Here is a 230,686-nt window from a genome sequence, read left to right on the forward strand (position 1 = left end):
AATATACTTGGATTTCAGTATCTACCGATACCATTAAGTTTCATTTTTATAGTAGTATTGAGCGGAGTTTTAGGTAGTTTGCTTAACTTAATTCCAGTTATGGGAGAAGAAATGGGTTGGCGAGGTTATATGCTCACAAGGCTAATCGATGCAGAGTTTTCACGTCCCATTCTTATTAGCGGATTAATTTGGGCAACGTGGCATGTTCCAATTGTTATTGCTGGTCTATATGTAGAGGGAACATCTGCCCTACTTTCAGTACTTGGCATCTATTTTTGTATTGTGCCATTCAGTTATATTACAGCTTATTTACGACTTATCACAGGTAGCGTTTGGCCTTCGGTTATCATTCATACTACTTGGAATGCCATTATTCAAGGACCTTTCGCACGTGCAAGTACAGGAGATCAAACTGAGATTTGGATTGGAGAATCTGGTTTGATAACCGCTATTATTATCTTGGCTACTGCAATAATTATGGCTCGAATCGTAAATTTTACTAAATAGCATACGGATGTGTTTTAAATTCGATTAGTGTAATATGACGAGGCTGAAATAAGATGCTCCTAAAAATATTAGAAAAAATCTAGTTGAACGGACTCTTACTTAATCTTAGGCTGCTGGACATGTGGTGATATCCCATCGTCATCAAGCTAAGAAAATAAACTAGGTTGCCATAAAAAACATAATGTTTTCATTTAAAGGCTTGGAGATGAAATTTTATCATCTTCATCACGTTTGACCTTCAGGAAATAAAAAGTTAAACGATTATACAAATACTCTAACTGAAAAAACGATAGTCCTTCTATCAAAAATATAGAAGGACTATCGTTTATTTTTTTGACAAACTTAGGGGGTGATGTTCATAAAAATGGATAATATAATTCGTATTTTACGTAAAGAGAAAAAGTTTTCCAAAGAAGGTTTAGCTAATTTCCTTGGTGTAACGGTTGATTGAAATTTCACTTTATGACTTGTAAGTGACTGTTCAATGCATCGTACTATTAAAAAATCTAAATTTAATCATTAAATTGCGATAAAATGTGGTCGGAAATAATGAAATTTTAGGAAAAATAAGGTACACTAGTTTATGATTTTAGTTGAAAATCGTTTGACGTTAATGCATACGGGGGAAAGATTGATGAACAACAATACAACAAATGAATCAGTTGAAGAAATTGATCAAAAACGAGTAAGATCAAAAAAACGTTATACAAATTGGAAGTTTATCGCAGTGGGTATTGGTGTAATTGCACTTCTTATTGGGGGAATGAGTTATTATCAGGCAACTCACTTCAATTCGAATGTTACAATTAATGACACAAAAGTTGGTGGTCTGAGCGCTGATCAGGCAATACAGAAATTAAAGACATCTGGACTAGCAAACAAAGTCTATGTTGATCAACAACAAATTTTAGATGAAAAAGATACAAAAACGGAACTTACGGAAAAAGATTTGCCTCAAGTTAAGAAACTATTAAAAAGTCAGTGGACATTTTTCCCTTCCTCAAAGGGAGAAAATTATTCATTGCTACCAGAGAAGGCAGATCAGTATCGTAGTGAAACGATGAAAAAACTTGTAGAAGAAGCGCTCATCTCTATGAATGAAAAATTAAAAGCGCCTCAAGATGCTATGGCGAAGCTAGAACAAGGGAAAATTGTTATTTCGAAAAGTGTGGAAGGAAAACAGTATGATGTTACTAGTCTACTGAAAGATTATGATAAGCAAAAATATAAAAGCGAAATTCATCTGAAGTCTGCATACATAAAACCTATTAAAGAAGACGATCCGATTGTCAAAAAAGAGGAGAAAGCACTACAGAATCTTCTTGGGCAGTCTGTTGAGTATAAAGTGCAGGATGAAGTTTATCCTTTAAAAGCGAAAGATTTAATTCAAAATGCCTCTATGTCAAAGGATATGAAAGTTACAATTGATGCGAGTGATATTAAGAAGAAAATTACTGAAATTAATAATGCCAAATCAACATTAAATAAAGATTTCTCATTTAAAACGCATTCCGGTTCAGTCATATCAGTAAAAGGACAAGGATACGGCTGGGCACTAGATGTTGAAAAAGAAACTAAACAAGTTCAACAAGCCTTTGAGAAAGGCGAAAAGTCGCTTTCTGCTTCTAATATTCACGGAAATGGTTGGGAGAAGGAAGGTATCGGTTATAAAACAACATCGAATAATGGCATCGGAGACACGTATGCAGAAGTTTCAATTGCAGAGCAACAAATTTGGATTTACAAAGATGGAAAATTAGTTGTTACAACAAATGTAGTAACTGGTAAACATAGTACTGGTGAAGATACATCACCAGGTGTGTGGTACGTCCTCTATAAACGAACACCATATACGCTAAGAGGTAACGCAGTAGGAAAAGCTGATTATGCGGTTAAAGTAGATTACTGGGTTCCATTCACAAATAGTGGTCAAGGATTCCACGATGCCGGCTGGCGAAAAGACTGGGGAAATAATGCTTATTTAACAGGAGGATCAGGTGGATGTGTGAACCTTCTTCCTAATGTTGCAAAAACTGTATATGATAGTTTGAACACGTATGATCCAGTTATCGTGTATTAAAAAATAGCTACGTATCAAGAAATAAACAAAACAGGAAATCTTACCTGATGGTATATGAAAAAACACCTCTTGCATTCGCATACTAAGTGTGCAAATGTAATGGAGGTGTTTTTGTTTGAATACAAAAGTGTATTGTTAATAAGAAACAAAGTAGGAAGAGATTAAGAATAAGTATTCAAATAGTCAATAAAATTGACAATGAATATCATTTTCACTTAATATAGAATCGTTGCATTTAATTAGACATGAATTTTTTGTTAATATAATAGAGTTCTATTAAGTTGTCACATTTAAGAACTATCATTAAATCTTTTAAGAATTTAAACGTAGGAAAGGGTAATATAAAATGAACTGGAAAAAAGGCGGGTTATGGGTTATTATTTTTTTCGTTGTAAAAGGCACGATTTCTACACTTTTAATCGTTACAGGTGCTAAATATTTTGATTTATCATTTATGCAACTTATCTTATTAATTCTGACCTTATTAGTGATTTCTCTAATAAGTCGAAAATTGCTGTATAGACATAAACAAAACAAAAAGCAAAAAGAGCTAAATATATAAGGAAGCCCCAGAGACCGTTGGATTTCTGGGGTTTTATTTCGATAGTGTTTTCATGCTTATACGTTACCATTTGAAAATGTGGAAAATCTTCATACTTCTACAATCTATATAAATGGCTCAAGCTTCACATCTTATGAATTCCTTGAAGCGCTAAACCTAAGCAAAATAATGAACTATCCTATAGAAGAAAGTTGAGGGAGCTAATCGCATATGTTTTATTGAAAGGATGTGATTGAATTATGGAACGGCCGAATTGGGGAATTGGAGGATTAGTATTCGTTGGCTGTATGTTTCTTGGTGGAGGAGTGGGATCTATGTTAGGTAATGCCCAAACTGGATGGCTAATAGGAATGGGCATTGGATTTCTTGGGATGGCTTTAACGAGACTGTTCAGAAAATAATGTAACTGAGATTCTTCTTCTGGTAAATAAGGAAATATGTAAGTAATTCATGGCATAAGAGTTCTATAAATTATAGTTAGAATCTTCTCTTTTGTATTTGTCTTTTCTAAATTTCTCCATACATAGATACGATTCTCAAGTCGGAGGATAGCACCTTAGGGTGTCTTTTTTATGCTTTTTAAAAATGTCTTACCATATAATAGCTGAGTTTTGCTTTCAGTCTCCGATGCCCATTAAACATAAAATGAAAATTCCGCACCATTTAAACTCTGATAACAATTCATACGATCAAGAATAATTGAGTTAATAGCTTTCGGTAGATTGTCATCATTTTTTTATAATACATTAGATTCATTACCGTTTCAGACCTATGTATTCATTCATAACCTAACAGTAAAAGGGGGGATGATTAAAGGTATGGCAGTTAATGAGGAATCAATTTGTCAACAGTTTGCAAGAATTATCGGTGGACAAGAAGGATTCGCCGGTGGGAAATGCGTGGCAACAATAAACAGGGATGAAATACGAGCAACAATCTTGGGAAAACGTTTTAGAGTAACAACTTCCTTTTCATTCGAATCACGAGACAATAAAACTGGACGGGCATTATGCCTAGGCCGAGTAGCACTCTTACAAAAAGAAGTCACTGAATTTGTGGCGACAATTATTAAACAAGGAATAATTGTTTCGTCTATACACAATGAGTGGTTATGTGATGATCCAAATTTGATTTACGTTAATATCGAAGACGTTGATGATCCACTAAATTTTGCAAGAAAAGTGAGAAGAGCATTGTGCAATTAACAAATTTTTTTAGTTAATGGATTGATTACGTTAAATAGAAGATTTCAGCGTGTTGAATGTTATAGTTGTAAAATAGATTTAAGTGGATGGGTTTATAAAATGAAAGAAGGCATTCCGTATTTGGAATGTCTTTTTTATGTTTTTGTTGCTCATGAGGGTGGTTAACTGATTATATGCTGTTTATCTTGCAATAGCAAGAACTGGACGAGGTATCTTTAAAGGTATTTGACTATTTGTAGATACCATATTTTATCAAATGTTATTAGCATATCATAAAACGACAGGGGAGAAATCGCCAGAGAAATACGTCAAATTAGTCATTCCTTCTATAATCTAAGGGGGCGATTTTGTTTTCGAAAAATAATAGGTAAATCATTTGACAATTAAAATAATCTACTTTATTATATGTGCCATAGCATATATATGATGAAACAAATACATTCATTGTGAATGATTGACTGGTATGCTATATCCTTTCATATCTTAATTTATAGAGGTGGTATATGAACTTACATGATTTAATAGGCTATCTTGTTCATCGTACTGATGTGAAAATGACCAATTATTTTACGAAGAAATTAAAGCCGTATGGAGTTACGCCAGAGCAGTGGGGGATTATTAGTGTTCTTTGTAGCCAAAGGAGCACTACTCAAAAAGAGTTGGCGGAAGCTATTGATAAAGATCAAACTACTGTTGTTAGAATGATACAGTCAATGGAGAGAAAAGGGATTGTAAAGAAGGCTTTGAATGACCAAGATAGGCGTTCACATAACCTTTTTTTAACTGAAAAAGGTGACGAGTTAAAGAAAACAATCTTGCCTGTAGTGAAAGACGCTCACCATTTCGTTACGAGTAATTTGAGCGAGGAAGAAATTAAAGTATTACAATCGTTATTAAACAAATTGTATGATACACACTATTAATATTTGTTCCTTATTGATGCTATGCTATTCATAAGGAACAAACTTTGTTTTAGGTATTATATATGCTACAGCATATAATTTCGTTTGGACGAATGGGAAGATAACTTTATTTTGTATCATATCTGATTCAGGTTCACTTTTTTGCCTAGTACCAGTCAAATTTCCGCATTATATATGCTATAGCATGTAATTTTCGGCCCTTTAATATGGAAAAGGGTAATGTAAATGGAAGCGACTTCCATACAGGTAATCTCAGGAAATAGGATAAAGGTAGTGACTATTATCTGAACAATACTGAGTTTTTATCAAATAATAAGAAAGGTGTGATTACTATTTTAATTTTCATCAATATTGTAAAAGTAGTGTTGTTTCTGTTCTTTTTAATGACAGGAACGAAAATTATATCCGGGAAAATGGCAGATGAGTTCAAACGATTTGGTTTACCTTCGTTTTTTAATTTCTTAACTGGAGCTTTTGAGATTGTAGGAGCGATTGGAATGTTGATAGGAATTTGGATTTCAACAGTAGCTTTATGGGCAGGATTGTTATTAGGCGGTACGATGCTTGCAGCTGCATTAACGCTAATTGTATTAGCGAGAGATCCCTTTAAGAAAGCGATACCTGCACTTGTTTTGTTTGTCCTTAGTTTAGGGATAAGTTTGTATCACATTTTTTAAAAATAACCGAAAACTATTAAATTTTCACTTTATGCGTTCAAGTTACTATCATTATGTGATTATTTTACAAATAGGGGGATTCTCAAATTAGTGCTTGAATAATAATAGCAATACGAATTTAGACATTACGATCATTCGGATCATAATCAGTAAAAGAATGGCAAGAATTTTATATTAAAAATAGGAGTGAGTGAAAATGGCATATTTATTACAAGTTGATTTTCCGTTTGAGGGTCCTTTTGGTGAAGAAATGGAAAAAGGATTTTGGGATTTAGCAAATAGTATTAACGAAGAAGAAGGATTCCACTGGAAAATATGGACTGAGAATAAAGAAACAAAAGAAGCTGGAGGCATTTATGTATTTGAAGAAAAACAAGATGCTGAAAAATACGCGGAAATGCACAAGAGCAGACTTGAAGCAGCTGGTGTAAAAGATATTAGAGTGAAAATTTTTAACATCAATGAAAAGTTAACTAAGTTGAATCGTGGGTATATTAAATAATTTCGAAAGTCGGAGCAAGCGTAAAAAGGAGGGGGATAATCCCCTTCTTTTTTTAATTCTTAAATTGATGGTGAGGGGACTCTTACAAAAAAATCTTTGCAAAATTTGTGAAAGAAAAAGAGAGATAAAGGTATTTTAACCTTATCTCTCTTTTTCTATATTCATTTATTTTCAGGTAAGGAGTTGATTAGTTATTACTATTTATAAGAACGTGAAGAAGTGTTGATGCCAGTTGGAACTGTTGTAAAGGTTGAGGGGGGCATCCAAGGAAATAGCAGAGATGTGTATGATGATTTGGCGCAGGGGTATGAATCCATCTTCTATGAAATTGTGGGATTATATAAGCATTTATTATCCTGGAGATTTTAAAATAAAATTTACCTAATTATAGAAGTGATTTGAACGTAAGGAAATTGTAAGAAATGCATAAGAAAAAAGAAATTTTTATTATGTAGGATACAAATATAGAGAAGCACAAAAGAGGGAGGATAAATAGGGTTTATTTATACGAAAACCAAACTAGTAACAAGCGCATTCTAAATAAAAAATCATTTATGGTACTAACATACATGTGAAAAAGAGAGGTTTTACCGTTTGTTACAACAGTAGGGATAAAGCCAGAATAGTAGTTTATGTGATGTTTGTAATTGAACAAATAAAAGATGAAATTAATCATTTATCTAAGGAGGCATTTTTTTATGGAAAATAAATTATCTGGGGTGTTAGCCGCTACTTTGGCCCTAACGATGAGCTTGCCAACAGGAGCGATAGCGTCTTCTAGCAGTAAGGCTCCGGTTGTATCTAGCCAAGAAGTTGCTAGTAAAGATTTGGAGAAGATTGCTGCAGAGAACGCTGAACTACTCACGAAGTCCTATGAGACGACTAGCGTGCAGTATGCGCTGATTGATAATGGTAAACTTATTTTGTCGGGGCAGACAGGCAAGAACGACATAGAAGGGAAAGAACCATTAACTAAAGATACTCTATACGGAATTGGTTCAACCAGTAAAGTATATACAGCAGCGGCTGTTATGAAACTAGTAGACGAAGGAAAAGTTGATTTGGATGCTCCTGTTACTGGCTATATTCCTGAGTTCAAAATGAAAGATAAACGATATAAACGCATTACACCGCGTATGCTGTTGAATCACTCCTCAGGTTTGCAAGGTTCGACGTTCAATAATGCATTTTTATTTAAAGATAATGATGCTTATGCCCATGATATCTTGTTGCAACAATTGTCCAACCAAAACTTGAAGGCAGACCCTGGCGCGTTTTCAGTATACTGTAATGACGGTTTTACGCTGGCTGAGATCTTGGTAGAAAGAGTCAGCGGTATGAGTTTTACTGAATTTCTACATCAAAAGTTTACAGAGCCATTAAAACTGAATCAAACGATAACATCGCAAGACAAATGGGAAGACGAAAAGCGGGCTGGACAGTATTCTCCGACATACCAGGGACAGCTTCCAAGTGAAATGGTAAATGTGATTGGTACGGGAGGAATCTCCTCTACTGCAGAAGATGTGGTGCGATTCTCACAAATATTTATGGGACAGGGAAAAGAAATTCTCTCTAATAAAGCAATCAAGGCGATGGAACAAGAAGAATATAAAAAAGGAATGTGGCCAGGAGATAGCGGAAATATGTTCAACTATGGTCTTGGCTGGGATAGTGTGAAACTATACCCATTCAGTGAATATGGGATAAAAGCGTTGACTAAGGGTGGGGATACGATGCTGCAACATGCTACATTGGTCGTGCTTCCAGAACAGAAGATGGCAGCAGCTGTATTGTCCTCCGGTGGGAGCAGCATGACAAATCAACTATTGGCAAATAAATTACTGCTAGCTAGGCTTAAAGAGAAAGGGGCAATTAAGGATATAAAACCAGATAAATCCTTCGGCAAGCCAGTCAAGGCTAAAGTGCCTCAAGATGTGGTAAAAAAAGCAGGATTGTATGGAAATATCCAAAGCCATTTCAAAATAGAGATTACGAAGAAGGGAGAACTGTTTTTACCAACTAAACCGGAAGAAAAATATGTATATACGGCGGATGGAAGCTTTATAAATGAAAAGGGTACTTCCAAGCTTAACTTCGTCACTGAGAAGAATGGAAAAGTTTATTTAAGAGAGAGCACATATGAATTATCACCGGGATTGGGGCAAAATGTGCTGACTCACTATTTAGCTCAGAAATTAGAAAACAATGTGTTACCGAAGAAAACAGCTGCTGCATGGGCGAAGCGCGAGGGCGGCAAGTTCTACCTTGTTAACGAAAAATTTAATTCTATAAATTATCTAGGACAACAAATACCTCTTAACACACAAATTACGATCAAGGATGGCTATTGGGACGGCAAAAAAATTACAGGTCCGAATACGGCGACGCATCAAATTCAGATTCCTGTGATGAATGGGAGGGATACGAAGGAAGCTCATTTCTATACAGAGAATGGTACTGAATATATGGAGATGGCCAGCTTTTTATACGTCAGTGAATCTAACGTAAAATCCCTTGATGCAGGTCAATTATCGAAAGTTACACTGCAAAAAAATGGGCATGCGAAATGGTTTACGATTCCGCAAGAGGTAGCAGGGAAAACGATGAATGTGGAGTTGCCATCAGGAAGTTCATTCGCGGTGTATGATGGGAATGGAGTATGCGTCAATTTTAGCGTTGTTAGTAATAATAACAAAGTGAAACTACCAGAGAACGGAACAGTTGTATTTGCTGGCGCACCGAACTCCGAATTTACAGTCGCATTGAACTAGCTATAACTCGGGATAGACTTCAATAAAACAGTGCGACATGGAAAAGATATTTTATTTGTATCTTAAGTATTACCTTAAATGATATTACACTTAAATTTTTAGTTTAATAGTAATGGGATAGCACCACATGTCTACTAACCTAAGAAAATAAATCAAACCCATGTCCATCAAGCTAGTAAAAATAAATACCCCAAAAATAGTACAATTGACATTCTCAGAGTAAAAATGTAAAAAATTATTGTTTAGGGGCAGCGTAAAACATTAGTTTGATAGCGATATGGCGCTACTCATAAAAAAAAGAAATAGGATAGAATATCCTATTTCTTTTTATTGATATAATAAAATGTAAAGAATAAATCCAAAGTAATGATAATAATTAGAAGTAAAAAGTGTATAAGTGCATCAGTTTTTCCGTTTAGTAAAGACTTTACAAAGAAATCCCATTCTGTTTCATGGGGAGGTTCTATCCAATTTCGTTGCAGACCTAACACCATTCCATTTATGAAATAGAAAATGCTTAATAGAATCCTTCCAACAAATAAGGCAGCTGTTTTTATATTCCAATCCTTTATCTTGATTACATAAAGGATTGGGAATAGTATCAGTATCCAAAAAACAATAATAAAGACTGTATTTCCCATTCTCTCCTCCTAACAAAATGATTGTGTTTTTAATCTTGGTAAATTCTTAGGTTGGAGGTATGTTTCATTGTTACTGGTTAAAAACAAGGGCCAGAATTCCAGCTCCTTTTCTATCCCGCAAAATAAAGTTTCACTTTATCTCTCCGTTTCAAAAAACTCAATCCACTCTCCATCAAGGCCAGCGAAGAATATGTAACGTGTTCCATCTGGTAATGTTTCGATTTCTTCTCCTAGTAAAAAGGTTACTGCGTGTTTCTTTAGTCTTTCGATTTCATCTTCTAATGAATCTACCTTAAAGCAAATGTGATGTACTTTTCCTTCTGCTGGCAAGGAAGAATTGTAGCCTTCAATGAGTTCGAGTATCGTTTCCTTCGATTCTTCCACACCTAAAAAAGCGAGTTTTAAGTCTGGGTTCGGGTGCCCCATACGTTTAAGGAGCTGTAGGCCGACTACTTCTTCATAAAATGAGATAGATGCTTCTAAGTTTGCAACCATAAGTCCAACGTGTTCTATTCTTCTGACTGGCATGTAGATTCCTTCTTTCTGAAAATTATATACAATATATTATTGAAAATTAAGAAAATAAGCAAGATAAAAACCTTACAAATTTTAACGTGTTATATGGTATAGTGAGAAAGTATGTTTGGGGAGAAGGAAGGAGATTATACGATGAATACAACTACTCAAACTCCTTCATTATCGGAAACGATGAAAGAGTGGCATTATGCATTAGCGTATGAAATTAAACATTGGAAAACGATAGGTGGTAGTAAAATTTCTATCATGAACGGTCGTTTTTTATATACAGATTATGAAAGTACAGTATACGTATTTCAGCTTATTTCGGAAGTAAGCTTACCTGAAGGTTCACCCATTCGAATTGAGTTCGATGGTGAGGAAGCGACAGGGGAAGTATTATCTATACATGGATTAGAAATAGAGCTGAAATTAAATGATTATATACAAGGTGAAATAAGAGAAGCGGTTTTATATAGTGAACCGTGGCAATTGTTAGAGCAACTGCAAGAGCGATTGAAAGAAGCACGTAAAGATAAGCTGAAACGTAATCGTATAAAGCGTCTTGTTGATGGGACGAGCAGTCCGAAACATATTGAGAAGATGAAAAATCCGAAAAATGAACTGGCATATCGCGCGTTTTACAATCCGACAACGTACGTATGGGGACCACCTGGAACAGGGAAGTCTTACAATTTATCACGTATTATTTCGGCTCATTATCAAAAGGGAAAATCGGTACTTGTGTTAGCTCATAGTAATGCGGCAGTAGACGTATTAATGAGTGAAGTAACGAAGCAAATTGAGAAGAAAAAGAAATGGACGCCTGGCGAAATTGTTCGTTACGGTTATAGTCAACATGAACATATACGAAATCATGAAACGTTACTTGCATCTAAGTTAGTTGAAACGACGAACGAATCATGGGGTGAGGAAAGACTCTATTTAGAAGAGACACGCCAAGAGCTTCGTGAAAAAATCTTATCGTATAAGGCAACGTCCTCTGATAAGAAGCGTATGCAGGAGATTGAAAGTGATCTTCGAAAGCAAAAGGCTAAAATTAAAGAAGTAGAAAAAGAATATATTGAAAATGCGAAAGTAATCGGCGCAACTTTATCGAAATGTGCCATTGATGCGCTAATTTATGAGCGTACATTTGATTTAGTTGTCGTAGATGAGGTGAGTATGGCGTTCGTTCCGCAAATTGCATTAGCTGCTTCACTTGGGAAACGTATCGTCGTTTGCGGTGACTTTTTACAGTTACCTCCAATTGCGATGGCAAATCATGAAATTGTTCGCAAATGGCTTGGGGAAGATATGTTTTACCATGCTGGGATTGTTGAGTCTGTTAATAAATCAGAAGCACACCCAAACCTATTTATGTTGCAGGAACAAAGACGTATGCATGCGGATATATCGAAGTTTACGAATTCGTTTATTTATAAAAATAGAGTATACGATCATCCGTCTGTTTCAGAGCGTAAAGAACTTGCGCAATTGCAGCCGTTTGCAAATGAAGCGAGTGTTTTATTTGATACGAGCCAAATGGGAGCTTTTTCGTTAAAAGATGCTGCTTCTGGTTCACGTTTTAACATTATGTCTGGTTTAGTAGCAATGCAAATGATGTTAATCGGATTGTTAGACGGTGTTCAATCAATTGGTATTGTGACACCTTACAGGGCGCAGTCACGCTTTTTATCGACGTGTATGAGAGAAATGTTGCAGAGAACGAAATATCAAAACATACCAGTTTTAGCGGCGACAGTTCATAAGTTCCAAGGTTCTGAAAGAGATATGATGATTTTTGATACGGTTGACAGTTATCCGCAAGAACGACCTGGCGTATTATTCTTTGATCACAAAAACCATCGCCTCGTCAATGTAGCAGTGACAAGGGCGAGAGGGAAGTTCATTCAATTATCAGATTGCCATTATATGCGTAAAAACCTTTCGAGAAAACAAGCGTTATCACAATTAACAGCTCATATAGAACGTCACGGAAATGTGTATGATCGCACGACATCAAGACAATTGTGGGAACGAAAAATATCGAAACGTTTACGCTGGTTTATGGAAATGAATCTTGAGGAAACGAAAGGGCTATTAAAAGATATTTTAGCAGCAAAACGAAAAATTATTATTTCACTTCCAAGTACAAAACAAGTGGATAAGCGAGTATGGCAAGCGTTAATGCGTACAAATGCGCAAATAACAGTGTATAGTGACGGACCAGTTCCACTGAAAAATGTAAAGTTACAAAGACAAAATAAAGCATTCCCGTTCCTAGTAATCGATGATGAAATCTTCTGGGCAGGCGCACCGCTTACATCTCAAATGATGTTTGAAGGTAGTACGGAATTTCCGTACGTATGTGCAAGACTGCAAGCACCTGAGACAATTGGTGTATTAAAAGGATTTTTAGATATTCGGTAAATTCGGATAGGAATTCCTTGACTTTTACTTGGAATGAACTTAGAATAAAAAATAATTTAATATAATTTTATGAAAATTCTTATCACGAGAGGTGGAGGGACTGGCCCTATGATACCTCGGCAGCGGATTCGTTATGAATACTGTGCCAATTCCAGCAAGGTAACTTGAAAGATAAGAAAGAAGCTCATTTTGACTGTATATACAGAAGCCTCTTTCTATCTTTTAGAAAGAGGCTTTTTTACGTGAAAATAAAAGGAGGAAGAACAATGGGAGCGACAGGAGTAGCGTCACAAAGAAAAACAATTGAAGAGAGTATCGAAAGAAATAAGGAAAAGTACATAGAAACAAGTCATGATATTCATGCGAATCCGGAGATTGGAAACCAAGAGTTTTACGCATCAAGAACGTTAAGTTTATTACTAGGTAGTGCAGGGTTTCAGTTGCAGCACAATATAGCTGGACATGAAACGGGATTTATCGCGCGAAAAAGCTCTGGAAAACAAGGACCGGCAATTGCATTTTTAGCGGAGTACGACGCTTTACCAGGACTCGGTCATGCGTGTGGTCACAATTTAATCGGCACAATTAGTGTTGCAGCAGCAATTGCATTATCAGAAACACTTGAAGAAATTGGCGGAGAAGTTGTCGTGTTTGGTACGCCAGCAGAAGAAGGAGGGCCAAATGGTAGCGCGAAATCAAGTTATGTAAAGGCAGGTTTATTTAAAGACATTGATGCGGCGCTTATGATTCATCCGAGCGGAAAAACAGCGACAACGAGTCCTTCACTAGCAGTCGATCCACTTGATTTTCATTTTTACGGAAAAACAGCTCACGCTGCAGCTTCGCCAGAAGAAGGGATTAACGCATTAGATGCGATTATTCAGCTCTATAACGGTATTAATGCACTTCGCCAACAACTTCCGTCAGACGTGAGAATTCATGGCGTCATTACAGAAGGAGGAAAAGCACCTAACATTATTCCTGACTACGCTGCAGCAAGGTTCTTCATCCGTGCAGCAACGCGAAAAAGATGTGCAGAAGTAACAGAAAAAGTAAAAAATATTGCTGAGGGAGCAGCGTTAGCAACAGGTGCAAAAGTAAAAATCCATCAATTCCAAAATGAAATCGATGAATTACTCGTAACAAAAACATATAACGATATTGTAGCGGAAGAACTAGAACTATTAGGTGAAGATGTAAATCGTAAAGAAAGAGTAGGAATCGGTTCAACCGACGCAGGAAACGTAAGTCAAGTCGTACCGACAATTCATCCGTACATTAAAATCGGACCAGATGATTTAATTGCACATACGAATGAATTTAGAGAAGCAGCACGTTCAGAACTTGGAGATAAAGCATTAATTACATCGGCAAAAGCATTAGCAAATACGGCGTATCGATTAATTACGGAAGAAGGGTTGTTAGAGAAGGTGAAGGAGGAGTTTAGAGAGGCGCAGAGGAATCAAGGGTAAGGGGATTAAGGTACTTTTTTCGAATAGCAATCTAAATAATAAGTAGAGATATAAAAAAGAACATTGAAAATCAATGTTCTTTTTTTGTTACTAATCATTAATTTTGTTGGATTTTCTCATAAAGGAAAAGCTTTTACTGTTAGCGGAGGATAATACGTATCCTTTATTAGAATGACAATTTCTCCTCAAACTCACTCTTTAAAACAATTAAAGGAGATGACAAGCCAAATTGCATTAAAGAGTCTAAAAATGTAGCGAGAGAATCCATCGAATCGCTCATGACCTTCATCATATAATTAAATTCCCCACTAATTCGAAATAAATCTGTTACTTCAGGAGCTGCATTACAATACTGGATAAAATCAGAGCATTGGCTCGTTTTAAACATGATGAATGCTTGAATGTTTTTATTAATTTTTGCAGGCTCAAATTTCGTTCGGTAAGCCGCTATAACTCCTTGATCTTCAAGCTTGTTAATACGTTCTTTTACAGCAGGTTGCGTCATGGATATAATTCGTCCTATTTCTGAAACAGAAATTCTCGCATTTTCATACAACAAGTTCATAATTTTATGATCGATTTCATCCAGTTTTACGGCGTTTTGCATTGTGTAGCCTCCTTATTTTTGTTTTCTAAAGTAAATTAAGAATTATAACTATAATATCATAAGCGAATAGACTAAATTACCTATAAATCTATATTTAAAATGATTGGTGTTTACATGAAAATATAAGTATAGGTTTTTATCAAACGGAAATTTAGGAAGGATGGAAAAAATGAAGAATCTTGATGGGAAAGTAGCGTTAGTAACAGGAGCGAGTCGCGGAATTGGCCGTGCGATTGCGATGAGATTGGCGAAAGATGGAGCATTAGTTGCGATTCACTACGGTCGAAATAAGGCAGCTGCAGATGAAACGATTAGTGAGATTGAATCTAATGGAGGAAAAGCGTTCTTAATTGAAGCTGAACTCAATTCAATTGATGGTGTCAAAAAGCTAGTAGAACAGTTAAAGCATGAATTACAAATAAAAGTTGGTACATCAGAGATTGATATTTTAGTAAACAATGCAGGGATAGGTACACAAGGGACGATTGAAAATACGACAGAAGAAGTTTTTGATGAAATTATGGCCGTAAATATTAAGGCGCCATTCTTTTTAATTCAGCAAACATTACCGTTACTACGAGTAGAAGGGCGCGTTATTAACATTTCATCAGCGGAAGTAAGACTTGGTTTTACAGGGTCCATTGCATACGGCTTAAGTAAAGGTGCACTAAATACGATGACACTTCCTCTAGCTAAACATCTTGGAGAAAGAGGTATAACAGTGAATACAATTATGCCTGGATATACGAAGACAGATATCAATGCGAAATTGCTAGATGATCCGGAAATACGAAATTTTGCTACGAATTCATCTGTGTTCGGGCGAATAGGGCAAGTTGAAGATATTGCAGATACAGTAGCATTCCTTGCTTCTTCTGATAGCCGCTGGGTAACAGGGCAGATTATAGATGTTTCTGGAGGGTTTTGTTTATAGGGGCACTACTTCATAACCAGCAAGCTAATCAAGTAAATTACTAGTTATGAAACGACCCTCGTTTCATAACTAGTAATCTATAGAAAGGTAGGGATGATAAAGAAGTCTATTAAAACGTGATTTTTTCGCTAGGCAATTTGAATAAGGGGGCAGTTCTTTTTCTTAAGTTGATGGGCATGTATGGTGACCTCTATTAGTCGATAGTGAATGAACAATTTCGGGGTTCAGTTCAACTTTATTTAAAATAAGATTTTTTTGCAGTAAAATCAATGTTAGTGGAACTTTTTTAATCAACCTTTTTTTAAAATTAACATAAATACTTGCAATATTTAAATTAGTACTATATAGTTCTAGTTATGACAAAGGTAAAATTAATGAATCAAAAACGTGTGATTGAAGTAGCTGCAACATTATTTTTAGAAAAAGGGTTTGCTTATACAAGTATGGATGAATTAGTACGTGTAAGCAAAGTTTCAAAGTCTAATGTGTATTATCATTTTTCTAATAAGGAACAATTATTAGAAGGAGTCGTTGATTATTGGATTGAAATGTATCAATCTGCAATTGATGACGTACTTTCTCAGAACCAATTTTTAGTTGAAGATCGTATCCAACTGTTTTTAAAGCAATTATCACAAGGAGTTCAGTCGAGAGAGTATAAGGGGAGCTGTCCATTTATTACTCTTTATATTCAAAGTCCTACACAGGCCACGCAAATAAAAGAAAAAATAGGTCTTTTTTTTACAGGGTTACAAGAGAAAGTTTCTCTATTACTTAAACAAGGGGTAGAGAATGGAGAATTCAGAAATACGATTCATATTGATGAGGTTGCATCACTTTTTATTACAAATCTTGAAGGAGCGTTATTTATTTCAGAAACATTGAAGGATGCAACTGTAATCACGAAAACAGCAGATCATTTTTTAAAATTGCTTCGATAAAAGAAGCATTTTTTTTACATCAAATTAGTACTGAGTAGTACTAAAAAGGGGGATTTTATATGAGAACAGTATTTTTAACAGGTGGAACAGGCTTTATTGGAAAGCAATTAGTAAAAGAATTAGCCAAAGAAGATGTTAAAATTCTTCTTTTAGTAAGGTCGAAAAGTAAAGCAATACGTCTTTTTCAAGAAAGAGGCATCTTAAAAAAGGAAGTTATGCACTTTATTGAAGGTGATTTGACGAAAATAGATTTAGGTCTAAGTGCTGAAGATAAGGAGAGGGTATTGAAAACGGATGTGATTATTCACGCAGGAGGCCCCATGGATATTCAAGCGACAAGTAAAGAGGCAGCTTCCGTATTTTTAAATGGTGCCAAACATATTAGTGAATTAGCTAAAAGTATTCATCAATTGAAGGGCTTGCAACAATTTATTCATGTTGTAGGTTATATGAGTCCCTTTGATGATAAAAATAGTAAGATTGCAATTGATGTGTTTCAAGAAGGAAACAATTATTTGAAAATAAAAAATCCATATGAGAGAACAAAATTTTTAGCAGATCTCTATATCCGTCAGCAGGCATCAGCAGTAGGTTATCCGCTTTCTGTAATTAATCCGCCAACTGTAGTCGGCAGTAGTAAAACAGGGAGTACAGAGCAGATAGCAGGATTAGGTTTGCTTGTGATGAGTATGCGAAGGGGGCTCATGCCAGTGATTCCTGGAGGTAAGGGATATAGGTTACCACTTATTTCAAACGATGAGCTTGCGAAGTTTATTGTGCAGGTTTTCAGATTGGAGCAACCGACTATTCAAACATATACACTTGTTGAAGACAAACAGCACGATCAGAACATTGCTGAGTTATTAAGTATTATGTCAGAAAGTATGAATATGAGGGCACCAAAAATCTCTGTCCCAATGCCACTTATGAAAGCAATTATGAATAGTGGAGTAAGTAAAATAACAAAAATTCCTTCTGATGGACTGAATTTTATTACAAAACAAAAATTTTCAAATGTTTCAGCGAAAAAAATTATGGGAGGAGATTGGTTTAAGGAGACGAGTGTAATGAAATTTTTCCCTGCCGTAGTAGCTGATCTGGATTATCGAATGATGTATCAAAATGGCCAGCATAATCATTTATTTAAACGAACATTATGCGATAACACTACCCTTTACCAATTACAAGGAGAGGGTAAACCGTTTATTTTATTACATGGTTTATTGAGTGATGGAGAAGATTTATTTCCTTTAGCACAAGAGCTTCATGAAAAAACTGGTCAACCTGTATGGATCTTGGATCTTCCAGGTTTGGGACGTTCTCCTTTTAAACGAGAGAAAAATCTTCTAGATATCTATTTGAATGTAGTGAAAAAGTTATTGGAGAAAGCTACGAATGGTGCACATCTAATTGGTCATTCATTCGGTGCGTTTATTCTTCTGGAAGCATTGGTACAAGAGTACATAGATAAGAAGTATTCAATCACTTTACTTCAGCCACCTGTTGTTAAAAAAAATGCTAAATCGCTAAATGTTCCTCAATTTATGAACAAATGGACATTAAAATTAGCAACTACTAATTTGATAGGGCATTATTTATTAAGTAATGGTTTGTTTGAAAGTACGGAGAGCATCCCTGAGCATTATATTGAAAAAATAAGTAACAGTTTTACTTCTCCTAGAATTTTAAATACTACGGTTCAGCTTAACAGTTTACTCCTGAAAAACGATCAAGGTGATTTCAATGAAGTAACAACGTATAATCTTCACATTATTTGGGGGGATTATGACAGAGCCTATTCTGCTCCATCGCACCTTGGTAAGGTTGATTTTGTTCCATATGGCCATCATTTTCCTCTTAGCCATCCGAGTGAAACGGCAACATTAGTAATAAAAAATAGTAATACTAGCAGATGAGAGTGTGGGATAAATAAAAAGTGTGTAGTAAAATCGTTGTGTCTTTGGAATAAAATCGTACTGTTTGGGGTCCCGCCCCATCGCTATCAACTTAAGAATTAATTGTTCCCAAAAACGAAAAAAAGAAACATAGAAGCGAAAAAAACCTGTTTTTCTTTTTGATAAATATATTTATTGGAAAATACTTTGAACTTTCGGGTACAGATGCTCCTTCTATCCTATTATAGAAGCTATTTTGAACGTAAGTAATTTGTAAGGAATAGGTAAGAAAAAAGAGATTTTCATTGTGTAGGATAAAAATATAAGGCGGTGTGAAAGGCGGAACAGATATGACTTATATATGAAAAAACAAACCAGTAATAAGAGTGTTTCAAAGAAAAGAAGTAATTTCTGGGGTTAACATACATGTGGAAGAAAAGGGATTTACCGTTTGTTAAGACAGAATAGCCTTTGTAAAAATAATAATTATGAATATAATTACGAATTTAATTCTGACTTTTTTGTCATTGTTGGAGATGATAGCTGTGTGATTAATACGAAACAGCAAGCAACTAATTTTACAATTTAAATAAAGGAGAGGATGCTTTATGAAAACATGCAGTAAAATTACATGTGCAAGTCTATCACTTTTAATAGCTGGAAGTTCCCTGTTATATATAACACCAGCCTCAATTGTAAAAGCAGAACCCACGCAAAATGTATCTAGTTCGTTACAAACAAGTAATCAAAGCGATCGTACTTCCGTTAAGAAAGCAATACGGGATTCACTCCAACTTGGATACCCTGGAATACTAGCTCAAATTTCTAAGGGTGGCAAAAATTGGAGCTATGCCGCCGGGATAGCGGATCTGAGAACCAAGAAGCCGATGAAAACAGATTTTCGCTTTCGCATTGGCAGTACGACGAAGACATTCATTGCAACAGTGCTACTTCAATTGGCTGGAGAGAACCGCTTGAATTTAGATGACTCCATCGAAAAATGGTTGCCTGGCGTCATTCAAGGAAACGGATATGATGGTAACCAGATTACGATCCGGCAGTTATTGAATCATACAAGTGGGATTGCTGAATACTTAAAGTCAAAAGACTATGATATTATGGATACAAAAAAATTGTATACGGCTGAAGAATTAGTAAAGATGGGAATTTCTCTTCCACCAGACTTTGCTCCAGGTAAGGGCTGGTCTTATTCAAACACAGGATACGTAATACTGGGTATCCTTATTGAAAAAGTAACTGGAAACAGCTATGCGGAAGAGGTTGAAAATCGGATTGTTGAGCCGCTCGAATTGTCGAATACATTCCTACCTGGTAATTCAACTGTTATTCCAGGTACCAATCATGCCCGTGGATATGAAAGATATGACGGAGAAAGTGAGCTAAAAGACGTTACTTATTCATACCCAGGTAGCTCGGATGGAGATATGATTTCTACTGCTGACGATTTAAACAAATTCTTCTCTTACTTACTCAGTGGCAAATTAATGAAGGAACAGCAACTAAAACAAATGCTTACTACAGTTCCTACAGGAATTGCTGAAATCGGCAGATATGGTCTTGGAATCTATGAAACTAAACTTCCAAACGGTGTCTCGATATGGGGACACGCAGGTGCCTCTCCAGGGTTTTCTACTTTTGCTGGAGGCACACTTGGAGGCAAGCATACATTGGCCATCAATTTGAATGGCCATAAAACTAGTTATAGTCCTTCTGATCCTTTTAAAAATATTTTACTTGCTGAATTTAGCAAGTAGGTAAAAAGGAAAAACAGATAAATCTTTCCATAGTTTTTATAGTTAGAAATATATATTTCTGGTTCGAAAAACTTATTCTAAAAAATTTTTGGGGATTTTGGAATTACGGGGGCAAGCCAATGTTATTAAGCTAATAAAACAAAATAGTCCCTAAAATAAAAAAATACGCTATTCTTTCTGTAGAATCATAGAAAAGGATGGCGTATTTTTAAACTTGGGGTTAAAGAAAGTTCTTAAGTTGATGGACATGTGGCGGTACCCCATCACCATCAAGTTAAAATTTTATAATGCTCCAAAACGAAAAATTTGAGTCTTTTATAGCAATGAAGTTCATTTTATCGTTTTGGGGCAACCTGATCTGGTGGTACGCCTTATAGATATTTTTACGTTTTTAATTTTTGTATTGACCTTAAAGTTACTTTAAGGTTTATGCTAAAGACAATTACATAAAAAAGCTTTTTTTATGTCTATATATAATTAATCATAAGGTGAGGAAAGTCATATGGGTATATACAATAGGAAAAATTTAGCTTTAGTTTTAGCATTATTTAATGTATTTATTGTATTTTTAGGAATTGGTCTTGTAGTTCCTGTAATGCCATCTTATATGAGGGCATTACATTTAGGCACTGACACTATGGGATATTTAATTGCTATGTTTGCATTTTTTCAACTATTAACATCTCCTATTGCCGGAATATGGGTAGATATATTTGGACGAAAAAAAATGATCATAGCAGGGTTAATTCTATTTTCCTTTTCTGAATTTTTATTTGGAGTTGGAAATCAAATATGGGTATTATTTCTTTCTAGAGCACTAGGAGGTGTTAGTGCTGCATGTATGATGCCGGCAGTCACTGCTTTTATAGCTGATACAACATCATTAGAAAACAGAGCAAAAGCATTAGGGTATTTATCAGCAGCTATTAGTACAGGATTCATTATTGGACCTGGTATTGGTGGCTTTATATCTGATTTTGGCATACGTGCACCGTTCTTTTTTGCAGCAGTAATTTCTGGTATCGCTGCGTGTTTTTCAGTATTCATTTTGAAAGAACCTGTATCTAAAGAACAACGAATTAAAATGCAAGATAACAAAATACAAGTTAGTTTTTTAAAAGAAATGAAACAATCTTTTCACCCTTTATATTTTATCCCACTATTACTGGTTTTTGTTTTAGGATGTGGTTTATCAGCTTATGAACATATGTTTAGCTTTGTTGTTGATAAAAAGTTTGGTTTTACACCTAAAGATATATCAATAATTATTTCAGTAAGCGCCATATTAGGAGTAATAGCACAAATCATGTTTTTTGAAAAATTAGTAAAAAAATTTGGTGAAAAAGGAATCATTAAATATAGCTTATTCATAGCCGCTATAATTATAGTTGTATCTACATTTGTCGGTAATTATTGGATGGTCGCGATTTTAACGTTTATCATCTTTTTGGCATTTGATTTACTTCGACCAGCAATTACAACATTACTTTCTAAAATAGCTGGAGAAAATCAAGGATTTATCGGAGGGATGAATTCCACTTATACAAGTCTCGGGAATATAATAGGGCCAGCAACGGGAGGCATTTTACTTAATGTAAATGTAAATCTACCATATATCTTTGCAGGATTAATTCTTGCTATTGGATTTGGCATAACTGTATACTGGTCCAAATATATAACAAAAAACAACAGAGATACATTTCCAATGCAATCCTAATCTTATTGACAGGTTTCTATTTAAACCCAAACCAGAAAGCTTACGTTTTTATTTAATAAATCCCTTAAGTTGATGGGCATGGGGTACCGCCAACGAGAAGCGAATTTTGCACGCTAAGCAAAAAAAAACAATAAGCTGTACACATGGACAGCTTATTTACATTATTCTCGTTATTGGAAGTTATTTTTAACTTTTCCTGATCCGAAAGAGTCAATCTTTGTTTTGTTCTTCTAATAGTTGAATAACCGTATCTAATTTTTGTTCAACTGAATCTTGCTTTTTGCGATTGTTAGTATGCCGAATTATACGTATAATTCCCCCGAACACTGCACCGATGATTACTAAAATAATAGCAACTCCCATGTAATAAATAGAGTTTTCTAAAGGCATTATTTAGAATCTCCTTTTTCCCTATTTTACCCTTTAAAAGGATTGATATATTGTTTGATTTTGGTTAATATAATACCCTGATTTTTATAAATTAATATATGTATTATCTTATAAAAAAACTCAGCAGGATTTATTCTGATGAGTTTTTTTGTTTATATAATTTATCAATAATTATTCTTTTTTCTCCGGCTGATAGGAAAGAATAACGACACCTGAACTGGTCGTTCTTGTTTCGATCAGTTTTAAAGCCTTTGTATCGTTTCCGGTTTTAAAGAGATGCTTTCCGCTTCCCACGATAACAGGATTGACCATAAAATGATATTCATCAATGAGGTCGTGTTGCATCAATGTCTGTATAAGCTCACCACTACCATAAATTAAAAGGTTCTGACCGGGCTGTTCCTTCAGTTTCGATATTTCTTCTACAATATTCCCCTTGATAAGGTTTGCATTCCATTCGGTTTCTTCCAAAGTTGTTGAAGCAACAAATTTAGGCATGCTGTTCATCTTATCAGCAAAACCTTCTTCATCAGCCATAGAAGGCCAGGCAGCTGCAAAACCTTGATAGGTTACTCGCCCTAGTAGAAGAGCTTCACTTTCAAACAGTAAATCGGATTGAAACTTTGCTACTTCTTCATTGAAATATGGAGCAGTCCAAGCTGGTTCCTCCATGACACCATCTAGTGAGAGGTACATCGATACAATTATTTGTCCCATTTTGTTCTCCTTTAGTTTTAAATTGAGATTTTTACATATTGGTAACACAATTATTAATTCTTCAGTTAGCGAAATTCTCCTTTTTTAATAATTTCGACAAAATGTATTTATGTATGTTTCGGAATAACTCAATATATATTAATAACTTCGAAATATTGTATGACAGATAATTTTTACGCATTATTGATTAGCATTGCTTATTGTGCAAACGAATCAGGATAGTGTGGCGACCGACTAAATAGTTGCTTATCCTCAATTATTAGAAGGAAAGTTCTATCATTTCACGAATTGATTAGACATAGACGAGTGCTATAATTTTCTATATATACATAAAGAGGTGACTACGCATGAATCAAAGACCGTCAGAAGAAGAATACGCTGGGAGCTCCGGCGAATATATCCGTTTGGTGCCAGACGGTAACATCATCGACATTCTGCTCGCTCAGGAAAAGCAAATGACCGAGCTCCTGGCATCGTTGACCGAAAGCCAGGCCGCATATCGGTATGAGGAAGGAAAATGGACGCTGAAAGAAGTCGTGGGCCACATTGCAGACGCGGAACGCGTCATGACCTACCGCCTGCTCCGGTTTGCAAGAGGGGACCGGTCGCCTCTGACCGGTTTCGATCAGGAATTGTTCATACCTCCTTTCGGAAGCTGGACAACCGCGCAATTGGCCGAAGACTACCGGGCCGTACGGCAATCAACGATCACATTGCTGCGCGGGCTACCGGCGGAGGCATGGCCCCGCAAGGGCACAGCCAACAACCTAAGCATTACGGCGCGCGCCCTCGCGTACGGCATCGCAGGACACGAAATTCATCACATGGGGGTCATACGAAATCGGTATTTGAGTTAATCGCCGGCTGAGGCCATTGGAATGGAACTAACACCTCACATACAATCTTAGATACCGTTCTTATTGGGGCCCGTCCCACAACCATCAACTTAAGGATTTAAACTATTTTTGTAATTAAAAGCACGTTACTATTCTCTTATGTTAATGAGAATAGTAACGTGCTTTTTATGAATATGCACCAAAAACAAGAGTTATATCGATTTTTCTCATTTTGGGGTATTTGATTTTCTTAGATTGAGGGTGATGGGGCACTACTCTATAATGGTCAAATTAAAATTTAAAACAGTTATAGAGACTCCATTTCTCGGAAATATTGTAACTATTAAGTTGTAAAAAGAACCGTAGTTTTTCACTTTTGAAAAAGCTATGGTCTTTTTAATTGTAGCAAAAATATGATGCGAGGGAGGTTTTTATAAATCAAAAAAATTTGATTAATCAGTTGCATAAAGAACGAATCAGCGTATATACTATAAACATCAAAAAAAGTTGATGAAGGGAAGTGAACTACAGTGACACAAGATTTTCAGTTATATGAGAAAAAATTCAAAGCGTTGGCGGATCAAAAGCGTTTAGAAATTATGTATGAACTTTGCCAGCGGGGCCAGACGTGTGTATGTGATTTAACAGAAGTTTTTGAAATGACGCAATCTAAGTTGTCCTATCATTTAAAGATTTTATTAGATGCGGGTTTAATTGTAAAAGAAACAAAAGGTACGTGGAGTTATTATGATTTAAATGATGCGGAAGTGAATAATTTATTATCAGAAGAATTGTGCTGTATCTTTAGAAAAACAGGGAAAGGTAGTTGCTGTTAAAATTTTGAACTATTAATCAAAAAAAATTGATTAATGATATATAAAGAGGAGGAATAAGGATGAGATATGTTCACGTTGGTATAAACGTTACGAATTTAGAGAAGTCTATTGAATTTTATGAAAAGGTATTTGGTGTATCACCAGTTAAAGTGAAAACAGATTATGCAAAATTTTTATTAGAGACGCCAGGACTTAATTTCACGCTGAACGTGCGAGATGAAGTGAAGGGAAATCAGGTAAATCATTTTGGTTTCCAAGTGGATACAGCTGAAGAAATTACATTGCATAAAGAACGATTAGAAAAAGAAGGTTTCTTCGCGCGTGATGAGATGGATACGACTTGTTGCTATGCAGTACAAGATAAGTTTTGGGTAACGGATCCCGATGGTAATGAGTGGGAGTTCTTTTATACAAAAGCAGATAGTAATGTTCATAAAATAGAAGACCCATCTTGTTGTACGACTTCTACCGTAGTAGAAAAAAATTCTTGTTGTTAATAGGAGATGGAAAATAAAATGAAACGTTTATCCTTTCTAGACCGCTATTTAACACTATGGATTTTTCTAGCGATGGCTGTTGGGATTGGTTTAGGGTTTGTGTTCCCTAGTGTAGTAGACGGATTGAATACATTACAGGTTGGAACGACGTCTATTCCACTTGCTGTTGGTTTAATTGTAATGATGTATCCACCATTAGCGAAAGTTCGCTATGAGGAAATGGGACGAGTATTTAAAGATGTAAAAGTGTTAGTTCTATCTTTAGTACAAAACTGGATTATTGGCCCGGTACTTATGTTTGTGTTAGCAATTATTTTTCTTCCTGATAAACCAGAATACATGGTGGGTCTCATTATGATTGGATTAGCACGTTGCATTGCAATGGTCATTGTTTGGAACGATCTTGCTGATGGTGATAAAGAGTATGCGGCAGGTTTAGTGGCTTTTAATTCGGTATTTCAAATGTTATTCTTCTCGGTTTATGCATACGTGTTTGTAACGGTAATTCCAGAATGGTTAGGAATTGAAGGGGCTATTGTCGATATTACAATGATAGAAGTAGCAAAATCAGTATGTATCTATTTAGGAATTCCTTTTATAGCAGGTATGTTGACGCGCTTTGTACTCGTTAAGTTAAAAGGAAGACAGTGGTACGAAAAGGTGTTTATACCTAAAATTAGTCCACTTACATTACTTGCATTACTATTTACAATCATCATTATGTTCTCCTTAAAAGGGGAGATGATTGTTAGCATGCCACTAGATGTGGTAAGAATAGCGATGCCGTTATTAATCTATTTTATTGTAATGTTTTTTGTATCTTTCTTTATGGGAAGAAAAATTGGTGCCAACTACCCGATAACAACAACGTTAGCATTTACAGCTGGTAGTAATAACTTTGAGTTAGCAATTGCTGTAGCAGTTGGTGTGTTTGGTATTCATTCGGGCGCAGCATTCGCAGCTGTTATCGGACCGTTAGTGGAAGTGCCTGTAATGATTGCACTTGTAAACGTTGCTTTTTGGTTTAAACGTAAATATTTTAATGACCAACCAGTATAATTTAAAAACAAAGGCGGAAAACAACATGGAAAATAAAAAGACAATCTATTTCTTATGTACAGGAAATTCATGCAGAAGCCAAATGGCAGAAGCATGGGGCAAACAATATTTAGGAGATAAGTGGAATGTATATTCTGCAGGAATCGAAGCACACGGAGTGAATCCAAACGCAATTAAAGCAATGAACGAAGTAAATATCGACATAACAAATCAAACATCAGATATAATTGATGCAAACATTTTAAATAGTGCTGATTTAGTCGTTACGCTTTGTAGTCATGCGGATGCTGTATGCCCATCTACTCCGCCGCATGTGAATCGTGTTCACTGGGGATTTGATGATCCAGCAGGAAAAGAATGGTCTGAATTTCAACGTGTTCGCGATGAAATTGGAGAACGTATAAAGCGATTTTCTGAAACAGGGGAGTAAATAAAGGAAAGAGTCAATCTTCTATTGTGTTGGAGATTGGCTCTTTTTTATTATGTATTTCATTTACTTATCGCATCGTTTTAAAACTACTCTTGAAAATAATACAGAATATTATGTGAAAATGGTAAAGTTAGAATAGAACAGTTTAAAACAGGGGGTGTAACGTATGATCTGTGAACTAAGCAAGAATGGTTTTTATAGGTGTAATCGTTTAGTGAATGAACAAGGTCAATTAGAGGTACGTGCTGTAATTGCAGGAGTGAATCCTGGTCGTATATTTGTAGATAACGTGTCTTCTCCTAATTCGGGACTCATTTGGTTAGGTAATAATGATGGCTTCTTCTTTATTGGAGATGCTGAAAATGAAGAGTTTAATAAAGAAATGAATCGTTTTATTAATAATGTAATAGTACCTGAGGCGAGGAAAGCAGGACTAGATTGCTTTGAAGGAATCGGAAATCATTCAAAGTGGAACAAAACAATTGAAAGAATATTTCAGCACCGTAACTTAAAGAGTTGGAATCAAAGAGTGTATACGCTAAGAAAAAAGGGTTATGAAAATCATCATGAACCTGAAATTGAACAGGAATATACTGTGCTGAAAATGAGTAAAGCTCTCTATGAAAATAGTAATAATGCATTTAAGAATATTGATTTTTTACAATCAAAAATTTTAGAGTTTTGGTCTTCATCGGATCGTTTTTTCAATGAGGGAATCGGTTATTGCATTGTTTATGATGATGTAATTGTGAGTGTTTGTTTTTTAGGGTTTGTATTTGAAAATATACACTGCATAGATATTGAAACGATAGAAGGTTACCAGGGGAGGAAATTAGCTCAAAAGATAGCGCATAGTTTTGTAAAAGATTGTTTGGAGAATGATATTATTCCATATTGGGACTGTATGGAATTGAACAAGCCTTCTGTTGCAGTTGTAGAAAATGTAGGGTTTACAAATGTATTTAACTATGTGGGATATTATTTTTTATTTGAATAATCTAGGTATACTTTACAATTTACACTTTGAGATTGTCCAATCATTATATATATCTACAATTTAAAAAAGAAAGCATATGAGGTGTGCGAAAATGAAAATACAAATAGTATTGTTTGATGGTTTCGGAGAACTTGTCTCTTTCGCACCGTTTGAGGTACTGAAAAGAGCGATAGAAGAAGGGGCTCAATTTGTAGTTGAATTCGTTTCGAGTGAACAAAAGAAGGAAGTTACTACCTCGTTTGGAGTTACAGTTAAACTACATGATTTTTTACGAATGGAGAATCGTCCAGATTTGTTAATTGTACCTGGTGGTGGCTGGAATCATAAAGCAGAGCATGGGGCACGAAAGCAAGCAGAGCTTGGAACTTTGACTAAAATGATTAGCGAGATGTACAATGCAGGAACAATCGTTGCTGGCGTGTGTACAGGGGGTATGCTGTTAGCAGCCTCTGGTATATTGAACGGTCGAAAGGCAACGATGCACTATTTGGCACAGGATGAAATGAGTGAATACGGGGCAGAGCTTCTTCATTACCGAATTGTAGATCAAGACGATGTTATCACTGCAAGAGGAGTCACTTCAGGAGTTGATTTGGGACTTTGGATCACGGAAAGATTCGCAAGTCCTAAAATTGCGGCTGCTGTTGAATACAGAATGGAATATGAGAGGCGAGGTGTTGTTTGGAAGTAATTTGACTTCTTTTTTATCCCGCATTAACGGACAGTAAGACTCCCACCACAAAATTCAGCGAATGGGAGGGAGGGCTGCCCGGAAAAAAACAATGGATATGTACTAATAATCAGTGGGGATGACAAAACTCCTACTGATGAAAGTTTCATTTTATAATTTTTCATCTTATTAAAAGTTGATTTGTTAGAAAGGATAATCATTTATTGCTATAATGAATGGATGCGTGGCAGGAAATAGATAGAAAGATACTGCTAGTAATTTATACTTAAAATGTAGGGAGATTGAACAGAGTTATGGGGACAGAAAAAGAAATTAGTTCCGCTAAATTAATATGGAAGATGACGCGCCCGCATACATTAACGGCGACGTTTTCTCCTGTAATTTTAGGGACAGTGGCATCACTTTATGTTGCCAAAATTGATTGGCTTTTATTTATTGCGATGATGCTTGCATGTTTAGCGCTGCAAATAGCAACGAACTTATTTAATGAGTACTATGATTTTAAACGTGGATTAGATACCGCTGAATCCGTTGGCATCGGTGGCGGAATTGTCCGTCATGGATTGAAGCCAAAAAATGTGTTAACAGTTGCGCTTTTATTATATGTCGTAGCAGCTTTTATTGGCATTTATATTTGTATGAATAGCAGCTGGTGGTTAGTCGTCATCGGTTTAATTGGAATGGCGGTTGGCTATTTATATACAGGCGGTCCATTACCAATTGCGTACACCCCGTTTGGAGAATTAGTTTCTGGATTGTTAATGGGAACATGTTTTGTACTCATTGCTTTCTTTATTCAAACGAATACTGTAACGATTGAAAGTGTATTGATTTCCATTCCAATTGGAATTTTAGTAGGTGCAATCAATATGTCGAATAACATCCGAGATATCGAAGAAGATATTAAAGGTGGAAGAAAGACATTAGTAATCCTCCTTGGGAGAGAAAAAGCTGTGGTAACACTAGCGATAGCCTTTTTCATTGCGTATTTATGGATTGCCGTAATTGTATTAATGGGTTATATAAGCCCTTGGGCATTAGTTATGTTCCTAGGTTTGAGAAAGCCAATTTCTGCGATTCAAAGTTTCCAAAAAGGGGCAAAGGATCCTGGATATATGCGCATCGCAATGAAATCAACAGCGATGACAAATACGATTTTCGGCTTCTTGTTGTCAGCAGGATTATTAATTAGTTACTTGTTTTAAATGAAAAATATTGTTAAGTAACTTAACCCCAGTTTCTCAATTTTAATATAGAGAGATTGGGGTTTTTATTTTGACTAAGTTTAACGTTAAGAGTCGAAATGCAAATACCAATAAATTGCAACTTCATCATTTTCAATATCCAAACCTTTATAAACAAGAAAATCAAACCCACCAATTACAAATCCGCATTTTTCATAGAACTTACATGCTGCGACATTATTATTTTGCGTTTCAAGCATGATACCTGGCATATTGCCTTTTTTTGCCCACTGCTTTGCTTGATCAACTAATCTTTTACCAACTCCGAGTGTACGATATTTTTTATCTACCGTTATATCTTCTATGTAAGCATAGTGGTTCCAATTCTTTTTTAATACCATTAATCCAATGATTTGGTTATGTAACAGTGCTATGTAAATGACTTGATTAGGTTTATTTATATATTCATTGTAAGGCAGTTCTTCATTATCATCTTGATTTTGTAAATAACTTTTTTCATAACTCGGAACGTCTTCTGCTGTATATTTTATACATCTATTTCCTTTGGAAAGAGAAAGAATTAACCGAGCGTTCACTATAAAACTGTCATCAATCTCCGGGAGATTATCTAAATCATTTGTTTCTAACTCTCTAATTACAAGGTTCATCGGGGCACCTCCACATAATAATATTTCTTCTAGTTCTTCATTTGGTTCAAATGAATTCCAATTACAAAATTATAATTGAATTTCAATAGTACGGCTATCTTTGTATTTTATCTTTATATCAGTATGCTATTATCTTGATATAAAAATATTGTTTAGAAAGAGTAGTATCTTTTATTTTGGATGTATATTCAGTTTTCAAATTTAACTGTAATAGAGAAAAAATATTTTTTAAAGAGTGGATGCAATAGGCTATTCTTTAACTAATTTCGACATTATCTGCATTTTATCTTCACCTTCCTCTATTAATCTATTTATTGTAAATATCAGCTGGAGTTAATGCTTAGCTGTATAAATAATGAATATGAAAATGAGTAGGGAAAGGATCGAAACATAATGAAAGAATCACAAAATAAGAAAAAAACAAGTGGAGTAAATAAGGTAATACTATCTTTAGGAGTTGTTTTAGCAACGACCTTTTTCACGTTCTTTTTAATAGGGAAATGGAACTCTATCCCAGCGAAAGGGGTAGCTAATGAAAGTATTAGGCTAGCTAATACGCAACAACAAGGAAAGAAAGAGGACACATCGCTGGCAAAACAGAAAAGACCTGATGGAAAACCAGTAGGAAAGGTTGTTTATTTAACATTTGATGACGGCCCTAGCGAATTAACTGGAAAATTTTTAGATGTACTAAAAGAGCAACATGTTGCCTCGACATTTTTTATGCAAGGAAGCAATTTACAGAATACCGCTTTTCAGGAAAATGTAAAACGAGCAGTAAAAGAAGGACATTATATTGGTGCTCATAGTATGACACATAATAGTGATAAGCTATACAAAAAAGAACAATTTGTAACGGAGATGAAAGAAACGTTAGCTCTTATTCATAATATTACAGGTACAACTCCTAAACTAGTCCGTCCCCCATATGGATCTGCACCAGGATTAAAGGGGCAGGACATTCGTAACAAAATTGTAGAAGCAGGAATAAAAGTTTGGGATTGGACGATAGATTCAAATGATTGGAAATTAAAAGGTAACCCACAGCAAATTATAGAAAATGTAAAGCGTACAACAACAGAAGATGTGGAAGTAGTTCTAATGCATGAAAAACTACAGACATTACAAGCGCTTCCGGAAATTATTAAATTTTATAAGGAAAAAGGATATGAATTCGGGGTATACAATGAAGCGGATCATTTTCAACTAAACTTCCAGAAAGATCAACGTCTATAGTATAAACATAATTATTTTAAAAAGGTGTTTTCCATTACTAAATCAATAACTAAGCCAAAAGTCGATTTCTTATTTTATAAAGAAATCGGCTCTTTCGTTTATGTATTACGTTACAAGAGTTTTCTTATTTTCTCCGGAATGTCCTTTTTTGAAATCTATGCAACAGAGTCTTTATAGTAAGAGTATTTTGTCGGGGAATAATCAAAAAAACGTATATTACAATATAAAAATTCATCTTAATACTAAAGGATACATGACAACGATTCCTATAAATTCTTCTCAATAATTGAAAATAAAATCAATCCAGATTATTATATTGTTATTGTAATTATAAATGTAATTACATTTTATTGAAGGAGGATACAAAGATGAGAAACTCAAAAGGCTCTATTGAATCAGAGATAAGCAAAGCAATTACTCACTGGGAAAAGGACTACCTAGGACGCGGGTCTATATCCGTTAAGACAGATATATTACGGGATATGATTATCGTAAATTTACAAGGTATTTTAACGCCAGCTGAATATACGGTTTGCGAAACAAAAGACGGTATGCTAACGATAAAGAAAAATCGTTCGGAGCTAGTTGAATCTGGAATTGAAGATTTGAAAGAGATTATACTAGAATTAACTGGAGAAAAAGTGAAAAGTTTTCATACGGATATAAGCTCCCGTACTGGTGAACGAGTAATGATTTTTAAATTGTTTCATAATCTTGAGGGAAAATTTTAAAAATTAAAACCATCGTAGGGTTAGTGGGAGATAATTAAGAAACCTAAAAGTTTTGCGCTTTATTTAAATTTATTAACATGATAATAATTAATAACTTGAAATTATTTACGTATACTGAATTTTAATTGGAATAATGCTCAAAAAAACTGATAAATAAATTGACAAACTGCTTAATATAGTTTATCTTATAATTGTTTTAAAAAATTAATAGATGCTTATTTTAACTGTTTGCTATAATTAAGGCTTTAGCATTTTTTTAATATGTAATATTGACTAAATGAAAAAGTTTCTTAATTGAAAGATAGCGCATAACATAAATTGATATATTGATTGCATAATCTAGGAGATCAGAGATATACTGTTATTTTTAATAGGAGTAATACATACATTACTATCCTCTATAAAATGGGAGCTCTTCAAAAAACTTTATTGAAGTTAGTTGAAGTGAAACCGACAATCTCCATAATTCAATGATGATATAAAATCATTGAATTATGGAAGTTGTCGGTTTTTTTTATGGGAAAAAACGATGTACTAAAAAGAGTGAATGAAAATTGAAATTAAAAAAACTATCGTAATGAAAAGGAATTTTTATAGGCTATTTTCGCTTAGAAGGGAGTATTTAACATGTTAATTTCGCTGAGTTCATCAACACTGTTAACTTTATTTTTTATGGCGCTTAGTGCTTCTTGGCTAAGTGGATTATTATTTTTAAATGCAAGGATACCTTTACGTTTTGTTCATATCCATATTGGTATCGCTGCTTTACCTTCATTGGTTTCTTTACTCGCACTTGTTAATAACAATGGAGATAGAGTTGTGGGGCCTTGGCATCTAGATACTTTAGCTTGGTTAATGGCTTTCTTTGTTCTTACAATTGGTTTAATCATTCAGCGTTTCTCTGTACGTTATTTAATGGGAGATCGCTCATATCGAAAATACTTTGCACTTTTTACATGTACTACAGGTGTATCTTCGGTTGCATGGTTAAGTGATGATCTTCGCTTAATGCTCATTTGTTGGGGAGCAACGCTTATAGGATTGGTTCTACTTATAGGGCTAAATAAAGGGTGGAAAGTAGTTAGTGAAGCAACTAAAATCTCTGGCTACCTATTTACAATAAGTTGGATTGCCTTACTATCAGCTATCATTTGGCTGTTTCAAATAACTGGACAGTGGCAGTTAACATCAGTTTTAACGAATGAAAATGTAGCTCAATTTGGAACATTGGAGAGAACAGGAATTAACTTATTAATTATATTAGCGGTGATGATTCCAGCAGCACAATGGCCTTTTCAAAGATGGTTAATTGAGTCTGCTGTTGCTCCAACTCCTGTTTCTGCTATTATGCATGCGGGTTTAGTAAATGCTGGCGGTATCATGTTAACTAGATTTTCACCTCTTTTTCATGATGATATTGCACAAATCATTTTACTAATTTTCTCTAGTATTTCTATCTTAATAGGTACAGGAATTAGTTTAGTCCAAGTTGATTATAAACGTCAGCTAGTAGGTTCAACTATTGCACAAATGGGATTTATGCTTATTCAATGTGCATTAGGCGCCTATTTAGCAGCTATTATTCATTTAATTTTACATGGTTTGTTTAAAGCTACACTATTTTTACAAGCTGGTTCTTCCGTGCAACGTTTTGGGGTAGTGAATCAGTCTAATGAAAAGATGTCCAATTTATGGATGATAGTTGGGCGTGTTTTAGGATTATTTATAGCAATTACTTTCTGGTTTATGACTTCTGGAGAGGGGTATCAACTAGTTAGTGCGTTAATCTTAGGCTGGTCACTATACTTTTCATGGAAACAGCTTGTTGTTTTTGGAGAGGGAAGAATGGGACGAATTGCTGGCGTAATTGTTTTGATTGGATTTTCTCTCATTTACTTTACCGTTCATAATTCTCTTTATAAATGGTTGCATACTGATATTTATCAAAGTGTTCAACCTTCAGCTCCAGCCGTTATCTTTGTTATATGTATTTTACTATTTAGTAGTGTTATTAGTACTTTCGTTACTCGTCATCAATCTTCTACTTTATTCGCTGTACTTTATCTTTGGTTAGTTCGAGTAGGTGAGGCGAGACGAAAGTCAGTAGAAAGTCACCCAAGCTATCTGAAACATTATGTATCAAAGGGAGGTAATTCGTGATGAGCATACCGTCAATATTAAAGAAAGATACAAACATTGATATGCAAGAAAATAATATAAATGATTTAGTTGCATCTGCTAGCCGAGTTATTGCGCCACTTTGGCCTATCTCTACGTTTGCAGCTCACCACCCTTGGATGGGACTTGAAAAGCAATCATTTGAACAAGTCGCAAATTGGTTAAAAGAAGCTCGTAATGTGGATATTTATCCTAGTGCCTCCATGATTCATTCGGCAAAAGCGAAAGGTGAGATTGAGGAATCATTTTTACAAATGAGTTTGTCTCGTTGGCTGGATTCACAATCTTTTCATATTCCGCGAGAGAAAGCAGAGCGATTTTGCCAAGCGGCTTTAAAGTTAGAAAAATTACCTTCTAGTCTATTATCATCGCCAGAAGTAAATAAATTGGCAGAAGAAATGAATTATATAAATACAGCAAGTATGCAAGCCTCTGTTATGCAGCCAATAAGTTCGCTTATAGAGAGTCAAAATAGTGAAAACCTATCTGATGTTCTTAATTATCATATCATTAAATGGTGTAAATTATATCTTGATGAATCCGGATCAAATTGGACGATGCCAAATCGAGAGAAAGGTTTTTATCGTGCATGGCAACACCTTATTACATTTGATCCAGCGTTCAGTAAAAATGAGCGTAAAGTTTTAAAAGATTGGCCACAAGATGCCGAAGTAGCTTTAGCGAGAGCATTATCTGAACTAGGAATTTCTAAATCTAACATACAATCTTACCTTGAAGGGCACTTACTTTCTTTGCCTGGGTGGGCAGGAATGATACGATGGCGCTCACAACAAGCAATTCAGGAACAGGAACTTCTCATAGAATATTTAGCAGTTCGAATTTCTATGGAGCTGGCTATTGTAAAACCTTATTTACCTTTAAAAAATCAAAAGGTTGAGAAAAAAGTTTCGATCGTCCCACTTATAGCTTCTTGGATCTATTGGGGGAATATTTCAACACGGGAATGGTTACAAATGCCTGCTGCTGAACAAAGTGAATTATTAGCATTCGCTTATCGTTTTGATGAAAATATTCGCAGGAAACTTTGGCTGGAAGCTTGGGAACAAACGCATGCAGAGCAATTAAGGGAGAAGATTGCTTCTACACAACGTGCAACCAATGATAAAAAGCGTGTATTAGCTCAATTAGCATTCTGTATTGATGTACGTTCAGAACCGTTTCGTCGCCACCTTGAAAAATTAGGTCCGTTTGAAACATTTGGAATAGCTGGTTTCTTTGGGTTACCAATTGCAACTAGTGAACTAGGTAGTAATAACAACCATCCTTCTTTGCCAGTTATACTCAAACCGAAACATCAAATAAAAGAGCTCACAAATGAAAATGAACTTAAATCTTATGAGCAGCGTAAGAGGGTAGGCAGTTCGGTACGTTATACTTTTAAAACGATGAAACAGAACGTAATGACAAGTATGGCGCTACCTGAGTTAAGTGGTCCTTTACTTGGTCTACAGATGGTGACAAGAAGCTTTGTCCCAAGAGGAGTTGGTGGTTTCATTCGTAAACTTCGTAAAACTATGTTACAAAAACCTGATACAACATTCTCGCTTAATCATGTTCATGACACAAAGGGTGAGATACCTATCGGTTTTACAAAAGAAGAAAAAGTGAACTATGTGCGTCAAGCTTTAAAAATGGTGGGACTGACAGAAAAATTTGCTCCTTTAGTTGTAATGTGCGGACATAGTAGTCAAAGTACGAACAACCCTTATGCTGCAGCACTTGAGTGTGGTGCTTGTGGCGGAGCAGCAGGAGGATTCAATGCAAGAGTTTTTGCTACTTTATGTAATCTTCCAGAAGTGAGAGAGGCGTTGTTTGCTGAAGGTATTAAAATTCCTGAGGATACCATTTTTGCAGCAGCTGAACATAAAACAACAGTGGACGAATTGGAATGGATTTACGTCCCAGAACTTTCGGAAACTGCGCAAGAAGCATTTGATTGTATCGAATCGATTATGCCAAATGTGAGCCAACATGCAAATAGAGAGCGTTTAACGCAATTACCAAATTTTAAAACGAAAATAAAAAATGCGAGTAAAGAGGCACATCGATTTGCAGAAGATTGGAGTGAAATACGTCCAGAATGGGGATTAGCTCGTAATGCATCTTTTATTATCGGGCAACGAGAATTAACTCAGGATTGTGACTTAGAAGGTAGGGCTTTCCTTCATAATTATGATTGGAAACAGGATGAAAGTGGCGATATATTAGCTAACATTATTGCAGGACCAGGAACAGTAGCTCAGTGGATAAATCTACAATATTACGCTTCAACTGTAGCTCCTCATTATTATGGTAGTGGAAACAAAACAACCCAAACTGTAACCGCGGGTCTAGGTGTTATGCAGGGAAATGCAAGTGATTTGTTGCCAGGCTTACCTTGGCAATCCGTTATGCAGTCAGATAGTGAGACGTATCATTCACCACTTCGTTTACTAATTGTAATTCAAGCGCCTAGTCAATATATAGAACGTTTGCTAAATAATGATTTCACATTTCGAGAAAAAGTTCAAAATGGATGGGTTAGACTTGCAAGTGTTGATCCAAAGGGACGCTGGAAAAACTGGTAATAATCATGTAATGAATTATCAACTATTGTTACTAGCTTAAAAGTTTCATAAATACAATAATGAAGAAGGAGTGCTCCATATGAATTCAAAGAATAAAAAAGTTTTATTGTTAACAGACATTAAACATGAAATAGAGCCTATTATCCAACAAGTAACTAACATTCAACAAGAAAACATGTTGACTATACACAGCTACGATTCTGTAATTGTACATCCTTATGGAGATATAATGAGATCTATTATTATTGCTATTTATCAAGAAAATGTTGAAGAAATTTTTGTTGTAGGAATAGAGGATAAAGAAACTGATGTAGTTAATCTACAAATTCAACGTGATTCCATAAAAAATAACAGAGAATTAGACTATCTCTTTGAAAATTGCATGCCTGAATTTTCAAGTGGTAGCCTTGATGAATGGCTAAGTGGAAAAGAAAATGTTAGTGAAAATATTGAGAAGAGTATAGATATGATTTATCATCATCCACTAGTACCGTCTGATGTTAAAGTTCATGGTTTCAAGATTGATAGAACAGGGGAAAAAGAAACGGTTGTTAAAGTTTCTGTTAATAAAGTAGTGAAACAAATGCATTCTTATGTGTAAGTTATCGATAGATAAGCAACTTTTATTTAGTAGATACTGTAATATGTTAAATATTTGGAGTTGTTTCCTTTAAAAAGAGTAAAAGAAATCTTCTATAAATGGAGATCTTTTGCTCTTTTTATAATAAAAATAAAAAATTATTTGACGTTTTTTCGAAAAAAATTTTTAAGACAAGGCTTTTAGGTTTATGAAAACCTTTATTCATGATAGCAAGATAATTTTGATAAGAAGTATATAGTAAGAATGATTTGGAGATACCGATGGGGATATAACTATTTTATTTAGGACGGTGCAATTAAAATGGATTTACAGAAAGGGAAGTTATATTGGAACACGACTTTTTCTAATACACCTTCTTATCCTCGTTTGGACGAAGATATAAAATGTGACGTACTAATAATAGGAGCAGGAAGTTCGGGTGCTCAATCAGCATACTATTTGAGTGAATCAGATTTAAATATTGTTATCGTTGATAAAAGAAAGGTAGGACATGGAAGTAACCTTACAAATACAGCACTTATTCAATATTTAGGTGATAAGATGTTTTTTGAACTTGTAAATACATTTGGGGAAGAGTATGCAGTTAAGCATATGAAATTATGTGAACAAGCTATTAATGATATTGAATATGCTGATCAAAACTTGCCTTATTGCTCTGACTTTAAACGACGGGACAGTTTATATTATGCAAGTTATGAAGAGGATATAAAGAAATTAGAAAAGGAATTGTATTATTTACATAAGCATGATTTTAAAGCGGCTTGGTTATCAGAAAAACAAATTGGACAGAGATATCCATTTAAAAAACGTGCAGCTATTTATACGTATAATGATGGTGAAATAAATCCTTATAAATTTACACATAGTTTATTAGAACAAGCCTCTAATAAAGGAGTTCACATTTATGAAGATACAGAGATTGTTGGCAAAAAGTTAGAGAAAGAATGTGCTATCTTTTATACAAAGGAAGGCAATTCTATTACTGCCAATAAAGTAATTGTGGCTGCAGGATATGAAGGATTGGAATTTAAAAAGGAAAAGAACGCTACACTGATTAGCTCATATGCAATTGTTACTAATCCTGTGGAAGATTTATCTTCTTGGTATAAACGCACTCTCATTTGGGAAACTGCGAGACCATATATTTATATGAGAACTACTGCAGATAATAGGATTATTATAGGTGGATTAGATGAAGATACAAACATTGCTCAAGAAAGAGATTCAAAATTAATCCATAAAAAAGAGAAATTAGTGAATGAATTTAATAAGCTCTTTCCTAATATAACAGTTGAACCTGAATTTTATTTAAGTGCTTTTTATGGTGGTACTCATGATGGCTTACCTATAATTGGAATGTATGAAGAGTTTCCAAATTGTCACTTTATCTATGCGTATGGAGATAATGGATTAGTTTATAGTATGGTACTTTCTAAAATTGTTCGAGATATAATTATTAACGGTTCAAGTCCAGATTTGAATTTATATTTACAAACTAGACCAAAACTAAATGAGTAAACTGCATGTATACAAAATCATAGTAGTAAGGAGCTTATTTAGGGTTCCATTATAAAAAAACGCTATTTTAAATTTATTAGTTTCATGTGACTATTTGTTATGTTTATGAATGCTTAAATAAAGCATTCATAAACAATATTATTTGTTAAATCCATTCATTTTACTAAGTTCAGTTATTTGTATAATCCATTCTTTTTTTAGGTAGGGTAGAGTTGCTTGGATATGATGATATTCCCATTCTTCCTCAATGGTAGGGTAAAGATTAAATAAGTATTTTTCTTCATCATTTGTTACACTTGCTTTAGGATTGCCAGTAAGTTTAAAATAAATGTCGCACCATCCGCTATAGTTTGTTAACATGAATAAAAAATTAGGACATGTGAATTCGATGAGGTATATTTCTTTTTCTAATTGAATATCTGATAGTAATTCTCTTGCAGTCTCATAAGTAGGCTTCTTTTGGTAACCATTGCATGAATGCCATGCCCAAATGGGGAAATCTATAATAAAGTCAATACCTTTCTGTTTCATGTGTCTTACAATGTATTTATATGCTGTGCAATCTTCTTTACTAACAAAAATAGGATCGGTTATAAGCTTACCTTCATTCAAAAGTGTATTTATGGCATTTTGGTTTTGAAAAGTCCATAGGATTGTTGAATCTATAGATGTATTTAAGTTTGATTGTTTATAAAATTGTTTTTTCATCTTTCTCTCCATTTTCTTTTTTATTTTATAAGAGTTTAAGATAAGTACAAAGTGCATTATATTTTTATCTTTATTAAGAGTTGGAAAAATCCATTAAAGATAGAAGAGTTTGTTTGCAATTACAAAAAATGATTCTTATAATCATTTAAAAATAACAGAAGTATTTGTTCTAATAAAGAATGAATTTTGCTTTAAGAATGGGAAAGGATAGCCATGCAAAATAAAATTATTGTTATGTTTCAAAAAGATTTTCGTTTATATGATAACCCAGCTCTATTTGAGGCTGTTCAGTCTGGTGAGGTTCTTCCTGTATATATACAAGAGGAAACTTTTTCAATAGGAAGTGCGTCAAAGTGGTGGTTGCACCATGCTGTAATAGATGTAAAGAAGCAACTTGAGGCATTGGGCTCTACTTTAATAATTCGTAAAGGACGTACGGAGGAAGAAATACTTTCTCTCATAGAGCAATTAGATATAACGGCTGTATATTGGAATATTTGTTATGATCCGGACAGATTACAATCTAATCAAAAAATGAAAATGATGTTAGAGGATAAAGGTATTATCTGTAAAGAATTTAATTCGCATTTATTATTAGAACCGTGGATTATTAAAAAGAAAGATAACACTGAATATAAGGTGTTTACGCCTTTTTACAATGCATTTCAAAAGCAGGTAATACCTAAACCTATTAGCAGAGTGCAGAGTATAAAGTGGGGAAACTCTTTACCAGCAAGCTTATCTGTTTCAGAATTAAAATTGTTGCCGACTATACCGTGGACATCTCATATGGAAGTAATATGGGATCCGACAGAAGAAGGGGCATATAAAACATTCAAGAAATTTTTCTCTAGTAAATTAGTCTCTTATAGTGAAGGAAGAGATTTTCCAGGTCAAAATGTCCATTCGATGTTGGCACCGTATCTTTCATTTGGTCAAATATCAGTAAAGCTAATGTTTCATTACTTAATAAATAAAAGTACCGAAAGACAATGTAGTCTTTTTGAAAAACAAGTTAATAGCTTTATACGTCAATTAATTTGGCGAGAGTTTTCTTATTATTTGCTATATCATTATCCATTTACAGTATATAAACCTCTTAATAAGAGCTTTGAAAATTTCCCGTGGGATAAGGAAGAGGAGTTATTAAGAGTATGGCAGAAGGGTGAAACTGGTTATCCGTTTATTGATGCGGGAATGCGAGAACTATGGCGAACAGGTTTTATGCATAACCGGGCAAGAATGGCTGTAGCCTCTTTTCTTGTAAAGCATTTGTTAATTCCGTGGCAAGAAGGAGCAAAATGGTTTATGGATACACTACTAGATGCTGATATTGCAAATAATACAATGGGATGGCAATGGGTTGCTGGGAGTGGAGCAGATGCATCACCGTACTTTCGTATTTTTAACCCAATCACACAAGGAGAAAAGTTTGATAAAAATGGAGAGTATATAAGAAGATGGGTACCAGAATTAAGAGGTATACCGAATAAGTATATACATAAACCTTGGGAAGCATCTGAGCATATTTTGCAAAAAGCCAATATAAAACTTGGTGATACATATCCCTTTCCGATTGTTGATCATAAGGCAGCACGGGAGAGAGCCCTTTGTGCATATAAAAGTATGAAAGAATTTGTATGAAATAGGTTAAACAATATGTATTTTGAATTTTAATATTAGAATTTTATCCAGTACAAGGACATACTAATCATATAAAGTTTCTATAATCTTCTAGTAAAAAGGAGAATGTTTATGAAAAAATCTAGTATTATAGTATTTTTACTAACATATGGTTTGTTTTATGTTTCTAGTGTTTTATTCCCTATTGATCGTACTTGGTATGATGCGTTAGAAAAGCCGTCTTGGACACCATCTGGTATGACAATCGGAATGATATGGGCTGTATTATTTGGACTTATCGCATTATCAGTTGCAATTATTTACAACAACTATGGATTCAAGCCAAAAACATTTTGGTTTTTATTCCTTTTAAATTATATATTCAATCAAGCGTTCAGCTATTTTCAATTTAGCCAAAAGAATTTGTTTTTAGCAACAGTAGATTGTTTACTAGTCGCTATTACTACGTTACTTCTCATTATGTTTTCTTCCAATTTATCTAAAGTATCGGCATGGTTGCTAATACCATATTTTTTATGGTCTGCATTTGCTACATATTTATCTTGGACAATTTATAGTATAAATTAAAGACGGAACTAAAAACTTGAGCATAATAAAAGTGCTCGAGTTTTTATGTTTATTAATGATAATCTGAAATATAGAATATATACATCTTAGGGAGGTCATCTTTTTGAAAAAATGGATAAAAATTGTTCTGTACTCTTTACTAGCTATTTTAATCGTCGGAAGTATTACTTTTTTAACTTGGTCTCAGTTTACTTATAAACCAACGAAAGAGGCTTTGTCTTTAGTATATGATAAAAAAGATGAAGATTATATAGTTTTTGGAGAGAAAGATGCAAAAATAGGAGTTATTTTTTATCAAGGAGCTAAAGTAGAAGCCGAGGCTTATAGTTACTTAGGAGAAGCTCTTGCAAAAGATGGGCATTTTGTAGTAATGCCTAAGTTACCATTAAACTTAGCGATATTTGGAATAAATGAGGTAGATAGTGTAATTGAACAGTATCCTGAAGTTCAAAAATGGTATATTGCTGGGCATTCAATGGGCGGAGCTATGATTTCTAGGTATGCCTTTCAATATGAAGAAAAGGTAGACGGGATTATTTTCTTAGGTTCGTATCCTGCAGATGACTTCTCTACGAAATCGATTCCAATGTTATCAATTTACGGGGAAGTAGATGCTTTAGCAACTGTTGAAAAAATAGAGAACAATAAAAAGTTCATGTCAAAGAATACTACTATGCACATGATAAAAGGGGGAAACCATGCTCATTTTGGCATGTATGGTGAGCAAAAAGGTGATAATGCGAGTTTAATTACGGCAAAAGCACAACGAGATGAAACAGTAAAAGTAATTGAACAATGGTTATTGGAACAATGATAACGAATTTAATAAATCTACCGAAAGAATTTTCCCAACGGTAGATGGGAGAGAGAATAAAGAGCCAAATCGTACGAAGTGGCTCTTTTATTTATTTGCTATCTCCAATTGTCCCCTTATTTTCTCCGGAATATCCTCTTTAGAAATAATATCGTAAGAATACACATATTTTCCTTTCACATGAATTTTTAAGTAAGTTTTTCTTATAAAATCATTAGGCGTGTTCGTTCCAACTTTATATTCTTTTTCATTGCTTAGTTCATCAACACCCTTTAGTGAGTACATAGCTCGGCCTTTATAATGATAATCTGGAATGCCATATCCCTTCGCAACGGCGTATACATTTTTTTCTTCAGCAATCGGATTAAATCTGTCTAAATCCCCGCGTAATATGAAAGGTAGTAAGTATATAGGAAGGCCTATTCCTAGTATGCAAAGTACAAATTTTTTCATGGTCGTTTCTCCTCTTGTTCATTTACAGGATTCAGTATAGAAAAAAATTCTTATGAATATAGAGGGAAATTTCTTAAGGTTTTCTTAATAAAGTTTAACCGTGTGAAAAAAACTAACTTGAGCATTAAGCTTACGGAATGAATAACCAAATAACTTGTTTTCTTTATTTTTTGATATTTCTTAAGAACCTATCAAGAAATAAGTGAGTTTTAGGATTTAGAATAAATGTATCTTACAGTAATAAGAGAATTATCTAAAAAAATTAGAGTGAGAACAATTAAAGAAAGCATCTAGTGGATTGCTTTTTTCTTTTGGAATAGAGAATCACATGGGTCAGTTACATGTAATACGGCACTGTGCTTCTATGTCACTGAAAAATCCAATGATAAAAAAAGAGGGGGAAGGCATTTTTTATTGAAGTTTGTTAATGATAGATTTTTAACTAGTTAGGGGGGGATCGTAAAATAGATTATTAATCTCTTTAATAATTTTTATTTTCCTTATAGTTGGCATATTGTATTAGAAATTTTTAATTTTGAAAGGAGAATCAATAATTATGGGTAAGAAAAGAAGAATAAGTAATAAGTTATTACTTGTCAGTGCAATTTTTACAATAGCAATTCCCTCAGTCTCATATGCGGAGGAAGTAATTTCACCTGAAAATTTTACGAGTTCTTCAAGTTTGTATGAGGGACGGAATACGGGAGTATTGAAAACAAGCTTATATCCTTATACATATAACTATCCGTTTAACTACCAATTTAGTTCGAAATTAAAGGAAGCAAACACAACTATAAAAAAAGTAGACAATAGTGATGATGAAAATCCTATTATATCTACTACTCTTTCATTTATTCGCCATATGAATAGTGAAGATTATAAATCTGCATTTGATTTAACCTCAAGGTCATTACAGAAAATAATATCCGAAGAATGGCTGAAGAGCTATTGGGAGGGACTCCCAGTGCAATTACAAGCAGGTTCTTTTATAGAAATTGGAGAGGTTACACAAAAAGAGACAAATCCTGTTCATACAAATGTAGAGATTCAATTAGTTTTTGAAAAAATGTCTGTACCTTTACTAATTAAACTAGATCCATCTGGAAAAATAGACGATTTTCAACTCAGCATGTCGTTTAGTCCTGTTGCAGAGCGTCCATCATATAGTAAGCCTGAATCATTTGTTGATAAAGAAGTAGTAGTTGGAAGTGGTGCATTTCCATTACCAGGAACATTGTCGGTTCCAAAAGGAAAGGGTCCTTTTCCAGCGGTTATTCTTGTTCAAGGATCAGGAGCAACTGATCAGGATGAAACAGCGTTTGCTTTAAAACCATTTCGCGATTTAGCTGAAGGTCTTGCATCGAAGGGAATTGCTGTCCTTCGCTATAATAAAAGAACTTATGAACATGGGTTGAAAACACAATTCAGTCCCTTTTATACAGTTGATAAAGAGACAACAGATGATGCTCTTCTTGTAACTCAACTTCTTAAAAATGAGCCTCTAATAAATAAAAATCAAATTTATATTTTGGGTCATAGTCAAGGTGGAATGATGCTTCCGAAAATGATTGAAAAAGACCAAAATAAAAATATTGCTGGAGCAATTGTAATGGGAGGGCCAGCTCGTACGATCCAAGACGTTGTTTTAGATCAATTTGAGTACCTTTTCTCTATTGGAGCAATGAACCTGGATCAATATAAATTCTACAAATCGCAATTTGAATTATTAAATGATCCTAATTTCTCTGGTCAGAATCCCCCAAAAGATTTTTACTTAGGATCAGCAGTATTTTGGGATTCTATACGGAAAATTAAAGCGGCAGAAATGTCAAAAGAACAAAAGACACCGCTTCTTATTATTCAAGGAGAAAGAGACTATCAAGTTCAATCAAAAATTGAAATTCCTCTTTGGAAAGAACAATTAAAAGAACGAGATAACGTAGATTATCGACTATATCCAAAGTTAAATCATTTCTTTACAGAGGGTGAAGGGGAAATAAGTAAGCCAAATGAATATTATAGTCCTGCTAATATCCCTGAGTATGTTATAAATGATATTGCTGCTTGGGTGCAAGACAGATCGCAATTAAATTAGCAACCATATGTTTTAATAAAGACTTTCTTTCCGTAATCAAAATAGAAATATTTTGATTAGGTTATATGTTTTTTAAAAGCACTCTTTAAAAAGGAGTGCTTTTTTATTTTTCTATGATTTCTATAAAACAATGGGCTTACCTTCCAAACAAATCGTTATTTGGAGCGCTTTTATCAAAGCAAAGTTCTTGTGACATTTCTTTGATATTAAAAACATGAATAACCTATTGTGTAAAATTTTTTGAAAATTTAGGTTTAACATCTTTAAAATAGGTGTATTACATATTACATAACAACTAAATAAAAAATCTAAAGGAGGAAAGATACGATGCATACGAATGAAAGAAAAACGGTAGTTTATGAATATCAAAATGAACAGGAAGTAGTTATGAAAGTAAAAGAGCTAGAATTGCAAGGGGTTCGCCACGATGACATTTATGTTTTAGCACATGAAAAACATATAACAAAAAGGATTGCGGATGATACAAACACAAATACGATTGGAGTAAAAGAACAAGGATTGGGAACAAGTATTATCAACTTTTTCTCCAAAAAAGGGGACGAACTTCGAAATCAAATGGAAGAAATGGGGTTGTCGAAGGAGGAAGCTAACTTATATGAAGAAAAACTAGATCAAGGGAAGATTTTACTCCTAGTAACAGCTGAAGTACCAATGGCGAATGATAGGCAGCCGCAAAACTATCATTCTCTGTAATAGATTGCAACATCTGATAAATAGGTAAGGTAATTATTTTAGGTTGTAGCATGGAGGAAAATAAAAATAGAAAAGGATGAGAAAAATGAAACATACAATATTTAAATATACTGTGATTGGAATTACGACCGGAGTCATAGTCTCCCTATTAAAAAAAGAAAATCGGAAAGCTATACAAACAAAAGGAAAAAGCGTAAAAGAAAAACTACAAGAAGGAAACATAAAGGAAACATTGGAGAAGGTAACTGAGACAAGTAAACAATTTTCTGTAACTGCAGCTAATGTTGCAAAACAAACATTACCACAACTGCTTACAGCCACACCAGTTGTCATTTCTACCATTAAAGACTTAACAGAAAACGAAAATAATAAAAAGAAAACAGGTGAAAAGGATTACGAAATAAATGAAAATAGTAAGAACTTAGACGGGGAAAAAACGAAAAATGAAAAGAAATATGTGAAAGAAGGGAAAGAAGAGAGTGCCTAGATTTAACTCTAAAAATAAAAAGTGAGGGAAAAAGTATGAAATCTCTGTATGCAATTGATGTAGGAATTGGCTTTACCAAAAGGGCATATCGACAGGATGTAGATTCTGAGATGACAATCAAGAGTGAAGCTTCCACACTAGCCCCTGTACCTAATCATGCTGAAAGTGAAGATTTAACAAAGGTAAGTTTTATAGACTTAGATTTTGCATACTACATGGGAAATGAAGCACATCAATCTGACGCTTCGTTTCTTCCTCCATTTGACGAAGAAATAGAAAATTATTATGAAAGCGAACGATTTAAACAACAAATATTTGGTTGCATTGCAAAGGATTATAAAGAAAATGTCGTGTTACCTCTAGTTGTTACCGGGCTCCCCGTTACTTGTTTTGGTAGTCAGCATGAGCAATTACAACGTGCACTAAAAAAAGAAACTTCCGTACAAATTGATGGGAAATTTATTCATATTACGGTGGAAAATGCTTTGATTCTTCAGCAACCGGTCGCTTTACATGCCTATTTCTTAAAAGAGGGAATCATTCAGGAACGAGATCGCATCTTAATTATTGATGGCGGATTTCGTACAGTAGAAATGACAGATATGAAACAGAATGTCATTTTAAATCATTATGAGGCGGAACTAGGATGTAGCAAGCCTTTGAAAAATATTAAGAATATCGTGCAGAATCATGAGGGTGAAAGTAATCAATTGCATATTAACGACATGCCAAACATATTAGAAAAAGGATATGAATGTCGAGAAGAAAATCATGAGACAAGTCAGGTTCATACTTTGATTCAAAAAGAGTTGGATGCACACTTCCAAGACGTCATGCGTGTATTACAAGAACAATTTAAGTTAGAACAGTATAACACTATTATTTGGACAGGAGGAATAGTAGATCTCCACAAAAAACGAATTGAAAAAATGCAAAGTGAAATTTCTTCTTTCCGTATGGTAGACGCTTCGAAAGAGGCTGCACTCCATGGATACTACATTATTGGGAGTCAAGTATTTGAGGACATTACCAATCAATCTGCATATGAATCCAAATTATAATAACGAATGAAATGGAGTTCGTTGAATAGACGTGCCAAATTATGTAGCTTCTTTTCCACATATAATAAATTCTTTATAAGAAAAGATAAAAAGTGATTGTATAGAGGAAATGTTTAAAATTGAAAATAAAAATAACTAATATATAGGGGGTCTTCCTTTTAAAAGAATAAGACCTCCTATGTTATTTATTTTGTAATTTAGATGATCTAAAAACTTTTCCTCCAAGACATGAATACCTACATACAAATTTCGTATTACGGATATGATTCGATCAAACATAAAACTATTTAGAAAGGAAGAATAATATGGAATGCATAAAAATGACGAAATGGAGTTGGTATCATGTGAAAACTAGTGAGCTTGAAAAACTTTCTTCTATAATCCCTCGTGATGTAACATCTTATTTCGCTCAATTTGTAAAGAAAATAAGTTCTCCTTGTGAAAATGGATTATATGTTTATACGTTATCACCAAGTCAAACTTGTGTATATGGTTCGTTTTTATATGATCAAGATAAAAAGGACGCCAAAATTCAAAAATTTCTTCATTATTTCGTAGCTCATGGAATACTGATAACAGTTCAGGAAAAAGAGGAAGAGGATTTCCAAAAATTAATACATAATTTCCCTATGGGTACAAAAAATTGTAATAGTTCCGCTGAAGGATTATGTGCTATCTTATCAATGTTTATATCTCATTATTTGCGAAAGGTTGACTACTTTGAAAACAATTTCAGAAATGTATTATGGGATTTTTATCATCATAATAACATAGCAGTTTTAGAAAGGATTTATCATATTCGTCATGAATTATTTATGAACACACATGTGTTTCGCTTAATACAAGAAGTGTTACAAGGCCTAAAAGAAGCTTGGTTAGAAAAACTAACAAACACCCTTTGTTATAAACAAACACACGTAAAATTAGAGCGTGGATTACAACTTGTTAAAGAGTACCAAGAAGAATTAGACACGATGATTCATTTACAAGAAGTTGTTTCTTCTCATCGTGGGAATGAAATTATGAAAGCTCTTACTGTATTAACTGCTGTGAGTACGCCTTTGACAGCCTTAGGAGCATTATGGGGTATGAATTTTAAATACATGCCTGAACTAGAATGGAAATATAGCTATTTAATCGCTCTCTTATTTATTATTTTCACAACAGCGGGTATGTATATGTATATGCGATTCAAAGGATGGACAGGTGACTTATTACGAGTAAAGAAAAAGAAATCTTTTTTTAAATCTAATTAATCCTGTTTATAAAAAATATGATAGATATATGGTTTGTAATATTTATTAATTGAGATAGCAACATATCCCCATCAAGTTAAAGTTTTGATGTCCTCGCAATGATAAAAATGGTGAATATTTATATGAAAGATTAGAGCTCTCCTTCCTGTAGGAGAGCTCTAATCTTTGTTTAAAAACTATATCATATACTCTGAAATTTGTCCGGATTCAATTTAGAATATGGCAAAAGAGAACTTGCGGATTAAAAACAAGCTCTCTTTAAAAGAAATAACGTAATTGAGATACTTATATAGTAACAATTGTTTTCTTCTAATTCCATATGTCATATGTTGAGAAATAAATTATAAATGGATTGATAAAGCTAAAATGAATGATTGACATAATATTTTGACGATAATATAATGAATCTCGAATTCAAGATAACTTGTAAAGGATTGGTAATTATGAGCGTGATTAACGATGAGAGCTTATCTTTAAAGTTATTTGTTATATTATCAAGGGCAGTACAGTCAATTACTAAGCGTATTGAAGAGGATATAAAAAGTTATGGACTTAATCCAACTGAATTTGCAGTGCTTGAGCTACTGTATAGTAAAGGCGATCAGCCTATACAAAAAATTGGAGACAAAATATTACTTGCAAGTAGTAGTATCACGTATGTAGTGGATAAGTTGGAAAAGAAGCGGTTCTTAATACGAAAACCATGTCCTAAAGACCGCCGTGTCACTTATGCGTCAATTACTTCAGAAGGTATTGAATTGATGGATATTATTTTTCCTCAGCATAAAGAGGCGATTCGGCAAATATTTGGTGGTTTGGACTATATTGAGAAAAAAATGATAATCGAAAAGTTGAAAAAATTAGGGTATTATGCACTCGAACTATAAATTTTTAGAAATATATCTCGAATTAGTAATGTCCTAATTAAATATAAATTAAATAAATAGGAGGAAAAATTAATAAATGGTAGTAAATTTATTATAATACAAAATGAATAAAACGTGTAATTTCAATTGGTATAGTATGAAATAAAGTTGTTATGTTAACGTATACATATCGTCCTTTAAATTATAAATCTTTCATAAAGCGGAGAGTGGGTATCAAGAATGGAATTACGTCATTTAGAGTATTTTATTCAAGTTTGTAATAATAATAGTTTCACTAAAGCTGCGGAAGTTCTAGGTATTTCACAGCCGACTTTAAGTCAACAAATACGAGTTTTAGAAGGTGAACTTGATACACCCTTGTTTCATCGAGTTGGAAGAGGTATCAAAATGACAGAAGCGGGTAAGCTGCTATTTGATAAAGGAAAATTTATCATGCAACAATTTGATGACGTTTATAATGAAATTTTTGAATTAAAGGGTGTAAAAAGAGGTGTGATTACTATAGGAGGTTTATTAGAGGATCTCACTTATTTAACACCTTATATTATGAAGTTTCAACAACATTATCCCAACATTGTAGTAAAGATTATAGAATCCGAAGTTGCTGTAAATCAAATCGTTGACAAAAATATTGATTTCGGGATTACACGTAGTGCTCAAATTCCAGACACATTAACAAACACCCTTTTGTATAGTGAAGAGCTCGTCCTTGTAATTCCAAAAAATCATCCTTTGAATGAAAAATCATTTGTTTCTTTTCGAGAATTAGTAGGGCTCAGTAGAGTAATGGTTTCATGTAGTTGTCGTGAATCTATTAAGATATATTGTGAGAGTTTAGGGTTATCTTTATCTGAAGCAAATATAGAAACAAAATCTTCTATTTCTCTATTGAGCCTTGTATACAATGGACATGGGGTTGCTATAATACCTCTTTCACTGGTTAACTTTGTTAATAATGATACTTTGAGCATAGTTCGTATTACTGATCCAACACCAAGTCAAGATATTAATCTTATTCACTTTGATGATAAATTTTTAAGTTTTGCAGCACGTATCTTTATGCAGAAGTTAAATGATTCTCAAAAAGTATCAGTGTAATAGAAATAATAATGATTTTAGTGTAACAATTGAAAAATTAAGATCTATATTAAAGTCAAAAGGCAGTGGATTTATATGTGTGGTGTAGTCGATCAAAAGGGGATACCATTGACTTTTAATTAAGGAAAAAAGGAAAGACTTTGCAAGGAGAGAAGGTTATCAAAAACAAGTTAAGTTAATCAATCAATTCTTTGGTCTTATCGTATAGTAACAGATTCCATAAGGGATATACACTGCTATTTTGAATCTACATATCCTTATTGTAGAAAGAAAACCACCGGCATTATACCGGTGGTTTTGATTTAGAAAGCAAAGCAAGTACAACCAATCCCCCATTTAGTTCCATCTTTTCCTATTACGGTATGAGTATGTTGATGGAGAGGGTTACTACAACTATGTAACTTGTTATCATGGGAATCGTGAGAAAGTATAGTGTTGGCTAGGTTAGCACCACCATACCCATAAACGCCCGTCGGTGACCAATCAGGTGATGCTGGCGGCAATTCAGGTGATAAATTTTTAAATTCATCATTTCCATAAACAACCTGCCCACCCATAATGGTGAGTAATGATTCAAGGTCTTTGATTTCTTCTTCTGGCACAGTAAAGTAGTCAGCAGACAATACAGCAATATCAGCAAACTGACCGACTGCCAGGGTTCCCTTTTTACCTTCATCACCAGAGAACCACGCACTTCCTTTTGAATATAATTCCAGGGCTACTTTTCTATCAAGTTTATTTTTTTCATCGTATATGGAAAGCCCACCAATGGTTTTTCCAGCAACCATCCAGTAAAGAGCAACCCAAGGGTTATAGCTGGAAACCCTGGTTGCATCACTACCGGCGCCAACAGGTATACCAAGGTCTAACATACGATAAATTGGAGGTGTACGCTTTGCTGCTTCCTTTCCGTATAAGTCAACAAAGTATTCACCTTGAAAAGCCATGCGGTCTTGGATGGCAATACCGCCATTTAAAGCCTTAACACGTTCCATACTACGATCTGAGATAGTTTCTGCATGGTCAAACCACCATCGTAGACCATTAAAAGGAATTTCTTTGTTGACTTCCTCAAATACATTTAAGAAACGTGTGATTGATTCGTCATAAGTTGCATGTAAACGGAATGGCCAACGGTTTTCTACCAATAGAGAAATTACTTTCTTTAAGTCAGCTTCCATCATCGTAGCTAGTTCGGGCTGTGGCATTTGAAATTTTTCAAAATCAGCTGCAGAGAATACTAACATTTCTCCGGCACCATTCATTTTATACTTATCATTTCCTTGACCTGGAGAAACAATTTTTGTCCATGAAGCAAAGTCTTCATATTCATGATTAGGATTTTGCGTAAATAGATTATAAGCAATACGTAAAGTTAATTGTTCCTTCTTGGCTAAATGTTCAACAACTTTGTAGTCGTCAGGATAATTTTGGAAACCGCCACCTGCATCAATGGCACTTGTAATACCTAATCTATTTAATTCGCGCATAAAATGGCGTGTGGAGTTAATCTGGTCGTCAAAATTAAGTACTGGAGCTTTACCCAAACTTGAATAAAGAATAGAAGCGTTAGGGTTAGCAATTAAAAGGCCTGTTGGATTACCTCTTTTATCCCGCTGAATTAAACAGCCTGGAGGATCTGGGGTATCTTTCGTGTATCCCAGTGCACGTAGCCCTGCACGATTTACAAGTGCTCTATCGTAAAGATGTAGCACAAAGACAGGCGTGTCTTCAGAAACAGCATTAATCTCTTCTAATGTTGGCATCCGTCTCTCTTTAAATTGAAATTCAGACCAACCTCCAACTACTCTTACCCACTGAGGAGCAGGTGTACGTCTTGCCTGTTCTTTGAGCATTTCTAGAGCAATAAAAAGTGATGGTACGCCTTCCCAACGTAATTCCATATTATAATGCAGACCACCACGAATAACGTGTATATGAGAGTCATTCAGGCCTGGAATAGCTCTCTTTCTTTTAAGGTCTATTTTTTTTGTTTTTTCCGTGGCACTATTAAGAAGCTCATCTCCACCTACTGCAGTGACTAAACCATCAGTTATGGCGATAGCAGATACCTCAGGCTGAGAAGGGTCAAGGGTAGTAATTTTTCCGTTGTATAAGATCATATCCGGTACATTCATATTCACACCTCGTCTACTTCCTATTATTTTGTAACCATGGATGAAATAATTTACCGAAAATCGGCATGACTACCCATGATAGCAAGGACACGATACATACAGAAACAAAAAAAGCTGACATAATAGGATTCATATGTTTTATAATAGGTCCTATCACTTTAGGAACTAACATGCTAAGAGGCCATACACCCAGAAGGGTAACGATAGACATTTTCCATTTTGGCGGTGGAACTGGCGTTTTCGGAGTAACAAACCAATAAGCCAAACTGCTTTCAGTTTTGTAAGTTGGATTAGCGGCTTGAAATTGCTCCGCCGTTTTTAACAAATCCCGGCGAACATCTGATTCTTGCCAAGTACGTAGATGCTCATACGTATCAAAGCGAAAAATAACAGTATACTCTCTGGATTCGTTACTTGGGACTATTAGATTTACACCTAAATGTCCTGGGAATTTAGTAGCCGCAGCCTCAATTTCATGTCTCCATGTTTCAAACTGTTTTTCTCTACCTTCTTGAATTTCCCATGTAACAATCGTTGTTACTGGATTGCCGGCATCCATCGTGTTCCCTGTATAAGTCTCTTCGACAGCTACTCCTTCTTGTTTCATATTTTCCTGCTTGGAAGCGCGCCATGCACCATAGTATATGCGTATTCTACACCTTGACCATAAGCACCAGTGTGTTCCTTTACAATCTCCATTACAGCATCATAAGTGTCTTTGTGTGCCCAGTCACGTTGGTATTCAAGTAAAACTTGAATTGCTGTCACTGGAATTGCACCAGCTTGTTCTACACGACGCATAGCAGCGTTATGTGCTGTCAAACTAGTACCACCTGAAGCATCATCAACTGCATATACCTCATAGCCAGCTTTAATTGCTTCAAGCACAGGGAATGCAAGGCAAACTTCAGTCCAAAGTGCTGCAAATATTAATTTCTTTCTACCGGTTGCTTTAACTGCCTCAACAAATTTCGGATCTTCCCAAGAGTTCATTGAACTACGTTCTATAATTTCATGGTTTGGGAATATATCAAGAATTTGTGGCCAAAAATAACCAGAAAAGCTGCGTGTTTCAACTGTAGTAAGAATAGTAGGTACGTTAAAAGTTTTTGCTGATTTAGCAAGTAGCATAACGTTATTAATCAATGTTTGTCTATCAATACTTGCAACTCCAAAAGTCATTTGAGGTTGAAAATCAATTAAAATTAAGGCACTGTTCTCCGGATTTAACAATTCTAAATTACTCATAATAAAACGCTCCTTTTTCAATTGTTTATTGAAAGTAATGTATCTTCTGTCAATTGAAGCTCTACTATACTTTTTAATTTAAATTTAGTGCTGATTTAATCAGCACTAAATTTATACTATCTACTTTAAAAAAGGTGATTTAAAGCTATTTACTTGAGATACATTTATGCATTTTGTTTACTAAGATCTCGCTGAGCTCCTCTATAGCTTCCAATTATATTTTGATAGCCTGGAAGATTGCTAGCAAGCAAATTGCCAAAACCTTCGACATCGTTGCGCCAATCGCGTTGTAATTCGCAAGCTACGCTAAACCAGTTCATAAGTTGCACGCCACTATGTGCCATACGTGTATTGGCAGCATCTGCAACTTGTTTACTGAAAGTTCCTGAAGCATCAGTAACAGCAAATACTTCATAGCCAGCTTTTATAGCGGAAAGTGCAGGGAAAGCAACACAAACGTCCGTAACTACGCCCGCGATGATAAGTTGCTTTTTTCCAGTTTCTTCGATTGCTTTTACAAAATCATCATTATCCCATGCGTTAATTTGTCCAGGTCGAGCTATTTTTGGTGCATGAGGAAAGAGATCAACCAATTCTTGCATTAAAGGTCCGTTAGGCCCGTTTTCAAAACTTGTTGTTAAAATAACTGGTAAATCAAAAAACTTAGCAGTATGAGCAAGAGCTAAAACATTGTTCTTGAATTCATCAACACCATAGTCACGTACTAGTCCGGACATAAGACCAGTTTGATGATCTACTAAAAGCACGACAGCATCGTCTTTGTTAATACGAGAATAGAGATCAGTCATTATGTATTCCTCCTAAAAATTAAGTAATCGAAGAAAGTTTAAATAGTGGAATACTATCATAAGTTTCTTCGTTTATAACTAAGCAGCCCAATAATATTGGTTATAGCAGCATTCATAGAACATGAAGTGCTATACAAATTTATAGTATTTGAAAACTGATTCGTTAATCAATTCTAAATTATCTATAATTCGTATAGGTCGTAACTATAGTTGTTTTCACTATAAAATAGATTGGTTTTACCTATACATCCTATAGATAGAACAATATTGATAGTCACCTATTTTTGTTATTACAATTGAATAGGAGTAATGTTCAGTAATTATTTTATGATGAAAAAGGTATTAGAGGGGGGATTGTTCCAAAAGGAGAAAATGAATGCATTGGAACAATAGAGTTTCATACTTAGAGTTCACAACATAAACGTGCATGAATAGGTTATGACATTCATCCGGATTATTGAAGAAAAGGATACATATTAGAATATTTTTTGGAGGTAGAAGCATGGCTAAAATTACTGTAGGAACCGAAAAGCAAGCACCAATTGAGATATATTATGAGGATCATGGCACAGGAAAACCAGTTGTACTCATTCATGGTTGGCCGTTAAGTGGTCGATCTTGGGAATACCAAGTTCCCGCTCTTGTTGAGGCTGGATACAGAGTTATAACATATGATCGTCGAGGATTTGGACAATCATCTCAGCCGTGGGAAGGGTATGAATATGATACCTTTACTTCTGATTTACATCAACTATTAGAACATTTAGAGCTTCAAAATGTCACACTTGTTGGTTTTTCTATGGGTGGAGGCGAAGTAGCCCGGTATATTAGTACGTATGGAACAGATCGTATTGAAAAGGCTGTTTTTGCTGGAGCAGTACCTCCATATTTATACAAATCAGAGAATCATCCTGAAGGGGCATTAGATGATGCAACAATTGAAGCATTCAAAAGTGGTGTGATAAATGACCGCCTTGCATTTCTTGATGAATTTACTAAGGGATTTTTCGCGGCTGGTAATCGAACAGATTTAGTTAGTGAGCCATTCCGTTTATATAATTGGGATATTGCAGCCAGTGCATCACCTAAAGGAACACTTGATTGTATTACCGCCTTTAGTAAGACAGATTTTAGAAAAGACTTGGAGAAGTTTAATATACCTACTCTTATTATTCACGGTGATTCTGATGCAACTGTACCATATGAATATAGTGGGAAATTAACACATGAAGCAATTCCTAATTCTAAAGTGGCCTTAATAAAGGGTGGTCCACATGGGCTACATGCAACGCATGCTAAAGAATTTAATGAAGCACTCCTATTATTTTTAAATGACTGATTACAACTATATAATTGTTAATTGATAAATTATAAACAAGTAAAAAATAAAGCTTTATAAAAGATGCTCTTGGATAAATCCAGGAGCATCTTTTTAAATGGTGATATTGAGATGTTAGGTTGATAAATCTCCATTAATTTTGGATTGAATACTCTTCTTAACAGTTAAAATATATTGATTAGAGTTTTTTAGATTTCTTAGAAGTATTGTTATATTACTATCAAGATAATATTTTGAATAATCCTCAAAACAAAGAAATATACATTTTTCTGAGGAAGAAATATCTTGTCAGAAAACAATAAAATCTTATTAATTTTTATAATTGGTAGAATTTTTGTGGAAATAATTCTCTTAATATATTAAAATAACATCGTATTATGTCAGATTTTAATTAGGGGAGAGAAATTTTATGTTGAAAAAAATCATTCCAGTTGCTTTAGCATTAAGTACAGTTACTTTTACTAGTGTATTTGCTGCGCCTTCAATCCAAGCAAGTACAGAACAAAACCGCTACATAGATGTACAAATGCTCGGTATTAACGATTTTCATGGGCAACTAGACACTGTAAAAAAAATTAACAATAAAGATGCAGGGGGAATTGAGTACTTAGGGGCTTATTTACGTGATCGTGAAAAACAAAATCCGAATACATTAAAGGTACATGCTGGCGATGTTGTTGGAGCAAGTACTCCTGTTTCAGCATTATTACAAGACGAACCTACGATTGAATTTCTAAATGATTTGAAATTCGATGTTGGAACGATAGGAAATCATGAATTTGATGAAGGTGTTGAAGAAATGAACCGCCTTATTTATGGTGGATACCATGAGAAAACAGGTAATTTTAAAGGAGCAAAATTCCCATATGTTGCTGCAAATTTCTATAATAAATCCACCGGTCGTTTATTTTTACCACCATTCACTATAAAAAAGGTACAAGGAGTTCCTGTTGGCTTTATCGGAGTCGTAACAACGGATGTTCCTAACCTTGTTATGCCTACTATGCTAAAGAATGTAGAAATTACAGATGAAGTTGAAGCTATTAACAAATCCGTAAAGCAATTAAAAAAACTAGGCGTTAAATCTATCGTTGTTCTTGCGCATAACGGAGGTATAACAGATGGGAACGGCGTAACAAATGGTGATATCGTCCGATTAGCAAATGAGACTGATCCAGAAGTCGATGTTATTTTTGGTGGCCATAGCCACACCTATGTAAATGGAACTGTTAATAATAAACTTGTCGTACAAGCAAATTCATATGGTATGGCTTTTGCTGATGTTGATGTAAAGATTGATCGTAAAACACAAGATATTGTTGAGAAAAAAGCAGAAATTGTTACAACTTACCATGAAGGCATGGAGCCTGATAAAAAAATCAAGAAGAAGATGGAGAAATATCAAGCAAAAATCGCACCTCTTGTTAATGAAATTGTAGGTAAGTCTATTGCTCCACTAGATCGTAAACTCAATACGGCTGGTGAATCTACTCTCGGAAATTTAGTTGCTGATGCTCAGCGTGCAACAATGCAATCCCAAATTGCACTTATGAATCCTGGTGGTATTCGTAATGACTTAGATGCTGGTGATATTACATGGGGAGAGATATATGGTATTCAACCATTCGGAAATCAATTAATAAAAGTAAATTTAACAGGTCAAGACATTCGTGATATTTTAAATCAACAATGGCAAAAAGACATAACAAGAATGCTTCAAATTTCAGGGATCCAATACACTTGGGATGCGAACAAGCCTAATGGAGAAAAAGTAACAAGTATTCGCTTAACAAATGGAGAAGAAATTATTCCTTCTAAAACTTACAGCGTCGTTGCGAACGCATTTCTAGCTTCAGGTGGAGATGGATTTGTATCCTTTAAAAACGGTAAAGATGCTGAAACAGGACCAACTGATTTTGAAGCATTAGTAGATTATATAAAAAAATCAAAAGAACCAATTCAGTCTATTATTGATGGAAGAATTCAAAAGATAAATTAGTTTTTTATTAATCTCAAAAACAACTAGATTACCTGTGCGCTATACTCTTTAGTGTGCAGGTAATCTATTTTTTTGATTTGAAATAGTCTAACTGTGGCCAATGGGTATACCGTCTAGATGCAGAGTGCCGAAAAAATGAAGTGAACAAAAAATAACCCCTAAATTAACTCTATGATAAAGAGACTACAAACAATCAAAATTTGGAACTTCATATTAACCATATATTAACTACGTTAATAATACATACTGAAATTGAATACTTTAGATAACATCATCTATAACGAATATCTGTATATTATAATGTTATGCAATGAGGAATTTACAATACAATGAATTGAAGCTTATTTAGTTTTATATTCGTATAAGTGAATTAAGAATTTCTTAAGAACCTATTAAGAAATAAGTGAGTTTTAGGAACTAGAATAAATGTATCTTAACAGTAATAAAAAAATGAATGTTTTAAACGGAAATTGGCAGAGTATGTCAAAAAGCTATAAGTAAATATTTCAGGAGGTTTTTTATGAAAAAGAAAATAATTATTGCAATTGTTGCTTCTGCTATAACAATGACTCATTTTGTAGGAAATACTTATGCAGATTCGAAAACAGAGGTTTCTGTTACAGCTCCCTACAATACAAATCAAATAGCGAAATGGTTAGAAGCACATGCAAAGCCTTTAAAAACAACTAATCCAACTGCATCTCTTAATGATTTGAAACCACTTAAGAATATGGTAGGTTCAGCTTCAATTGTAGGTTTAGGTGAAGCTACGCATGGGGCTCATGAAGTTTTTACAATGAAACACCGCATTGTTAAGTATTTAGTATCTGAAAAGGGCTTTACCAATCTAGTTTTAGAAGAGGGATGGGACAGGGCCTTGGAACTTGATCGATATGTTCTTACTGGTAAGGGAAACCCAAGCCAACATCTAACACCTGTATTTAAGACGAAAGAAATGCTAGATTTACTTGATTGGATTCGGCAATATAATGCTAATCCAAAACATAAATCGAAAGTACGTGTCATCGGGATGGACATTCAATCAGTAAACGAAAATGTTTATAATAATATAATAGAATATATTAAAGCAAACAACTCAAAACTGTTGCCTAGAGTAGAAGAGAAGATAAAAGGGCTTATTCCTGTAACAAAGGATATGAATACTTTTGAAAGCCTTACGAAAGAAGAAAAAGAAAAGTATGTTTTAGATGCTAAACAAATTAGTGCTTTATTAGAGGAAAATAAAAGCTATTTAAATGGGAAATCTAAAGAGTTTGCATGGATAAAGCAAAATGCTCGTATTATTGAACAGTTTACTACAATGTTAGCGACACCTCCTGATAAACCAGCGGATTTTTATTTGAAACATGATATTGCAATGTATGAAAATGCGAAGTGGACTGAAGAACATTTAGGAAAAACCATTGTATGGGGACATAATGGACACGTTTCGAAAACAAATATGCTTTCTTTTATATACCCTAAAGTAGCAGGGCAGCATTTAGCAGAATATTACGGAAAACGGTACGTATCTATTGGAACGTCAGTTTATGAAGGACAATATAATGTCAAGAATAGCGATGGTGAATTTGGCCCCTATGGAACATTAAAATCGGATGATCCAAACAGTTATAACTACATTTTTGGACAGGTCAAAAAAGATCAATTTTTTATTGATTTACGTAAGGCGAATGGCGTGACAAAAACTTGGTTAAACGAACAACATCCAATTTTCGCTGGAATAACTACCGAAGGGCCTGATATACCAAAAACTGTTGATATATCATTAGGTAAAGCATTTGATATACTTGTTCAAATTCAAAAAGTGAGTCCATCTCAAGTACATCAATAAATTTAGAATCATGTGCTTTAATGACAAATTTCATAGTGTTTCATATAACACAATGAAATTTGTTCTATATAGCAAGAAGAATAATCGCATTAGAAAAAATTAGCAGTTTAACCTGTTAAGAGTAAAACGAATCTTCAATATGTAAAGCGCAAAAACACTGAAGCGAAAAGCATCGGTGTTTTTTGCGCTTTCGGGCACAGATGCTACTTCAATCCTATTGTAGAAGTGATTTTGTATGTAAGGAATTTGTAAGGAATAGGTAAGAAAAAAGAGATTTTCATTGTGTAGGATAAAAATATAAGGAGGCATGAAGGGGGGGGCAAGTACGGCCTACATATAAAACAAATAATCAGTAACAAGAGTGTTTTAAGGAAAAGAAGTAATTTCTATGGTTAATATGCATATGGAAAAAGAGTGATTTAGAGATTGTTAGGACACAATGGTGTTTGTGAAAATAATGATTAGTACGATAATTGCAAATTCAGTGTTGACTTTTATCATTGGGAGAGTTGATAGCTGTGTGGTTAGTATATGAAATAGCTATCAACAATCAATACAATTTAAATAGAAGAGAGGAATTCTTTATGAAAACAAGCAGTAAAATTACATGTGCAAGTCTAGCACTTTTAATAGGTGGAAGTTCCCTGTTATACATAACACCAACATCAATTGTAAAAGCAGAATCTACGCAAAATGTATCTAGTTCGTTACAAACAAGTACGAAAAGCGATCGTACTTCCGTTAAGAAAGCAATGCGAGATGAACTGCAACTTGGATACCCGGGAATACTCGCTCAAATTTCTAAGGGGGGTAAAACTTGGAGTTATAGTGCTGGGGTAGCGGATTTGAAAACTAAGAAACCAATGAAAGCAGATTTTCGCTTTCGCATTGGCAGTGTGACGAAAACGTTCATTGCAACAGTTCTACTTCAATTATCTGGAGAGAACCGTTTGAATCTAGACGACTCCATTGAAAAATGGTTACCTGGTGTTATTCAAGGAAACGGATATGATGGTAACCAGATTACGATCCGGCAAATATTGAATCATACAAGTGGTATTGCTGACTATATAAATTCAAAAGACTTTGATATTACGGATATAAAAAAATCATATACGGCTGAAGAATTTGTAAAGATGGGGATTTCACTTCCCCCAGACTTTGCCCCAGGAAAGGGTTGGTCTTATTCAAACACAGGATACGTATTACTGGGGATCCTTATTGAAAAAGTAACTGGCAACAGTTATGCGGAAGAGGTTGAAAATCGGATTATTGAACCGCTTGATTTGTCAAATACATTTCTACCTGGTAATTCAAGCGTGATTCCAGGCACCAAGCATGCCCGTGGCTATTTGCAACTAGACGGAGCGAGTGAGCTAAAAGACGTTACTTATATTAACCCAGGTAGCTCGGATGGAGATATGATTTCTACTGCTGACGACTTAAACAAATTCTTCTCTTACTTACTAGGTGGCAAATTACTGAAGGAACAGCAGTTAAAACAAATGCTTACTACAGTTCCTACAAATAGAGAGGGAACCGGATATGGTCTTGGAATCCTTGAAATTAAGCTTCCGAACGGTGTCTCGGTATGGGGACACAGGGGGGGCGTTCCAGGGTTTTCCACTTTTGCTGGTGGAACACTTGGAGGTAAACATACACTCGCTATCAATTCGAACAGTTTAAACATTAATAACCCGGAAGTTTTTAAAAACATCTTACTTGCTGAATTTAGCAAGTAGGAAAAACGGATAAATTTTGTCATTTGTAATTTCCATCGGAATGGATTACCGCTTGAAAGAGTATAGAGGGATTAAGTATCTAGAAACAATCAAGCCAATTATGAAGAATGGCTAAGTAAAAGGATTTGTTTATACATTGGCCAATTAAAAGAGCAACAGATATAATGAGTGATTAGTATGTATCTAGTATTGCATTTGTATTGGTATCTTCACGGATTGTAAATTTGTATAAGGTGCGAAGTCTAATTTAAGACTTCGCACTTTTGCTGTTTAACAGCTTTTATTACGAAGCTATTAACAATAGAAAAAAGGAGAATATAACTAGTTATGTGGATACTACTGTATGATTGGTGCAACAAATTGTGACTCTAACGTATTTGAAAGGCCTGATAAATTCAACGTTTATCGTCCTGACATTGATATTAAAAAGGCATTTAGTGGTACTGCAAGACATCTTGCTTTTGGATTAAGTATCTATAATTGTGTAGGAGCAGCATTTGCAAAATTAGAAATTGAAATAGATTCAACCATCAAAGATAATATTAGCGGGAAAAAATTGTGGGACATTAAGGATTTTGTGAAGAGGACTTCAAAAATGAAATAACATTGTAATAAGTTATATTTCTATTATTAATTGAAAGTTATTACCCTATAAATTCAGTCATTTATTATATAACTGAGTGCATAAAAAATGAACTGAAATCTAATAAACAACGTAAAAGCTAAAAGATTTTCGCTGTGAGAACATCTCAAAATATTAAATTGATGGTAACTTTGTTGTAGCTCTTTAAACATACCTATATTAAAACCCAAATATCTCAGCATTAAATTGAGAAATTTGGGTTTTTCTAAAGGAATCAATTTTTTAAAAAATTTTTAGAAATTTAAACATAAAGTATTGTATACATGTAAGTATGATTAAAAATGAAAAGTTGTAAATGCTAAATTTAATTAAATACGCCTTACTCTCTTTAACATTGGCCTGAATGAATAGTTTATAGGAGATTACACTGGCTAAAGATGCGATAATTGTTCCAAGCCCTCCAATATTTACTCCTAGTAATAAAGCTTTCCAATCAGAAGTAAAGTTTGATAGAAGAATTGAAGTAGGAAAATTGCTAATCAATTGACTCAAAAATATGGAACTAAAGAAGACTGAAGTATCTCCTCTTAAATTAGCGCGAGCAAATGTCTCCAGTGCATCCGAATGTGAAATGTTTCCGATGAAAATAAAAAAACAGACAAAGGTTATTAGAAGAAAGTAATCGATCTTAAATAGTAAGTTTCTATCTAACGTAAATGCTGCCACCAATGTAACTATTAGCGCAATGTAATAATTAATGACACCAAAAATAGATGCAATGATAGTGATAAGTATTAAAATCCAGACGGTAGCTTTTTTTCGATTTTTCACGGTAATAACAGGTAGTTCTATTTTCAAATCTGTTTTTTGAAGTTTTTGAGTACATATAAATAACAAACTAATTCCAAGTACAGCTAAAAGCAGGATTGAACCTAAAAATGGGATGAGCTTAATTCCATAGTAAGAGTATAGGTATAAATTTTGTGGGTTTCCCATAGGCATCAAGCTACTACCGATGTTTGCCGCAATTGTTTGCAGGATGATTGTATCCATCATGTTCATTTGTGTTTTTTTACTAATGACAAGTGTTATTGGTACAAAAGTGAGGAGAGCGACATCATTTGTTACAAACATGGAGCAAATAAAGCATAACAAAATTAGAATAATAGATATTGACCTGCTGTTATTGCATTTATTTAAAATCGCAACAGCAAGTTTGTCTAATATCTTTAGCTGTTCCAAGGCCTTAATGACCACCATTAGATTAAATAAGCTAATTAACACTTCAAAGTTAATATATTCGATCTTTGGCGAATGTATTAAGCAGCTTACAATTGCTAGTATCAGTGAAATGGTAAGCACTAAATCCTTTTTTAAAAATTCGAATTTCATAAGGAGTCTTTTTTTATTTTGAACGAATACTATTTCTTTCACAATACACCACCTGTAATCTATGTTAGTAAATATACGTTTTTTGGGATAACTCGATATTGCTAGAAAAGAGGATGTCATAAGGTCCTAAATAAGAGTTTTAATAAGAGTTTTGTAATGTTTCATCCTTTCAACAAAATCCTTTTTTTCTTAGTGTCTTTCATGTTGTAAATATGTGCAATATAGACAAATCCAACTAGGGGGATTAATTGAGAAAACAAATGTTTTTTGTATGATACCATAAATAAATTAAATGCTTTATTTTTTTAATATTCTTATAATATTCTATTGATTCTTGATTTCAAATACTTTATATGAACTTCTAAAAGAGAAAAAGTATGCATGTTTTTATGAAGAAAATAGAGGCTTGTCAAAGGATAGGTAGAACAAAATCTGCGACGTTTGGATACTGTATAAAATTCACAAAATCTCACTGTTTTTTCAGATGAAAAATCTTAAAATATTTTTTTGTTTTTATAAAAATCTGTACTTTTTCGTAACATTCTGTACTTTTAATTATAAATTAAAGACAAGCTTCTCTTAGTTAAAGATTGAAAGCGCTTTATAGGTTTTTCGTGAAATTTTTACCTAGCCTATTTTTGAGATTAGTAGTAAGAAAGGAGATATTTCCATGTTCTTAAGAAAATTAACAAAAAACCAGTTAATCACTATTGATTATTATGATTTAAATATAAATCACCGGTAAACGAAACAAACATAATAGTACAACAACATTAGTGGATAAGAATATTAGTTTTGCAGAAGGGGATAGAGCATCGTGTGTATAAACCGTAAGTTTTTAGAAAATTCAGTTTTGAAGTTGCGTGTTGCGATGTTTGTTTAAACAGGCCAATTCTATTCATATAGAAAATTTTTATCCTTGTTGTATTTGAATATGAATGAGGTATTTATGCCAAGGAATATAGGTGATTTTATATAGATTATGATAGATAAATTTTTGGTATGGAGTGATAATATGGAAAGATTTTTTGTAGAGTTAGTCGGATCAACAAATGATTTTTTATGGTCTAAATTGTTAATTATTATGCTTGTTATTTGCGGAATTTATTTTACATTTAAATTGAATTTTGTACAGTTTCGAATGTTAAAAGAGATGGTCCGTGTATTAATGGAGGGGAAAAGTGGTTCTAAAGATCAAATCTCTCCTTTTCAAGCGTTTTGTATTGGTATGGCAGCCCGCGTTGGAACAGGGAATATTACAGGAATTGCGATTGCAATTGCATTAGGTGGTCCTGGAGCTGTATTTTGGATGTGGATTATTTCTATTATTAGCTCGGCCTCCAGTTTTGTCGAAAGCACATTAGCACAGATATATAAAGTAAAAGATAAAACTGGTTTCCGCGGTGGTCCATCCTATTATATGGAAAAAGGGTTGAATAAACGTTGGATGGGAGTATTATTCTCTATTTTAATCACAATTACTTTTGGTCTTGTATTCAATTCAGTACAATCAAATACAGTTACAATTGCTTTTCAAAACTCATTTGGTACAGATCGTCTAACAGTTGGGATAATCATGGCCATTGCTTTCGCTGCGATTATTTTTGGTGGTGTACAACGTATTGCAAAAATGGCTGAATACAAGGTGGTATTTTTAGCGGTATTATACATTGGAGTTGCATTATTTGTTGTAGTTACCAACATATCAAAAATGCCGGAAGTTCTTTCTCTTATTGTTCAAAACGCATTTGGTTTTAAACAAATAGCAGGCGGTTCAATTGGTGCAGCACTTATGAATGGAGTTAAACGTGGTTTATTTTCAAATGAAGCTGGTATGGGAAGTGCACCAAACGTTGCCGCAACAGCAACAACAAGTCATCCGGTGAAACAAGGACTGATTCAAGCATTTGGTGTATTAACGGATACACTGATCATTTGTACTAGCACTGCCTTTATTATTTTGCTGTCTGATGCATATAAACAACCGGGGTTAAATGGTATTGCACTTACACAAGCAGCATTAAGTGAACACATAGGTCCTTGGGCATCGGGTTGTCTTGCTATCTTTGTTTTTTTATTTGGATTTGGTGCGTTAATTGGCAACTATTATTATGGTGAAACAAATATTCGCTTCTTACATACAAGTAAAGTGTGGTTAATGATATACAGAATAAGTGTGTTGGCTATGATTGTATTTGGTTCTGTTGCAAAGATTCAAATTGTATGGGATTTAGCGGACTTATTTATGGGCTTTATGGTTATTATTAATTTAATTGCTATTACCTTACTTTCAAAAGTAGCATTTGCGGCGTTACAAGATTATATAAACCAGAAAAAAGCTGGTAAAGATCCTATTTTTTATAAAGAAAACATTAAAGGGCTTGAAAATATTGAATGTTGGGATAGTTATGAGAAAACTTCAAAAAAGAAAAGTGTGTAATAAGAAGGATATTCAGACTGCAATATGTCTGAATATTTTTCTTGGTTCTAGTGCAAATATTATTGATTATAGTAAAGAAAAAATCATTCTATATAAAGTTAATAGTACGGGGGAATATGATTAAATGATAAAGGATTCTAGCGTTCAAGTTGAGGGTCAAGAAAAAGTTTGCTTAGATCAATGGGTAGCTCATTATCGAACGTATGCAGCTAAGGGACGAAGCGCCAGTTATATTCCTGCTCTGGGGGAAATAAATGTATCGCAGTTAGGTATTTGTATAGTAAAGCCAGATGGAACAATGATAAAATCAGGAGATTGGGAGATCCCTTTCACATTACAAAGTATATCAAAAGTAATCGGTTTTATAGCCGCTTGTTTAAGTCGCGGTATTTCTTATGTATTAGAACGAGTTGACGTAGAGCCAACTGGAGATGCCTTTAATTCAATTATTCGTTTAGAGATACATAAACCAGGAAAACCTTTTAATCCTATGATTAATGCTGGAGCAATTACGATAGCTTCACTTTTGCCAGGGACATCGGTGCAAGAAAAATTAGAATCTCTATACGTATTAATTGAAAAAATGATAGAGAAGCGTCCCGCTATTAATGAAATAGTATTTCAATCAGAATGGGAAACGGCTCATCGTAATAGAGCATTAGCATACTATTTAAAGGAGAATGGTTTTCTAGAATCAGATGTGGAGGAGACACTAGAGGTTTACCTAAAACAATGTTCGATTGAAATAAATACAGAAGATATTGCCTTAATAGGGCTTATACTAGCACATGATGGATATCATCCTATTCGCAAAGAACAAGTGCTCCCTAAAGAAGTAGCTAGGTTAACAAAAGCTTTAATGCTAACTTGTGGAATGTACAATGCTTCTGGAAAATTTGCTGCTTTCATTGGATTACCAGCTAAGAGTGGGGTATCGGGCGGAATTATGACACTTGTTCCCTCAAAATCTAGGAAGGATTTATCGTTCCAAGATGGATGTGGTATTGGTATTTACGGACCAGCCATTGATGAATATGGGAATAGTTTACCAGGAATTATGTTGTTAGAACATATTGCAAAAGAATGGGATTTAAGTATATTTTAAAAAGGAGCACAGATATTTTGCTGTTAGAGCGAGTCCAAAAGTGTTCAGACCTTATATTGTGTCTGAACATTTTTGAGTTATAAAGTATCTTTCTAAAGTAGAAGTGTGTAATGAATACTCACAATCTAGAATGCTTTCGTTTATATCTTATTTATCAGTTTTTGAAAAAAATAGAGTAAGTATTGTATTAATGCAAATAGGTTTGTATACTGACTGTTAGGCGAAAGTGAGAAGTGATTATTTTGAATCTTAGTAATTTAGTAAAAAAAGACATCTATATTCTCGTTTTAATGATACTTACAGTACCCTTAGTAGGTGAAATAAAGTCATTTCCTTTAAATGAAACATTTAGAATGAGCTTTGGCGCACCAACATTTTTCTTTTTTTTGTTATTGTTTCGACGAATTCCAGCATTTTTACCGGGTTTTTTAACAGCGATAGTCGTGGTAGTATTTCGTATCTCAATGGATGTCATTATAAAGGGAAATATGGATTGGCTAGCCGCTTTTCATACTCACTATCCTAGTTTTTTCTTTTATTTTACTTATTCGTATCTCTTTCATTTAGCAAAAATTAAACGTTTTTATCATCAACCACTAATGATTGGTTTTATTGGTTGCATGATTGAAATACTGTCAGACTGTGTGGAATTAATGATTCAATATTTCGTATTAAAAACATCGATCACATCCGAGGCAATAAATGAGATCATTGTTATCGCATGTTCCCATAGTTTTATAGTTCTAAGCTTTTTCAATATGATGAAATTGTATGAAGCGCAATCAAGGGAGAGACATATAAAGAAACAAAATGAACATATGCTCATGCTTATCTCTAATTTATATGAAGATGCTGTTCATTTAAAGAAAACATTACAAGATGCTGAGAATATAACAAAAAAATCCTATGATTTATATAAAACCTTAGACTCTTTTGAGCACAAACAGATGGATTTTCAGTTTGAGGATTTAAGGCAACAGGCATTACAAATTGCTGGTGAGGTCCATGACGTTAAAAAGGATAACCAACGTATTTTTGCGGGACTTTCAAAATTAATTTCTGATGAAAGTTTTACAGATTATATGTCTGTGCATGAACTAGTAAATATCATTATACGGGCAAATACGAAATATGCACGGTTGCTAGAGAAAGACATCCAATTTGTGTATAAAATTGATGGTGTGCATCCTCATTATCATATTTACACAATCTTATCTATTATAAATAATATCGTTACAAACGCTGTAGAAGCTATCCAAGGTATGGGAACCATCACAATTGACATTAATAAAGACCACCATTTTGTTGAATTTCAAATAGGCGATAATGGTCCTGGTATTTCTTCAAAATATAAAGATTCAATTTTTGAGCCTGGGTTTACTTCTAAATATGATGATTTAGGCAACCCATCGACAGGTATCGGATTATCGTATGTTAAAGAAATGGTCGAACAACTTGAAGGTGATGTTACGCTTGAGGACAGAACCGAAGGAAAAGGATCAATTTTTATAATTAGATTAGGGATTGATCATATAATTTCGAAAGGGTGATTCTATGTATTTTTATATAGTAGATGATGAAAAAGCGGTTCGCTCAATGTTGGCTCAAATTATCGAGGATGAAGATCTTGGGGAGGTTATAGGAGAAGCTGAGGATGGTTTATCTTTAGAGCAACAAATGGTAATCCTTAAAAATATAGACATTTTATTTATAGATTTGTTAATGCCGAATCAAGATGGAATAAAAACAATTCGTCAAATAAAACCTTCGTTTAAAGGGAAAATCATCATGGTCTCTCAAGTAGAATCAAAAGAATTAATTGCTGAAGCTTATTCGCTTGGTGTTGAATACTATATTATTAAGCCAATTAACCGGATTGAAGTATTAACAGTTGTTCGGAAAGTCATTGAACGAATTCGTTTGGAAAAATCGATAAAAAACATTCAAGAATCGCTTAATATGGTACTAAAATTGGATAGTAATTTAAGTACGCAAGAAAAATACCGTAGTGAAAAACATTTAAATACTTTCAATCATTTTCAAAATTCCATTCATTTTCTTTTGTCTGAATTAGGAATAGCCAGTGAAAGTGGAAGTAAAGATTTAATGGATATGCTAGATTATTTATATAAATATGAACAAGATAACACGTTGGAACAAGGCTTTCCCTCACTAAAAGAGATTTTTATGAATTTGGCTCAAAAAAAACTTGGGGATTCAGCTGAAGATGCCGAATTAAAAAGGTTCATAGAAGCTTCCAAACAACGGATTCGGAGAGCAATTTATCAATCATTAAACCATTTAGCATCCCTTGGACTTACTGATTTTTTAAACCCGAAGTTCGAAAATTATGCTTCTAGATTTTTTGATTTTACTACCGTAAGGAGAAAGATGACAGAATTGAATAATGAACCAACATTACCTGCTCGTATTGATACGAAAAAATTTATTCAAGTTCTTTATTTTGAAGCAAAACGAATACACTTGGAGTTAAGATGATAAACTCTTGCTAAGTATTATTTTCAATTGATAGATTGATAATTGTTTTCATGTTATTGGTTTTATATAGTTTTTCTAAGAGAGGATTTTCCTTTATTTCATATTGGCTTTAAAATCAGAAAATTCCGTATCGATTCGGTAGAAGTGTATGAACTTAAAACAAAAGAATATGTATTTTTTACACATTAATATTCATTAAAAAAAACGAGTATTTTCACAATAAAATATAAATACATAGTAAGTTGAATTGAAAAAAAGATGCTATCTTCTGGCATCTTTTTTTCTTTAAGAGGAAATATCATTGATCCTTATATTATTTGAAATTCAAATGCGGGCATATAAATAAGGGAAAAGGAGATAATATTTAACAAATTATAATTGGAAATGGTATTTTAGGTCAGAAATGTTTTTATACTAATTAGGTTATTGGTACTAAATAAGCATAATGTCTCGCTTTTCTGCTCTTTAATCTTATCGTTATTTTTTATTAAGTACATATCGTTTTTTAGAAATCTCAATCCTAGCAGAGTATATAAATTGGGTGATAAAAATGTGGAACATAATTACTTCTTATCTTCCAGATTGGAAAGTCTTTGTACAAGCTTTTATCTTGTTTTTAATTCCGTATACTATCTCAAGATTTTTTCATTGGGTTCGTATGTCAGAGAAAGAGTGGGAAGAATGAGTTGGTGGAAGTCAAGAGACAAACAAGTGAAAAAAAATAATATTCAAAGTAAAACGAAACAAGAGCATAAACCATCTCAAAATACAAACGTTCATTTCACAAATGATTTTGCCTCTAACTTAGAACTTATAAAGCAACAAATCGGACATAATTCTGATGTTCGATTTCGGAAGTTTAATATTGGACGCACAGATATTCAGGCTGGGATCGTTTTTGTTGATGGTCTATCAGATAAAGAGATAATTGACAAACATATTATGAAATTACTAATGGATGATTTTTCTGATGAATATAAAAATGAATCTTCTTATGTGGAGGGGACTGTTTCAAAAGAATATATTAAAAATAAAGTTCTTACAATTAGTGAAGTAGCAGAAGTCCATTACATAAAAGATTTAATACCCAAAGTATTGATAGGTTCAACAGCTCTTTTAATTGATGGTTTAGCAGATGTGTTTATTCTTGGTACAACAAAAGCAAATAAACGAAACATTGAAGAACCAGTATCGGAGGCATTAGTCAGAGGGCCACGGGTCGGTTTTACTGAAGTATTAAGTGATAATACCTCACTTTTGCGACGACACTGTGCGGATGAGAGCTTATCATTAGTAAAGCTACCAGTAGGAGAACGTGCAAAGAAAGAGTTAGTCGTCGCATTTATTAAAGATCTTGCTAGTACAGAATTGGTGGATGAAATAAAAAACAGAATTCAGAAAATTGACATAGACAGTGTACTCGAATCTGGTTATATAGAGCAACTTATTGAAGATAATTATCTCAGTCCTTTTCCGCAGATTCAAAATACAGAACGACCTGATCGTGTTATTAGTGCTTTGATGGAAGGTCGAGTAGCTATTTTGTTAGATGGAACACCATTTGTTTTAATTGCTCCAGTTACATTTAGTATGCTGCTGCAATCACCAGAAGATTATTATGAAAGGTGGCTTCCTGGTACGCTTCTCCGCTTATTACGCTTCATGACAGCTTTTGTTTCATTATTTGCTCCAGCACTGTATATTTCTTTTATTTCATTTCATCCAGGATTAATTCCCACTAAGCTCGCTATTTCTATTATCGGATCGCGAGAAGGAGTTCCTTTTCCCGCTTTAATAGAAGCGTTAATTATGGAAGTAGCTATCGAAGTTTTGCGAGAAGCAGGTTTACGTCTGCCTAAACCGATTGGACCTGCAATGGGAATTGTGGGCGGTTTAATAATTGGTCAGGCTGCCGTAGAAGCAGGAATTGTTAGTCCAATAATGGTTATCGTTGTTGCGGTAACAGCTATTTCTTCTTTTACTATTCCGCAATATAGTGTGGGAATTACGTTACGCATTCTTCGTTTTGTAGCTATGTTTTGTGCTGCGATATTTGGATTGTATGGAGTTATTCTCTTCTTTCTTTTACTTTGCAGTCATTTAGTGAAACTGAAAAGTTTTGGCGTTCCTTATACCAGCCCTGCTGTTCCATATCGATTCAGTGATTGGAAAGATTTTATGGTTCGCATGCCATTAAAAATAATGAGACGTCGACCGAAAATAATGCATACCAAAAAAACTATCCGCAAAAGGTAGCTGATGACGAAAGGAAGTGGCCTTCAGTGATTACTATACCTAAAGACCGAATAACAACTTCACAAGCAGTTGTTATTATTGTAAATTACATACTTGGGACAGGAATTCTTACTTTGCCCAGAGCATCTGTGGAAAAAGTGAAAACACCAGATGTATGGTTAAGTGTGATATTAGGTGGGATACTGGCAATGGTTTCAGGAGTAATTATGGTCAAATTAAGTCAGCAGTTTCCAGAAAAAACATTTTACCAATACAGTCAAGATATTGTAGGGAAATGGATAGGGAGATTGCTTAGTTTTCTTATTATAGGGTATTTTCTTACAACTTCAGCATTTCAAATTCGTTCAATGGCAGAAGTAATAAGCTTTTTTTTACTAGAAGGAACCCCCACATGGGCTATTGTTATGCCTTTTATGTGGATAGGTCTCTATTTGATTATGGGTGGTATTAATTCAATTGCACGGATGTTTGAAATAATATTTCCTATTACTGTTTTTATTTTTTTAATCATTTCCTTTATGAGTATCGGAATATTCGAGATAGATAATCTCCGTCCCGTATTAGGTTTGGGAATTAAACCAGTGTTAGATGGGATAAAAACAACGTCTCTCGCATATACAGGTCCTGAAATTATGTTAATTCTTTTGGTATTTATGGAACAACGAAAGAAAGCAGTAAAAGCTATTTTAGTTGGAATTTCTATTCCGTTAATCTTTTATGTAATAACTGTTGTAATGGTCATTGGTGCATTATCAATTGATGGGGTTGTAACAAGAACATGGCCGACAATTGACCTTATGCGCAGTTTTGAAATTTCTGGTTTGATATTTGAACGTTTTGAATCTTTACTGCTTGTAATATGGATTATGCAAATATTTGCTACCTATACGATTAGTTATTATGCAGCTGCATTAGGATTAGCGCAACTCTTTAAAAAGAGTATTCATCCATTTATTTTTGCTTTGATTCCAATCATTTACATCATTGCTATGACTTCGAAAAATATAAATGACTTGCTTAAATTGGGGGATATGCTCGGTAATGCTGCTTTATTTTTATTTGGTTTACTGCCACTGCTTCTTCTTATTATTACGCGATTAAAAGGAGGAGTAGTGTGAAACATAAATTTAATTATATGCGGTTCTATTTGGCTTTGTTATGGACGCTTTTGCTTCTATTTTTAACAGGGTGTTGGAGCAGTAAAGAAGTAGAAGAATTGAGTTTAACTGCAGGTATAGCACTAGATAAAGGGAAGGATTCAACAATTGAGAAAGAGGATGAGGAAGGAGGTTATCCTAAAAGAAACCTTATAACAGCTACTTATCAAATTGTTAGTTCGCAAGCACAAAGTAAAGGAAATGGACAACAAAAACGTTATATAAATGTTTCTGAGACCGGTGATTCCATTCATCAAATTGTTCGTGAGTTTTCATTGAAAAGAGAGAGCACAATGTTCAGCCCACATTTAAAAAATATTGTTATTAGCGATAGTCTTGTACGTACATACAGTTTAGAACAATTACTTGAACAGTATCTCCGTGACAATGAAGTTCGGCTTAGCTGTATGCTCTTAATTAGCAAGGGTCTAGCGAAGGAGGTACTGGAATCAAACAAAAAAGGAGAAATCCCAGCATTTCGTTTGTCTGGAATTGCAGATAATAGAAATAGAACAACAAGGATTTTACCTCCTGTATCGCTCGCTAAATTGGAAGGAAAGATGCGGTCAGGGGCCAGTTTTCTTTTGCAAAATGTAATCTCGATAAATGGGGAAACAAAATTTGCAGGAGCTGCTGTAATTAAAGGGAAGACAAAAAAGTTGATGGGCTTTTTAAATGAGCAGGAATTGGAAGGAGTAGTATGGATAAACGGAAAAAGGAATGGTGGTGTGGTAAAAACTTTTGATAAAGAATCAAAGAAACTCATTATATACGAAATAAAGTCAATAAAAAGCAAAATCATACCACATGTTAACGGAAATAATATTTCCTTTGATGTAAACATTGAATCAGAAGGGCGTTTGTCTGAAAATTGGATGCAATCAGGAAAAGATTTTGAAAATGAATTTTTGAAAAGGGAAGAAAAAGCTATTGAAAAAGAAGTAAAGCACTTAGTACATCATGTTACAAAAAAAATACAAAAAGAATACCAAGTCGATATTGCGGGTTTTGGAAACCAATTAAGAATTAAGCACCCGAGAACATGGGAGAAAGTCAAAAAAGATTGGGATCGAACATTTAGTATGGTACCGATTAAATATCATATAAATGTAACTATACAAGATTATGGAGCGTCAAGTTTAAAACGGTGAGATACCTTAATTGAAATTATATTTGCATCAAAACAAAAAGTTACAAAAATTTTAATTTAAAAATTTTTGTAACTTTTTGTTTTTTTATGTCCTTCTTATTATAGATTAAAGAAATGATTTTACCCTATACATTTCTTTTGCGTTATAAAAGTAAATCACAATAGTTACTATTGGTGTGTTATTTAACGTTAGGAAAGAGGAATCGCTATATGTCTTGAATAGGAGGGAGTTTGAAGTGCAAGCGAAAGCAGTGCAAATAGAAGAAATCTATCAAGAAATATTAGACGGTAAAAGAAGTAGGTTTCCACCGAATACATGGAAAGAAGATAGCAATAGAGAGCTATCTAAAAGGGTCACAAAATATTTAATTGAAACAATTTTAAAATGGAATGAAGAGGATATTAAACAAAAATGGAATACGCCTTTAATTATAAAATATCGATTACTCGGCGCGCTCAAACATAGTTATGATAATAGTCCCTATAAGATGATTGAAGACTTATATCCCAATAGATTTAAAGAGTGGGAGTTTGGTATGGCACCATTAAATTTTTGGACTAAAGAAAAAGCTCTTGAAGCATTAAAATGGACTGTTGAAGAAAAAGAAAAGCTAAGTAAAGTAGAACTATTCAAATTCTATAGTAAAAAATGGTTAGAGAAAAATAAACTCAGTGCACCATTAGTTATGTATTGGAATGGTAGTCCTTATGCAATGATAAATTCTTTATATCCTAATAAATTTAAAGAGTGGGAATTTAGTATGACTCCTAACAATTTTTGGACTAAAGAAAAAGCATTGGTAGCATTAAGGTGGACTATTGAAGAAAAAGAAAAATTAACTTCTTTTCAATTATTACAAGTTTACAGTGTAAAATGGCTTACTATTCATAATTTAATTTCTCCTTGTCAAATATTCTGGAATAACAGTCCGTACGCCATGATCAATGACTTATATCCTGGTCAAAATAAAGAATGGGAATATAAATTCACACCTACCGGATTTTGGACTGAAAAAAAAGCATTAGAGGCGCTGAAGTGGACTATTGAAGAAAAGGAAAAACTAACAGAGGGGCAATTACTATCTATTTACACACAAAGATGGTTAATTAAACATAAGTTATGGACACCATTAAGAAGATATTGGAAGGGAAGTCCATACAATATGTTAAATACTTTATACCCTAATCGTTATGCAAAAGATATGTTAAAAGGTTATAAAAATAAATAATGATTATATTAGAAGTCTTACTTATATCATACAATATCAAGTTTAAGATAGAGTTAATGAACTCTTAACTTAATTATAGGAGCGAAATTATATGTCACCTTTACGAGATGAAGCATTAAAAATGCATAAAGAAAAACAGGGGAAGATTGGTGTTTATTCTAAAGTTAAAGTACAAAATTCAACAGATTTAAGTCTCGCTTACTCACCAGGTGTTGCTGAGCCATGCTTAGAGATTTATAAAGATGAAAGCAAAGTATATGATTATACAATGAAAGGGAATCTAGTTGGAGTTATATCTGATGGAACTGCAGTATTAGGTCTTGGGAATATTGGACCTAAAGCAGCTATGCCAGTGATGGAGGGAAAAGCTTTACTTTTCAAATCATTTGCTGAGATCGATGCTTTTCCTATTTGTTTAAACACTAATAATCCGGATAAGATTGTTGAGGTTGTTAAATTATTAGAACTAAATTTTGGTGGGATAAACTTAGAAGATATTGCAGCACCTCAATGCTTTGAAATTGAGGAGCGCCTCAGAAAATCTTGTGATATTCCTGTTTTCCATGATGATCAACACGGTACAGCTATTGTAACGATTGCTGGCCTAATTAATGCACTTAAGTTAACAAATAAAAAAATTGAAGATGTTCAAATCGTTGTAAATGGCGCTGGTGCTGCTGGGATAGCCATTGTTAAGTTGTTACTCCATATGCATGTGAAAAATGTTATTTTGTGTGACACAAAAGGGATAGTATATGAACAGCGACCTATTGGAATGAATGCGCTTAAAGAAGAAATAGCTCGTATTACAAATATAGAACAGAAGCGGGGAAGATTAGCAGAGGCCCTGATTGATGCTGATGTATTTATTGGCGTATCAGCTGCAGGTGTAGTTGATGAGGATATGGTTCGTTCTATGAATCATAATCCTATTATTTTTGCCTTGGCTAACCCTACACCTGAAATTATGCCTAATAAAGCAAAAATAGCAGGAGCACTAGTAGTTGGTACAGGACGTTCTGACTTTCCTAATCAAGTAAATAATGTATTAGCTTTCCCTGGAGTTTTTCGTGGAGCCTTAGATGTACAAGCAAAAGAAATTAATGAAGAAATGAAGCTAGCAGCTGTTTATGCAATAGCTGATTTAATTTCAGAAGAAGAGCTTCATGTCAACTATGTCATTCCAAATCCGTTTGATCCTAGGGTGGTGCCACATGTAGCATATGCTGTCGCACGTGCTGCAGTAGAAACCGGTGTTTCAAGAAAAAATATCAGCATGTCTGAAATTAAAAACAATCTATTCAGGTTAACAAAAGAGACAAATATATTAAAATAAATATTTTTCTTAAGAAAATATTATGTAGTAAAGGTTATCTACTTAGTTCTTAGCGTATAAAAAATTAAATTATGTATACCTCCTTTCTGATATTGGTAAAACGCATATATTTATTCCTTGTGAAGTATGAAAATTAACAAAGTCTTAAAAGGAGCGAGTTTAAAAGATGATTGTTCTTCAGGTAGTTTTAGCAATTTTTATTGTAGTAGGGGGATTCATAAAAATTTTCCATATATCTTTTCAGGTAGAACATTGGCAACAATATCAATATTCATTATGGTTTATGTCTATAATTGGTTTGGTTGAAATTGTTGGAGCAATAGGTATAATCGGTGGTATTTGGAATCAATACTTAGCGCTAGGAGCAAATACATTAATAGCAGTTCTCATGGTCGGAGCTATTCATGCTCATATGTTTCGAGCAAAACAATCTATTTTAATGGCAATTCCTGCATTACTTTGTTTCATACTATCTATGGGGATAATTATTTGGAATTTAAATACATTTTCTTAAGCTTAACTATAAATTGTTAAAATAAGTAATTATTAGAGGGATGTGTAAGCTCTATTTAAAATGTTGAATAGTTAAAGATTATTAATTCATAAAAATTATCACCATTTTACTCTCGTTTTTAATAGTTCTATGAATAGAAAGTCTCTTCATTTTTTTATGCATGCTTGTAAACGAAATACGAAAACATAACTCATTATAGGAAGGAGAATTTTGAAATTCTATTGATAAACCCAGTAATTGTAATAGCCCTTATTTAGAATAATAATTTCAAAATCAATAAAATTTAGAGTAGAAGGAGCAAGAGCAAATTATTATGAATAAACAAATAGGATTCATCGGATGTGGAAACATGGGTATCGCTATGATAGGTGGGATGATAAAAAAAAATATAGTTTCTCCAGATCAAATAATTTGTTCAGATTTAAACGTCATTAATTTAAAAAATGCTAGTAATGAATATGGCATAACTATAACTACTAACAATAATGAAGTCGCTAACAGTGCTGACATTTTAATTTTATCAATCAAACCAGATTTATACTCATCGGTAATTAACCAAATAAAAGATCAAATAAAAAATGATGTAATCGTTGTAACTATTGCTGCAGGAAAAAGTATTAAGAGCACTGAGAATGAATTTGGTAGAAAGTTAAAAGTTGTTAGAGTAATGCCTAATACACCGGCACTTGTTGGAGAAGGAATGTCTGCGTTATGTTTTAATGAAATGGTTACAGAAAAAGATATAAAAGAGGTACTGAACATATTTAATATTTTCGGCCAGACGGAGGTCATAAATGAAAAGCTAATGGATGTTGTTACATCTATTAGTGGTTCTTCTCCAGCATATGTGTATATGTTTATAGAAGCCATGGCAGATGCTGCTGTACTTGGTGGTATGCCGAGAAAACAAGCTTATAAATTTGCGGCTCAGGCTGTATTAGGTTCTGCAAAAATGGTATTGGAAACAGGAATACATCCAGGTGAATTGAAGGATATGGTTTGTTCTCCAGGTGGAACGACGATAGAAGCTGTAGTAACGCTAGAAGAAAAAGGTTTAAGAACAGCTATCATTTCAGCTATGAAACGTTGTACGCAAAAATCTATGGAAATGTCTAGTTTAACTAGTAAGTGAGAAGCGAATTTATATAATATTTCAAATCTATTTAATGTAAAAGAAATATTATGAGGCTAGTTAATAACTAAGTAAATTTATATACAACACTAACGAGAAGAACAAACCTTATTTTAAAGGGGATACAGAAAATATGAGTAATTTACTAAAAAAGAAATCCGTTACACAATTGTTAGAGCATAATCAAAGCAAGACTTTAACGAAAACATTAGGGGCATTTGATTTAATTATGTTAGGGGTAGGCTCGATAGTTGGAACGGGTGTTCTTGTGTTAACTGGATTAGTAGCAGCAAGAAATGCTGGTCCAGCAGTTGTTTTTTCATTTATACTTGCAGCAATTATATGTGGATTTATAGCATTATGTTACGCGGAAATTGCTTCTACACTCCCGGCGTCTGGTAGTGTATATACGTACTCATATGCAACAATTGGTGAGTTTGTTGCTCATCTAGTAGGTTGGTCATTGCTGTTAATATATATCGTGGCAACAGCAGCTGTCGCTGCTGGATGGACAGGCTATTTCTACAATTTAATAAAGGGATTTGGATTAGAGATACCTAAAGCTCTAGTAACGATTCCTTCGCATGGTGGTATTGTGAATCTACCAGCAGTAATTATTACATTGATATTAGCATGGATGTTATCTCGTGGTACGAGGGAAAGCAAACGAATCAATAATACAATGGTATTGATTAAAATTGGAATGATTTTGTTGTTTATTACGGTTGGTATATTCTATGTAAAACCAATGAACTGGATACCAATTGCACCATACGGTTTAAGTGGAGTTTTTACGGGTGGAGCAGCTATTTTATTCGCTTTTACGGGTTTTGATATATTAGCAACTTCAGCAGAAGAAGTAAAAGATCCGAAACGTAATCTTCCAATCGGTATTATTGCATCATTAATCATATGTACAATTATTTATGTTATGGTATGCCTTGTTATGACAGGAATGGTTTCCTATAAAGAATTAAATGTTCCTGAGGCAATGGCGTATGTAATGGAAGTTGTAGGACAAGGAAAAGTCGCTGGTGCAATTGCTGCAGGTGCTGTAATTGGCCTTATGGCTGTTATTTTTTCCAATATGTATGCGGCAACACGAGTATTCTTTGCAATGAGTCGTGATGGATTGTTACCAAAATCATTTGCGAAAGTTAATAAGAAAACTGGAGCACCGACTTTTATAACTGGATTGGCAGGAATAGGGAGCTCTATAATAGCTGGGTTTATTGATTTGAAAGAATTAGTTAATTTAGTTAATATCGGTAGTTTGGTGACGTTTGCGTTAGTTTGTCTATCAGTTATTATCCTTCGTAAATCACACCCAAATTTAAAACGTGGATTTATGGTACCTTTTGTACCTGTATTACCATGCGTTGCAATTGTATGCTGTGTGTTTTTAATGCTAAATTTACCGTTAAGGACATGGGTGTACTTTAGTATTTGGATTACTATTGGGGTAGTAGTATATTTCCTTTATTCGATAAAACACAGTAATTTAAATGAGGAAACGACCTCGAAATTACATGATAAAATTGCGAGATAATAACGATCGAAAATTTTATTAATAATCATATTGATAGTTGAGTAACATAGAAACAGTTTTTTGACATTTAGCAAGAGATAAAATAAGAGATGCTAGGGCAGCTAAGTACTTTTTTAGAAACCTTGCTTGTTTTTTACGATTTAAAACTGCTAAGGAGAGAGAAGTATGAGTGAATTGCATTTTATGAGTATAGAAGAATTGGATAATAAATTAAAAAAATCTGACAGTGGTATTTATTTCATTAAAGACTATAATGACAATATTATTTATGTAGGCAAGGCTTTTAGTATAAAAAGTAGAGTATTAGCTCATTTTAATAGTTATTCCAATATTGAGGAATATGTACATTTATTTAATAAAGTAGCGTATCTCATTGAAGATAGTTTGTTAAAACGCTCATTGTTACAAGTTACTTACATGATTAAATATAAACCAGTATTAAACAAAGAAGTACAAAAAGAATTCCCAGAGTTGTATACTCAATACATTAAGCAGACAAATAAAAAATCTATGTTGTTAGAAATTGATGAAGCTAAAGAAAAAAGGGATGAGTTAAAGAATAAATTAGTAAAATTAGTGGGTGGAAAAACTATGTTTTATGACATAATTTCTCTGTTAAATAATGGATATAACTATCATGTCCTCGCAAAAGTATTGAGCATAGAACTTCAAACTTTAATTATAATAAAAGAACACCGAAATAAATTCCCGATACCACATAATTATAAGAGGACAATAAAACATCAAGATATAATGTATGCTTTATCTGGAAAAAAGAATTTAAGTACTTAAAGGTTAAACACTTAACTTTAAAATAGTAAACTCGTTGCTTTTGTAGCTTTTATTGTTATATTGAAATGCAATGTACATTTGTGTTTCAAATTTAATTGGTGAAATAAGGGGAGGGAAAGGGTTCCTATAAAAATACTGGAATAAATTGGGTTATTCATGCGTAAATAGCATAATTAGGTACATGTTATTTATAAATATTCAAAGATACGAAAGTAATACAAATGAAATTCTTATTTCTGCTACTACAAGTACTATTGAGCAAATGAAGTATGAAAGTGCTTTTGAACTAGGGGTCACACTGGGACCTGATACATTACATCATCTGCAAATGGTTCGGATCGGTGGAGAGATTACAAAACGCTTAGTTTGAATGGCTGAAAAACAGTTAACAGGTCAATACAGACTACACTAAGAAAATAATCCGTATATATATATGGATTATTTTTCCTTTAATTTACAAAAAAATAAATTTCGAAATTGAAAAAACCTCTCAGATTCCTTTGTAATAAACTTTTTTATTTGTGTTAATGACATAGGTATCAAAAGATAATAAACCCGATACGAACGATGTATGAGTGTTTAAAAGAGTTTTGGTGTTATTTGCAATTTTAATTTCATAATACTTAAGCCGATATAATAAAATGTTTTATGTCTAAATCGATATAAAGGAATAGTTTTTTAGTGATATTTCTTTTTTTATAGAATAAGCAAAACCTGATATTGTAGTAAGAATTGTTTTGAGGTCAATTTACTGTGCATCTTGGTTATTGAAGTTTTTTGTTGATTAACAACTATTGTATTTGGAAATTAATAATAAGTTTATCTCGCTATTTGCCAGGCAGTAAGACCCCCACCTCAAAATTCAGCGGAAGCAAAGAAGTTAGGTGGGGGGCGGGCTGCCCGTAAAAGCCCGATTGGTGTGGGCTAATAATCAGTGGGGATGAACAAAACCCCCACTGATTAAAGTTTCACTTTATGTGATGCGGTAATAAAACTATCTAGTTTGCTATTTTTAGTATTTGTAAAGTCTATATATTTTCCTCTTTTGTGGAAAGTAAAACTATTGTTACGACCAGTAATATAGTGTCATGTTTTTGAATATTCCATTCGTTTTTTATTTTTAGTTGATGAAAAGACCTTTCTCTCAATTAAATATTTAATTGAGTACTTGAATTTCCTCCACCTTGTACTTTTCAAAGCATAGTGCTTCAAAAATAGCCGTATCGCTTTCATCTGTTTCCAATTTCACAACTTCTTTATTATCTTTTTCTAAAATTTGGAGCAAAATAGTTTTTCAGTTTCATATTTAAATTAGCAGTATTTATTTTTTTGAATTCAATTTGTATAAGTGATTGAATTGGAACTTTGACTGTTGTTTCTTGCGGTGGTACAGTATCTCCTGTTACTTTCGCTGTATTTTAAATCTTTTTCCAGCTTGGTCCTCGCATTGACTACCACTGTATTTTGTAGTACTTCACTGTTTTCTCAAGTTCAATAATTATATCTTGTAGAATTAAGAAAAGAACTTAGTGTATTTCATTTACTTATCTACTCTGTACTTTGATATTTAGATGCTAACTACAATTAAATAATATATGATTTTTATAAAAAAGATATAGTAATATTTTGTTGTGAATTGTACTAATTTGATATTTTATAGTATTATTTGTCGTGAATTATATATAACAGAATATATTTTATGGATCTATAAAGGAGAATGTAATGAATACTTCTATCGATATACAACACTTGTGTGATCTTGCACATAAAGCATTTAATGCCCCTGTACATATTTTATCTGCAGACAGAAAAATTTTATATCATTCTACATCTGATAATGTTTGTAGTCCTTTTTATTCTTCAAAAGAAGAACATCTTACTGATATTTATCAAGAAAACGATCCCTTTAACTTGCCACTTTTCCGAAGTAACAACTATCTTGAAAATTTTGTTCTAATTCATATAGAAAATCATGATGATATTAAAGGGACTATCATAATCGGTCCTACTATACATCCAAAAGATTCAGATGATATGATCATAAAATTTCAGAAAGAATTTAAATCAAATGATAACATTCAAGAAAGACTTGCCTATTATCAGTGTTTATCTGAGATTAAAAAAACTACATTAATTGATATGGGAATTTTATTACATTACATGATTTTCAATGAAAAGTTAGATGTAGATATTGTCTTGGAAAAAAATAAAGTACTAGAGGAAATTCCTAATAAAAATGTGAAACCTGATTTATATATTTTAAAACGCCGACAAAACAAACCTAAAACGCACAATATGGCATTAGTAAATGATTTCTTTTCGACTATTAAAGAAGGGAATAAAAAAAAGTTAATACAGTATATGTATGCGGTTTCGCAAGAAGATGTTGAACTTATGCTAATAGAGGATCCGCTCAGGAATCAAAAAAACCTTGGAATTATTGCGATTACCTTAGCCACTCGATATGCAATAGAAGGAAACCTGCCACCAGATATTGCTTTTGCCCATAGTATTTTATATATACAAACCCTAGAACAATTAGATAATGTAGAATCTGTAAAGCGATTGTCAGGGGACGCTTTACGTACCTTTGCAGATCGTGTGAAAGAATACAATGCAAAAAAGTATTCTTACGCGGTTACTACATGTATAAAACATATTAATAAAAATGTTTACGATGGAATATCTCTGAATGAACTTGCTAATCATTTAGAAATTACGCCTACTTATCTGTCTAAACTATTTAAAAAAGAAATGGGAATTACTTTAAGCGAATATATTCAAAGGGAAAGAGTGGAAGAAGCAAAAAAATTATTAACACTCACTACTTATTCGTTATCAGATATCTGTGCGTGGCTTAACTTTAATGACCAAAGTTATTTTATAAGAGTTTTCAAAAAAATCACTAGTATGACTCCTAGGCAGTACCGTGAAAAATATACAGTAATATAAGCTTGTTATCTGCTGTCTTCAATGTAAAGACTTAAACATGGGTATAAGTATCCCAAAAAATGAAAATACACTAACCATTATTTTGCTAAAGAAAACAAAAAGACAGAAGGCTGCAAAGTGTTTCAAGTAAGCTTTGCAGCTTTTTTGTAATTTAAAACCTATGTTTATAACGATGATAAGTTTATAGACTAATATCTTCATACTGAATATTTGTTAATAATGATATTAGGATGTTTTGTGAAAAAATCAACAATATAACATATATTACTAAATATATCTACATTTTATGCAATTATACATAACTAAATAAAGGTAAAAAAGTATAAAAAGACCTATTATATTATTCTATAAGTATTTTTTCTAAAATAAAATTTCTTGGTTGAGCTAAAATAGTTATTTTTAACCGTATACACATTAATTTGTAATCATTACAATTACAGAAATGAAATTTACGGATAACTATATTTATATAATTTTTTTCGGTTCATATTTTTATTTAACAGTAAATTATCGATCGTAATCGACAAAATTTTTCTATTTACGCATTAAAAATTTAATGTTTTAATGAACAACATAACTGGTATGACCAGACAGAAAGGAGAAGGTTACGCTAATAGGAATTATAGTGAAGTTGTAAGTAACATTATGTTGTTAATAATTTTCTAAATAGTAAATTTATCCACAAGAGGTCAAGAATCAAATTTGTAATAAACGTGTTCTAAGTTTCTGCATAACAAAAGTAAAGTTATTCCGCAATAAAAGTATAAGCGATGTACAGCATAATTCCACCTTTTGTAGTCTAGTAAGGAGTTTGCTAATAAAACTAAGAGTAATATTATTAAATTAAAATTAAACAATGTTATGACAAGATTAACTGTAAGCATTAGTTTATTGATCCTCACGATTCTGTAAGTTAAACCGCAACTTTAGGAAAGAATTAATAATTTACTACTCATAGGGTGCCTGATTCAAATATAGTTAATAAATTTTTGTTATTTATATTTAAAAAAATAGAGTATCGAAATGAGAGATAAATAAAATCCTTACATCCTATTAGAAGTAAAAAACAACGATATTAACGTATCTGAAAGATTTCTCCTTCTTATCCAGTTTACAACGAGAGCGGTCGTACAAGTTATATGAATTAAGTTATAAAAACAATGGTAAAGGAGTGTACGGAATGAAAACTAAAATAATGACAGGATTTTTAATAACATCCATTGTAACTGGAGCAACTATTCCTATCAATACTCTCGCAACACCAATCGTTCAAGCGGAAACTCAACAGGAAGGCATGGATATTTCCTCTTCATTACGAAAATTAGGTGCGCAATCTAAATTAATCCAAACGTATATTGATCAATCTTTAATGAGTCCTAATGTACAGTTAGAGGAAGTCCCAGCTTTAAATACCAATCAATTCCTAATCAAACAAGATATGAAGGAATGGTCATCGGAACTCTATCCACAGTTAATTCTATTAAATTCAAAAAGTAAAGGATTTGTAACAAAATTTAATAGCTATTACCCGACATTAAAATCGTTTGTAGACAATAAAGAAGATAGAGAAGGGTTTTCGGATAGACTTGAAGTACTTCAAGAAATGGCTATGACGAATCAAGAAAATATGCAACGGCAAATCAATGAATTAACAGATCTTAAATTACAGCTTGATAAAAAATTAAAAGATTTTGATACCAATGTGGCAACTGCGCAAGGCATACTAAGTACAGATGGAACAGGAAAAATAGACCAGTTAAAAAATGAAATATTAAATACCAAAAAAGCAATTCAAAATGATTTACAGCAAATTGCATTAATACCAGGGGCTTTAAATGAACAGGGATTTGCTATATTCAAAGAAGTTTATAGTCTTTCAAAAGAAATTATTGAACCAGCTGCGCAAGCAGGGGTGGCAGCGTATAACAAAGGAAAAGAAATTAACAACTCTATTCTAGAAGCTGAGAAAAAAGCAGTGCAAGAAGCAACAGAGCAAGGTAAAACGGCTCTAGAGATTGAATCAGCAAAAAAAGCAGCTCGTGAAGCAATTGAGAAAAGCAAACAAGGTGAAATAGCAGCCGCAGCCGCAGCAAAAACACAAGAGTATGACCTGATGAAGGTCATTGATACCGAAAAGATTAAGAAAACATTTGGCGTTTTTGCTGAAGTAAATAAATTAACAGCAGAGCAGCGAGCATATTTAGATGATTTAGAGAAACAAAATCAAAAAATATATGATTTAACAACGAAATTATCAATAGCTGATTTACAAAAATCAATGCTTCTTCTTACACAAAATGATTTGCATACGTTTGCAAATCAAGTAGATGTAGAACTTGATCTACTAAAGCGCTATAAAGAAGATTTAAATCTAATAAAAAATAGCATTACAAAATTATCTACTAATGTTGATACAACTAACGAGCAGTCTCAAAAAGATACATTAAGACAATTAAAAAATGTAATAAGTTACCTTGAAGAGCAAGTATATAAATTTTGATATTGCGTTTTTTAGGAATTCATAAAGATTATAAGCATTTAGCGAAAGAAGGAGAATAGTCATGAAAAAATTTCCATTCAAAGTACTAACTTTAGCTACATTAGCAACTGTTATAACTGCTACTACCGGTAACACTATTCATGCATTTGCACAAGAAACGACCGCTCAAGAACAAAAAGTAGGCAATTATGCATTAGGCCCCGAAGGACTGAAGAAAGCATTAGCTGAAACAGGGTCTCATATTCTAGTAATGGATTTATACGCAAAAACAATGATTAAGCAACCAAATGTAAATTTATCTAATATCGATTTAGGCTCAGAGGGGGGAGAGTTGCTCAAAAATATTCACCTTAATCAAGAGCTGTCACGAATCAATGCGAATTACTGGTTAGATACAGCGAAGCCACAGATTCAAAAAACTGCTCGTAATATTGTAAATTACGATGAACAATTTCAAAATTATTACGACACATTAGTAGAAACTGTACAAAAGAAAGATAAGGCAGGTCTAAAAGAGGGTATAAATGATTTAATTACTACAATCAATACAAATTCAAAAGAAGTTACAGATGTGATTAAGATGCTACAAGACTTCAAAGGGAAACTATATCAAAATTCTACAGATTTTAAAAATAATGTTGGTGGTCCAGATGGGAAAGGTGGATTAACTGCAATATTAGCAGGTCAACAGGCAACGATTCCACAACTTCAAGCTGAAATTGAGCAACTTCGTTCTACTCAGAAAAAACATTTTGATGATGTATTAGCATGGTCAATTGGTGGTGGATTGGGAGCAGCTATTTTAGTTATTGCAGCTATTGGAGGAGCGGTCGTTATTGTTGTAACTGGCGGTACAGCAACACCGGCTGTTGTTGGTGGACTCTCGGCTCTTGGTGCAGCTGGTATTGGTTTAGGAACAGCGGCTGGTGTCACAGCATCTAAGCATATGGACTCCTATAATGAAATTTCTAACAAAATCGGAGAATTAAGTATGAAAGCAGATCGTGCTAATCAAGCAGTTCTTTCGCTTACTAACGCGAAAGAAACATTGGCATATTTATATCAGACTGTAGATCAAGCGATATTGTCTCTAACAAATATTCAAAAGCAATGGAATACAATGGGCGCAAATTATACAGATTTACTGGATAATATCGATTCTATGCAAGACCACAAATTCTCTTTAATACCAGATGATTTAAAAGCCGCTAAAGAAAGTTGGAATGATATTCATAAAGATGCAGAATTCATTTCAAAAGATATTGCTTTTAAACAGGAGTAGAACTGAAATATAAAACCTAAATTGGAGGAAAATGAAATGATAAAAAAAATCCCTTATAAATTACTCGCTGTATCGACGCTATTAACTATTACAACTGCTAATGTAGTTTCACCAGTAACAACTTTTGCAAGTGAAATTGAACAAACGAACAATGGAGATACGGCTCTTTCTGCAAATGAAGCGAGAATGAAAGAGACCTTGCAAAAGGCTGGATTATTTGCAAAATCTATGAATGCCTATTCTTATATGTTAATTAAGAATCCTGATGTGAATTTTGAGGGAATTACCATTAATGGATATGTAGATTTACCTGGTAGAATCGTACAAGATCAAAAGAATGCAAGGTCACATGCTGTTACTTGGGATACGAAAGTAAAAAAACAGCTTTTAGATACATTGAATGGTATTGTTGAATACGATACAACATTTTACAATTATTATGAAACAATGGTAGAAGCGATTAATACAGGGGATGGAGAAACTTTAAAAGAAGGGATTACAGATTTGCGAGGTGAAATTCAACAAAATCAAAAGTATGCACAACAACTAATAGAAGAATTAACTAAATTAAGAGACTCTATTGGACATGATGTTAGAGCTTTTGGAAGTAATAAAGAGCTCTTGCAGTCAATTTTAAAAAATCAAGGTGCAGATGTTGATGCCGATCAAAAGCGTCTAGAAGAAGTATTAGGATCAGTAAACTATTATAAACAATTAGAATCTGATGGGTTTAATGTAATGAAGGGTGCTATTTTGGGTCTACCAATAATTGGCGGTATTATAGTCGGAGTAGCAAGGGATAATTTAGGTAAGTTAGAGCCTTTATTAGCAGAATTACGTCAGACCGTGGATTATAAAGTAACCTTAAATCGTGTAGTTGGAGTTGCTTACAGTAATATTAATGAAATGCACAAGGCGCTTGATGATGCTATTAACGCTCTTACTTATATGTCCACGCAGTGGCATGACTTAGATTCTCAATATTCGGGAGTACTTGGACATATTAAGACCGCATCTCAAAAAGCTGAACAAAATAGATTTAAATTCTTAAAGAATAATTTGGATGCGGCTAAAGACAGTTGGAAAACATTACGAACAGATGCTGTTACATTAAAAGAAGGAATAAAGGAATTAAAAGTGGAAACTGTTACTCCACAAAAATAGGGAAATATTAATTCTGTTGTAAAGTGAACTAAAACATAGAAAGTCTATGATTACACTGTTAAACAGAAAAGTGATAATTAATAAATCCTTATATAACAGAAAGGCGGAGTCTCATTAAAGACTTCGCCTTTCAATTATATATAAGTATGATTCGAATAAAAAATAACCTTGTAGTTTAATTGCTTTTTTAAAATTTGCAACAGAATCGGTTAATTTGAAGCAGATTATATACATTTTCTTTAATACTTTATGATTTGAAGGCTGCTAAAGAAAGTTCAAACGATACTGATAAAAGATGTAGAACTCATTTTGAAAGACATCGCTTTTTAATAAGATTAGAACTTGAAACTATACCTTATATAGGAGGAATACGAAATGATGAAAAAAATCCCTAATAAACTACTCGCTGTATCAGCGTTTTTAACTATAACAACTACTTATGCAGTCATACCACTAGAAACTTTTGCGATTGAAATTGAACAAACGAACAATGAAAATATATCTCTTTCAGCAAATGAAGAACAGATGAAAAAAGCTTTGCAAGATGCTGGTTTATTTGCAAAAGCTATGAATGAATATTCTTATTTGCTAATTAATAATCCAGATGTGAGTTTTGAAGGAATAACTATTAATGGAAATGCAGATTTGCCTAGTAAAATTGTACAAGATCAAAAGAATGCAAGAGCACATGCTGTTACATGGAATACACAAGTAAAAAAACAGCTTTTAGATACATTGACAGGCATTATAGAATACGATATAAAATTTGAAAATTATTATGAAACATTAGTAGAGGCGATCAATACTGGAAATGGAGATACTTTAAAAAAAGGGATTACAGATTTACAGGGAGGAATTCAACAAAATCAAAAGTCTGCAAAAGCATTAATAGAAGAATTAATTCAATTAAAAAATGCTATTGGAGAAGATGTTAGAACATTTGGAAGTCATAAAGAGACATTGCAATCGATTTTAAAAAACCAAGGTGCTGATGTGGAGGCGGACCAAAAGCGTCTAGAGGACCTTTTAGGACAAGTAAAATATCAGAAAGACATAGAATCTAAGGGGTTAGACATGGTGAAAATCCCCTTTATTCCAACCTTGATTGCTGGTGGCATCATGATAGGTGATGCAAGAGGTAAGTTAGGTTGGCTAGAACCTGAATTAGCAAAATTGCGTCAGACTGTAGATTATAAAATAACATTGAATCGTGTAGTTGGAGTTGCATTTCATAATATTAGTGATATGCATAGTATGCTTGATAGTGCTATCACTGCTCTTACTTATATGTCTACGCAATGGGAGGATTTAGATTCTCAATATTCGGGTGTACTGGGACATATTGATAAAGCTGATCAAAAAGCTGATCAAAATAAATATAAATTCTTAACCCCTAGCTTGAATGCAGCGAAAAACAGTTGGAAAACATTAAAAACAGATGTTGTCACTTTACAAGAAGGGATAAAAATCGCAGAGAAAAAAGAACAGGATTTTTTGAATCAGCTTCGTCCATCAAACGTTTTCTACTTTTATAAAAAAATTCATAACGCATACACTTTTGAAATAAAGACTGGAACAAATGCGCCAAATGCGTCTTATAAAGTTATGAATTTAACGAAAAACACTGTTCATAATATGTGGAGTGGAGGGGCTAATACTAACATGTGGGCTGATTGGCTTTCATTCAATCCAAATGATGAATTTGCGGTAGTAGCAGTAGTGGATGGTAAAGAATATGTTGTGTATAAAGACAAAGTACAAAATATAATGAACTGAATCTGAAAGTAACGAAGTAATTGGAGCTGGAGAATAGACTAGACACCAAGTTAATCGAAAAATCTCCTTATATCCTAGAATATTTTGCTCAAGAAAAAGAATTTGTTCAGCGAAAAAAGTAAATATTGAATCAAGGAGTTAGTTGTATTATGTGTATGGTTTTACCGAAAGGTTTCAAGTACATTACCCATACAATTATGTAGTTATCCTGAAGCATCTACAGGTGTTCTTATCGACCTTGAAGAACTACTTAGCTTCCTAAGTGGAGTGATTTTATGCAAAATTAAGTGAACGTTTTTGTACATAGATTAGTTGACATTCATATAGATTTTTTCCATTTTCAAAGATAGTTTTGTTTTTTATGTTATTTTTCAAAAATTACTGCTGAAATTTCTATATTCATGACTCAGTATATAATCATTGTTTGATGAAATGACATACCACGTCCCTTAGAGTTTCATACGTATTACGATAACTTAAAGAAAAAAGATAATAGTAGTCAACGGTTACTATTATCTTTTTTGAACTATTTTTCATTAAAATATCTCATCTGCTGTGTTCCTTATTTACTTTTCCAGATTTTATCCTAGTTTAAAATTTATGCATTTGAACTGTTTATACAATTTGTAGGATTTTTAGCTTTTTTGTCGAATACACTTAATGCAAGGAGGGACATTACATGATTATTAAAGATTATTTCATCAACCTTTCTATTTTTTCTTTATTAGTTAGCGCAGCAATATTTATTCAAGTGTTTACAATTAATTCTAGTCGATATTTCGAAAAGCTCTATGGAGGGATTATTGCAGTTACGTTAATGTTCTTTTCTTTTCCATACATGGGATTTTCCTACGATCTTCGAGTTGTTCCTCTTATTCTATCTTTTATTTACTTTGGTCGTATTGCTGGTTGGATTACGCTAATTAGCATAATATTAATGCGTATCTTTTACACTGGAGGGTATTGGGAACCTCCTGTGATTGCTTATTTAGGTATGGGGATTCTATTTTCTACTTTTAAAACTTATTTTAAAAAACTACATCCTTTTAAAAGTGCATCGTTATATTTTTCTGTTTTTATTGGAATAAAGTGGTTAGTTGGCGTATTATTTAATACTACATTACTTTACACAGGAGGCCTATTATATATAGCGTTAGGACTTTTAATTGGGCTATTTCTTATGGAAGCCTACCAGAGATTGTATTATTTAACACAGGACTTATCTAAAATGAATCGAGAATTAAAAAAATCGAAGCAAGAACTTGCAGATACCGTACATGAGCTTCAAGGAGGAATTTTTAAATTTAAAAAAGTGGATAAGCACTTTATACACACTTTATGTGATGGACAGTTTTATTATCAAAACGGATTTTATTCTGAACAGGTGGTAGGAAAAAGCTTACGTACTATTGATGCTTCTATTGTTCCTCCACATTTAGTTCCACAATTGATGAAGTACTATCTTCAGGCATGGGAAGGAAAAGAAATTATATTTGAATTACCTTGGCCAAATGATAAAACTATTATTCTTATTGCGCTTAGGCCGATTAAACGAAATGGACAAGTTATTGAAGTTGTTGGTTCTACAGTTGATATAACCGAAAGGAAAAAGGTAGAATCAGAATTAAGCGCTACCAAAGAATTATTGGAATCATTTATAAAGCACAATCTAGATGCTATTACCATTTCTGATCGAGAAGGGCATATTTTACAAGCCAATAAAGCTTATGAAAAGATATTTGGGTGGTCATCACAAGAAATCATAGGTAAGAGATTACCTTGTGTACCAGATTTTTTAATGGAAGAATCACTTGAAAATATTCAGAAAATTCTAACAGGAGAATCGGTGGTTACTAGATTAGAAACTGTTAGACAACGGAGCGATGGGAGTCTTCTTGATATCAGTCTGACAGTTTCTCCTATACTAGATGTAAGAGGAAATGTGATAGCTTTATCAGCAATATGTAGAGACATCTCTGAAAGAAAACAAGCAGAAAGAGAACGGCATCGATTACACCAGCAATTAAGAGATAGTGAAATGAAGTACCGTGCACTAATCGAACAAGCAACTGATGCGGTATATGTAGTAGAGCTGAATGAAGATAATGCTCCAAGTCGATTTATTGAGGTAAACCCTGTTGGGTGTAGAAGATTTGGATATAGTAGAGAAGAGTTGCTCTCATTATCATTTTCAAATATAGTACCACAAGATTCTCAAATAATCGTAAGGTTATTAGAAAAAATTAAAAAAGGACAAACTTCCTTCACTTTGCAAGATGAGTATGTTTTTCCAACAGGAAAAGTAATAACAACTGAGTTTAGTGTTCGTGTTTTTAACTTAAATGGTAAAAAAGTTTTTCTAAGTATTTCTCGTGATATCACTGAACGGCTAAAAACAGAAGAATTATTACGAAAATCTGAAAAACTTGCTGTTGTAGGACAATTAGCGACTGTAATGGCTCATGAGATTAATAATCCATTAACTGCAATGAAAGGGTTCATGCAATTACTAAAATCAACGGAAAATGAGAATAATCAGGGTTATATTAATATAGTATCATCAGAGATTGAGCGTATAGAGAGCATAACAACTGAATTTATGGCGGTAGCCAAACCACAAGTAGTAAAAATGCAACCTAATAACATTAGTGTGCTAATGGATCAAGTTTTAATGCTACTACAACCTCAAGCAATGATGCATAATATAAAATTTAGAATCGATCTTAACCCTGGTATTCCATTGATTTCATGTGAAGGAAATCAATTAAAACAAGTATTTGTTAATATATTAAAAAATGCAATTGAATCTATGCCGATGGGAGGGGAAATTCTGATTCAAATAAATATACTTGATAATAATCAAGTAAGCATTCGTTTTATCGATCAAGGGTGTGGGATTCCAAAAGAACGTATACCATACCTCGGAGAACCTTTTTATAGTATTAAAGAAGAGGGGATTGGCTTAGGATTAATGATCTGTTATAAAATCATTGAAACACATCAGGGAAAGATATTTATTAAGAGTGAAATGAATAAGGGGACTACAGTTGAAGTCACTCTCCCTATTTGTACACTTCAAAATTAAGATATTCTCTTACTGAAATTTTTTAAGAAACCATACAGAATGTAATGCCAATGTTACTTAATGAAATAATAAAGAGAAGAACACTGGTAAATGTACCCTATAGAATAGACACTTGAAAAAGCCTGTTATAAAAACATCCTTTCTTTAGAACCAAAAGAAAGGATGTTTTTAATATTGTAATTTTTCTTGGAGACATTTCAAATTTTTACTTGTAATACATTTTTTAACTAATTTTGGTTAAGTTAGTTAAAAAGGTATTATTTTTAATGAGCATATTGACATATAAATATCCCTCATTTTTAAAATAGAAATTTCTAAAAACTATATATAGGTTCTTTTTGAAAGGAAGGGTATTATCAATTGAAACCACATGAAAAAGTACCTGTTCACTCTATAAAATCTTTGCAGGAATTAATGCAATTACTAAAAAAATCTAAAGATTTTATAACGTTGGAGATCGCTTCAAACAAATCCTCTATAGTCATTTCATATTTTAGAACCTTAATCGATGTAAATATATTTCATGAAGAGGTTTTAACTTATATAAAAGAGAAGAGCTTCGATTCATTACAAGATATTCGGTCTGTCTTACCCTTTGAAAATTCAAAAATAACAAATCAAATGGAAGATATTCAGGATAGTATTTTAAACGGCTATATACTTATTCAGTTCGATACAGATAAATTAAATGGCTTGTTAATCAATGTGGCAAAGAAAGAAAAAAGAGATATTACAAAAGCTGAAATTGAATACAATATCGTGGGTCCACAAATCGCGTTTGTTGAAGATTTAGATGTAAACTTAAATTTAGTACGTAGAAAGCTTCCAACACCTTATTTACAAATGAAGGAATTGAAAGTAGGCTCTCTATCTAACACAACCGTTGCGATTGTATATATTGAGGGAATTGTAAATGATCAAAATCTACAAGAAATTATAAAAAGGGTGAGTCTAATAAAAACAGACCACGTTTTGGATAGCACGTATTTGATGCAGTTAATTGCAGACAACCCGAATTCTATATTTCCTCAATTTTTGAATACAGAACGACCAGACCGTGTAGCAGCTGTATTGGCAGAAGGGAAAATTGCACTTTTTGTAGATGGCTCACCTTATGCAATCACTCTTCCAACAACATTAATTGACTTTTTTTCTACGACAGAAGATTACACCATGCCTTGGATTATTGCCTCTTTTTTTCGTCTATTAAGGCTTTTTGCTTTTATGTTTTCTGTCTTAACGACTCCATTATATGTTGCAATCTTAACATATCATTACGAGCTTATTCCAAAAGAACTTCTTGAAACGTTAATCATATCGAGAAGTAAAGTACCTTTTCCTCCATTAATTGAAGCGCTTTTTTTAGAAATAACGATTGAATTACTGAGAGAAGCGGGGGCACGTTTACCAACTAAAGTGGGTCTAACTGTCGGTATAGTAGGTGGTATTGTAATTGGACAGGCATCTGTAGAGGCAAGTCTTACAAGTAATGTACTTATTATTATTGTTGCACTTTCAGCGCTTAGCTCATTTACAGCACCAATATATCGAATTGGTAATACAATTCGAGTAATTCGTTTTCCTTTTATAATATCTGCACACCTGTTGGGTTTATTAGGAATTGTTTTAACAAGCTCTTTGCTTTTAGCACGTTTATTACGTACAGAATCATTAAGACGTCCTTATTTGTTTCCTTTTTATCCTACACGCCCTACAGATTGGAAAGACAGCATTATCCGTTTGCCGATCTCAGCGATGTTTCGACGTCCTATTTTTTCAAGATCTAAACAGCGTTTTCGTTTTAATCCAGAAGAGGTAGAGAAAAATAAAATTAAATCACGAAATGATTTTGATGATTGAAATTAACAGGGAGGAGCATTATGAAACAGATCCCAATTGAGTATCAAGTCTCTCCATATATGGTGTTTTTTTTAATTATTACTATACAGATGGGGGTTGGTATGCTTGGTTTTGAAAGGATTAGTGCAAAATTAGTTGGAAATGATGCGTGGATTAGCACGCTGCTTTTTGGAATATCTGTTAATCTTATGATTTGGATTATATATCAGATTTTAAATCAGGGTAATGGAGATATCATTGCAATCAATCAAGACGTACTTGGAAAATGGATTGGTGGATTGTTCAACTTCATTTTTTTATCCTATATTGTATTGTTAGGTGCAACAACACTACATACTTATATCGAAGTAGTACATGTTTGGATGTTTCCTTCCATTTCATCTTGGATTATAGCAGGGGCTTTTTTGGGTCTATGTTATTACATTGTGACTGGAGGATTTCGTGTAGTTGCCGGAATTGGCTTCTTTGGAATCGTTATCCCAAGCGTTCTAATCTTCACATTTTTTTATCCTTTGCAGTATGCAGATTTTCAGAATTTATTTCCAATTGCACAGCATTCATTCCTAGAAATCATGAAAGGAATGAAAGGAAATATGTTTAGTTTTTTTGGATTTGAAATGTTATTGTTGTACTACCCATTTATTAAAAAGGCAAGAACCTCTCAAAAATATGCGCACTATGCAAATTTAGTAACGACTATTGTCTACACATACCTTATGATTTTAACTCTTGCGTTTTTTAGTGAAAAACAACTAGCGAGCGCGATATGGGCATATTTAAGCATGATTAAAATTATACAATTTCCCTTTATAGAGCGGTTTGAATACATTATTGTTTCTGTTTGGGCTTTTTTTATATTACCCAATGTTTCCTTTACATTATGGGGAGTAAGTCGTGGTATAAAAGAGGCACTGGGAATAAAGCAAAAATATGTTTTGCCAGTTATCATCCTGTTCATCTTTGTTTTATCATTTTTCTTGAATAACCGTAATAAAATTAACTTATTAAATACTTGGACAGGTCAAATTGGCTTTGTATATATATATGTATACCTACCTATATTATGGCTAATTCAAACCGCCAAAATAAAGTTAAGGAGATAAACATGAAGCGATGGATACTTTTCCTTATAGTAAGTGTCTTCTTAATAGGTTGTGCTAAAACGAAAATTGTGGATGACATTGACTTAGTTCAAGTTGCGGCATATGATACCGAAGCAAAAGGTAAGCTAAAAGGAACCTTTGCGATTTCAGCTTATAAAGGAGGCGGGGAAGGTGAAACGAAAATCTATTCAGCATCAGGCCAGACTGGTAGAGAAGTTCTTGCAAGAGCATCCGAAAAATCTTCTGGACCTCTAGAGTTGGGGCAATTGCGTGTTATTATATTTAATGAAAAAATAATTGATAAGGGAATGCAGGAAATTTTAGAGACTTTGAACCGAAATCCTAGTGTAGGAAATGCAATTTATTTAGCAATTACAAATGTAAAAGGGGAATCACTATTAAAGGGGAATTATTCTGAAGAAAAAGAAATTGCTTCCTATCTATCCTCTTTACTGGAGCAAAATATGGATAATGGAACGCAGCCAAAAACAAATTTTTTTATGTTTTTAAACCAACTTAATGATGATGCGAGAGATTCATATTTACCGATAATATCTAAAAAAGGTAATGTGTTGGAGTTAGATGGAATAGCACTTTTTAAAAGATGTAAAATGGTTGATAAAGTAAACCCTAAAGATTTATTTGTATTTAAATTGTTGACAGATAATTTTAAACAAGGTACATACCAATTCAAACTACCTGGTTCCTCAAATACTTACGCCACGATAGAGAATATAAAAGCTAGAACAAAATATAAGATGGAGGGGAATAGTAAGCATCCATTCGTAAATGCTCATATTCAAGTTAAAGCTGAAATTCAAGAATTTACAAAAACAAAAAATCTAGATAATCCTAAAGAAATAAAAAAATTAGAAAAAATTATGGAAAAAGAAATAGAAAAAAAAGCAACTACATTGATAAAGAGATTTATTAAAAAAGACACAGATCCTATAGGACTTAGAAAGCTTGGTAGAACTCACGTAAGAAAATGGAACAGTCAAGAATGGGAAGAATCCTATAAACATTTACGTTTTCGTGTAACAGCTGATGTAAAAGTAACCCAATCTGGTGTTACAGAATAAATCAAATAAGATATGGTAAATTTCAACAAAAAAATATAGTCTCGCAGGAGATTAGGGAGAAGAGAAACGATTAACAAAGAATTTCATAAACATTAAGATGTTTTGTTAATCGTTTTTATACCTGTAGCTTTATCACTTATAGTAATCATAATTATAATAAAAGAACACCGAAACAAATTCCCGATACCACATAATTATAAGAGGACAATAAAGCATCAAGATATAATGTATGCTTTGTCTGGAAAAAAGAATTTAAGTACTTCAAGGTTAAACACTTAACTTTAAAGTGGTAAATTCGTTGCTTGTAGCACTTCAACTAGACTGTGCCCCCGAAAGTTAGAAAGGTCGGTTTATTAAGTAGCCTCTAGGGAATGAGCCTAGTACAATACTGGATTCATTTCCTTTTATTTTTCCTTGATTCTTTCATGATTATAGTATTTTATATACTTTGCTAATTCTTGTTTAAATTCTGTTATACTTTCAAATTCTTTCGATACAGAAATAGACATACAAAAACGCCATTCTTTCTTATAAATTTACAGAAAGAATGGCGTATTCTTCAAAAGTGAGTTCCTTTATTGAAAAGTTTTAGTTCTATATGACAGATAAAAGGGCAAGCAACGCTAAAATAGCGAGAAATCTTTGTTTCATGATAATTGATTTATTGGATGTGAAACCTCCGGAAATAGCTGCTACCACTACACAAATGATGAAAAATAATTGAATCATATAACCAATGGGATTGTTTCCAAGTATAAGTCCCCGAGTGAGGCCAGCTGCTAAGAATTCATTATATAAACCGTTTGCAAATTAATTGTCTAAGTATTTCTGAGTTTAAAGAGTACAGTGTCTTCGTTTTTTATTGAATCAACTTTTACATGTTGGTTCAATATTTTCTATTCTCTTGGAACTTAGTTCTCGTTTACTTCTCACAAAAGCAATAAAATCTATTATCTCTTCTGTTGACAGTGCTTCTCCATCTATTAAAAGTGTTGGATCTGGATCGTTTAGGAGTCTTGTAATATCAATTACATCTTTGTTTTGATGTGAATGTTCAATTCGACCTAATATATAATCTACAGATGTATCAAATAAATCGGCTATTTTTGATAAAGATTGTAATGAAGGTAATCTATAACCATTTTCATACCCGGCATAGGTGCTTTTCGCAATCCCAAGTCGATCTGCTGTCTCTTGTAAGGACCATTTTTGATTTTTTCTTAATTTAGATAAACGTTCCAGCATTCGTCTCATACCCCATCTAATTTTATTAAATTAATTATAACATAGAAAAAGAATCAAGAATAGAAAAAAAGTACGCGTATTGAATACAAAATCTTGATTAATTCAAATTAAGTTCTATAATGATAAATATAAATACGCATTACGCGAACGATATATCGTTGTTTATTTTATGGAGGGGTTGTGTATGAAGAAAATTTTATTACTTGCAACTGGTGGGACAATTGCATCTGTGGAGGGGAATGAGGGGCTTGTTCCAGGATTGTCCGCTGAGGAATTATTGAATTATTTTTCGAAGTCTTCTCGAAACTTAGAAATAGATTGCAAAATCTTAATGAATATTGATAGTACCAATATGCAACCTGAGCACTGGAAAGAAATAGCTAATGCTGTTTTTAATCACTATGATGACTATGACGGGTTTGTGATTACACATGGAACGGATACGTTAGCTTATACATCTTCTGCGTTATCTTATATGCTGCAAGGTTTAAGAAAACCAGTTGTTTTAACAGGTTCACAAGTACCTATTAGTTTTAAAAAGACAGACGCAAAGAAAAATGTAGCTGATGCTCTTAGGTTTGCCTGTGAGGATGTTGGCGGTGTGTTTATTGTTTTTGATAGTAGGGTGATTATTGGGACGAGAGCAGTTAAAATGCGAACAAAAAGTTATGATGCATTTGAAAGTGTGAATTATCCATATGTTGCTGAGGTAAATGAAGATGAAGTGAAATATCATTGGAAGCCAACTTCCTCACATAGTGAACTTTCAATAAATACTAATTTATGTACGGATGTTTTTCTTATGAAATTGTATCCAGGTACAAAGCCTGAGGTATTTGATTGTTTAAAAGATTTGTATAAAGGGATTATTATTGAAAGTTTTGGAAACGGTGGATTACCTTTTGAAGGAAGGAACTTGCTTTCGAAAATTCAAGAGTTGACTGAAATGGGGATTGCTGTAGTGATTACTACTCAATGCCTGGAAGAAGGAGAAGACATACTTCTCTATGAAGTAGGACGGAAAGTGGCGCAACATCAAGTAATATTGTCTGGAGATATGAATACGGAAGCCATCATAGCAAAATTGATGTGGGCGCTTGGGAAAACTAATAAATTAGAAGAGATTAAAAAAATTATTGAAGAGCCTTTAGCCTACGATTTAACAATAAAATCTGATAAGGATTGGTAATGACTTCATATGATTTATTTAGGTTTTACATTTAATATGGGGGAGAAATTAAAATGGCAATGACAAACAAGAACGTGCGAGTGGAGAATGATTTTTTGGGAGGAAAGGAATTACCTATTGAGGCATATTACGGAATTCAGACTTTACGCGCTGTTGAAAATTTCCCGATTACAGGGTATAAAATTCATGAAAGTTTAATTAGAGCGTTCGCAATTGTAAAAAAAGCAGCAGCGCTTGCGAATACAGATGTAGGAAGATTGGAATTGAACAAGGGCGGCGCGATCGCAGAAGCTGCTCAAGAAATTCTTGATGGAAAATGGCATGATCATTTCATCGTAGATCCAATCCAAGGCGGAGCGGGTACTTCAATGAACATGAATGCAAATGAAGTCATTGCCAATCGTGCGCTTGAATTATTAGGGATGGAAAAGGGAGACTATCATTATATTAGTCCAAATAGTCATGTAAACATGGCGCAATCAACAAACGATGCATTCCCAACGGCGATTCATATCGCAACGTTAAATGCATTAGAAGGCTTATTACAAACGATGGGTTATATGCATGATGTATTTGAATTAAAAGCAGAACAGTTTGACCATGTTATTAAAATGGGTCGTACACATTTACAAGATGCGGTGCCAATCCGTCTTGGACAAGAATTTAAAGCATACTCTCGCGTACTTGAACGTGATATGAAACGAATTCAACAATCGCGTCAACATTTATATGAAGTAAATATGGGGGCAACTGCAGTTGGTACAGGCTTAAATGCAGATCCAGAATACATTGAAGCAGTTGTAAAACATTTAGCTGCAATCAGTAAATTACCGCTTGTTGGTGCAGAAGATTTAGTAGATGCGACGCAAAATACGGATGCTTATACTGAAGTATCTGCAGCACTGAAAGTATGTATGATGAATATGTCTAAAATTGCAAATGACCTTCGCTTAATGGCATCAGGTCCACGTGTTGGTTTAGCAGAAATTATGTTACCAGCTCGTCAACCAGGTTCATCTATTATGCCAGGGAAAGTAAACCCTGTTATGCCAGAAGTTATTAATCAAATTGCGTTCCAAGTAATAGGTAATGATCATACAATTTGCCTTGCTTCAGAAGCAGGACAATTAGAATTAAACGTGATGGAACCAGTACTTGTTTTCAACTTACTGCAATCGATTAGCATTATGAATAACGGTTTCCGTGCCTTTACAGATAATTGCTTAAAAGGAATTGAAGCGAATGAAGATCGCTTAAAAGAGTATGTTGAGAAAAGTGTAGGAATTATTACAGCCGTGAACCCTCATATCGGTTATGAAGCAGCAGCTCGCGTTGCGAAAGAAGCAATCGCGACAGGGCAATCTGTTCGAGAACTTTGTGTGAAAAATGGTGTATTGTCACAAGAGGACTTAGAGTTAATTCTAGATCCATTCGAAATGACACACCCAGGGATTGCAGGAGCAACTCTTTTAAAGAAAAATTAAAAGAAGAGGGGGGACAAGTCCCTCCTCTTTGTTTACAATATAGGGATTTTATATGTGAATAGAGGTAGGGAGATTATAAGTAAGTAACAGTGGCGTTTAATAGTTCATAGAAACAAAATTAAGAGGAGCAGCAATATAATCAACATCACTTTTAAATAAAGAGGATTTATTAAAACATCTTATCATGTTAACAACAAGTTTACATGAATCTTTATAAATAACTATGACCAACCATGAATCAATAGTTGGCCATAATGATCTTAAAGATCCATATCTTTTAATCCGGGACTATGCTCATTTGGCATTTCAGGAAGTTCTGGTACAGGAAAACCTTTTGGCGGGTCCGTTACTGCTAATGTTCCTTTGTTTCTACTTGGTGATTCACCTTGGAATATTTCTCCCATTCTTGTTGGATCTAAGCTAAAATTAAATTGTGCGTTATGGAATCCCATGTCTACATACTTTCTGCACTCTGGGTATTTATTAATATCATAGTTCGGCACAGGGAAGAGTTTCCCCCATTCAACACCCAATGTCTCTAAAGCCTTTGCGAAAGCATTTTGATGTGCATTATCACGTACAATTAAAAATGCAAGTGTTTCTCTAAAAGTTTGATTGGAACTCATTTCATAAATTCTAGTTTTTTGAAGTACACCTGTAGATTCAAGTACTACGTTATCTAATAAATCGCTAATTAAATTCCCATGGCTATATACCCAAGATCCATTCCATGGGTTGCCAGCTGCATCAACGGGCAATGAACTTTGAGCACCTACAATAAAGTGATGAGGATTGGCATGTTTAACCGCTTCATCAAGTGGTGCTGTGTCAACACCTGCATTTCCTGGTGTAGGTTCACCAGATCCAGTTAATAGTTGATTAATTGTATGTTGTACAAGTTCTACATGGCTTATTTCTTCTAAAAAAACACCTCGAAGTAAATCACGATATTGCTTCTCTTTCCCTCTAAAATTTGAGCTTTGGAAGAAGTATTGCATCATTGTACGCATTTCGCCATAATGCCCACCTAATATTTCTTGTAAAACTTTTGCGGCAGCTGGATCTGGCTTGTCTGGCTTGATAATATTAATCAGTTCTTCTTTATAATAAAACATGAAGTACACCTCTTTTAAGTTAGTTAACATTGTTATCGTGTCCGCTATTTGGTTACTTAATACTTTAATTCATGTTTTTACCAATTATTTATTACCTCAAAATGCAAAGTTTTTGAAAATAACTATTTTAGATGTGAGATGAAAATAGGGGATAGATACTTAGCATTTAATAAAAAAAGATAAGATTACGAAATGTAATCTTATCTTTTCATTAAGAATAATGAATTGTAGCTTCAAGGCTTCAGAATGACTTTTATACAATCATCTTCACGATTATTAAAAATTTGATAACCGTAGCTCGCTTCTTCAAGGGGGATTTTGTGTGTAATAATCTCTTTTGGATCAAATTCTTTATTTGTTATTTTTTCAAATAGTTCCGGCATAAAATGAATGACAGGTGCTTGTCCCATTTTAAGATTAATATTTCTAACCCAAAATGCCCCGAGTGGAAATGCATTATAATTGCCACCATAAACGCCAGTCATTTGAACCGTTCCATATTTCCTTACGGCTTTCGTAGCGATTTGAATAGGGCCGAGAGTTCCGCCTTGTAGTTTCAATTTTTGTTCCAGAAATTCTAGAGGCGATTTTTTTCCATCCATTCCCACGCAATCAATGACTACATCGGCACCGCCATGTGTAATTTCCTTTAAATGTTCTCCCATATCTGGAAATTTTGTAAACTCAAATACCTCAACATTGTTAATCTTTTTTGCATAATTCATCCGATAATCTAAGTAATCCACTGCAATTACACGTTTAGCACCTTGCATCCAAGCGAATTTTTGTGTCATTAATCCAACAGGTCCACAACCAAGGACGATAACAGTATCACCTGGCTTAACGCCTGCGTTTATTACACTCCAATAGGCTGTTGGTAAAACATCTGATAGAAATAGTAGGGATTCATCTTCAAGTTCGCATGATTCCGGTATAACAAATGGAGTAAAATTACCAAATGGAACTTTTAAATATTCTGCTTGTCCTCCTGGATGATTACCAAATTTCTCTGTGTAACCAAAGTATCCACCAGAATCGTAATGAGGGTTTGAGTTATCACATTGACTTTCCATTTCATGTTGGCAATAGAAACAATGTCCACAAGAAACGTTGAAGGGGATGACAACACGATCGCCTTTTTTCACTTTAGTGACATCTGGCCCGACTTCTTCAACGATTCCCATTGGTTCATGGCCGATAATGTATCCTTGAGGTAAGGGCATGTTGCCTTGATATAGATGTAAATCAGAACCGCAAATAGCGGTTGAAGTAATTTTTACAATAATATCATCTTTTTTCTCTAATTTTGCATCATCCACTTGTTTAACCTGTACTTGGTTTGGTCCTTGATAGGTTACAGCTTTCATCTCATATCTCCTTTTGAATTATGTCTCAAAACATAATTTTATTTAATCTCTTGGTGAAATAGAAATCCTTCTTTTATTTACTGAAGGGAATTAGAAAGTATACATAGTGTTGTTATGAAAGTATGTTATATCAGTTATTCTTTCTTATATGTTTTGCCCTACTTTAAGAAAAAAATCAATTTTTATTCATAATCTAATTTCCATAAAAAGGATAATTATTATTTCATAATTTGTAGCATATTAAAAACATCGGAGGTGAAACAATATGGGAAAAAATAATAGTGGAAGTCGTAATGAAGTATTAGTTCGAGGCGCTGAACAAGCTCTTGATCAAATGAAATATGAAATTGCACAAGAGTTTGGTGTACAACTTGGTGCAGATACAACAGCTCGTTCAAACGGATCTGTTGGTGGTGAAATTACAAAACGTTTAGTAGCAATGGCAGAACAACAACTTGGTGGTAGAGCTAACCGCTAAGTAAATTAGCTTAAAATATAGCAAATATGTAAATCAATTTCTTTTGTGTATTCATAAAAATAAAAAACCTTATATTAAACAGATTCTCACTCAAAGATTATTGATAATCTTCTTTCATAATCTTTGAGTATTTAATTTGTAAACTACTTTCCTAAACAATAAACACGCAGTGTTGGAAAGGTGTTTTCCATGCATAGTAGAAAATCTTTTGCAGGAAAAAGCATACTTAAAAATTTGATTTCAATATTGAAATCAATATTTATTATGATATTTTCGAAAGGTAGGAATTTAAAAATGGGTATATTAAGTGGAAATCCTCAAAATGAACCTTTACATTACGGAGAAGTATTTGACATTTGGAGTTATCTTCTTGCTGCACAGGGTGCAATTGCAAGCCATCAAGTGTTTATGAATCACACAGGTGATGAAGATTTGAAGAAGTTTTTAGAAGGCTTAATTGAAAATGATATGAATTCGGAAATAGAAGAATTAAAAGCTCTTTTAAAGATTAATGGGGTCGCTTTACCGCCAGCGCCTCCAGAACGTCCAGTTGCATCTATTGAAGACATTCCTCCGGGAGCGCGTATTAATGATGTTGAAATTGCTGCAGCTGTTTCTACAGGATTAGCAGCTGGACTTGTGACATGTAGTCAAGTAATGGGAAAATGTCTTCGAGAAGATGTAGGTATGCTATTCGGACAATTTCATATGAAAAAAGCGCAGGCAGGTGTAACTCTGCTACGTTTAAGTAAGAAAAAGGGATGGGTAGTTCCACCTCCATTACATGTAAGAAATTCTGACCAAGCGTAATAAACAAAAATAAAAAAGTGGCGTTGGCCACTTTTTTATTTTTTAGGTGTATCCTCAAGCTTGGACTTATTTATTATGGAAGAATCCATATATTCATCTGATATCTCCATAGCGTATTTATCATGGTGAATATGATTATGTTCTCTTAATTCATTGTCATTACGCAGTACTAACTTCTGCATATAAATATGGAAGAAAACTTCTATTCCGCCAATAATTAAAGCAGCTAAAAATGAAGAAAATCCAATATTATGAGTAGCATCTAAATTAGTAAACAAGGATGTTAATAACCAAATTCCAAAGAAGCTTAAACCGAAATCTGCCATTGTAGCAATCGCATTTCCGTATTTAGGTAAAATGAAGAGATCTCCGATTAAATAGGCAGTTCCCGTAAGGAAAAGAGAAATTAATAATACTTTAGGAATTGAAATGCCTTGAAAGATACTGAGAATGATTAGCAATACTGCAGTTATCGCTGTGTACTTAATTAATAAAGCAACAATATGTTTCATCTTTTTTCCTCCACTATTTAAAAGTATATTGAATAAAACATTCCATTAAAAACGGGTTATGCTTTTATATAGCGTAACCCGTTTTATATTGTAATGGAGGTCTATTTATGATATCCCATGGCACGTATGTTATATTTCGTTCTCCTATACACTATTATTTTGGGCTTAAAGAGCATCAATTATACCTTTGAATTCGTGGTCGTAATTACCAATTAATTAACTATATATTTTATCATGTAATTTAACATATTAAAGAAAGAAGGAGGTGAATTAACATGTCAAACAATAACAGTGGAAGCAGCAACCAATTATTAGTACGTGGCGCTGAACAAGCTCTTGATCAAATGAAATATGAAATTGCTCAAGAATTTGGAGTGCAACTTGGTGCAGATGCAACAGCTCGTGCAAACGGATCTGTTGGTGGTGAAATTACAAAACGTCTTGTATCATTAGCTGAGCAACAACTTGGCGGTGGCGTTACTCGTTAATTTTATATACGAAATGGATATAGAGGAGAGGCATGCTGTCTCTCCTTTCTCATACATTTTTTTAGTAAATAAGCTTAGTAGCGTTAGAATTTTTTTAGATTTACAACTATAACTCGAATTTATTTGTTTAAATTTTATACTCTCGAGGTTTTAAATACATAATTAATTTTTGTGAAATAAAAGATAAGAGGTTATATTTGATGCGAAAGGGGCAGAAAAAATGAAATATGAAGCGTTATTTACAGTTGAGATTTCTGTAGGAAGTGAAAGAGTAGCAAACCATAAAATAAAGGCTCATGATGTCGTTGATGTTGTTGAAAAGCTTGCTGAGAAGTATTTAAGTAATCATGAGGGACATTCTCGAAATGAATAAAGGAGAATAGTAATATGACCTGTCATGATGTTAATAATGAAACGAAAGAAAAAAAAGATTTAAAATGGTGGCAACTCTCACTTATTGGGATTGGTTGTACGATAGGGACGGGCTTTTTTTTAGGATCTAGTATAGGAATTAAAATAGGTGGTTCTTCAATTATTCTTATTCTTATTTTAACTGGATTCACTACATATATTGTATTTGAGGCATTGGCAAAAATGGCTGTAGAAGATCCACAAAAAGGATCTTTTCGCATTTATTCAAGAAAAGCTTTTGGAAATTGGGCGGGTTTTAGTCATGGATGGACATATTGGTGTTCTGAACTGCTTATTATGGGTAGCCAGTTAAGTGCGTTAGGAATCTTTTCACGCTACTGGTTTCCTAAAATACCATTATGGATATTTGCTACTATATATGGAGTAGCGGCTATATTAATTATTTTTATAGGGGTAAAAATATTCGAACGTTTAGAGAAATGGATGGCTATTATAAAGATTGCTGCTATTATGGGGTTTATTGTAATTGCTATTTTGGTTATTTTAGGATTTATAAAGGGTGGTTTATATAAAGCACAAATTCCGCGGAATTTTAAAGATTGGTTTCCAAATGGATTAAAAGGCACATGGTCCTCTCTAATTTATGCATTTTATGCATTTGGAGGAATTGAAATTATGGGGTTAATGACAATAAGGCTTAAAGACCCTAAAGATGCAAAGAAATCAGGAAGAGTAATGTTAATGATTTTAACGATTATTTACGTAGTCTCTTTAGGGTTGGCAATTATGATGGTTCCATTAAACCAGTTTAATACGAAAGAAAGTCCTTTTGTAATAGCATTACAAGATTATAATTTGCCGTACGTGCCATTTATTTTAAATGTGGTATTAATTTTAGCGGGTTTTTCAACATTAGTTGGTTCATTATTTGCAGTGACAAGTGTATTAATGAATTTAGCTGAAGAGGGAGATGCACCTGCAATGTTTGCTAAAAAAAATAAAAAAAACATCTCTTTTCCAGCCTTAATTCTTATTATAATTGGACTTGGTGCTTCTATCCTTAGTGCTTTATTCCTACCCAAAAATATATATGAATATGTAACAACTGCAGCTGGATTAATGTTGTTATATACATGGAGTTTAATTCTTCTTTCATTTTGGAAATTAATGAATCCCAAAGGTTGGATGCAGATAAAAAGTATTATTGGTCTTATTATGATTGCATTAGCTGTTAGTGGAACATTATTGCAAAAAACAACCCGTTTCGGTTTCCTAGTGAGTTTGTTGTTTTTAGGAATAGTTATTCTTGTTACTATAATTGTTCATTTTATCTCAAGAAAAAGAAATACAACTATATGAAGTATCTTTCTTTTCACAATAGGAATAGTATGTCAGAAATAAATAATAGAAGTTATCGGAAAATAATTTGGTAAGTTTGAAAACCAAAATATAATCCATAAATAATAAGTGATACGCCAGATACTACCGTTATAAGAGACAATATACGAGCATTCAAAATTTTACGAAACATACTAGATGTACTTGCCATCGTAATATCCCATATAAAAATACCTAAAATAATCCCTAAGCTATATAACAAAAGCTGCTCTTTATTATAAGAAGAAGCGGCTTTTGCTAATATCGAGCCGAAAATGCCAAGCCAAAATAGGATTGTTAATGGATTAGATAAAGACATAAAGAAACCAGAAAAGAAGCTTTTAATAATTGAATCGTCATTTCTAGTATTACTAATGCTAATTTGATTCGCGTTTTTTAAACTTTCGATGCCTGTATAGATTAAAACAAAAGCTCCGAAAGACCATAAGAAAAGTTTTATAATATCTTTTTCAAGGAAATGAATTACACCTAAATAAATAAGTGCCATGTAGATAACATCTGCAAGTAAGGCTCCTATGCCGAGAATCCAAGCGTGAAAAAAGCCACTTCTAATACCCTTTTCTAACTGTGCAGCATTTATAGGCCCCATTGGAGCAGATAATGATAAACCCAAGAAAACATAACTTAAAAATATTCCCACGTATAACATGCTCCTCCCACTAAATTTGATCTATATTAAATCTATTCAGTGGTTAAAGTTTGTACAACTAAATAATAAAAAGCAGAGGGGATTACTTATTTTTATGCAAGTATTTTATTATTCGAGAAAATGGACACTTTGTTGGAATTGTCTCATCATCACGTAAAAAATATTGCTGCCATTCATAATTATCTTTTTGACCATAATCTTTGAGAGAAGGATGAATAGGAGCTTTATCATAAGCGGCTAGACGTTGACGTATTAAGTTTTTTAGTTTTCTACTGCGTTTCTCAGAGCTCATAATCCCCTGTAAAACCCATCTAGGGGTTAAAGCGAGCATCATACATGAAAAATGTCTACTTTGTCTATTGACATGGGCGGGTGTAGCGCAGTAAACAAAATATGATTCATTATGAAAGCAAAATTCCCAAGTGTTTTCCATAGGGTCATTTGGAATGTGTGTAGGCCATTCCATCTCGTCCAAACGGCTAGTTGTATTAAGGAGAGACCAATAAATATGTTCAAAATCTTCAACTGTAGTTTCTCGCTCTAAATCTATTGGTGTATGAATAAAAACAATAAATGAGGCATATTGACCTGTTTCTCTAGAACATTCAGTATATTCTTTAAGTAATGCAGCAAAATCCGCACTAGTACTCATATCTCTAGGATCACCAATGAATCCGTATCTGAGGTGATTGGCTGTAAAACCGTGTTGGGCTGGTATACAAGGGAAAGGTTTATTTTTATCTGTCATTTTCAATTTGAAAGAACGAAAAGCTTCTTGTTGCCAATGTGGAAGGGTAGTAAAAATTTTTTGTAAAGAGTCTTTATCATAAAGTATAGTCATCTTTTTATCCCTCCTAAGTCATAATATATAGCCTATTAATTACTTAGGAATGGGTGACTAACACAGCAAGAATAATTATTTTTCGATTTATTAAAATGAAATAATTTAATGGGTAACCCCTGCAACGAGTTACTTTAATATCTAATAATGTATAAATTTAAGTAACTATAAAATTTGAAAAAATATGTAGGTACAATGTTCACATTTATATTTTCTAACTAGTATGGTTTATAACGAAATAAGAAAGGATGTATTATGATGTGGATTTTTAAAGAAGAAAAAATTAAATTTATAGATTGTAAAGGCGAAGAAGTCATTTTGAAAATCAAAATTAAGGATATAAAAAAGTAGGGAAGAGGAATTAGGTCTATTTTATTGTGATTAACATAGAAGAATGGAAAGAAATGATAAATTAGATTGAAATGAATTCATATAGTATAGGCCCTTTTTGAATTTTTTTGCATAATGTAGAATGAATGCATATTAAGGAGGAACATCTATGTCTTATCCTAATCAATTAGCTTGGCATGAAACATTGGATTTACATGAATTAGTAGCATTCCAAGCGAATGGTTTAATTAAATTAAAAAAATCAGTTAGAAATGTACCAGATCAAGCACTTCAATCGTTATATATTAAAGCTATAAATGCTATACAAAACAATTTACAAGAGTTAGTACAGTTTTATCCATATGCTCCTGGATTTCAATCGCAACATCGTGATGACACTGGATTTTACGCTGGAGATTTGCTTGGGTTAGCAAAGACATCTGTTCGAAATTATGCAATAGCGATTACTGAAACTGCAACACCGCGACTTAGAGAAGTTTTAACCCGTCAAATAAATGGTGCTATACAATTACACGCACAGGTTTTTAATTTTATGTATGAACGTGGTTACTATCCAGCTTATGATTTAAAGCAGCTATTAAAAAATGATGTGCAGAATGTGCAAAAGGCGATACAAATGCAATATTAAAATGAAGATATGGAAATTATCTTTAGAGAAAAACTATAGTTTATATATAGGTCGAATAGTTAAGACTAAATGGTAATTTCCATTGTTAATAAATTGATTAAATTCTACTAATATAAATTCATTCTAAAATATTTAAGAAATTATACAAAGGCTGTTTTAGAATACGAGAATCTATATTTAAGAACTTGTTAGAGAATTATTTTTTAAATAGAAGTAGATGTTTGTATAATATGTGGTGATTATTGGTAAAAAAAGTTGTTATCGGGAATCTCTTGAACTAGAATTTTTAGTACAAGCTATAACGGATGTTTGTACATGTTTTAAACAGGAGAGTCATTCATTTTGAATTAACTTTGTTTAGTTTTCATTTGAAAAACAAACAAAAAATAAAAAAGTAGAAATAAAATATATAAATTCCAAACACTTGGAATTGTAGATATTCCGAAATAGATTCCTCCAGGTAATAACCAAATACTGCAAATTAAAATCAAAATATTTTCTCTTTTAACTATTGAAATGAACGCCCAAAAAGAGGGGAGTAATAACATGAAAAGAACCGTGATGAAAAAGTCTTTATTAGATAGTTGATCGCTATACGGATTAAAATATAGAAATAATAGCGAAAGTAAAAAGATACTTATAGATGAAATCAATCCTACATAAACATGTATATTGTTTTTCATAATTAAGATTCTCCCCTCAATAACAATCTACTTATAATTCTATTTTCAAAAACAAATTTTATGTAATTGTTCTATAAATAAAAAAGCAGTTAGCAAAAGCTAACTGCAGTGAGAAATTTACATCCATGAAATTAAGGAGTATAACTATCTCATGGGTTAAGTATAGTATGAACAAAAAAATTGAGCTTATACTAAAAAATTAAAAAGAGCAGTTATTGATTATGACTGCTCTTTAATGGCAAGAAATAAAGCCTAGGTAAGAAGCAGACTTTATTATATATAGTGTTTGCGAAATTTCAATTTTTATTCCAAAAGAGTAGTGCTATTCTTAGAATATAGATATTGCCTACATTCAGTTTTTTAACAGATTAAGTTTAAAAGCTTTTAAAGGATGATTTTGCATTATACTTTGATTCATTAATATAAAAATAAACAAAGTATTTCCGCGTTTAATGCATCTTTTTATCTATATATTTTCCGTAATCAGGTACAGCAATTTTATCAAATTCTTGAACGAGTGTTTTGAGGCTTGTTGATAGCAATTCACCCGACATCGGTATTCCATGTCCAGTAACAGCGGTTAGAGGCTTTAACTTTTCTAGCTTAAGAACTGACTCTTTAGCGGCTTTCCAGTTTGTTGTTAAATAGCGAGGCGGACCGCTTATTTCCTGTTCTTGAGTTATGACTTTATATAGATACTCCTGTTTCACTGTAACAAAAGCGTCCCCAGCAATTAAAGTTCGGTCTTTTTCTCGGAATAATGAAATATGCCCTGGAGTATGTCCTGGTGTATGAATCCATCTAAACTCTGGCATATGGGGAACAGTTCCATCGGTAGGTAGCGCTTTTACATTATTTCCTAAGTCAATTGGTTCGTTTGGGAACAGAGGAGACATTTTCGCTACCATACCACCTTCAACTGTAGGGTCTGGTTCTGGATAGCTTTGTTGTCCGGTCAGGAACGGTAGCTCCATTTGATGTGCATAGACGGGAACATCCCAATGCTTGATGAGTTCAATTATCCCCCCAACATGATCAAAATGACCGTGAGTTAAAATAATTGCTTTTGGGCGACTATTGGTACCAAATCGATCCTCAGCGATAGAGATAATTTCATTTGCACATTTAGGCATTCCAGCATCAACTAAAACAAAATCATTGGTATGCGGATTTCCAACAAAGCATATATTGACAATTTGAATCGTGTAACAAAATAAATCAGGTAATACTTCGATGCCGTGACCACTTTCAATTGAAGTTGCTGGAATAAACTTGTAATCACTTCCATAATTCATTTCATTGTCCAATTTTTCTCCCCCTTAAGTTATTTTCATACATATTATAGTTCCCTAATTTTAAAAATCCATTTTGGAGGATGTCGTTTTATAAATACAATTTCATTCATTTCCTTTAGTATTTCGCATTCCGTTTACTTATACATAGAGTGCATATTCAAATTTATTTCTATCGTAATTCAGAAAGTCTCTACTTGAAGTAGGCATCCACCTATGAAAAATTTATAGTATATCAACTTTGTTTCTTACTCGTTTATTACATTTACTATCACAAGTACTCTTATTAAAATGAGGAGAGAAACGTACTTGATTATAGAAAGTTTTTAATTTGAGAGGAGGAACTATCATATGGCAAAGGTACTAATGTTTAATTTTCCAGGGGAAGGACATGTGAACCCAACTCTTGCTCTTATTGAAGAATTAGTAAAAAGAGGAGAAGAAGTTGTTTACTATTGTGTAGAAGAGTATAAGGGGAAGATTGAAAAAACAGGAGCTTCGTTTCGTCCATATGAAAATTTTTTAGAAAAAGTAGACATGTTGGAAAGAATGAATGGAAAAATAAATTCCTCTGAACTATTGTTACACATGGTAAAATCCATGGACAACATAATAAAGATTATTATAGAAGAGCTGAAAGAAGAAAAGTATGATTACGTAATATATGATAATAATTTTGCAGTAGGATGGATGATAGCTGAATCATTAAATTTACCTAAAATCTCTTCATGTACAACATTTGCAGTTACGAAAAAGTTATTTAACGTATTGATGAATAATCACAATGAAGGGGACAAAAAGTCACCTCTTTATCAAGAAGTTACGCATATTCTAGAAAAGTGGCAAAAGGTATGTGGTTTTTCTATGAATCAAAAGAAAAATGTAATGACGTGTGCTGGAAATATTACTATCGTATATACCTCTAAATTTTTTCAACCTGATGTGGAGGAATTGGATGATTCTTATATCTTTGTTGGACCCTCTATTACATCACGGAAAGATGTACAAGAAGTTGTTTTTAAACAAAAGGAAGAAGAGAAACTCATTTATATCTCTATGGGAACTGTATTTAATCAACAGATGGATTTTTATTACATATGCTTTGAAACATTTAAAAATTTTCCTGCTACAATCATATTGTCCGTAGGAAAACATATCGACATCAACCAATTGAAAAATATCCCACCCAATTTCAAAGTTTATAATTATGTGCCTCAGTTAGAGGTCTTGAAACAAGCTAATCTTTTTATTACACATGGGGGAATGAATAGTTCTAGTGAAAGCTTATATTTTGGTGTTCCTATGATTGTTATACCAGTTATGGGAGATCAACCGATAGTGGCTCAAAGAATAGAAGATTTAAAAGCTGGCATACAATTAAATCTAAAAAAGCTTACTCCAGTAATATTACATCATGCAGTAATGGAGATATTATCGAATAATGTATACTTAGAAAATAGTCATAAAATCAAATGTACTTTAAAAGATGCTGGTGGATATCGTAAAGCCGCTGACACAATAGAAACATTTAAGTTAAATATGGGTATTAAATAAGATGCCCCAGTTGCAAAACAGAGCAGCTGGGGCATCTTATTATTTTCTTCCTAACTTAATTATATCATGTAATTTACGTTCGAAATAGACTGTTTCTTCTCATTTACTACTGTTACAATCAAGAACACATGAATAGTAAGGAGAGGTGCCAAATGAGTTCTTTCGTTCTCGATTTTCAGGAAATAGAAAAAACGCAGCTTTTTCTCGTTGGTGGAAAAGGATTGAATTTAGGGGAGTTATCCAATATTCAAGGGATACAAGTGCCAGAAGGATTTTGTGTTACAACGGTAGGGTATGAACAGGCCATCGGAAAAAATGGAGCATTTCAAACTTTATTGAATCAATTAACAATGCTAAAAATTGAAGACCGAGATCGAATTGGTGAAATTAGTAAGCAGATTAGAGAAGTCATTATGGCGGTGGAAATTCCAGTTGATGTAGTGGAATCAGTAGCTCATTATCTCTCGCACTTTGGCGATGAACATGCGTATGCAGTGCGGTCTAGTGCTACTGCTGAAGATTTACCGTATGCCTCGTTTGCTGGTCAACAAGATACGTATTTAAATATTATTGGAAAAGAAAACATTTTGCAGCATATAAAAAAATGCTGGGCTTCTTTATATTCAGATCGAGCAGTTATATACCGAATGCAAAACGGTTTTGATCATAATCAAGTTTCTATATGTGTTGTCGTTCAAAAAATGGTTTTCCCTGAAGCTTCAGGGATTTTATTTACTGCGGATCCAATTACTTCGAATAGGAAGGTGTTATCAATCGATGCCAGCTTTGGACTTGGCGAGGCGCTAGTATCTGGATTGGTTTCTGCCGATAATTATAAGGTAAAAGAAGACGAAATCGTCGAAAAGGTCATCGCAACGAAAAAATTAGCCATCTATGGACGAAAAGAAGGCGGAACAGAGAGAAAGAAAATTGCTCCTAATCAGCAAAAAATTCAAACACTTACTGAACAACAGATGTTACAACTAGCACGCATCGGAAGACAAATTGAAGCTTATTTTGGTTGTCCGCAAGATATTGAATGGTGCTTAGTTGATGATACAATTTATATAGTCCAAAGCAGACCGATTACGACTTTATATCCAATTCCAGAAGTAAATGATGGGAAAAATCACGTGTATATATCAGTTGGTCACCAACAAATGATGACCGATGCGATGAAACCATTAGGTTTATCTTTTTTCCTGTTAACGACTAGTGCACCTATGTGTAAAGCTGGAGGCAGGCTATTTGTTGATGCTACGCAAAGACTAGCTTCACCTGCTAGTAGAGATTACTTAATAAACACTTTAGGTAAATCGGATCCGCTCATACGAGATGCATTAACGACTGTAATTGAGCGAGAGAATTTTATTGAATTGTTATCGGATGATGAAAAAGAAAAGGATCTCAGTAAAAAAGTGCCACCTGCAAGTTCGCAACCACAACCTGAAAACGATCCGGAAATCGTTAGGAATTTAATAAAGAATAGTGAATCATCAATAGAAGAGTTAAAACGAAACATGCAAACGAAATCAGGGGTAGATGTACTTGATTTTATTTTAGAAGACATTCAGCAATTAAAGAAAGTATTATTTAACTCGCAAAGTATAGCTATCATTATGGCAGGTATGAATGCTTCATCATGGATTAATGAAAAGATGGAACAATGGTTAGGGGAAAAGAATGCAGCAGATGTACTTTCACAATCTGTACAACATAATATTACGTCAGAAATGGGGCTAGCGTTATTGGATGTCGCAGATGTGATTCGGCCGTATCCAGAAGTCATTACGTATTTACAGCATGTAGAAGATGATAGCTTTTTAGATGAATTAATTCAGTTTAAAGGCGGGGAAAAAGTTCGGGATGCAATCGGGGCGTTTCTAAGCAAATATGGAATGAGATGCAGCGGAGAAATCGACATTACGAAAACGCGCTGGAGTGAACAGCCAGCTACAATTATACCGATGATTTTGAATCATATAAGGGACTTTGAATATGGTGCTAGTAAGCGGAAGTTTGAAGAAGGGCTGCAGGAAGCTTTGAAAAAAGAAGAAGAGCTGTTAGAGCGATTGCAGCACTTGCCGGATGGGGAACAAAAAGTAGAAGAGACGAAGAGAATGATTTGTAACATCCGCAATTTCATCGGTTATCGTGAATATCCGAAATACGGCATGATTCATCGTTATTTCATATATAAGCAGGCATTACTGAAAGAAGCAGAGAAACTTGTGCAAAATAATGTTCTGGATGAAATAGAAGATATATACTATCTAACTTTTGAAGAACTTTACGAAGTCGTCCGCACAAATAAACTAAATTACAAGATTATTCATAAACAAAAAAATGCGTACAAATTATATGAAAAACTAACCCCCCCGCGTGTTATCACGTCTGATGGAGAAATCATTACAGGTAAGTACAAACGCGAAAATCTCCCAGCTGAAGCCATTGTAGGTTTGCCTGTTTCTTCTGGAGTGGTTGAGGGGAGAGCACGCGTTATTTTAAACATGGAAGACGCGAATTTGGAAGAGGGAGATATATTAGTTACGGCATTTACCGATCCTGGGTGGACACCTTTGTTTGTTTCTATAAAAGGGTTAGTCACTGAAGTCGGCGGGCTTATGACGCATGGAGCAGTGATTGCACGTGAGTATGGCCTGCCAGCAGTTGTTGGAGTAGAGAACGCTACGAAACTAATAAAAGACGGGCAACGAATTCGGGTACATGGAACAGAAGGATATATTGAAGTGTTGTAGTTGTATTTTAGATAAATAAAGAAATCGTCCACTAAATATAGTGGACGATTTCTTTATGATTTTAATAGTTTTATCAACTTTCATCAATATTTTCTGGAATATTGATGAATCAGAATGTATGTTCATCTAAAACAAAGGATTTTTTCAAAAATATTACAAATTCAGACAATGCATTGATAATTTTCTGAATTTTCTGTAATATATAAACGTTGTATCGTATTTAATATTGGGGAGGAATAGGGATGAAGAAAAAACCTTTTAAAGTGCTGTCTACGCTTGCGGCGGCAGCTGTGCTTAGTTGCACGTTTGGGTATGGGGGTCAATCTGTTTATGCGGCAACATCGTCTAATGGGGAAACTTTAAGTCCGATTGATGAAAATTTAATTCAAGAGGAGCGTTTAGCAGATGCGCTCAAGAAACGCGGTGTAATTAGTGAATCTACGTCGAAAGAAGACACATTAAAAGCTGTTGAAAAATACGTAGAGAAGAAAAAAGGAGAAAATGCGGGAAAAGAACCAGCAGCGGGGGATAGTGTTACGAGAGAAGCTGCTGACTTTTTGAAAAAAGTTAAAGATGCAAAAGCAGGTGAGAAAGAAAAAGCAGATCAACCTGCTAGTGGTCCAGTAGCGGGACAAGAGCCGGTTAAAGGGGGATTAAACGGCCAAGTACCAACTACTTCAGCGAAGCAAAAACAATATAACGGTGATGTTCGTAAAGATAAAGTTCTCGTATTGCTAGTAGAGTTTGCGGACTTTAAGCATAACAATATTGATCAAGTACCAGGTTATATGTATTCAAATGATTTTAATCCAGAACATTATCAAAAAATGTTATTTGGTAATGAGCCATTTACACTCTTTGATGGTTCAAAAGTACCAACATTTAAACAATATTATGAAGAGCAATCTGGTGGTAGTTATACAGTAGATGGCACAGTAACAAAGTGGTTGACAGTTCCTGGTAATGCGGCAGATTATGGCGCAGATGCAGGAGATGGCGGTCATGATAATATGGGACCAAAAGGACCTCGTGATTTTGTAAAAGAGGCATTAAATGCGGCTGTAGAAAGTGGTATTGATTTATCTGAATTTGACGAATACGATCAATATGACAATAATGGTGATGGCAATAAAAATGAACCAGATGGTCTGATTGATCACTTAATGGTCATTCACGCTGGAGTTGGGCAAGATGGGGGCGGTGGTAGACTAGGTGATGATGCAATTTGGTCACATCGTTGGCACCTTGGAACACCATATCCAATTGAAGGAACAAAAGCAAAAGTTGATAACTGGGGCGGTAAGATGGCAGCATACGACTACACAATTGAGCCAGAAGACGGAGCGGTTGGTGTATTCGCACATGAATTTGGTCATGATTTAGGTCTTCCAGATGAGTATGATACGAAGTACACAGGAGCAGGTGAGCCAATTAACTCCTGGTCTGTTATGAGTGGCGGTAGCTGGGCTGGTAAAATTGCAGGAACAACGCCACCGAGTTTCTCTCCACAAAACAAAGAGTTCTTTCAAAAGAACATGGGTGGAAACTGGGCCAATATTGTAGAGGTTGACTATAATAAATTAAATCGTGGTATTGGCTATGCGACGTATTTAGATCAAAGTGTAACGAAATCAAATCGTCCTGGTCTGATTCGTGTTAACTTACCAGATAAAGAGGTAAAAGGTATTCAGCCTGCATTCGGTAAGAAGTACTACTATAGTACAAAAGGTGATAACCTTCATACAACATTAGAAACGCCAGTGTTTGATTTAACAAATGCAACAAATGCGAGGTTTGATTATAAATCAATGTATGAAATTGAAACGGATTATGACTTCCTTGAAGTACATGCAGTGAAAGAAGATGGTACGAAAACGTTAGTGGATCGAATTGGTGAAAAAAATGTGAAAAATGGTCTAGACACAACAGATGGTAAATGGGTAGATAAGTCTTATGACTTAAGCAAATTCAAAGGTCAAAAAGTAAAATTAGTATTCGAATACATTACAGATGGTGGTTTAGCGCCGACCGGTTTTACTTTTGATAATGCTACATTAACTGTAGATGGAAATGTTGTGTTCTCTGATGATGCAGAAGGCGAAACGAAATTTAAATTAAATGGTTTTGTTGTAGCAGACGGTTTTGATAAGAAGAAGCATAACTACTATTTAGAGTGGAGAAACTATGCTGGTGCTGATCAAGCGTTAAAATATAGCAGTGGTGTACCATATAATACAGGTCTGCTAGTATGGTATGCAGACTCTAGCTTTACAGATAATTGGGTTGGTTTACATCCAGGTGAAGGTTTCTTAGGAGTTGTTGACTCTCACCCAGAGGCAATTGTTGGAACACTAAACGGCAAACCAACTGTTAAAAATAGTACACGATTCCAAATCGCAGATGCTGCGTTCTCCCTTAACCAAACGCCAGCATGGAAAGTCGTATCTCCAACACGCGGAACATATGATTACAAAGGATTACCAGGTGTAACGAAGTTTGATGACTCTAAATTGTATATAAATGATTTAATCCCAGATGCAGGACGTAAATTACCAAAATTCGGATTGAAATTTGAAGTAGTTGGACAAGCAGATGATAATTCTGCAGGTGCAGTTCGTTTATATCGTTAATAATGTAGAAGCTGTTGAAGGGGAAGTCCTTTCAACAGCTTTTTTACAGAAACATAAATTTCAAGTTATTAATAAAATAATAGAAATTACTAAGCAAGCGGGCTTATTTCTTTAAGCCAGCAGCATAAAAAGGTCCATGAACTGCGATTGTTGATAAAAAGCGAGCAATCTCCTCAGGTGTTTCTTTTTGTCCATTATTTAACCATTGTTGGATGACACCTATATGTGCAGATGCCATATAAGAAGTTAAATATTCGCTTGGAACAAGTAAATTCTCCTTATTAATGAGAGGACCATTCGTATCTTCAAATAATGTTTTCCACATAAAGTCTTTCAGTTTTGTTTGGAAAGATAAATCTCCTTTCGGACTTAGTACAGCTCTCATAAAATCACTATTTTCATTTAGAAATTCAAGAATAGAAGTGATAAGTATAAATGGCATTGTTGGAGAAGGATTTGATCCAAGGTCAGCAATAACTTCCGGGAATTTCTGTTTAGCAATGCTAGAAAACTCGTACATAATGTCTTCTTGGCATTTTGTCATTAAATCAAATTTATCTTGATAGTGCGCATAGAAAGTACCGCGATTAATGTTTGCTTTCGTTGTAATATCTTTCACTGTAATGGCGTCAAAACCTTTTTCTTCAATTAGCTCCACCAATGCATTTCGTATGGCAGTTTTCGTACGAACAACACGCAAATCTAAATTATTATCGCGCAAAGCATATCCCTCCTTAATTTTACTCAACACATTTGGAAAATGTGTCTTATAACCAACACATTCACGATTTTTGATTATTGTATAAGGTTCAACTCGAACATATAATTCAAAATATAAATAAACAACACGTTGTTGGTTATTATAGATCAAATTAAGGGAGGAGAAAAGAAAATGTTTAAAAATAAACTTTTATTTTTATCACCAGTTATTGCACTACTTGTTGTTTTTATTTTTTCATTAACGCTATTTCCAACTGTTCAACCGCAGCCGAAAAACTTGCCAATTGCAATTGTAAATGAGGATCAAGGTGTAGAAATTCCAAATCAACCGAAAATGAATATGGGGCAAACGATCGTTGATAACATGAAAAAAACAGCGAAATCAGAGGAAGAACCCGCAGTAAAGTGGGTAGAAGTAAAAAATAAAGAAGCCGTTCAAAAGGGATTAAACAATAAAGAGTATTACGCGGCATTAGTCATCCCGAAAGAATTTAGCGCAAAACAAGCGTCGTTACGAACACCACAGCCATCTTCACCTGAGATAGAAATATATATTAATCAAGGAATGAATACGGCTGCATCAACTATGGCAGGGCAAATATTACAGGCGATTGTTGATAATATGAACAATACTGTTCGTACACAAATATTAGAAGGGTTGAAAGCAAAAGGAGCTACTGTAACAACAAATCAAGCTGAGAAATTAGTAACACCTATTGTAAAGAACGTGAAAAATGTGAATGAGGTCGGCAAAAATAGTGCGAACGGTAACTCACCAATATCATTATTCCAGCCGTTATGGATTGCAAGTTTAGCTAGTGCAGCGATTATTTTTATTGCGATTAGTAAAATGCCAGTAAGCTCAAGAAAAGAAAACTTTCTGTTAAAAGTAAAACAAATCGTAACAGGAGCTATTGCGACACTTGTAATTGGGTTTGGTCTTACATGGATTGCAGATGGGATGGTAGGGTTAAATATTTCGAACTTCACGGATACAGCTCTATTCTTATCCATTACTTCTTTTAGTTTCTTCTTAATGATATCTGCAGTACTATCATTAGTTGGGCTAAAAGGAATCGGTTTATTCGCTTTATTACTATTCTTCGGGGCACCGTTATTATCATTAGCACCTGAGATGTTGTCTCCGTTTTATCAAGACTGGGTTTACTCATGGTTACCAATGAAATTTATGATTGAAGGCCTAAGAGAAATCTTCTTCTTCGGAAAAGGGTTAAGCTGGAATACACCTGTTACTGTACTCGTTTGGATTGGTATAGTAAGTATGGTTACTATATTAGCAACTGCACTCAAACGTAGTGTAGTAAAAGGGCATAAAACAGAATTGAACGCTTAAAAACAAGCCGTTTCACTAATTAGTGAAACGGCTTGTTTGTGATTTTTTCTCAATGTAAATGCCTGATTGTTGAAAAGTGTAGTGTTTAAAATTAAGGCGAAATCTTTAAAGATTGCGTACGTTCCAAACAATCTCACCACGTTCATCATCCCACGTACTGTGATGCCGCTTAAATCCTATCTTTTCTAGTACCCGGAGGGAAGCGATATTCCAAGCACCTACAGTCGACCAAAGTCTTTGGCGCCCAGTAGCAATCGCCGCGTCCAGTACAACAGATGCGGCCTCAGTCGCATAACCTTTACCATGAGCGCTGCGGAACAACTCGTATGCAATCTCCGGCTCTTCAAGTGTGGAACGACCGATAATTAAGCCACAGTACCCAATGAAATCGCCTTCGTCTCTCCTTCGAATAGTGAGAAGGGAAATACCATTTTCGTCTGCCTTCTTGCGCATCTCAATAAGCCGGTTACGAACGGAATCAACGGCTGGAATGTCCACGCCACGTTCGCCAATTAATTTGCTCAGCCAAACGGAATCGGATTCCTCCCACATACTAAGCTCAAGTCTTTCGGTTTTCAGCTGGAAGGCCATAGTTTTAAATAAAGATGGCATAGTGGTACCTCCTAGTTATATGACTGGATTCATAATAGCTTCGCATCTCAACACCACATCTGGTTGGAAACCTGATTCATTCGCGAATTTATAGCAACAGCGTACAAAAAAATAGTGATATTTTATCCGCTATTTGCCGTGTAGTAAAATCCCCACTGATTATAGTTTCACTTTATGAATAAGCAATTCCTTTACAAAATAGACCCTTTTCTCAAACTTTTCTTTCAATCTAAAGCCGTCCCGTTATATACACAGGCTCCTACTATTTCTAAATGCATAAAATGTTAAGCGAAAGTATGGGGGGATATGATGTATAATTCGAATTATTATGATTGGTATAGGCAGAATGATAAGTTAATTAGTGATATTGAAAAAGCTATTAATGGAGAGTATAGCGCTATAAGCTGCTATGCAAAATTAGCGAATATGGCTCCAAATCAAGTAGAACAAAAACAAATTCTTGAAATTCGTAATGATGAAATAAAGCATTTCCACAACTTTGTACAAATTTATACGAACTTAACTGGTAGGCAGCCAAAACCACAAATTACTGAAGACTGCCCAAATACGTATTTACAAGGATTAGAGTTCGCTATACAAGATGAACAAAAAACAGTAGATTTTTATTTGGAAATTTCAGATGAGACATCGGATGTACATTTGAAAGAGTTGTTACGGAGAATAGCTGCGGATGAACAAAATCATGCAGTATGGTTTTTATATTACTTTGTAAAGTCGAAGTGAGCATTAAGAATGAACGAATGATGTGGTGCATATATTAAAAAATATTTTAAAACGTAGTCCAACAATTGAATGAAATATTTAAATGTAAGCAGAAGGAAACCGTTTCGCTAGTCGTGGAGCGGTTTTTTTATGATGTACATATGTATCGACAAAATATAGTAATTACATTTGATATATAATGTATGAAACGAAAATGAATAAGTTAGGAGCAAGCATATGAAAAGAGGGATTACAGTAGATATTCTAGATGGATATGATAATTTACTTTGGAAAGTATTAAAGCCAATTGATATTACTGTATTTGATTGGCGAGTGAGGGATGAGGAGTCCTACTTAATAGCACGTGGTGAATTGGATGAGGCATTATTTCCAGAAGAACCAAGTGTAGTGGAAGGGTTAGCGTTGAAAAAGTTAGTTAAAGACAACATATATTATCTTATTTTTGCAGATTTAAAAGCATATCCTAAAGGAGAAAAAGCGATAGATATTGAAACATATGAAGAGTTTAAGGAAAGTAAGTGTGAGCTAATCGTATTAGCAGTGGATGCTCAATACATACAAATTTATGTGAAAGATCAAAAAGCGATTGAATTAATGTATGAAAACGCACGGAAACAAGGATTTTATGTGAAATATGTTACAGACGAAAACGACGGTAGAACGCGTTTGTCAGTATGGTAGCAATTTGAAAGGGGAAAGGCAATATGGAGAGAAATATAAGTAAAGAATATGCAATTCGAATTGCTACTGAAAATGAAAGTGATAGTATTATCCTTTTATTAAAAGAGGTAGCACAATGGCTACAATATAAAGAAGTGGATCAGTGGCAGTATCTTTTAGGAGAGGAAGCTACGGCTGAAATACTAGAATGTATAAGAGAGAAATATACATATGCTGTTCTGAAAGAAGATGAAATAGTTGGTACGGTTACAGTTTCTCCTAAACAAAATGAATGGGATGAACATATTTTTGGTAAAGAGGAAGTTTCTAATTCATTATATATTCATAGATTTGCGGTGAAACGGAAGTATAAGGGAAATGGAATAGGAGAATGGATTTTACGGTGGGTAGAAGAGAATGTGCAATGTGATAAAGAATATTTGAAGTTAGATTGCGTGGGGCATAATCGTACGTTGAATGATTTTTATAAGAAAAATAGTTTTGAATATGTTGGAAGTACGGATGGGCTTAGTAAGTTTCAAAAGAAAAGGAGAATGTGAATGCATCCAATTAACGTAAGTTTAGTTGAAAAGTTAATACAGGAACAGTTTCCTGAATGGGCCCATTTAGAAGTGAAACCTGTAAAGTTTAGTGGGCATGATAATAGGACGTTTCACTTAGGGGATGAGATGAGTGTAAGATTGCCAAGTGATGTGGCATATGCACCGCAAGTAGAGAAAGAAAATAGTTGGCTTCCTATATTAAATAAGGGGCTTTCTTTACCGATTTCTACCCCACTTGCGAAAGGAAATCCGTCTGAAGCGTATCCATTGCCTTGGTCTATTAATAAGTGGATAGAGGGAGAAACAGTTACGAAACAAAACGTTCGGGATTTAAATGAATTTGCGGCGGACTTAGGATCTTTTTTAGTAGAATTGCAATCTATTAATGCGAGTAACGGACCTTTAGCTGGAACACATAATTTTTACCGAGGCGGACTTATATCTGTATATGATGAAGAGGCGAGAGTTGCTATTGAAAATAATAAGGATGTTTTTGACGAGGCATTATTAAAACACCTTTGGAATGTAGCACTTAGTTCAACATGGGATCGTAAGCCAGTTTGGGTTCATGGAGATGTAGCGCCAGGGAATTTACTGGTTAAAGATGGAAAGCTTTGTGCTGTAATTGATTTTGGTATTTTAGGTGTAGGAGATCCTGCTTGTGATGCAGCGATGGCGTGGACGTTTTTTGATGAAAATAGTAGAAATGTATTTAAAGAAGTATTACGCATGGATGAAGAAACGTGGAATAGAGCGAGAGGATGGGCACTTTGGAAGGCGTTAATTACATATGATGCGAATAGGGATAGTAATGAAAAAGTAGCAGAAGAATCGTATCGTTTCATTCAAGTGATTGTGGATGATTATGAGAGGTAATAGAACAGCCTATTTTAAAATAGGCTTTTTCATATGATTAAATAGTAGAAATGGAAAGAAGGAATCTAATATAATTATACAGAATATTTAGATAATAGGAGGTGTCGAATTTTGAGTGAAATTGAATTAAAGAGTAATGTAATTAAGACAGGGCGAGAGAAGGGGATTATTCTTCGGTTTATACTTGCTAGTCTTGTTGGAGTGTTTATGTTTTTCGTTCCTGTTACGATAAACGGTGCATCGTCTATTATGATTGATCATATCGTATCGTGGATTAGGGCTTTGGTTCCTGGCATAGTACCTTATTATGCATTATTTGTTATGGCAATTGGTGCGATTTATCCATTTTATACGAAGAAATGGAATGCATCTATCGTAGACATTTGTTTTTCTATTTTAAAAGTAGTTGGCGTTGTTTTTGGCATATTATATTGTTTAAAAGTAGGACCAGATTGGTTCTTTGCGCCAGATATTGGGCCGTTTTTGTATGAGAAGCTAGTCATATCAGTAAGTTTGCTCGTTCCAATTGGCTCGGCGTTTTTAGCGTTATTAGTCGGATATGGATTGCTTGAATTTATCGGTACATTTTGTCGTCCGATTATGAGGCCATTATGGAATACGCCGGGGAGATCGGCAATCGATGCAGTTGCGTCTTTCGTTGGAAGTTATTCGCTTGCTCTCCTTATTACGAATCGCGTGTATAAAGAAGGAAAGTATACGACAAAAGAAGCGGCGATTATCGCTACAGGATTTTCTACAGTATCCGCTACATTTATGATCATCATCGCAAAAACATTAGATATTATGCATTTATGGAATGTTTATTTTTGGACTACACTTGTTGTAACATTCATCGTGACTGCTATCACTGTAAGAATCCCGCCCCTTAGTAGAAAACCAGATACATATGTAACAGAAGAAGGGTTCCCAGAGCCTGTTTATAAAGAGAAAATGTTAGAACGTGCTTGGGAAGATGCGTTAGAAGTATCAAAGTCTGCACCGAGCATTATGAAAAATATTGCAATGAATTTAAAAGACGGATTTATTATGACAATGGGAATTTTACCATCCATTATGTCAGTAGGATTAATTGGTATCGTCTTAGCGAAGTTTACGCCAATATTTGATTGGATCAGTTATATTTTCTATCCGTTTACATGGCTATTACAATTACCGGAAGCAGACTTAGCTGCTAAAGCTGCATCAGTTGGTATTGCAGAAATGTTTTTACCGTCATTATTAGTAGTAAGTGCACCACTTGTGACAAAGTTTGTCATTGCAGTTGTTTCCGTATCATCTATTTTGTTTTTCTCCGCTTCCATTCCTTGTATATTATCAACAGATATTCCGTTAAAAGTATCTGAACTCATTATTTTATATGTGCAGAGAACGATTTTAACGTTGCTTATTATTACGCCGATTGCTTATTTGTTGCTTTGAACTATAATGTAAGTTCTAAATATATGGCGTTTACTAAATTGTGTAAATGAATATTTATCGTAAAATCGTAGGTAGTGCAAAATTATAAGTGCGATGCTTGAATAAAGGCATCGCATTTTTTATTTTTAGATGTACTATATGTTTATGGTGTTAATTTATTTTTATGTATATATTAATAAAGTGTTTTTAATGATATGTTATAGTAACAACAAAGGGGGCTTAAAAATGGAAATTATTCACGAAAGAGCAAAGTTGCGGTTAATGGATAATACTGATGTCGAAACTTTGTTTTCGATTGTAGAAGGAAATCGGGATATTTGGGCGTATTTAATCTCTAAAATGGATAGTGTGCAAGATATGCAACAATACGTTCAAAAAGCGATAAAGGGTTACGGAAGAGGTACTCAAATACCTTTCATAGTCGTAGATCAACAGTCGAATAAGATTGTAGGAAGTACACGTTTATATAATATTTCAGTAGAAGATAAGACAGTTGAGTTAGGGCAAACGTGGTATCATCCGAGTGTGCAACGTACGAGTATAAATACAGAGTGTAAGTATATGCTTCTTCAGTATGCTTTTGAAAAGTTGCATATGCTGAGAGTGCAAATTAAGACGGATGCAAGAAATGAAAAAGCACAACGAGCAATTGAACGGTTAGGCGCAGTAAAAGAGGGTGTGCTTCGAAATGAAAGAAAATTACCGAATGGTTATGTGAGAGATGCGGTGGTGTACAGTATTATCTCGAGTGAATGGCCAGGCGTAAAAGAACAATTGTTAGAAAAATTAGAGTTGTATAAAGAAAAGTTATAATTCGTGTTTTGAAAGGTATATTGTTCGTGAGATATGAAAAATATACCTTTTTTCTTACAAAATGCTACTTTATTTTAATACCTTTTGTTTCATCGTTCCCTTCTGAGAAAAAATTCGTTACAATGTAGTTGTATGGTAATAAACTTATGAATTTAAAAAATGTAATGAAAACCGCAAATGAAAATGAATTGATAATCCTCAATTTTAAATGAAAACCCTTTTATACATAAATAACAAGTAAAGTTCCTTCTTTTAAATAAACTCAAACAAAACGATTTGATATAAATGTTTTTTATAGAAGTATGGATGATGTACGGAGGCAATTACAAATGAAAGAAAATAAGAAGAGTAAGAAAAGACGAATCTTTCAAGTATTTTTACTAATGATTTGTTCTGCTATTTTATATGTAAGTTATGCAGCTTACGATATTTGGAGTTATCGTTTTAAAGCAAATGATGACGTGAAAACGGATGCTGGTATCGTACTAGGAGCAGCTTCATGGAACGGAAAACCATCTCCTGTATTTAAAGAAAGAATTAATCATGCGATTTCTTTATATAAGAACGGAAATATTAAAAAGATTATTTTTACAGGTGGTACAAAGTTCGAGGCAGAACTTGAGGAAGCACGTACTGCAAGAGTATATGCAATGAAACAAGGTGTAAAAGAGGAAGATATTTTAATTGAAACTAAATCCCTTTTCACTGAAGAAAATTTAAAAAATGCGAAGCAAGTTGGAATAGAGAACGGCATACAAACATACACGATTGTAAGTGATCCACTTCATATGAAACGCGCAATGAGAATCGCAAAACATATTAATATTGAAGCGTATGCTTCACCAACGCCGACATCAGCATATAAAACGTTAGATACAGAAATACCATTCTTCTTTAAAGAATTATTCTCGTATATTGGATATGTAACCTCTTTGCCGTTAAAAGCGTTGAAGGGGGACTAATATAAGAAAAGGATCTATCCTTAAATAGGAACTTTTCTTATTAGTCAAAAACATTGTATTTTTATCGGAATAGTGAAACAATAGAGAGGTAGCTTCATATAATCATAATGACAAAATGAACGGTTTATGAATCGAGCATAAAGGAGATTATAGTATGGCACTCTCATTTGTTGAAACAGAAGAACAGTCTTTAATTATTGAGAAAATAAATAAATTGATTCCGAAGTTCATGGAAAGGGAGCATCAGCTAAGTGAATTAGGATCATTTCCGTATGAAAATATAAATGATTTGAAAGATATCGGATATACGAAATTAACGTTACCGAAGGAATTTGGTGGTAGTGCCATTTCTTTATATGACTTCGTTTTATTTCAAGAGAAAATCGCGGAAGGCTGTGGAGCTACTGCATTATCGATTGGCTGGCATCTTGGCATTGTGAAGGAGCTAGCGGAAAATCGCTCTTGGAATGATGAGATGTTCAAATGGTTTTGCGAAGAAGTACGTAATGGTGCGCTCTTTAACAGGGCAGCAACAGAACCGAAAACAGGGAGTCCGACGCGTGGCGGCAAACCAGAAACAATAGCGGTTCAACAAGGCGAGAAGTGGGTTATAAATGGAAGAAAAACTTTTACAACGATGGCGCCAGTACTTGATTATTTTATTATTTCAGCAAGTATGGAAGGCCGTGAAGAAGTTGGTGAGTTTGTTATTCCAAGAAATACACTCGGTGTATCTATTGAAGAAACGTGGGATAGCGTTGCAATGCGAGGGACTGCTAGCCACGACCTTGTCTTACAAAATGTAGAGATAGACAACCGCTTTTTTACGGATGTAAAAGGCGGGAAAGTGAAACAAAAGGGTATTGGCTGGTTGCTACATATACCAGCATGTTATTTAGGAATTGCACAATCAGCAAGAAATTATGCAGTTCAGTTTGCGGGATCATACAAACCAAATAGTTTAAACCATTCTATTAGTTTATTACCGAATGTTAGAAGATTAGTTGGAGAATTAGAACTCGAGCTTATGCAAGCTCGCGTCTTTTTATATCAAATTGCGAAAAAATACGATGAGGCAGAAGATAAACTGTCACTGCAAGCAGAATTAGCGGCAGTGAAATACGCCGTAACAAATGCGGCGATATCCATAGTGGATAAATCAATGCGCATCGTAGGGGCAAAAAGTTTATCAGAAAAAAATCCGCTTCACCGTTACTATTTAAACGTTAGAGCAGGACTGCATAATCCGCCGATGGATGATGCAACACTATCTATGCTTGCGGATGCGGCGTTTCGGTCATAGTTTTTAAAGCATGGGTTTGATTACTAATCAAACCCATGCTTTTTATATGTATGAAGCACTTGGTTGAGATGTAGGTTTTTAATATAAATGATTATCATGTTTTTTTGATTGTGTCTTGTTGAAAAATTCTTATTGTAATGCCAGTTTGGAGGCTGTATAAACATTTTTCGTATTTAATCCCAAATTAATGGCCTTTCTAAGTTTACCATTCGTAAATATTGTAAAAATTGACCTGCATGGACCGCATCATGATAGGCAATTCGTAATAGCATATCGCCTAAATATCGTTGATAGCCAACATCGCTTCGATCAATAAGTCTTGTATTTAGCTCTGCTATGCTTATTGATTGAACATATTCTATGAAATCGGCAAAACATGATTGTGCTAATTCAATTTCTTTTTTTACACAAGTAATTGGCTCGTCATCATACGGGGTACGTATGTCGTTTATTGAGCCGTTGTTTTTTATAATCATATGATAGTAAAAAGTTGAGCTCCATACGTGACGAATCATTTCACCAAAGGACATAGCCTCAGGATCAGGCTTCCAATTAAGAAAATTATCGGGAAGAGAATTCCATAATTTTTCTGAGCGCCTTCTCGTTTCTTTTAAATTTAATATACTAAGATCAATTGCATTCATAATACATTCTCCTTTACTATTAAACTTAAAATAATTGTATCAATTTAATAGTTAGGGTATCATCGAAATATGAATGTATATCCGAATATCTCATATATAGCTAAACTAATTGCTGAACCTACAAGAGCAATCATCTTAGATTGTCTAATGAATAATCAGGCACTACCTGCTAGTGAATTGGCTTATATGGCAAAAGTGTCACATCCAACAATTAGTTCGCATCTTTCTAAATTAGTAGAAGGGAATTTACTTACAGTTGAACAACATGGTAGACATCGTTACTATCGACTTGCTAATCAAGAAGTTGCCGAAGTGCTTGAAAAGTTAGGGACAATTGCACCGACAGTTCAAGTTCGCTCTTTAAAACAATCAACCCAACTAAAACAAATTCGTTATGCTCGAACTTGTTATGATCATCTTGCAGGCAAACTCGGTGTAGAGATAACTGAAAAATTACTAGATAGGCAATTTATAATTTTAGAGGGTGGAGAATACATTGTAACGGAACAAGGTAAGAAATGGTTTCTGAATTTTGGAATAAATGTTGATGAGGCAGATACAAAAAGGAGGGTATTTGCAAAACCTTGCCTTGATTGGAGTGAACGGTGTTACCATATTTCTGGTTGGTTAGGGTCTGCAATTGCAAAACTGTTTTTTGAACAGGGATGGATTACGAAAACGGATAAGAACCGAGCTGTCCATCTTACAAAGAAAGGTGTAAAGTTATTGGAAGATCAATTAGGCATTGATATGAAAACTGAGGAAAGAAAAGTTTGAAATTAGAAAAGTCCGTCAAAATGACGGTTTTTTTCATTATGGTAGGAGTGTACATGAATAATAGGATGTCCCAAATAATTATTGCCAATAAAAAAATCTTTCTTTTCATTCTTCTTTTTTAAGTTTTAAAGGAGAAAGCTAGGCTTCTTATTTTTACTAATGTTATAATAAGAAAAAAGCACGAAAAGAGGTCATCTCATGCTAGAGGTTATTGCAACATGTTTAGAAGATGTAAAACGAATTGAAAGTGCTGGCGGGAAGCGGATTGAATTAATTTCATCTTATACAGAAGGTGGTTTAACACCGAGTTATGCTTTTATAAAAAAAGCGGTAGAAGTGGTAAGTATACCAATTCATGTTATGATTCGTCCGCATGCGAAGTCTTTTACATATACGGAAGAAGAAATTGAAATGATGAAAGAAGATATTATAGTTGCACAGAAGTTAGGAGCAGCTGGGGTAGTATTAGGCGTATTAAACGAACGAAATGAAGTGGATGAAGAGAAATTAGCGGATTTACTATCTGTTGTAGATGGAATAAATGTAACGTACCACCGTGCGATAGATGATATAAAAAATCCAGTAGAAGCGATGAGCACTTTAAAGAAGTTTCATAAAGTGACTCACGTTTTAACTTCAGGTGGACAAGGAAATATAGTAGAGAATATTCCGGTGCTTACAGAAATGAAAAAGGTAAGTGATGGTCAAATTCAGCTTGTAGCTGGAGCTGGCGTGACGAAAGAAAATATAAAGCGATTGCTAGATGAAACTGGAATCACGCAGGCGCATGTCGGTACAGCGGTAAGAGAAGGAAAATCATGTTTTTCTGAAATAGATCCTAATTTAGTACAAGAATTAGTTGAAATAATAAAATAAGTGCTTAAGAAAGAGGAGAAACGATGAAGGAAAATACGAAGAAAGAATTATTCTCTTGGGCTAAAACGATAGGTTTTACCCTTGTATTAATTGCTATTATTCGCGGTGTTTTATTTACACCTTCTTTAGTACAAGGTGAATCAATGATGCCCACTTTAAAAAATAACGAAAGAGTTCTCGTGAATAAGATTGGTTATAGTATAAGTGGATTAGATCGCTTTGATATTATCGTCTTCCACGGGAAAGAAGGATACGATTTAGTAAAACGAGTAATTGGTTTGCCAGGCGATACAGTTGAGTATAAAAATGATGTTTTATATGTAAACGGAAAAGCGATGGAAGAACCATATTTAAAACAGTTTAAAGAAAAAGCAGTAGGCCGTGTATTAACTCCAGACTTTACGTTAGAACAAATCACTGGGAAAACGAAAGTGCCAGAAGGCCAAGTATTTGTTTTAGGGGATAATCGTGAAGTTTCTAAGGATGGTCGCATGTTTGGCTTTATTTCAGAAGATGAAATTGTCGGAAAAGGACAAGCTGTTTTCTGGCCGTTGGAACAAGTAAGAGCGTTATAAAGTGTGATGAAGTATGGTAGAGATATTCTTCCATACTTTTTTATTTGCTTAAAATCTATTGATTGAATTGAAAGAATATTTTATAATTTTAAATTATATGTTTGTTTCGAAAAACGGAATTTAAGTTCCGTAATTCGGAACGAAAGGGAGATAGAATGAGTATAAATAAAACGGCAGTTAAGACAATGGATATTTTAGAGTTGTTTTATGAGCATGAAGAGCTAAGTTTAACTGAGATGGTTCAGCTTACAAATATGCCGAAAACATCTGTTTATCGTTTAATTGGTTCGTTGGAAGAGATGGAGTTTTTACAAAAAAACGAAAAGGGGAAATATCGTTTAGGGGTCGTATTTTTACGGTTCGGTCAACTTGTTTCACACCGATTATCAGTAAGAAATATAGCAATTCCTTATATGAAAGAACTTAGTGATAGTTTAGGACAGGCAGTTAATTTAATAATTCAGGATGGAAATGACGCAATTTATGTTGAAAAAATGGAAGGTGTTCAGCCGGTACGCGTGTATACGGCGGTTGGAAGAAGAGCACCGCTTTATGCTGGCGCATGTCCAAGAATTTTACTATCGTATTTCTCTGAGGAAGAGAAACGGAGATACATAGAGGAAGTGGATTTAAAACAGTTTGCAGATGGAACAATCGTGGATAAGAAACAATTGTTAGAAATGTTGCAAATGGCAAAAAAGGAAGGCTACACCATTAGTTATTCTGAGTTAGAAAATCATACAGCCGCGATAGCAGCACCCATTTTCGCGAGCGATGGAACGGTTGTAGCAGGCATTAGTATTTCGGGATTAGCAATTGAGTACAACGAAAGTAACATTTCATATTTTATTGCGAAGGTGAAAGAAACAGCGCATCGCATTTCGAAAGAACTCGGCTTTTTGGCATAGAAAGAGGGAGTAGGATGAAATTTTCTGCGTTAGGGGATCAAGCAATTATTGTTACATTTGGTGAAGAAATTAAGAGGGATATATATGAGAAAGTACAGCGGTTATTTCAAGCACTGCAGCAACATCCGTTTGCAGGAATGATAGAGTGCGTTCCGTCGTTTACTTCATTAGCTGTTTACTACAATGTATACGAAGTATGGAAGGGAAATGAGAGAAGTGAAAGGTCACATGATTACGTTCGCCAGTATATAAAGGAGCTGTGTGATTCTTATAAAGAAGAAGTAAAACAGGATGTGAAACATATCTCTATACCCGTTTGTTACGGGGGAGAATATGGACCAGATTTAGAAGAAGTCGCGCATTATCACGGTTTACAAGTAGAAGATGTGATTCGAATACATAGTGAAACTACATATTTTGTATATATGCTAGGTTTTACACCAGGGTTCCCGTATTTAGGAGGACTTTCAAAAGAATTAGAAACACCTAGAAAAGAAACACCACGGTTACAAATCTCTCCTGGTTCGGTAGGTATTGGCGGAAATCAAACAGGTATATATCCGCTTGAAACACCAGGAGGATGGAATATTATCGGCCGAACTCCTATTTCATTATTTAATCCGGAAGAAGAAATACCAACATATATTCAAAGTGGTATGTATTTACGATTTATTCCAATAACGAAGGAAGAGTACGTATCGCTTGAGGGGGCTAAAAAATGGATGTAGAGGTTTTGCATGCGGGAATGTTTACAACAGTCCAAGATTTAGGGCGATCTCATTATCAACAATACGGTGTGCCAGTTGGCGGGGGTATGGATCAAAGTGCACTTCGGATGATCAATATGTTAGTTGGTAATGAAGAGAATGAAGCGGGACTCGAAATGACGATTATGGGACCTAAATTGTTAATAAAGAAAACGACTTTACTTGCGATTGGCGGAGCAGATATGGAACCGTTATTGAATGGAGAACGTATCCCCTTATGGCGTCCAATTTTAGCGGAAGAAGGTAGTATGCTTTGTTTTGGAAAAGTGAAAAGTGGTTGCAGAGCGTATGTGACCTTTGCGGGTGGAATACATATTGAGCGTACAATGGGAAGTAAAAGTACGTACATACGTGCTGCGATTGGTGGTATAGAAGGAAGAATGCTGAAAAAGGGTGACTACTTCCAAATTGGTGCACAACCAGAAATGGCGAATCGTTTCATTCAAGACTTACAAAAAGATGAGCGTATAAAAACGAAATGGGCAATTAGCAACAGCATACTACCAAAGTATAAGAAACATCCTAAGCTTCGTGTCATAGCTGACTTTGAATATGATCAATTTACAGAAGAAAGTAGAAAGGCATTTTTTACGAAAGAGTATAAGGTATCTAATTATGCTGACCGTATGGGCTATAGGGTTGAGGGAGAAGTATTAAATAGGATGGAAGAAAAAGAGATTTTATCGAGTCCTGTTACATTTGGAACCATTCAAGTTCCTAATGGTGGACAGCCGATTATATTAATGGCAGATAGGCAAACGACAGGTGGCTATCCGAGAATGGGAAATATCATTTCAGTAGATTTACCTCTTCTTGCCCAGCTAAAGCCGGGGGAATATGTTTCTTTTGAGAAAATTACGCTTGAAGAAGCGGAACAATTGTACATAGAACAAGAAGTAAATATGAATCTATTAAAGAAATTCATTGCTTTACGAAGCTGAAATTAGGAGGGAAATAATGTGAAGACAATCGATTTAAACTGTGATTTAGGAGAAAGTTTTGGCGCTTATAAAATGGGGAATGATGATGAAATTCTTCCATTCGTATCCTCTATAAATGTTGCTTGTGGTTTTCATGCAGGTGATCCGTCTGTTATGCGGCAAACGATTGAAAAGGCAATGCAACATAACGTAGCGATAGGGGCACACCCCGGATTTCCTGATTTAATTGGATTCGGTAGAAGAAACATGAATGTTTCAGCAAGTGAAGTATACGATTATGTTTTATATCAAATCGGCGCATTAGAAGGGTTTGTAAAAGTGGCTGGAGGGAAGATGCATCATGTGAAACCGCACGGAGCTCTATATAATATGGCGGCAACTAATCCGGAAATTGCAGATGCAATTGCAAAGGCAATTTATCATATAAATCCAAGTCTATTACTTTATGGATTAGCAAATAGCGGGGCGTTTATACAGGCTGCAGAAAAATACAAAGTAACTCTTGTACAAGAGGCTTTTGCGGATCGTACATATAAACAAGATGGTACATTAACGAGCCGTACAGAAGAAAATGCGCTTATAAAAGATGAAGACGAAGCGATAAAGCAAGTACTTCAAATGGTGAAAGAAGGCTATGTAAATTCGGTGAATGGTGAGAAAGTAGCAGTTCAGGCGCAGACGATCTGTTTACATGGTGATGGAGAGAAAGCTGTACAATTTGCAGAAAGAATATACAGAACATTCAAACTCAATAGTATTTCTATTTGTGCACCGAAATAAAAAATAGGGGGAAGTGCTAGAAATGATTAAATTAATCGGAATACTACTTGTTGCAGTGGGCTTTTTATTTAGATTAAATACACTTTTAGTAGTTATGGTTGCAGGTATTGTTACTGGTATGGTTTCAGGATTAAGTTTTTATGATGTGATTAGCATGTTCGGTAAATTTTTCATAGAGAATAGATATATGTCTATGCCAATTATATTAACTTTACCGGTAATCGGAATTTTAGAGCGTTACGGTTTAAAAGAAAGAGCAGAAGCACTTATAACGAAATCAAAAGGAGCAACAACTGGAAGAGTATTAATGTCATATTTTACGATAAGAGAATCATCAGCAGCACTAGGGCTTAATATTGGTGGGCATGCGCAAACAGTAAGGCCGCTCGTTGCACCGATGGCAGAAGGGGCCGCGCAAGGTAAATACGGTAAACTTCCTGAAAAATTAAGAGAAAAGATTAAAGCAAACGCAGCAGCTGCTGAAAATACAGCTTGGTTTTTCGGAGAAGATATTTTCATCGCAACTGGAGCTATTTTATTAATGAAAGGATTCTTCGATTCAGTAGGTATGCATGTCGGAGTATGGGATATGGCACTTTGGGGCATTCCGACAGCAATATCTGCACTTATTGTAAGCTGGATTAGATTTAGAAGGTTTGATAAATATATAGAGAAAACAATGAAGGCAGAAGGAAAAGAAGAGAAGGAGGCAATTTAATATGAACATCATCACAATGGATACAATCTATTATGTATTAGGGATAATCGTTGCTTTTATCGCTGTTCGTATCGCATTCGATCGTGAACATCCAAACAGATTCGGTTCTAGTTTATTTTGGGCATTGTTTGCAGTTACATTTTTATTTGGAAATGTAATTCCTTCGTTTTACGTTGGCTGTATCGTGCTCGCTATGGTCGTTTTAGCCTCGCTAAATAAAGTAACAAAATCAGAGGAAAAAGAAGTTCCAGTACAAGAACGTGTGAAACATGCTGAGAAATTAAAAAATAAAATTTTTATGCCTGCACTATTAATTCCTATTTTTACAATTATCGGTACGTTGACCTTAGGGAAAATTAAATGGGGAAATGTCTCTCTTGTTGATCCAGATAAAGTAACATTAGTTGCACTAGCGCTTGGTGCATTACTCGCATTTGTTGCGGCGATGCGTATTACAAAATCAAAAATAACAACACCTGTACAAGAAGGAAGCAGACTATTACAAGCTGTTGGCTGGGCTGTAATTTTACCACAAATGTTAGCAGCACTTGGCGGTATATTCGCGAAGTCTGGCGTTGGACAAGTTGTTTCAGACTTAGTCGGACAAGTGCTACCGACAGAGTATCCGTTCGTTGCCGTTATGGCGTACTGTTTAGGCATGATGCTATTTACAGTCGTAATGGGAAATGCATTCGCAGCGTTTGCTGTTATTACTGGCGGAATTGGCTTACCTTTAATAGTTCAAATGCACGGCGGAAACCCAGCAATTATGGCAGCGCTCGGTATGTTTGCTGGATATTGCGGAACGCTGCTTACACCAATGGCAGCAAACTTTAATATCGTACCTGCGATGCTTTTAGAGCTAAAGGATAAAAATGCGGTTATTAAAGCGCAAGTACCAATTGCTCTTTCAATTTTTATCATAAATATGTTTATTATGTACGGCCTAGTATATCGTTTCTAATTAGGAGGATAAAACTATGAAAACAGTATTATTAACAGGGTTTGATCCATTCGGCGGAGAAAATATCAATCCAGCTTGGGAAGTAGCAAAAGGTTTGCATGAAAAAACAATTGGAGAATACAAGATAATAAGCAAACAAGTACCAACTGTATTTCATAAATCAATAAGCGTATTAAAAGAGTATATAGAAGAACTAGCGCCGGAAATTATTATATGCATTGGACAAGCTGGGGGCAGACCAGATATTACGATAGAACGTATCGCAATTAATATTGATGATGCAAGAATCGCTGACAATGAAGGGAATCAGCCGGTAGATGTACCGGTTGTAGAAGAAGGAGCGATTGCGTATTGGTCTACACTTCCGATGAAAGCAATCGTAAAAAAACTTCGCGAAGAGGGTATACCGTCATCTGTTTCACAGACGGCAGGCACATTCGTTTGTAATCACTTATTCTATGGACTTATGCATGAACTAGAGAAACATGATAAGAAAATAAAAGGCGGATTCATTCATATTCCGTTTTTACCAGAACAAGCGAGTAATTATCCAGGGCAACCGAGTATGTCACTTTCTACTATTCGTAAGGGGATAGAATTGGCAATCGAAGTAACGACGACAGTTAAGGTAGATATTGTAGAGGTTGGGGGCGCAACGCATTAAGTAAAATGAATTGTACAACACCTCCTGTAAACAACTGGTATAATAAGAATAGGAAAATACATAGAGGTGATTTTTGTGCAACAATTTGAAGAAGTACGTTCAATTTTAGAAAAAGCGAAGAAAATTACAGTATTAACAGGCGCTGGTGCAAGTACGGAAAGTGGTATTCCAGATTTTCGTTCAGCAAATGGGTTGTATGCTGATGCGAATGTGGAGATGTATTTATCAAGAGGGTATTATAATCGAAGTCCGAAAGAGTTTTGGAAGCATTATAAAGAAATCTTTCAAATTAATACGTTCCATCAATATAAACCAAATCGTGGACATCGCTTTTTAGCTGCGCTAGAAGAACAAGGGAAAGATATTACGATTTTAACGCAAAATATTGACGGTTTACATCAATTAGGTGGCAGTAAGCATGTCATCGATTTACATGGAACACTTCAAACAGCACATTGTCCAAAATGTAAATCAGGCTATGATTTACAGTATATGATTGATCATGAAGTACCGCGTTGTGAGAAGTGTAATTTCATTTTAAATCCAGACGTTGTTTTATACGGAGATACATTGCCGCAATATCAAAATGCTATCAAACGTTTATATGAAACAGATGTGCTTATCGTTATGGGAACATCACTAAAAGTACAGCCTGTCGCTTCATTCCCGCAAATTGCAAAGAGGGAAGTAGGAGCAACAACTATTTTAGTAAATGAAGAGTTAACAGGACAGGAATATAACTTTGATTTTGTTTTTCAAAATAAGATTGGTGAGTTTGTTGAAGGGTTATCTTCAATGAAATAAGTTATCGAAAAAACTGAGGTATCTGCCTCAGTTTTTTATTTGAGTAATCACTGTTTTAAGCCATATGAAAACATTTTGATAATGTAGTAACAACATCTCTATAATTTATAAAAATCAATTTGCCCCATTTTTCTTTTAGAATAATATTCATGTTATTGTGCATTAAGGGAATGGTAATAAATAGGGTATAAAAACAAAAAACTGAAAATTAAATCTTTTATTTCTTTTATAATTAATATAAAATTCTATATATATCATATAAATAAATTTGATACATAATGATTTTGCGTAGAAATGTTAATAGAATGAAGCGAGGGAGCGAAATGAGACAGAAAAAGGAGCAGAAAAAACAATCGAAAAAGAAAAAGACTCATATTCCATTTCGGTTAAATGTACTATTTTTTATTGTCTTTCTTTTATTTTCAGCTATTATAATTCAATTAGGTAAAGTACAAATCATTGATGGAGAAACGTATAGAAATGAAGTAAATAAAAAGGAAGATGTAACGGTAAGCACTCCCGTTCCTAGAGGGAAAATGTTTGATCGGCAAGGTCACGTTATTGTAAATAATAAACCATTACGAACCGTTACATATACGAAAATGAGAGGAGTAGACTCGAAAGAAGTTTTACAAGTAGCAAGAGATTTAGCTAAGCTAATTGAAATGTCGCAAGAGGACATGGATAAGTTAACAGAGACAGATAAGAAAGATTTTTGGATGCAGTTAAATGAAAAGCGGGCAGCGGCGAAAGTAACAAAAGAAGATGAGAGTAAATTTAGAAAGCAAGAAATAGAAGGAAAAGAGTTAGATAAAAAAGTAGAAGAACTGCGCCGGGAAAGAATTACGCAAGAAGAATTAAATGAGCTTTCAAAGGAAGATATAGAAGTATTAGTAATTAAAAGCAAAATGAATGCGGGATATAAAATGACGCCGCAAATCGTTAAAAAAGATGTAAGTCAAAATGAATATGCTGTCGTTAGTGAAAGGTTGGCAAGTTTACCAGGGGTAGATACAACAGTAGATTGGGAACGTGAATACCCAAATGATAAAATACTGCGCTCTATACTAGGTAGCGTTTCTAATGAAAATGAGGGGTTGCCAAGAGAACAATTAGATTATTATTTAGTTCGTGATTATAATCGAAACGACCGTATTGGTAAAAGTTACATCGAAAAACAATACGAAGATGCACTACATGGAACGAAAGAACAGTCTAAAAATATTATGGATAAAACAGGGAAGATTGTTCGAACAGAAAAAGTGACTGAAGGAAAAAGTGGAAATAACTTGATGTTAACAGTCGATATGGATTTACAGAAAAGAGTAGAGGGAAGCCTTGAAAAGAATTTACGAGCCTTTCATGCTGCAGAGCCGATGATGGATCGTGCGTTCGTAGTAATGATGAATCCGAAAAACGGTCAAATTTTATCAATGGCAGGAAAGAAAATTGTAAATAAAGATGGCGGGATGCAAATAGAAGATTATGCATTAGGAACGATGACAAGTTCTTATGAGTTAGGGTCAACTGTAAAAGGGGCTACTTTATTAACTGGATATCAAACAGAAGCGATTAAGCCGTATACACATTTCTTTGATGCGCCAATGTATTTTAAAGGAAGTTCTAAGCCGAAGAAATCGTGGAAAGAATTTGGAGATATTGATGATTTAAGAGCTTTGCAAGTGTCATCGAACGTTTATATGTTTAATACAGCTTTAAAAATGGCAGGCATTAATTATGTCCCAAACAATCCATTGGACATTAAACAAGAAACATTTAATAAAATGCGCTACTATTTTAGACAATTTGGCCTAGGTGTGTCGACTGGTATTGACCTGCCAAATGAATCAATCGGTCAAATAGGTAGAACTGATAACATACCCGGATTTTTACTTGATTACGCGATTGGACAGTATGATACATATACGCCGCTTCAGCTTGCGCAATATATTTCAACCATTGCAAATGGCGGTTACCGAATGAAACCACAAATTGTACAAGAAGTTAGAGAGCAACCGAATAGACCAGAGGATGTAGGAAAAGTCGTTCGGTCGATTGAACCAGTTGTATTAAATAGAGTGGATATGGACACTTCATACATTAATCATGTAAAAGAAGGATTTAGAAGAGTTTTTCAAGAGGCTGACGGAACAGGTACCGGAACGTTTAAAGGTTTACCATATAAACCAGCGGGAAAAACAGGAACAGCTGAGACAGTATATGGTGGAGAAAGTGATATTGGAAGAGATGAGAACAACAACCGAAAAAAATGTTATAATTTAACTCTTGCCGGTTATGCGCCATATGATGCTGATCCGGAAGTAGCTTTTTCAGTTGTTGTGCCGTGGGTGAATGATGATAAATCAGGAATTAATTCTGCCATTGGTAAAGAGATTTTGGATGCGTATTTTGAATTAAAAACAAATAGATCAAATGCAAATTCAATTCCAGTAGAACAACCGAACAAAGCACAATAAAAATAGTATCACTGCATGGAAACATATTGTGCAGTGATATATTTTTTGAGTTAAAAAGCGCTTTATAAGGTGGGAATGGATATGAAAAAGGAAATTAAGAGAGGCTGGGGAAAGTACATACTATTTATATTGGTGATGGTAATAGGCTACCATTCTTTTACTTTATGTAAAGTGGAAGGGGAATCGATGCAGCCGACTTTATATGAAGAAGATTACGTATTTGTAAATAAAGCGGTAGTACGTCTTTCTAATTTACAACACGGAGAAATTGTCATTATAAAGGAAGCGGATGAATCGAAATATTATGTGAAACGTGTAATAGGGCTTCCGGGTGATGTAATTAACATAACGAACGGAAAGGTATATGTGAACGATAAAAAGCAAGAAGAACCATATACGAACAAAGATTTATTTAACAACACACAAGTGTTTTATAACTTTCAAAAGACAAAAATTCCGCCAAATAAGTTATTTGTAATGGGAGATAACCGCGAAGTAAGTAGAGATAGTCGCAATGGCTTAGGATATATTGAAGAAGATAACATAATTGGCAAGGTGGAATTTGTATATTATCCATTTTCAAAAATGAAAATGATAGAATAAGTGGGGGGATGGGCAAAACCCCACTTATTAAAGTTTCACTTTATTTTCTTTAAAAAACCTTTTGGATTAAATGATATGAAAAATTTATGTTTAGACTCGTCGATTATGAAGTTATTATTTTTAGTTAAAAACTCATCCACAGCTTCCATCGGGCCAGGACCCCAATCGGGAAGAAGCGGATTTCCATTAATGGAGGTATCTTCTACAATTATATAACTGCCAGTAGTGACGATAGATTTATATAGTAAGAGTTCTTTGGATACATGCTCTTTACTATGATCAGAATCTAAAATAACTAAAATCACATCATCAGGTTTGCGCATGCTTACTATTGTTTGGATGGCCTGCACAGAAACAGAAGATGCTGTTAAATACGTAATCCGATTATGTGATGGCCGATTTGGCTGCGGAGTTATATCGATAGTAAGTACGTGACCTTTTCCAATTAAATCTAACATAGAAGCTAAATACAGTGCACTACCACCGTGAAAAGTCCCGCATTCAATAATTAAATCGGGCTTTAATTCATAAATGATTTCTTGATACAAAAAGAGATCAGAGGGAAGTTTACAGATTGGAACTCCAAACCAATGTGTATCTTTTAACCACACAAGGCTATCGTAATATTGTTTTAGAAATTCATTGCTTATAGTATCGATTTTAAATTCTCCTTTCTAAAAAGGCTTCTCTCGTTTGACGTAAAGTGTTTACGCATGAAAGTTGTACTATATATTATGTAGTAAGGAATTGTAAGGCGAGTGTTTTTACTTGAAAATAAGCCAAATAACTCATGTGGAAAATGAAAGGAAATAATCGTATGTACAAATACACAATTTGCTTTATTAGAAAAAGTGATAAAATATTGCTATTAAATAGAAATAAAAAGCCGAATATGGGGATGTGGAATGGTGTTGGAGGAAAAATAGAAGAGAATGAAACGCCATACGAAGGAATAATTAGAGAAACATTTGAGGAAACGGGTATAGAACTTTCAAGTGTAACGTATAAAGGGACTGTTGGTTTTAAAGGTAAAGATGAGCCCCAGGCTAGTGAAGGAATGTATGTGTTCGTTGCTGATCTGCCAGATGGCATGCAGATGAATACACCATTTCGTACGGCTGAAGGATTATTAGAATGGAAAGAAATTGATTGGATATTAGATGGTGATAATAGAGGTGTAGTTAGCAATTTACCAAAATACTTACCGACAGTATTAACAGAAGAAAATAAGTTAAAACATATATTCACGTACGATAACCGGAATATTATTAATTACACAACTGCATGTTTGACAGAAGATGATGCGAACAAGCGATATGAAAAACAACTTGTTTCTCAATAGAAGAGGATAGTGAAAAATCACGTTTTTACTCTCATTATATATGCGAGGTGATTATATGCTTCAGAAATACAATTCATTGGTCATAATTGTAATATGTATGATATAACTTTTCTTATGGTGAAAGAGTAGAGAACATACGTAAACGGAACAAAAAAGAGGTGGCTTTGCCACCTCCTTTCCGTTAGTCACGAATCGCCTTAATGATAAACCGATGTTGTTTCACATCAAAATAATCTTTTTGTAAGATGATTTCATGTATACGATATAATTCCTCATAATACCTTTTGACAGTAAAATCAGAAATTTGTCATGGAATTGCTTTTAAATAATAGACGATAGCGCCAATATCATAAAATCGTTGGAAAGGGAATTCTTCTTTTGCTTCTAAGATAGTAAATCCGTTTTCCTGTAGTTCATTACATGCCGCTTCAAGCGACCAACTTGCAAATTCACTATTTAGTGGTGTGTCAAATTGGTCATTAAGTTCCGCACAATCGAGACCGCCAACTTGTTGTGTAAGAAATGTTCCATTTGGAGAAAGAATTCTTTTTACTTCAGAAGCAGCATATGATTCATGTTGGTTTAGGATTAGATTAAACTGACCATCTTGAAATGGCAATGCAGTATCATCGTTCACCTCTACAACAGTAACCCCTAAAGGCTCTAATTTCTTTCGAGCAATTGGCATGTTTGGAGCGTAGCCCTCAGTAGCATAAATAGTTGACGGGAACGGTTGTAACATAGATAAAAACTCTCCGCCGCCAGTCCCCATATCGAGCATTGATTTAGTGCGTTGCATAAGCTGGAAAGCAGTACTGCCGTACGACCATGATAAAGGCTCACTCTTCATTCGGCCCGTTTCTGAAATGAAAGAAAAATCCCAACCGCTAAAATGTGTATTTGCACTTTCTAATAAAGTTAAAAATAATGGATCACGTTTCATAATTATGTCCTCCTATTTTGTAAGTAAATGATATGGTGAGAAAAGAAAAAAGGAGGACCTCTTATGAAAGTGAAGCGGTTTTACGTTTCGTGCTCGAATAGATTCATATAAATTTGCTCCTTGTGAGAATGGTAATTTATATATTCGGGATAACCGAGTGGAAATCATTTGAAATTATGGGAGAAGGTAGTTGTTTAATGAAAGATTGGATGGAGTGTACAGAAAAAGGGTGCACTCAAACTTTAGAAAAGGTATTTAATAAACTTAAATTTCCGCCCAGCCCTTTTATGAAATATGTGATATTTCTCACTACTATTAAGTAACAATAAAGTCGTACTGTTTATAAAAGAAGTGACGTTTTTGTATCCCTTTGGATTTACTTATCTATGGGATAAGTAAAGAAGTAGACATATAAACTGAATATAAAAACGTTTTAATTCTTTGAAAACATTCTATAATTTAGTATTGTTATATATGGAATAATTTATTTGTACGAAAAGAGGAATAAGATGTTTATACAAAATTATAAGGGTTTGATGCTAGGGGTAGTTGGTGCTGTATTAGGAGTAATATCCTTTGTTTATTTTAAAGATTTAGATTATATATAAGACGGGCCTTAAGTTATTATCTGTAACATTAATCATTATAGGTCGGGTTATTGCCTGTGATTCGACCCGTTTCAATAAAAAAAGAGAATAATAACGTATAAGATTATTATTATATAAATTTAGCTTGTTGAGCATGAGGAATACTAATCTTACAAAATTGTAAGATTAGAAGTCACATAGTTAGATAGAAGTCATTAACTTATGAAAAAAACTCATCTATAATCCAGATATAAATCATTTACTAAAGGAGTATTCTAATGAAAAAAATTATAAGTTATACGGTTGTTATTGCTATTTTTATAGGAATAGGATTAGGAGTAAAACGTTATGTGCAAGGTCCAGGACAACCAGTCGATGGGATTCTAGTTAGTGGTACTGCAACTGACGTAGAAAAAGTTAAACAAGAGTTTAAAGATGACACTAAACAATCAATAGACTATAAGGTAAAGTACGTCACAACAACAAAAAGGATTCCATTATCAGAAGAAGATAAGAAACAAAATGATACAAATGAAGAATTTGAAATCAATACTACAGAATATGCAGTTATTAATAGTTCTACCGCGGTAAAATTATTTAATAAGGGACTTCTAAGAGCTAGAAAAGATCCAAATTTAGCATCTATTATTTCTGAGAGGGTGAAAGATAAAAATAAAGTATCTAGTGATCAGAATCTATTATTTTCTTATGCGGGTGATAATTCAACGGTTGATAATTTTGAAAATAACCAGTTGAATTTGAACGGTAAGATGGTATCTGCCCAGTATGTTAAACAGCAAATTTGGATTGGGTATGCCCCAATGAACCTTGTTATTCTAAAAGACCAAGACTATAATGCAATTTCTGAATCAGAGTCAATAATGAAATTAATTCAATTTAAAAAACGTGATTTTGATTATAAAAACAAACAAGAAGTAGATAAAGTTTTACAACAGATTGATAAGGTCTCATCGAATAATCAGTATAAAATAAACTTTGTAGAGGTACAAGACTAACTTAAAATGATAAGAAGGTGATATAAATGGAAATCGTAAGAATAGAAAATGTAGTCAAAAGTTATGGTGAAGGAAATAGTAGGGTAGATGCTTTGAAGGGCATAAATCTTTCTATACAGCAAGGGGAATTTGTATCAATCGTAGGAGCTTCTGGCTCAGGTAAAAGTACATTGTTACATATTTTGGGAGGGTTGGACCGTCCGAGTTCAGGACAAGTATTTATCGGAGAGAACAATATTTATAATTATTTAGATAATGAACTTTCGATATTTAGAAGAAGAAAAGTTGGTTTTATATTTCAGTTCTTTAATTTAATTCCTGTATTGAATGTGCAAGAGAATATAGCTTTGCCCACTTTACTAGATAATGAACCTGTAGATAATCCTTATATGGACGAAATTATTGAAATTCTGGGACTTCATGAAAGACGAAATCATTTACCATCTGAATTATCAGGAGGTCAGCAACAACGGGTTTCGATTGGGAGGGCACTTATAAATCGCCCACATTTAATCTTAGCTGATGAACCTACAGGAAATCTGGATACTCAAAATACAAAAGAAGTCATGGATTTATTAAGATTGACAGCAAAAAAATATAATCAAACTATTGTATTGATTACTCACGATTTAAAAATTGCATCAACTTCTGACCGTATTATTACAATTGAAGATGGCCAAATCATTTCCGATCAGTGGCTATCCACGAATAAGCCTAAGACGGGAGGAAACTAATCTTGATTGGTAATTATAAACAATTAAGCAGGAGATACTTAAAGGGAAATAAGAAACGAACAATTTTAACTTTGATAGGAATCGTACTCTCTGTATCGTTAATTTCTACAATCGGCCTATTTATGAACGGTACTCAGATTTCTCAAATCGAGAATACGAAAAAGAGGCAAGGGTATTCTTTTCATGCCGTTGTATTAAATTACGATGAATCGATATTGAAAAAAATTAAATATAACCCGCAAATTGAATCATTTGGTTTAATGTCACAGGGAGAAACAGTCCAAGTTGGAGAGGCTGCTGTACAAATGAATTTTGCTGATGATAACGCCTTGGAATTTTTAAAATACAGTATTATTAAGGGCAGATTGCCATCTAATGATCAAGAAGTTGCTGTTGATCCCTGGGTATTACCTTATATAAAAGAAAATATTCAAATAGGTGATTCATTCGAATTAAATGAAAAAAAATACAAATTGGTTGGTTTTCTAAGTGATAGTACATATACACAGGAAAATAAGGTGGGACGGTTACTAACCTATAAGAGTAAGTTTAGCGCTGGTGAAGGAAAAATATTAGTTGGAATTAGCTCAAAAGCAAACTTTAATGAGGTTTTAGAGGGACTCAAGACCATTTCCGGAGAAAATAATATTAATATAAGTAATGAATTAATTCAATTAGAGAAACCAGGTTACAATAATTCGATTATGGCTACGCTAATTATTACAATCAGCATTGTTGTGATAGCGACAATTGTTGTGATTTACAACGCTTTTCAAATCAGTGTCGTAGAACGAACGAGGCAGTTTGGCTTGTTGAGAAGCATTGGTGCAACACGAAAACAAATTAGACAAATCGTGCTGAGAGAAGCTACTTTTCTAGCTGTTATCGCTATACCTATTGGAATTATATGCAGCCTAATAGCGCTTACCTCTCTTCAGTTCACTTTTTCACTTTTAATGGAAAATAGTAAAGCGGTCTCGATATTCCATGCTGATTGGAATATTTTACTAATCAGTTCGATTATTACCTTGCTTTCTGTAATAGCGTCAAGCTTGTACCCAGCTTATTTTGCAGGGAAAATCTCCCCTTTGTTGGCAATTAGTAGCAGGTTGTCAATTAAAAAGGAACAAATCAAAAAACAAAAGAATTCCATGGTGAAAAAACCTTTATCTATTCCTTTGAGCATGGCTATGAAAAATGTTAAGCGAAATAAAAATCGCTATACCATTACAATCTTATCAATTATTATAAGTAGTGTGTTATTTATTACTTTCTCGTATTTAATGAGTGTTGCATTTGCATCTAAATCTTTTGATAAGTTATCTGTTAAATCGGATATTACAATTAAGATAGTGGATAATAATCCAGATCATTTAGCTGAAAGTGAACAAGTTTTGCATCAATTGAAATCACTTGAAAATATATCTAAAGTATACGAAAAAAAGGAGAATAGCTTTGAAACTAAATTAAAGGATGTAACTCAATCTTCCGCGACAGTAAAGGAAATAGAAAACACGATTGGAAAAAGCTATTCCATTACAATCGTAAATAATTATCAAGAAAATAAAACAAAAAAAGAAGAAAAACTTACTTTACAAGTGCTTGCATATGGTTTCATCACAGTCATTTCTTTAATTAGTAGCGTTAATATCCTCAATACTATAACTATAAGTATCATGACTAGACGAAAAGAATTGGCCGCTTTGAAATCCATTGGTATGTCACAAAAGGATTTGAAAAAAATGATTACCTATGAAGCTTTGATTTACGGTTTTTCTGGAAGTTTACAAGGAATCTTTTTTGGCTGTATATTGTCTTATATTATATATTTAGCTATATCTGATATGTTGAAAATGACATGGACGATTCCCTATGAGGCTTGTATCATTACGTTTGTTTCAGCTTTAATAATTAGTTATTTATCAGTCTTAAATCCATTGAAAAAAATTCAACAAGATAATATTATTGATAATATCAGAGAACAATAATATTATAAGCCTGGCTAGATTATAGCCAGGCTATTGTAATTGGAGTATAAGCTAGGGGAAAAAAGGAGAGGGCATACTTGAATAAAAAAATATTACTAGTTGAAGATGATGAAGCTCTTGGCATAGCCATCGAATTTTCATTGAGAAATGAAGGTTATGAGGTGATTAGAGCGTCCAGTGTAAAAGAAGCTAAACACCAGTTTGTTCACAATACATTTGATTTGTCCATCCTTGATATCGGCCTACCAGATGGTAATGGTTATGACTTATGTTTGTATTTTAAAAAGAAAAACGAGAATTCGATTATTATTTTCTTAACTGCACTAGACGAAGAAGCAAATGTGGTAATGGGGCTGGATATAGGCGGTGATGATTATATAACCAAACCTTTTCGGGTTAGGGAACTCATGGCCAGAGTGAAAGTACAATTGCGTAAACAAGCGTCGCTAGAAACGCCATCTCAAATTTTAAGATCTGAGAATATAAGAATCGATACGAACCTAGTCAAGGTTTATAAAAATTGTGAAAGTATTACATTGACGAATTTAGAATACAAGCTGCTATTGAATTTCATGAAGAATTCTCACAAAGCATTAAAAAGAGATGAACTCCTACAACAAATAACAGAAGGAGAAAATGTTTTTTTTGATGAAAACACGTTATCTGTATACATAAAGCGTTTAAGAGCTAAAGTTGAAGACAATCCTCAAAAACCACAGTTTATCGTTACCGAAAGAGGATATGGTTATCGTTGGAGCAAGGACGTGATTGGGTGAGCAAGATAATGAAAAATACCGAGTTAAAAAGCTATATGACGATACTAGCCGTCCTTTTATCTATATTTGTGATTTACCAATTTATTATTCAACAATTATTTTATGATCATTTGAAAAGAGACTCTATTGCAACATGGGGGGAAATTACAGCTAGGTTGGTAGAGCAGAATCCAGAAAATGAAGCGGAAATTATGAAAGTCTTATCAAGTCATTCGTCTCACTCAAGTAAATATCAGGAAAAAGGGACAGAGATCCTAAAGCAATATGGATTATATGAAGACTTGGATTCAAAATTTTTTCCTCACTTAAATAATCTAATTATTAATCACAATCAATTTATGATGTGGGGATTAATTGCTTTTGGATTTTTACTTTTTGTTGCAAACTACATGCAACAAAAAATTATTTTCAATAAGATTAGCCAGCTTACTAGAGCTGCAAAAAAGATAATCGAGGGAGATTACTCGGTTGTCATCAATGAAAATAAAGAGGGGGATTTCGCGAAACTGGCGATTTCATTTCGTTCAATGAGGGATATCATTAGAAAAAATATGCATGATTTGCTTGAAGAGAAACGGTTTTTAGGAGAAATGTTGCAGGATATATCTCATCAGTTAAAAACGCCGCTTTCAACTATTTCTATCTATAATGAAATGTTGTTAAATGAGAAACTATCCCGAGAGCAACAAGCTCAATTACTACAAAATAATGATATTCAGATTTCTAGAATGAATGTCTTAATTCAGAATTTGTTAAAAGTAGCAAAAATTGATGCAAAAGCGATTTCGTTTGATAAAGAGCCAGGGAATTTAGTAGATACGACTGAGGAAGTACTAAATCGCTTGCAAAGCATGATAAGTGATAAAAATATTTTGATTGATTGGAATGCACCAAGAGAAATAGTCGTTATTCACGACAAATTATGGATGCAGGAAGCTTTGTTAAACCTGTTGAAGAATGCAATCGAACATTCTAAACCCGGTGGTAAAATAATGATTCAGGCCAAAAATTCTCCAATCTATACAGAACTAGTAATCCAAGACTTTGGAGAGGGAATTTCAGCTGAAGAATTACCTCATATTTTTGAACGATTCTATAAATCAAGTAGTTCTAAAAAGCACGGATCGACCGGAATTGGATTGGCACTTGTCAAAGCTATTATAGAGGCACATCACGCCTTAATTACAGTTGAAAGTGAAAAAAATGCTTATACAAAATTTACAATTATTTTTATGAAATTTTAATAACAGTTTGGTATATATTTTAATCTTTTTAATATAAAGGGGTTTTTTATGTTTAATAGATTGAAGTGTTTTCTTTTATCTGAGAAAGAAATAGTTGATACTGTGAAAAAATACAAGGAGGAAAAAATACACGTTTCCATAATAAAAGATTTTTTAGGGGATTTAATCTTAATAAGAACTTTTACATTTTTAATGTTTGTTCCAGTATCAACTTTTATTTTTTCAGTTATAATTTATGGAGCTGTTTTCTTTTTATCAGGCATTAAGATTACTGTTTGGGGCATCACTATAATGTTATTAGTTCCAATAACATTACTTTTCTATATGAATATAACTAATACATCAATTATTATTACTGATTTAGTGAGAAAATTTTTATTAACCATAAAATATCTAAATCCATTTTACTCAATCATAAATAAACCTTGGCTCTTTATTTTTGAATTATTAATTGGTTCTTTATATGTATTTCTGCTATCTTTATTTTCTATTTGGATAGTATTACATTCATTAGAAATAGATTTTTCTGAATTTAGTTCGGAGGATAATCGAAGTTTTCAATTTTCAATTATTATTTTACATACAGCAATTTATTTGTTTATAAGAGTTCATGGCCAGTATTGTAAGACAACTAAGCAAAAAATTAAAAAGCTGAAAATGAAGTTTTATTTATGGTTTTGTTCTATGATTGCAAGTATTGTATATATATTTGAATCACTCTTTAATTATATGAATGGAATCCAAGCAATTTATTTTATTTTTGTTTTAATGATTGCTTTAGAAAGAACAGTGACACATTATAAGAAATTTATAGATTTTTTAGAATGTGAAAATTTGTATGAAAAATATTTTTAGAGAGAAAAGTCTTTTGAAATATAAAAAGTTATACCTACTAAATACTGGACGAGTAAAAAAACGCTATTCTTTTTCTAGAATCATAGGAAAAGATAGCGTTTTTGTTTAATATACTCAAAAACAAAAATCTTTTGGTAAAGTACCATTTTTAATAACTGTTCTTAACCCATGTTTTATAATCCAAGGATTAATAGGATGCTGTTTATCACGTAATTGCTGTAACCACTGAAAAACGAGTTCTTTATCTTTTTTCGTAATATCGTTAATATGATTGGCTACAGATTTTTGAACATATTTAGAAGGGTCATTCATTAATGGTTCAAGAAGTTGTAAATTGTACTTAAAATCACCTTTTAGAGCTCCTATTTTTTTAGCCCAAGGAAGCCTTGGTCTTGTACCTTCAGAAACTAATCTTCTAATGTGGCTGTTTTCGTCATGAATCCACTGTTGCAATATGTCTAGTGTATCTTCATGATATGTTTCAAGAAAAGGCCGAATGGCATATTCAGCAGTATTCCTTTTCGTTATTTCATACATTGCATTGAACGAGATTTTAAAATCGTTAAGCCCATATTTTTCAACGTATTTTGCAAGAGGCATATACATATATCCATTTGTAAATGTGCCTACTTCTGTTGTATTTTCTGGTCCTAATGTCTTCAGTAATATATGTATTGCGGCATTAAAATCTTTTTGTAAAGCATTGTGTAATTCATCTGCAATTACTTCAATACGCTGTTTTAACTCTAAATTTTCAACTTTACAAGCTACAGAATCTACAAAGATGTTTTTAGAGAAATAAGGATCGTGTTTACAAATAGAATCAGCTATTTTTTCTGCTAATTCTTCATTAAATAAAAATTTTAACGGAACATATTTACCCATTTTTTCACCTCGGTGGTCAAATGAAAACAATTTTTATTTTTTAATCGACAATCCATAAACCAAAGTCTCACTCGGAGTCGTAATACTAAAACCTGTCGTCTTATAATCAAGTTTCACCGTATCACCAGTGTAGTCTTTCGTGAATGAATCCATTTGTACGATAAGCTCTGCATCTTCATATACAACATCATCTGCGTTATATGTATCCCAAATTAAATCGACATCAACGAAAATACTACAAGAGTTCGTCATTGTTCCTCTAATGCGAACGATCTTTTTATCTTCAAGTTCTAATCTATGTATAGCTGCTTTTGCTTCATCAGTAATGCGAATGTTCATTGTATCCCAACCTTTATTTATATTTCCTTTATTATTGCAAAAACAGGAGCAATAGGGAAGTAAAGAGGTTTGCAACAAAAAACGAGCAAACAAATTTGTTTGCTCGTTTCACTTTATTTTAGTTCACATTTATCAAGTGGAATCACTTTTGTTTTTTTCGTAAATTTATAACCTAACCATAGTACTAAGAAGAGTGGTAAACCGATGTAAGAAACGAGTACACCGTTCCAGTCGATTGACTCACCCATAAATGCCCCGTAGTTTTGTCCTAAAATTACGATGATACAAAGTGTAAATGCAAAGATTGGACCGAAGGGGAACCATTTTGCTCTATATGGTAAGTCATTTAAATCTTTTCCTTGTGCGATATACGCTTTACGGAAACGGTAATGACTAATTGCAATGCCGACCCAAGCGATAAAGCCAGACATTCCTGATGCATTTAATAACCAAATGTATACAACACCGTCACCGAATAAAGAAGCAATGAAAGCAATACTACCGACAATCGATGTTACGATTAATGCGTTAACAGGTACACCGCGGCTATCTAATTTACCAAGAAACTTTGGTGCCTTGCCTTGGCGAGCTAAATCCCAAAGCATACGAGTTGATGCATACATACCAGAGTTACCAGCAGATAGTACTGCCGTTAAAATAACAGCGTTCATAACAGAAGCAGCAAAGGCAACGCCCGCTTTTTCGAAAATAAGTGTAAATGGACTTACTGTTACATCACTTGCAGCAAGACTTTCAGTTGTATAAGGAATTAATAAACCGATAACGAGAATCGCAAGGATATAGAATAAAAGAATACGCCAAAAGATTGAACGAATTGCTTTTGGGATATTACGTTCTGGATCAGATGTTTCACCAGCAGCTACTCCTAATAGTTCAGTACCTTGGAATGAGAAACCAGCTGCCATAAACACACCGATAATTGCCATGATACCGCCGTTAAATGGTGCATCTGCAACAGTGAAGTTTTTGAAGCCAACCGTTTCGCCGCCCATAATTCCAAAAATCATCATGAAACCAACAATTAAAAAGATAATAATCGTAACTACTTTAATAAGTGCGAACCAATATTCAGATTCACCAAACCCTTTAACAGATAAGTAGTTTAAAAGGAAAATAATAGCTAAACATAATCCGCTCCAAATAAGAGAAGGGGTATCTGGGAACCAAAATTTCATAATTAATGTTACAGCAGCTAGTTCAGCAGCAATCGTAATTGCCCAGTTATACCAATAGTTCCATCCAAGTGCAAAGCCAAGTGATGGATCAACAAATTTTGTTGCGTACGTACTAAAAGATCCAGTAACAGGCATGTAAGCTGCGAGTTCAGCTAAGCTTGTCATTAAAAAGTAAACCATAATTCCAATTGCGGCGTATGCAATTAATGCACCACCAGGTCCAGCTGAATGGATGACACCACCGCTGGCAAGAAATAGTCCGGTACCAATTGTACCGCCGAGAGAAATCATCGTAAGGTGACGAGATTTTAATCCGCGTTTTAATTCACCTTGTCCTTGTGTAGTTTGCGTTTTAGAGGTAGATTGATTTGTTGCGCTATTCATGTTCAACACTCCTTTTCTTGTAGGTTAGGAAGGAGCGGGGGAGAAAAATACAAAAAACCGCCAAAGGAATTTGGCGGAACGTTTCACAAATAACCACCCCATCATACCCTTCCGTTAAGATAGCACCCCACGTTTACACGGTAATTTTGTAAACGTGACAGTTCTGTTCCTTTCGGAGACAGCCCCAGCTCATATTTCCAGAGAAGAAATATAAACTTCGGCAACTTTTCCTTTCAAACGGAGTCGGTGACATTCTCTGTGTCTCGTCCGTCGTACTCTTAAAAGTCGCAACCTCTACCTCATCGGATTGATGAGGATTTGATATATTGCTAAGATTTTTAATATATGGCAATTGTAATGACTTTCTGAATATATTGCAAGATATTTTGTTAGGAAAAGTCAAAAAATATCGGTTATTGTATAGGAAACGCTTGCAAAACTCCACCCGAACCTACTATTATGTAGCAATAAGCAAAGAAAAAATTGTTATACAAATGTTTCGCAAAAAATATTGAAAAACCCTCTAAATTAAAAGAAAATTCAGAAAAATATAATTCGACATTCATAATAAAGTCATATTATTTGTTATAATTAGAGTAACGTTTAAGCAAAAAGGGGAAATCAAAATGAAATTAGAAACAGAAAGGCTCTATATAGTGCCGTGTACAGAAGAGAGGATTCAAGTCGCTAACGAGCAAGGATACAATAGCGGCCCGCATATTGTAGGGCATGTAAAGAATGTAAAACAAGATGCAACTTTATTACCATGGGGGGCGTGGTATGTTCTTCGAAAAGAAGATGATAGCGTTTTAGGTGATATTGGGTTTAAAGGGAAACCAAACGAGGATCAAACAGTAGAAATTGGCTATGGATTCATTGAGAAATATTGGAATCAGGGCTATGCAACAGAAGCTGTAAAAGAACTAATCGATTGGGCTTTCAAAACAGGTGAGGTAGAAACAATAATTGCAGAGACACTTCTAGATAATTATAGTTCGATGCGTGTTTTAGAAAAGTTACATATGAAGAGAGTAAATGCAACAGAAATGATGATTAATTGGAAAATAGAAAAATAAAAAATACCGCTCTAAATTGAGCGGTATTTTTTATAGTTATGGTAGCATTTGCTTCTGATCATTCGGATACTCAGCCGTTGACGTATTAGGACGATTGGAATGATTACGAACAGCAATGAAAATAGAAATAATAACGACAAGACCAACTGCAACGTAAGAAAGTGAAATAATAGTTGGATCCACTTTAAATGTAGTAAGCAGTGTACGAATGTTTGTAAAGATAATAAGACCACCAACTAATACGCCAAGTAAATGAGAAGGAACGATGCGAACTAGCCATGCCGCGATTGGTGCCGCTACGATACCACCGAGCATGAGAGAAAATACCCAAACCCAGCTTACTTGTTCCCAGCCAAGTGAGATGAAGAAGCCGATTGTTGCAGCGAGTGAAACAGGAAATTCACTCGTATCTACAGATCCAATAACTTTTCTAGCTTCATTTCCTCTTGCTAGAAGAACAGGTGTCGTAATCGGCCCCCAACCACCGCCACCAGTTGAATCAACGAATCCAGCGAATAAACCAAGCGGCACAAGTTGTTTTGCAGACATACGCTTATTTGAAGTGACAATTTGTTTTTGAATGATGAATCGTAATAAAATATAAACCCCTAAAGTAAATAAAAATACGGAAATGTACGGTTTGATTACATCTCCAGGCAAATTACTTAAAAAACATGCCCCAACAAATGCGCCGATTGCCCCAGGTAATGTAAGCCTGGAAACTGTATATTTATCAACGTTTCCAAATTTGATATGAGATGCGCCAGAAGCTGCAGTTGTAACGACTTCAGCTAAATGAACCGATGCGGAAGCTACAGCCGGTGCAATACCAAACATTAATAATAGTGAAGTAGACGTTACCCCATACGCCATTCCGAGTGCTCCATCGATCAGTTGAGCGAAAAATCCAATAATAGCAAAGACAATTAATTTCTGCATAAATAATCCCCCTGTAATAATAAATGAAAAAGACACTTTTCCCGTATGAGAAAAGTGCCTTTGGTTTTTCCAATCAGCAATAATTAAATTTGTTTCATTATAATACATATTAATCGTATAAATCAACTAGGTTTTAAAGTTTTTGAATTGAATGAAATAAAAATAAAATATACAATAAAAGGATGGAGAGAAAGGGGAGAAAGACATGTTACGATTTGATCATCTTGTTCACGCAGTTCATGGTACACCGGAGGAAGCGGCAAAACAAATGCAGGAACTTGGATTTCATACTGTATTAGGCGGAGAGCATACGAATTGGGGTACTTGGAATAGTTTAAGTTATTTTGATTTATCATATATAGAATTTTTAGCAGTTCAACATGAAGAAAAAGCGAAAGAAGCAGAAAATCCATTAGTACAAGAAACAGTGGTGAAACTACAAAATGGAGAAGGAATGCTACAAATCGCGATCCGAACAGATGCAATTGAGGAGCTAGCAGTTAACTTTAATAAGTACGGCTTACATACGATAGGGCCATTTGAAGGGAAACGCATGAGAAAAGATGGCCGGCTTTTAGAATGGAAAATGTTATTTGTTAGGCAAGAAGAGAACGGACCGAAATTACCTTTCTTTATACAGTGGAATGAAACGGACGAAGAAAGAAGAAACGATTTACGTAACAGTAGGACGATCACTGAACATAAAAACAAAGTGCAACAAATTGAAACGATTCATTACGCAGTAAAAAACGTTCGAGAAACAGTACGGAAATGGAAAAAAGTAATGGGACTATCTACAAGTTCAGTTGTGAAAAATGAAAAATGGAATGCTGAGAGTCAAAGTGTAGTGTTTGGAAATATTCATGTGCAGTTTTGTGAACCGATTGGAGAAGGGCTAGTACTAGAACATTTGAATAAGAATGGCGAATATCCATTTGCAGTAGAGTTTAAAGGTGGAAATAAACGAGAGCATGAAGTGCTAGGTAGTTTGTACATATATTAATAGAGGTGAACGTTGTGGAAGAAATGCTTAGGGAGATAGAGAGAATACTAGAATGGCCTCGTATTGTAAAGTGTACAGCTATTTCAAAAGGTTTCTCACATGAAGAGAAACATAAAATAGAATTAGAAAACAAAGTAACATATTTTGTAAAAGTATGTGATACAGTTCATTTTGAACGTAAACAAGAAGAATATACGTATATGAAACGATTAGAGTCATTACATATTCCAACGCCTAAGTTAATTCATTTCATAAAACTTGAGGAATTAAATAAATGTGTTCAAGTATTTGAATGGACCCGAGGTATAAATGGTGAAGAAGGTTTAACGAAGTTATCGGTGGAAGAACAGTATAAGGCAGGAAGAAAAGCAGGGGAAGTATTAAAGAGGATTCACTCAATTGAAAGAGAAAGTGCAAGTAATAAATGGGAAACATCTAGATGGAATAAATACGAAAGATACATAGAGGCACTAACAGATTACGAGGTGAATTTTCTGGATTTGAATCCAATATTAACCTTTGTAGAAAATCATAAAGATTTATTGAAAAATCGTCCAATAAGATTTTTACATGATGACTTCCATCCAGCAAATAGTATGATTCATAATAAGGAGTTTATCGTTATTGATTTTTGTGGATATGATTTTGGCGATCCAATACACGATTTTTATAATGTAGCGATTTTTACTACAAGAATAAGTAAACCATTTGCGGTTGGACAAGTTCACGGTTATTGCGGAGGCGAACCATCGCTTCATTTTTGGAAACTCTATACATTGTACGCCGCGATGACATTCCCAGCGGATATCGTTTGGACGAATCGAAGTACGCCGCATTTAGTAGATGATATGAAGGAAAGATTAAATGGAATATTAGAAGAGCATAATCATTTTTCATCTTATATTCCAAAATGGTATCAATCAAGCGAATGTAATAAATAAAGGAGTAATTTATATGGATAAAATAGCAGTAATTTCAGATATTCACGGTAATATTCAAGCATTAGAATCCGTGTTGAATGATATTAAATTAAGAGGAATCGAGCGCATTATTTGTCTTGGAGATTTAGTAGGAAAAGGACCTCATTCCAGTGAAGCAATTGAAATCATTCGTAAAGAATGTGAAGTAGTCGTAATGGGAAACTGGGATGATTTTATTACAAAGCCGACTGAATTTGAAGCATTAAAATGGCATCAAAAACAATTATCGGAAGAACAAAACGACTATTTAAGAAGCTTACCATTTTCAATCGAGTTTTATATGAGTGGAAAACTCATTCGTATGTTCCACGCCTCACCGAGAAGTTTATATGAAAGAATTCAACCACACGCTTCAAGAGAAGAGCGTATTAGTATGTTCGAAAATAGTGATCTGACAGAAAATATAGAAGGAGAAAGAAAACCAGATGTCGTTTGTTACGGTGACGTTCACCAAGCGTTCGTTCAAAATTTCAGAGGGAAAACGTTATGTAATGCCGGCAGCGTAGGAAACCCACTTGAAATAACGCAAGCTTCCTATTTAATATTTGAAGGAACTTACAATGAAAAAGAAGCAGCGAGCTTTTCTATTCAACTTGTACGAGTACCGTATGATATTGAATTAGCTATCAGACTAGCAGAAGAACTCGAAATGCCAGAAATTGAAGAATACAAACAAGAATTACGGACTGCTTTATATCGAGGGTTTAAGGGGAAGTAAGCTAATAATATATCAACGATTTTTCAAATATATCTATCATAACTTAAAATATATCAACGATTTTTTCGATATATCAACGATTCGACAAAGGATATCGATTTACCGACAAATAGTGACATGTATTGTTACTTATAATTATATTATGTAAACTAATTATAAAGGGAGATATCATGAACCGAAAACAACGAATCAAAGAAATTGCAGATCATATTGTAAAGCTAAACTTAACCTATCCAACAAGAGTTGGAGTAAGTGGTATTACAGCATCAGGAAAAACAACATTTGCAAACGAATTAGCGGAAGAAATAAAAAAACGAGGATTACCAGTAACACGCGCCAGCATTGATGATTTTCATAATCCAAGAGTGATTCGCTATGCAAAAGGAAAAGAATCTGCAAGAGGGTATTATGAAGATGCACACGATTATACAGCTTTCAAAGAAAGATTATTAATGCCTTTAGGACCTAACGGGAATTTACAATATGAAATGATTTCTCATAACTTAATAACGGATATGTCTGTACATAATGAGCCGCTATTGGCCACGCAAAATATGATATTAATAGTAGATGGAACATTTCTATTGAAAAAAGACGTTGCGTATTTATTTGATTACAAAATCTTTGTAGATACAAATTTTGAGATTGCGAGAAAACGTGGTGCTAAGCGGGAAACTGAAGCTTTTGGAAGTTATGAAGAAGCAGAGAAGATGTTTTTGAACAGATATCATGCGGCCTGTAAGTTGTATATAGATGAGCATAATCCAAAAAGTTATGCGGATGTTGTATTTCGGAATAGTGATTTAGCAAATCCAGAAGTTATATTTCAAGAGCGAAAGTAATACATAATCAAAATTATATGTATAGCCTTTTATTTATAGTTATAATTCTCGTATAATTAAATTAACTTTAGAAAGTAAAAAACGGGGGATAAGGCAATAAAAAAACGTAAAAAGGGGACAGGGAATAGAATGAATGAAGTACTAGAACTAAAAGAAGAACTACTACAAATTAAAAATAATAATTATGCTGTACCAGAAGACGTAGATGCATATCCATATGCGCAGTGGATGCTAGATTATATCGGATCACCAGATGCTGAATTACGTGATGATTTAATTTATAGTACGCTTCATACATGGATTACAAATGATGTGTTTAGACAAAAAGAATTACGAGGGTTAATGCTACAAGCAATTAGTCCTGATTATTTATTTTATAAAATTGGTGAAAAGGGAACAGACTCTGTATTTAAACGTGCATTCTCCGTATTAATTCCACCACTTATTTTATCTGTTCATGAAAGAGAACCGTTGTTATCAGAAGAACAATTGTACAGTGTGGCAGAACAAGTGTTGGAATATGTATATTTAGAAGAAGATGTAAGGGGCTACGTAGAAGGAAAAGGCTGGGCACACTCTACTGCACATGCAGCAGATGCGCTCGATGCGTTAGCACGTACAATTCAAAATCGTGAGTTTTCATATGCGATTCTTGCGGCTGTTCGTCAGAAGGTTCGATTGAGTGATTACGTATATGTACACTTTGAGGATGAGAGATTAGTAAAGCCAATTATGTCGTTACATAACCAAAAGCTTTTAACTGAAGAAGAGTGGAGCAATTGGCTACATAGTATAGCAACTGTTGAGGACATCCGACATCCGCAGCATGCTATTTTAGTACAAAATATTAGATCGTTCTTAAGAAGTTTATATTTCAGAGTTTTAGAGACAGAGGGTAGTACAGCCTTTACAGATGATATATTGGAGACTTTGAAGGGTTTGCATAGGTATTAAAAATCCGTTTTTCTAAGAGAAAAGTACATAAAAACACTACATCCCAACCATACTAATAAAATGTGTTGGAGGTGAGTTTAATGGACAAAAAAGACTTTGAAAAAGTGTATAATGATTATTTACATCAAGGAGAAGAGCAAGCTCAATTTGAAATAGCTCAGGAAGTTACTTCAGGAGCAGAACAAATTGTTGCTGTTCGTAAAAATGATGAAGGTGATTTAATTGCTTTTAAAACAAGTAGCGGGAGAGAGTTAGATTATATGACTGCTCTTAATGAAGCGAAATCAGGGAAGTTAGCTCATGTGGACGTATTTCATAAGTATGGCAGAGATATTATACGTAGTGAACCGGATGGAATAAAAGAAAATAACTTAGATAATTTACCTTCATTTTAAACGGGTAAACCTCAAGAAGAGAATGTTCATTTGGATATTCTCTTCTCTTCTTTTCTTTCTCTACAAATAGACGGTTCATTTCTACAGTGCAATCATACTTTTAAAGAGCGCTCTAAATTTCTCTTTATCTTCTGCTGTAAATGGTTTCGGTCCTTTTGTACGCTTACCACTTTTTCGAACCATTGCACTTAAATATCGTGTTTGTAACAATTGTTCAATGTTATCATTCGTATACTTATAGCCTTTATGGTGTAGTACGATACAGCCTTTTGCTAAAGCGAGCGAAGCAAGACCGTAATCTTGTGTTACGATTAAATCTTCTTTTTTTGCTAACTGCATAATTCGGTAATCAGCAGCATCTGCTCCGGAATCAACATAAATTGTTTCGACACCTTTTGGCTGCTCTGCATTAGAATAATGTGAAAAACTAGTAACGAGGGTAACAGGAATTTCCACATTCGTAGCCTCAAAAATAATCACATCTTTTACAGGACAAGCATCTGCATCAACGTAAATCTTCATTTTATCACTCCTATAAATAGGTTCGAGTTGATAATAATGGTAGATTTAGGTTTTGTCAAACGAGAAAGCTTTATTTAAAGTTATTTTCACAAACCAAAATAGCCTCCCGCAAACGAGAAATACCTTCCTCAATTTGATTAATATTCACTTTTCCATAAGATAAGCGTATATAACCATCTTTTGCGCCGAAAATACTACCTGGCATAAAAGCAATTTCTTGTTTTAAACTTTGCATAATAAGTTGTTTTTCGTTTATCGGTTCTTTTAATTTTCCCCATATGTATATTCCACCGGTCGGATTTGAAAAAGAGATTTTATCATGAAGTTGCTCGTTTAAGGCGCGAACGATAACGTCTCTTTTTTCTGCTAGTTGTTTTCGTAACGGTACGATATGCGACTGAAATGGTACAGTTTCAAAAAATTGTTGCATAAGCCACTGCGGGAATATGCTCATACCTAATTCCATTTGGTGCCTTGCGTCGGATAACCTTTCTACTACAGACTGCGGGGCAACGAGCCAACCAACTCGTAAGCCTGGTGCAATCATTTTTGATAAAGAATGTACATAAATGACAGTTCCGTTTTCATCTATTGATTTCAAAGTAGGACAAGGTTGTTTCTTTTCTAGCGTCAGCAAACTAGATGGATCATCTTCAACGATTGCAATTCGTAAATCTGCGCAAAGTGATAATAGTTTTTTTCTACGGTTTGGATGAAGCATCGTCCCCGTAGGGTTTTGGAAATTTGGATTTAAAAAGATCATTTTAATGCGGTGCTTTCTGTATAGCTCTTGTACATCGTCTGGATTAATGCCGTGTTCATCGACAGGTAATGGGAAAATACGAATACCTGCTGATTGGAATAACGGCAAGGAATAACAGTGTGAAGGACTTTCGAAAGCAACAGCATCACCTGGATTTAATAAACATTGCACGATAAGGTGAAGTGCTTGCTGTGCGCCAGATGTAATCATAATGGATTGTTCAGTCGCCTCAACTTTTAAATATTCCTTCATATATTTTACGACCGCTTGTCTTAGCGGGAGATAGCCTTGCGGATGATCGTAACTTAATGAATGCGTTAAAGGTTGTTCACGTAAAATCGCTTGCAGTTGATCATGAGGGTAGAGATTACAACCGAGTTCTCCGTTTGCAAAATCAATAATATTTTCATTTTGTTGTACTTCTGCCCGAATATGGCGAAGTAACGGTAAGTTTGGTAAAAACGTACCACCTTCTACGAAATTTCTCCAGTTGGGTGTTAATGTTGGAGAAACGCCCCACATATGTGTACTTACACGTGTACCTTTACCAGTGGTACTTTCTACAATTCCCATCGCACGAAGTTCATTATAAGCAGTCGTTACTGTACTTCTGTTTACATTTAATTGCGTAGCTAATTTCCGTTCTGAAGGTAGGAAGCTTCCTGGAGGAAGTTCTCCATATGTAATACGTTTTTCAATAAAGTCAACAACTTGCTGATAAATAGGGATTTTACTGTCACTATCTAGTTTCCATTCCATAAAAAACGCCTCCGTATCTCTTATATACATCAAGTATAGCAAATTGGCTGGGTAAAAAAACAGCCAATTGGACGGTGTTATATCCAGCCAATTTTACTATGCTAAATAGGGAAGGGGAGATTCGGATGAAACGATGGCAAATGGAATGGCTCCTAGTATCAGTTGCATTAGTATGGGGAGCAAATTATACAATAGGAAAGTATGGAGTGGCATTTATGTCATCCATTCAATTTAATAGTTTACGATTTTTAGTAGCATCACCGGTATTATTACTTATTACTTTTATAATGGAACGCTCATTACGTATTGAAAGAAAAGATTGGTTACGATTAGTAGCAGTCGGTATCGTTGGTACAACAATGTATCAAACGATGTTTATGCTATCTGTGAAATATACTTCAGCAACAAACGCCTCATTATTAATTGCAATGTCACCTATTTTTACAGGGATATTAGCAGTATTGCACAAACAAGAACGTTTTTCGATGAAAGTACAAATTGGTTCAATAGTGGCCTTTGTTGGTGCAGCATTCGTTTTATTAACAGGGCATACAGGAGGAGCTACTTACGAATATGCGTGGCTCGGAAACATAATTGGATTAGTCGCAGCGATTGCGTGGGGATGGTACCCAATATTAGCGCAACCTCTTATAACAAAATATTCCGCAATGAGAGTCACATCTTGGTCAACTTTAATTGGAATTGTACCTCTCGTTGTATATTGTTTATTCAACGTAAATACATTAACGTGGCCAGTAGACATGCCAAGCTGGGGGTCTCTAGCATATTCAATCGTCTTCGCGACAATCTTCGGACTTGCAATGTGGTATGTCGGTATTAGTAAAATAGGCTCAACGAAAGTAATGGTTTATATGTATCTTGTACCATTGTTCGCAGTTATCTTCGCGGCAGTAACTATCGGAGAGCAAATCAATATGATGCAACTGGTTGGCGGACTTATTATCTTTGTGGGTCTATATGTTGTAAAAAAAGGTGGAATCAAAAAGCCAGCTCTCAATTTGAAAAAGGTAAGCTAACAGTAAAAATGATCTCTTTCATATAGAAGGAGATCATTTTTTGTTTCGTAATAAAAGCGCTTGTTCAACAGCCCATTTTTGATGATCATGAAGTAAATATTCTATAGCATGTAATGGAGACATCCACCGCAAAACATGATCTTCCTCACAGTTTTCAGTTTGTGTCTGCACCATGTTCGCAATATAAAAAAATCCATCGTTTAAATAATATGTATCTTCTTTTTCCGCATAAAAATATCGCATTGCATTACCGATATATTGATTAATTTCAATTGCCCATCCTAATTCCTCTAGTAGTTCACGATGTAAGCATTCATCTTTTGTTTCGGTACCTTCCATACCGCCACCAGGTAAAAAATAACGGTCTCCTTTTTGGATAATAGCAATGTTTGAAGAAGTTGAGTTAAAAATAATTGCATAACAACTAGGTCGTAATACATATTGCTCAGTAGGCTTTTTATAACCAAAAATAAGTTTAGATATCATAAAATACGTCACCTCTCTATAAAATACACAAAAGGAATAATAAGGTAAAAATAGAATTGTATAAGTATAATCTTACGAGATTGGAGTGATAACAAAATGATAAATCGAAAGTGTTCGCGCTGTAAAGAAATTACAGGTACATTGCACGGTGGTAAAAAAATTAAGGAAGAATTTCTATGTGAGGACTGTTTACAAAAAGGAATTGCGAGCGGTGAAATCGAATTATCACAAATGGAGCAAGAACAAACTTCGTATCTTTCTATAAAAATATTAAAAATAATGAGTGTGATTTATTTAATAGCATCTATTTTAATGGCTTTTTCAACCGGTCCATTTATACATAATATAGGATTTGATGAAATGTCCATTTCAGGCCCAGAATTAGGTTTAATAAGTGTTGTTATGCTAGGTTCTTTATTCCAGTCTGTTCTTGTATTTTGCGGGATATGGGTATTAATCCTTTTAGTAGAAACAGTCATTAAAATTTATGAAAAAATGAAGTGAGTGAGAGGGAGAAACATATGCGAGTAAGAAACATCCAAGGGGAAGATTATGTAAAGATTCATTCTGTTTTAAATGATTGGTGGGGCGGGAGAGACATGGCTGCCATGTTGCCAAAATTGTTTTTCGTTCACTTTCAAGAAACGAGTTTTATCATTGAAGAAGATGGCGAAACGTTAGGTTTCTTATGCGGATTCTTTTCGCAAACGCATAAAGAGGAAGCGTACGTTCATTTTATCGGGGTAAATCCGAAGTATAGAAGAAGAGGAATTGCATCGACATTGTATTCGTATTTCTTTGATGTCGCACGTGCAAATAATTGTAAAGTTGTAAAAGCAATTACGTCACCAGTTAATAAAAAATCGATACAGTTTCATCAAGAAATCGGTTTTCGAATTGAGGCTGGGGATGATGAGATAGAGGGTGTATCGGTACATACAAATTATGATGGGAATGGCGGGAGTAGAGTTTTATTTTTGAAACATGTGTAAAAGTAGGCTAGCACAAAGTTAGCCTTTTTGTTGTGAGGAGCTAAAAGTATGGAGAGTAAACAAAGTAGAAATGAATACTTACGACGCATTTATAAAGTGCAAGATTATATAGAATCAAACATAAATGATTCACTTTCAATTGAAGAGTTAGCGGATGTAGCAGGATTTTCAAAGTTTCATTTTCATCGGATTTTTAAGGGGATAGTAAACGAGTCATTATCACGGTATGTAAACCGATTGAAGTTAGAAAGGGCAACACATCTACTTACATATCGGACAGATATGACGATTACAGATATTGCGTATCACTTCGGATTCACAGATTCAGCAGTTTTTTCCCGAACATTTAAAAGTCATTACGGTGTAAGTCCGTCTCAATATCGAAACGATAATAGCAAGAATTGCAAAGACGTAAGAAGAACTTCTCAATACAATGAATGTAAGAAGGTTCGAGGAAATGTTGAAATTGTAACAGCGGACGATATAAACGTCGCATACATAAGACATACAGGTACATATGAAGAGTTAGCTATAGCTTTTCCAGAAATGATAGAAAAATTATTTCGTTACGCGGCGAAGAAAAACTATCATGTATTTGAGGATACGAAAGTATTAACCATTTACCACGATCATCATGAATTTACTGAGGACTATCATTTAAGAACAAGTCTATGTGTAACAATTTCAGATGAATCCACAGTAGAAACGAACGACGTTGGAATAATGGTAATACCTTCAGGCAAGTATGTAGTAGGACATTTTGAAATATTTCAAAATGAATATAAAGGAGCATGGGATTTCTTATACGGTGAATGGCTGCCAAATAGCGGATATAAACCGAGAGACTCGTATCCTTTTGAAGTATATAGAAATAATCCAAAGCAGCATCCAAAGCATAAACATATAGTTGATATATATGTACCTATCGAACCTTTTTAATCATAGGTTAAAGGGGAAAGAATAATGAAAACTGCTGAAAAGTTAGATCAGATTATAAAAGAAGAATATGAAAATATGAATGGTATGTTAGTAGTGCGGAAAGGTAATGTTGTTTTTGAAAATTATTATAATGGTTACAGTCCAGATAATGCGTTTCATGTAGCGTCAGTTACAAAAACGATAATCTCTGCGTTAATTGGGATATGTATAGATAAGGGCTATATAAAAAGTGTTGATCAAAAAGTAATAGAATTTTTCCCGGAATATAAATGTAAGGAATCTGAAGTAACCGTACGCCATCTTCTAACAATGACAGCGCCATATCCTTTTGTAGACTGGCAGGAACCGTTAGAAGAACTATGTACACAAGAGGATTGGGTACAGCATACACTTAATAGAATGGGGAACGGTGGAGAAATTGGATCTTTTAAATACTCATCTGCAGGAGCGCATGTACTATCAGCAATTATTACGAATGCAACAGGGAAAAGTGCACGTGAATTTGCGAATGAGTACTTATTTCAACCAATCGGCATGAGCGAAATTCCAAACTACAATATGAAAGCATTTGGATTCGATGACTTATTCGGAAAAGATGTGAAAGGATGGGTTCACGATCCAAATGGTATTTCGACGGGCGGCTGGGGAGTAACGTTAACGGTTAGGGATATGGCTAAGTTTGGACAGATGTATTTGAATGAAGGTATTCATAATGGAAAACAAGTTCTATCAAAATCATGGATAAAAGAATCAATAGCGATGAATTCAAATCAATATGGTTACTTATGGTGGTTACGAGAAGAAGAGGGTGTCTATTCGTATTGTGCAATGGGTGATGGTGGGAATATGATTTGTTGTATTCCGAAGCAGGATTTGGTTGTAGTAATTGCTTCTGAAGCTAAGCCGAATGCACGGGATAGATGGGAATTAATTAAAGGGTGCATACTTCCTTATTTAAAAGATTAATATGGTTATTTTTATAAAAATAAGAATGAAAGGTTTAGTTAAACTTGTTTTGTTCTCCATGATAGAAAAAAGTGTTGTGTTAACAAAGTTATGTAACTAAGATTATAAAACTTCAACACCTATACCATTATTAAATAATTGCAAGGTGTTGAAGTACTTTTTAATCTATTAAAGCTGCTTTCAACTAAAAGAAGAAACATCTTTTTTCTTAGCTGTTTAACTATTTTTTAACTTTGTGAAGTATGAGATACATCGTGCCCAGCACAATTGCTAGTAAGGTAAATTTAATTAATTCTATTAGGCTGGCATCCCACTTGTTTTGTACTATATCTGTTAAATAAAATACATTAAACATACCATGTGAAAATGCGGGTGATATTACAGAACCGCCATATTCTCTCGTGTACGTTAAAATTATAGATAATATAAATAATAAAGAGAGATAACTTAATATTCCTACAAACTGAAACTCATAATTTTTATAAAAGATTGCTATTGGTAAATGCCATGAAGACCAAATTGAAGCTATAATAATAGCTGTTTGTATGAATGTATATTTTTTTCGTAAATAGTAATGAAAATTCCCTCGCCATATAATCTCTTCTAATAATGCAGATAAAGATCCAACTGTAAGACCAACGAGCAAGAGAAATCCTACTTCATTCCAATGATGATATAAGAACTTTATATCATAAATATAAAAATAAAAATGGAGACATAGCCCTAGAAGTAGTGGAAATAATATGGAGAAAATTAGTGTTTTTATTTTTGGACGTGAAATTCCTAGTGTATGAACTATTTTTTGTTTCTTATATAATGTTTGATATGAAGTAACTGCTAAAAGCGGAACAACCATTGTAAACCCTAAATAATTACGACCATTTTCTATGTTCAGCAAGATGATATATACAAGTGATGTAAGAAAATAAATACATAATGTTGAATGATAAACTATGTGTTTATTAATATTTTTCACCTGCCTAAGTATGTATAAGTGGTTAATCGAATATCCGATATTTTAATTATATATGAAATGGAAATCGACAGAATGAATATTTCCATATTATTGTTTTTTAGATAGAAAAAGTGTCGAAATTGCATATATTGAACTTGTAGAAAAAATTTAATTATCCCCGTAACTTTTCACAACAAAAAATCGTTAAACAAAAGAATAGATTTTTTATCACGAATGGGGGAGAACCATGAAAATGTTAATACTAGGTGGTACACGATTTTTGGGAAGAGCTGTGGTAGAAGAGGCTTTGAAAAGAGGGCATGAAGTTACATTATTTAACCGCGGAACAAACAAAGAAGTTTTTCCTGAAGTGGAGCAGCTGATCGGTGACAGAAATGGCGATGTATCAAGTTTAGAAAATCGAAAATGGGATGTTGTTGTGGATACATGTGGGTTTTCTCCGCATCACATTAGAAATGTTGGAGAAGTACTTAAAGATAATATTGAACACTATATATTCATCTCAAGCCTTTCCGTATATAAAGATTGGATTCCGCATGACATAAAAGAAGACTATATATTACAACCTGAACCGACGGATGATCAAATAAAGGCTGTAGAGAATGGTGAAGTTTCACCTTATGAGTATTATGGTGCACTGAAAGTATTATGTGAAAAAGAAGCAGAGAAGTATTGGCCGGGGCGTGTATTACACGTAAGAGCAGGACTTCTTTCAGGAATGTTTGATTATACAGATCGACTTCCATACTGGATCGGGCGTGTAGCAAAGGGTGGGAAAGTATTAGTACCAGGAAGAAAAATTCGTCCCGTGCAATTAGTTGATATAAAAGATGTCGCGAGATGGGGGCTAAATATGGCAGAACATAATAAAGCAGGAACATTTAATATAACAGGTCCGAATGATGAATTGACGATGGAAGAGCTATTAAATACGTGTAAAAAGGTTACGAATAGCGATGCTGAATTTGTTTGGGTAGACGAATCATTTATGAGTGAACATAATGTGCAGCCTTGGACAGAAATGCCTTTGTGGATTCCAGAAACTTTTCCATTAGATGGTGAGACGAAGCCGTGGAGAGGCGGGTTTTCTATTTGTATCGAAAGTGCGGTTAATGAAGGGCTTACTTTTAGAAGAATAGAAGAGACAGTTACAGATGTGTATGAGTGGATGGAGAGTACGGAAGAATGGGAATTAAAAGCAGGTATTTCAGGGGGAAGAGAAAAGGTGTTATTGGATAAGTGGTATGAAATAAAGAGAGTTTAAATAAGAATCTTGTGAAAAAAGGACTCTGTTTATTGGTTAAACAGAGTCCTAATATGAATCTACCACTCAATCGGTTCTTCCCCGTACATCTCCCATAGCTTAGGAAACATCTTTTTTAAACCTTCTTCATCGTCTTCATCCCAATCTAACTCGATATCAACTTCCTCAAACTCTTCATTTGTTAAGACATGGTATAGTGTAAAGTATGTATCATCTTCATCCCCAGTCTTCTCCATGTAAACTTCTTGCCCGAAATATAGAGTAAGTTCTTCAATCTCTGGAACGTCATACTCACTTAAATTTTCTAATACAGGAATTAATCGTTCTGGATTTTCAATACAAGCTTCGTATGTCTCTTTTCCTTGATATAATAACCATCCACGGAAGTAATCGAAAGCATCATCTGAACAGCCACCCATAATAATATAGGCTGCTGCCCATAAACGGGAGGTATAGGATTCGTTCAAAAGACGATGCATATGCGTATCAAAAGCTACAATTTCATGTACTGTACGTTTAGCAAGGTGGGAAGTAAGCCATTCTATTTGTTCTTCTTGGTCTTCACCTTTCGTTTTTGCACGATTAAGCAGTTCCCAAAATTCTTCTTCTGTTATCGTTTTTTCTTTTATGTAATCTTCCCCAGGGAACGGGTCTGTATATCCTTTTTTACGTTTGGAAGCAACTAGTTTGTTAGCTTCTTTCATACATTCTTCTTCGGTTTCAAACTCTTTCGCTTTTAAACTACCAGCTGTGCCGATTTTTCCGTAAAACACAACGTAGTCTTTTTCTTTCACAACGATTTTCCAAAACTTATTGGATTTCTCGTTTTGTTAGATTGATAACGTTTCCATTCGTACCCCCATTATGTTTTTCTAGTATGCATTGTGATTGTAACATATGTATATACACTTGTAATGATAAAAAATAAGAGTTTGGAAAATTCGAAAATGATTGAATGAAGTGGATAAATTTAGTAACCTTATTTGTACAGTAATTACATAATCGTTTTGTAATAATTAGATATTAATTATATAAGGGGGTATTACGGATGGATCTTACGTTCAAAGTTGAGGAAACATGTTTTAATTACCGCGTTGGAGCAATTTGTAAACATGATAATAAAATACTTATTCTGCAAGGGGACAGTGAAGATTTTTGGTACGTACCGGGCGGTCGAGTGAAAATGCTAGAAAATAGTGAGGATGCATTAAAACGAGAGCTTGCGGAAGAACTAGCTGTTCCTATTAAAAGGAAAAGATTAATATGGTCAGTAGAAAATTTCTTTACGCTTTCTGAGCGGAAGTTTCATGAAATTAGTTTCTACTATGAAGTAGAGCTACATAAATTACCTGCGAATGGAGCGGATCAATATATTTTGGAAGAAGAGGGTAGAACATATTTGTTTAAGTGGGTGCCGGTAGAAGAGTTACATGCATATAATTTACAGCCTGCATTTATAAAAGAGAAAGTAAAGGATATAGCAGTTCATACAGAACATATCGTTTTACAAAAATAAACGTATTCGGAGGGGAAAAGGTTGAAGGGGACTAAAAAAGAGATACATATAAATGACAAAGTAATTTATTACACACATATCGAAAAAGGTTCTAGTACGGTTTGCTTTATGTTTTCAGGTTCAGGATACAATTATGATAAGCCGTTATTTTATTATGCAACGATGCTTATGCTTGAACATAAAATTGATGTTGTACATATTCATTATTCTTACGACGAACAAGTAATGAATAAACCAATAGAAGAAGTAACGAAAGTAATGATGGATGATATTAATCCCGTAATAAATGAAGTGTTGAAAAATGAACAATACAGCAAATCGATGTTTTTAGGGAAATCACTCGGAACAATTCCAATTGCGAATGATTTAATGAAGAGAGAAGAGTTTTTACAGTCGAAAATGATATTAATGACACCGTTACTGACGTTTGATACGATTTTTGATTCTATCTTGCATAGTAATCATGAAGGGATTTTAGTAATTGGAGACAAAGACCACCAATACAATGCAGGTCAAATTGATCAGTTACCTAATACAAATTTTAAAATCGATGTTATCAAAAATGCAAATCATTCTGTAAATGTTGGGGAATATGAAACAGAGAATTCAATTGAAGCGATAGCAAAAATAATGAGAAAACTGAAAGAAACAATAGGCACAAGTAAAATTGAATTATAATTGTTCCAACAAAAAAAAGAGGTGCTTCGTGCACCTCTTTTTTTTGAAATTAACGAAACTCTGTATGACGAAATGTTTCTTTTCCTTCTAATAGAGTCAGTAAAATTTTCGTTTTATGAATATCATGTTTTGGAATTTTAAATAAGTTTTGATCTAATACAACGAGGTCTGCTTTTTTGCCGACTTTAATAGATCCAGTTTCTTTCTCTAAAAAATTGGCGTAAGCCCCATTTATTGTATAACTCTTAATCATTTCTGCTAAACTTACTTTTTCTTTTGGATTTAAAGCGTTTTGTGAATTTGTATCTTGTAAACTTGTACGAGTAATCCCCATTTGAATGCCAGCTAGAGGGGAGAAGTATGGTCCTTGTGTAATGGGATAATCACTAGAAGAAGCCATAACAACACCTTTATCTATGAAACTTCGCATAGGATATTGTTCATTTGCACGCTCTTCTCCTAATAATTCGACAGCTTGTGCAAAGTATTCTCCGTCTTTAAGAAACCACGTTGGTTGTGGAACACCAATGACACCTAAATCTTTAAAACGTGCTATATCATTTTCTTTTACTAATTGTAGATGTGTAATCTTATGGCGACTATCTCGTTTTCCGTTTTGTTCTTGAGCGATAGCTAATGTATTTAATGTTTCTGTAGTGGCAGCATCACCGATAGAGTGGATATGAACTTGGAATTTTTCTTTGTCTAATGTTTGAACCATTTGTTCAAATGCTGGTTTTTCCCAAACAGGAACGCCGTAATAGTTTGGTTTATTGTTATATGGTTCATGTAAGTAGGCAGTTCCACCTTCAATTACACCATCCATAAATAACTTGACCGTATTCATTTTTACAAGTGGGCCTTGTAATTTAGCACGCTGTTCTTTTACATAAGGAATGCGATCCTGGCCTTCACTTGGTTGTATCGTTAATGCAAGGCTATGTCTAATAGATAATGCTTGCTCTTTCTCGAGCATTGTTAGTGCTTCAATGACAGTATCTTGCTGCGGAACAACGACATCATTTACTTGCGTATATCCATTACTCGCTGCGAGCTGTTGGAAAGTTTTTAAACCTTCTTTATATTGTTCCGTATTGTACTTTGGCAATGTGTCTAGTACAAGATTTGTTGCGGTATCACGAAGCGTACCGGACGGTTCACCGTTTTCATTTCTTTCAATTACGCCGCCGGTAGGATTTGGAGTATCTTTTGTAATTTCAGCTATCTCAAGTGCTTTTGAATTTGCCCAAACTGAATGATAATCCTCGGAAATTAAAGCGACAGGAATGTCTTTCACAACAGCATCTAATAAATCTTTTGTCGGACCAGATGATGAGAAGAGGGTATTGCTCCAACCAGCCCCATGAATAACTTTTACATCACTATGTTCTTTCCTATACTGTTCAACTGCCTGAACATATTCATCAATGGTTCTAGCATTTGCTAAGTCAACAGAATAAAGAGAGTTTACCGTTTCGGATGCGTGGAGATGGCTATCAACAAATCCTGGAAGTAACATTTTTCCCTCTAAATCAATGATCTTTGTATTCTTATTCTTGTATTTTTTTGCACCTTTCGTATTACCCACATAAATAATTTTCCCGTTTTTAATCGCAACTGCTTCTGCCCAAGGTTGCTTTGCTTCTACCGTATAGACATTACCGTTAATAAAAATGGTGTCTGCTAGTTTTGTAGTGTCTTTTTTCGCCTGTTCAAATCCTACTAACATAAAAAGCATAGTGAGACTAATGAAAATAGAAATAAACTTTTTCAATGTATCAACCCCAATTCCTATTATTTGATTTTGCTACTTTTATTACAGAAATTCGCTAGGCGGAAATTCAAATCCTATGAAGCGAAGCCCGCTAATTATAGGAATATTACTTTTCGTTTTCCTATAAATAGCGGATAACATTTTTCAAAAGTAATGATTACAATTTAAATACGGAAAATTCAGAAAAGTTTTTAGAAAATTAGAAAGGGATAATTGAAAGCGTTTACTAGTTTTGGAGGGCGTGAAAAGAAAAATCCCCATTTAAGGAGGTTATTAAGATGAAATCGATTAACCCAATGAATGTGATAGATGAGAGTCGTATTCATTCCATGCACCTTTGGTTAATATTTTGGCTATTTATCGTAATTGCATTTGATGGATATGATGTTGTTATTTATGGAGCAGCAGTACCGTCGCTCATGAAAGAGTGGGGGATATCGGATGTTACAGCAGGGGCAATTGGTAGTTATACAGTTATAGGAACGGCAATTGGTGCTATTTTCTTCGGTTTATTAGCTGATAAAATTGGTCGTAAAAATATTATACTGTTAACTACAATCTTATTTAGTCTATTTACATTTCTATCTGGTTTTGCGAACGATCCTGTTACATTTACAATCTTCCGCGTCATTGCTGGTATTGGGCTTGGCGGAGTTATGCCGAATGTAATTGCTATAGCAACAGAATTTTCGCCGAAACGAGTTCGAACTGCTATTGTATCTTTTATTTTTTGCGGATATTCGGTGGGGGCAATGGCAGCAGCACTTACAAGTCGATCACTTCTCATGACAGCAGGATGGAAACCTGTCTTTTGGTTGGCAGGACTTCCGTTATTATTTCTTCCGTTTTTAATGAAAAGTATTCCAGAGTCTGTTGGTTTTCTTCTAGGGAAAGGAAAAATAGAAGAAGCTAAAAAAGTAATAGCGAAAGTAAATCCGAAATTAAGTGAATATGCGACAATTGAATTTATAAAACCACCAACGAAAGAAGCTGGTTCTCCAGTTGTTAAGTTATTTGAGGAGAAACGCGCTGTAAGTACGATTATGTTTTGGATTTCCTGTTTTAGTGCTTTCGTGCTCATTTACTCTATGAATACATGGCTACCGCGACTTATGATGCAGTCAGGATACGATCTGAAATCAAGTCTTTCATTTACAGCTGTCATGCAAATTGGTGCTATCGTTGGAACACTCATCTTCGGTCCAATCGTGGATAAAGTTGGATTCAAAAAGGTACTTGTTCCATTATTTTTCTGTGGAGCGATTGCGTTATCCCTAATTGGATTTGCGAATAACATGTTTGTTGGATTTTTGTTAATTTCTATAATTGGTGCTTCTTCAGTTGGACTGCAAAATATGTCCAATGCATTTGTTTCTCAATACTATCCTAGCAATATGCGCTCAACAGCGGTAGGAAGTACAATGGCGTTTGGACGTCTTGGAGGTGTTGTAGCTCCTACCTTTGTAGGCGTTCTCCTTTCTATGCACTTCATGCCTCAATATAACTTTGCGGCTATTGCGAGCGCTGCTGTAATTGGTGGTATAGCAATGCTATTTGTGAAAGAAGAACATGGGATTTATTATAAAGAGAAAAAAGAGATAGTAAGCGGGGATAGTGACGTAACTACAGCAAAATAATAAACAATTAATCCCGGGGATATATTTCTTCGGGATTTCAAATTGTCTGCTGAATAATTTAAATATTTAGTTTTATTTTATGTAACGCTTCTTATACAATAGATAGAAAAGATAAAGTGGGGGATGGGGCATGTCTGGTAATAAGAGAGAGCGGTTAATGAAAAGAATTGAATATCATTTGCGAAATACATCACGTCAACTTATTAAAATTGATACGGAAGAAGAAGCACTTCAGTATTTAACTCATTCCTTTTGCTCAGAATTACATTGTAATTTCGTAGCTGTCATTTTTAATGAAGGAGGACTATTTTTACCAAAGGCTTGGAGCGGAAATTTAACTGCTTTAGCTTCCGCTTTTCCTCTTCACTCTGATGAATGTTCATCAAGACTCCAGTATCAAAGTATAACGGATCAAACAGCAGATTCAATAGAAGTGTGCCTACTAGCGGAAACGCTGAAAAATGCTGGTGTAGAGACTTGGTTTACTGTCCCATTAAAAGATGACATACAGCATTTTGGTTTTTGTGTTGTTGCATTTTCAAGTTACGTTCCACTTTTAGATATGGAAATATCATTCGAAGAATTTGGAAGAGATATAGCCGTGGCAATAGCTGTGGCTAGACAAAAAGAATCTCAGTTGAAAAAAATTGAAGGTTTTGGATGGATTAGCAAAAACCTGTCGTTAGATGTTCCGTTAGAAAAGCATGTATTGGAGGTAACTTCTAAAGCGGGAATGGAAACGAATGCTGATTTTTCATGTGTTTACCTGTATAACGAAGATGAAAACTGTTTTGTTTTTCAACCACCATCATATGGAGAAATGAAGCGCCCATTTAAAATTATGGTTGAAGATAAATATGTACTAAAAGAGCACTTTCCGTTTTTTGAAACGGTTGGTGGTGAACAGTTTACAGCGCCAATCATTATTGATATGAAACCGATTGGCGTTTTACATGTTGAAAAGAAATGCGAAGGGGTTTTTACGGAAGCAGATGCAAAATCACTTGAAATGATAGCGAATCATTTGGCCACGATACTAGATAATGCAAGATTATATAATGGTGAGAAAGAACATAAACAACGACTTCATTTTCTATTAGATTACCAACAAGCTTTATTAAAAGAAACGGTCGATGATAATAATTTTGAAGGTATTACAACAATGCTTGGTAGTTTGTTTCAAGATACGGTGTTTATTTTCGATAGATTTATGCAACCAATAGCCTTTCATGATGAAAAGGATAGTCGTTTAGCAGAACATTTAGCCGATTTAGCAAGAGAAGAAAGTAAAAATCAAAGAATGAATGATACGTTCCATATTACTGATCCAAATCATTTTGATTATTGTTTTTCATTTTGGATTATAAATGGGGGCGGTAATTTCTTAGGATATTTAGCAGTACGAAGAACGAATGGCGGGATGGATGAATTTGATCAACTAACGGTAGATTTAGCCCGAAATATATGTTCCATCCAGTTTATTAAACAAAAGCTCGTTCTGGATACGAAAGAACAAATGAAAGATAGCTTTATTAGTAAATTACTCACTGAAAAAATTGAAGATCGAGATAATATTTTGCAATATGCCAACTTGTATCAATGGAATCTTTTCAAAAAACATCGAGTAGCCGTATTATCCATTTCGCTCGATGAAAAAGAATTAAAAAAGGGAAACTTACTTGAACAACAAGCGAAAAAGTCACTTATATGGGACTTAATTAAGACCCGTCTTCCGGAACTAGGGACAGGCATTTTAGCAGTATCTCATAATGATGAGCAACTTTTAATTGTTCCTATTGAAGATCAGAAGAAGAGAGCCGATACATTTTGGGAATCAATGTTTCATAGCATTCAAAAATGGATACATGCATCACCTATTGGTTGCCAAGTGTTATTAGGGATTGGTGGCGTGACAAAACAATTAGAAGACTACTATATTAGTTACCAGCAAGCCGTCCAGGCTCTAAATATATTAGATAGCCGCTTCCGAAAAAAAGGCTATGCGTTATTTGAAGATTTAGGTTCGTACGCTATTTTACATCATTTAAATCATTCAACAGCCGTAGAGCTTTTTGTTGAAAAACAAATTGGTCCGCTCCTTGCATATTCAGAAGGAAAGAATATTGATTTATATCATACATTACATGTATTTTTACAAAACAATGGAAATGTAAAAAGCGCTGCAGAAGAACTCTTTATTCATCGAAGTTCTCTATTGTACAGGCTCGAAAAGATTGAATCACTCATTTCAGTTGATCTAAATGATGCTGAAGTGAGATTTAATTTAATGATGGCGTTAAAGCTTTATGATATGCATGGTGAAGTAGTAGGGGAATTGAAGTCAATATTTTAGTTTGAATTTGATAAAAAGAGGTTTTGTATTCATACAAAATCTCTTTTTATTTTGTATATAATTGTTTTTCAAAACTTGTTACACTATAAAGGTATGAAAAGGAATTATAAATTTGAAGGTGATAGGTATGAAGAAATACAAAATAGGCGAAGTAGGAAAGGAATTTGGAGTTTCAATAGATGCTTTACGATTTTATGAAAAGAAAGGGTTCCTAAAACCACAAAAAGATAAAGATAACGGTTTTAGATTTTATACATATGAGGATTTTGGGGTATTTTTAGCAATTAGAAGTTTTCGACAAATGGGGTTTCATGTTAAGGAAATAGGATCGATTTTTAACGGTTTAGAATACGATGACATAATGAAAAAGTGTAATGATAAAATAGCTGAAAAAAATGAAGCGATAAAACAATTAGAATTAGAAACAAAACAAATAAATGAATTTATTAACTTATTACAAGAATACAAGCAAGAAGATAAGCAATGGGTGATAAAACCAGCCGGCACTTATTATTTTCTCAAACATGTTCATATAAATGATGGAGCGCTATGTGTAAATCCTCTATTAAAAGAATGGTTAAATTTCTTGCCAACTGTTTCAACAGCTTTGTGTATTCCGCTTGAAGAATATAAAGTGAAAAATATAGATAATAGTTACTGGGTAATGGCTATATCTGAATTAAAGATGAAAGAGTGCCAATTACCTATAGATGATTCAGTTTTTCAAATAGAAATGGGAGAGTGCTTGTATTACTTATATGAAAAAGAGGTAAATGAACCATTGTCTTCTTTGATCTTAGATGAGCCACTACATATTATACAGGAACAGAGATACTCTCTTAACGGAGATATTTTATGTCGATACGTTTGTGAAACAAAGAATCAAGAAAATACAGTTGAACACTATATTATTATGATTCCTATTATGAAAATAAAAAGTGAATAATTACATATAGAAGTATAAAAAAAGCATTGAATTGTTAGACATTGTCTGCAATTCAATGCTTTTTTTGAAACGATAAGATATTTTAAAATGCGTTCAAATAGATTTTTAGAAAATATATGAATAAAGCTATTGACCCTAGTCTTAGACCATAGTTTATATTGAAACCATAAAGAAAACGCTTGCATATAGATTCTATGCAAGTACTTAAAATAAATATTGGAGGTTTTTATTATGAGAAATATTGTACTTTTATGTAATGCGGGTATGTCTACAAGTATGTTGATGAATAAAATGAGAGGATATGCAGAATCAACAGGATATAGCTGTGAGATTAATGCTTATGCATTAACAGAAGCAAAAAATGTTGGACCGACAGCTGATGTAATCTTATTAGGACCGCAAGTTCGATATGCCTTAAATACAGTGAAAAGCCAATTACCAGAAAAGAATATTGAAGTAATTGATATGGCAGCTTATGGCATGTTAGATGGGAAGAAAGTAATGGAACGAGTGAAAGAGATTTTAGGTGATTAATAGTTTATACATGAGGAACGATTTATGAGCCTTACATGATTTATGTAAGTTATGAAAAGTACATATTCTGAGGAGGTCATCATCTGAAAAAGATAAGAAAATTCCCGATTTTATGTATGGTAGTAGGGAGCCTGGCAGGTAGTTTAGTACTGTCAGGATGTTCATCAGAAAGTAAAGATAAGACTTTAAAAGACTCAGATATAACACTAGTAACGAATGTTCTTCCATATGGCGAAGTAGGAGCCACTATCGTTTGTGATTTTGGAGACGCAGTAGATAGCTCAAAATTAACAAAAGATAGTTTTAAAGTTGAGGTGGATGTGAATGGGAAACCTCAAAATAGAAAAATAACTAAAGTGTATACAAATAATAAGGCTGAGGTATCAGAGACTTCAAAAGACGGACAATACGTTGTGATCGAATTAGATGAAGCTGATAAATATGCATCTACCTCAACATTTAATGAAGAAAAATTTTTAAGTACAAGGGACAATTTAGATTATAAGTTAACTCTTACGAAAGAAATTAAAACAAAAAAAGGTACAAATTTTAAAGTATCCGAACAGAAAAATAAAATTTCAAATGTAGTTACCCCTGTTGTAGATGATTTTAAACAAGGAGTATTTCAAGATGCTTCTGGAAGTAAAATGCAATACAGACTCTTTCAGCCTAAAAAGGAGCCTAACAAAAAATATCCATTAGTCTTATTTTTACATGGATCAGGTGAACGAGGAAATGACAACTATATGCAAGTTGTAGGAAATGAAGGCGCTGTAGCGTGGGCAAATCCAGAACAGCAAAAGAAAAATCCTGCATATGTGTTAGCTCCACAGGCTGAAGCAGCTGGAACTCTTACAGCATATTGGACCGAGGAACCTAACTATACTACTATGTTGAATTTACTCAAAGAAACTATCGATAAATATGATATTGATAAAAATCGCATATATGTTGTTGGTATGTCCAATGGTGGAATTGGGACTTGGAATATGATTAAGAAGAACCCGAATCTTTTCGCAGCTGCTGTTCCGATTTGTGGAATAGGAGATTTGCCAGGAAATAAGCTTGTTCGTAAATATGAACCGATGCAAGATATTTCAGCATTTAAGGATATTAAAGATATGCCAATTTGGGTCTTTCATGCAGAAGATGATCCACTAGTTGATGTGAGGTATAGCAGAGATGCTGTACAAGCTATAAAAGAACTAGGTGGTTCTTTAGTCAAATATACAGAATATCCAACTGGAATCGTTAAACCAATGGGACATTTCTCTTGGGTACCAGCTTTGCAGGATAAAGAGATGATAAATTGGTTGTTTAATCAGTCAAAATAATTTTTAAATATCTTTATTGTAAAAATATCATTCTACTTCTGTGGAGGATGCATGCAAATTTTTATAAGCTCATAAGGAGAGTTCATAATGAATAAAAAAATGTTATCGTTCTGCCTAATAACTTCCTTGACCATTCCTCTATTTGGATGTTCGCCAAATAAAGCAGAGCAAGCTAAGGAGAAGAAAGAAGAAAAACCAGTTGAATTTTATTTAGTAAGACATGGAAAAACGATGTTAAATACGACTGATAGAGTACAAGGATGGGCAGATGCACCACTTACAAAAGAGGGTGTTGTAGTAGCAGCGAACCTTGGGAAAGGTTTGAAAGAGACTAAGTTTGATAAAGCATATAGCAGTGATAGTGGACGCGCAATAGAAACAGCGAAAATTGTATTAGATCATAGTGGAAATAAAGATATGAATATCAATCAAAGTAAAAATTTGCGGGAAGCTTGTTTCGGTGAGTTTGAAGGCGAATTAAATCATACGTTTCGGGAAAAGCTTGCGCAAGCTAATAATATGACCATGGAAGAGTTTATGAACAATTTTGATGTTGATATTATGCAAAAAACTGCAGCGAAAATCGATAGTAGTAAACAGGCTGAGGATACTGAAACAGTCACAAAGAGAATGAAAAAAGAAGTTGATCAAATTGCAGAAGAAGTAGCAGAAGATGGGGGCGGGAAAGTTCTTGTCGTATCACACGGCACATCATTAATGGACCTGTTATATGCAATATCTCCTGAATCGTTAAATGAGGTTGAAGAAGGATTAGGAAATGCCAGTGTTTCAAAAGTTGTATATAAAGACGGGAAATATAAAGTTCAATCTGTAAATGATATGAGCTATGTAGAAAAAGGTAAAAAGTAGATGTATTAAAATTCAAAAATGTTGGAGGTAATTATGAAACTGTTAGAAGGGACAAAAAACGGACTAGAACGAATCATCACACCACTAACAAATTATCTCGGAAATAGTAAAGTTGTAAATGCGATTACATCAGGGATGATGATGACAATACCTGTTACGATCGGAGTTACATTATTTGCTATTTTAGGTAATCTACCATTTAAAGGGTGGAAAGAATTTTTAATTCAAATTGGTTTGTATACGCATATGCAAGACATGATTAGTGCGACATTAAGTTTGTTAGCAGTTTATATGGTTGTCATTATCGCATATTCCTATGCGAAAGAAGAAGGCATGAATGGAATGACGGCTGCTGTTATAGCGCTAGGTAGTTTCTTATGCTTAATGCCAATGTCTATTAAAGTAGGAGAAGAACAAATTCCAGCTATTTTAAATCAATATTTAGGTAGTGATGGAATATTCGTCGCCATGTTTGTCGGTGTTTTCACTAGTAAACTGTATTGTTCATTAAAGAGAAAAAATATTGGGGTGAAATTGCCAGAATCAGTACCACCTATGGTAGCAGACGCAATTAACCCTGTGTTTATTTCAATTATCATTTTCACGCTTATATTCTTTATTAGAGTAATATTTGGCTTTACTCCATATGAAAATATTTTTAACTTTGTGAGTCAGGTAATTTCTTTACCTGTAAAAGTCATCGGATCGTCTGTATGGTCAGTTATAGCTATCTTTACATTCATGAATATATGTTGGTTCTTCGGTTTACACCCAGCACCAATTATAAATGTATGGTATAGTGCGACAGCTCCGTTATTCACGGCAGCTATTACAGCTTTTGCTTCGGGAACACCTTTTTCAGAAATTCCTTACTTAGCATTTACGTTAATGCATTTTGCAGTTGCTATTGGTGGAACTGGAAATACGTTAGGTTTAGCAATAAACATGCTATTTGCGAAATCAGAGCAATATAAATCGCTTGGGAGGATTGGTATCGTTCCAAATATCTTTAACATAAATGAGCCAATTGTCTTCGGTTTGCCGCTTGTTTTGAATCCAATATATTTTATTCCATTAGTAGGATCTTCAATAGTTGGCGGGTTAATTTGTGTCGTATTCCTTAAAATTACAGGGATTTTATCTAACTTTAACCCACTTATTGAATTACCATGGGTAACACCAGCGCCATTCGCAGCTTATATTTCTGGTGGCTGGTTACTACTTATTATGACTGTTTTAATCATTATCTCTCAAATTCTATTATATTATCCGTTCTTTAAAATGGGGGATAAGAAAGCATATGAAGCAGAACAACAAGCAGCAACACAGCAATAATCATGTATCCAGCAGAATCCCGCTCGGTGTGGATAGTAATTAGTGAGGATGAACAAAACCTTATTGACTGTATTTTCGAATTATAAAAATAAAAAAATGTTAGGAGAATCATTATGGAACAAAATGAATTAGTAGTATTTCAAATTATTTCAGCAGTAGGTAGCGCACGATCTTCGTATATTGAAGCAATTCAAGAAGCAAAAATGGGTAATTTTGAACAAGCAAGACAGTTAATGAATGAAGGTAGTGAAACGTTTATTGAAGGTCATAGAGCACATGCTGGATTAATTAGTAAAGAAGCGGCTGGTGAAAAAGTAGAAGTAAGCTTATTGTTAGCACATGCAGAAGATCAATTGATGAGCGCAGAAGGATTTAAAATTATTGCAGAAGAGCTTATAAGTGTTTATGAAACATTTTTAGTGAAACAAAATTAAAAGAAACAAACTATCACAATACTATTTTTGAAAGGGAAAGGTAAAATATGCTCAACACTACATTTAAAAACGACTTTTTATGGGGCGCTTCCACAAGCGCCTATCAAGTAGAAGGTGCTTATAATGAGGATGGAAAAGGCCTTTCTGTTCAAGATGTGAAGGATATTCCTGAAGGTACGTCAGATTTCAAAGTTTGTAGTGATCATTACCATCATTTTAAAGAAGATATAAAGTTATTTTCTGAATTAGGACTGAAAGTATATCGTTTTTCTATCGCTTGGACTCGAATTCTTCCGAATGGAACTGGAGAAGTGAATGAAAAAGGCATTGCGTTTTATAGTGATCTTATTGATGAATTGCTGAAGCATAATATTGTTCCGCTAGTAACGATGTATCATTTTGATTTACCGTATGAATTAGAGAAAAAGGGTGGCTGGAGTAACCGCGCTACTATCGATGCTTTTGTTACATATTGTGAAATTCTATTTGATCGATATGGAGATAGGGTAAAGAATTGGTTAACGATTAATGAGCAGAATATGATGATTTTACACGGTGGGGCTATTGGTACATCTGTATTGTCTCAAAAAGAGTTATATCAACAAAATCATCATATGTTGTTAGCTGAGGCTAAGGTGACAAATTTATGCCATAAGATGATACATGATGCAAAAATTGGTCCAGCTCCAAATATTAGTTATGTGTATCCGAAAACGTGCAATCCGAATGATATAATTGCAGCGCAAAATTGTAACGCAATTCGTAACTGGTTATATCTTGATATGGCTGTATATGGACGATATAACAATATCGCTTGGAATTTCATGAAAAGTAAAAACATCGAACCAGAAATTTTAGATGGAGATATGGAGATTTTATCTAGTTCTAAACCAGACTATATTGCTTTTAACTATTATTCTTCTATTACTGTTAGTGAGTATGATGAGAACTTTGTAATTGACGAAGCTGGTGATCAACAAATTGAAGTAGGTGAAGAAGGATTCTTCATGGGGGATGATAATGAATTTCTAGAGTTAACTGATTTCGGTTGGGAGATTGATCCGATTGGCTTCCGAGCTACATTAAGAGAAGTAAATGATCGATATAACTTGCCAATTATCGTTACTGAGAATGGGATAGGCGCTTACGACAAAGTAGATGAAGATGGAATTGTGCAAGATCATTACCGAATCGATTATTTGAAAAAGCATATTGAACAGATGGAATTGGCAATTGCAGACGGAGTGAATGTAATGGGTTACTGTCCTTGGGCGGCAATTGATTTAATTTCTACGCATCAAGGTTTCAGAAAAAGATATGGCTTTATTTATATAAATCGTGATGAAGACGATTTAAAAGATTTAAAAAGAATAAAGAAACAGAGCTTCTATTGGTATAAAGAAGTTATTTCATCAAATGGAAAAGAACGATAACATGTAGTTTCGAAGTTCACATCATAGAGTGCGCACCTCAAGAAAAAATTATTTACTTTGAGGTGCGCACTTTTTATATGTAAAATAACTATATTTTTCGCTAGATACGGTATAAAGCCGTTTGAATTCCAATGAATACCCTCAAAATGTACGAAAGAAATATATGTATTCCCTACACTATGTACATACAAAAACTTTTTACATATAGATATAATTTATTTACAGAATATTTTAAAAGTTATTTGAGGAGGTAGCAAAATGGCAATTCAAACAATTGGCATTGTCGGTGCAGGATCTATGGGTTCTGGCATTGCAAATTTAGCAGCATTACATGGATTTACAGTTATATTACATGATATTGAAGAGCGTTATTTAGATAGTGCAATGCAACGTATGAATGGTTTTATGACGAAGAGTGTTACGAGAGGAAAGATGACGGAAGAAGATAAAGAAAAGGCGCTTGGCCGTATTCGACTCACTACAACATTAGAAGATATGAAAGATGCGGATGTAATTATTGAAGCTGTGTTAGAAAAATTAGAGTTGAAGAGAGAAGTATTTGCAGCACTCGATCGAATCGTTCCAGAAGGAGTTATATTGGCGACAAATACTTCATCTATGTCAATAACAGAAATTGCGTCAGCGACGAATCGTCCAGAACGTGTAGCAGGTATGCACTTCTTTAATCCGGCACAACTTATGAAACTTGTAGAAGTTGTTCGTGGCTATAAAACGAGTGATGAAACAGTGGAAGAATTGAAAGCGCTATCCAAAAAACTTTCGAAAGAACCAGTTGAAGTAAAGAAAGATTCACCGGGTTTTATTGTAAATAGAATTATGATTCCGCAGTTTATTGAAGCAATTAAATTGCTTGAAGATGGGGTTGCATCTGCAGAAGATATTGATAAGGCAGTTACACTTGGTCTTAATTATCCGATGGGACCGTTTACACTACAAGATTTTGCAGGTGTAGACATTGGCTACCATGTGATGGAGTACTTTAAAGAAGAATTAAACAATGATCAATATGCACCGCCGCTTCTTTTAAAACAGCTAGTTAGAGCAGGCAGACATGGTAAAAAAACAGGCGCAGGTTTTTATGATTATGAATAAAGAATGGGGGATTAAGTTATGAATTACGAGTTTTTAATTTGTGATATTGAAAATAAAGTTGCGATTGTTACGATTAATCGACCACCTGTAAATCCGCTAAATACACAAGTGTTTCATGAACTTTCCAGTCTATTTAGTGAACTAGAAGCAAATGAAGAGGTACGAGTTATTGTTCTTACAGGAAGCGGAAGGAAAGCATTTGTCGCAGGCGCTGATATTAATGAAATGGCAGCACTTGATCTTGTCGGTGTAAACAAAATGAATAAAACTTCACGAACGGTATTTAGCAAAATTGAAAATATGTCAAAACCAGTTATTGCTGCGATAAATGGATTAGCTCTTGGCGGTGGTTTTGAACTTGCACTCGCATGTGACTTACGTATCTGCTCGGATCAAGCAAAATTCGCTTTTCCAGAAGTAGGACTTGGAATTATTCCTGGAGGCGGAGGAACACAGCGTCTTCAAAAGATTGTCGGCCAAGGTATAGCGAAAGAATTACTCTACTTCGGAGACATGTTTGATGCGAAGCGTGCGTTTGATTTACATATTATCAACAAAATAGTACCTGCAGAAGAGTTATTTGAAGAAGCAAAGGAATGGGCATATAAATTGGCAAAAAAACCTCCAGTAGCACTTCAAATGTTAAAAACGGCGGTAAATGTAGGAAGTAATGCTGACCTTGAAACAGGCTTAATCATCGAAAGTACCTGCTTTGGGAATGCTTTCGCAACAGAGGATCGTAAAGAAGGATTACAAGCATTTGTTGAAAAAAGAAAACCAGTTTATTTAGGGAAATAATGAGGTGAAAAGGATATGAAAGAAATTGTTTTATTAGAGGGAGCAAGGACTCCGTTCGCTGAAATTTCTGGATCGTTTCGAGGATTAAATGCAACAGATTTAGGAGCTATTGCTGCTAAGGAAGCAATACGAAAAGCTGCCATTTCTGCAGAAGAAATTGATCAAGTTGTATTTGGTAATGTACAGCAATCTAGTAAAGATGCACATTTATTGGCAAGACATGTTGGTTTAAAAGCCGGAGCGCCTATTCATGTACCAGCTTTGACGATCAATCGTCTTTGCGGAACTGGTGTTGAATCTATTTTAACAGCAGCTCGTTATATTCTTAGCGGGGAAGCAGATGTTGCGCTTGCCGGAGGAACAGAGAATATGAGCCAAGTTCCACATGTAATACCTGGAATGAGATGGGGAAGTCCACTCGGCGGTCCAGTAATAGAAGATTGGTTGTGGGATGGTCTGTATGATACGTATGGTAAATGTACGATGGGAGAAACGGCTGAAAACTTAGCTGCAAAATATAACTTAACGAGAGATGAAGTAGATCAGCATGCACTATCGAGTCATGAACGAGCTCTTTTAGCAAGGGAAAAAGGGTATTTCAAAGAAGAGATTGTTCCAGTAACAGTGAAAGGAAGAAAAGGAGAACAGGTCATTGAAGAGGATGAGCATATCCGTCATACGAGTCTAGAAAAACTTGCAAAGTTAAAACCTCGTTTTGTGGAAAATGGTGTCGTAACTCCTGGTAGCGCAAGCGGTATGGTGGACGGTGCAGCCGCAGTTGTTTTAGCATCGAGCGACTTTGCAAAAGATAGAGGATTACAACCAATTGCTAAGCTCGTTTCTTGGGCTGTTGTAGGAGTAGAACCGAAGTATATGGGAATCGGTCCAGTTCCAGCCATTCAAAGTGCATTAGAAAAAGCAAATTTAACTTTGGCAGACTTAGATTTGATTGAAATTAATGAAGCATTTTCTGCGCAGTACTTAGCTTGTCAAAAAGAATTGGGGTTCGATCTTAATAAAGCGAATGTAAACGGTGGAGCAATTGCGATAGGTCATCCACTTGCTGCGAGTGGAACGAGAATTTCTCTATCCTTAATTTATGAATTAAGAAGAAGAAATAAGAAATATGGAGTATCCGCTGTTTGTATTGGCGGAGGGCAAGGAATTGCAGCGATTTGGGAAGCGTTGTAATAAGGATAAAACCAGGGAGAGTCCTTCCTGGTTTTACCTACATCGTTTCTTAAAGTGGAAAATTCGGGTTAGTTGGTAAGACGATAGAAAGTGAGTGGGAAAATGAAAAAGGATAAAAACTTATTGTCGGTGTATGAGCTATTAGAAACAGTGAGTTCATCTTACGGTGAAAAAGAAGCAATATATGATTTAACGAGACGTATTACATATAAACAATTGAAATATGAAGTAGATTGTTTGGCTACGACATTTAAGAGACTAGGAGTAGGTAAAGCAGACCGTATCGCAGTATCTCTACCAAACTGGTCCGAAACAGTAGTTATATATTTTGCAGCTGCGAAATTAGGAGCGATCATCGTTCCATTTAACCCAAAATATAAATCATATGAAATTGAGTATATATTGGAGAGTTCAGCTCCAAAATTATTAATAGCTTCAGGGGAATTTGAAAAGAATTTTGGTTTTGAAAAAGTCGTTAATAAAGTACAAAAGGTTATTACAGTACGGTTTTCACAAGAGAATTACTGTCCATATGAGGAGTTAATTCGTACAGAAAAAATGGATATTGAACCAGTTCATATAAATGTGAACGATGATTTGTTTTGCATTTTATATACGTCAGGGACGACGGGAACTCCAAAAGGTGTAATGGTTACACATCGTGCCGTTGTACAATCTGCAAGAACGATAGGAACAGAGCTACATTGTACACAAAAGGATGTATTCATTATTTCAGCACCACTATTTCATATTTTCGGTATGGCAATTAATATGCTTTGCGCCGTAGCGATGGGGGGACGGTTCATATTACAAGAAAAATTCCACCCACGCGAAACTTTACAATTAATTGAACAAGAAAAGGTAACCATCCAAAAAGGTGTACCAACTATGTTTATAAAGGAACTAGAGTTAGAGGACTTTGATAAATATAATTTATCTTCATTACGTGCTGGGTTAGTTGGCGCAGCACCTATTCCAGCAAAAACAGTGACGGAGATTCGTGAACGGATGGGCATTAATCTTTGTCAGTCATTTGGGATAACTGAAACGGTTTCTATTACGATGAGCTCGTATGATGATACAAAGGAGAACATAACAGAAACTCTCGGAAAGGCAATCCCAGGAGTAACATTGAAAATTGTAGATGAAAATAGAGTAGCGCTCCCGCCAGGAGAAGTAGGAGAAATTGCAGTTAAGGGATTTGGAGTAATGAAAGGTTATTATAATATGCCTGAACAGACAAATCAGGTTTTAGATAATGAAGACTGGTATTATTCAGGAGATTTAGGCACACTTGATTCTCAAGGTTATTTAAGGTTCGTAGGACGAAAGAAAGAGATGATTATAAGAGGTGGACTTAACGTTTATCCTCAGGAAATTGAAGCAGTCATTATGAAACATCCAAAAGTAATCGAAGCAGCTGTTATAGGTCTTCCAGATAAAGTGCTAGGGGAAGTTGCCTGTGCGGTCATACGATTAAAGAACGGGGAAATAAGTACGGAAGAAGAAATAAAAATCTACCTTAAAGAAAGAATGGCAATTTATAAACTACCAGAGAAAGTGATCTTTACAGATGAATTTCCTGTTACTGCAAGTGGGAAAATTCAAAAATTGAAACTGAAAGAACAAGTGTCTTCAAATATTAGTCCGACAGTTTAATAGATAGGGGCGAAGAAATAATGGAAGAGTATGCTTTTCAAGTGAGATGGGGAGATACAGATGCGGCAGGCATTGTGTATTATCCTAATTTTTATAAATGGATGGATGAAGCAACTCATGAGTATTTTAAAAAAATTGGTTTTCCTTCGGTTGAACTTTACGAAGAACAACAAATTGGTTTGCCCTTATTAGAAGCAAAATGTAAATTTAAGTCACCTCTTCGTTTTGAAGATCAAGTAATTGTGAAAAGTACTGTGAACGAATTGCATAATAAAGTTTTTACAATTCAGCATGTTTTTGTAAAAGGAGAACAGGTTGTGGCAGAAGGCTATGAAACTCGTGCATGGACCTCTTTTAAAGAAAAAGTAAAAGCGCAACCGATACCTGAATATATTCGGCAGAAGATGATGCCCGAGATAAAAACTGTAGAAAGTTAAAGAAGAACGAGTAAGGATACCGTAACGAGAAATTGTTAATAAAGGGGAGATAGTGATGGGAAAAGAAAAAACATATGATGCCATTGTAGTTGGGGCGGGACCAGTCGGACTTGTAGCAGGACTTGCATTACAAAAGAAAGGGATATCAACGTTAGTAATTGAGGCAGATTCATATGGAAGACCACGTCCAGGAAGTAGAGCAATTTATTTGCATAGTGCTTCGTTAAAACTACTAGAGGAAACTGGAGAAGGCCTCGGTTTCGCGCTTGCTCGTAACGGAATTATTTGGCCGGTAAAACGAACGTTTTATAAGGGGAAAGAAGTATATGTAAGAGATTACGGTAAGGATGAAAACCTTAAGTTTAACCGATTACCTCATTTCACAGCTCTTCATCAAGATGAAATTGAAAAACATATGTATGAGGCGTGTATAAAAGAAGGTGTTGAATTCCTTTGGGATGCCCCGGTCAATAAGTTACACATTACAGATTCTGGAGTAGAACTAACAATCACAAATGACGAAATCTTAAAGGCGCAGTATGTAATTGGATGTGATGGAGCACGTTCCATCGTAAGAGAAGAAGCCGGATTAACGTTTGAAGGCCCACGTACAGCAGATACTTTTATAGTCGTGGATGCAAAAGAAGATGAAACAGATCCACTTCCTTTAGAAAGAATATTCCATTATCAGCATCCAGCTATGGAAGGAAGAAATGTAATGTTTGTTCCGTTTAAAGGCGGGTGGCGTATCGATTTACAACTGCTTGAATCAGATAATCCAGATGATTATACAAATATGGAAAGTGTAAAGAAATGGTTGCCGAAAGTCATCGATGCTAAATATGCGGAGAGAATTACGTGGGTGTCTTCTTATCGTTTCCATCAAGTAGTGGCAAATTCGTTTACTGACGAAAAACGTCGTGTTCTTCTAGCTGGAGAAGCAGCACACTTATTTGCCCCATTCGGAGCACGTGGATTAAATTCTGGTATTCCAGATGCTGTTCTTGCTGCAAGAGGAATTGAGAAAGCACTACATTCTCATTCTGAAGAAGAGCGAGTAGAAGCAATTGAAGCAGCTGCAAAAGAACGCCGAATTGCAGCGCAGTGGAACCGCGATGCATCAACTACAGCACTTCATCATCTTCAAGGAAGTTCTCCTGAAATGAATATGAAACGTGACATTGCTGCTTCACTAGTATCTATCGTTCCGAGGCTTGGAAGATGGCTTGACGAAGGACCATATGGACCGAAATTTGGACCTCCTGAACTGACAACAAAATATTAAAATGATAAAAAATTAAATAAGTAATGTGAAAGGAGCGATAAGGAATGACTTTGTCTCAATTCATAAATGAAGAAAAGTATGGTTCCCATGCCCGTTCTACAAATGGAATGATTGAGCGGTTCATGACGATGAACTGGTATAGCGACATTGGAAAGCAAAATGTAGAGGCTGAGAAAAAAATAGATCAATTTATGCGTGCTCTACACATTAGTGAATATGAAATTAAATGGATTTCAAGAAACCAATTAAGTGAGACAATTGAACGAATTTCATTTGAGGATAATGATTTATGGGGGACGCTAGCAGAAGTACCGGATCAGTTGAAAGAAAAAATTATAAGTGTAGGTAACGAAAAACTTCTTATAGATGTTGTAGATAAAGTGCCAGAAGCAATTTTTCATGGTGTTTATAAAGAAGCGTTCAAACATTTCAGTGAGGAAAAAGTAGTGAAATTTCTAGTTGGGCATGCGATGTATATAAGTACTGTTGCATGTGCTGCTGAATTAGCTGAAGAAAAAAATGTGTTTCTGCCAATAGTAGAGTTATTAGAATTGGGACATATACCAATTGGTCCAGAGCGAAATACTTTTTATCTTTTATAACAAAAAGTGGGGCGGGAAAGTTATACGCTATCATTGTTCTCGATTATTTGAGACGGTAGAACTTTCAATTATTTAGAGGAAAGGGAGATTACTATGAAACTTGTTACTTTTACACATAATGGAGAAACGAGAGTTGCAGCTTTAGAAAACGGGAATTTGATTGATTTACATGCTGCTTATAAAGCAAAACTGACAAGTGAGGGAAACCTTCGGGCCACTCAAATTGCAGAGGCGTATATACCAAAGGATATGAATGGGTTTTTACAAGGTGGATCAGAAAGTATGAATCTAGCAAAAGAGGCAATCGATTATGCACTTATGAAAAACCATAAAGAAAAATTGGTATTTGAAGAAGGTGAAGTGAAGATTGAGGCTCCAGTACCTTCGCCAGGAAAAATTATATGTGTAGGTCACAATTATCGTGAACATATTTTGGAAATGAAACGAGAATTACCTGCTTTTCCGGTTATCTTTGCAAAGTTTGCGAATACAGTAGTCGGTCCGCAAGATGATATTCCATTTTATCCGATTTCAGAACAATTAGATTATGAAGCTGAATTTGCTTTTGTAATTGGAAAGCGTGCTCGTAATGTTTCAGAAGAAGATGCCCTCCAATATGTAGCTGGTTACACAATTGTAAATGATATTACTTATCGTGATATTCAGCGCCGTACAATTCAATGGCTTCAAGGGAAGACTGTTGAAGGAAGTGCTCCAATGGGACCATGGTTAATTACTTCAGATGAATTAAAGAACCCATCTGGTTTGGAAATTGTATTAACGGTAAATGGAGAGAAACGTCAACAGTCTAATACTGCTAATTTAGTATTCTCGGTACAATATCTCGTTTCGTTTTTATCCGGTCTAATGACACTAGAGCCAGGGGACGTCATTTTAACAGGTACGCCAGGTGGTGTAGGAGTTGCACGTAATCCGCAAGCATTTCTTAAAGATGGAGATATCGTTCGAATCGAAGTTGATGGAGTAGGTGTACTAGAAAATAAAGTGAGACAAAAGTTAGAGGTGCCAGTACTATGACGAAAAACTTACAAGTCCACGCGACCGAGTCTATTCATGAATCAATCAATAAGATAAAAACGATTGTTAAGCCTTTACCAGAGGAAATCATCTACTGGAAACCTTCAGAAGATGAATGGTCAATTATGCAGATCATTACACATGTAGCGGAAGCTATTCCGTATTGGGCGAAAGAAATTAGCAATATTAAAGTAAATCATGAAAATTTATGGGGCCGTGGTTTAACAGATGAAGTGCGCCTGCAAGCAGTTTCAGAAGAGAATATTCGTAAGCAATCTATAGAAGAAATCATTCAGCAAATTTCTTTAATACCACTCACTATAGAAAATGTACTAAGCACATTAACAGACGAAGAGTTACATATTCAGGCTCCGAGTCGTAATCCTCGTTTTACCAATAAGTCGATTGATTTTATTGTGAATCACCTCATCGTAGAACATACAGAAAAGCATTATAAACAAATCGAGCGGAATTTAAGTAAGTTTAATGAAAGATAAAGGAGGCAAATAAAATGGCGGAAAAAAATGCTTTTTTTGAAAGTGACCTTGTACAAGATTTCAATCGTGATATCGAACAATACCATCTTGGCCCGCTATGGAACGCAATCCCAGATTTAATGAAACATACACCGGAACCTCATGCACAAGCATACCTTTGGAAATCTGAATTGCTCCAAAAAAAGTTAACGGAAGCAACGCAAATATTTACACCAGACCGAGGGGGAGAACGCCGGGCCATCTACTTACAAAACCCGGGACTTAATTATAGAAAACCGTGGGGATGGGCATCGACTACACAAACGTTATATGCAGCGGTTCAATTGATACAACCTGGAGAAACCGCTCCGTCACATAGGCACGTTCAAAATGCATTACGCTTTGTCATGGAAGGAGAAGGGGCTTACTCAATTGTACAAGGAGAGCGTATTTTCATGAAACGAGGCGATTTCTTAACAACTCCAAATGGACTATGGCATGGACATGGTCATACAGGTGACAAGCCGATGATTTGGATGGATTGCCTTGATATTCCGACTATTTATTATCTTGGTGGTACGTTCTTTGAGCCATATCCAGAAAAAATTGAACAGCCCAATGTGCCTGACAATTATACTGCTCAGCGTTATGAAGGTGGAATGGTTCGACCAGTTTCGGACCGATATGCAAAGAAAGCTCCACTTAGTTCCTACAAATGGGCAGGGACGGAAGCGGCACTTAACGGATTAAGTCGTTTTGACCCCGATGCATACGATGGTTATGTCGTTGAATATATAAATCCATCAAATGGTGAAACAGCGTGTCCAACAATAGCAGCTTGGATGCAAAAATTGCCAAAGGGATTCAAAGGAAAAGCGCATCGCCATACACATGCATCAATCTATCATGTGCATGAAGGATCAGGATATACGATAATTAATGGCGTTCGCTTCGACTGGTCTAAAGGAGATTTCTTTGTCGTACCAAACTGGGCATGGCACGAACACGTTGCACTAGAAAATAGTTATGTATTTTCAACAAATGACCTTCCTATTTTAGAAAAATTCGGGTTAGAGCGGAAGCAGGAATATGAGAACAATAGTGGATATCAAACGATTACAGGAGAGTTTGAACCAGCGTTACCTTAATATTGTATAGAAAAAGCGCCCCTTAGTAATAAACATATCATACAAGAGGGCGCTTTTTCTATTTGTTAATTAATAAGCCTTCAAAACATGCAGTAAATAATCCTTACGATTCAGCGGATTATAATCAACACGTTTTCGAGTAGGGAAGGGAGCCATAAGTTTTGTGAAACCAGCTGGCTTCGTTGTAAATATGCCTTCTCCTTCTGTAAATGAATGAAGCATGCGTTTAAAATGCTCTGTTTTCGCAACAGGTAATGATCCTGTTAATTGGTAAGAATCATTATATAATATAGGTTCTGCAAAAGTTGCTGGAATGGCAGCGAGCTTATACATTGCGGTACTAATTGCCTGCTCCGGTACAGTTAATTCAAACTTATTTACTGGTTCATATACATATGTTTCAGCTTGTTTTAAAGCATCCATTAATACGATCGGTGTCAAATTTCTAAAGTCACTCGCTGTTGTAACAGGACTAGCATAACCAGTATGTGTTAACGTGACCATAACATCTGTAACTTCCCAACCATATAAACCTTGTTTTAACGTTTGAAATACTGTATCTTCAATTGCTTTGTGAAATGCTAAAGGCAATGAACCAAGCTCAACACCTAATTTATACGTTATGCCAGAGTTAAGTTCACCACGTTCAATTTTAAAACCAATTGTTGCGTAAAATGGATTCGCTTTTTCACCCATGACTTCAACGGAATTCCCAATGCCAATTGGCTTTTCAATACATACAACTCGCGTATTTGAGAAAGTAACCTGTAAGTTATATTTATCATAAAGTGTTGTTTCGATAACCTCTTTTTGTACTTCACCGAAAAGGCGAATATAAAGTTCATTATGAACATCATCTTTCCACACTTTAATGAGTGGATCTTCTTCACAGAGTTCCATAAGTGCAGCGTATAAATCATGAATTCGCTCTTTAGGTACCGCATCAATCGCTGCTTCCATTTGTGGTTCGGCAAAGTGAATATCTTTTATATAATCCGTACGTTCACCGATAATATCACCAATTTTTATATCATTCAGTCCCCACACTTTGCAAAATTCTCCGCTAGGAACGATAGTAGATTGAACAGCATTTCCGCTATGAAACATACACATTTTTTTAATCTTTTCTTTATGTGGTAGAGACTCATCGCGCTGTATATCAACATATTTTCTAACATGTAAGCTACCTGAAAAAACTCTTATATACGCAACCTTTTCTCCAGAAGGTTCACGTTCAATTTTAAAAACAACACCAGATAATGGTTCCTCTTGTGCCGATGTAAGAGCTGGCATTAGGGCCGGAAGTTTTTCAAGTATTTCAGTTACTCCTATACCTGTCATTGCTGAACCGAAAAAGATTGGATACACATTTGCTTGCTGTATTTGCTGTTCTAGTTTTTCTCTTAATAGTGCGTCCGGTATTATTTCGTTATTTACATATGATTCAAGTAACGATTCATTAAATGGTGCTAACAATTCCATACAATCGTCATATGATTTGTATTCAATGATCCGGGCTTCTTTCGTTCCTTCGTTTAGAACAGAGTAGAAGGGGAATGCTTCATTTGAAAGAACCTCTTTTATTTGTTTCATAACTTTTTCAGTGTTTGCGCCACTACGATCAATTTTATTAACGAATAAAATAGTCGGTATGTTTAGTTTCTGTAATGTTCGCATTAAAATTTTTGTTTGTGCTTGCACACCTTCAACGGCAGAGATAACTAAAATCGCACCGTCTAGAACGCGGAATGATCGCTCCACTTCAGCGATAAAATCAGCGTGTCCAGGTGTATCAATGACATTTACTTTTACATCATCAATAAAGAAAGAAACGACAGATGCTTTAATCGTAATGCCGCGTTGTCTTTCTAATTCCATTGAGTCAGTTTGTGTATTACCACTATCTACTCGGCCAATTTCTTTAATCACATTCGTTTCATAAAGAATACGCTCAGTCAAACTCGTCTTGCCAGCGTCTACGTGCGCGACAATCCCTATATTTATTGTTGTCATTTATGAATATCCTCATTTCATTTTCCATTTTCATTTCCTCATTTCTATTTGTGTATTGCCGCATTATCAATCACTCTCCAGTCATTTAAATTATTACTATTATAGTGCAATTAACATTATTTGTAACGCTACAAAGCGCCTTAATTTGGAAAAAATAAAATGAAAACAAAATGCTTGCATTCTAAATCGATATAGATTATATTAATTGACATATCAACTATTGATACATCAAATGTTTTTATTTTGATTGTAAAGGAGGGTTAATTTGACAAGTTCATGCTCAAAAGAAGCGATTATTTTATATAAATTACACTTTCTAAATAAAGAAGTAAGTTCGAAATTTGAAGGGTGTACGGGTATGAGCCAGTCTCGATTAGAGCTTATACTTCAATTATTTGAAGTAGGTGAAATTAGTCAAAAAGCACTTCAGCAAGAAGTGAATATTGATAATGCTGCGATAACAAGGCATTTAAAGCAGCTTGAGGCCAATGAAATGATTGTAAGACGTAAAAATCCAGATGATAACAGAATTACGTTAGTTTCTCTTACTGAAGAGGGGCGAAATAAAATTCAGGCGTTTCAAGAAGAAAAAGAACGTTTTGCAGCATCTGCATTTAAAGGATTAAGTGAGGAAGAACGCGATAATCTTTTAAATATGTTAAATCACATTCAAGAAAATATAAAAGAATTATAAAAAAGGGAGAATACAACTATGACTAACTCAGTAAAAACAAATGATTTTAACGAAATTTTAACAGGACGTCGTTCAATTCGTAAGTACGACCCTTCAGTGAAAATTAGCAAAGAAGAAATGACAGAAATTCTTACAGAAGCAACACTTGCACCATCTTCAGTAAACATGCAACCATGGAGATTCGTAGTGATTGAAAGTGACGAAGCGAAAGCAACACTTGCGCCACTTGCGAAATTCAATCAATCTCAAGTAGAAACATCTTCAGCAATGATTGCTTTATTTGGTGATTTAAACAATTTTGATAACGCAGAGGAAATTTACGGTACAGCAGTAGAGCGTGGCTTAATGCCAGCAGAAGTAAAAGAAGACCAAATGAAAAAACTTTCAGCTTACTTCTCAATGGTTACACCAGAAGTAATGAAAGATACGGTATTAATTGACGGTGGTCTTGTAGCAATGCAATTTATGCTAGCAGCTCGTGCGCACGGTTATGATACTTGTCCAATTGGTGGTTTTGAGAAAGATCAAATCGCAGAAGCTTTCGGACTAGATAAAGACCGTCACGTACCAGTTATGTTAATTTCAATCGGAAAAGCTGCTGACAGTGGTTACCAATCAGTACGTCTTCCAATTGAAAAAGTTGCAGAGTGGAAGTAATTTTAAAGAAATAAGTGGAATATGAAAGGGGAAACACCATGATTATTATTCACGCAATATTTCAAGTAGATCCAGCGAAACAACAAGCATTTTTAGAAGAAATTCAGCCACTCATTCATGGTTCAAGAGAAGAAAGTGGAAATGTATCTTATGACTTATATAAAGATACAGAAAAAGAAAGTGTTTATACGATGGTAGAAGTATGGAAAGATGAAGCAGCAGTTGCGAGCCATAATACGAGTGAACACTTCACATCTTTCGTTAGTAAAGCAGCACAATTTTTAACTGCTCCTCTTGATATAAAAGCTTATAATGGAGAGTTAGTAAAATAATAAGGTAGAAAAAGATGACTTTAGCATATGGCTGAAGTCATCTTTTTTGTATAAGTAGAATCCATTTTGGACTCAGTTATGTTGATTGATAAGTGTTGCTCGTATCCTCAGTAACTGTGGTGAATTGTATGTTAAATTCGAACATTTGGTTTATTGGGATATTTTTCCGTGTTATAATTTTCTTGTAAATAAAAGGTAGAGGGGAGTAAGTAATGGGAGAATTTCAAAGTAATTTGCATACGGCAACGCAACTTGCAACGAAAATGAGAAATGCTTCAGATAGAATGCAAAGTGCTACTAGTCGCTCTATAAATAAGGCAACGCGTACGACACTATCTGTGAACTTCCAAGCACAAGAGGCAAATCAACAAAATTTACAGATCACGAAACAATTTTGTACTGCTTTTCAACAAACAATTGATAATATCCATTCCGTAGCAAATGAATTTGAGAAAATGGATACAGGACTTCAAAAGACTTTTCAATAATGTAACAACCTACGTAAAGGGGAAAAGGTAGGGAGAAAAGATGAGTCAAGAAATTGAAACGAGAATCAGTCAATGTAATCAAAAATTACGAATTATATTTGAAGAACAAAATGAAAACCGAATTGCGCTGCAAAATCAAGAACGAGCTGAGGTTAGTTTTCATGAATGGAAAAATAGAAGTAATCGTTTATTTAACCGAATACTAGAAACTTGGCACGGCGACAAAGAAGTGTTTCACCTTTTTACGAATATGCGGCAAGAAATCGGACAGTATGAAAGAAAACTTACATTCGAATTAGAAAATGAAAAAGAGACGTTGCTTAAAGAAAAACGGCATCTCAGTGAGAAAGAAAACGACCTTTCCTATGAACAGCAGCAACTACAAAGGGAGGCAAATACATGAGTTTAAACATGTATTTGGGAGAAGTACAAAGTCAAACTCAAAGTATGAACGCTATATGTAATGCTACGATTCAAAGTATGGAACAAGCCATTCAATCTATTGATGCCTTTGCGATAGACACAGTATTACAAGGACAAACATACAGTAGTGCAAAAGCCTACCTTGTCCAAACATTTCGGCCACTAGCGCAAGGAATCATATGCTTATGTGAAGAATTAATTCGCCAAAACGAAGCATTTCCAAATGAGTTCCAAGCGAAAGTTGCTTCGACAGATGTGATTGAAGAAGAAATAAGAGAACAAATACGGGGAATTAATCAATCGATTACAAGTATAGAAGCAATAGAAGTACTTACACCAATGCCCGGAGTAAGTGCAATCGTAACGGTATTAGGTGCAATGAGAAAAAAACTGGAAGAAAAACTAGAGCATTTATATGAATTCAATCATTCATCCAGCAACAACTACAGCACCGCTCTCCAATTAGCAGCTAGCATCACAGCCGGACTCGCTGAAGTGCAAAGCGGGAAAGGATTTAGTCCTGTGAGTGGTACATTTAGTACACAAGGGTTGAATATGGATTGGGTGAGTTCGATTCAGGGGATTATAGAAGAAACAGCTCGAAAAAACGAGATGAAAGAAATTACTTTGCAAAAACAAGAAATGAACTTACAAGAGCAGGAAGACAATAGATCATGGCATGAAAAAACAGCCCTTTATGCGCAATCATTTTTGCATGGAGTTATCGAATTTTTTCAAGGTGCTGGTGATGCAGCACTAGAAAACTTTGTTGGACTACAACCGCATGAGAATGATAAATTAGAAAGTAAGACAACTTACCAAGCTGGAAGGTTGGCTGGAAATGTTATATCAATAGCCGGGTCCATTGTAGAAATATTTGAAGGTATTTCGCTCATAGGCGGATCTAATTTCTTAACTATCGTCGCAGAAGTAGGAACTGGTGGGTTAGCATCACCAATTGTTATTCCATTAGATATAGCAGCAACAGCTGCTGGGGCTAGTCTTTTTGCACATGGTGGATTTGTTTGGAATAAATCGATTCAAAATGCTAAGGATACTATTCAAAAAATCCAGTCTTCTGGTGGAGGTAAGGGTGCGAGTAATCGAATACCTTCTTATGGAAAAGATTCTGTACCTAAAGGCCCATACCGTGAAGTAAATGGTTATCCAATAAAAGTGAAAGCAGGAGCTCAAGAAAAGCATATTCCTGATACACCGAACTATAAACAAGAATTAGCAAATGGAAAAAATAAGAGCATTTTCTATGGCGATAATAAAATAGCGCAAGAATTGCTTGATAAGTTCGCCGGGAAAGGTGAACTATTAAAAAACGGTAGAGAAAGAGTAGACTTTGGTGAGCCAATAGGAAAATATTATGACCGCAATACTGGTGAATACTATGAGACTACTAAAGGGTTGATCCATTATGGAAAAGATGGCGCTCATATAGTACCATCAAGACCATAAAAATCATAAGAAAAGAGGAAGCAAATGGGGTACGATTCTTTAATTGGAACATTAATAAATTATGAACATAGTGACATGATACTAGAATGGAAAAGTGGATTGAGGATTATTGGAGAACTAGATACAGTTTTTGAAACAGACAATGGACTAGATGAGGATGATATAAATTATACAGAATATGATGCAGCTGTATTTAGAGTAAATAATATTTTATCTCGACCTAATACAAACGAAGGTACTGTATATAATTGGTTAAAACAAGAAAAAAGTTCATTGGTTGAAATTTCTCTCTATGATGATCCGCCAAGTGCAGTGTTTTTAACTGACGGAAAAAGAGTATGGGAAAGAAAAATGTGTAAATAATAGGTGGCATTTAAACTGTTACCTTATTAGTCAAATTAGATTTAGTTAATTTTGATATATGGTTTTTAAAGGAATCAGAACAGGCTACTAACATATACTCTGGTATGAAGAAAAGATATCCTAATCGTAAGCTGATTCCTTTTGCTAAAAGAGTTGATAATGATGATACTGCATGTTTTGAAATCGGCAAAGGAAGTAAAGTTCAACTTATTCATGATTTTGCTTCTGAAGGCTTTGAACAAAGAAAAGATAAGCATCCTATTATTTTAGAAGTTAATACTGAAAAAGCTAGAGAAGAAGGCGTTAAATTTTATTTAGGAAATGAAAAAGTTTGGTTAGCAGATGAGATTCCTAGTGAGTTTATCGCAATTAATAAGAATTAATTGAATCTATTCTACTAGATTATGACGGCAGGAAAAATTTTTTCTTTAAGATATATATTTGAATGAACCACGTTATCTGTCTTAAAATAAACAAATAAATGGCGAGTTACTTATGGAAAATAATCAACAAGAGAGACTTCACATTTGAGGTCTCTTTTGTTGATTTCAATTGAAAATTATTATTTGAGCGAATGCACTTTCGTACCTTGCATTTCACAGGCACATAGGCTTTAATTGATGCTATATAGTATGTTTTTCAATGTCAAAAAACATTAGAAAAACAGGGCAATATTATTAAATAGCCGGGTCCATTGTAGAAATGTTTGAAGCTATTTCGCTCATAGGCGGATCTAATTTCTTAACTATCGTCGCAGAAGTAGGAACTGGTGGGTTAGCATCACCAATTGTTATTCCATTAGATATAGCAGCAACAGCTGCTGGGGCTAGTCTTTTTGCGCATGGTGGATTTGTTTGGAATAAATCGATTCAAAATGCTAAGGATACTCTTCAAAAAATCCAGTCTTCTGGTGGAGGTAAGGGTACAGGTGTTGATGGTCAGGGAGCCAGTGTAGCAGGGAACATTGGAAAAAATGATAAACTAGCAAGTCAAGGGCATGTTGATGCTGGCGTTTCAGGTGCTCCAAAAGTTGATGCAGGAAAACAGGGTAAACATGTTCCTGGTCATGGGAATAATGTCTCAACCAAATCGCAGTGGGGAGCAGGGAAAAATGGAGTAGTAGAGACACAAGAAGCATGGGTGAAAGGAACACCAGTAAAGCCAGACGGAAGTGTTAGAGTGCATGATTTTGGAAAGCCAATAGGTCCAAATGGAGAAACGAGGGTAAAGGTTCATATGGATGGTAAAGGAAATATACATGGGTACCCTGTACAATAAAGGAGAATAATTATGAGTGATGAGATACTAAAAGTTGTTAATAAATTATATAAACAAGGTGATTTCCAATATGTTTTGGGGAAATTTGTTGATAAACATTTTTGGGATGGAGAAATTAATAAAATATCAAATATAAACGTTGATAATATTACTGATTTTAGTTATTCAACATGTTTTTCTTACATTCTTCTACCACTAGATGTGAAATTTCGTTTTGGTAGTGTAGAATTCAGTGAGTACGTTCGGAAGCAATCAGAAATTAATTGTGTAATGCTAATGATTTCGGCAATCGCGCCATATGCAGTGGTTAAATATTTAAGATATAGATATACTAATGGTACAATCGAGCTAGTTGAAGAGTCCTCGCCATACAATGATGAATCTAAGAAAATAGGAAGTAGTATTTTAAAATTATTAGATAGTAACGGAATAAAGAATCTTGATAAAGAAACGTTAAGTATTGAAGTGGAGGATGTTTCGTTAGAGTTAAAGGAAACAGGTGTTACTATATATAATTGTCTATTTGAAGATGAGTATTAAAAAGAAACATTAATGATTGTGCAGAAACCAAAGAAGGGATATAAATAATAGAGGTAGATTAGTAGTTGTTAAGAAGTGATTACAGTTCGAAAATGTAGTCTCATTAAAAAGAGTGACCCTCTTTAGAAAACTTTTATGAGTGTACTCCATAGGGTAAATGTCCGAATATTTGTTAAAAATCGTTACGAAAATTACAATTTATGTAATAGGAAGATGAAAGTTAAAAATTTCTAGGGATAAACCAGTTTCAACACTAGGGCAAGTTAAAGGTGGATGTAGCTTCAGATATTAAAAAGATGAAATTAAAGTATACTGTGAAGAACAAGGATTGTACTCGATGTATATTTTTAGAGATAAAGAAATTAATTGCGCAAAAATGAATGAAGAAGCATCAGAAATAGACAGGGTGGGCTTGCGAGAAATGTGGGCTCACCTTTCGTCTGTTCAAATTGATTATGTGGTGGTGCTAAACTAAGTAAAACTAAAGATGGACGACAAATGTCAAATGATTGGTTGAATGGTGCGAAGACCCGACAAAGTAGAATATTGATGGCAGTTGATGGAGATGCAAAATTAGCATCAAAGATTACGAAAGCATTACAAGATCAGGAAGTTGAGAGAGTGTTATCAAAGGTTGATAGTAGTGGAAATGTGAAAACATTTAGAATAGATGCAAAGGGAGACATAATTGGAGAATGGCCATAATTTAAGGAACTAGGAGGAATTGAATAGTATGAGAGATCCTTTATGTATAGAAGAAAAATGTAGAGAAGGAATAGAATATAATAAAGAGTTTATTGAGGAAAATAGAGAGGAGATTAAAAGTTTTGAAGAAGATGAAAGGAATGGTATTCAAAGAAAGGCTAAAGATAATAAAAGTCTTATAGAAGGAAGGTATCTATTAAATTTTAATTATGAGTTAGAGGATATTAACGCAAAATATTCCCTAGGAGAAGCTATCCATACAATAGAAGGAGATTTTGACAAAGCTCTTATTGATTTGAGGCATATAGGGGAAAATGAAGTTGGATATTTAAATCTAATTTGGATGATATCTCTAGGGATTTTATTAGAAACAGATAAAAAGAATCTTGTAAGTTTAGCCAAGCTAGTTGAGAAGGAAAATATGAACGACGCAGTAATCGATTTCCTCTTATGCGCTAGTGATATCGGATACACAAAAATGACGAATAGATATTATAAAGAAAATCCATATGCAAAAACGAGAGAGATTATAGAACTTGCACAAACAGATAAAAAAGAAGCGTCTAAAAGATTGCAAACGTACATGGAGAAAGAATGGTTTAAAGGCCATTATGATTATGAATGGAAAAATGCACATAAAGAACCTGGATATGTGGGGTATTGGAGCTTTGAGACAGCTGCAATAGTAAAGATACTCGGACTTGATGATACAAGTTTAAAAGATAATAATCATTATCCATATGATTTGGCACATTATAAAAATGAAATGAAATTCAAGCATATAGACCTAAGTGAATATCACTATGAAGATGAGACAGAAGAAATCGAGGATATAGTAGAAGGAATTGAACATAATCCTGCATTGGAAAATATTATTCCGCCAAAATGGCATTCATTGGTCAATGAATTAATACATGATTATGAGAATATGGATGATAGTAGTTTTTATGAAAAATACAAAAAAACGATAGGAATAGGTCAAGTATGGTTTTTACCACAAGAGTATGAAGAAGAAAATGAGCAAAAAAATCTATTAGGAAGTTTAATTGTGTTTGCTCTGACGGTAAGAGATTATATATTACAACTGGACTATAAAGAAGATTTAGAAGACTACATTGATAATCTTAAAAATTTCTGGAATGGATCAGAAACAAAGTTAATTCAATTTATGTTAGAGAATGATCAAAATTATTATGCATGGGTACCAAAAGAAGCAAACATCCCAAATATGTATGAAGTGAAGATAGAGAGTGTCGATGTAGAGGAAGTTCTATAACGAACAAATCGAAATGGTTTTTATTATATGTAATATTAGAATGCATTTTACTAGTTAATTGAAAACAATGCATGCGTGGCAGAAAAAAGGATGTATTGTTACTAAAAATTAGAGGGAAAGAAGGCTGTTGGATTGAGTTAAGCACCTCATTGTCAATATACGACAATAGGTGCTTTTTTGCGTGCAATGAAGAAAAAATAAAAGATTCATTTTCACTCTATTTCATCTTCGAATTACATGTTATAATTTGGAAAAAAGTATATTCTTAATTTTTAGATAATTAAAAGGTGGTAGATACTATATGAGTACATTAAAGAAAATTACTAATAATATTTCGAAGGTTATTATAGGAAAAGACGAATCGATAGAACTAGCAGCCATTGCTCTAATAGCAAGAGGACACATTTTATTAGAAGATGTACCTGGGACAGGAAAAACAACATTAGCGAAAAGTTTGGCTAAAAGTGTGGACGCTAAATTTCAAAGAATACAATTTACAGCGGATACTTTGCCTGGAGATGTTATTGGCCTTGAATATTTTGATGTGAAGGAATCGGATTTTAAAACGAGGTTAGGTCCTATTTTTGCAAATATCGTATTAGTGGATGAAATTAATCGAGCTGTACCGAGAACACAATCTTCGTTACTTGAGGTTATGGAAGAGCGTACGGTTACAATTGCGAAACAGACCCATTCATTACCAGAACCTTTTTTAGTTATAGCAACGCAAAATCCACTCGAATCAGCGGGCACATTTCCGTTACCAGATGCTCAGTTAGACCGGTTTTTACTCACAATACGCCAAGGTTATCCTACGAGAGAAGCTGAAAAGGAAATGATGAATCGGTTTCAAATGAATGATCCGTTAGAAACGTTACATTCTATTATTTCAAGTGAAGAAATTATTACGATGCAAAAGCGTGCAAGAGAAGTGTTAGTAGGGAATGATGTGCAAGATTATCTCCTTGAAATTATTGAAGCAACTCGTAACCATGAGTTAATTGAAATTGGTGTAAGCCCTCGGGGAACGTTGGCATTTATGAGAGCGATTCAAGCACGGGCAATATTAAATGAAAGAGATTACTGTACGCCAGATGATATTAAGACGCTCACTGCATCCGTTTGTGCTCATCGTTTAACATTAACAATTGAGGGAGAGATGAAAACGACGAAAGAACAAATTATGAAAGAAATTCTTCATACGATTAGTGTGCCAGTGGAGAATGTACGATGAATCAACAGCTTGTGTATACACCTTTAGCGGAGCCTTTCGTAATGGGGGTTATGTCAGTTGTAGCCGTTATTTTAAGTGTATTTTCAAGTAATCTACTGTTTTTATCTCTCGTATTTTTATATGTAATTTTAATAGGTGTTACGCATGTATATATACGTAAAGTATCTCGTGTTGAATGGGAATACAGTCAAGGGAATTCGAATGTTTTTATAGGTGAAACGAATATGTGCAAAATGAAAATTTCAAACAAGTCGATATTTCCTATTCTTAATATCGTATTTCGATTTAAATGTGAAAATAAGCTAACTTGGAATCATGATGAAATAAACAAAAATCATAGTACAGGTTCAAATTATTATATGAATTTTAATTTAAAAGGAAGGGAGTCAGTTTCATTTGATTTGCAAGCTGTAGCGTTAAAAAGAGGCATCGCGAAATGGGAAGAAGTTGAAATTGTTATTACTGATCTCTTTGGATTTATAACGAACCATATAACATATAAACAAGTTGATACGCCCTCTTATTTAGTCTTACCAGCTGTTCCGAAAATACAAGTTCCTGAATTACAAGAATGGTTACGAGGATTTCGAAAAGCGATGTCTTCACCCTTATATGATGAAACGAAAGTAATGGGAGTAAAGTCTTATGAAAATGAAGATTTTCGTTCCATCCACTGGAGTGCAACAGCGAAAACAGGGACGATAATTGCGAAAAAGTATGAGCGAACACAATGTGATAAATACGCGATTTATCTCAACTTGCAAAATAAAAGTGGTGTTTCTTTGCGAAATGATATAGAGGAACTAATTGAATTAACAGCAGGTATATGCAAACAACTTCTTATGCAAAACTGTTCGTTTGAAGTATGGATCAATAGTGTAAAAGATAACGGTTTGCTACATATAAAAAATGGGGATAATCGGAAACATTTGCAAAATGTATTAAAGGTACTTGCCTCGATATCAGACCAAGATACGCCTATATCTTCTTCTTACTTTTACACAGCAGGCTTTCGTCGAAAGGAACTGGATGCGGTTCCTTTAATTATTGGTACTTCACCAAAGAAATACAGTAGAACGAATAAATGGATTGTAATGAAAGAATAAGAAGGGGCTTATGTCATGGTGAATAAAAAGCGGCATATGAAAGTGAAGTTATGGAGTGTAAGAACTTTAATCATACTTTTCTTTGCGATTAGTGCGATAACGTTATCACAAGGTGTTGTGTATGTACAAGACATAGTAAAAGAGCGTTTTTTCAGTAAGACTAAGACAATATCGGAAAGAAATTATGACTTTACTAGTATAGGTGAAAATTTTGATGATTCCAAAATAGATGAAGATGAATATGAAGAAGTAGAAGATACAGGTATAAGAACGAAAACGGGTAAAAAATTTCAACCTTTCGAAAGAGAAAGTCTATGGAATGACGTGCTTTCTGTTCTTTCAAATGTATGGATTACTATAGTTTTTTATGTGATAATCGCAATATCAATTATATATGCCATCTACAAGTATATTAGGAAAAAATTGACGAAAACAGAAATAGTACAGGAGAAAGAATCGATCACAAAGCAAACTGCGGTAAGAAGCATAAAGAATGAAAAAGTCATTCATCAGTTAGAACAGCCGTTACCGACAGATAAGATAAGAAAAACGTTAGTTGAATGGGAAAGAACATTACCATTTCATGAACAGAGAAGGTCCTATGAAACGATGCAACAATGGTTAAAAAGAATTTGTAGAACAAGGGATATTATCTCGTTATATGAGTCTGTTCGTTATGGGGAAAAGACGTATACGGATTTAGATGTGAAAGAAATAATGAAGTGGGTAGAGGGAGATGCGAAGGTGGATACATAAATATCCACCTTTTCTTTTTTTATACGGAAATTTGATTAACATGAATTATTTTCTTATATGAAACCGTATTTAAATAGGTAAACAAAATTAACATTATTTACTTATACTTCATTACATGTTAACCTATACTTAATTTTTATAAACTATAATTAATTTTTAAGTTTTTTAAGGGTGTGAAAATGTAATGAAATCGGTATTAAAAAGCATACTTATTTCCTTTGTTTTTTCTGCAGTAGGTATGTGTTGGTTACTGTACGTATTATTCAAAGGGGACGGAGACTGGTTATTGTCTTGGATAGGTGTATTAATGGCATATTTATCTTTATATACTTTAATAGATTTATATTGTAAAAATACATACGATAAAAAAATAAATAAATGGCTTATAAAAACAGCGGTGACTAGTTTTAGTTTTTCTGTATTAGGAATCTCGTTTTGTATCATACACGAGCTATTAACACCATGGAGTCTCAGTTTAATGGTGTGGTATTGGTTGGTAATGTTAGTGTTATTTTTAACGACCATAATATCATTAGTTAGTCTCGTATTTGTTAATCGTAAAAATCATAATTTCACCGGTGGATATAGAATGCTCATACTTCTAAATGTATTTCTTACATTGGGACCAGTATTATGGCCGCTATTACTTTCTATTATTGGAAATGGTATGAATGCTAGTGCGGGCTGGTAAAAAGGAATATAAATTAGTTGTGTAAAGAATAGGATGAAAAGTTGATATAGAATTTTAAATGTTTAAGAGAACATGTTTACATAAAAAATGAAAACATGTTCTCTTTTTATTTGCATGCATAACTCTTCCTCAGTTTACCCTATGTAAATTTAAACGTAAGTATTTCGTAAGGAATGGATAAGAAAAAAGAGAGATTTATCATATAGGATGAAAGTATAGCCTGAATCAATCCGATATTAATGGAGGAGAGAAAGCCTTATGAAAAAATGTAATTCAATTAAGTTAGCAAGTTTTGCAGTTTTATTAGCGGGTACTGCTCTATTCACACCTGGTTTTACTGTGACTGCAGAGTCAACTCAAAATATTTCTAGTTCGTCACAAGTACATGATCAAAAGAATCGTAATGGCTGGAAACAAGTAATGCAGGAAACAGTACAGCTTGGTGCTGTAGGAATATTAGCTAAGGCGTCTAACAACGGAAAAACTAGTAGTTTTACTGCTGGCGTGGCGGACTTAAGTACAAAGAAACCGGTGAATTCGGATTATCGCTTTCGGATTGGTAGTGTGACGAAGACGTTTACTGCGACGACTGTGCTTCAATTAGTAGGAGAAAATCGCTTACAACTTGACGATCCAATTGAAAAGTGGCTACCGGGTCTCGTGCAAGGAAATGGGTATGATGGTAATCAAATTACGATACGACAACTTTTGAATCATACGAGTGGTATCGCTGAATACTTAAAGTCAAAAGACGCGGACATAATGAATTCGAAAAAAACGTATACAGCGGAAGAAATAGTGAAAATAGGTCTTTCGCTGCCTCCAGATTTCTCGCCGGGAAAAGGCTGGTTGTATTCAAACACAGGATACGTAATACTAGGAATGCTTATTGAAAAAATAACTGGAAATAGTTATGCGGAAGAAATCGAAAAGCGAATTATTGAACCTTTGGACCTATCAAATACGTTTTTACCAGGAAATTCACCCGTCATCCCAGGAAAGAATCATGCTCGTGGATATGTGAAAATGGAAGGAACAGGCGAGTTGAAAGACATTACGTATTATAATCCGAGTTTAGCTAATGCAGCTGGAGATATGATTTCTAATGCGGATGATTTAAATAAGTTTTTTTCATCTTTACTCGGTGGTAAGTTACTGAAGGAACGCGAGCTAAAAGAAATGCTTACTACAGTTCCTATAGAAGGCAAAGGGGTTGGTGACGCATACGGTCTTGGAATCTATGAGACTAAACTTCCAAACGGTGTTTCAGTTTGGGGGCATGGAGGAGGAATTCCTGGATTTACAACTTTTGCTGGGGGAGTAATTGGAGGCAAACATACATTGGCTATCAGTCTCAACTCTATAGGTGGGGTCGATATTGTTCCGCAGTTTAATAAAATGATGCAAATTGAATTTAATAAATAGATGAAAAGAAAGTGAATGGAATTTTGTTATAGTTATATTTAAAAGAGGTGCTTTTTTAAGTTCGCAACTATGGACAGTAGTTGCATTTATGATATGACATCAAGTGTATTCCAAAGTGAAAGTCAATCTTAATGCTTACGACAAAATAAAAAAGGATGTCAGTTACATGACATTCTTTTTATTATGGATAAAAGAGGTATACATATAGTTCTGAAAATTGTTATTTTTTAAATTTTTACATATAATGAAGGATATAGGGGCACCAATAGGGGAGTTATGAATGGAAAATACTTTAGTTAGTTAAATATTACTCGTTTTAATCAAAATAATTATGAGTTGATTTGGAGTTGAATACAATGGGGAAAAATCATTATAAATGGAGTAATAAACAATTACGAGAACATGTTGAAGTACTAGATGGTAAGAGAAGCACACACATATTATTAAAGAATGCAACATATTTAAATTCTTATATGCGCGAGTGGATGACAGCGAACATTTGGATATATAATGATCGAATTGTATACGTAGGGGAGCAGCTACCAGAGCAATTAACGGAGTGTGAAGTTGTTGATTGCGAAGGAAAGTATGTCGTACCCGGTTACATAGAACCACATGCACATCCGTATCAGTTGTATAACCCAGAGACGCTAGCGAATCATGCGATGCAGTTTGGGACAACAACTTTTATTAATGATAATTTAACTTTATTTTTCACATTAAAGCGTGAAGAAGCATTTCGTTTATTAGATGAATTCAATAAGATTCCAGCAAGTATGTATTGGTGGTGCCGTTTTGACGGACAGACTGAATTGCAAAACGGGGAATCTTTGTTTAATAGTGAAGAAATAATAGAGTGGCTGCAGCATGAAGCGGTTCTTCAAGGCGGCGAGCTAACAGCATGGCCAAAACTATTACATGGCGATGATGAAATGTTAACTTGGGTGCAGGAAACGAAGCGATTGCAAAAGAAAGTAGAAGGACATTTTCCGGGTGCATCTGAAACGACTTTAGCGAAGTTAAAACTGTTAGGTACAGATTGTGATCATGAAGCGATGACAGGGCAGGAAGCTTTCACTCGTCTTATGCAAGGTTACACTGTTTCCTTAAGAAATTCTTCAATCCGCCCGGATTTAGAAGTTTTACTGAAAGAATTGTTGGAACTAGGCGTAAAGCAGTTTGATAGATTCTTTTTTACAACAGACGGCTCACATCCTTCGTTTTATGAAAATGGAATGACAAACGTTATGATTTCTACCGCGATAAAACAAGGAGTACCAGTAATAGATGCATACGATATGGCAAGTTATAATATTGCTCGCTATTATAATATGGAACATGTACATGGTTCGATTGCGACAGGTAGAATTGCTAATATCAATATTTTAGAAAGTAAAGAAAACCCAGTACCAATCAGTGTCCTTGCAAAGGGGAAATGGGTGAAGCGTGACGGTGTAAATACACATGAAGCATTACATATTATAGACTGGAGTAAACATAAAGTAACTCTATTATCATTAGATTGGTCAATAGAAAAAGAGGATATGATTTTCTCTAATAAAACGGGGATACACTTATTAAATAACGTTATTACAAAACCATACACTAGTGAAATCAATATAGACTGTGATGAATTGTCCACAGATCATGATGAATGTTTCTTTATGATGATTGCTCGTGATGGCAGTTGGCAAGTGAATATAGCTGTGAAAGGTTTTGCGAAAGAACTAGGTGGGCTTGCTAGCTCTTATTCTGGTACAGGTGACATCATTCTTATCGGAAAAAGAAAAGAAGATATGCTTACAGCTTTTCGTAGAGTAAAAGAGCTTGGCGGGGGAATGGTAATAGCTGAAAAGAATGAAGTATTACACGAAATAGCATTACCATTGCTCGGGATTATGTCTAATTTAAAAATGAGTGAATTAATACAGGAAGAGAAGCAGATGGTGAAATTACTACAAGAGCGTGGCTACGCGCATGATGATCCAGCATTTACAATTTTATTCTTTTCTGCGACGCACTTGCCTTTTATACGAGTAACACCTATAGGATTATATGATGTGAAAAGTAGTAAGGTAGTTGCCCCGCCCGTGAATTTGATAAAGCAATATTAAAAGGAAAGATCCTATAAAAATTTTATTTTATAGGATCTTTCTTATTATTAGCATAAGAATATTGTAAGCCTCAAATGATATAGTATCTAAATCATTTGAGGTGATATGTAAATATGAAAAAAATATTTTACATTTTAAGCGTATTTATTCTGTGTGTATCGATACAACACGTTGTACATTCCCAATCAGATGCACCAGAATTATCTTCGGATTGTCTCGAAGAAAGAAAAGTTAGAGATGAAAAGCATGTGAAGAATATAATACAGGACATTAAATCCACATTTAATTTAAATATTGATGAACATAGTTTTTGGGAAGTAAGTAAAAGAGATCTGGAGGCTGCTCATTTGATGTATGGTGGAAAGGAAAATGATTCTTATTATAATTCGCTAACTAAAATTTATGATAGTGGTGGATTTAGCGAACAGCCCAGCTTATTTGTGAGGGCACAAGAAGCATTTTTACTTTATAAAGAAAAAGATAATATCAATGTAATGAAACGCCTAAAACTAGACGTTGAAAAAGGGGAATGGCTCGTTATAAAAACGAAAAAGAAGAAAGGGAAAAAAGTGAAATTTAAGCCGTTGCAATGTGAAAAAGATTATATGAAAAAGAGAAATGAATAACAAAATACTTATTCATGCTGTTTTTATTCAACGATATTTTGCTGTTGATTTGAAATAGAAAAAGGTAAACGAACATATTAGCTTTATGGAATATGTTTGTTTACCTTTTTTTGAGAGATTTAATAATTGGGGATTATTTACTGCCTAATGAATTTATAACATTCAATGAATTTGTTCTTCATAAACATTAGATTTTGTGTCAAATGATTTATACATTGCCGAAACACCTATGTATATTTTATTCTACAGTATTTATAAAAGAATGTTGGCTATTCATAAGAAATATGATTGGCACGGTTTTTGCTTGTATTACATGTAAGGAAGGGAGATTGTATGTAAGGAATCTGTACTCGTAATAGTATAAAACAAGCTACTATTGCATTATTAATCATAGTTGTATTTATAGGGGAACTGTAAATACATACAAATAAGTGGTTTTTTTGATTTTAAAATTCTGAATTTTCATTTAAATAACTAGGGGGCAATGGTATGGTTAAATATTCGAAAATTTCTAAGTGGATTCTTGGTGTTGGACTAGTGACAATAACGTGTAATGGTTTGCAAATTCAAGCAGAGACAAAAGAGAAAAATGTGAAGAACGTATTACAAATGGAGCCGGTAGGAATACAGAAATCTGTTGATGAATTAGCGCACCCTTCAAAAGTACAAGAAAATGAATCTTTTACAAAACGGTTAAAATTAGCGGATTTATCGCAGCGTCCACTAGCACCAACCGATAATATTAAGCCGTTAGCTGAAGAAAAAAAGTATTCGATGGCTGAGTTAAATCAATTAAATAATAAACAATTAACTGATCTTCTTGTGACAATTAAATGGTATCAAATTCCGGAATTATTTCAGTTTAATAGTGATAGTCTTAAATTCTATCAAGATGATAGCCGAATGCAAGCGATTATTAATAAACTAGCAGAACAAGGACAAGCTTATACGCAAGATGATTCAAAAGGGATTGAAACATTAGTAGAAGCTCTACGTGCAGCGTTTTATTTAGGTTTTTACCATGATGAATTAAGCAAACTAAATGAGCGTAGCTACCATGATAAATGTTTACCAGCTTTAAAAACAATTGCAAAAAATCCAAATTTCAAACTTGGTACATCAGAACAAAATAAAGTAATTGCATCATATGGAAAATTAATTGGAAATGCATCAGCAGATGTTGAAACGGTTTTATATGCAGGTGAAATTTTTAAACAATATAACGATAATCTTGCAACTTTCATTGAAGACCGAACAAAAGGAGACGCTATATATGAGTTGATGAAGGGAATTGACTTTGATATTCAGACGGATATGTACACGACTGGAAAAGAGCCAAAAGATACGATGTGGTTTCGGAATATCGATAACTTTATTAATGAAGTAAATCGTTTTGCACTACTTGGTACAGTAACAAATAAAAATGGATGGTTAATTAATAATGGAATTTATTATGCTGGCCGATTGGGCAAGCTTCATAGCACGCCGACAAAAGGACAACAAGTTGTTACAGATGCAATGCGAATTTATCCATATTTAGGAGAGCAATACTTTGTTGCGGCAGAACAAATTACTACAAATTATGGAGGAATAGATGCGAATGGAAAAACTGTAAATTTAGATCAAATTCGGGAAGAAGGTAAAAAGAAATATTTACCGAAAACGTATACGTTTGATGATGGAGCAATTGTCTTTAAAGCTGGGGATAAAGTTAGCGAAGAGAAAATTAAACGTCTATACTGGGCGGCAAAAGAGGTGCGTTCTCAATTTTATCGTACAGTTGGTAGCGATAAACCACTTGAAAGTGGACATGCTGATGATGTGTTAACGATGGTTATTTATAATAGCCCAGATGAGTATCAATTTAATCGTCAACTGTACGGATATGAAACGAATAATGGTGGGATTTATATTGAAGGGACAGGGACTTTCTTTACATATGAACGTACACCAGAGCAAAGTATTTATAGTCTGGAAGAATTGTTCCGCCATGAATTTACGCACTACTTACAGGGAAGGTACGAAGTTCAGGGATTATGGGGCCAAGGGGAAATGTATCAAAATGAACGTTTAACATGGTTTGAAGAAGGGAATGCAGAGTTCTTTGCAGGTGCAACGCGATTAGATAGTGTAGTACCGCGAAAAAGTATAATTGGTGGGTTATCTAATGATCCTGCAAAACGTTATACAGCATCACAAACATTAAATGCGAAATATGGAACGTGGGATTTTTATAATTATTCGTTTGCACTGCAATCATATATGTATAATAAGCGCCCAGAAATGTTCGATAAAGTACATGATTTAATTCGCGCAAATGATGTTTCAAGTTACGATGCATACCGTGCTACATTAAGCAAAGATAATAAGTTAAATGAAGAATATCAATCTTATATGCAAATGCTTATTGATAATCGCGATAAGTATACAATTCCACAAGTATCAGATGAGTATTTAACTCAGCATGATCCAAAATCGCTTTCGGACGTTACTTCAGATATTACGAATGAAGCGAAATTAAAAGATGTGAAAGTAACAAAGAATACATCACAATTCTTTAATACATTTACACTACAGGGGACATATACAGGAAGTGCGGCTAAAGGAGAAGTTGAGGACTGGAAAGTGATGAATGAAGCAACAAATGATATGTTGAAACGTCTTTCAGGAAAAGAGTGGACAGGATATAAAACATTGACTGCTTATTTTGTAAATTACCGTGTAAATAATGCTGGGCAATTTGAATATGATGTTGTGTTTAGCGGAGTGAATACGGAAGAAGGTACGGCTGTAGAAAAAGAACCAAATAATTCATTTGAAACAGCAAACCCACTATCTTTGAATATTTTGTTAAGAGGAACCTTGAGCGATCAAGATCAGGGGGATAAATTTGTTATTGATGTAAAGGATCAAAAAGATTTACAAATTTCTGTTACGAACGAACAAAATCTTGGACTGAACTGGGTATTATATTCTGAATCAGATTTAAATAATTATGTAGCTTATGCAACAAAACGTGATGGAAACAAATTGCTTGGAAATTATAATGCAAAGCCAGGGAAATATTACTTAAGTGTATATAAGTATGGTGGTGGAACAGGGAATTATACGGTACAAGTAAAATAGTTTACTATAGTTTGTTTTGAAAGGCTACTTATCGCATTTTTTAGCGAAATAAAGTATTTAATGTTAAACATTAAACTAATTCAACATATCCCTGTTCTAATTATAGAACAGGGATATGTTGGCTTTATATTTTCAAATTAAATAACCTCATTGGATTTTGACAAGAAAATAATTAATATAGAGTTGAATTCTCATTCGTAAAGCATGTTTTAATCTTCTTAATGCTCTTTCATTTTTGTCTCGATTTTTGTTTTCAAATCAGTGGATACTCGATTGAAATACCCCAAAACGATCTTCCTAATATCATCGGATATAACTTTCAAATCACTAGCTAAGTTTTCAGCGAGATGTTCTTTTTCTATTGGCTGTAACTTCGTGTAAAATTCACCAGCCTGCGTAAAGTCATCCTGTTTCGTTATAGAAGTTCTTTCAAGTTTACCTTCAACGTACCTTCCTTCACCGGTTGTAATTTGATTAGCAGGTGTCCAATCTTGCTGCTGGTTAATCGTTAATTTGCGAAATTCGGGACCAATTCTTCTTCTTTGTGAATCACTGTAAATGTTAGCGCGCCCTTGCAGCATTTTATCATCTGATAACTCAGCGCCTTCTAGCAAATTAGAAGGAGAGAAGGCGACTTTTTCTACTTGTTCCATAAAATTTTCAGGATTTTTATTTAATACCATTTTCCCGACTGGTATGAGAGGATACGTCTGTTCATCCCATACTTTTGTGTCATCTAAAGGATCATAAGAAAGATGCGCTTCATCTTTCGGATCCATGAGCTGGACGTATAAACCATACTCCACTGGTTTACCATTTTCAATAGCATCATATAAATCTTTCCCGCTATAATCAGGATTTTCGGCAGCTAGTTTAATTGCTTCTTTACTAGTAATGTACTGTACACCTTCAAACGGGTACCAATGATACTTTACATACTTTCGATTACCTTCCGCATTTCTCCATACATATGTATTAACACTATGTCCTGGAATGTGGCGAAGACTTTTGGCCGTACCATTATTAGAGTATAAACGGACAACAAAATGAATAGATTCAGGTGCTTTAGCGACAAAACTCCAAAATCTATTAGGGTCTATTAAGTTATTTTTAGGTGAAGGCAATAATGCTTGAATCGTTTCAGGGAAACGCATTGGGTCACGAACAGAAAAAACAGGAATGTGATTACATAAAAGGTCAAAAATGCCTTCTTTTGTATAAAATTTTGTAGAAAAACCGCGTACATTTCTAGCAGTATCCGGTGTTCCTTTCGTACTAACAGCTAACGAAAATCGAACCATAACAGGAACTTTTTCATTAGAATTTTGTAAAAAACTTAATTTAGTATGTTCAGACATCGAATATATCGTTTGAAAATAACCGAACGCACCAAATCCTTTTACATGAACAGGTCTTTCTAAAATTTTTTCATGAATAAACTCTTGTAATGACTCATGGAGTACACTATCTTGCTCTAGTACGGGTCCACGTGAACCAACTGTTTGAGAGTGAAATTTAGCTGGTTCAGTAAGTTCTCGATGTTTATTAAAGTCTTCTTCTAATAATTCTTTCCTATGTTTATCATATTTTTCATTCATCGATATAGCCTCCAAATTTTTTCGTCGATTGTTACTAAATATGATTTTATAGTCTCGATTATGTATGACATACAAAGTTCAAAGCAGTAACATACCGCTAGATGAAAAAAACACATATGTAGTGGACCTGTTGAAATAGAAGAAATTATGGAAAAATGAATATCGGGAAGAGAAAGCACACGTTTTAATAAAAAATGTGGAAGAAAACCACTATTAAAGTTTCAATCTTAAAACTTAATTTATAAACGATTATATAGAGAATGAACGTTAGAAAAGGAAAAATAACTAGGAGGAATTTAACATGTCGGATTGGTTTCAATTAGATAAAGAATATATGATGTCTACATATTGTCGGACAGAGGTTGCAATGGAAAGAGGAGAAGGATGTAAACTATATGATGTAGATGGTAAAGAGTATGTAGATTTATTTTCTGGCGTAGGAGTAAATGTACTAGGATACAATCATCCTAAAATTGTACAAACGACAATGGAGCAAGTTACAAAATCGTTGCATCTGCCGTTTCATTTTTTAAACCCAGTTGCGATTGAGTATGCAAAGAAATTAGTGGATTGCTCATTAAAAAACGGAAAGGTCTTTTTTACAAACTCTGGTACGGAAGCGACAGAAACAACTTTGAAATTAATTGATAAATATAGAGCTAATACGAATGAAGAACGTGAAGGAATTGTAGTGCTGAAGAATAGTTTCCATGGGCGTACGTTAGGGGCACTTCATTTTACGAGACAAGAAAGTGTATATCAAAATTTCCCTAAAACATCGATTCCTGTATATGAAGTAGAGCGCGAAAATATAGACCAATTAGAGGAGACTATTATTAAAGAAAAACCAATCGCGATTATGCTAGAGCCTGTTTTAGGAAGCGGGGGGATTTATCCTTTATCGCGTGAATATTTACATGACGTTCAAAACTTATGTGAGAAATACAATCTACTACTTATCGTTGATGAAGTTCAAAGTGGTATGGGGAGAACCGGGAAACTGTTTGCGTATCAAAATTTTAATATTACACCGGACATTATTCAAATTGGTAAAGGAGCAGGAGGCGGGATACCGCTAGGAGGAATTATTGTAGGTGAAAAGTTATGTGATGTATTTTCACCAGGAGATCACGGGACAACGTTTGCTCATTCATCAATGGGAACAGCTTTAGGTTTAACGGTATTAAATACATTACTTGATGATGGGTTAATGCAAGAAGCTTATGAAACGTCACTATATTTGAATGACAAACTGCAAGACATTCAGAAAGAAAATTCTTATTATATACAGGAAGTGCGTCATGCTGGCATGATGTTTGGAATTAGTCTGAATGATACGAATGAAAATGTGAAGAAATTACAGGTTGAGCTAATGAATAAAGGAATGTTAGTCGATGTAACACAAGGGAATATTATTCGATTACTTCCGCCGTATATTATTACGAAAGAGGAAATTGACGCATTTATGAATCAGTTTATTATTTGTTTAGATAAAGTTGCTGCTGTAGTAAGTGCTTAAAAATTAAAGCTATATTTTATAAAAAGTGCACTCTAATTGTTAGAAGTAGTTTTACAATTGGGGTGCACTTTTTATAGTAGAATTTTATTTATTGATATTTGGTTGGTGAGGAAAAGAGAAAGTAAATGTGTAAAGATAGTAGATAAAACGAGTGGTACTAACAACTAATGATAGAACGTTTTGAAAATAATAGCATACGAATATATAAATAATAAGAATGAGGTGATATATTGGAAAATAATGATATTCAATTTACTTCTTTACAAATGCGAACTGATAGATTTGGGTGGGCTGGTATTCAATATACAAATAAAAAGCAAGCGATCTTATATACTCGAAACGGAGGAGTAGAATGGGATGTTGTTAACCCTCTAAATTCAATTGTGATATTTGGATATCCAATAAATGCTCGAAGCTCTTGGGCATATGGTTTAACAAAAAAGAATGATGATTTATTACCCGCTATATTTTATACAGTTAATAGAGGGGAAAGATGGAGTGAGTTTATATTACCAATTGAAGAAGAGTGGGAGAAATCGACGGATGTTCAAGTACAATTGCATGCTACGAATATGGATAGTATATGGATTGTATTGTCTAGAAAGCTTGCATCAAATAAATTTGAACATAATTTATACTATTTGAAAACGAAAGGGAAAGTTTGGAAAGTAATAAAAAATATAAGTATTAGTGATAGTATTTCAGGGATAACATTTATAAACGAGTTAGTTGGATTTATTTCATTACACAAACAATATGAAACATCAGCGGTATTTAAAACAATAGATGGTGGGGCAAGTTGGCAGCCTATAAAAGATATTCCAAGTCTTGAAGGAAGTAATAATGAGACTGCTATGGCTTATAAAGCAATCTATAAAAATAACTTGTTAGTAATACCAACTAAAATGAATAATGATGTATTTTTAATGAATTACTCATTTGATAAGGGGAATTCGTGGCATATTTCAAATAAAACAATAAATACTAGTAAAGCGGCTGTTTCTTTTTTTAGTTCCTATTATGGCTGGGTTATAAATAGTGAACATGGAAGTGTATATCAAATAATAAAAAAAGGAGCAAAATGGATAAAGGTATCAAGTAATCCATTGCTGAAAAATGTATTTTGTTTACATTTTTTTAATCGGCGTAAAGGTTGGGCTTGTAATAAAAAAGAAATATTTACTACAACGGATAGAGGTATAACATGGAAAAAGGTTGTATATAAAATTAATGATATTTATAAATTAGTGTAAAAGAGTCCTAAAGAAATTAGGACTTTTTTTATTTTTAAATGGTGAGAGTTGTAACAGACAACGATAAGAGGAGGGATACAAGTGTAGAGATTATATTTTCAAAAATAGACGTTTGTTTTCACACAGTATAATTCACTTTTGAATATGTTAATAAAGTAGCAAATTCATAGGAAATGGTAATACTTAATATTTTATGTCACATGATGTGTAAAGGGGGCGTGTAATGAAATCGTTAACGGTTATTATTTTGTACAGTGAAAGAGAGCAAATATTAGAAGAGTCAATTCAATCTATATGGAAGCTAAATCCTCTTGAAATTATAATTTTCGTTCCTAACGATAGAAGTAATTTGTATGAAATAGCAAAGAAACATAAATGCCATATTGTTTTGATGGATAAATATAGTACGTATTATGATGGGTATGAAGCTTCTGTAAAGGCAGCAAAAGGAGAAGTTTTATTATTTTTAGATGGCAATTTTTCGTTATCCACAAATGAAATGCAGAGATTTATTGAGCCAATTGTTACAAATCAAGCCGATGTAGTTTTAAATAAAATAGATAAATTGATAGAAATAGGTAAATGTCCAAATATGGATATTGTATGGAGAAAAATGTTAAATGAAATTTTAAGTCGACCAGATTTAAAAAGCAATTCAATACTTTCGTTACCATATGCGCTTACGAAGGAAGTAGTGGAAAATATCGGCTTTAATTATATGGAAGATATCGTTCTATCTCATATGAAGATTGTGAATCAAGGGTGGCGGATTAACGATCAATATGCAATCAATACGTTATCTAAAGATGAGACTATAGAGGAAGGAGGATATTTAATAAAAAAAGAGTTATCCAAAAATGAAAAAGAGAAAGTAGAAAGATATTTACGCGGTATAGCTAAATGGATAGAGAAAAAAGGAAGAAGAGTAGGGTTTACTGATGCAGGAAAAAGAAGAGATATTGTTCAAAAACTAGGTGAATGTAAGCGATACCCTTCCTATCATCAAGGGTGGGGAATGCATTCTTCAATTTATGATGGGAAGCAACTTTCTGTCATTATACCGGTACAAAATGAAGAAGAGACTATAGAACAAGTAATACTTGAGGCGAGAAAAATAGAACCACTAGAAATCATCGTCGTTGTAAATGGTTCGACAGATCAAACGGCTAATATTGCTAAAAGACTTGGTGTTACTATTATTGAATATAACGAACGACTTGGTCATAATGTTGGACGTGCTATTGGAGCGCTTGAAGCTACAGGAGATATTCTTTTATTTATTGATGGTGATTTTAGTGTTTCAGGAAGTAATTTGCATCATTTTACAAAAGCAGTTTCAGCTGGTGTAGACATAGCATTAAATGATTTGAATCCGATGTTACACCCTCCGTTTTATGTTGTAGACGTCGTAAAATATATGCTTAATTTAGCATATAATCGTCCAGAATTAAGCAATGGCTCATTAGTAGCAATTCCACATGCTATGAGTAGATCATGTTTAGATGCAATAGGCTGGGAAAGCTTACTATGCCCTAGTCTTGCACAAGTAAAAGCAATATTACAAGGGTATAGAGTAGAATGTGTACATTACGTTGATGTTGTAAAACCGAATAGAATTCGTTTAATGGAGAATGTAAGTCACAATGGGCATCCTCCGGCAGTATTAAGAATAATTGGTGATCACGTTGAAGCTCTCTCTTACTTAATAGAACATCTTGAAATAGATGGAAAGGGTGATTAAACTGTTAGACCAGTACAAAAAAATTAACATTTCATATGAACAATTATGGCAAATGGATTTTCAAATTACAGAACCATTTATACTCAAGGTTGATTGGGATAAAGTAACGTATGAATTTTTAATTCGTATTAAGCCCGATGCTTCTAACACTATTGTTTTTGGATCCGGAGCAGGTGGGTTTCAAGAACAGCCAATTGGTCCACCTATTTTTCATCGACATTCTTGGATGGATGAATTTGAAGATACTGTTATATATTATAATGACCCTACGTTATATCTTGGAAAATTATCTTTAGGCTGGGGACAGGGAGAGTTAAATAGATTTTATTTACAAGATATAGCAAATATTTTAGAAATAGTATTTGCAAAGTTAAAAGTTGATTCGAAAAATGTGTTGTTTTATGGCAGTTCCGGGGGAGGATTTATGTCTTTAATTTTAGCTGGATTCGTTAAGGGCTCCACAGCTTTCATTAATAATCCTCAAACAAATTTATTAAAATGGATACCTGTACCAATAAATCTAGTTTTCGATTTGTCTTATCCAAATTTATCAAGAGAAGAAGTTGAGGAGAAATTTGGCGAAAGAATTAATGTTGTGAAATTTTTTAATCACATTAAATATGTACCGAATATTTATTTTTTGCAAAATTTCGCATGTGAATTTGATGTGCAAAATCATTTACTACCGTTCATTTCTGAATTAGAACAACTGGATAAAGATACGGAAATAAATCAAATTGTAATAGACTTATATTTTGATAAAAAAGCAGGGCATGCAGCTGTAAGTAAGAGTGAAACAATTGAATATATAAAAAAGGTAAAACCTAATCAGACTGTAAAAGAAGAACAAAAAGAAGTGGACCTATCCGTTGTTATAGTTTTAGGAGAAGAAAAATCAAAATTGAATCAAATTTTAAATAAAGTGCAGCATATAAAACCACTAGAAATTATTATTGTAGCTGATGATAGAATGAGTGCAATACAATCTATACCAACATTTGTTGAAAGTAACGTTGTTGTGATTGAGGAGAAAAGTAAATGGAAAGCACCAGTTCATGGGGCAAAAGTCGCCAATGGTGATGTAGTCTTATTTTTAAATGGAGAAGATGTTATTTTTTCGGTAGAATTAGAACGATTTATAGAACCGCTACTAAAAAAGGAACAGGATGTAATTTTAAATAATATAGACTCGGTTTGTTTTGAAAAGATGAGAGTAGAATGGCCAAGCATTGCTATGGTGTATAGAAAAATAGTAAACGATGTATTGGGGCGTATGGATTTAAAATATGATTCGATGTTATCTATGCCATATGCTATTACTAAAAAAGCAATTGAAGACATTGGATATGATATCTTGCAGAACCCTATTCTGTCCCAAGTAACTCTTATTGAGAAAGGGTGGCGACTACAATCCTCGTCAGCCATCACTAACACCTCCTTGAATAATATGCCTGCAAACAAAACCTCTTTCTATAAAAATGGATTAACTAAATTAGAAGTATATGAGATTAAAGAAAATATAAAAGCTTTGGAGAGTTGGTTACAACGAAAAGATGATAGAGGTAATTATACAGATGGAGGAAGAAAAAGAGAAATTATAGAGCAGTTAAAAAAACAAAAGAATTATTCACGTTTCCATAAAGGATGGGGAATGAATTCCTCTATTTATAATGGAAAACAGTTATCAATTATTATACCAGCACAAAATGAAGAATCAACGATTAAAGAAGTTATTCTTGAGGCAAGAAAAATTGAACCAAAAGAAATAATTGTTGTCATTAATGGGTCAACAGATCAAACAGAAGCAATTGCTAAGCAATCAGGGGCAACAGTAATTGTTTATGAAGAAAGATTAGGGCATGATGTAGGACGGGCAATTGGTGCACAAGAAGCGACAGGAGATATACTTCTCTTTATTGATGCTGATTTTGCTATTCCAGCAAAAGATCTTCATCCGTTAACGCAAGCTGTTGCGGATGGTGTTGATATGGTTTTAAATGATTTAAATTTAAATCTTAGATTTCCTCTATACATTGTAAATTTATATAAATATATGTTGAATATTGCCTGTAACCGTAAAGATTTAGGGGTAGGATCTACAATTGCTGTTCCCCATGCTATTAGTAGAAAATGTTTAGAGGGAATTGGCTGGGACACTCTTCACACAGCGTGTATTGCACAAGTAAAGGCAATATTAGAAGGGTATAAAGTCGAATGTGTCCATTTTGTAGATGTAATGAAACCAAATCGTATTCGGCCACAAGAGCATTTTGCGACGATAGGACATCCACCAGCTGTACTGAGAATTACTGGGGATCATTTAGAAGGACTTTCATATTTATTGAAGAATAAGGATTTTAAAGATTTATTTTAAAAGGTAAATTTGTCTATTGAATGAGTAACTTAAACATTTCATTTATGCAACTTGACGATATTTAGTATTGCAATGAAACTAAAATCAAAAATTTTTATTATTTTTAGCTCAGGTACAAGTGAAGAGCATGTTTCACTGACTGATAGTAAATGAACAAGTAACTAAAAGGTAAAGGCTTCTTTATATATATGAAGAAGCTTTTATCTTTTTTATTTTAAGTATGGAAGGTAAAGAGTAAATAAAGTTGTAACGGTATTTTTATTTTTGGATAAATTGATATTAGATATAAGAAAGAAGGGAATATCTTGTCTTGCATCAATAAAAGTTGTTTTCATATTTCTTTAGAAACTAAAGTCAATCCAAATGGTGGGGCAGAAATATTCGTAAGGTGCAATGATGAATGTTTATCTAATTTTAATGTAATACCGTTTATTGCATGTGTTTCTATTTCAGTAAAGGATGATTTGAGTTTTTTAGTTGATTTAGATAGTTTAATAAAACGTTAAGTTTCTATGCAGTTAATAATAAAATAACATCTAATTTATAAGACTTAGTAAGAGAGTCGTGTCCAAATTTAATTAACTGCATATATTGTTAAAAGAAAGGAGGGAGAGTTATGGCATGTACTACGAATAATGTTTGTTTAGATGTGTGTCTTAAAATTACAATTACCCCTGGTAGTGGAATTGATGCAGTAGTCGATTGTGGAGGCACATGTGGGACAAGTCCTACTATTATAATTAGTCCTAGTGGATCAATTGTTATTACTTTACCATTAGTTGCATGTTTCTCAATTGCACTAAAAGACGATTTAAGTGTTGACTCCTCATTAACAAGCCTCTATTTTCAAACTTCTTAAGAAAGATACAGAAATGAAAAGCCTGCCTGCTACTTTTCTTTTGATCTAATGTAAAAATAAAAAAGATGGTTACAACCATCTTTTTTATTTTGCTATATATTTAAAATAAATTCATATATTATTTGGTGGTAAGAATATACAATTAAAAGCATTCAGTGTTTCTTTTTTGTTCGATGAGGTAAGAAATTGCTTCTATATGATCACCAATGATTTGTTGCGTTGCTAATGAAAGGTAGCCTTCCTGCGAGAAGTGTTTTTCTGGTCGAACTCGATTTATCTTGTCAACGTCGATAGAATGAACATTTTGTACATGCAATCCTGCTAAAATTGTTTTAACTTGACTTAAGGTTGGTGAAAGAAGAGAATCAAACCCAATTGTATCAATGCATTTTCGACTAAAAGCATGAGGGACAGCAGTTGTGGAGCCCATACCTAAATCTTTTCGATTACATGCTAAATTAACAACATGCTTACATGCAGTTACGATAGTATAAGGAACACGATACATGTAGTAGTGCTCTAATTTATTTAAAGCTAAATCGGTTCCATTTTGAACAGATTGTACAAATGGTAATAAATCAGAACTAGGAATTAAGAAATCACCATCAATAAATAATAATATATCACCTTTTGCAAAATATGCACCAACGGCACGTCCGGTATCAATGCCGAGTGCTTCTTTGTAAGTAATAACTGTTGCACCGCAATTCTTCGCCAATTCCTCTGTTTTATCTGTTGATCCATTAACAATAATGATGATTTCTAAAGGTTTTAATTTCTGCACCTCAAAAATGATAGATTCTATCGTTTTTTCTTCATTTTGAACAGGGATAATGATGGATAATTGTTTATTTCCATAAGTATTTGAATAAAACTCTTTACCTGTAATTATTTTGGATATAGCTCTTTGTTCACCGTTTTGAAGTTCTAAAATAATATCCCGCCTTCGATTATTATCAGTATAGTTTCCTCTCGAATCTTGTAATATATTTACCCAATTTTCAATTGCTTCTAGGTGATAACGAATGAGTTGTTTTGAGGGGAAGGAGGGAATTTGCGGTATAGAAATTTTGAAATGATTGCTAATGCGAAATTTATTTTTAATAATTTTCATTTGTGCTAATATCGGATTTAATAAACTTTCTGGAGTAATTGCATCAAGAATCTCTTTTGTTATTGCATAGGGAGGAAATAATAGTGAGTTAACATGTAAATCTGGACGATGAAAAAAATGATTCGTAACTTGCTGCCAAATCATTTCTATAGTTGGCTTTTGCTTTTGATAAAAAAAGTCATCTAAATTGTTTAATACTATGTCAGCTGATTCGTCTAGTAATGGTTGAAGAAATTGTGTAAGTAAGGAAGGTTGGATAATGTAATTTGCATCTAAAAATAAGAGGTACTTACCCTTTGCTTTTTTGGCACCAATTACATAACAATTAGTTAATTCTGTCGGTTCTTCTAGTGTGATAATTTTACAATTGTAAGATTGTGCAATATCAATGGAATCATCGATACATCCGTTAATAGTAAGGATAATTTCTAAAGGCTGTAGTTGTTCACAGGCTTTCAAAATTTCAGGTAAAACTTTTATGGTATGCTGTATACGAATAATAATAGAAATCGGATTTTTACACATAAGTAGTCTCCTTTTTAATCAGAGGTAGTTATTAATAAGATTAGATAAAATAGGAGATATATATTTTATTATATACGTAACGACTATTTAGTTTTCTCAGATTTAGAATTCTCATTACCTGAATTAGTACCTTTATTTATTCCAGAAGCGAGTAAATTATTGAGAACGCTCAGGTCTAATTGCATAGGGATTGAGTTTTCGGATGTAGTTTTCTCATTTTCTTTTTTGGTAGTTAATATAGTCTTTATATTTTTTATTTCTTTATATTGTTTTAAGGTAATGAAAAATCCAGAAATAATGAAGAGAAAAGAAACAGTAGCAAGTAAAAGTATTATTTCCAACATAAAACACCCTCCTTTAAATCTATAATAATACTATATTTGAATGTAATAAGACAAAATTCGAGCTAATGAGTTCACTTTTTAAATATATGCAAATCTTTAGTAAAAGTTACTAATTTCTAGGTTAAAGGAAGCAATTATAGAAACGTATAGATATAAATAAATTAAAATTTCATTTGTAGTGTAAAGGTATGTGTTATATAAGCTGAACGTCATTCTATAACAAGTTAAACAGGGTTTAATTTTATATAAAAAGAGCATTTAATTGGACAAATAATTAATTATGTGAAATAATAATAACAGATAAGGAGACGTTGCTTTTCCTTAAGTGCTTCGAATTAATTTTATTCAATAAGAGAAGGTGTGCTTAAAGAAGTTAAATTAAATAAGGAGCTGTTTTATTATATGCAACAAAATAATGATTTAAATTTTGAACCTCAAGACGTTAATATTGTTAATCCTAAACAAGCCAGGAAAGCAGTAATTGCTACTGGTATAGGGAACGCAATGGAGTGGTTTGACTTCGGATTATACGCGTATTTAGCGGTAATTTTAAGTCAATTATTCTTCTCTGGTGTTGATAATAGTGGATTGCAACTTGTACTTACATTCGGTACATTTGCAGCAGCCTTTCTCGTTCGACCAATCGGAGGTGTATTCTTTGGTAGAATAGGAGATAAGTACGGCCGAAAAATCGTGTTAAGTACTACTATTATTTTAATGGCACTTTCTACATTATTCATCGCATTACTACCAACCTATGAACAAATTGGTGTATGGGCACCAATACTACTTTTAGTTGCCCGAATGATTCAAGGCTTCTCTACAGGCGGCGAATATTCAGGAGCAATGGTTTATATCGCAGAATCTTCTCCAGATAAAAAGCGTGGTATACTCGGTAGTGGTCTTGAAATTGGAACACTCTCAGGTTACATTGCTGCATCGGTAATTGTTACCATTTTGACGTTATTGTTAACAGATGAGCAAATGCTCAGCTGGGGATGGCGTATTCCGTTCTTAATAGCTGCACCAATTGGTTTGGTCGGTTTATACTTACGCCGTCATCTAGATGAATCTCCAATCTTTGAAGAGATGGAAAAAGCACAAGAGGAATCTGAAGACAATGAACAATTTTCATTCATGGATATTATTAAATATCACAAAAAAGACTTCTTATTAAGCACAGTAATTGTCGCCTTCTTTAATATTACAAATTATATGATTCTTTCGTATATTCCTTCTTATCTAACTCAAGTACTTAAAGTCGAAGAAACAACAGGCTTATTAATTATTTCTATTACGATGGCACTTATGATTCCACTAGCACTATATTTCGGTAAATTAAGTGATAAAATTGGTAATAAACGCGTTGTGCAAATTGGTTTACTTGGTTTAACTGTATTTGCAATTCCAGCATTTTTACTAATAGGTAACGGACATATTGCAGCTATATTTGCAGGTATTTTCGTACTAGGTTTCTTCTTAAGTGTATATGAAGGAACATTACCTTCATTATTACCATCACTCTTTTTCACTGATGTACGTTATCGAGCACTTTCGATCTCATTTAATATTTCTGTATCGATATTCGGTGGAACAACACCGCTTGTATGTTCATACTTAGTTCATGCAACTGGTAACCCGCTCGCACCGGCATTTTATTTAGCAGGTGTAAGTATTATTGGATTAGTTGTATTTAGTGTACTATTCGTTACAACTTCAGGGCGTGCGCTAAAAGGTTCATATCCTACAGTAGAAACGAAAAAAGAAGCACACCAAATCGCTAAAGAAGACCCTGAAGAAACACTTTGGTGGCATGAAGAGTCATTAGAAATTGAAGCAGGGAAGAATGCTTCCATTTAAAAAGCAACGTAGAAGTACAAAAAGACTCCTATGAATATAGGAGTCTTTTTGTTACGTTATTTCTTTCGTTTCTTCAAACTTTTTTGATATGCATAAAGCTTATGAATCTCTTCCTTAAATTCATGTAGAAGTACAGTGTTTGCACCATTTGAATAACGCACCGTATTATAAGCATCTATAATAATATCACTTTGAATATTTACATCTTCTTCATCGTTTATTCTTTCTAGCCAAGCCTCAACAGTTTCTCCCCGTTTTCTATTTAAAGGAGGGGTTAACTTACTCTCTAGCTTAAAAATTTCCTTCCGAATTTCGTTATGTGGCGGTTTATTTCGTTTAAAACGATTTTGGATCATTCCTTCTTTATCAGTAATGATAGTAGATTCGAAGACGTGCATATTTGGTAAACTTAAATGTTTTCGTTTTTTTACTATTTTCCAAACGACGTAAATAGCGATAGCTGTACAGACTATTATTGTAGTGCTATTTATGAGTATTGGATCAAAATCAGGAATTTTTTTTCCGTCTTCAATTTTGGGTTTTAAGAGGTGTCCTTTATTTGCCCAAACATCTTTAGTATCTTTTAATTCCGCTGCTTTAATTAATGGCATTAAAGCATAGCCGACGCCTAATGCGACTACTTCCGTTATAAAACCAAAAATAAGTCGAATGAAAGGAAATACTTGAACAATTAATATACTCATTAAGCCAATCGTAATGATAGAAGAAAAACGTAATAGTTGTTGTTTGCGATTGGCCCCGGTTAACCAAAATGTAATCATAAGATGCAAGGCTAACATTAATAGTTTCCACAACGGTGGAAAGGGTGCATAAAATATAGCTGAAACGACAAACCATACAATACCACCTAAAGATTTTTGAACTGGATATCCAGGTCCGACCACATGTACGATAAAGAAAAATAGTGGTAATATGATTGTGCCAAATAGAGAAAAAGGTAAAAATAAAGAGAAAAGAACGATTTGAAGAACTAAAAGTATTACAAATCCTGTTGTTTTTTTCTGCATAAATTTATGAATAAGAAATACTCCAATATAGCCTGTTGTTAAAAATATTGCAATACTAATTAGTTCATCTCTTTCTGTTAATAATGAAAGCAGAAGGAGCAGAATGAAA

210 protein-coding genes, 5 pseudogenes and 2 riboswitches (2 of these 217 cut by a window edge) are annotated in these 230,686 nt (G+C 34.1%); of the genes and pseudogenes, 171 read left to right on the plus strand and 44 right to left on the minus strand.

What is annotated here, in order from left to right; all coding sequences use genetic code 11:
* The 10 genes from ACTFP3_RS10945 to ACTFP3_RS10990 form a co-directional block, all read left to right on the plus strand.
* Positions 1-507, plus strand: partial view of a CPBP family intramembrane glutamic endopeptidase gene (locus ACTFP3_RS10945; RefSeq protein WP_322369498.1) — the 3' portion only. The gene continues 372 nt to the left of window position 1, outside the view; 507 of the gene's 879 nt are visible here — the last part of the coding sequence; its start codon lies off the left edge, out of view; it ends in the stop codon at positions 505-507.
* Between the two features lie 634 nt (positions 508-1,141).
* Positions 1,142-2,587: a L,D-transpeptidase family protein gene (locus tag ACTFP3_RS10950; protein WP_440010418.1), complete on the plus strand. Its 1,446-nt coding sequence runs from the start codon at positions 1,142-1,144 to the stop codon at positions 2,585-2,587.
* Positions 2,588-2,933: 346 nt separating this feature from the next.
* Complete coding sequence (locus ACTFP3_RS10955) at positions 2,934-3,149, plus strand: hypothetical protein (RefSeq protein ID WP_001104104.1); 216 nt, start codon at positions 2,934-2,936, stop codon at positions 3,147-3,149.
* Between the two features lie 239 nt (positions 3,150-3,388).
* The gene (locus tag ACTFP3_RS10960; protein ID WP_000441009.1) at positions 3,389-3,550 is read left to right on the plus strand and encodes a hypothetical protein; all 162 of its coding nucleotides are present in this window, start codon (positions 3,389-3,391) and stop codon (positions 3,548-3,550) included.
* A gap of 417 nt (positions 3,551-3,967) precedes the next feature.
* Positions 3,968-4,354: a DUF1259 domain-containing protein gene (locus ACTFP3_RS10965; RefSeq protein WP_002204749.1), complete on the plus strand. Its 387-nt coding sequence runs from the start codon at positions 3,968-3,970 to the stop codon at positions 4,352-4,354.
* A 503-nt stretch (positions 4,355-4,857) separates the two neighbouring features.
* Positions 4,858-5,277 (plus strand): MarR family winged helix-turn-helix transcriptional regulator, encoded by a 420-nt coding sequence (locus ACTFP3_RS10970; RefSeq protein WP_001048563.1) that lies wholly within the window; start codon positions 4,858-4,860, stop codon positions 5,275-5,277.
* Between the two features lie 326 nt (positions 5,278-5,603).
* Positions 5,604-5,954, plus strand: coding sequence for a DoxX family protein (locus tag ACTFP3_RS10975; protein ID WP_033685496.1), 351 nt, complete (start codon positions 5,604-5,606; stop codon positions 5,952-5,954).
* Between the two features lie 196 nt (positions 5,955-6,150).
* On the plus strand, positions 6,151-6,456 hold the full coding sequence (locus ACTFP3_RS10980; protein ID WP_006922748.1) for a monooxygenase: 306 nt from the start codon (positions 6,151-6,153) through the stop codon (positions 6,454-6,456).
* 225 nt (positions 6,457-6,681) lie between these two features.
* Entirely contained in the window at positions 6,682-6,825 is a 144-nt protein-coding gene (locus ACTFP3_RS10985) for a hypothetical protein (RefSeq protein ID WP_440010423.1), read from the plus strand.
* Positions 6,826-7,154: 329 nt separating this feature from the next.
* A complete protein-coding gene (locus ACTFP3_RS10990; RefSeq protein ID WP_049108421.1) occupies positions 7,155-9,230 on the plus strand; it encodes a serine hydrolase domain-containing protein in 2,076 nt (691 codons plus the stop codon).
* 317 nt (positions 9,231-9,547) lie between these two features.
* On the opposite strand, the gene ACTFP3_RS10995 is transcribed toward ACTFP3_RS10990, so the two are convergent.
* Entirely contained in the window at positions 9,548-9,871 is a 324-nt protein-coding gene (locus ACTFP3_RS10995) for a hypothetical protein (protein ID WP_016122820.1), read from the minus strand.
* Positions 9,872-10,006: 135 nt separating this feature from the next.
* Positions 10,007-10,399, minus strand: a complete 393-nt coding sequence (locus ACTFP3_RS11000; RefSeq protein WP_113303066.1) for a VOC family protein — start codon at positions 10,397-10,399, stop codon at positions 10,007-10,009.
* Between the two features lie 111 nt (positions 10,400-10,510).
* On the opposite strand from ACTFP3_RS11000, the gene ACTFP3_RS11005 reads away from it, so the two are divergent.
* Positions 10,511-12,820 carry an AAA domain-containing protein gene (locus ACTFP3_RS11005; protein ID WP_326036962.1) on the plus strand — a complete coding sequence of 770 codons (2,310 nt, stop codon included), beginning with the start codon at positions 10,511-10,513 and terminating at the stop codon, positions 12,818-12,820.
* A gap of 76 nt (positions 12,821-12,896) precedes the next feature.
* Positions 12,897-12,998, plus strand: a riboswitch (SAM riboswitch).
* Between the two features lie 88 nt (positions 12,999-13,086).
* A complete protein-coding gene (locus ACTFP3_RS11010; RefSeq protein ID WP_086388342.1) occupies positions 13,087-14,292 on the plus strand; it encodes a M20 family metallopeptidase in 1,206 nt (401 codons plus the stop codon).
* 166 nt (positions 14,293-14,458) lie between these two features.
* Here the strand turns inward: ACTFP3_RS11010 and ACTFP3_RS11015 are convergent, their stop codons facing one another.
* The gene (locus ACTFP3_RS11015; protein WP_001178564.1) at positions 14,459-14,899 is read right to left on the minus strand and encodes an Lrp/AsnC family transcriptional regulator; all 441 of its coding nucleotides are present in this window, start codon (positions 14,897-14,899) and stop codon (positions 14,459-14,461) included.
* Positions 14,900-15,068: 169 nt separating this feature from the next.
* Here ACTFP3_RS11015 and ACTFP3_RS11020 point away from each other — a divergent pair, with 169 nt between their 5' ends.
* The 5 genes from ACTFP3_RS11020 to ACTFP3_RS11040 all read left to right on the plus strand — a co-directional run bounded on the left by ACTFP3_RS11020 (position 15,069) and on the right by ACTFP3_RS11040 (position 22,161).
* Positions 15,069-15,833 (plus strand): SDR family oxidoreductase, encoded by a 765-nt coding sequence (locus ACTFP3_RS11020; RefSeq protein WP_326036961.1) that lies wholly within the window; start codon positions 15,069-15,071, stop codon positions 15,831-15,833.
* A gap of 374 nt (positions 15,834-16,207) precedes the next feature.
* Complete coding sequence (locus tag ACTFP3_RS11025; RefSeq protein ID WP_001072300.1) at positions 16,208-16,774, plus strand: TetR/AcrR family transcriptional regulator; 567 nt, start codon at positions 16,208-16,210, stop codon at positions 16,772-16,774.
* A 59-nt stretch (positions 16,775-16,833) separates the two neighbouring features.
* Positions 16,834-18,690, plus strand: coding sequence for an alpha/beta fold hydrolase (locus ACTFP3_RS11030; protein WP_326036960.1), 1,857 nt, complete (start codon positions 16,834-16,836; stop codon positions 18,688-18,690).
* 587 nt (positions 18,691-19,277) lie between these two features.
* Entirely contained in the window at positions 19,278-20,444 is a 1,167-nt protein-coding gene (locus ACTFP3_RS11035; protein ID WP_440010429.1) for a serine hydrolase domain-containing protein, read from the plus strand.
* Positions 20,445-20,946: 502 nt separating this feature from the next.
* The gene (locus tag ACTFP3_RS11040; RefSeq protein ID WP_326036494.1) at positions 20,947-22,161 is read left to right on the plus strand and encodes an MFS transporter; all 1,215 of its coding nucleotides are present in this window, start codon (positions 20,947-20,949) and stop codon (positions 22,159-22,161) included.
* A 210-nt stretch (positions 22,162-22,371) separates the two neighbouring features.
* Here ACTFP3_RS11040 and ACTFP3_RS11045 read toward each other — a convergent pair whose 3' ends face one another.
* A complete protein-coding gene (locus ACTFP3_RS11045) occupies positions 22,372-22,551 on the minus strand; it encodes a DUF4083 family protein (protein WP_001127750.1) in 180 nt (59 codons plus the stop codon).
* A gap of 171 nt (positions 22,552-22,722) precedes the next feature.
* On the minus strand, positions 22,723-23,268 hold the full coding sequence (locus ACTFP3_RS11050; protein ID WP_326036495.1) for a dihydrofolate reductase family protein: 546 nt from the start codon (positions 23,266-23,268) through the stop codon (positions 22,723-22,725).
* Between the two features lie 347 nt (positions 23,269-23,615).
* Here ACTFP3_RS11050 and ACTFP3_RS11055 point away from each other — a divergent pair, with 347 nt between their 5' ends.
* The 8 genes from ACTFP3_RS11055 (at position 23,616) to menA (ending at position 29,819) form a co-directional block, all read left to right on the plus strand.
* Positions 23,616-24,125 (plus strand): DinB family protein, encoded by a 510-nt coding sequence (locus tag ACTFP3_RS11055; protein ID WP_440010434.1) that lies wholly within the window; start codon positions 23,616-23,618, stop codon positions 24,123-24,125.
* A gap of 509 nt (positions 24,126-24,634) precedes the next feature.
* A complete protein-coding gene (gene arsR, locus ACTFP3_RS11060) occupies positions 24,635-24,940 on the plus strand; it encodes an arsenical resistance operon transcriptional regulator ArsR (protein ID WP_002024507.1) in 306 nt (101 codons plus the stop codon).
* 59 nt (positions 24,941-24,999) lie between these two features.
* Positions 25,000-25,437, plus strand: a complete 438-nt coding sequence (locus ACTFP3_RS11065; RefSeq protein ID WP_440010437.1) for an ArsI/CadI family heavy metal resistance metalloenzyme — start codon at positions 25,000-25,002, stop codon at positions 25,435-25,437.
* Positions 25,438-25,455: 18 nt separating this feature from the next.
* Positions 25,456-26,496: an ACR3 family arsenite efflux transporter gene (gene arsB / locus ACTFP3_RS11070; protein ID WP_086389129.1), complete on the plus strand. Its 1,041-nt coding sequence runs from the start codon at positions 25,456-25,458 to the stop codon at positions 26,494-26,496.
* 25 nt (positions 26,497-26,521) lie between these two features.
* Positions 26,522-26,926 carry an arsenate reductase (thioredoxin) gene (gene arsC / locus ACTFP3_RS11075; protein WP_000428353.1) on the plus strand — a complete coding sequence of 135 codons (405 nt, stop codon included), beginning with the start codon at positions 26,522-26,524 and terminating at the stop codon, positions 26,924-26,926.
* 166 nt (positions 26,927-27,092) lie between these two features.
* Positions 27,093-27,923, plus strand: a complete 831-nt coding sequence (locus ACTFP3_RS11080) for a GNAT family N-acetyltransferase (protein WP_326036499.1) — start codon at positions 27,093-27,095, stop codon at positions 27,921-27,923.
* 91 nt (positions 27,924-28,014) lie between these two features.
* Positions 28,015-28,614, plus strand: coding sequence for a DJ-1/PfpI family protein (locus tag ACTFP3_RS11085; protein ID WP_000701573.1), 600 nt, complete (start codon positions 28,015-28,017; stop codon positions 28,612-28,614).
* A 293-nt stretch (positions 28,615-28,907) separates the two neighbouring features.
* Positions 28,908-29,819, plus strand: a complete 912-nt coding sequence (menA, locus tag ACTFP3_RS11090; RefSeq protein ID WP_326036500.1) for a 1,4-dihydroxy-2-naphthoate polyprenyltransferase — start codon at positions 28,908-28,910, stop codon at positions 29,817-29,819.
* 86 nt (positions 29,820-29,905) lie between these two features.
* On the opposite strand, the gene satA is transcribed toward menA, so the two are convergent.
* Positions 29,906-30,466 carry a streptothricin N-acetyltransferase SatA gene (satA, locus tag ACTFP3_RS11095; protein WP_001054994.1) on the minus strand — a complete coding sequence of 187 codons (561 nt, stop codon included), beginning with the start codon at positions 30,464-30,466 and terminating at the stop codon, positions 29,906-29,908.
* A gap of 393 nt (positions 30,467-30,859) precedes the next feature.
* Here satA and ACTFP3_RS11100 point away from each other — a divergent pair, with 393 nt between their 5' ends.
* The 6 genes from ACTFP3_RS11100 (at position 30,860) to ACTFP3_RS11125 (ending at position 39,318) form a co-directional block, all read left to right on the plus strand.
* Positions 30,860-31,702 carry a polysaccharide deacetylase family protein gene (locus tag ACTFP3_RS11100; RefSeq protein ID WP_000665162.1) on the plus strand — a complete coding sequence of 281 codons (843 nt, stop codon included), beginning with the start codon at positions 30,860-30,862 and terminating at the stop codon, positions 31,700-31,702.
* A gap of 368 nt (positions 31,703-32,070) precedes the next feature.
* Positions 32,071-32,433 (plus strand): DUF2294 domain-containing protein, encoded by a 363-nt coding sequence (locus ACTFP3_RS11105; protein ID WP_088363644.1) that lies wholly within the window; start codon positions 32,071-32,073, stop codon positions 32,431-32,433.
* A gap of 627 nt (positions 32,434-33,060) precedes the next feature.
* The gene (locus ACTFP3_RS11110; RefSeq protein ID WP_326036501.1) at positions 33,061-34,593 is read left to right on the plus strand and encodes an NADH dehydrogenase subunit 5; all 1,533 of its coding nucleotides are present in this window, start codon (positions 33,061-33,063) and stop codon (positions 34,591-34,593) included.
* On the plus strand, positions 34,593-37,199 hold the full coding sequence (locus ACTFP3_RS11115) for a putative inorganic carbon transporter subunit DabA (RefSeq protein ID WP_326036502.1): 2,607 nt from the start codon (positions 34,593-34,595) through the stop codon (positions 37,197-37,199). Before ACTFP3_RS11110 ends, ACTFP3_RS11115 begins: the two co-directional genes overlap by 1 nt.
* 79 nt (positions 37,200-37,278) lie before the next feature.
* The gene (locus ACTFP3_RS11120) at positions 37,279-37,800 is read left to right on the plus strand and encodes a carbonic anhydrase (protein ID WP_326036503.1); all 522 of its coding nucleotides are present in this window, start codon (positions 37,279-37,281) and stop codon (positions 37,798-37,800) included.
* 300 nt (positions 37,801-38,100) lie between these two features.
* Positions 38,101-39,318, plus strand: coding sequence for an NAD(P)/FAD-dependent oxidoreductase (locus tag ACTFP3_RS11125; protein ID WP_000365631.1), 1,218 nt, complete (start codon positions 38,101-38,103; stop codon positions 39,316-39,318).
* A 138-nt stretch (positions 39,319-39,456) separates the two neighbouring features.
* Here the strand turns inward: ACTFP3_RS11125 and ACTFP3_RS11130 are convergent, their stop codons facing one another.
* A complete protein-coding gene (locus ACTFP3_RS11130) occupies positions 39,457-40,026 on the minus strand; it encodes a DUF3841 domain-containing protein (protein ID WP_016122800.1) in 570 nt (189 codons plus the stop codon).
* Between the two features lie 213 nt (positions 40,027-40,239).
* On the opposite strand from ACTFP3_RS11130, the gene ACTFP3_RS11135 reads away from it, so the two are divergent.
* The 3 genes from ACTFP3_RS11135 (at position 40,240) to ACTFP3_RS11145 (ending at position 43,051) form a co-directional block, all read left to right on the plus strand.
* Positions 40,240-41,670 (plus strand): cryptochrome/photolyase family protein, encoded by a 1,431-nt coding sequence (locus tag ACTFP3_RS11135; protein ID WP_440010446.1) that lies wholly within the window; start codon positions 40,240-40,242, stop codon positions 41,668-41,670.
* A 111-nt stretch (positions 41,671-41,781) separates the two neighbouring features.
* Positions 41,782-42,237 carry a TspO/MBR family protein gene (locus ACTFP3_RS11140; protein WP_046392870.1) on the plus strand — a complete coding sequence of 152 codons (456 nt, stop codon included), beginning with the start codon at positions 41,782-41,784 and terminating at the stop codon, positions 42,235-42,237.
* A gap of 103 nt (positions 42,238-42,340) precedes the next feature.
* Positions 42,341-43,051, plus strand: a complete 711-nt coding sequence (locus ACTFP3_RS11145) for an alpha/beta hydrolase (RefSeq protein WP_440010449.1) — start codon at positions 42,341-42,343, stop codon at positions 43,049-43,051.
* A gap of 87 nt (positions 43,052-43,138) precedes the next feature.
* Here ACTFP3_RS11145 and ACTFP3_RS11150 read toward each other — a convergent pair whose 3' ends face one another.
* Positions 43,139-43,504, minus strand: a complete 366-nt coding sequence (locus ACTFP3_RS11150; RefSeq protein WP_000714948.1) for a YxeA family protein — start codon at positions 43,502-43,504, stop codon at positions 43,139-43,141.
* Between the two features lie 556 nt (positions 43,505-44,060).
* On the opposite strand from ACTFP3_RS11150, the gene ACTFP3_RS11155 reads away from it, so the two are divergent.
* The 7 genes from ACTFP3_RS11155 to ACTFP3_RS11185 all read left to right on the plus strand — a co-directional run bounded on the left by ACTFP3_RS11155 (position 44,061) and on the right by ACTFP3_RS11185 (position 51,102).
* Positions 44,061-45,599, plus strand: coding sequence for an alpha/beta hydrolase (locus ACTFP3_RS11155; protein WP_440010453.1), 1,539 nt, complete (start codon positions 44,061-44,063; stop codon positions 45,597-45,599).
* Positions 45,600-45,926: 327 nt separating this feature from the next.
* A complete protein-coding gene (locus ACTFP3_RS11160; protein ID WP_000557321.1) occupies positions 45,927-46,313 on the plus strand; it encodes a general stress protein in 387 nt (128 codons plus the stop codon).
* An 85-nt stretch (positions 46,314-46,398) separates the two neighbouring features.
* Positions 46,399-46,800 (plus strand): hypothetical protein, encoded by a 402-nt coding sequence (locus ACTFP3_RS11165; RefSeq protein ID WP_000683238.1) that lies wholly within the window; start codon positions 46,399-46,401, stop codon positions 46,798-46,800.
* Positions 46,801-46,835: 35 nt separating this feature from the next.
* Positions 46,836-47,861, plus strand: coding sequence for a ParM/StbA family protein (locus ACTFP3_RS11170; protein ID WP_000839441.1), 1,026 nt, complete (start codon positions 46,836-46,838; stop codon positions 47,859-47,861).
* 305 nt (positions 47,862-48,166) lie between these two features.
* A complete protein-coding gene (locus ACTFP3_RS11175; RefSeq protein WP_000388925.1) occupies positions 48,167-49,117 on the plus strand; it encodes a magnesium transporter CorA family protein in 951 nt (316 codons plus the stop codon).
* Positions 49,118-49,560: 443 nt separating this feature from the next.
* Positions 49,561-50,004, plus strand: coding sequence for a MarR family winged helix-turn-helix transcriptional regulator (locus ACTFP3_RS11180; RefSeq protein ID WP_000111426.1), 444 nt, complete (start codon positions 49,561-49,563; stop codon positions 50,002-50,004).
* A gap of 219 nt (positions 50,005-50,223) precedes the next feature.
* The gene (locus ACTFP3_RS11185; protein WP_000423188.1) at positions 50,224-51,102 is read left to right on the plus strand and encodes a LysR family transcriptional regulator; all 879 of its coding nucleotides are present in this window, start codon (positions 50,224-50,226) and stop codon (positions 51,100-51,102) included.
* Between the two features lie 302 nt (positions 51,103-51,404).
* Here the strand turns inward: ACTFP3_RS11185 and ACTFP3_RS11190 are convergent, their stop codons facing one another.
* The 4 genes from ACTFP3_RS11190 to ycaC all read right to left on the minus strand — a co-directional run bounded on the left by ACTFP3_RS11190 (position 51,405) and on the right by ycaC (position 55,297).
* Positions 51,405-53,240 carry an amidohydrolase gene (locus ACTFP3_RS11190; protein ID WP_326036509.1) on the minus strand — a complete coding sequence of 612 codons (1,836 nt, stop codon included), beginning with the start codon at positions 53,238-53,240 and terminating at the stop codon, positions 51,405-51,407.
* 13 nt (positions 53,241-53,253) lie between these two features.
* Positions 53,254-53,847: an antibiotic biosynthesis monooxygenase gene (locus tag ACTFP3_RS11195; RefSeq protein ID WP_016122792.1), complete on the minus strand. Its 594-nt coding sequence runs from the start codon at positions 53,845-53,847 to the stop codon at positions 53,254-53,256.
* On the minus strand, positions 53,844-54,488 hold the full coding sequence (locus ACTFP3_RS11200) for a hydrolase (RefSeq protein WP_000067162.1): 645 nt from the start codon (positions 54,486-54,488) through the stop codon (positions 53,844-53,846). Before ACTFP3_RS11200 ends, ACTFP3_RS11195 begins: the two co-directional genes overlap by 4 nt.
* A gap of 164 nt (positions 54,489-54,652) precedes the next feature.
* On the minus strand, positions 54,653-55,297 hold the full coding sequence (gene ycaC, locus ACTFP3_RS11205) for an isochorismate family cysteine hydrolase YcaC (RefSeq protein ID WP_000131214.1): 645 nt from the start codon (positions 55,295-55,297) through the stop codon (positions 54,653-54,655).
* A 502-nt stretch (positions 55,298-55,799) separates the two neighbouring features.
* Between ycaC and ACTFP3_RS11210 the strand changes: the two genes are divergently transcribed.
* The 5 genes from ACTFP3_RS11210 (at position 55,800) to ACTFP3_RS11230 (ending at position 62,833) form a co-directional block, all read left to right on the plus strand.
* Positions 55,800-56,636 (plus strand): bromoperoxidase, encoded by an 837-nt coding sequence (locus ACTFP3_RS11210; protein ID WP_440010461.1) that lies wholly within the window; start codon positions 55,800-55,802, stop codon positions 56,634-56,636.
* Positions 56,637-57,045: 409 nt separating this feature from the next.
* Positions 57,046-58,635 (plus strand): bifunctional metallophosphatase/5'-nucleotidase, encoded by a 1,590-nt coding sequence (locus tag ACTFP3_RS11215; protein ID WP_016122791.1) that lies wholly within the window; start codon positions 57,046-57,048, stop codon positions 58,633-58,635.
* A 520-nt stretch (positions 58,636-59,155) separates the two neighbouring features.
* Entirely contained in the window at positions 59,156-60,487 is a 1,332-nt protein-coding gene (locus tag ACTFP3_RS11220; RefSeq protein ID WP_000726836.1) for an erythromycin esterase family protein, read from the plus strand.
* A 584-nt stretch (positions 60,488-61,071) separates the two neighbouring features.
* The gene (locus ACTFP3_RS11225; protein WP_440010464.1) at positions 61,072-62,229 is read left to right on the plus strand and encodes a serine hydrolase domain-containing protein; all 1,158 of its coding nucleotides are present in this window, start codon (positions 61,072-61,074) and stop codon (positions 62,227-62,229) included.
* Between the two features lie 343 nt (positions 62,230-62,572).
* Positions 62,573-62,833, plus strand: coding sequence for a cytochrome P450 (locus tag ACTFP3_RS11230; protein ID WP_440010467.1), 261 nt, complete (start codon positions 62,573-62,575; stop codon positions 62,831-62,833).
* A gap of 261 nt (positions 62,834-63,094) precedes the next feature.
* Here ACTFP3_RS11230 and ACTFP3_RS11235 read toward each other — a convergent pair whose 3' ends face one another.
* Positions 63,095-64,246, minus strand: a complete 1,152-nt coding sequence (locus ACTFP3_RS11235) for an anion transporter (RefSeq protein ID WP_440010470.1) — start codon at positions 64,244-64,246, stop codon at positions 63,095-63,097.
* 973 nt (positions 64,247-65,219) lie between these two features.
* Between ACTFP3_RS11235 and ACTFP3_RS11240 the strand changes: the two genes are divergently transcribed.
* The gene (locus ACTFP3_RS11240) at positions 65,220-66,644 is read left to right on the plus strand and encodes an alanine/glycine:cation symporter family protein (RefSeq protein ID WP_000439283.1); all 1,425 of its coding nucleotides are present in this window, start codon (positions 65,220-65,222) and stop codon (positions 66,642-66,644) included.
* A 124-nt stretch (positions 66,645-66,768) separates the two neighbouring features.
* Positions 66,769-67,749 (plus strand): glutaminase GlsA, encoded by a 981-nt coding sequence (gene glsA, locus ACTFP3_RS11245; RefSeq protein ID WP_000588656.1) that lies wholly within the window; start codon positions 66,769-66,771, stop codon positions 67,747-67,749.
* Positions 67,750-68,023: 274 nt separating this feature from the next.
* Here glsA and ACTFP3_RS11250 read toward each other — a convergent pair whose 3' ends face one another.
* Positions 68,024-68,224 carry a hypothetical protein gene (locus ACTFP3_RS11250; RefSeq protein ID WP_257130255.1) on the minus strand — a complete coding sequence of 67 codons (201 nt, stop codon included), beginning with the start codon at positions 68,222-68,224 and terminating at the stop codon, positions 68,024-68,026.
* Between ACTFP3_RS11250 and ACTFP3_RS11255 the strand changes: the two genes are divergently transcribed.
* From ACTFP3_RS11255 to ACTFP3_RS11310, 12 genes are all read left to right on the plus strand, one after another.
* The gene (locus ACTFP3_RS11255; RefSeq protein WP_440010635.1) at positions 68,142-69,299 is read left to right on the plus strand and encodes a sensor histidine kinase; all 1,158 of its coding nucleotides are present in this window, start codon (positions 68,142-68,144) and stop codon (positions 69,297-69,299) included. The genes ACTFP3_RS11250 and ACTFP3_RS11255 overlap by 83 nt on opposite strands.
* A gap of 4 nt (positions 69,300-69,303) precedes the next feature.
* Positions 69,304-70,248: a response regulator gene (locus tag ACTFP3_RS11260; protein ID WP_000274085.1), complete on the plus strand. Its 945-nt coding sequence runs from the start codon at positions 69,304-69,306 to the stop codon at positions 70,246-70,248.
* 681 nt (positions 70,249-70,929) lie between these two features.
* Positions 70,930-72,504, plus strand: a complete 1,575-nt coding sequence (locus ACTFP3_RS11265) for a spore germination protein (RefSeq protein WP_000119234.1) — start codon at positions 70,930-70,932, stop codon at positions 72,502-72,504.
* 26 nt (positions 72,505-72,530) lie between these two features.
* Entirely contained in the window at positions 72,531-73,622 is a 1,092-nt protein-coding gene (locus ACTFP3_RS11270) for a spore germination protein (RefSeq protein ID WP_000628606.1), read from the plus strand.
* Positions 73,619-74,812 (plus strand): Ger(x)C family spore germination protein, encoded by a 1,194-nt coding sequence (locus ACTFP3_RS11275; RefSeq protein ID WP_025686876.1) that lies wholly within the window; start codon positions 73,619-73,621, stop codon positions 74,810-74,812. Before ACTFP3_RS11270 ends, ACTFP3_RS11275 begins: the two co-directional genes overlap by 4 nt.
* Positions 74,813-75,047: 235 nt before the next feature.
* Positions 75,048-76,040, plus strand: a complete 993-nt coding sequence (locus tag ACTFP3_RS11280; protein WP_001148033.1) for a DUF4046 domain-containing protein — start codon at positions 75,048-75,050, stop codon at positions 76,038-76,040.
* A 91-nt stretch (positions 76,041-76,131) separates the two neighbouring features.
* A complete protein-coding gene (locus ACTFP3_RS11285) occupies positions 76,132-77,376 on the plus strand; it encodes an NAD(P)-dependent malic enzyme (RefSeq protein ID WP_000074777.1) in 1,245 nt (414 codons plus the stop codon).
* 166 nt (positions 77,377-77,542) lie between these two features.
* Positions 77,543-77,890, plus strand: coding sequence for a DoxX family protein (locus tag ACTFP3_RS11290; protein ID WP_000636506.1), 348 nt, complete (start codon positions 77,543-77,545; stop codon positions 77,888-77,890).
* Positions 77,891-78,203: 313 nt separating this feature from the next.
* Positions 78,204-79,022, plus strand: coding sequence for a pyrroline-5-carboxylate reductase (gene proC / locus ACTFP3_RS11295; RefSeq protein WP_001041290.1), 819 nt, complete (start codon positions 78,204-78,206; stop codon positions 79,020-79,022).
* Positions 79,023-79,155: 133 nt separating this feature from the next.
* Entirely contained in the window at positions 79,156-80,571 is a 1,416-nt protein-coding gene (locus tag ACTFP3_RS11300; protein WP_440010478.1) for an amino acid permease, read from the plus strand.
* A gap of 165 nt (positions 80,572-80,736) precedes the next feature.
* Entirely contained in the window at positions 80,737-81,363 is a 627-nt protein-coding gene (locus tag ACTFP3_RS11305; protein ID WP_001292161.1) for an excinuclease ABC subunit C, read from the plus strand.
* A 181-nt stretch (positions 81,364-81,544) separates the two neighbouring features.
* Positions 81,545-81,733, plus strand: coding sequence for a small, acid-soluble spore protein, alpha/beta type (locus ACTFP3_RS11310; protein ID WP_325863832.1), 189 nt, complete (start codon positions 81,545-81,547; stop codon positions 81,731-81,733).
* 786 nt (positions 81,734-82,519) lie between these two features.
* On the opposite strand, the gene ACTFP3_RS11315 is transcribed toward ACTFP3_RS11310, so the two are convergent.
* Complete coding sequence (locus ACTFP3_RS11315; protein WP_000939299.1) at positions 82,520-82,648, minus strand: hypothetical protein; 129 nt, start codon at positions 82,646-82,648, stop codon at positions 82,520-82,522.
* 437 nt (positions 82,649-83,085) lie between these two features.
* On the opposite strand from ACTFP3_RS11315, the gene ACTFP3_RS11320 reads away from it, so the two are divergent.
* The 10 genes and pseudogenes from ACTFP3_RS11320 (at position 83,086) to ACTFP3_RS11365 (ending at position 98,167) form a co-directional block, all read left to right on the plus strand.
* On the plus strand, positions 83,086-84,315 hold the full coding sequence (locus ACTFP3_RS11320) for a helix-turn-helix domain-containing protein (RefSeq protein WP_086388593.1): 1,230 nt from the start codon (positions 83,086-83,088) through the stop codon (positions 84,313-84,315).
* A gap of 1,180 nt (positions 84,316-85,495) precedes the next feature.
* Positions 85,496-86,815, plus strand: a complete 1,320-nt coding sequence (gene hblC, locus ACTFP3_RS11325; protein ID WP_326036885.1) for a hemolytic enterotoxin HBL lytic component L2 — start codon at positions 85,496-85,498, stop codon at positions 86,813-86,815.
* Between the two features lie 61 nt (positions 86,816-86,876).
* Positions 86,877-88,097, plus strand: a complete 1,221-nt coding sequence (gene hblD, locus ACTFP3_RS11330; protein WP_000714435.1) for a hemolytic enterotoxin HBL lytic component L1 — start codon at positions 86,877-86,879, stop codon at positions 88,095-88,097.
* Positions 88,098-88,133: 36 nt separating this feature from the next.
* Positions 88,134-89,261: a hemolysin BL binding component B gene (gene hblA, locus ACTFP3_RS11335; protein ID WP_086411398.1), complete on the plus strand. Its 1,128-nt coding sequence runs from the start codon at positions 88,134-88,136 to the stop codon at positions 89,259-89,261.
* A gap of 375 nt (positions 89,262-89,636) precedes the next feature.
* Positions 89,637-91,037: a hemolysin BL regulatory component HblB gene (gene hblB, locus ACTFP3_RS11340; protein WP_326036884.1), complete on the plus strand. Its 1,401-nt coding sequence runs from the start codon at positions 89,637-89,639 to the stop codon at positions 91,035-91,037.
* 20 nt (positions 91,038-91,057) lie between these two features.
* Positions 91,058-91,286, plus strand: a pseudogene (locus ACTFP3_RS11345) (hypothetical protein); the annotation flags it as partial.
* A 430-nt stretch (positions 91,287-91,716) separates the two neighbouring features.
* Positions 91,717-94,122 carry a PAS domain S-box protein gene (locus tag ACTFP3_RS11350; RefSeq protein WP_349560655.1) on the plus strand — a complete coding sequence of 802 codons (2,406 nt, stop codon included), beginning with the start codon at positions 91,717-91,719 and terminating at the stop codon, positions 94,120-94,122.
* Positions 94,123-94,482: 360 nt separating this feature from the next.
* Positions 94,483-95,982 carry a spore germination protein gene (locus ACTFP3_RS11355; protein WP_000802295.1) on the plus strand — a complete coding sequence of 500 codons (1,500 nt, stop codon included), beginning with the start codon at positions 94,483-94,485 and terminating at the stop codon, positions 95,980-95,982.
* A 20-nt stretch (positions 95,983-96,002) separates the two neighbouring features.
* The gene (locus tag ACTFP3_RS11360; RefSeq protein WP_152122699.1) at positions 96,003-97,085 is read left to right on the plus strand and encodes a GerAB/ArcD/ProY family transporter; all 1,083 of its coding nucleotides are present in this window, start codon (positions 96,003-96,005) and stop codon (positions 97,083-97,085) included.
* Between the two features lie 2 nt (positions 97,086-97,087).
* Positions 97,088-98,167 (plus strand): Ger(x)C family spore germination protein, encoded by a 1,080-nt coding sequence (locus tag ACTFP3_RS11365; RefSeq protein ID WP_000832874.1) that lies wholly within the window; start codon positions 97,088-97,090, stop codon positions 98,165-98,167.
* 404 nt (positions 98,168-98,571) lie between these two features.
* Here the strand turns inward: ACTFP3_RS11365 and ACTFP3_RS11370 are convergent.
* From ACTFP3_RS11370 to ansR, 3 genes and pseudogenes are all read right to left on the minus strand, one after another.
* Positions 98,572-98,658: pseudogene (locus ACTFP3_RS11370) on the minus strand (IS3 family transposase); the annotation flags it as partial.
* 103 nt (positions 98,659-98,761) lie between these two features.
* Positions 98,762-98,977 (minus strand): annotated as a pseudogene (locus ACTFP3_RS11375) (DUF1304 domain-containing protein); the annotation flags it as partial.
* A gap of 57 nt (positions 98,978-99,034) precedes the next feature.
* Positions 99,035-99,412: an HTH-type transcriptional regulator AnsR gene (gene ansR / locus ACTFP3_RS11380; protein WP_000893569.1), complete on the minus strand. Its 378-nt coding sequence runs from the start codon at positions 99,410-99,412 to the stop codon at positions 99,035-99,037.
* A 184-nt stretch (positions 99,413-99,596) separates the two neighbouring features.
* On the opposite strand from ansR, the gene ansA reads away from it, so the two are divergent.
* Together ansA and aspA are read left to right on the plus strand one after the other, a co-directional pair.
* Entirely contained in the window at positions 99,597-100,601 is a 1,005-nt protein-coding gene (gene ansA, locus ACTFP3_RS11385) for an asparaginase (protein WP_000722302.1), read from the plus strand.
* Positions 100,602-100,654: 53 nt separating this feature from the next.
* Entirely contained in the window at positions 100,655-102,085 is a 1,431-nt protein-coding gene (gene aspA, locus ACTFP3_RS11390; RefSeq protein ID WP_103597424.1) for an aspartate ammonia-lyase, read from the plus strand.
* Between the two features lie 260 nt (positions 102,086-102,345).
* Here the strand turns inward: aspA and ACTFP3_RS11395 are convergent, their stop codons facing one another.
* Together ACTFP3_RS11395 and ACTFP3_RS11400 are read right to left on the minus strand one after the other, a co-directional pair.
* Complete coding sequence (locus ACTFP3_RS11395; RefSeq protein WP_000500358.1) at positions 102,346-103,200, minus strand: manganese catalase family protein; 855 nt, start codon at positions 103,198-103,200, stop codon at positions 102,346-102,348.
* A 233-nt stretch (positions 103,201-103,433) separates the two neighbouring features.
* Positions 103,434-104,567, minus strand: coding sequence for a zinc-dependent alcohol dehydrogenase (locus ACTFP3_RS11400; protein ID WP_000649085.1), 1,134 nt, complete (start codon positions 104,565-104,567; stop codon positions 103,434-103,436).
* A gap of 265 nt (positions 104,568-104,832) precedes the next feature.
* On the opposite strand from ACTFP3_RS11400, the gene sasP reads away from it, so the two are divergent.
* On the plus strand, positions 104,833-105,045 hold the full coding sequence (gene sasP, locus ACTFP3_RS11405; RefSeq protein ID WP_000517671.1) for a small acid-soluble spore protein, SasP family: 213 nt from the start codon (positions 104,833-104,835) through the stop codon (positions 105,043-105,045).
* A gap of 294 nt (positions 105,046-105,339) precedes the next feature.
* Positions 105,340-105,855, plus strand: a complete 516-nt coding sequence (locus ACTFP3_RS11410) for a DUF3231 family protein (protein WP_001986359.1) — start codon at positions 105,340-105,342, stop codon at positions 105,853-105,855.
* Positions 105,856-105,890: 35 nt separating this feature from the next.
* Here ACTFP3_RS11410 and ACTFP3_RS11415 read toward each other — a convergent pair whose 3' ends face one another.
* Positions 105,891-106,367, minus strand: a complete 477-nt coding sequence (locus ACTFP3_RS11415; protein WP_326036680.1) for a YndM family protein — start codon at positions 106,365-106,367, stop codon at positions 105,891-105,893.
* Between the two features lie 275 nt (positions 106,368-106,642).
* Here ACTFP3_RS11415 and ACTFP3_RS11420 point away from each other — a divergent pair, with 275 nt between their 5' ends.
* The 3 genes from ACTFP3_RS11420 to ACTFP3_RS11430 all read left to right on the plus strand — a co-directional run bounded on the left by ACTFP3_RS11420 (position 106,643) and on the right by ACTFP3_RS11430 (position 108,586).
* On the plus strand, positions 106,643-106,855 hold the full coding sequence (locus tag ACTFP3_RS11420; RefSeq protein ID WP_000069660.1) for an alpha/beta-type small acid-soluble spore protein: 213 nt from the start codon (positions 106,643-106,645) through the stop codon (positions 106,853-106,855).
* A 220-nt stretch (positions 106,856-107,075) separates the two neighbouring features.
* Positions 107,076-107,228 carry a hypothetical protein gene (locus ACTFP3_RS11425; protein WP_006920787.1) on the plus strand — a complete coding sequence of 51 codons (153 nt, stop codon included), beginning with the start codon at positions 107,076-107,078 and terminating at the stop codon, positions 107,226-107,228.
* Positions 107,229-107,242: 14 nt separating this feature from the next.
* Entirely contained in the window at positions 107,243-108,586 is a 1,344-nt protein-coding gene (locus ACTFP3_RS11430; protein ID WP_242284651.1) for an amino acid permease, read from the plus strand.
* Between the two features lie 52 nt (positions 108,587-108,638).
* Here the strand turns inward: ACTFP3_RS11430 and ACTFP3_RS11435 are convergent, their stop codons facing one another.
* On the minus strand, positions 108,639-109,265 hold the full coding sequence (locus ACTFP3_RS11435) for a LysE family transporter (protein WP_033692229.1): 627 nt from the start codon (positions 109,263-109,265) through the stop codon (positions 108,639-108,641).
* A gap of 91 nt (positions 109,266-109,356) precedes the next feature.
* On the minus strand, positions 109,357-110,115 hold the full coding sequence (locus ACTFP3_RS11440; RefSeq protein ID WP_242284648.1) for a YqcI/YcgG family protein: 759 nt from the start codon (positions 110,113-110,115) through the stop codon (positions 109,357-109,359).
* A 499-nt stretch (positions 110,116-110,614) separates the two neighbouring features.
* On the opposite strand from ACTFP3_RS11440, the gene cotF reads away from it, so the two are divergent.
* Entirely contained in the window at positions 110,615-111,094 is a 480-nt protein-coding gene (cotF, locus tag ACTFP3_RS11445) for a spore coat protein CotF (protein ID WP_065484273.1), read from the plus strand.
* A gap of 1,132 nt (positions 111,095-112,226) precedes the next feature.
* Here cotF and ACTFP3_RS11450 read toward each other — a convergent pair.
* Positions 112,227-113,084: an MBL fold metallo-hydrolase gene (locus ACTFP3_RS11450; RefSeq protein ID WP_006920795.1), complete on the minus strand. Its 858-nt coding sequence runs from the start codon at positions 113,082-113,084 to the stop codon at positions 112,227-112,229.
* Between the two features lie 336 nt (positions 113,085-113,420).
* Here ACTFP3_RS11450 and ACTFP3_RS11455 point away from each other — a divergent pair, with 336 nt between their 5' ends.
* The 3 genes from ACTFP3_RS11455 (at position 113,421) to ACTFP3_RS11465 (ending at position 120,012) form a co-directional block, all read left to right on the plus strand.
* The gene (locus tag ACTFP3_RS11455; protein WP_326036678.1) at positions 113,421-114,623 is read left to right on the plus strand and encodes a macrolide family glycosyltransferase; all 1,203 of its coding nucleotides are present in this window, start codon (positions 113,421-113,423) and stop codon (positions 114,621-114,623) included.
* Positions 114,624-114,775: 152 nt separating this feature from the next.
* Positions 114,776-117,382 (plus strand): phosphoenolpyruvate synthase, encoded by a 2,607-nt coding sequence (ppsA, locus tag ACTFP3_RS11460; RefSeq protein ID WP_440010495.1) that lies wholly within the window; start codon positions 114,776-114,778, stop codon positions 117,380-117,382.
* Positions 117,383-117,624: 242 nt separating this feature from the next.
* Complete coding sequence (locus tag ACTFP3_RS11465; protein WP_440010498.1) at positions 117,625-120,012, plus strand: immune inhibitor A domain-containing protein; 2,388 nt, start codon at positions 117,625-117,627, stop codon at positions 120,010-120,012.
* A 103-nt stretch (positions 120,013-120,115) separates the two neighbouring features.
* Here ACTFP3_RS11465 and ACTFP3_RS11470 read toward each other — a convergent pair whose 3' ends face one another.
* Positions 120,116-120,733: a TetR/AcrR family transcriptional regulator gene (locus tag ACTFP3_RS11470; protein WP_001205505.1), complete on the minus strand. Its 618-nt coding sequence runs from the start codon at positions 120,731-120,733 to the stop codon at positions 120,116-120,118.
* A gap of 171 nt (positions 120,734-120,904) precedes the next feature.
* Between ACTFP3_RS11470 and ACTFP3_RS11475 the strand changes: the two genes are divergently transcribed.
* Entirely contained in the window at positions 120,905-122,086 is a 1,182-nt protein-coding gene (locus ACTFP3_RS11475) for a YhgE/Pip domain-containing protein (RefSeq protein WP_000475844.1), read from the plus strand.
* Positions 122,087-122,191: 105 nt separating this feature from the next.
* Here ACTFP3_RS11475 and ACTFP3_RS11480 read toward each other — a convergent pair whose 3' ends face one another.
* Complete coding sequence (locus tag ACTFP3_RS11480) at positions 122,192-122,698, minus strand: GNAT family N-acetyltransferase (protein ID WP_088363684.1); 507 nt, start codon at positions 122,696-122,698, stop codon at positions 122,192-122,194.
* Positions 122,699-123,007: 309 nt separating this feature from the next.
* On the opposite strand from ACTFP3_RS11480, the gene ACTFP3_RS11485 reads away from it, so the two are divergent.
* The 8 genes from ACTFP3_RS11485 (at position 123,008) to ACTFP3_RS11520 (ending at position 130,059) form a co-directional block, all read left to right on the plus strand.
* On the plus strand, positions 123,008-123,442 hold the full coding sequence (locus ACTFP3_RS11485; protein ID WP_000282831.1) for a ferritin-like domain-containing protein: 435 nt from the start codon (positions 123,008-123,010) through the stop codon (positions 123,440-123,442).
* Positions 123,443-123,658: 216 nt separating this feature from the next.
* On the plus strand, positions 123,659-124,123 hold the full coding sequence (locus tag ACTFP3_RS11490) for a DUF2691 family protein (protein WP_006916820.1): 465 nt from the start codon (positions 123,659-123,661) through the stop codon (positions 124,121-124,123).
* Positions 124,124-124,146: 23 nt separating this feature from the next.
* A complete protein-coding gene (locus tag ACTFP3_RS11495; RefSeq protein WP_153595720.1) occupies positions 124,147-124,662 on the plus strand; it encodes a GNAT family N-acetyltransferase in 516 nt (171 codons plus the stop codon).
* On the plus strand, positions 124,663-125,541 hold the full coding sequence (locus tag ACTFP3_RS11500; RefSeq protein WP_086384926.1) for an aminoglycoside phosphotransferase family protein: 879 nt from the start codon (positions 124,663-124,665) through the stop codon (positions 125,539-125,541).
* Between the two features lie 111 nt (positions 125,542-125,652).
* On the plus strand, positions 125,653-126,981 hold the full coding sequence (locus tag ACTFP3_RS11505) for a YjiH family protein (protein ID WP_284996427.1): 1,329 nt from the start codon (positions 125,653-125,655) through the stop codon (positions 126,979-126,981).
* A 225-nt stretch (positions 126,982-127,206) separates the two neighbouring features.
* Complete coding sequence (locus ACTFP3_RS11510) at positions 127,207-127,794, plus strand: GNAT family N-acetyltransferase (protein WP_000402585.1); 588 nt, start codon at positions 127,207-127,209, stop codon at positions 127,792-127,794.
* 329 nt (positions 127,795-128,123) lie between these two features.
* Positions 128,124-128,756 (plus strand): YdcF family protein, encoded by a 633-nt coding sequence (locus ACTFP3_RS11515; RefSeq protein WP_000662215.1) that lies wholly within the window; start codon positions 128,124-128,126, stop codon positions 128,754-128,756.
* A gap of 154 nt (positions 128,757-128,910) precedes the next feature.
* Positions 128,911-130,059, plus strand: coding sequence for an acyl-CoA dehydrogenase family protein (locus ACTFP3_RS11520; RefSeq protein ID WP_001218366.1), 1,149 nt, complete (start codon positions 128,911-128,913; stop codon positions 130,057-130,059).
* Between the two features lie 173 nt (positions 130,060-130,232).
* Here ACTFP3_RS11520 and ACTFP3_RS11525 read toward each other — a convergent pair whose 3' ends face one another.
* The gene (locus ACTFP3_RS11525) at positions 130,233-130,703 is read right to left on the minus strand and encodes a DinB family protein (RefSeq protein ID WP_006927766.1); all 471 of its coding nucleotides are present in this window, start codon (positions 130,701-130,703) and stop codon (positions 130,233-130,235) included.
* 69 nt (positions 130,704-130,772) lie between these two features.
* Here ACTFP3_RS11525 and ACTFP3_RS11530 point away from each other — a divergent pair, with 69 nt between their 5' ends.
* The 13 genes from ACTFP3_RS11530 (at position 130,773) to lepB (ACTFP3_RS11590) (ending at position 142,557) form a co-directional block, all read left to right on the plus strand.
* Complete coding sequence (locus ACTFP3_RS11530; protein ID WP_049108148.1) at positions 130,773-131,480, plus strand: ArsR/SmtB family transcription factor; 708 nt, start codon at positions 130,773-130,775, stop codon at positions 131,478-131,480.
* 198 nt (positions 131,481-131,678) lie between these two features.
* On the plus strand, positions 131,679-132,356 hold the full coding sequence (locus ACTFP3_RS11535) for a copper homeostasis protein CutC (protein ID WP_326036675.1): 678 nt from the start codon (positions 131,679-131,681) through the stop codon (positions 132,354-132,356).
* A gap of 23 nt (positions 132,357-132,379) precedes the next feature.
* Complete coding sequence (lepB, locus tag ACTFP3_RS11540) at positions 132,380-132,931, plus strand: signal peptidase I (RefSeq protein ID WP_000662501.1); 552 nt, start codon at positions 132,380-132,382, stop codon at positions 132,929-132,931.
* A gap of 155 nt (positions 132,932-133,086) precedes the next feature.
* Positions 133,087-133,839: an IclR family transcriptional regulator gene (locus tag ACTFP3_RS11545; protein ID WP_152122679.1), complete on the plus strand. Its 753-nt coding sequence runs from the start codon at positions 133,087-133,089 to the stop codon at positions 133,837-133,839.
* Between the two features lie 14 nt (positions 133,840-133,853).
* Positions 133,854-134,567 (plus strand): 5-oxoprolinase subunit PxpB, encoded by a 714-nt coding sequence (pxpB, locus tag ACTFP3_RS11550; protein ID WP_000672280.1) that lies wholly within the window; start codon positions 133,854-133,856, stop codon positions 134,565-134,567.
* Complete coding sequence (locus ACTFP3_RS11555) at positions 134,558-135,547, plus strand: biotin-dependent carboxyltransferase family protein (protein WP_149149751.1); 990 nt, start codon at positions 134,558-134,560, stop codon at positions 135,545-135,547. Before pxpB ends, ACTFP3_RS11555 begins: the two co-directional genes overlap by 10 nt.
* An 18-nt stretch (positions 135,548-135,565) precedes the next feature.
* A complete protein-coding gene (gene pxpA, locus ACTFP3_RS11560) occupies positions 135,566-136,327 on the plus strand; it encodes a 5-oxoprolinase subunit PxpA (protein ID WP_326036673.1) in 762 nt (253 codons plus the stop codon).
* Positions 136,328-136,349: 22 nt separating this feature from the next.
* Positions 136,350-137,045: a DUF969 domain-containing protein gene (locus ACTFP3_RS11565; protein ID WP_000593392.1), complete on the plus strand. Its 696-nt coding sequence runs from the start codon at positions 136,350-136,352 to the stop codon at positions 137,043-137,045.
* A gap of 1 nt (position 137,046) precedes the next feature.
* The gene (locus tag ACTFP3_RS11570; RefSeq protein WP_001021658.1) at positions 137,047-138,009 is read left to right on the plus strand and encodes a DUF979 domain-containing protein; all 963 of its coding nucleotides are present in this window, start codon (positions 137,047-137,049) and stop codon (positions 138,007-138,009) included.
* Between the two features lie 16 nt (positions 138,010-138,025).
* The gene (gene pcp / locus ACTFP3_RS11575; protein ID WP_000859708.1) at positions 138,026-138,673 is read left to right on the plus strand and encodes a pyroglutamyl-peptidase I; all 648 of its coding nucleotides are present in this window, start codon (positions 138,026-138,028) and stop codon (positions 138,671-138,673) included.
* Positions 138,674-138,748: 75 nt separating this feature from the next.
* Positions 138,749-139,477, plus strand: a complete 729-nt coding sequence (locus ACTFP3_RS11580; protein WP_001183793.1) for an NAD-dependent protein deacylase — start codon at positions 138,749-138,751, stop codon at positions 139,475-139,477.
* Between the two features lie 323 nt (positions 139,478-139,800).
* A complete protein-coding gene (locus tag ACTFP3_RS11585; protein WP_001249192.1) occupies positions 139,801-141,954 on the plus strand; it encodes a peptidoglycan D,D-transpeptidase FtsI family protein in 2,154 nt (717 codons plus the stop codon).
* A gap of 81 nt (positions 141,955-142,035) precedes the next feature.
* Positions 142,036-142,557, plus strand: coding sequence for a signal peptidase I (gene lepB / locus ACTFP3_RS11590; protein ID WP_016122761.1), 522 nt, complete (start codon positions 142,036-142,038; stop codon positions 142,555-142,557).
* A gap of 35 nt (positions 142,558-142,592) precedes the next feature.
* Here lepB (ACTFP3_RS11590) and ACTFP3_RS11595 read toward each other — a convergent pair whose 3' ends face one another.
* Positions 142,593-143,216: a cephalosporin hydroxylase family protein gene (locus tag ACTFP3_RS11595; protein WP_268258618.1), complete on the minus strand. Its 624-nt coding sequence runs from the start codon at positions 143,214-143,216 to the stop codon at positions 142,593-142,595.
* Between the two features lie 158 nt (positions 143,217-143,374).
* Between ACTFP3_RS11595 and ACTFP3_RS11600 the strand changes: the two genes are divergently transcribed.
* Positions 143,375-143,899 carry an NUDIX hydrolase gene (locus ACTFP3_RS11600; protein WP_033692730.1) on the plus strand — a complete coding sequence of 175 codons (525 nt, stop codon included), beginning with the start codon at positions 143,375-143,377 and terminating at the stop codon, positions 143,897-143,899.
* A 181-nt stretch (positions 143,900-144,080) separates the two neighbouring features.
* On the opposite strand, the pseudogene ACTFP3_RS11605 reads toward ACTFP3_RS11600, so the two are convergent.
* Positions 144,081-144,842 (minus strand): annotated as a pseudogene (locus ACTFP3_RS11605) (class I SAM-dependent methyltransferase).
* 865 nt (positions 144,843-145,707) lie between these two features.
* On the opposite strand from ACTFP3_RS11605, the gene ACTFP3_RS11610 reads away from it, so the two are divergent.
* The 6 genes from ACTFP3_RS11610 (at position 145,708) to ACTFP3_RS11635 (ending at position 152,042) form a co-directional block, all read left to right on the plus strand.
* The gene (locus ACTFP3_RS11610; protein WP_113303714.1) at positions 145,708-146,445 is read left to right on the plus strand and encodes a lipoprotein BA_5634 family protein; all 738 of its coding nucleotides are present in this window, start codon (positions 145,708-145,710) and stop codon (positions 146,443-146,445) included.
* A gap of 26 nt (positions 146,446-146,471) precedes the next feature.
* On the plus strand, positions 146,472-147,179 hold the full coding sequence (locus ACTFP3_RS11615; protein ID WP_023522344.1) for an ABC transporter ATP-binding protein: 708 nt from the start codon (positions 146,472-146,474) through the stop codon (positions 147,177-147,179).
* A gap of 2 nt (positions 147,180-147,181) precedes the next feature.
* Positions 147,182-149,167 (plus strand): ABC transporter permease, encoded by a 1,986-nt coding sequence (locus ACTFP3_RS11620; protein ID WP_242284629.1) that lies wholly within the window; start codon positions 147,182-147,184, stop codon positions 149,165-149,167.
* Between the two features lie 77 nt (positions 149,168-149,244).
* Entirely contained in the window at positions 149,245-149,943 is a 699-nt protein-coding gene (locus ACTFP3_RS11625; protein ID WP_001035094.1) for a response regulator transcription factor, read from the plus strand.
* 8 nt (positions 149,944-149,951) lie between these two features.
* Positions 149,952-151,187 carry a HAMP domain-containing sensor histidine kinase gene (locus ACTFP3_RS11630; protein ID WP_000798888.1) on the plus strand — a complete coding sequence of 412 codons (1,236 nt, stop codon included), beginning with the start codon at positions 149,952-149,954 and terminating at the stop codon, positions 151,185-151,187.
* 48 nt (positions 151,188-151,235) lie between these two features.
* On the plus strand, positions 151,236-152,042 hold the full coding sequence (locus ACTFP3_RS11635; protein WP_440010514.1) for a hypothetical protein: 807 nt from the start codon (positions 151,236-151,238) through the stop codon (positions 152,040-152,042).
* Positions 152,043-152,156: 114 nt separating this feature from the next.
* Here the strand turns inward: ACTFP3_RS11635 and ACTFP3_RS11640 are convergent, their stop codons facing one another.
* From ACTFP3_RS11640 to ACTFP3_RS11650, 3 genes are all read right to left on the minus strand, one after another.
* Positions 152,157-152,927, minus strand: coding sequence for a DNA alkylation repair protein (locus ACTFP3_RS11640; RefSeq protein WP_149215633.1), 771 nt, complete (start codon positions 152,925-152,927; stop codon positions 152,157-152,159).
* Positions 152,928-152,960: 33 nt separating this feature from the next.
* On the minus strand, positions 152,961-153,266 hold the full coding sequence (locus ACTFP3_RS11645; RefSeq protein WP_001026167.1) for an iron-sulfur cluster biosynthesis family protein: 306 nt from the start codon (positions 153,264-153,266) through the stop codon (positions 152,961-152,963).
* Between the two features lie 113 nt (positions 153,267-153,379).
* Positions 153,380-154,846 carry an amino acid permease gene (locus ACTFP3_RS11650; protein ID WP_001083386.1) on the minus strand — a complete coding sequence of 489 codons (1,467 nt, stop codon included), beginning with the start codon at positions 154,844-154,846 and terminating at the stop codon, positions 153,380-153,382.
* 112 nt (positions 154,847-154,958) lie between these two features.
* Positions 154,959-155,151: riboswitch (Lysine riboswitch) on the minus strand.
* 321 nt (positions 155,152-155,472) lie between these two features.
* On the opposite strand from ACTFP3_RS11650, the gene ACTFP3_RS11655 reads away from it, so the two are divergent.
* Positions 155,473-155,922, plus strand: a complete 450-nt coding sequence (locus ACTFP3_RS11655; protein WP_000764607.1) for a GNAT family N-acetyltransferase — start codon at positions 155,473-155,475, stop codon at positions 155,920-155,922.
* Positions 155,923-155,958: 36 nt separating this feature from the next.
* Here ACTFP3_RS11655 and ACTFP3_RS11660 read toward each other — a convergent pair whose 3' ends face one another.
* A complete protein-coding gene (locus ACTFP3_RS11660; protein ID WP_002024365.1) occupies positions 155,959-156,969 on the minus strand; it encodes a sulfite exporter TauE/SafE family protein in 1,011 nt (336 codons plus the stop codon).
* 97 nt (positions 156,970-157,066) lie between these two features.
* Between ACTFP3_RS11660 and ACTFP3_RS11665 the strand changes: the two genes are divergently transcribed.
* The 6 genes from ACTFP3_RS11665 to ACTFP3_RS11690 all read left to right on the plus strand — a co-directional run bounded on the left by ACTFP3_RS11665 (position 157,067) and on the right by ACTFP3_RS11690 (position 161,753).
* A complete protein-coding gene (locus ACTFP3_RS11665) occupies positions 157,067-157,864 on the plus strand; it encodes a VOC family protein (RefSeq protein WP_006926038.1) in 798 nt (265 codons plus the stop codon).
* 14 nt (positions 157,865-157,878) lie between these two features.
* A complete protein-coding gene (locus ACTFP3_RS11670) occupies positions 157,879-158,805 on the plus strand; it encodes an aminoglycoside phosphotransferase family protein (protein WP_088363872.1) in 927 nt (308 codons plus the stop codon).
* A 13-nt stretch (positions 158,806-158,818) separates the two neighbouring features.
* Positions 158,819-159,562, plus strand: a complete 744-nt coding sequence (locus tag ACTFP3_RS11675) for a metallophosphoesterase family protein (RefSeq protein ID WP_000357659.1) — start codon at positions 158,819-158,821, stop codon at positions 159,560-159,562.
* A gap of 170 nt (positions 159,563-159,732) precedes the next feature.
* Positions 159,733-160,404, plus strand: a complete 672-nt coding sequence (locus tag ACTFP3_RS11680; protein ID WP_001080558.1) for a uridine kinase — start codon at positions 159,733-159,735, stop codon at positions 160,402-160,404.
* Positions 160,405-160,533: 129 nt separating this feature from the next.
* Positions 160,534-161,358: a DUF2785 domain-containing protein gene (locus ACTFP3_RS11685; protein WP_006926031.1), complete on the plus strand. Its 825-nt coding sequence runs from the start codon at positions 160,534-160,536 to the stop codon at positions 161,356-161,358.
* Positions 161,359-161,438: 80 nt separating this feature from the next.
* Positions 161,439-161,753 carry a DUF3892 domain-containing protein gene (locus tag ACTFP3_RS11690; RefSeq protein WP_000358161.1) on the plus strand — a complete coding sequence of 105 codons (315 nt, stop codon included), beginning with the start codon at positions 161,439-161,441 and terminating at the stop codon, positions 161,751-161,753.
* Between the two features lie 81 nt (positions 161,754-161,834).
* Here the strand turns inward: ACTFP3_RS11690 and ACTFP3_RS11695 are convergent, their stop codons facing one another.
* On the minus strand, positions 161,835-162,275 hold the full coding sequence (locus ACTFP3_RS11695; RefSeq protein ID WP_069355843.1) for a YaiI/YqxD family protein: 441 nt from the start codon (positions 162,273-162,275) through the stop codon (positions 161,835-161,837).
* A 70-nt stretch (positions 162,276-162,345) separates the two neighbouring features.
* Positions 162,346-163,797: a MocR-like pyridoxine biosynthesis transcription factor PdxR gene (gene pdxR, locus ACTFP3_RS11700; RefSeq protein ID WP_149149747.1), complete on the minus strand. Its 1,452-nt coding sequence runs from the start codon at positions 163,795-163,797 to the stop codon at positions 162,346-162,348.
* A 125-nt stretch (positions 163,798-163,922) separates the two neighbouring features.
* Between pdxR and ACTFP3_RS11705 the strand changes: the two genes are divergently transcribed.
* The gene (locus ACTFP3_RS11705; protein WP_326036672.1) at positions 163,923-164,834 is read left to right on the plus strand and encodes a DMT family transporter; all 912 of its coding nucleotides are present in this window, start codon (positions 163,923-163,925) and stop codon (positions 164,832-164,834) included.
* 33 nt (positions 164,835-164,867) lie between these two features.
* On the opposite strand, the gene ACTFP3_RS11710 is transcribed toward ACTFP3_RS11705, so the two are convergent.
* A complete protein-coding gene (locus ACTFP3_RS11710; RefSeq protein ID WP_074047552.1) occupies positions 164,868-165,320 on the minus strand; it encodes an NUDIX hydrolase in 453 nt (150 codons plus the stop codon).
* Between the two features lie 96 nt (positions 165,321-165,416).
* Here ACTFP3_RS11710 and ACTFP3_RS11715 point away from each other — a divergent pair, with 96 nt between their 5' ends.
* The 4 genes from ACTFP3_RS11715 to ACTFP3_RS11730 are packed head-to-tail and all read left to right on the plus strand — an operon-like array spanning position 165,417 to position 168,217.
* Positions 165,417-165,824 carry a DUF3980 domain-containing protein gene (locus tag ACTFP3_RS11715; protein WP_048535723.1) on the plus strand — a complete coding sequence of 136 codons (408 nt, stop codon included), beginning with the start codon at positions 165,417-165,419 and terminating at the stop codon, positions 165,822-165,824.
* A gap of 17 nt (positions 165,825-165,841) precedes the next feature.
* Positions 165,842-166,312 carry a GNAT family N-acetyltransferase gene (locus tag ACTFP3_RS11720; RefSeq protein WP_016122751.1) on the plus strand — a complete coding sequence of 157 codons (471 nt, stop codon included), beginning with the start codon at positions 165,842-165,844 and terminating at the stop codon, positions 166,310-166,312.
* Between the two features lie 48 nt (positions 166,313-166,360).
* Entirely contained in the window at positions 166,361-167,251 is an 891-nt protein-coding gene (locus ACTFP3_RS11725; RefSeq protein ID WP_440010526.1) for an AraC family transcriptional regulator, read from the plus strand.
* 24 nt (positions 167,252-167,275) lie between these two features.
* Complete coding sequence (locus tag ACTFP3_RS11730) at positions 167,276-168,217, plus strand: serine hydrolase (RefSeq protein WP_326036669.1); 942 nt, start codon at positions 167,276-167,278, stop codon at positions 168,215-168,217.
* Positions 168,218-168,437: 220 nt separating this feature from the next.
* On the opposite strand, the gene ACTFP3_RS11735 is transcribed toward ACTFP3_RS11730, so the two are convergent.
* Positions 168,438-169,193 carry a CPBP family intramembrane glutamic endopeptidase gene (locus ACTFP3_RS11735; RefSeq protein WP_071732461.1) on the minus strand — a complete coding sequence of 252 codons (756 nt, stop codon included), beginning with the start codon at positions 169,191-169,193 and terminating at the stop codon, positions 168,438-168,440.
* 226 nt (positions 169,194-169,419) lie between these two features.
* On the opposite strand from ACTFP3_RS11735, the gene ACTFP3_RS11740 reads away from it, so the two are divergent.
* On the plus strand, positions 169,420-170,457 hold the full coding sequence (locus ACTFP3_RS11740; protein ID WP_000783059.1) for an SDR family oxidoreductase: 1,038 nt from the start codon (positions 169,420-169,422) through the stop codon (positions 170,455-170,457).
* A gap of 59 nt (positions 170,458-170,516) precedes the next feature.
* Here the strand turns inward: ACTFP3_RS11740 and ACTFP3_RS11745 are convergent, their stop codons facing one another.
* A complete protein-coding gene (locus tag ACTFP3_RS11745) occupies positions 170,517-171,257 on the minus strand; it encodes a DUF4240 domain-containing protein (protein ID WP_326036684.1) in 741 nt (246 codons plus the stop codon).
* A 248-nt stretch (positions 171,258-171,505) separates the two neighbouring features.
* Between ACTFP3_RS11745 and ACTFP3_RS11750 the strand changes: the two genes are divergently transcribed.
* Both ACTFP3_RS11750 and ACTFP3_RS11755 read left to right on the plus strand, forming a co-directional pair.
* On the plus strand, positions 171,506-171,973 hold the full coding sequence (locus ACTFP3_RS11750) for an NUDIX hydrolase (RefSeq protein WP_149215638.1): 468 nt from the start codon (positions 171,506-171,508) through the stop codon (positions 171,971-171,973).
* A 21-nt stretch (positions 171,974-171,994) separates the two neighbouring features.
* Positions 171,995-172,651 carry an alpha/beta hydrolase gene (locus tag ACTFP3_RS11755; protein ID WP_326036668.1) on the plus strand — a complete coding sequence of 219 codons (657 nt, stop codon included), beginning with the start codon at positions 171,995-171,997 and terminating at the stop codon, positions 172,649-172,651.
* 49 nt (positions 172,652-172,700) lie between these two features.
* On the opposite strand, the gene ACTFP3_RS11760 is transcribed toward ACTFP3_RS11755, so the two are convergent.
* Positions 172,701-174,389 carry an amidohydrolase gene (locus ACTFP3_RS11760; RefSeq protein ID WP_440010638.1) on the minus strand — a complete coding sequence of 563 codons (1,689 nt, stop codon included), beginning with the start codon at positions 174,387-174,389 and terminating at the stop codon, positions 172,701-172,703.
* Positions 174,390-174,703: 314 nt separating this feature from the next.
* Here ACTFP3_RS11760 and ACTFP3_RS11765 point away from each other — a divergent pair, with 314 nt between their 5' ends.
* From ACTFP3_RS11765 to ACTFP3_RS11855, 19 genes are all read left to right on the plus strand, one after another.
* Positions 174,704-176,062: an MFS transporter gene (locus tag ACTFP3_RS11765; protein WP_440010531.1), complete on the plus strand. Its 1,359-nt coding sequence runs from the start codon at positions 174,704-174,706 to the stop codon at positions 176,060-176,062.
* Positions 176,063-176,192: 130 nt separating this feature from the next.
* A complete protein-coding gene (locus ACTFP3_RS11770) occupies positions 176,193-178,415 on the plus strand; it encodes a helix-turn-helix domain-containing protein (RefSeq protein WP_440010534.1) in 2,223 nt (740 codons plus the stop codon).
* 127 nt (positions 178,416-178,542) lie between these two features.
* Entirely contained in the window at positions 178,543-179,361 is an 819-nt protein-coding gene (locus tag ACTFP3_RS11775; RefSeq protein WP_326036666.1) for a MerR family transcriptional regulator, read from the plus strand.
* A 231-nt stretch (positions 179,362-179,592) separates the two neighbouring features.
* Positions 179,593-179,895, plus strand: a complete 303-nt coding sequence (locus ACTFP3_RS11780) for a PTS sugar transporter subunit IIB (protein WP_166688433.1) — start codon at positions 179,593-179,595, stop codon at positions 179,893-179,895.
* 116 nt (positions 179,896-180,011) lie between these two features.
* Positions 180,012-181,229 carry a prolyl oligopeptidase family serine peptidase gene (locus ACTFP3_RS11785; protein ID WP_326036665.1) on the plus strand — a complete coding sequence of 406 codons (1,218 nt, stop codon included), beginning with the start codon at positions 180,012-180,014 and terminating at the stop codon, positions 181,227-181,229.
* A gap of 87 nt (positions 181,230-181,316) precedes the next feature.
* Positions 181,317-182,099, plus strand: a complete 783-nt coding sequence (locus tag ACTFP3_RS11790; protein ID WP_326036664.1) for a histidine phosphatase family protein — start codon at positions 181,317-181,319, stop codon at positions 182,097-182,099.
* A 33-nt stretch (positions 182,100-182,132) separates the two neighbouring features.
* Positions 182,133-183,434, plus strand: a complete 1,302-nt coding sequence (locus tag ACTFP3_RS11795) for a PTS transporter subunit EIIC (RefSeq protein WP_326036663.1) — start codon at positions 182,133-182,135, stop codon at positions 183,432-183,434.
* Between the two features lie 113 nt (positions 183,435-183,547).
* Positions 183,548-183,868 carry a PTS lactose/cellobiose transporter subunit IIA gene (locus tag ACTFP3_RS11800; RefSeq protein WP_000437092.1) on the plus strand — a complete coding sequence of 107 codons (321 nt, stop codon included), beginning with the start codon at positions 183,548-183,550 and terminating at the stop codon, positions 183,866-183,868.
* Between the two features lie 47 nt (positions 183,869-183,915).
* Positions 183,916-185,301 (plus strand): glycoside hydrolase family 1 protein, encoded by a 1,386-nt coding sequence (locus tag ACTFP3_RS11805; RefSeq protein WP_000935469.1) that lies wholly within the window; start codon positions 183,916-183,918, stop codon positions 185,299-185,301.
* Between the two features lie 258 nt (positions 185,302-185,559).
* A complete protein-coding gene (locus ACTFP3_RS11810; protein ID WP_001007576.1) occupies positions 185,560-186,414 on the plus strand; it encodes a 3-hydroxyacyl-CoA dehydrogenase family protein in 855 nt (284 codons plus the stop codon).
* Between the two features lie 18 nt (positions 186,415-186,432).
* Positions 186,433-187,212: an enoyl-CoA hydratase/isomerase family protein gene (locus ACTFP3_RS11815; RefSeq protein WP_149215642.1), complete on the plus strand. Its 780-nt coding sequence runs from the start codon at positions 186,433-186,435 to the stop codon at positions 187,210-187,212.
* 15 nt (positions 187,213-187,227) lie between these two features.
* Positions 187,228-188,403, plus strand: coding sequence for an acetyl-CoA C-acetyltransferase (locus tag ACTFP3_RS11820; RefSeq protein WP_440010544.1), 1,176 nt, complete (start codon positions 187,228-187,230; stop codon positions 188,401-188,403).
* 102 nt (positions 188,404-188,505) lie between these two features.
* Positions 188,506-190,062: a class I adenylate-forming enzyme family protein gene (locus ACTFP3_RS11825; protein WP_242284610.1), complete on the plus strand. Its 1,557-nt coding sequence runs from the start codon at positions 188,506-188,508 to the stop codon at positions 190,060-190,062.
* A 20-nt stretch (positions 190,063-190,082) separates the two neighbouring features.
* Positions 190,083-190,499 (plus strand): acyl-CoA thioesterase, encoded by a 417-nt coding sequence (locus ACTFP3_RS11830; protein ID WP_440010548.1) that lies wholly within the window; start codon positions 190,083-190,085, stop codon positions 190,497-190,499.
* A 55-nt stretch (positions 190,500-190,554) separates the two neighbouring features.
* The gene (locus tag ACTFP3_RS11835) at positions 190,555-191,784 is read left to right on the plus strand and encodes an FAD-dependent oxidoreductase (protein ID WP_434712235.1); all 1,230 of its coding nucleotides are present in this window, start codon (positions 190,555-190,557) and stop codon (positions 191,782-191,784) included.
* A gap of 44 nt (positions 191,785-191,828) precedes the next feature.
* Positions 191,829-192,386, plus strand: coding sequence for a hypothetical protein (locus ACTFP3_RS11840; protein WP_242284604.1), 558 nt, complete (start codon positions 191,829-191,831; stop codon positions 192,384-192,386).
* A 93-nt stretch (positions 192,387-192,479) separates the two neighbouring features.
* The gene (locus tag ACTFP3_RS11845; RefSeq protein WP_000780335.1) at positions 192,480-193,424 is read left to right on the plus strand and encodes a fumarylacetoacetate hydrolase family protein; all 945 of its coding nucleotides are present in this window, start codon (positions 192,480-192,482) and stop codon (positions 193,422-193,424) included.
* Positions 193,421-193,921 carry a DinB family protein gene (locus ACTFP3_RS11850; protein WP_000164873.1) on the plus strand — a complete coding sequence of 167 codons (501 nt, stop codon included), beginning with the start codon at positions 193,421-193,423 and terminating at the stop codon, positions 193,919-193,921. The genes ACTFP3_RS11845 and ACTFP3_RS11850 overlap by 4 nt, the downstream gene beginning before the upstream one ends.
* A gap of 14 nt (positions 193,922-193,935) precedes the next feature.
* Positions 193,936-195,048 carry a cupin domain-containing protein gene (locus ACTFP3_RS11855; RefSeq protein ID WP_440010554.1) on the plus strand — a complete coding sequence of 371 codons (1,113 nt, stop codon included), beginning with the start codon at positions 193,936-193,938 and terminating at the stop codon, positions 195,046-195,048.
* Positions 195,049-195,117: 69 nt separating this feature from the next.
* Here ACTFP3_RS11855 and ACTFP3_RS11860 read toward each other — a convergent pair whose 3' ends face one another.
* Positions 195,118-197,061, minus strand: coding sequence for a GTP-binding protein (locus ACTFP3_RS11860; protein WP_197323814.1), 1,944 nt, complete (start codon positions 197,059-197,061; stop codon positions 195,118-195,120).
* A gap of 265 nt (positions 197,062-197,326) precedes the next feature.
* Here ACTFP3_RS11860 and ACTFP3_RS11865 point away from each other — a divergent pair, with 265 nt between their 5' ends.
* From ACTFP3_RS11865 to colA, 20 genes and pseudogenes are all read left to right on the plus strand, one after another.
* On the plus strand, positions 197,327-197,755 hold the full coding sequence (locus ACTFP3_RS11865) for a MarR family winged helix-turn-helix transcriptional regulator (RefSeq protein WP_000204162.1): 429 nt from the start codon (positions 197,327-197,329) through the stop codon (positions 197,753-197,755).
* A gap of 18 nt (positions 197,756-197,773) precedes the next feature.
* On the plus strand, positions 197,774-198,412 hold the full coding sequence (locus tag ACTFP3_RS11870; protein WP_016122744.1) for a nitroreductase family protein: 639 nt from the start codon (positions 197,774-197,776) through the stop codon (positions 198,410-198,412).
* 38 nt (positions 198,413-198,450) lie between these two features.
* Positions 198,451-198,744, plus strand: coding sequence for a putative quinol monooxygenase (locus ACTFP3_RS11875; RefSeq protein WP_000583804.1), 294 nt, complete (start codon positions 198,451-198,453; stop codon positions 198,742-198,744).
* A gap of 212 nt (positions 198,745-198,956) precedes the next feature.
* Positions 198,957-199,232, plus strand: a complete 276-nt coding sequence (locus ACTFP3_RS11880; protein WP_000503641.1) for a TIGR04197 family type VII secretion effector — start codon at positions 198,957-198,959, stop codon at positions 199,230-199,232.
* A gap of 40 nt (positions 199,233-199,272) precedes the next feature.
* Positions 199,273-199,635: a DUF3958 family protein gene (locus ACTFP3_RS11885; protein ID WP_000076595.1), complete on the plus strand. Its 363-nt coding sequence runs from the start codon at positions 199,273-199,275 to the stop codon at positions 199,633-199,635.
* Positions 199,632-201,122, plus strand: coding sequence for a polymorphic toxin type 50 domain-containing protein (locus ACTFP3_RS11890; RefSeq protein WP_149215649.1), 1,491 nt, complete (start codon positions 199,632-199,634; stop codon positions 201,120-201,122). The genes ACTFP3_RS11885 and ACTFP3_RS11890 overlap by 4 nt, the downstream gene beginning before the upstream one ends.
* 24 nt (positions 201,123-201,146) lie before the next feature.
* Positions 201,147-201,485, plus strand: coding sequence for a hypothetical protein (locus ACTFP3_RS11895; RefSeq protein WP_000540189.1), 339 nt, complete (start codon positions 201,147-201,149; stop codon positions 201,483-201,485).
* A gap of 56 nt (positions 201,486-201,541) precedes the next feature.
* Positions 201,542-201,868, plus strand: coding sequence for an RNA 2'-phosphotransferase (locus ACTFP3_RS11900; RefSeq protein ID WP_336458635.1), 327 nt, complete (start codon positions 201,542-201,544; stop codon positions 201,866-201,868).
* A gap of 298 nt (positions 201,869-202,166) precedes the next feature.
* Positions 202,167-202,763, plus strand: a pseudogene (locus ACTFP3_RS11905) (hypothetical protein); the annotation flags it as partial.
* A 12-nt stretch (positions 202,764-202,775) separates the two neighbouring features.
* A complete protein-coding gene (locus ACTFP3_RS11910; RefSeq protein ID WP_001278748.1) occupies positions 202,776-203,303 on the plus strand; it encodes a hypothetical protein in 528 nt (175 codons plus the stop codon).
* 498 nt (positions 203,304-203,801) lie between these two features.
* Positions 203,802-204,008, plus strand: coding sequence for a hypothetical protein (locus ACTFP3_RS11915; protein ID WP_152121813.1), 207 nt, complete (start codon positions 203,802-203,804; stop codon positions 204,006-204,008).
* Positions 204,009-204,036: 28 nt separating this feature from the next.
* Entirely contained in the window at positions 204,037-205,284 is a 1,248-nt protein-coding gene (locus ACTFP3_RS11920; RefSeq protein WP_006927603.1) for a PoNi-like cognate immunity protein, read from the plus strand.
* Between the two features lie 301 nt (positions 205,285-205,585).
* Positions 205,586-206,518 (plus strand): AAA family ATPase, encoded by a 933-nt coding sequence (locus ACTFP3_RS11925; RefSeq protein ID WP_000105663.1) that lies wholly within the window; start codon positions 205,586-205,588, stop codon positions 206,516-206,518.
* Complete coding sequence (locus ACTFP3_RS11930) at positions 206,515-207,624, plus strand: DUF58 domain-containing protein (protein WP_440010562.1); 1,110 nt, start codon at positions 206,515-206,517, stop codon at positions 207,622-207,624. Before ACTFP3_RS11925 ends, ACTFP3_RS11930 begins: the two co-directional genes overlap by 4 nt.
* A 15-nt stretch (positions 207,625-207,639) precedes the next feature.
* Positions 207,640-208,380 (plus strand): signal peptidase II, encoded by a 741-nt coding sequence (locus ACTFP3_RS11935; RefSeq protein WP_440010564.1) that lies wholly within the window; start codon positions 207,640-207,642, stop codon positions 208,378-208,380.
* Positions 208,381-208,564: 184 nt separating this feature from the next.
* A complete protein-coding gene (locus ACTFP3_RS11940) occupies positions 208,565-209,071 on the plus strand; it encodes a DUF3902 family protein (RefSeq protein WP_097959900.1) in 507 nt (168 codons plus the stop codon).
* Between the two features lie 258 nt (positions 209,072-209,329).
* The gene (locus ACTFP3_RS11945) at positions 209,330-210,496 is read left to right on the plus strand and encodes a serine hydrolase domain-containing protein (protein WP_440010568.1); all 1,167 of its coding nucleotides are present in this window, start codon (positions 209,330-209,332) and stop codon (positions 210,494-210,496) included.
* 356 nt (positions 210,497-210,852) lie between these two features.
* Entirely contained in the window at positions 210,853-212,610 is a 1,758-nt protein-coding gene (locus ACTFP3_RS11950) for an adenine deaminase (protein WP_440010571.1), read from the plus strand.
* A gap of 113 nt (positions 212,611-212,723) precedes the next feature.
* Positions 212,724-213,236 carry a hypothetical protein gene (locus ACTFP3_RS11955; RefSeq protein ID WP_000719373.1) on the plus strand — a complete coding sequence of 171 codons (513 nt, stop codon included), beginning with the start codon at positions 212,724-212,726 and terminating at the stop codon, positions 213,234-213,236.
* Between the two features lie 489 nt (positions 213,237-213,725).
* Positions 213,726-216,362, plus strand: a complete 2,637-nt coding sequence (gene colA, locus ACTFP3_RS11960; protein WP_149149735.1) for a collagenase ColA — start codon at positions 213,726-213,728, stop codon at positions 216,360-216,362.
* A gap of 218 nt (positions 216,363-216,580) precedes the next feature.
* Here colA and ACTFP3_RS11965 read toward each other — a convergent pair whose 3' ends face one another.
* A complete protein-coding gene (locus ACTFP3_RS11965) occupies positions 216,581-217,960 on the minus strand; it encodes a catalase (RefSeq protein ID WP_440010575.1) in 1,380 nt (459 codons plus the stop codon).
* A gap of 301 nt (positions 217,961-218,261) precedes the next feature.
* Here ACTFP3_RS11965 and ACTFP3_RS11970 point away from each other — a divergent pair, with 301 nt between their 5' ends.
* The 6 genes from ACTFP3_RS11970 to ACTFP3_RS11995 all read left to right on the plus strand — a co-directional run bounded on the left by ACTFP3_RS11970 (position 218,262) and on the right by ACTFP3_RS11995 (position 225,706).
* Positions 218,262-219,479, plus strand: coding sequence for an aspartate aminotransferase family protein (locus ACTFP3_RS11970; protein ID WP_440010578.1), 1,218 nt, complete (start codon positions 218,262-218,264; stop codon positions 219,477-219,479).
* A gap of 230 nt (positions 219,480-219,709) precedes the next feature.
* Positions 219,710-220,732, plus strand: a complete 1,023-nt coding sequence (locus tag ACTFP3_RS11975) for a hypothetical protein (protein ID WP_440010581.1) — start codon at positions 219,710-219,712, stop codon at positions 220,730-220,732.
* A 223-nt stretch (positions 220,733-220,955) separates the two neighbouring features.
* Positions 220,956-222,473: a glycosyltransferase gene (locus ACTFP3_RS11980; RefSeq protein WP_440010583.1), complete on the plus strand. Its 1,518-nt coding sequence runs from the start codon at positions 220,956-220,958 to the stop codon at positions 222,471-222,473.
* Positions 222,474-222,525: 52 nt separating this feature from the next.
* Positions 222,526-224,847, plus strand: coding sequence for a glycosyltransferase (locus ACTFP3_RS11985; RefSeq protein WP_142343385.1), 2,322 nt, complete (start codon positions 222,526-222,528; stop codon positions 224,845-224,847).
* A 305-nt stretch (positions 224,848-225,152) separates the two neighbouring features.
* Entirely contained in the window at positions 225,153-225,353 is a 201-nt protein-coding gene (locus ACTFP3_RS11990) for a hypothetical protein (protein ID WP_001277646.1), read from the plus strand.
* A gap of 110 nt (positions 225,354-225,463) precedes the next feature.
* Entirely contained in the window at positions 225,464-225,706 is a 243-nt protein-coding gene (locus tag ACTFP3_RS11995) for a hypothetical protein (RefSeq protein WP_086388274.1), read from the plus strand.
* Between the two features lie 142 nt (positions 225,707-225,848).
* Here the strand turns inward: ACTFP3_RS11995 and ACTFP3_RS12000 are convergent, their stop codons facing one another.
* Entirely contained in the window at positions 225,849-227,345 is a 1,497-nt protein-coding gene (locus ACTFP3_RS12000) for a glycosyltransferase (RefSeq protein WP_326036654.1), read from the minus strand.
* 83 nt (positions 227,346-227,428) lie between these two features.
* Positions 227,429-227,689, minus strand: a complete 261-nt coding sequence (locus ACTFP3_RS12005) for a hypothetical protein (protein ID WP_000889742.1) — start codon at positions 227,687-227,689, stop codon at positions 227,429-227,431.
* Between the two features lie 402 nt (positions 227,690-228,091).
* Here ACTFP3_RS12005 and ACTFP3_RS12010 point away from each other — a divergent pair, with 402 nt between their 5' ends.
* Entirely contained in the window at positions 228,092-229,549 is a 1,458-nt protein-coding gene (locus tag ACTFP3_RS12010) for an MFS transporter (protein ID WP_001186926.1), read from the plus strand.
* A gap of 56 nt (positions 229,550-229,605) precedes the next feature.
* Here the strand turns inward: ACTFP3_RS12010 and ACTFP3_RS12015 are convergent, their stop codons facing one another.
* Positions 229,606-230,686, minus strand: partial view of a DUF4018 domain-containing protein gene (locus ACTFP3_RS12015; protein ID WP_326036653.1) — the 3' portion only. It continues 29 nt past the right edge of the window; 1,081 of the gene's 1,110 nt are visible here — the last part of the coding sequence; the start codon falls outside the window, past its right edge; the stop codon is at positions 229,606-229,608.

The organism is Bacillus cereus group sp. MYBK5-2 (assembly GCF_051915685.1).
Classification (GTDB): domain Bacteria; phylum Bacillota; class Bacilli; order Bacillales; family Bacillaceae_G; genus Bacillus_A; species Bacillus_A cereus.

Coding starts and splice junctions, on each gene's coding strand:
- ACTFP3_RS11695 (WP_069355843.1), bottom strand. CDS start 162,275: ATGAAGATTTACGTTGATGCAGATGCTTGTCCTGTAAAAGATGTGATT.
- ACTFP3_RS11760 (WP_440010638.1), bottom strand. CDS start 174,389: ATGCTTTTTATGTTAGTAGGATTTGAACAGGCGAAAAAAGACACTACA.
- ACTFP3_RS11250 (WP_257130255.1), bottom strand. CDS start 68,224: ATGACATCCATTGAGATACGAAATACTACCACGACTATCGCTGTTAAA.
- ACTFP3_RS11825 (WP_242284610.1), top strand. CDS start 188,506: ATGAAAAAGGATAAAAACTTATTGTCGGTGTATGAGCTATTAGAAACA.
- ACTFP3_RS10970 (WP_001048563.1), top strand. CDS start 4,858: ATGAACTTACATGATTTAATAGGCTATCTTGTTCATCGTACTGATGTG.
- ACTFP3_RS11615 (WP_023522344.1), top strand. CDS start 146,472: ATGGAAATCGTAAGAATAGAAAATGTAGTCAAAAGTTATGGTGAAGGA.
- ACTFP3_RS11850 (WP_000164873.1), top strand. CDS start 193,421: ATGACGAAAAACTTACAAGTCCACGCGACCGAGTCTATTCATGAATCA.
- ACTFP3_RS11130 (WP_016122800.1), bottom strand. CDS start 40,026: ATGAAAAAACAATTTTATAAACAATCAAACTTAAATACATCTATAGAT.
- ACTFP3_RS11230 (WP_440010467.1), top strand. CDS start 62,573: ATGATTGGTGCAACAAATTGTGACTCTAACGTATTTGAAAGGCCTGAT.
- ACTFP3_RS11110 (WP_326036501.1), top strand. CDS start 33,061: ATGTTAATTTCGCTGAGTTCATCAACACTGTTAACTTTATTTTTTATG.
- ACTFP3_RS11610 (WP_113303714.1), top strand. CDS start 145,708: ATGAAAAAAATTATAAGTTATACGGTTGTTATTGCTATTTTTATAGGA.
- ACTFP3_RS10950 (WP_440010418.1), top strand. CDS start 1,142: ATGAACAACAATACAACAAATGAATCAGTTGAAGAAATTGATCAAAAA.
- ACTFP3_RS11190 (WP_326036509.1), bottom strand. CDS start 53,240: ATGAATGTACCGGATATGATCTTATACAACGGAAAAATTACTACCCTT.
- ACTFP3_RS11155 (WP_440010453.1), top strand. CDS start 44,061: ATGGGTAAGAAAAGAAGAATAAGTAATAAGTTATTACTTGTCAGTGCA.
- ACTFP3_RS11690 (WP_000358161.1), top strand. CDS start 161,439: ATGGACAAAAAAGACTTTGAAAAAGTGTATAATGATTATTTACATCAA.
- ACTFP3_RS11050 (WP_326036495.1), bottom strand. CDS start 23,268: ATGGGACAAATAATTGTATCGATGTACCTCTCACTAGATGGTGTCATG.
- ACTFP3_RS11980 (WP_440010583.1), top strand. CDS start 220,956: ATGAAATCGTTAACGGTTATTATTTTGTACAGTGAAAGAGAGCAAATA.
- ACTFP3_RS11180 (WP_000111426.1), top strand. CDS start 49,561: ATGAGCGTGATTAACGATGAGAGCTTATCTTTAAAGTTATTTGTTATA.
- ppsA (WP_440010495.1), top strand. CDS start 114,776: ATGAGTTCTTTCGTTCTCGATTTTCAGGAAATAGAAAAAACGCAGCTT.
- ACTFP3_RS11795 (WP_326036663.1), top strand. CDS start 182,133: ATGAAACTGTTAGAAGGGACAAAAAACGGACTAGAACGAATCATCACA.
- ACTFP3_RS11810 (WP_001007576.1), top strand. CDS start 185,560: ATGGCAATTCAAACAATTGGCATTGTCGGTGCAGGATCTATGGGTTCT.
- ACTFP3_RS11440 (WP_242284648.1), bottom strand. CDS start 110,115: ATGACTATACTTTATGATAAAGACTCTTTACAAAAAATTTTTACTACC.
- glsA (WP_000588656.1), top strand. CDS start 66,769: ATGATAAAGGATTCTAGCGTTCAAGTTGAGGGTCAAGAAAAAGTTTGC.
- ACTFP3_RS11785 (WP_326036665.1), top strand. CDS start 180,012: ATGGTAGTAGGGAGCCTGGCAGGTAGTTTAGTACTGTCAGGATGTTCA.
- proC (WP_001041290.1), top strand. CDS start 78,204: ATGAATAAACAAATAGGATTCATCGGATGTGGAAACATGGGTATCGCT.
- ACTFP3_RS11045 (WP_001127750.1), bottom strand. CDS start 22,551: ATGCCTTTAGAAAACTCTATTTATTACATGGGAGTTGCTATTATTTTA.
- ACTFP3_RS11105 (WP_088363644.1), top strand. CDS start 32,071: ATGAGAAACTCAAAAGGCTCTATTGAATCAGAGATAAGCAAAGCAATT.
- ACTFP3_RS11725 (WP_440010526.1), top strand. CDS start 166,361: ATGGAGAGTAAACAAAGTAGAAATGAATACTTACGACGCATTTATAAA.
- ACTFP3_RS11365 (WP_000832874.1), top strand. CDS start 97,088: ATGAAGCGATGGATACTTTTCCTTATAGTAAGTGTCTTCTTAATAGGT.
- ACTFP3_RS11520 (WP_001218366.1), top strand. CDS start 128,911: ATGGCACTCTCATTTGTTGAAACAGAAGAACAGTCTTTAATTATTGAG.
- ACTFP3_RS11635 (WP_440010514.1), top strand. CDS start 151,236: ATGTTTAATAGATTGAAGTGTTTTCTTTTATCTGAGAAAGAAATAGTT.
- ACTFP3_RS12000 (WP_326036654.1), bottom strand. CDS start 227,345: ATGTGTAAAAATCCGATTTCTATTATTATTCGTATACAGCATACCATA.
- ACTFP3_RS11765 (WP_440010531.1), top strand. CDS start 174,704: ATGAAATCGATTAACCCAATGAATGTGATAGATGAGAGTCGTATTCAT.
- ACTFP3_RS11055 (WP_440010434.1), top strand. CDS start 23,616: ATGAATCAAAGACCGTCAGAAGAAGAATACGCTGGGAGCTCCGGCGAA.
- ACTFP3_RS11655 (WP_000764607.1), top strand. CDS start 155,473: ATGAAATTAGAAACAGAAAGGCTCTATATAGTGCCGTGTACAGAAGAG.
- ACTFP3_RS11805 (WP_000935469.1), top strand. CDS start 183,916: ATGCTCAACACTACATTTAAAAACGACTTTTTATGGGGCGCTTCCACA.
- ACTFP3_RS11430 (WP_242284651.1), top strand. CDS start 107,243: ATGACCTGTCATGATGTTAATAATGAAACGAAAGAAAAAAAAGATTTA.
- ACTFP3_RS11010 (WP_086388342.1), top strand. CDS start 13,087: ATGGGAGCGACAGGAGTAGCGTCACAAAGAAAAACAATTGAAGAGAGT.
- ACTFP3_RS11480 (WP_088363684.1), bottom strand. CDS start 122,698: ATGCCATCTTTATTTAAAACTATGGCCTTCCAGCTGAAAACCGAAAGA.
- colA (WP_149149735.1), top strand. CDS start 213,726: ATGGTTAAATATTCGAAAATTTCTAAGTGGATTCTTGGTGTTGGACTA.
- lepB (WP_016122761.1), top strand. CDS start 142,036: ATGAAAAAGGAAATTAAGAGAGGCTGGGGAAAGTACATACTATTTATA.
- arsC (WP_000428353.1), top strand. CDS start 26,522: ATGGAAAATAAAAAGACAATCTATTTCTTATGTACAGGAAATTCATGC.
- ACTFP3_RS11005 (WP_326036962.1), top strand. CDS start 10,511: ATGTTTGGGGAGAAGGAAGGAGATTATACGATGAATACAACTACTCAA.
- ACTFP3_RS12010 (WP_001186926.1), top strand. CDS start 228,092: ATGCAACAAAATAATGATTTAAATTTTGAACCTCAAGACGTTAATATT.
- ACTFP3_RS11630 (WP_000798888.1), top strand. CDS start 149,952: ATGAAAAATACCGAGTTAAAAAGCTATATGACGATACTAGCCGTCCTT.
- ACTFP3_RS11950 (WP_440010571.1), top strand. CDS start 210,853: ATGGGGAAAAATCATTATAAATGGAGTAATAAACAATTACGAGAACAT.
- ACTFP3_RS11360 (WP_152122699.1), top strand. CDS start 96,003: ATGAAACAGATCCCAATTGAGTATCAAGTCTCTCCATATATGGTGTTT.
- cotF (WP_065484273.1), top strand. CDS start 110,615: ATGTCTTATCCTAATCAATTAGCTTGGCATGAAACATTGGATTTACAT.
- ACTFP3_RS11465 (WP_440010498.1), top strand. CDS start 117,625: ATGAAGAAAAAACCTTTTAAAGTGCTGTCTACGCTTGCGGCGGCAGCT.
- ACTFP3_RS11300 (WP_440010478.1), top strand. CDS start 79,156: ATGAGTAATTTACTAAAAAAGAAATCCGTTACACAATTGTTAGAGCAT.
- ACTFP3_RS11780 (WP_166688433.1), top strand. CDS start 179,593: ATGAGAAATATTGTACTTTTATGTAATGCGGGTATGTCTACAAGTATG.
- ACTFP3_RS11705 (WP_326036672.1), top strand. CDS start 163,923: ATGAAACGATGGCAAATGGAATGGCTCCTAGTATCAGTTGCATTAGTA.
- ACTFP3_RS11320 (WP_086388593.1), top strand. CDS start 83,086: ATGAATACTTCTATCGATATACAACACTTGTGTGATCTTGCACATAAA.
- ACTFP3_RS11490 (WP_006916820.1), top strand. CDS start 123,659: ATGAAAAGAGGGATTACAGTAGATATTCTAGATGGATATGATAATTTA.
- ACTFP3_RS11210 (WP_440010461.1), top strand. CDS start 55,800: ATGGCTAAAATTACTGTAGGAACCGAAAAGCAAGCACCAATTGAGATA.
- hblC (WP_326036885.1), top strand. CDS start 85,496: ATGAAAACTAAAATAATGACAGGATTTTTAATAACATCCATTGTAACT.
- ACTFP3_RS10980 (WP_006922748.1), top strand. CDS start 6,151: ATGGCATATTTATTACAAGTTGATTTTCCGTTTGAGGGTCCTTTTGGT.
- ACTFP3_RS11640 (WP_149215633.1), bottom strand. CDS start 152,927: ATGGGTAAATATGTTCCGTTAAAATTTTTATTTAATGAAGAATTAGCA.
- ACTFP3_RS11115 (WP_326036502.1), top strand. CDS start 34,593: ATGAGCATACCGTCAATATTAAAGAAAGATACAAACATTGATATGCAA.
- ACTFP3_RS11125 (WP_000365631.1), top strand. CDS start 38,101: ATGGATTTACAGAAAGGGAAGTTATATTGGAACACGACTTTTTCTAAT.
- ACTFP3_RS11015 (WP_001178564.1), bottom strand. CDS start 14,899: ATGCAAAACGCCGTAAAACTGGATGAAATCGATCATAAAATTATGAAC.
- ACTFP3_RS11140 (WP_046392870.1), top strand. CDS start 41,782: ATGAAAAAATCTAGTATTATAGTATTTTTACTAACATATGGTTTGTTT.
- ACTFP3_RS11820 (WP_440010544.1), top strand. CDS start 187,228: ATGAAAGAAATTGTTTTATTAGAGGGAGCAAGGACTCCGTTCGCTGAA.
- ACTFP3_RS11890 (WP_149215649.1), top strand. CDS start 199,632: ATGAGTTTAAACATGTATTTGGGAGAAGTACAAAGTCAAACTCAAAGT.
- ACTFP3_RS10960 (WP_000441009.1), top strand. CDS start 3,389: ATGGAACGGCCGAATTGGGGAATTGGAGGATTAGTATTCGTTGGCTGT.
- satA (WP_001054994.1), bottom strand. CDS start 30,466: ATGAACCTTGTAATTAGAGAGTTAGAAACAAATGATTTAGATAATCTC.
- arsB (WP_086389129.1), top strand. CDS start 25,456: ATGAAACGTTTATCCTTTCTAGACCGCTATTTAACACTATGGATTTTT.
- ACTFP3_RS11530 (WP_049108148.1), top strand. CDS start 130,773: ATGAATGTATATCCGAATATCTCATATATAGCTAAACTAATTGCTGAA.
- ACTFP3_RS11730 (WP_326036669.1), top strand. CDS start 167,276: ATGAAAACTGCTGAAAAGTTAGATCAGATTATAAAAGAAGAATATGAA.
- ACTFP3_RS11495 (WP_153595720.1), top strand. CDS start 124,147: ATGGAGAGAAATATAAGTAAAGAATATGCAATTCGAATTGCTACTGAA.
- ACTFP3_RS11080 (WP_326036499.1), top strand. CDS start 27,093: ATGATCTGTGAACTAAGCAAGAATGGTTTTTATAGGTGTAATCGTTTA.
- ACTFP3_RS11410 (WP_001986359.1), top strand. CDS start 105,340: ATGGGTATATTAAGTGGAAATCCTCAAAATGAACCTTTACATTACGGA.
- ACTFP3_RS11400 (WP_000649085.1), bottom strand. CDS start 104,567: ATGAAAGCTGTAACCTATCAAGGACCAAACCAAGTACAGGTTAAACAA.
- ACTFP3_RS11995 (WP_086388274.1), top strand. CDS start 225,464: ATGGCATGTACTACGAATAATGTTTGTTTAGATGTGTGTCTTAAAATT.
- ACTFP3_RS11840 (WP_242284604.1), top strand. CDS start 191,829: ATGACTTTGTCTCAATTCATAAATGAAGAAAAGTATGGTTCCCATGCC.
- ACTFP3_RS11170 (WP_000839441.1), top strand. CDS start 46,836: ATGAAATCTCTGTATGCAATTGATGTAGGAATTGGCTTTACCAAAAGG.
- ACTFP3_RS11350 (WP_349560655.1), top strand. CDS start 91,717: ATGATTATTAAAGATTATTTCATCAACCTTTCTATTTTTTCTTTATTA.
- ACTFP3_RS11025 (WP_001072300.1), top strand. CDS start 16,208: ATGAATCAAAAACGTGTGATTGAAGTAGCTGCAACATTATTTTTAGAA.
- sasP (WP_000517671.1), top strand. CDS start 104,833: ATGGGAAAAAATAATAGTGGAAGTCGTAATGAAGTATTAGTTCGAGGC.
- ACTFP3_RS11200 (WP_000067162.1), bottom strand. CDS start 54,488: ATGAGTAATTTAGAATTGTTAAATCCGGAGAACAGTGCCTTAATTTTA.
- ACTFP3_RS11880 (WP_000503641.1), top strand. CDS start 198,957: ATGGGAGAATTTCAAAGTAATTTGCATACGGCAACGCAACTTGCAACG.
- ACTFP3_RS11570 (WP_001021658.1), top strand. CDS start 137,047: ATGAACATCATCACAATGGATACAATCTATTATGTATTAGGGATAATC.
- ACTFP3_RS11305 (WP_001292161.1), top strand. CDS start 80,737: ATGAGTGAATTGCATTTTATGAGTATAGAAGAATTGGATAATAAATTA.
- ACTFP3_RS11565 (WP_000593392.1), top strand. CDS start 136,350: ATGATTAAATTAATCGGAATACTACTTGTTGCAGTGGGCTTTTTATTT.
- ACTFP3_RS10955 (WP_001104104.1), top strand. CDS start 2,934: ATGAACTGGAAAAAAGGCGGGTTATGGGTTATTATTTTTTTCGTTGTA.
- ACTFP3_RS11915 (WP_152121813.1), top strand. CDS start 203,802: ATGTCAAATGATTGGTTGAATGGTGCGAAGACCCGACAAAGTAGAATA.
- ACTFP3_RS11185 (WP_000423188.1), top strand. CDS start 50,224: ATGGAATTACGTCATTTAGAGTATTTTATTCAAGTTTGTAATAATAAT.
- ACTFP3_RS11135 (WP_440010446.1), top strand. CDS start 40,240: ATGCAAAATAAAATTATTGTTATGTTTCAAAAAGATTTTCGTTTATAT.
- ACTFP3_RS11100 (WP_000665162.1), top strand. CDS start 30,860: ATGAAAGAATCACAAAATAAGAAAAAAACAAGTGGAGTAAATAAGGTA.
- ACTFP3_RS11830 (WP_440010548.1), top strand. CDS start 190,083: ATGGAAGAGTATGCTTTTCAAGTGAGATGGGGAGATACAGATGCGGCA.
- hblB (WP_326036884.1), top strand. CDS start 89,637: ATGATGAAAAAAATCCCTAATAAACTACTCGCTGTATCAGCGTTTTTA.
- ACTFP3_RS11555 (WP_149149751.1), top strand. CDS start 134,558: ATGGATGTAGAGGTTTTGCATGCGGGAATGTTTACAACAGTCCAAGAT.
- ACTFP3_RS11545 (WP_152122679.1), top strand. CDS start 133,087: ATGAGTATAAATAAAACGGCAGTTAAGACAATGGATATTTTAGAGTTG.
- ACTFP3_RS11260 (WP_000274085.1), top strand. CDS start 69,304: ATGTATTTTTATATAGTAGATGATGAAAAAGCGGTTCGCTCAATGTTG.
- ACTFP3_RS11225 (WP_440010464.1), top strand. CDS start 61,072: ATGAAAACAAGCAGTAAAATTACATGTGCAAGTCTAGCACTTTTAATA.
- ACTFP3_RS11265 (WP_000119234.1), top strand. CDS start 70,930: ATGAGTTGGTGGAAGTCAAGAGACAAACAAGTGAAAAAAAATAATATT.
- ACTFP3_RS11910 (WP_001278748.1), top strand. CDS start 202,776: ATGAGTGATGAGATACTAAAAGTTGTTAATAAATTATATAAACAAGGT.
- ACTFP3_RS11720 (WP_016122751.1), top strand. CDS start 165,842: ATGCGAGTAAGAAACATCCAAGGGGAAGATTATGTAAAGATTCATTCT.
- ACTFP3_RS11310 (WP_325863832.1), top strand. CDS start 81,545: ATGTTATTTATAAATATTCAAAGATACGAAAGTAATACAAATGAAATT.
- pcp (WP_000859708.1), top strand. CDS start 138,026: ATGAAAACAGTATTATTAACAGGGTTTGATCCATTCGGCGGAGAAAAT.
- ACTFP3_RS11485 (WP_000282831.1), top strand. CDS start 123,008: ATGTATAATTCGAATTATTATGATTGGTATAGGCAGAATGATAAGTTA.
- ACTFP3_RS11855 (WP_440010554.1), top strand. CDS start 193,936: ATGGCGGAAAAAAATGCTTTTTTTGAAAGTGACCTTGTACAAGATTTC.
- ansA (WP_000722302.1), top strand. CDS start 99,597: ATGAAGAAAATTTTATTACTTGCAACTGGTGGGACAATTGCATCTGTG.
- ACTFP3_RS11515 (WP_000662215.1), top strand. CDS start 128,124: ATGAAAGAAAATAAGAAGAGTAAGAAAAGACGAATCTTTCAAGTATTT.
- ACTFP3_RS11775 (WP_326036666.1), top strand. CDS start 178,543: ATGAAGAAATACAAAATAGGCGAAGTAGGAAAGGAATTTGGAGTTTCA.
- ACTFP3_RS11150 (WP_000714948.1), bottom strand. CDS start 43,504: ATGAAAAAATTTGTACTTTGCATACTAGGAATAGGCCTTCCTATATAC.
- ACTFP3_RS11650 (WP_001083386.1), bottom strand. CDS start 154,846: ATGAATAGCGCAACAAATCAATCTACCTCTAAAACGCAAACTACACAA.
- aspA (WP_103597424.1), top strand. CDS start 100,655: ATGGCAATGACAAACAAGAACGTGCGAGTGGAGAATGATTTTTTGGGA.
- ACTFP3_RS11175 (WP_000388925.1), top strand. CDS start 48,167: ATGGAATGCATAAAAATGACGAAATGGAGTTGGTATCATGTGAAAACT.
- ACTFP3_RS11935 (WP_440010564.1), top strand. CDS start 207,640: ATGGTGAATAAAAAGCGGCATATGAAAGTGAAGTTATGGAGTGTAAGA.
- ACTFP3_RS11970 (WP_440010578.1), top strand. CDS start 218,262: ATGTCGGATTGGTTTCAATTAGATAAAGAATATATGATGTCTACATAT.
- ACTFP3_RS11815 (WP_149215642.1), top strand. CDS start 186,433: ATGAATTACGAGTTTTTAATTTGTGATATTGAAAATAAAGTTGCGATT.
- ACTFP3_RS11665 (WP_006926038.1), top strand. CDS start 157,067: ATGTTACGATTTGATCATCTTGTTCACGCAGTTCATGGTACACCGGAG.
- ACTFP3_RS11930 (WP_440010562.1), top strand. CDS start 206,515: ATGAATCAACAGCTTGTGTATACACCTTTAGCGGAGCCTTTCGTAATG.
- ACTFP3_RS11500 (WP_086384926.1), top strand. CDS start 124,663: ATGCATCCAATTAACGTAAGTTTAGTTGAAAAGTTAATACAGGAACAG.
- ACTFP3_RS11955 (WP_000719373.1), top strand. CDS start 212,724: ATGAAAAAAATATTTTACATTTTAAGCGTATTTATTCTGTGTGTATCG.
- ACTFP3_RS11220 (WP_000726836.1), top strand. CDS start 59,156: ATGAAAAAGAAAATAATTATTGCAATTGTTGCTTCTGCTATAACAATG.
- ACTFP3_RS11920 (WP_006927603.1), top strand. CDS start 204,037: ATGAGAGATCCTTTATGTATAGAAGAAAAATGTAGAGAAGGAATAGAA.
- hblA (WP_086411398.1), top strand. CDS start 88,134: ATGATAAAAAAAATCCCTTATAAATTACTCGCTGTATCGACGCTATTA.
- ACTFP3_RS11680 (WP_001080558.1), top strand. CDS start 159,733: ATGAACCGAAAACAACGAATCAAAGAAATTGCAGATCATATTGTAAAG.
- ACTFP3_RS11600 (WP_033692730.1), top strand. CDS start 143,375: ATGTACAAATACACAATTTGCTTTATTAGAAAAAGTGATAAAATATTG.
- ACTFP3_RS11395 (WP_000500358.1), bottom strand. CDS start 103,200: ATGTTTTATTATAAAGAAGAACTGATTAATATTATCAAGCCAGACAAG.
- ACTFP3_RS11875 (WP_000583804.1), top strand. CDS start 198,451: ATGATTATTATTCACGCAATATTTCAAGTAGATCCAGCGAAACAACAA.
- ACTFP3_RS11685 (WP_006926031.1), top strand. CDS start 160,534: ATGAATGAAGTACTAGAACTAAAAGAAGAACTACTACAAATTAAAAAT.
- ACTFP3_RS11525 (WP_006927766.1), bottom strand. CDS start 130,703: ATGAATGCAATTGATCTTAGTATATTAAATTTAAAAGAAACGAGAAGG.
- ACTFP3_RS11020 (WP_326036961.1), top strand. CDS start 15,069: ATGAAGAATCTTGATGGGAAAGTAGCGTTAGTAACAGGAGCGAGTCGC.
- ACTFP3_RS11165 (WP_000683238.1), top strand. CDS start 46,399: ATGAAACATACAATATTTAAATATACTGTGATTGGAATTACGACCGGA.
- ACTFP3_RS11120 (WP_326036503.1), top strand. CDS start 37,279: ATGAATTCAAAGAATAAAAAAGTTTTATTGTTAACAGACATTAAACAT.
- ACTFP3_RS11885 (WP_000076595.1), top strand. CDS start 199,273: ATGAGTCAAGAAATTGAAACGAGAATCAGTCAATGTAATCAAAAATTA.
- ACTFP3_RS11965 (WP_440010575.1), bottom strand. CDS start 217,960: ATGAATGAAAAATATGATAAACATAGGAAAGAATTATTAGAAGAAGAC.
- ACTFP3_RS11415 (WP_326036680.1), bottom strand. CDS start 106,367: ATGAAACATATTGTTGCTTTATTAATTAAGTACACAGCGATAACTGCA.
- ycaC (WP_000131214.1), bottom strand. CDS start 55,297: ATGACTGATCTCTATTCTCGTATTAACAAAGACGATGCTGTCGTGCTT.
- ACTFP3_RS11195 (WP_016122792.1), bottom strand. CDS start 53,847: ATGAAACAAGAAGGAGTAGCTGTCGAAGAGACTTATACAGGGAACACG.
- ansR (WP_000893569.1), bottom strand. CDS start 99,412: ATGCTGGAACGTTTATCTAAATTAAGAAAAAATCAAAAATGGTCCTTA.
- ACTFP3_RS11800 (WP_000437092.1), top strand. CDS start 183,548: ATGGAACAAAATGAATTAGTAGTATTTCAAATTATTTCAGCAGTAGGT.
- ACTFP3_RS11510 (WP_000402585.1), top strand. CDS start 127,207: ATGGAAATTATTCACGAAAGAGCAAAGTTGCGGTTAATGGATAATACT.
- ACTFP3_RS11035 (WP_440010429.1), top strand. CDS start 19,278: ATGAAAACATGCAGTAAAATTACATGTGCAAGTCTATCACTTTTAATA.
- ACTFP3_RS11675 (WP_000357659.1), top strand. CDS start 158,819: ATGGATAAAATAGCAGTAATTTCAGATATTCACGGTAATATTCAAGCA.
- ACTFP3_RS10965 (WP_002204749.1), top strand. CDS start 3,968: ATGGCAGTTAATGAGGAATCAATTTGTCAACAGTTTGCAAGAATTATC.
- ACTFP3_RS11030 (WP_326036960.1), top strand. CDS start 16,834: ATGAGAACAGTATTTTTAACAGGTGGAACAGGCTTTATTGGAAAGCAA.
- hblD (WP_000714435.1), top strand. CDS start 86,877: ATGAAAAAATTTCCATTCAAAGTACTAACTTTAGCTACATTAGCAACT.
- ACTFP3_RS11420 (WP_000069660.1), top strand. CDS start 106,643: ATGTCAAACAATAACAGTGGAAGCAGCAACCAATTATTAGTACGTGGC.
- ACTFP3_RS11895 (WP_000540189.1), top strand. CDS start 201,147: ATGGGGTACGATTCTTTAATTGGAACATTAATAAATTATGAACATAGT.
- ACTFP3_RS11715 (WP_048535723.1), top strand. CDS start 165,417: ATGATAAATCGAAAGTGTTCGCGCTGTAAAGAAATTACAGGTACATTG.
- ACTFP3_RS11870 (WP_016122744.1), top strand. CDS start 197,774: ATGACTAACTCAGTAAAAACAAATGATTTTAACGAAATTTTAACAGGA.
- ACTFP3_RS11040 (WP_326036494.1), top strand. CDS start 20,947: ATGGGTATATACAATAGGAAAAATTTAGCTTTAGTTTTAGCATTATTT.
- pdxR (WP_149149747.1), bottom strand. CDS start 163,797: ATGGAATGGAAACTAGATAGTGACAGTAAAATCCCTATTTATCAGCAA.
- lepB (WP_000662501.1), top strand. CDS start 132,380: ATGAAGGAAAATACGAAGAAAGAATTATTCTCTTGGGCTAAAACGATA.
- ACTFP3_RS11585 (WP_001249192.1), top strand. CDS start 139,801: ATGAGACAGAAAAAGGAGCAGAAAAAACAATCGAAAAAGAAAAAGACT.
- pxpB (WP_000672280.1), top strand. CDS start 133,854: ATGAAATTTTCTGCGTTAGGGGATCAAGCAATTATTGTTACATTTGGT.
- ACTFP3_RS11535 (WP_326036675.1), top strand. CDS start 131,679: ATGCTAGAGGTTATTGCAACATGTTTAGAAGATGTAAAACGAATTGAA.
- ACTFP3_RS11985 (WP_142343385.1), top strand. CDS start 222,526: ATGGATTTTCAAATTACAGAACCATTTATACTCAAGGTTGATTGGGAT.
- ACTFP3_RS11860 (WP_197323814.1), bottom strand. CDS start 197,061: ATGACAACAATAAATATAGGGATTGTCGCGCACGTAGACGCTGGCAAG.
- ACTFP3_RS11425 (WP_006920787.1), top strand. CDS start 107,076: ATGAAATATGAAGCGTTATTTACAGTTGAGATTTCTGTAGGAAGTGAA.
- ACTFP3_RS11740 (WP_000783059.1), top strand. CDS start 169,420: ATGAAAATGTTAATACTAGGTGGTACACGATTTTTGGGAAGAGCTGTG.
- ACTFP3_RS11770 (WP_440010534.1), top strand. CDS start 176,193: ATGTCTGGTAATAAGAGAGAGCGGTTAATGAAAAGAATTGAATATCAT.
- ACTFP3_RS11845 (WP_000780335.1), top strand. CDS start 192,480: ATGAAACTTGTTACTTTTACACATAATGGAGAAACGAGAGTTGCAGCT.
- ACTFP3_RS11065 (WP_440010437.1), top strand. CDS start 25,000: ATGAGATATGTTCACGTTGGTATAAACGTTACGAATTTAGAGAAGTCT.
- ACTFP3_RS10985 (WP_440010423.1), top strand. CDS start 6,682: ATGCCAGTTGGAACTGTTGTAAAGGTTGAGGGGGGCATCCAAGGAAAT.
- ACTFP3_RS11790 (WP_326036664.1), top strand. CDS start 181,317: ATGAATAAAAAAATGTTATCGTTCTGCCTAATAACTTCCTTGACCATT.
- ACTFP3_RS11475 (WP_000475844.1), top strand. CDS start 120,905: ATGTTTAAAAATAAACTTTTATTTTTATCACCAGTTATTGCACTACTT.
- ACTFP3_RS11940 (WP_097959900.1), top strand. CDS start 208,565: ATGAAATCGGTATTAAAAAGCATACTTATTTCCTTTGTTTTTTCTGCA.
- menA (WP_326036500.1), top strand. CDS start 28,908: ATGGGGACAGAAAAAGAAATTAGTTCCGCTAAATTAATATGGAAGATG.
- ACTFP3_RS11290 (WP_000636506.1), top strand. CDS start 77,543: ATGATTGTTCTTCAGGTAGTTTTAGCAATTTTTATTGTAGTAGGGGGA.
- ACTFP3_RS11000 (WP_113303066.1), bottom strand. CDS start 10,399: ATGCCAGTCAGAAGAATAGAACACGTTGGACTTATGGTTGCAAACTTA.
- ACTFP3_RS12005 (WP_000889742.1), bottom strand. CDS start 227,689: ATGTTGGAAATAATACTTTTACTTGCTACTGTTTCTTTTCTCTTCATT.
- ACTFP3_RS11710 (WP_074047552.1), bottom strand. CDS start 165,320: ATGATATCTAAACTTATTTTTGGTTATAAAAAGCCTACTGAGCAATAT.
- ACTFP3_RS11835 (WP_434712235.1), top strand. CDS start 190,555: ATGGGAAAAGAAAAAACATATGATGCCATTGTAGTTGGGGCGGGACCA.
- ACTFP3_RS11160 (WP_000557321.1), top strand. CDS start 45,927: ATGCATACGAATGAAAGAAAAACGGTAGTTTATGAATATCAAAATGAA.
- ACTFP3_RS11285 (WP_000074777.1), top strand. CDS start 76,132: ATGTCACCTTTACGAGATGAAGCATTAAAAATGCATAAAGAAAAACAG.
- ACTFP3_RS11085 (WP_000701573.1), top strand. CDS start 28,015: ATGAAAATACAAATAGTATTGTTTGATGGTTTCGGAGAACTTGTCTCT.
- ACTFP3_RS11945 (WP_440010568.1), top strand. CDS start 209,330: ATGAAAAAATGTAATTCAATTAAGTTAGCAAGTTTTGCAGTTTTATTA.
- ACTFP3_RS11455 (WP_326036678.1), top strand. CDS start 113,421: ATGGCAAAGGTACTAATGTTTAATTTTCCAGGGGAAGGACATGTGAAC.
- ACTFP3_RS11750 (WP_149215638.1), top strand. CDS start 171,506: ATGGATCTTACGTTCAAAGTTGAGGAAACATGTTTTAATTACCGCGTT.
- ACTFP3_RS11645 (WP_001026167.1), bottom strand. CDS start 153,266: ATGAACATTCGCATTACTGATGAAGCAAAAGCAGCTATACATAGATTA.
- ACTFP3_RS10995 (WP_016122820.1), bottom strand. CDS start 9,871: ATGGGAAATACAGTCTTTATTATTGTTTTTTGGATACTGATACTATTC.
- ACTFP3_RS10990 (WP_049108421.1), top strand. CDS start 7,155: ATGGAAAATAAATTATCTGGGGTGTTAGCCGCTACTTTGGCCCTAACG.
- ACTFP3_RS11925 (WP_000105663.1), top strand. CDS start 205,586: ATGAGTACATTAAAGAAAATTACTAATAATATTTCGAAGGTTATTATA.
- ACTFP3_RS11240 (WP_000439283.1), top strand. CDS start 65,220: ATGGAAAGATTTTTTGTAGAGTTAGTCGGATCAACAAATGATTTTTTA.
- ACTFP3_RS11660 (WP_002024365.1), bottom strand. CDS start 156,969: ATGTATTATAATGAAACAAATTTAATTATTGCTGATTGGAAAAACCAA.
- ACTFP3_RS11215 (WP_016122791.1), top strand. CDS start 57,046: ATGTTGAAAAAAATCATTCCAGTTGCTTTAGCATTAAGTACAGTTACT.